211 protein-coding genes, 1 other RNA gene and 2 pseudogenes (1 of these 214 running past the window's edge) are annotated in these 224,822 nt (G+C 65.1%); 137 read left to right on the top strand and 77 right to left on the bottom strand.

Features of this window, described 5'->3' with window-relative positions:
• Together infA and AC24YW_RS07120 are read right to left on the bottom strand one after the other, a co-directional pair.
• Positions 1–155: the 5' portion of a translation initiation factor IF-1 gene (gene infA, locus AC24YW_RS07125; protein ID WP_035998101.1), read on the bottom strand. Its footprint begins 133 nt before the window's first position; only the first 155 of its 288 coding nucleotides appear in the window; its start codon is at positions 153–155; the stop codon falls past the left edge of the window.
• A gap of 23 nt (positions 156–178) precedes the next feature.
• Positions 179–1,762, bottom strand: a complete 1,584-nt coding sequence (locus AC24YW_RS07120) for a DEAD/DEAH box helicase (RefSeq protein WP_487482061.1) — start codon at positions 1,760–1,762, stop codon at positions 179–181.
• 481 nt (positions 1,763–2,243) lie between these two features.
• Here AC24YW_RS07120 and urtA point away from each other — a divergent pair, with 481 nt between their 5' ends.
• From urtA to AC24YW_RS07045, 15 genes are all read left to right on the top strand, one after another.
• On the top strand, positions 2,244–3,566 hold the full coding sequence (gene urtA / locus AC24YW_RS07115; RefSeq protein WP_193760479.1) for an urea ABC transporter substrate-binding protein: 1,323 nt from the start codon (positions 2,244–2,246) through the stop codon (positions 3,564–3,566).
• 84 nt (positions 3,567–3,650) lie between these two features.
• A complete protein-coding gene (gene urtB / locus AC24YW_RS07110; protein WP_487482060.1) occupies positions 3,651–5,258 on the top strand; it encodes an urea ABC transporter permease subunit UrtB in 1,608 nt (535 codons plus the stop codon).
• The gene (gene urtC / locus AC24YW_RS07105; protein ID WP_487482059.1) at positions 5,255–6,424 is read left to right on the top strand and encodes an urea ABC transporter permease subunit UrtC; all 1,170 of its coding nucleotides are present in this window, start codon (positions 5,255–5,257) and stop codon (positions 6,422–6,424) included. Before urtB ends, urtC begins: the two co-directional genes overlap by 4 nt.
• Before the next feature lie 6 nt (positions 6,425–6,430).
• A complete protein-coding gene (gene urtD / locus AC24YW_RS07100; RefSeq protein ID WP_487482058.1) occupies positions 6,431–7,192 on the top strand; it encodes an urea ABC transporter ATP-binding protein UrtD in 762 nt (253 codons plus the stop codon).
• Between the two features lie 88 nt (positions 7,193–7,280).
• Positions 7,281–7,976 carry an urea ABC transporter ATP-binding subunit UrtE gene (gene urtE / locus AC24YW_RS07095; protein WP_487482057.1) on the top strand — a complete coding sequence of 232 codons (696 nt, stop codon included), beginning with the start codon at positions 7,281–7,283 and terminating at the stop codon, positions 7,974–7,976.
• Between the two features lie 44 nt (positions 7,977–8,020).
• Positions 8,021–8,839 (top strand): urease accessory protein UreD, encoded by an 819-nt coding sequence (locus AC24YW_RS07090; protein WP_487482056.1) that lies wholly within the window; start codon positions 8,021–8,023, stop codon positions 8,837–8,839.
• A 38-nt stretch (positions 8,840–8,877) separates the two neighbouring features.
• On the top strand, positions 8,878–9,180 hold the full coding sequence (locus tag AC24YW_RS07085; protein WP_007605424.1) for an urease subunit gamma: 303 nt from the start codon (positions 8,878–8,880) through the stop codon (positions 9,178–9,180).
• A 130-nt stretch (positions 9,181–9,310) separates the two neighbouring features.
• Positions 9,311–9,616 (top strand): urease subunit beta, encoded by a 306-nt coding sequence (locus tag AC24YW_RS07080; RefSeq protein ID WP_026202067.1) that lies wholly within the window; start codon positions 9,311–9,313, stop codon positions 9,614–9,616.
• 57 nt (positions 9,617–9,673) lie between these two features.
• On the top strand, positions 9,674–10,213 hold the full coding sequence (locus tag AC24YW_RS07075) for an HD domain-containing protein (protein WP_487482055.1): 540 nt from the start codon (positions 9,674–9,676) through the stop codon (positions 10,211–10,213).
• Between the two features lie 34 nt (positions 10,214–10,247).
• Complete coding sequence (gene ureC, locus AC24YW_RS07070) at positions 10,248–11,963, top strand: urease subunit alpha (protein ID WP_487482054.1); 1,716 nt, start codon at positions 10,248–10,250, stop codon at positions 11,961–11,963.
• A gap of 130 nt (positions 11,964–12,093) precedes the next feature.
• Positions 12,094–12,393 (top strand): putative quinol monooxygenase, encoded by a 300-nt coding sequence (locus tag AC24YW_RS07065; protein WP_035998129.1) that lies wholly within the window; start codon positions 12,094–12,096, stop codon positions 12,391–12,393.
• A gap of 13 nt (positions 12,394–12,406) precedes the next feature.
• Complete coding sequence (locus tag AC24YW_RS07060; RefSeq protein WP_487482053.1) at positions 12,407–13,018, top strand: urease accessory protein UreE; 612 nt, start codon at positions 12,407–12,409, stop codon at positions 13,016–13,018.
• Positions 12,999–13,727 carry an urease accessory protein UreF gene (locus AC24YW_RS07055; RefSeq protein WP_487482052.1) on the top strand — a complete coding sequence of 243 codons (729 nt, stop codon included), beginning with the start codon at positions 12,999–13,001 and terminating at the stop codon, positions 13,725–13,727. Before AC24YW_RS07060 ends, AC24YW_RS07055 begins: the two co-directional genes overlap by 20 nt.
• A 39-nt stretch (positions 13,728–13,766) precedes the next feature.
• Complete coding sequence (gene ureG / locus AC24YW_RS07050; protein WP_487482051.1) at positions 13,767–14,390, top strand: urease accessory protein UreG; 624 nt, start codon at positions 13,767–13,769, stop codon at positions 14,388–14,390.
• Between the two features lie 298 nt (positions 14,391–14,688).
• Positions 14,689–16,347, top strand: coding sequence for a CHASE domain-containing protein (locus AC24YW_RS07045; protein WP_487482050.1), 1,659 nt, complete (start codon positions 14,689–14,691; stop codon positions 16,345–16,347).
• 195 nt (positions 16,348–16,542) lie between these two features.
• Here AC24YW_RS07045 and AC24YW_RS07040 read toward each other — a convergent pair whose 3' ends face one another.
• From AC24YW_RS07040 to AC24YW_RS07020, 5 genes are all read right to left on the bottom strand, one after another.
• On the bottom strand, positions 16,543–17,151 hold the full coding sequence (locus tag AC24YW_RS07040; protein WP_487482583.1) for a TetR/AcrR family transcriptional regulator: 609 nt from the start codon (positions 17,149–17,151) through the stop codon (positions 16,543–16,545).
• A gap of 91 nt (positions 17,152–17,242) precedes the next feature.
• A complete protein-coding gene (locus AC24YW_RS07035; protein ID WP_487482049.1) occupies positions 17,243–18,391 on the bottom strand; it encodes an OpgC domain-containing protein in 1,149 nt (382 codons plus the stop codon).
• A gap of 171 nt (positions 18,392–18,562) precedes the next feature.
• Positions 18,563–19,018: a hypothetical protein gene (locus AC24YW_RS07030; protein WP_487482048.1), complete on the bottom strand. Its 456-nt coding sequence runs from the start codon at positions 19,016–19,018 to the stop codon at positions 18,563–18,565.
• An 88-nt stretch (positions 19,019–19,106) separates the two neighbouring features.
• Complete coding sequence (locus tag AC24YW_RS07025; protein WP_035998171.1) at positions 19,107–19,478, bottom strand: ElaB/YgaM/YqjD family protein; 372 nt, start codon at positions 19,476–19,478, stop codon at positions 19,107–19,109.
• Positions 19,479–19,556: 78 nt separating this feature from the next.
• A complete protein-coding gene (locus tag AC24YW_RS07020) occupies positions 19,557–20,669 on the bottom strand; it encodes an AI-2E family transporter (RefSeq protein WP_487482047.1) in 1,113 nt (370 codons plus the stop codon).
• Between the two features lie 208 nt (positions 20,670–20,877).
• On the opposite strand from AC24YW_RS07020, the gene AC24YW_RS07015 reads away from it, so the two are divergent.
• A complete protein-coding gene (locus AC24YW_RS07015) occupies positions 20,878–21,675 on the top strand; it encodes a L,D-transpeptidase (RefSeq protein WP_487482046.1) in 798 nt (265 codons plus the stop codon).
• Positions 21,676–21,691: 16 nt separating this feature from the next.
• Entirely contained in the window at positions 21,692–22,342 is a 651-nt protein-coding gene (locus AC24YW_RS07010) for a DUF2865 domain-containing protein (RefSeq protein WP_487482045.1), read from the top strand.
• Positions 22,343–22,388: 46 nt separating this feature from the next.
• Here AC24YW_RS07010 and AC24YW_RS07005 read toward each other — a convergent pair whose 3' ends face one another.
• Complete coding sequence (locus tag AC24YW_RS07005; RefSeq protein ID WP_487482044.1) at positions 22,389–24,482, bottom strand: methyl-accepting chemotaxis protein; 2,094 nt, start codon at positions 24,480–24,482, stop codon at positions 22,389–22,391.
• Between the two features lie 270 nt (positions 24,483–24,752).
• Between AC24YW_RS07005 and AC24YW_RS07000 the strand changes: the two genes are divergently transcribed.
• Positions 24,753–24,908 carry a Thivi_2564 family membrane protein gene (locus AC24YW_RS07000; RefSeq protein ID WP_130363252.1) on the top strand — a complete coding sequence of 52 codons (156 nt, stop codon included), beginning with the start codon at positions 24,753–24,755 and terminating at the stop codon, positions 24,906–24,908.
• A gap of 48 nt (positions 24,909–24,956) precedes the next feature.
• On the opposite strand, the gene AC24YW_RS06995 is transcribed toward AC24YW_RS07000, so the two are convergent.
• The 4 genes from AC24YW_RS06995 to cysD form a co-directional block, all read right to left on the bottom strand.
• Entirely contained in the window at positions 24,957–25,157 is a 201-nt protein-coding gene (locus AC24YW_RS06995; RefSeq protein WP_008546815.1) for a CsbD family protein, read from the bottom strand.
• 181 nt (positions 25,158–25,338) lie between these two features.
• Positions 25,339–27,504 (bottom strand): malate synthase G, encoded by a 2,166-nt coding sequence (locus AC24YW_RS06990; protein WP_487482043.1) that lies wholly within the window; start codon positions 27,502–27,504, stop codon positions 25,339–25,341.
• A 366-nt stretch (positions 27,505–27,870) separates the two neighbouring features.
• On the bottom strand, positions 27,871–29,787 hold the full coding sequence (cysC, locus tag AC24YW_RS06985; RefSeq protein WP_487482042.1) for an adenylyl-sulfate kinase: 1,917 nt from the start codon (positions 29,785–29,787) through the stop codon (positions 27,871–27,873).
• Between the two features lie 14 nt (positions 29,788–29,801).
• Complete coding sequence (cysD, locus tag AC24YW_RS06980; protein WP_035998209.1) at positions 29,802–30,596, bottom strand: sulfate adenylyltransferase subunit CysD; 795 nt, start codon at positions 30,594–30,596, stop codon at positions 29,802–29,804.
• 244 nt (positions 30,597–30,840) lie between these two features.
• Between cysD and cysG the strand changes: the two genes are divergently transcribed.
• The 12 genes from cysG to AC24YW_RS06920 all read left to right on the top strand — a co-directional run bounded on the left by cysG (position 30,841) and on the right by AC24YW_RS06920 (position 42,125).
• Positions 30,841–32,265 (top strand): siroheme synthase CysG, encoded by a 1,425-nt coding sequence (gene cysG, locus AC24YW_RS06975; RefSeq protein ID WP_487482041.1) that lies wholly within the window; start codon positions 30,841–30,843, stop codon positions 32,263–32,265.
• On the top strand, positions 32,262–32,579 hold the full coding sequence (locus AC24YW_RS06970; RefSeq protein WP_487482040.1) for a DUF2849 domain-containing protein: 318 nt from the start codon (positions 32,262–32,264) through the stop codon (positions 32,577–32,579). Before cysG ends, AC24YW_RS06970 begins: the two co-directional genes overlap by 4 nt.
• A gap of 11 nt (positions 32,580–32,590) precedes the next feature.
• The gene (locus tag AC24YW_RS06965) at positions 32,591–34,246 is read left to right on the top strand and encodes a nitrite/sulfite reductase (RefSeq protein ID WP_487482039.1); all 1,656 of its coding nucleotides are present in this window, start codon (positions 32,591–32,593) and stop codon (positions 34,244–34,246) included.
• Positions 34,233–34,748: a DUF934 domain-containing protein gene (locus AC24YW_RS06960; RefSeq protein ID WP_487482038.1), complete on the top strand. Its 516-nt coding sequence runs from the start codon at positions 34,233–34,235 to the stop codon at positions 34,746–34,748. Before AC24YW_RS06965 ends, AC24YW_RS06960 begins: the two co-directional genes overlap by 14 nt.
• The gene (locus AC24YW_RS06955; protein ID WP_487482037.1) at positions 34,745–35,470 is read left to right on the top strand and encodes a phosphoadenylyl-sulfate reductase; all 726 of its coding nucleotides are present in this window, start codon (positions 34,745–34,747) and stop codon (positions 35,468–35,470) included. The genes AC24YW_RS06960 and AC24YW_RS06955 overlap by 4 nt, the downstream gene beginning before the upstream one ends.
• 108 nt (positions 35,471–35,578) lie before the next feature.
• Entirely contained in the window at positions 35,579–36,592 is a 1,014-nt protein-coding gene (locus tag AC24YW_RS06950; RefSeq protein WP_487482036.1) for a sulfate ABC transporter substrate-binding protein, read from the top strand.
• Between the two features lie 36 nt (positions 36,593–36,628).
• Positions 36,629–37,465, top strand: a complete 837-nt coding sequence (gene cysT, locus AC24YW_RS06945; protein ID WP_197948075.1) for a sulfate ABC transporter permease subunit CysT — start codon at positions 36,629–36,631, stop codon at positions 37,463–37,465.
• 9 nt (positions 37,466–37,474) lie between these two features.
• On the top strand, positions 37,475–38,386 hold the full coding sequence (gene cysW / locus AC24YW_RS06940; RefSeq protein ID WP_487482035.1) for a sulfate ABC transporter permease subunit CysW: 912 nt from the start codon (positions 37,475–37,477) through the stop codon (positions 38,384–38,386).
• Positions 38,376–39,410, top strand: a complete 1,035-nt coding sequence (locus AC24YW_RS06935; RefSeq protein WP_487482034.1) for a sulfate/molybdate ABC transporter ATP-binding protein — start codon at positions 38,376–38,378, stop codon at positions 39,408–39,410. Before cysW ends, AC24YW_RS06935 begins: the two co-directional genes overlap by 11 nt.
• 166 nt (positions 39,411–39,576) lie before the next feature.
• A complete protein-coding gene (locus tag AC24YW_RS06930; protein ID WP_035998228.1) occupies positions 39,577–40,080 on the top strand; it encodes a CAP domain-containing protein in 504 nt (167 codons plus the stop codon).
• A 79-nt stretch (positions 40,081–40,159) separates the two neighbouring features.
• Positions 40,160–41,335 (top strand): DUF3734 domain-containing protein, encoded by a 1,176-nt coding sequence (locus tag AC24YW_RS06925; protein WP_487482033.1) that lies wholly within the window; start codon positions 40,160–40,162, stop codon positions 41,333–41,335.
• A 1-nt stretch (position 41,336) separates the two neighbouring features.
• On the top strand, positions 41,337–42,125 hold the full coding sequence (locus tag AC24YW_RS06920; protein WP_487482032.1) for a 3-hydroxybutyrate dehydrogenase: 789 nt from the start codon (positions 41,337–41,339) through the stop codon (positions 42,123–42,125).
• 436 nt (positions 42,126–42,561) lie between these two features.
• Here AC24YW_RS06920 and AC24YW_RS06915 read toward each other — a convergent pair whose 3' ends face one another.
• Together AC24YW_RS06915 and AC24YW_RS06910 are read right to left on the bottom strand one after the other, a co-directional pair.
• The gene (locus AC24YW_RS06915; RefSeq protein ID WP_487482582.1) at positions 42,562–43,929 is read right to left on the bottom strand and encodes a flippase; all 1,368 of its coding nucleotides are present in this window, start codon (positions 43,927–43,929) and stop codon (positions 42,562–42,564) included.
• Positions 43,930–44,058: 129 nt separating this feature from the next.
• Positions 44,059–44,898, bottom strand: coding sequence for a protein-disulfide reductase DsbD domain-containing protein (locus AC24YW_RS06910; RefSeq protein ID WP_487482031.1), 840 nt, complete (start codon positions 44,896–44,898; stop codon positions 44,059–44,061).
• Between the two features lie 142 nt (positions 44,899–45,040).
• Here AC24YW_RS06910 and AC24YW_RS06905 point away from each other — a divergent pair, with 142 nt between their 5' ends.
• Positions 45,041–45,685 carry a YqgE/AlgH family protein gene (locus AC24YW_RS06905; RefSeq protein ID WP_487482030.1) on the top strand — a complete coding sequence of 215 codons (645 nt, stop codon included), beginning with the start codon at positions 45,041–45,043 and terminating at the stop codon, positions 45,683–45,685.
• Between the two features lie 108 nt (positions 45,686–45,793).
• Here the strand turns inward: AC24YW_RS06905 and AC24YW_RS06900 are convergent, their stop codons facing one another.
• Positions 45,794–46,681, bottom strand: coding sequence for a TauD/TfdA dioxygenase family protein (locus AC24YW_RS06900; RefSeq protein ID WP_487482029.1), 888 nt, complete (start codon positions 46,679–46,681; stop codon positions 45,794–45,796).
• A gap of 97 nt (positions 46,682–46,778) precedes the next feature.
• Positions 46,779–47,558 (bottom strand): SDR family NAD(P)-dependent oxidoreductase, encoded by a 780-nt coding sequence (locus AC24YW_RS06895; protein WP_487482028.1) that lies wholly within the window; start codon positions 47,556–47,558, stop codon positions 46,779–46,781.
• Positions 47,559–47,656: 98 nt separating this feature from the next.
• Between AC24YW_RS06895 and AC24YW_RS06890 the strand changes: the two genes are divergently transcribed.
• Positions 47,657–48,394 (top strand): SDR family NAD(P)-dependent oxidoreductase, encoded by a 738-nt coding sequence (locus AC24YW_RS06890; protein WP_487482027.1) that lies wholly within the window; start codon positions 47,657–47,659, stop codon positions 48,392–48,394.
• Positions 48,395–48,458: 64 nt separating this feature from the next.
• Positions 48,459–48,833: a CsbD family protein gene (locus AC24YW_RS06885; RefSeq protein ID WP_035998251.1), complete on the top strand. Its 375-nt coding sequence runs from the start codon at positions 48,459–48,461 to the stop codon at positions 48,831–48,833.
• Positions 48,834–48,961: 128 nt separating this feature from the next.
• Here the strand turns inward: AC24YW_RS06885 and AC24YW_RS06880 are convergent, their stop codons facing one another.
• Together AC24YW_RS06880 and AC24YW_RS06875 are read right to left on the bottom strand one after the other, a co-directional pair.
• On the bottom strand, positions 48,962–50,668 hold the full coding sequence (locus AC24YW_RS06880) for an SGNH/GDSL hydrolase family protein (protein WP_487482026.1): 1,707 nt from the start codon (positions 50,666–50,668) through the stop codon (positions 48,962–48,964).
• Between the two features lie 170 nt (positions 50,669–50,838).
• Positions 50,839–52,224, bottom strand: a complete 1,386-nt coding sequence (locus AC24YW_RS06875) for a lytic murein transglycosylase (RefSeq protein ID WP_487482025.1) — start codon at positions 52,222–52,224, stop codon at positions 50,839–50,841.
• A 206-nt stretch (positions 52,225–52,430) separates the two neighbouring features.
• On the opposite strand from AC24YW_RS06875, the gene galU reads away from it, so the two are divergent.
• Complete coding sequence (gene galU, locus AC24YW_RS06870) at positions 52,431–53,306, top strand: UTP--glucose-1-phosphate uridylyltransferase GalU (RefSeq protein WP_275516125.1); 876 nt, start codon at positions 52,431–52,433, stop codon at positions 53,304–53,306.
• 105 nt (positions 53,307–53,411) lie between these two features.
• Here galU and AC24YW_RS06865 read toward each other — a convergent pair whose 3' ends face one another.
• A complete protein-coding gene (locus AC24YW_RS06865; RefSeq protein WP_487482024.1) occupies positions 53,412–54,908 on the bottom strand; it encodes a sensor domain-containing diguanylate cyclase in 1,497 nt (498 codons plus the stop codon).
• A 143-nt stretch (positions 54,909–55,051) separates the two neighbouring features.
• On the opposite strand from AC24YW_RS06865, the gene AC24YW_RS06860 reads away from it, so the two are divergent.
• Positions 55,052–55,315 carry a DUF7662 domain-containing protein gene (locus AC24YW_RS06860; protein ID WP_487482023.1) on the top strand — a complete coding sequence of 88 codons (264 nt, stop codon included), beginning with the start codon at positions 55,052–55,054 and terminating at the stop codon, positions 55,313–55,315.
• A 184-nt stretch (positions 55,316–55,499) separates the two neighbouring features.
• On the opposite strand, the gene AC24YW_RS06855 is transcribed toward AC24YW_RS06860, so the two are convergent.
• On the bottom strand, positions 55,500–58,376 hold the full coding sequence (locus AC24YW_RS06855) for an EAL domain-containing protein (RefSeq protein WP_487482022.1): 2,877 nt from the start codon (positions 58,374–58,376) through the stop codon (positions 55,500–55,502).
• A gap of 153 nt (positions 58,377–58,529) precedes the next feature.
• The gene (locus AC24YW_RS06850) at positions 58,530–59,528 is read right to left on the bottom strand and encodes an NAD(P)H-quinone oxidoreductase (protein ID WP_487482021.1); all 999 of its coding nucleotides are present in this window, start codon (positions 59,526–59,528) and stop codon (positions 58,530–58,532) included.
• Between the two features lie 119 nt (positions 59,529–59,647).
• Here AC24YW_RS06850 and AC24YW_RS06845 point away from each other — a divergent pair, with 119 nt between their 5' ends.
• Positions 59,648–59,839 carry a DUF1192 domain-containing protein gene (locus AC24YW_RS06845; RefSeq protein WP_172784857.1) on the top strand — a complete coding sequence of 64 codons (192 nt, stop codon included), beginning with the start codon at positions 59,648–59,650 and terminating at the stop codon, positions 59,837–59,839.
• Between the two features lie 593 nt (positions 59,840–60,432).
• On the top strand, positions 60,433–60,942 hold the full coding sequence (gene rcdA, locus AC24YW_RS06840) for a protease adaptor protein RcdA (RefSeq protein ID WP_487482020.1): 510 nt from the start codon (positions 60,433–60,435) through the stop codon (positions 60,940–60,942).
• A 163-nt stretch (positions 60,943–61,105) separates the two neighbouring features.
• Here rcdA and rpmE read toward each other — a convergent pair whose 3' ends face one another.
• On the bottom strand, positions 61,106–61,333 hold the full coding sequence (rpmE, locus tag AC24YW_RS06835; protein WP_025034016.1) for a 50S ribosomal protein L31: 228 nt from the start codon (positions 61,331–61,333) through the stop codon (positions 61,106–61,108).
• Positions 61,334–61,530: 197 nt separating this feature from the next.
• On the opposite strand from rpmE, the gene AC24YW_RS06830 reads away from it, so the two are divergent.
• Positions 61,531–63,381: an ABC transporter ATP-binding protein/permease gene (locus tag AC24YW_RS06830; RefSeq protein ID WP_487482019.1), complete on the top strand. Its 1,851-nt coding sequence runs from the start codon at positions 61,531–61,533 to the stop codon at positions 63,379–63,381.
• 103 nt (positions 63,382–63,484) lie between these two features.
• On the opposite strand, the gene AC24YW_RS06825 is transcribed toward AC24YW_RS06830, so the two are convergent.
• The 3 genes from AC24YW_RS06825 to AC24YW_RS06815 form a co-directional block, all read right to left on the bottom strand.
• Entirely contained in the window at positions 63,485–63,925 is a 441-nt protein-coding gene (locus AC24YW_RS06825; RefSeq protein ID WP_487482018.1) for a GNAT family N-acetyltransferase, read from the bottom strand.
• A gap of 124 nt (positions 63,926–64,049) precedes the next feature.
• The gene (locus tag AC24YW_RS06820) at positions 64,050–65,078 is read right to left on the bottom strand and encodes a peptidoglycan -binding protein (RefSeq protein ID WP_487482017.1); all 1,029 of its coding nucleotides are present in this window, start codon (positions 65,076–65,078) and stop codon (positions 64,050–64,052) included.
• 190 nt (positions 65,079–65,268) lie between these two features.
• Positions 65,269–66,285 (bottom strand): flagellar motor protein MotA, encoded by a 1,017-nt coding sequence (locus AC24YW_RS06815; protein WP_487482016.1) that lies wholly within the window; start codon positions 66,283–66,285, stop codon positions 65,269–65,271.
• Between the two features lie 169 nt (positions 66,286–66,454).
• Between AC24YW_RS06815 and AC24YW_RS06810 the strand changes: the two genes are divergently transcribed.
• The 4 genes from AC24YW_RS06810 (at position 66,455) to AC24YW_RS06795 (ending at position 73,618) form a co-directional block, all read left to right on the top strand.
• Entirely contained in the window at positions 66,455–67,474 is a 1,020-nt protein-coding gene (locus AC24YW_RS06810; protein WP_487482015.1) for an SAM-dependent methyltransferase, read from the top strand.
• A 230-nt stretch (positions 67,475–67,704) separates the two neighbouring features.
• Complete coding sequence (locus AC24YW_RS06805; protein WP_487482014.1) at positions 67,705–68,898, top strand: efflux RND transporter periplasmic adaptor subunit; 1,194 nt, start codon at positions 67,705–67,707, stop codon at positions 68,896–68,898.
• Between the two features lie 184 nt (positions 68,899–69,082).
• Positions 69,083–72,244, top strand: a complete 3,162-nt coding sequence (locus AC24YW_RS06800; RefSeq protein WP_487482013.1) for a multidrug efflux RND transporter permease subunit — start codon at positions 69,083–69,085, stop codon at positions 72,242–72,244.
• Between the two features lie 249 nt (positions 72,245–72,493).
• Positions 72,494–73,618 carry an AAA family ATPase gene (locus AC24YW_RS06795; RefSeq protein ID WP_487482012.1) on the top strand — a complete coding sequence of 375 codons (1,125 nt, stop codon included), beginning with the start codon at positions 72,494–72,496 and terminating at the stop codon, positions 73,616–73,618.
• 202 nt (positions 73,619–73,820) lie between these two features.
• Here AC24YW_RS06795 and AC24YW_RS06790 read toward each other — a convergent pair whose 3' ends face one another.
• From AC24YW_RS06790 to tkt, 8 genes are all read right to left on the bottom strand, one after another.
• Positions 73,821–74,612 (bottom strand): inositol monophosphatase family protein, encoded by a 792-nt coding sequence (locus AC24YW_RS06790; protein ID WP_487482011.1) that lies wholly within the window; start codon positions 74,610–74,612, stop codon positions 73,821–73,823.
• 86 nt (positions 74,613–74,698) lie between these two features.
• Positions 74,699–75,760, bottom strand: coding sequence for a tetratricopeptide repeat protein (locus tag AC24YW_RS06785; protein ID WP_487482010.1), 1,062 nt, complete (start codon positions 75,758–75,760; stop codon positions 74,699–74,701).
• On the bottom strand, positions 75,757–76,458 hold the full coding sequence (locus tag AC24YW_RS06780) for a thiamine phosphate synthase (protein ID WP_487482009.1): 702 nt from the start codon (positions 76,456–76,458) through the stop codon (positions 75,757–75,759). The genes AC24YW_RS06785 and AC24YW_RS06780 overlap by 4 nt, the downstream gene beginning before the upstream one ends.
• 3 nt (positions 76,459–76,461) lie before the next feature.
• Positions 76,462–77,487 carry a class I fructose-bisphosphate aldolase gene (locus AC24YW_RS06775; RefSeq protein ID WP_487482008.1) on the bottom strand — a complete coding sequence of 342 codons (1,026 nt, stop codon included), beginning with the start codon at positions 77,485–77,487 and terminating at the stop codon, positions 76,462–76,464.
• A gap of 282 nt (positions 77,488–77,769) precedes the next feature.
• Positions 77,770–78,837, bottom strand: coding sequence for a class II fructose-bisphosphate aldolase (gene fba, locus AC24YW_RS06770; RefSeq protein WP_025034030.1), 1,068 nt, complete (start codon positions 78,835–78,837; stop codon positions 77,770–77,772).
• 40 nt (positions 78,838–78,877) lie between these two features.
• Positions 78,878–80,074: a phosphoglycerate kinase gene (locus tag AC24YW_RS06765; RefSeq protein WP_487482007.1), complete on the bottom strand. Its 1,197-nt coding sequence runs from the start codon at positions 80,072–80,074 to the stop codon at positions 78,878–78,880.
• 151 nt (positions 80,075–80,225) lie between these two features.
• Positions 80,226–81,233 (bottom strand): type I glyceraldehyde-3-phosphate dehydrogenase, encoded by a 1,008-nt coding sequence (gene gap, locus AC24YW_RS06760; RefSeq protein WP_487482006.1) that lies wholly within the window; start codon positions 81,231–81,233, stop codon positions 80,226–80,228.
• A 148-nt stretch (positions 81,234–81,381) separates the two neighbouring features.
• Positions 81,382–83,367, bottom strand: coding sequence for a transketolase (tkt, locus tag AC24YW_RS06755; RefSeq protein ID WP_487482005.1), 1,986 nt, complete (start codon positions 83,365–83,367; stop codon positions 81,382–81,384).
• A gap of 368 nt (positions 83,368–83,735) precedes the next feature.
• Here tkt and AC24YW_RS06750 point away from each other — a divergent pair, with 368 nt between their 5' ends.
• The 5 genes from AC24YW_RS06750 (at position 83,736) to AC24YW_RS06730 (ending at position 86,489) form a co-directional block, all read left to right on the top strand.
• Entirely contained in the window at positions 83,736–84,056 is a 321-nt protein-coding gene (locus AC24YW_RS06750; RefSeq protein WP_020608063.1) for a DUF4164 domain-containing protein, read from the top strand.
• On the top strand, positions 84,053–84,436 hold the full coding sequence (locus AC24YW_RS06745) for a cell division protein ZapA (protein WP_035998340.1): 384 nt from the start codon (positions 84,053–84,055) through the stop codon (positions 84,434–84,436). Before AC24YW_RS06750 ends, AC24YW_RS06745 begins: the two co-directional genes overlap by 4 nt.
• Positions 84,437–84,720: 284 nt before the next feature.
• Positions 84,721–84,881: non-coding RNA, 6S RNA (gene ssrS, locus AC24YW_RS06740), on the top strand.
• A gap of 209 nt (positions 84,882–85,090) precedes the next feature.
• Positions 85,091–85,687 (top strand): 5-formyltetrahydrofolate cyclo-ligase, encoded by a 597-nt coding sequence (locus tag AC24YW_RS06735; RefSeq protein ID WP_487482004.1) that lies wholly within the window; start codon positions 85,091–85,093, stop codon positions 85,685–85,687.
• Positions 85,665–86,489, top strand: coding sequence for a TIGR00282 family metallophosphoesterase (locus AC24YW_RS06730; protein WP_487482003.1), 825 nt, complete (start codon positions 85,665–85,667; stop codon positions 86,487–86,489). Before AC24YW_RS06735 ends, AC24YW_RS06730 begins: the two co-directional genes overlap by 23 nt.
• A gap of 44 nt (positions 86,490–86,533) precedes the next feature.
• Here AC24YW_RS06730 and AC24YW_RS06725 read toward each other — a convergent pair whose 3' ends face one another.
• Together AC24YW_RS06725 and AC24YW_RS06720 are read right to left on the bottom strand one after the other, a co-directional pair.
• Positions 86,534–86,824, bottom strand: coding sequence for a DUF1330 domain-containing protein (locus tag AC24YW_RS06725; RefSeq protein WP_487482002.1), 291 nt, complete (start codon positions 86,822–86,824; stop codon positions 86,534–86,536).
• 139 nt (positions 86,825–86,963) lie between these two features.
• Positions 86,964–87,638 (bottom strand): glutathione S-transferase family protein, encoded by a 675-nt coding sequence (locus AC24YW_RS06720; RefSeq protein ID WP_487482001.1) that lies wholly within the window; start codon positions 87,636–87,638, stop codon positions 86,964–86,966.
• A 130-nt stretch (positions 87,639–87,768) separates the two neighbouring features.
• Between AC24YW_RS06720 and AC24YW_RS06715 the strand changes: the two genes are divergently transcribed.
• Complete coding sequence (locus AC24YW_RS06715) at positions 87,769–88,683, top strand: AraC family transcriptional regulator (protein ID WP_487482000.1); 915 nt, start codon at positions 87,769–87,771, stop codon at positions 88,681–88,683.
• Between the two features lie 294 nt (positions 88,684–88,977).
• On the opposite strand, the gene AC24YW_RS06710 is transcribed toward AC24YW_RS06715, so the two are convergent.
• The 3 genes from AC24YW_RS06710 to AC24YW_RS06700 all read right to left on the bottom strand — a co-directional run bounded on the left by AC24YW_RS06710 (position 88,978) and on the right by AC24YW_RS06700 (position 93,645).
• On the bottom strand, positions 88,978–90,114 hold the full coding sequence (locus tag AC24YW_RS06710; protein WP_487481999.1) for a DSD1 family PLP-dependent enzyme: 1,137 nt from the start codon (positions 90,112–90,114) through the stop codon (positions 88,978–88,980).
• Positions 90,115–90,360: 246 nt separating this feature from the next.
• Positions 90,361–91,785 carry a methyl-accepting chemotaxis protein gene (locus tag AC24YW_RS06705; RefSeq protein ID WP_487481998.1) on the bottom strand — a complete coding sequence of 475 codons (1,425 nt, stop codon included), beginning with the start codon at positions 91,783–91,785 and terminating at the stop codon, positions 90,361–90,363.
• A gap of 111 nt (positions 91,786–91,896) precedes the next feature.
• On the bottom strand, positions 91,897–93,645 hold the full coding sequence (locus tag AC24YW_RS06700; protein ID WP_487481997.1) for a methyl-accepting chemotaxis protein: 1,749 nt from the start codon (positions 93,643–93,645) through the stop codon (positions 91,897–91,899).
• A 203-nt stretch (positions 93,646–93,848) separates the two neighbouring features.
• On the opposite strand from AC24YW_RS06700, the gene AC24YW_RS06695 reads away from it, so the two are divergent.
• The 8 genes from AC24YW_RS06695 (at position 93,849) to AC24YW_RS06660 (ending at position 99,570) form a co-directional block, all read left to right on the top strand.
• Positions 93,849–94,595: a YebC/PmpR family DNA-binding transcriptional regulator gene (locus AC24YW_RS06695; RefSeq protein WP_487481996.1), complete on the top strand. Its 747-nt coding sequence runs from the start codon at positions 93,849–93,851 to the stop codon at positions 94,593–94,595.
• 212 nt (positions 94,596–94,807) lie between these two features.
• Positions 94,808–95,335, top strand: a complete 528-nt coding sequence (ruvC, locus tag AC24YW_RS06690; protein ID WP_487481995.1) for a crossover junction endodeoxyribonuclease RuvC — start codon at positions 94,808–94,810, stop codon at positions 95,333–95,335.
• Positions 95,332–95,949 carry a Holliday junction branch migration protein RuvA gene (ruvA, locus tag AC24YW_RS06685; RefSeq protein ID WP_487481994.1) on the top strand — a complete coding sequence of 206 codons (618 nt, stop codon included), beginning with the start codon at positions 95,332–95,334 and terminating at the stop codon, positions 95,947–95,949. The genes ruvC and ruvA overlap by 4 nt, the downstream gene beginning before the upstream one ends.
• Positions 95,946–96,407, top strand: a complete 462-nt coding sequence (locus AC24YW_RS06680; protein WP_487481993.1) for a hypothetical protein — start codon at positions 95,946–95,948, stop codon at positions 96,405–96,407. Before ruvA ends, AC24YW_RS06680 begins: the two co-directional genes overlap by 4 nt.
• Complete coding sequence (gene ruvB / locus AC24YW_RS06675) at positions 96,404–97,456, top strand: Holliday junction branch migration DNA helicase RuvB (protein WP_487481992.1); 1,053 nt, start codon at positions 96,404–96,406, stop codon at positions 97,454–97,456. The genes AC24YW_RS06680 and ruvB overlap by 4 nt, the downstream gene beginning before the upstream one ends.
• A 129-nt stretch (positions 97,457–97,585) precedes the next feature.
• A complete protein-coding gene (locus AC24YW_RS06670) occupies positions 97,586–98,503 on the top strand; it encodes a metallophosphoesterase (protein ID WP_487481991.1) in 918 nt (305 codons plus the stop codon).
• A 70-nt stretch (positions 98,504–98,573) separates the two neighbouring features.
• Positions 98,574–99,023, top strand: a complete 450-nt coding sequence (gene ybgC / locus AC24YW_RS06665) for a tol-pal system-associated acyl-CoA thioesterase (RefSeq protein WP_275516168.1) — start codon at positions 98,574–98,576, stop codon at positions 99,021–99,023.
• Positions 99,024–99,102: 79 nt separating this feature from the next.
• On the top strand, positions 99,103–99,570 hold the full coding sequence (locus AC24YW_RS06660; RefSeq protein ID WP_487481990.1) for a nuclear transport factor 2 family protein: 468 nt from the start codon (positions 99,103–99,105) through the stop codon (positions 99,568–99,570).
• A 159-nt stretch (positions 99,571–99,729) separates the two neighbouring features.
• Here the strand turns inward: AC24YW_RS06660 and AC24YW_RS06655 are convergent, their stop codons facing one another.
• Positions 99,730–100,434: a type 1 glutamine amidotransferase gene (locus AC24YW_RS06655; RefSeq protein ID WP_487481989.1), complete on the bottom strand. Its 705-nt coding sequence runs from the start codon at positions 100,432–100,434 to the stop codon at positions 99,730–99,732.
• Positions 100,435–100,461: 27 nt separating this feature from the next.
• Complete coding sequence (locus AC24YW_RS06650) at positions 100,462–101,388, bottom strand: LysR family transcriptional regulator (protein ID WP_487481988.1); 927 nt, start codon at positions 101,386–101,388, stop codon at positions 100,462–100,464.
• Between the two features lie 151 nt (positions 101,389–101,539).
• Between AC24YW_RS06650 and AC24YW_RS06645 the strand changes: the two genes are divergently transcribed.
• From AC24YW_RS06645 to AC24YW_RS06610, 8 genes are read left to right on the top strand one after another with little or no spacing between them, the layout of a single operon-like run.
• Positions 101,540–102,496 carry an N-carbamoyl-D-amino-acid hydrolase gene (locus AC24YW_RS06645; RefSeq protein ID WP_487481987.1) on the top strand — a complete coding sequence of 319 codons (957 nt, stop codon included), beginning with the start codon at positions 101,540–101,542 and terminating at the stop codon, positions 102,494–102,496.
• A gap of 37 nt (positions 102,497–102,533) precedes the next feature.
• The gene (locus AC24YW_RS06640) at positions 102,534–103,361 is read left to right on the top strand and encodes an ABC transporter substrate-binding protein (protein ID WP_487481986.1); all 828 of its coding nucleotides are present in this window, start codon (positions 102,534–102,536) and stop codon (positions 103,359–103,361) included.
• The gene (locus tag AC24YW_RS06635) at positions 103,358–104,215 is read left to right on the top strand and encodes an amino acid ABC transporter permease (RefSeq protein ID WP_487481985.1); all 858 of its coding nucleotides are present in this window, start codon (positions 103,358–103,360) and stop codon (positions 104,213–104,215) included. The genes AC24YW_RS06640 and AC24YW_RS06635 overlap by 4 nt, the downstream gene beginning before the upstream one ends.
• Positions 104,212–104,976 carry an amino acid ABC transporter ATP-binding protein gene (locus AC24YW_RS06630; protein ID WP_487481984.1) on the top strand — a complete coding sequence of 255 codons (765 nt, stop codon included), beginning with the start codon at positions 104,212–104,214 and terminating at the stop codon, positions 104,974–104,976. Before AC24YW_RS06635 ends, AC24YW_RS06630 begins: the two co-directional genes overlap by 4 nt.
• Positions 104,977–104,991: 15 nt before the next feature.
• Positions 104,992–105,807: an ABC transporter substrate-binding protein gene (locus AC24YW_RS06625; RefSeq protein WP_487481983.1), complete on the top strand. Its 816-nt coding sequence runs from the start codon at positions 104,992–104,994 to the stop codon at positions 105,805–105,807.
• Positions 105,794–106,678: a polysaccharide deacetylase family protein gene (locus AC24YW_RS06620; protein ID WP_487481982.1), complete on the top strand. Its 885-nt coding sequence runs from the start codon at positions 105,794–105,796 to the stop codon at positions 106,676–106,678. Before AC24YW_RS06625 ends, AC24YW_RS06620 begins: the two co-directional genes overlap by 14 nt.
• The gene (locus AC24YW_RS06615) at positions 106,678–108,261 is read left to right on the top strand and encodes an ABC transporter substrate-binding protein (protein ID WP_487481981.1); all 1,584 of its coding nucleotides are present in this window, start codon (positions 106,678–106,680) and stop codon (positions 108,259–108,261) included. Before AC24YW_RS06620 ends, AC24YW_RS06615 begins: the two co-directional genes overlap by 1 nt.
• Positions 108,258–109,631, top strand: a complete 1,374-nt coding sequence (locus AC24YW_RS06610; RefSeq protein WP_487481980.1) for an amidohydrolase family protein — start codon at positions 108,258–108,260, stop codon at positions 109,629–109,631. The genes AC24YW_RS06615 and AC24YW_RS06610 overlap by 4 nt, the downstream gene beginning before the upstream one ends.
• Here AC24YW_RS06610 and AC24YW_RS06605 read toward each other — a convergent pair.
• Entirely contained in the window at positions 109,621–110,541 is a 921-nt protein-coding gene (locus tag AC24YW_RS06605; RefSeq protein WP_487481979.1) for a LysR substrate-binding domain-containing protein, read from the bottom strand. The two genes, AC24YW_RS06610 and AC24YW_RS06605, sit on opposite strands and share 11 nt — an antisense overlap.
• Positions 110,542–110,818: 277 nt before the next feature.
• Between AC24YW_RS06605 and AC24YW_RS06600 the strand changes: the two genes are divergently transcribed.
• Genes AC24YW_RS06600 through AC24YW_RS06560 form a run of 9 tightly spaced genes read left to right on the top strand, consistent with a single transcriptional unit; the run spans position 110,819 to position 118,959 of the window.
• Positions 110,819–111,853, top strand: coding sequence for an ABC transporter substrate-binding protein (locus AC24YW_RS06600; protein ID WP_487481978.1), 1,035 nt, complete (start codon positions 110,819–110,821; stop codon positions 111,851–111,853).
• Positions 111,854–111,876: 23 nt separating this feature from the next.
• Positions 111,877–112,917, top strand: a complete 1,041-nt coding sequence (locus tag AC24YW_RS06595; protein ID WP_487481977.1) for an ABC transporter ATP-binding protein — start codon at positions 111,877–111,879, stop codon at positions 112,915–112,917.
• Positions 112,914–113,789 carry an ABC transporter permease gene (locus AC24YW_RS06590; protein WP_487481976.1) on the top strand — a complete coding sequence of 292 codons (876 nt, stop codon included), beginning with the start codon at positions 112,914–112,916 and terminating at the stop codon, positions 113,787–113,789. Before AC24YW_RS06595 ends, AC24YW_RS06590 begins: the two co-directional genes overlap by 4 nt.
• A complete protein-coding gene (locus AC24YW_RS06585) occupies positions 113,786–114,592 on the top strand; it encodes an ABC transporter permease (protein WP_487481975.1) in 807 nt (268 codons plus the stop codon). The genes AC24YW_RS06590 and AC24YW_RS06585 overlap by 4 nt, the downstream gene beginning before the upstream one ends.
• Positions 114,593–114,600: 8 nt before the next feature.
• The gene (locus AC24YW_RS06580) at positions 114,601–115,737 is read left to right on the top strand and encodes an NAD(P)/FAD-dependent oxidoreductase (RefSeq protein WP_487481974.1); all 1,137 of its coding nucleotides are present in this window, start codon (positions 114,601–114,603) and stop codon (positions 115,735–115,737) included.
• Positions 115,738–115,766: 29 nt separating this feature from the next.
• Positions 115,767–116,063, top strand: a complete 297-nt coding sequence (locus tag AC24YW_RS06575) for a (2Fe-2S)-binding protein (RefSeq protein WP_487481973.1) — start codon at positions 115,767–115,769, stop codon at positions 116,061–116,063.
• On the top strand, positions 116,060–117,478 hold the full coding sequence (locus AC24YW_RS06570; protein ID WP_487481972.1) for an FAD/NAD(P)-dependent oxidoreductase: 1,419 nt from the start codon (positions 116,060–116,062) through the stop codon (positions 117,476–117,478). Before AC24YW_RS06575 ends, AC24YW_RS06570 begins: the two co-directional genes overlap by 4 nt.
• Positions 117,475–118,596, top strand: coding sequence for an NAD(P)/FAD-dependent oxidoreductase (locus AC24YW_RS06565; RefSeq protein ID WP_487481971.1), 1,122 nt, complete (start codon positions 117,475–117,477; stop codon positions 118,594–118,596). The genes AC24YW_RS06570 and AC24YW_RS06565 overlap by 4 nt, the downstream gene beginning before the upstream one ends.
• Positions 118,597–118,611: 15 nt before the next feature.
• Positions 118,612–118,959, top strand: a complete 348-nt coding sequence (locus tag AC24YW_RS06560; RefSeq protein WP_487481970.1) for a RidA family protein — start codon at positions 118,612–118,614, stop codon at positions 118,957–118,959.
• Between the two features lie 253 nt (positions 118,960–119,212).
• Here the strand turns inward: AC24YW_RS06560 and AC24YW_RS06555 are convergent, their stop codons facing one another.
• The gene (locus AC24YW_RS06555; protein ID WP_487481969.1) at positions 119,213–120,547 is read right to left on the bottom strand and encodes a dicarboxylate/amino acid:cation symporter; all 1,335 of its coding nucleotides are present in this window, start codon (positions 120,545–120,547) and stop codon (positions 119,213–119,215) included.
• A 230-nt stretch (positions 120,548–120,777) separates the two neighbouring features.
• Between AC24YW_RS06555 and AC24YW_RS06550 the strand changes: the two genes are divergently transcribed.
• From AC24YW_RS06550 to AC24YW_RS06500, 11 genes are all read left to right on the top strand, one after another.
• Positions 120,778–121,614 carry an SDR family oxidoreductase gene (locus AC24YW_RS06550; RefSeq protein ID WP_487481968.1) on the top strand — a complete coding sequence of 279 codons (837 nt, stop codon included), beginning with the start codon at positions 120,778–120,780 and terminating at the stop codon, positions 121,612–121,614.
• A gap of 123 nt (positions 121,615–121,737) precedes the next feature.
• On the top strand, positions 121,738–123,534 hold the full coding sequence (locus tag AC24YW_RS06545; protein WP_487481967.1) for a cation:proton antiporter domain-containing protein: 1,797 nt from the start codon (positions 121,738–121,740) through the stop codon (positions 123,532–123,534).
• A 79-nt stretch (positions 123,535–123,613) separates the two neighbouring features.
• Entirely contained in the window at positions 123,614–124,435 is an 822-nt protein-coding gene (locus tag AC24YW_RS06540; protein WP_487481966.1) for an NAD-dependent protein deacetylase, read from the top strand.
• Positions 124,436–124,576: 141 nt separating this feature from the next.
• On the top strand, positions 124,577–126,661 hold the full coding sequence (locus tag AC24YW_RS06535) for a hydantoinase/oxoprolinase family protein (RefSeq protein ID WP_487481965.1): 2,085 nt from the start codon (positions 124,577–124,579) through the stop codon (positions 126,659–126,661).
• A 2-nt stretch (positions 126,662–126,663) separates the two neighbouring features.
• Entirely contained in the window at positions 126,664–128,322 is a 1,659-nt protein-coding gene (locus AC24YW_RS06530) for a hydantoinase B/oxoprolinase family protein (protein WP_487481964.1), read from the top strand.
• A gap of 33 nt (positions 128,323–128,355) precedes the next feature.
• Positions 128,356–129,357 carry a TRAP transporter substrate-binding protein gene (locus AC24YW_RS06525; protein ID WP_487481963.1) on the top strand — a complete coding sequence of 334 codons (1,002 nt, stop codon included), beginning with the start codon at positions 128,356–128,358 and terminating at the stop codon, positions 129,355–129,357.
• 9 nt (positions 129,358–129,366) lie between these two features.
• Positions 129,367–129,960: a TRAP transporter small permease subunit gene (locus tag AC24YW_RS06520; protein WP_487481962.1), complete on the top strand. Its 594-nt coding sequence runs from the start codon at positions 129,367–129,369 to the stop codon at positions 129,958–129,960.
• Between the two features lie 31 nt (positions 129,961–129,991).
• The gene (locus AC24YW_RS06515; protein ID WP_487481961.1) at positions 129,992–131,296 is read left to right on the top strand and encodes a TRAP transporter large permease; all 1,305 of its coding nucleotides are present in this window, start codon (positions 129,992–129,994) and stop codon (positions 131,294–131,296) included.
• 322 nt (positions 131,297–131,618) lie between these two features.
• Positions 131,619–133,331 carry an outer membrane protein assembly factor BamB family protein gene (locus AC24YW_RS06510; RefSeq protein WP_487481960.1) on the top strand — a complete coding sequence of 571 codons (1,713 nt, stop codon included), beginning with the start codon at positions 131,619–131,621 and terminating at the stop codon, positions 133,329–133,331.
• 92 nt (positions 133,332–133,423) lie between these two features.
• Positions 133,424–133,762, top strand: coding sequence for a c-type cytochrome (locus AC24YW_RS06505; RefSeq protein ID WP_487481959.1), 339 nt, complete (start codon positions 133,424–133,426; stop codon positions 133,760–133,762).
• 16 nt (positions 133,763–133,778) lie between these two features.
• On the top strand, positions 133,779–134,546 hold the full coding sequence (locus tag AC24YW_RS06500) for a substrate-binding periplasmic protein (protein WP_487481958.1): 768 nt from the start codon (positions 133,779–133,781) through the stop codon (positions 134,544–134,546).
• Between the two features lie 216 nt (positions 134,547–134,762).
• On the opposite strand, the gene AC24YW_RS06495 is transcribed toward AC24YW_RS06500, so the two are convergent.
• Positions 134,763–135,407, bottom strand: a complete 645-nt coding sequence (locus AC24YW_RS06495; protein WP_487481957.1) for a glutathione binding-like protein — start codon at positions 135,405–135,407, stop codon at positions 134,763–134,765.
• A gap of 106 nt (positions 135,408–135,513) precedes the next feature.
• Between AC24YW_RS06495 and AC24YW_RS06490 the strand changes: the two genes are divergently transcribed.
• Complete coding sequence (locus AC24YW_RS06490; protein ID WP_487481956.1) at positions 135,514–136,164, top strand: TetR/AcrR family transcriptional regulator; 651 nt, start codon at positions 135,514–135,516, stop codon at positions 136,162–136,164.
• Positions 136,165–136,172: 8 nt separating this feature from the next.
• Here AC24YW_RS06490 and AC24YW_RS06485 read toward each other — a convergent pair whose 3' ends face one another.
• Positions 136,173–137,138 (bottom strand): 2-hydroxyacid dehydrogenase, encoded by a 966-nt coding sequence (locus AC24YW_RS06485; protein WP_487481955.1) that lies wholly within the window; start codon positions 137,136–137,138, stop codon positions 136,173–136,175.
• 142 nt (positions 137,139–137,280) lie between these two features.
• Here AC24YW_RS06485 and AC24YW_RS06480 point away from each other — a divergent pair, with 142 nt between their 5' ends.
• From AC24YW_RS06480 to AC24YW_RS06465, 4 genes are all read left to right on the top strand, one after another.
• Positions 137,281–137,649, top strand: a complete 369-nt coding sequence (locus tag AC24YW_RS06480; protein WP_487481954.1) for a YciI family protein — start codon at positions 137,281–137,283, stop codon at positions 137,647–137,649.
• On the top strand, positions 137,646–138,947 hold the full coding sequence (locus tag AC24YW_RS06475; RefSeq protein WP_487481953.1) for an RNA polymerase sigma factor: 1,302 nt from the start codon (positions 137,646–137,648) through the stop codon (positions 138,945–138,947). Before AC24YW_RS06480 ends, AC24YW_RS06475 begins: the two co-directional genes overlap by 4 nt.
• A 198-nt stretch (positions 138,948–139,145) precedes the next feature.
• The gene (locus AC24YW_RS06470; RefSeq protein WP_487481952.1) at positions 139,146–139,685 is read left to right on the top strand and encodes an SRPBCC family protein; all 540 of its coding nucleotides are present in this window, start codon (positions 139,146–139,148) and stop codon (positions 139,683–139,685) included.
• Between the two features lie 30 nt (positions 139,686–139,715).
• The gene (locus AC24YW_RS06465; RefSeq protein WP_487482581.1) at positions 139,716–140,129 is read left to right on the top strand and encodes a VOC family protein; all 414 of its coding nucleotides are present in this window, start codon (positions 139,716–139,718) and stop codon (positions 140,127–140,129) included.
• Between the two features lie 105 nt (positions 140,130–140,234).
• Here AC24YW_RS06465 and AC24YW_RS06460 read toward each other — a convergent pair whose 3' ends face one another.
• The 4 genes from AC24YW_RS06460 to AC24YW_RS06445 form a co-directional block, all read right to left on the bottom strand.
• Entirely contained in the window at positions 140,235–140,585 is a 351-nt protein-coding gene (locus AC24YW_RS06460) for a hypothetical protein (protein ID WP_487481951.1), read from the bottom strand.
• 403 nt (positions 140,586–140,988) lie between these two features.
• Positions 140,989–141,426 carry a hypothetical protein gene (locus AC24YW_RS06455; protein ID WP_487481950.1) on the bottom strand — a complete coding sequence of 146 codons (438 nt, stop codon included), beginning with the start codon at positions 141,424–141,426 and terminating at the stop codon, positions 140,989–140,991.
• 126 nt (positions 141,427–141,552) lie between these two features.
• On the bottom strand, positions 141,553–142,341 hold the full coding sequence (locus AC24YW_RS06450) for an SDR family NAD(P)-dependent oxidoreductase (RefSeq protein WP_487481949.1): 789 nt from the start codon (positions 142,339–142,341) through the stop codon (positions 141,553–141,555).
• A 107-nt stretch (positions 142,342–142,448) separates the two neighbouring features.
• On the bottom strand, positions 142,449–144,113 hold the full coding sequence (locus tag AC24YW_RS06445; RefSeq protein WP_487481948.1) for a methyl-accepting chemotaxis protein: 1,665 nt from the start codon (positions 144,111–144,113) through the stop codon (positions 142,449–142,451).
• Between the two features lie 403 nt (positions 144,114–144,516).
• On the opposite strand from AC24YW_RS06445, the gene AC24YW_RS06440 reads away from it, so the two are divergent.
• The 4 genes from AC24YW_RS06440 (at position 144,517) to AC24YW_RS06425 (ending at position 146,812) form a co-directional block, all read left to right on the top strand.
• Entirely contained in the window at positions 144,517–144,921 is a 405-nt protein-coding gene (locus AC24YW_RS06440; protein WP_487481947.1) for a YciI family protein, read from the top strand.
• Positions 144,922–144,969: 48 nt separating this feature from the next.
• Positions 144,970–145,335, top strand: a complete 366-nt coding sequence (locus tag AC24YW_RS06435; RefSeq protein ID WP_487481946.1) for a hypothetical protein — start codon at positions 144,970–144,972, stop codon at positions 145,333–145,335.
• 129 nt (positions 145,336–145,464) lie between these two features.
• Positions 145,465–146,205, top strand: coding sequence for a TetR/AcrR family transcriptional regulator (locus tag AC24YW_RS06430; RefSeq protein WP_487481945.1), 741 nt, complete (start codon positions 145,465–145,467; stop codon positions 146,203–146,205).
• A gap of 121 nt (positions 146,206–146,326) precedes the next feature.
• Positions 146,327–146,812, top strand: coding sequence for a DUF2852 domain-containing protein (locus tag AC24YW_RS06425; protein WP_487481944.1), 486 nt, complete (start codon positions 146,327–146,329; stop codon positions 146,810–146,812).
• Between the two features lie 118 nt (positions 146,813–146,930).
• On the opposite strand, the gene AC24YW_RS06420 is transcribed toward AC24YW_RS06425, so the two are convergent.
• A complete protein-coding gene (locus AC24YW_RS06420; protein ID WP_487481943.1) occupies positions 146,931–148,094 on the bottom strand; it encodes an acyl-CoA desaturase in 1,164 nt (387 codons plus the stop codon).
• A gap of 261 nt (positions 148,095–148,355) precedes the next feature.
• Between AC24YW_RS06420 and AC24YW_RS06415 the strand changes: the two genes are divergently transcribed.
• The 14 genes from AC24YW_RS06415 to AC24YW_RS06350 all read left to right on the top strand — a co-directional run bounded on the left by AC24YW_RS06415 (position 148,356) and on the right by AC24YW_RS06350 (position 165,984).
• A complete protein-coding gene (locus AC24YW_RS06415) occupies positions 148,356–149,123 on the top strand; it encodes a serine acetyltransferase domain-containing protein (RefSeq protein WP_487481942.1) in 768 nt (255 codons plus the stop codon).
• A gap of 620 nt (positions 149,124–149,743) precedes the next feature.
• Positions 149,744–150,460 carry a protein TolQ gene (gene tolQ, locus AC24YW_RS06410; protein WP_008546343.1) on the top strand — a complete coding sequence of 239 codons (717 nt, stop codon included), beginning with the start codon at positions 149,744–149,746 and terminating at the stop codon, positions 150,458–150,460.
• 43 nt (positions 150,461–150,503) lie between these two features.
• Positions 150,504–150,956 carry a protein TolR gene (tolR, locus tag AC24YW_RS06405; RefSeq protein ID WP_172784781.1) on the top strand — a complete coding sequence of 151 codons (453 nt, stop codon included), beginning with the start codon at positions 150,504–150,506 and terminating at the stop codon, positions 150,954–150,956.
• A 4-nt stretch (positions 150,957–150,960) separates the two neighbouring features.
• Positions 150,961–151,920 (top strand): protein TolA, encoded by a 960-nt coding sequence (locus AC24YW_RS06400; RefSeq protein ID WP_487481941.1) that lies wholly within the window; start codon positions 150,961–150,963, stop codon positions 151,918–151,920.
• Between the two features lie 41 nt (positions 151,921–151,961).
• Positions 151,962–153,308 carry a Tol-Pal system beta propeller repeat protein TolB gene (gene tolB, locus AC24YW_RS06395; protein WP_487482580.1) on the top strand — a complete coding sequence of 449 codons (1,347 nt, stop codon included), beginning with the start codon at positions 151,962–151,964 and terminating at the stop codon, positions 153,306–153,308.
• Positions 153,309–153,566: 258 nt separating this feature from the next.
• Positions 153,567–155,903 carry a putative bifunctional diguanylate cyclase/phosphodiesterase gene (locus AC24YW_RS06390; RefSeq protein WP_487481940.1) on the top strand — a complete coding sequence of 779 codons (2,337 nt, stop codon included), beginning with the start codon at positions 153,567–153,569 and terminating at the stop codon, positions 155,901–155,903.
• 146 nt (positions 155,904–156,049) lie between these two features.
• The gene (locus AC24YW_RS06385; RefSeq protein WP_487481939.1) at positions 156,050–156,793 is read left to right on the top strand and encodes an N-acyl amino acid synthase FeeM domain-containing protein; all 744 of its coding nucleotides are present in this window, start codon (positions 156,050–156,052) and stop codon (positions 156,791–156,793) included.
• A gap of 260 nt (positions 156,794–157,053) precedes the next feature.
• Entirely contained in the window at positions 157,054–157,542 is a 489-nt protein-coding gene (gene pal, locus AC24YW_RS06380) for a peptidoglycan-associated lipoprotein Pal (protein WP_291621339.1), read from the top strand.
• Between the two features lie 206 nt (positions 157,543–157,748).
• Positions 157,749–158,828, top strand: a complete 1,080-nt coding sequence (gene ybgF, locus AC24YW_RS06375) for a tol-pal system protein YbgF (protein WP_487481938.1) — start codon at positions 157,749–157,751, stop codon at positions 158,826–158,828.
• Positions 158,829–158,894: 66 nt separating this feature from the next.
• Entirely contained in the window at positions 158,895–159,950 is a 1,056-nt protein-coding gene (tilS, locus tag AC24YW_RS06370; protein WP_487481937.1) for a tRNA lysidine(34) synthetase TilS, read from the top strand.
• Between the two features lie 277 nt (positions 159,951–160,227).
• Positions 160,228–162,150 (top strand): ATP-dependent zinc metalloprotease FtsH, encoded by a 1,923-nt coding sequence (ftsH, locus tag AC24YW_RS06365; protein WP_035998585.1) that lies wholly within the window; start codon positions 160,228–160,230, stop codon positions 162,148–162,150.
• Positions 162,151–162,354: 204 nt separating this feature from the next.
• Positions 162,355–163,194, top strand: a complete 840-nt coding sequence (locus AC24YW_RS06360) for a universal stress protein (RefSeq protein WP_487481936.1) — start codon at positions 162,355–162,357, stop codon at positions 163,192–163,194.
• Between the two features lie 9 nt (positions 163,195–163,203).
• Positions 163,204–164,472 carry an APC family permease gene (locus tag AC24YW_RS06355; protein ID WP_487481935.1) on the top strand — a complete coding sequence of 423 codons (1,269 nt, stop codon included), beginning with the start codon at positions 163,204–163,206 and terminating at the stop codon, positions 164,470–164,472.
• A gap of 66 nt (positions 164,473–164,538) precedes the next feature.
• Positions 164,539–165,984 carry a hypothetical protein gene (locus AC24YW_RS06350; protein ID WP_487481934.1) on the top strand — a complete coding sequence of 482 codons (1,446 nt, stop codon included), beginning with the start codon at positions 164,539–164,541 and terminating at the stop codon, positions 165,982–165,984.
• Between the two features lie 2 nt (positions 165,985–165,986).
• Here AC24YW_RS06350 and AC24YW_RS06345 read toward each other — a convergent pair whose 3' ends face one another.
• The 4 genes from AC24YW_RS06345 to AC24YW_RS06330 form a co-directional block, all read right to left on the bottom strand.
• Entirely contained in the window at positions 165,987–166,670 is a 684-nt protein-coding gene (locus AC24YW_RS06345) for a class I SAM-dependent methyltransferase (protein WP_487481933.1), read from the bottom strand.
• Between the two features lie 9 nt (positions 166,671–166,679).
• Entirely contained in the window at positions 166,680–167,675 is a 996-nt protein-coding gene (locus tag AC24YW_RS06340) for a glycosyltransferase family 2 protein (protein WP_487481932.1), read from the bottom strand.
• A gap of 164 nt (positions 167,676–167,839) precedes the next feature.
• Entirely contained in the window at positions 167,840–169,402 is a 1,563-nt protein-coding gene (locus AC24YW_RS06335) for a hypothetical protein (protein WP_487481931.1), read from the bottom strand.
• A 44-nt stretch (positions 169,403–169,446) separates the two neighbouring features.
• Positions 169,447–170,934, bottom strand: coding sequence for a hypothetical protein (locus AC24YW_RS06330; RefSeq protein ID WP_487481930.1), 1,488 nt, complete (start codon positions 170,932–170,934; stop codon positions 169,447–169,449).
• 365 nt (positions 170,935–171,299) lie between these two features.
• Between AC24YW_RS06330 and AC24YW_RS06325 the strand changes: the two genes are divergently transcribed.
• Together AC24YW_RS06325 and AC24YW_RS06320 are read left to right on the top strand one after the other, a co-directional pair.
• On the top strand, positions 171,300–171,464 hold the full coding sequence (locus AC24YW_RS06325; protein ID WP_128264172.1) for a Flp family type IVb pilin: 165 nt from the start codon (positions 171,300–171,302) through the stop codon (positions 171,462–171,464).
• A gap of 164 nt (positions 171,465–171,628) precedes the next feature.
• A complete protein-coding gene (locus AC24YW_RS06320; RefSeq protein ID WP_487481929.1) occupies positions 171,629–172,870 on the top strand; it encodes a glycosyltransferase family 87 protein in 1,242 nt (413 codons plus the stop codon).
• 39 nt (positions 172,871–172,909) lie between these two features.
• Here the strand turns inward: AC24YW_RS06320 and AC24YW_RS06315 are convergent.
• Positions 172,910–173,251, bottom strand: a pseudogene (locus AC24YW_RS06315) (hypothetical protein); the annotation flags it as partial.
• A gap of 1,001 nt (positions 173,252–174,252) precedes the next feature.
• Here AC24YW_RS06315 and AC24YW_RS06310 point away from each other — a divergent pair.
• Together AC24YW_RS06310 and AC24YW_RS06305 are read left to right on the top strand one after the other, a co-directional pair.
• Entirely contained in the window at positions 174,253–175,239 is a 987-nt protein-coding gene (locus AC24YW_RS06310) for a M23 family metallopeptidase (protein WP_487481928.1), read from the top strand.
• A gap of 220 nt (positions 175,240–175,459) precedes the next feature.
• On the top strand, positions 175,460–176,140 hold the full coding sequence (locus tag AC24YW_RS06305) for a TetR/AcrR family transcriptional regulator (protein ID WP_024337641.1): 681 nt from the start codon (positions 175,460–175,462) through the stop codon (positions 176,138–176,140).
• A gap of 35 nt (positions 176,141–176,175) precedes the next feature.
• On the opposite strand, the gene AC24YW_RS06300 is transcribed toward AC24YW_RS06305, so the two are convergent.
• The 4 genes from AC24YW_RS06300 to AC24YW_RS06285 form a co-directional block, all read right to left on the bottom strand.
• Complete coding sequence (locus AC24YW_RS06300; RefSeq protein ID WP_487481927.1) at positions 176,176–177,084, bottom strand: DMT family transporter; 909 nt, start codon at positions 177,082–177,084, stop codon at positions 176,176–176,178.
• 11 nt (positions 177,085–177,095) lie between these two features.
• A complete protein-coding gene (locus tag AC24YW_RS06295; protein WP_487482579.1) occupies positions 177,096–178,004 on the bottom strand; it encodes an SDR family oxidoreductase in 909 nt (302 codons plus the stop codon).
• A gap of 142 nt (positions 178,005–178,146) precedes the next feature.
• Positions 178,147–179,583, bottom strand: a complete 1,437-nt coding sequence (gene pyk, locus AC24YW_RS06290) for a pyruvate kinase (protein ID WP_487481926.1) — start codon at positions 179,581–179,583, stop codon at positions 178,147–178,149.
• Complete coding sequence (locus AC24YW_RS06285; protein ID WP_487481925.1) at positions 179,580–180,161, bottom strand: DUF1036 domain-containing protein; 582 nt, start codon at positions 180,159–180,161, stop codon at positions 179,580–179,582. The genes pyk and AC24YW_RS06285 overlap by 4 nt, the downstream gene beginning before the upstream one ends.
• Positions 180,162–180,310: 149 nt before the next feature.
• On the opposite strand from AC24YW_RS06285, the gene AC24YW_RS06280 reads away from it, so the two are divergent.
• From AC24YW_RS06280 to AC24YW_RS06270, 3 genes are all read left to right on the top strand, one after another.
• Positions 180,311–180,616 carry a DUF1244 domain-containing protein gene (locus AC24YW_RS06280; protein ID WP_035998652.1) on the top strand — a complete coding sequence of 102 codons (306 nt, stop codon included), beginning with the start codon at positions 180,311–180,313 and terminating at the stop codon, positions 180,614–180,616.
• A 192-nt stretch (positions 180,617–180,808) separates the two neighbouring features.
• Complete coding sequence (locus AC24YW_RS06275) at positions 180,809–181,081, top strand: DUF2312 domain-containing protein (protein WP_008546273.1); 273 nt, start codon at positions 180,809–180,811, stop codon at positions 181,079–181,081.
• An 86-nt stretch (positions 181,082–181,167) separates the two neighbouring features.
• On the top strand, positions 181,168–182,934 hold the full coding sequence (locus AC24YW_RS06270; RefSeq protein ID WP_487481924.1) for an adenylate/guanylate cyclase domain-containing protein: 1,767 nt from the start codon (positions 181,168–181,170) through the stop codon (positions 182,932–182,934).
• Between the two features lie 49 nt (positions 182,935–182,983).
• Here AC24YW_RS06270 and mepK read toward each other — a convergent pair whose 3' ends face one another.
• The 3 genes from mepK to AC24YW_RS06255 form a co-directional block, all read right to left on the bottom strand.
• Positions 182,984–184,603, bottom strand: a complete 1,620-nt coding sequence (mepK, locus tag AC24YW_RS06265; RefSeq protein WP_487481923.1) for a peptidoglycan L,D-endopeptidase MepK — start codon at positions 184,601–184,603, stop codon at positions 182,984–182,986.
• A 272-nt stretch (positions 184,604–184,875) separates the two neighbouring features.
• Positions 184,876–187,059 (bottom strand): L,D-transpeptidase family protein, encoded by a 2,184-nt coding sequence (locus AC24YW_RS06260; RefSeq protein ID WP_487481922.1) that lies wholly within the window; start codon positions 187,057–187,059, stop codon positions 184,876–184,878.
• Between the two features lie 337 nt (positions 187,060–187,396).
• Positions 187,397–188,893, bottom strand: coding sequence for a sigma-54-dependent transcriptional regulator (locus tag AC24YW_RS06255; RefSeq protein ID WP_487481921.1), 1,497 nt, complete (start codon positions 188,891–188,893; stop codon positions 187,397–187,399).
• A 127-nt stretch (positions 188,894–189,020) separates the two neighbouring features.
• On the opposite strand from AC24YW_RS06255, the gene AC24YW_RS06250 reads away from it, so the two are divergent.
• From AC24YW_RS06250 to AC24YW_RS06190, 13 genes are all read left to right on the top strand, one after another.
• Positions 189,021–190,958: a M3 family oligoendopeptidase gene (locus AC24YW_RS06250; RefSeq protein ID WP_487481920.1), complete on the top strand. Its 1,938-nt coding sequence runs from the start codon at positions 189,021–189,023 to the stop codon at positions 190,956–190,958.
• Positions 190,959–191,056: 98 nt separating this feature from the next.
• Complete coding sequence (locus AC24YW_RS06245; protein WP_018641564.1) at positions 191,057–191,281, top strand: AbrB/MazE/SpoVT family DNA-binding domain-containing protein; 225 nt, start codon at positions 191,057–191,059, stop codon at positions 191,279–191,281.
• 11 nt (positions 191,282–191,292) lie between these two features.
• Positions 191,293–191,688, top strand: coding sequence for a type II toxin-antitoxin system death-on-curing family toxin (locus AC24YW_RS06240; RefSeq protein WP_487481919.1), 396 nt, complete (start codon positions 191,293–191,295; stop codon positions 191,686–191,688).
• 97 nt (positions 191,689–191,785) lie between these two features.
• Positions 191,786–191,938, top strand: a complete 153-nt coding sequence (locus tag AC24YW_RS06235; RefSeq protein WP_035998674.1) for an aa3-type cytochrome c oxidase subunit IV — start codon at positions 191,786–191,788, stop codon at positions 191,936–191,938.
• A 139-nt stretch (positions 191,939–192,077) separates the two neighbouring features.
• Positions 192,078–193,205, top strand: a complete 1,128-nt coding sequence (locus tag AC24YW_RS06230; protein WP_487481918.1) for a Re/Si-specific NAD(P)(+) transhydrogenase subunit alpha — start codon at positions 192,078–192,080, stop codon at positions 193,203–193,205.
• Positions 193,206–193,217: 12 nt separating this feature from the next.
• Positions 193,218–193,535 (top strand): proton-translocating transhydrogenase family protein, encoded by a 318-nt coding sequence (locus tag AC24YW_RS06225; protein ID WP_035998681.1) that lies wholly within the window; start codon positions 193,218–193,220, stop codon positions 193,533–193,535.
• A 39-nt stretch (positions 193,536–193,574) separates the two neighbouring features.
• Positions 193,575–194,972: an NAD(P)(+) transhydrogenase (Re/Si-specific) subunit beta gene (locus AC24YW_RS06220; protein ID WP_487481917.1), complete on the top strand. Its 1,398-nt coding sequence runs from the start codon at positions 193,575–193,577 to the stop codon at positions 194,970–194,972.
• A 17-nt stretch (positions 194,973–194,989) separates the two neighbouring features.
• The gene (locus AC24YW_RS06215; RefSeq protein WP_271503798.1) at positions 194,990–195,160 is read left to right on the top strand and encodes a hypothetical protein; all 171 of its coding nucleotides are present in this window, start codon (positions 194,990–194,992) and stop codon (positions 195,158–195,160) included.
• Positions 195,161–195,189: 29 nt separating this feature from the next.
• Positions 195,190–195,987, top strand: a complete 798-nt coding sequence (locus AC24YW_RS06210; protein WP_487482578.1) for an alpha/beta hydrolase — start codon at positions 195,190–195,192, stop codon at positions 195,985–195,987.
• A 97-nt stretch (positions 195,988–196,084) separates the two neighbouring features.
• Entirely contained in the window at positions 196,085–197,419 is a 1,335-nt protein-coding gene (locus AC24YW_RS06205) for a sodium:proton antiporter (protein ID WP_487482577.1), read from the top strand.
• A 49-nt stretch (positions 197,420–197,468) separates the two neighbouring features.
• The gene (locus AC24YW_RS06200; RefSeq protein WP_487481916.1) at positions 197,469–198,566 is read left to right on the top strand and encodes a calcium:cation antiporter; all 1,098 of its coding nucleotides are present in this window, start codon (positions 197,469–197,471) and stop codon (positions 198,564–198,566) included.
• Positions 198,567–198,578: 12 nt separating this feature from the next.
• Positions 198,579–198,863, top strand: a complete 285-nt coding sequence (locus AC24YW_RS06195) for a cupin domain-containing protein (protein ID WP_487481915.1) — start codon at positions 198,579–198,581, stop codon at positions 198,861–198,863.
• A 92-nt stretch (positions 198,864–198,955) separates the two neighbouring features.
• The gene (locus tag AC24YW_RS06190) at positions 198,956–199,879 is read left to right on the top strand and encodes a hypothetical protein (protein WP_487481914.1); all 924 of its coding nucleotides are present in this window, start codon (positions 198,956–198,958) and stop codon (positions 199,877–199,879) included.
• A 17-nt stretch (positions 199,880–199,896) separates the two neighbouring features.
• Here AC24YW_RS06190 and AC24YW_RS06185 read toward each other — a convergent pair whose 3' ends face one another.
• Positions 199,897–200,547 carry a tetratricopeptide repeat protein gene (locus AC24YW_RS06185; protein WP_487481913.1) on the bottom strand — a complete coding sequence of 217 codons (651 nt, stop codon included), beginning with the start codon at positions 200,545–200,547 and terminating at the stop codon, positions 199,897–199,899.
• Between the two features lie 101 nt (positions 200,548–200,648).
• Complete coding sequence (gene rpsU / locus AC24YW_RS06180) at positions 200,649–200,945, bottom strand: 30S ribosomal protein S21 (RefSeq protein WP_008546194.1); 297 nt, start codon at positions 200,943–200,945, stop codon at positions 200,649–200,651.
• A 260-nt stretch (positions 200,946–201,205) separates the two neighbouring features.
• On the opposite strand from rpsU, the gene aqpZ reads away from it, so the two are divergent.
• Positions 201,206–201,928 carry an aquaporin Z gene (aqpZ, locus tag AC24YW_RS06175; RefSeq protein ID WP_487481912.1) on the top strand — a complete coding sequence of 241 codons (723 nt, stop codon included), beginning with the start codon at positions 201,206–201,208 and terminating at the stop codon, positions 201,926–201,928.
• A 42-nt stretch (positions 201,929–201,970) separates the two neighbouring features.
• Here aqpZ and AC24YW_RS06170 read toward each other — a convergent pair whose 3' ends face one another.
• Positions 201,971–203,077: a 5-(carboxyamino)imidazole ribonucleotide synthase gene (locus AC24YW_RS06170; RefSeq protein WP_487481911.1), complete on the bottom strand. Its 1,107-nt coding sequence runs from the start codon at positions 203,075–203,077 to the stop codon at positions 201,971–201,973.
• On the bottom strand, positions 203,074–203,562 hold the full coding sequence (purE, locus tag AC24YW_RS06165) for a 5-(carboxyamino)imidazole ribonucleotide mutase (RefSeq protein ID WP_487481910.1): 489 nt from the start codon (positions 203,560–203,562) through the stop codon (positions 203,074–203,076). Before purE ends, AC24YW_RS06170 begins: the two co-directional genes overlap by 4 nt.
• 142 nt (positions 203,563–203,704) lie before the next feature.
• Here purE and AC24YW_RS06160 point away from each other — a divergent pair, with 142 nt between their 5' ends.
• Complete coding sequence (locus AC24YW_RS06160) at positions 203,705–204,409, top strand: GGDEF domain-containing protein (protein WP_487481909.1); 705 nt, start codon at positions 203,705–203,707, stop codon at positions 204,407–204,409.
• A gap of 14 nt (positions 204,410–204,423) precedes the next feature.
• On the opposite strand, the gene AC24YW_RS06155 is transcribed toward AC24YW_RS06160, so the two are convergent.
• The 3 genes from AC24YW_RS06155 to AC24YW_RS06145 form a co-directional block, all read right to left on the bottom strand.
• A complete protein-coding gene (locus AC24YW_RS06155) occupies positions 204,424–204,675 on the bottom strand; it encodes a hypothetical protein (protein WP_487481908.1) in 252 nt (83 codons plus the stop codon).
• Between the two features lie 21 nt (positions 204,676–204,696).
• A complete protein-coding gene (locus AC24YW_RS06150; RefSeq protein ID WP_487481907.1) occupies positions 204,697–204,915 on the bottom strand; it encodes a hypothetical protein in 219 nt (72 codons plus the stop codon).
• A gap of 120 nt (positions 204,916–205,035) precedes the next feature.
• Positions 205,036–205,242 carry a YdcH family protein gene (locus tag AC24YW_RS06145; RefSeq protein WP_008546179.1) on the bottom strand — a complete coding sequence of 69 codons (207 nt, stop codon included), beginning with the start codon at positions 205,240–205,242 and terminating at the stop codon, positions 205,036–205,038.
• Between the two features lie 331 nt (positions 205,243–205,573).
• On the opposite strand from AC24YW_RS06145, the gene AC24YW_RS06140 reads away from it, so the two are divergent.
• Positions 205,574–205,756 carry a YdcH family protein gene (locus tag AC24YW_RS06140; RefSeq protein ID WP_166813410.1) on the top strand — a complete coding sequence of 61 codons (183 nt, stop codon included), beginning with the start codon at positions 205,574–205,576 and terminating at the stop codon, positions 205,754–205,756.
• 146 nt (positions 205,757–205,902) lie between these two features.
• On the opposite strand, the gene AC24YW_RS06135 is transcribed toward AC24YW_RS06140, so the two are convergent.
• Positions 205,903–207,027 (bottom strand): NAD(P)/FAD-dependent oxidoreductase, encoded by a 1,125-nt coding sequence (locus tag AC24YW_RS06135; RefSeq protein ID WP_487481906.1) that lies wholly within the window; start codon positions 207,025–207,027, stop codon positions 205,903–205,905.
• Positions 207,028–207,229: 202 nt separating this feature from the next.
• On the opposite strand from AC24YW_RS06135, the gene AC24YW_RS06130 reads away from it, so the two are divergent.
• Positions 207,230–209,914 carry a sensor domain-containing protein gene (locus AC24YW_RS06130; RefSeq protein WP_487481905.1) on the top strand — a complete coding sequence of 895 codons (2,685 nt, stop codon included), beginning with the start codon at positions 207,230–207,232 and terminating at the stop codon, positions 209,912–209,914.
• 34 nt (positions 209,915–209,948) lie between these two features.
• Positions 209,949–211,409, top strand: a complete 1,461-nt coding sequence (locus AC24YW_RS06125; RefSeq protein ID WP_487481904.1) for a glycerol-3-phosphate dehydrogenase — start codon at positions 209,949–209,951, stop codon at positions 211,407–211,409.
• Here the strand turns inward: AC24YW_RS06125 and AC24YW_RS06120 are convergent.
• Together AC24YW_RS06120 and AC24YW_RS06115 are read right to left on the bottom strand one after the other, a co-directional pair.
• A pseudogene (locus AC24YW_RS06120) lies at positions 211,390–211,702 on the bottom strand (type II toxin-antitoxin system RelE/ParE family toxin). The gene AC24YW_RS06125 and the pseudogene AC24YW_RS06120 overlap by 20 nt on opposite strands.
• Positions 211,699–211,929: a hypothetical protein gene (locus AC24YW_RS06115; RefSeq protein ID WP_487481903.1), complete on the bottom strand. Its 231-nt coding sequence runs from the start codon at positions 211,927–211,929 to the stop codon at positions 211,699–211,701. Before AC24YW_RS06115 ends, AC24YW_RS06120 begins: the two are co-directional and overlap by 4 nt.
• A 122-nt stretch (positions 211,930–212,051) precedes the next feature.
• On the opposite strand from AC24YW_RS06115, the gene AC24YW_RS06110 reads away from it, so the two are divergent.
• The 3 genes from AC24YW_RS06110 to AC24YW_RS06100 are packed head-to-tail and all read left to right on the top strand — an operon-like array spanning position 212,052 to position 214,952.
• Positions 212,052–213,224 carry an ABC transporter ATP-binding protein gene (locus AC24YW_RS06110; protein ID WP_487481902.1) on the top strand — a complete coding sequence of 391 codons (1,173 nt, stop codon included), beginning with the start codon at positions 212,052–212,054 and terminating at the stop codon, positions 213,222–213,224.
• Positions 213,221–214,135, top strand: a complete 915-nt coding sequence (locus AC24YW_RS06105) for an ABC transporter permease (RefSeq protein WP_487481901.1) — start codon at positions 213,221–213,223, stop codon at positions 214,133–214,135. Before AC24YW_RS06110 ends, AC24YW_RS06105 begins: the two co-directional genes overlap by 4 nt.
• Before the next feature lie 4 nt (positions 214,136–214,139).
• Complete coding sequence (locus AC24YW_RS06100) at positions 214,140–214,952, top strand: ABC transporter permease (protein ID WP_487481900.1); 813 nt, start codon at positions 214,140–214,142, stop codon at positions 214,950–214,952.
• Here AC24YW_RS06100 and AC24YW_RS06095 read toward each other — a convergent pair.
• The 5 genes from AC24YW_RS06095 to AC24YW_RS06075 all read right to left on the bottom strand — a co-directional run bounded on the left by AC24YW_RS06095 (position 214,891) and on the right by AC24YW_RS06075 (position 221,359).
• Positions 214,891–215,877, bottom strand: coding sequence for a hypothetical protein (locus tag AC24YW_RS06095; protein WP_487481899.1), 987 nt, complete (start codon positions 215,875–215,877; stop codon positions 214,891–214,893). The genes AC24YW_RS06100 and AC24YW_RS06095 overlap by 62 nt on opposite strands.
• A 113-nt stretch (positions 215,878–215,990) precedes the next feature.
• Positions 215,991–216,842 (bottom strand): carbohydrate ABC transporter permease, encoded by an 852-nt coding sequence (locus tag AC24YW_RS06090; protein WP_036041159.1) that lies wholly within the window; start codon positions 216,840–216,842, stop codon positions 215,991–215,993.
• Complete coding sequence (locus tag AC24YW_RS06085; RefSeq protein WP_487481898.1) at positions 216,839–217,711, bottom strand: carbohydrate ABC transporter permease; 873 nt, start codon at positions 217,709–217,711, stop codon at positions 216,839–216,841. Before AC24YW_RS06085 ends, AC24YW_RS06090 begins: the two co-directional genes overlap by 4 nt.
• Before the next feature lie 171 nt (positions 217,712–217,882).
• Positions 217,883–219,268: an ABC transporter substrate-binding protein gene (locus AC24YW_RS06080; protein WP_035998767.1), complete on the bottom strand. Its 1,386-nt coding sequence runs from the start codon at positions 219,266–219,268 to the stop codon at positions 217,883–217,885.
• Between the two features lie 204 nt (positions 219,269–219,472).
• Positions 219,473–221,359, bottom strand: coding sequence for an AsmA family protein (locus AC24YW_RS06075; RefSeq protein WP_487481897.1), 1,887 nt, complete (start codon positions 221,357–221,359; stop codon positions 219,473–219,475).
• Between the two features lie 279 nt (positions 221,360–221,638).
• Here AC24YW_RS06075 and AC24YW_RS06070 point away from each other — a divergent pair, with 279 nt between their 5' ends.
• Complete coding sequence (locus AC24YW_RS06070) at positions 221,639–222,346, top strand: CoA transferase subunit A (protein ID WP_025034166.1); 708 nt, start codon at positions 221,639–221,641, stop codon at positions 222,344–222,346.
• Positions 222,347–222,364: 18 nt separating this feature from the next.
• Positions 222,365–223,015, top strand: coding sequence for a CoA transferase subunit B (locus AC24YW_RS06065; RefSeq protein ID WP_487481896.1), 651 nt, complete (start codon positions 222,365–222,367; stop codon positions 223,013–223,015).
• 90 nt (positions 223,016–223,105) lie between these two features.
• Here the strand turns inward: AC24YW_RS06065 and AC24YW_RS06060 are convergent, their stop codons facing one another.
• Complete coding sequence (locus AC24YW_RS06060) at positions 223,106–224,677, bottom strand: ABC transporter permease (protein WP_487481895.1); 1,572 nt, start codon at positions 224,675–224,677, stop codon at positions 223,106–223,108.
• Positions 224,678–224,822: the final 145 nt, after the last annotated feature.

The raw sequence follows: 224,822 nt of genomic DNA, 5'->3' as shown, positions 1-224,822 counted from the left end.
CGGTCGCCCGCGAGCGTCTTGATGCGGTTCTTCTTCATCTTGCCGGCGGTATAGGCAACGATCTCGTGTCCGGCGTCGAGCTGCACGCGGTAGCGGGCATCGGGGAGGATTTCGGTGACCAGTCCTTCGAACTGGATCAGCTCTTCCTTAGCCATGAATGTCTCCAGGTCGTGGACGGCTAGTGCGAATAGGGTTTGCGGTTCGGTTGGCTGTTTGGCCGACTCTGGCGGCGCAAAAAGGCAACGCCTTGTATCCCATCAGGGGTCCCGGCGCTATGCGCGGAACGCTGTTCCGGACGGTCGACAGGCGACGAATGCATCTTACCACCGGAGCGGCGGCGGCGAGAACCCTTGGAGGCATTTGGGCCACTGCCGGGCCGTCCGTCGGCATGCCTCGGCTCGGCGTGCCGGCCTTCACCATGCCTGCCGTCGCCTTGCTTGCCGGCACTATGGTGGCGCCCGTCGGCATGCCGTTCGTCGGCGCGCCGTCCGTCACCGTGCCGTGCGCCTTGCGGGCGCTGGCCCGGACGACCGCCCGGCCGGCCATGTCGCTGCTGCGAGGGAGCGGCACCGGGATCACGGCGGCCGGCGTCGGTGCGGTGGTCCTCCCGCTGCAGGGCGACGCGAATCAGCCGCTCGATGTCGCGCAGATAGCCGAGCTCCTCGCCGCCCGCCACCAGCGAGATCGCGGTGCCGTCGGCGCCGGCACGCGCGGTGCGACCGATACGGTGGACGTAGGTCTCCGGCACGTTCGGCAGGTCGAAGTTGATGACGTGGCTGATGCCGTCGACGTCGATGCCGCGGGCTGCGATGTCGGTGGCGACCAGGGTGCGGATCTCGCCCGAGCGGAACTGGGCGAGCGTGCGCTCGCGATGGTTCTGCGACTTGTTGCCGTGGATGGCGTTGGCGGCGATCCCGGCCTTGGCCAGCGTCTTCACCACCTTGTCGGCGCCGTGCTTGGTGCGGGTGAAGACCAGCGCGCGGTTGATCGCTTCGTCCTGCAGCAGCTTGGTCAGGAAGGCCGGCTTGGCCGCGAAGTCGACCTGCAGGATGCGCTGGTTGATCCGCTCGGCGGTCGAGGACACCGGGGTCACCGCGACACGGGCGGGGTCGCGCAGCATGGAATCGGCGAGCTCGGCGATGTCCTTCGGCATGGTGGCCGAGAAGAACAGCGTCTGCCGCTTGATCGGCAGCTTGGCGACGATTTTGCGGATGTCGTTGATGAAGCCCATGTCGAGCATGCGGTCGGCTTCGTCGAGCACGAGGAACTCGACGCTTGAAAGCTTCAAACCGTTGCTCTGCACGAGGTCGAGCAGGCGGCCTGGGGTGGCGACCAGCACGTCGACGCCCTGCATCAGCGCGCGGACCTGACGGCCCATCGGCACGCCGCCAATCGCGAGCGTCGAGGACAGGCGGATGTGGCGGCCATAGGCGTTGAAGCTGTCGAGGATCTGCCCGGACAGCTCCCGGGTCGGCGACAGCACCAGCACGCGGGCGGTCTTGGGCTGCGGCTTGATGCGGTTCTCGAGCAGACGATGCAGGATCGGCAGCGCGAAGGACGCGGTCTTGCCGGTACCGGTCTGGGCGATGCCGACGACGTCGCGACCGGTCAATGCCAGCGGGATGGTCTGGGCCTGGATCGGAGTGGGGGTGACGTAATTTTCTTCACGAAGAGCGCGTGCGATCGGTTCGGCGAGGCCGAAGTCCTGAAACGAAGTCAAAAGAGGGGTTCTTTCCATGTCAAAAGCGAACGCCCGGCGCATCAGCGCGGCGCGCGCAAAAGGGGTGTCGAGAAGACACCTGCGTGTTTGGGGTGTCGGTTGGCTTGGGAGAGATGGGGCAAGCCAGAGGCCCGTAGAGGGCTTAAGAACACGCGGCTCGCTACGACCCCTTGATTCGCAAGAGGTCTCGACCATTCATATGGAACATCGAGCGGGCGGTTTCAAGGCAGATGCGTCAGAAACAGCGGGTGCGCCGCAGAAATACGACTGCCGGAAATTTAGACAAAACGGGCAATGTGCTCAAATAGAAGTCTGCTTGCCGCTTTCGCATACATTTGTATTGCTCATAATTTAGGCGACTGAACCGCGGCGAAACTTCGATTCCGGGTGATTAGACAAATAAATTCAATGGGTTGATGGGTGCTCAGCCCATGGCATGGTTCTTGCGATTCCGTTAATCGCAGGCGGCCGTGGGGCCGTTTCGCAGCGTTTTTCACGTCTGCGTCAGGGAGATGAGGCACTCATGTTTAACAAATCCACTCACGATATAGCGGCGTCATTTAGCCGCCGCGGCGTGCTCGCCGCGACCGCCGGACTGATGCTCGGTCTGGCTTCATTGACTGGCGCAAAGGCTGCCGACGACACCATCAAGGTGGGTGTCCTCCACTCCCTGTCCGGCACCATGGCAATCAGCGAAACCACGCTGAAGGACACCATCCTCTTCCTGATCGACGAGCAGAACAAGAAGGGCGGCGTGCTCGGCAAGAAGCTGGAAGCCGTCGTCGTCGATCCCGCATCGAACTGGCCGCTGTTCGCCGAAAAGGCGCGCGAGCTGATCACCAAGAACAAGGTCTCGGTCGTGTTCGGCTGCTGGACCTCGGTGTCGCGCAAGTCGGTGCTCCCAGTGTTCAAGGAGCTCAACAGCATCCTGTTCTACCCCGTGCAATACGAGGGTGAGGAGAGCGAGCGCAACGTGTTCTACACGGGTGCCGCGCCGAACCAGCAGGCGATCCCCGCCGTCGACTACCTCATGAAGGACGAGAAGGTGAAGCGCTGGGTGCTCGCGGGCACCGACTACGTCTATCCGCGCACCACCAACAAGATCCTGGAAGCCTATCTGAAGTCGAAGGGTGTCGCCCAGGAAGACATCATGATCAACTACACGCCGTTCGGTCACTCCGACTGGCAGACGATCGTGGCCGACATCAAGAAGTTCGGCTCGGCCGGCAAGAAGACCGCGGTGGTCTCGACCATCAACGGCGACGCCAACGTTCCCTTCTACAAGGAGCTCGGCAACCAGGGCATCAAGGCCAAGGACATCCCTGTGGTGGCGTTCTCGGTGGGTGAGGAAGAACTCGCCGGCATCGACACCAAGCCGCTGGTCGGCCACCTCGCCGCCTGGAACTACTTCCAGTCGATCAAGTCACCGGAGAACGAGAAGTTCATCAAGGCGTGGCAGGCCTACACCAAGAATCCGAAGCGCGTGACCAACGATCCGATGGAAGCGCACGTGATCGGCTTCGACATGTGGGTCAAGGCGGTCGAGAAGGTGAAGTCGACCGATCCCGACAAGGTGATCGACGCTCTCCCGGGCATCGAAGCCAAGAACCTGACCGGCGGCACCTCCAAGATGCTCCCGAACCACCATATCACCAAGCCGGTGTTCATCGGCGAGATCAAGGGCAACGGCCAGTTCGACGTGGTTTGGAAGACCCCGAGCCTCGTCCCCGGCGATGCCTGGTCGAAGGAGCTCGACGGCTCCAAGGACCTGATCGGCGACTGGGTCGGCAAGAAGTGCGGCAACTTCAACACCAAGACCAACAAGTGCCTCGGCTCGGGCTCCTGATCCCGATCTGATACTCCATTGCAAGATCGGAGAGGGCGGCGATCCCGCCGCCTTCTCCACTCATTTCTGCCGGGGTCATTCACAGTGCCAGCCCATTTGTCCGCCCGTCTCTGTTCGCTTGCACTCTCGTTGTTCCTGATTGCGTTTGCGCTGCCGGCCTTCGCCGGTCCGTTCGAGGATGCGGTCGCCAAATTCGCCAACGATGATTTTTCCGACACGGAAGAGGCGATCGGTGTGATCGCGGGCAGCGGCAGCAAGCTGGCTTTTCCGATCATCAATGCGCTGCAGGACGGCCGCCTCATGGCCGATCCTGACAGCAAGAAGGTCTACGTCACCGGTGCAGACGGCAAGTCGATCGACGCTGCGACCGGCGAGGCCGTCGCCAGCGTTCCCGACAGCGCGAGCGCGGTTCGCCTCAACAACCGCCTGCGCCGCAGCGTCGATGCCGCTCTCGGCAGCCTGACGCTGCAGTCTCCGGACGTCGGCACGCGCCTGCAGGCCGCGCAATCCGTCTTCAAGTCGCACGAGGAGACCGCGCTCGAGGCGGTCGATGCCGCGCTTGCCAAGGAGGCCAACAAATCCGTCAAGGTGGTGCTCGCTGAGGCCCGCGCGGCGATCCTGCTGTTCAAGCCCGACGCCACCGAGGTCGAGAAGCTCGAAGCGGTCGCAACCCTCAAGGCTCGGGGCGACCAGGATGCGCTGGCGCTGCTCACGGGCATGGGCGATCAGCCGGCCTCTGTCACCAAGGCTGCCGCGAGCGCGATCGGCTCGATCCAGAATTCGCTCGCGGTCTGGTCGATGGTGCAGAATGCCTGGTACGGCCTCTCGCTCGGCTCGGTGCTGCTGCTCGCCGCGATCGGGCTCGCCATCACCTTCGGCGTGATGGGCGTCATCAACATGGCGCATGGCGAGATGGTGATGATCGGGGCCTACACCACCTTCGTGGTGCAGGAGGTGATCCGCACCCGCTATCCCGGCCTGTTCGACTATTCGCTCTTGATCGCCGTGCCGCTCGCCTTCCTCGTCGCCGGCGCGATCGGCGTCTTGATCGAGCGCAGCATCATCCGCTTCCTCTACGGCCGGCCGCTCGAGACGCTGCTCGCGACCTGGGGCCTGTCGCTGGTGCTGCAGCAGGCGGTGCGCACCATGTTCGGTCCCACCAACCGCGAGGTCGGCAACCCCTCCTGGATGAGCGGCGCGTTCGAGCTCGGCCAGATCACCATCACCTACAACCGGCTCTGGATCCTCGTCTTCACGCTCGCCGTGTTCGCGATTTTGCTCGCGATGCTGCGCTACACCGCGCTCGGCCTCGAAATGCGCGCGGTGACGCAGAACCGCCGCATGGCGGCCTCGATGGGCATCGCCACCTCGCGCGTCGACGCGCTGACCTTCGGCCTCGGCTCGGGCATTGCCGGGATTGCCGGCGTGGCGCTGTCGCAGATCGACAATGTCAGCCCCAATCTCGGCCAGAGCTACATCATCGACAGCTTCATGGTCGTGGTGTTCGGCGGGGTCGGCAATCTCTGGGGCACGCTGGTCGGCGCCTTCACGCTCGGTATCGCCAACAAGTTCCTGGAGCCGGTCGCCGGCGCCGTGCTCGGCAAGATCGCGATCCTGGTTCTCATCATCCTGTTCATTCAAAAGCGGCCGCGCGGCCTGTTCGCGCTCAAGGGCCGTGCGGTGGAAGCATGACCCCTCACATGCTGACGCGATCGCTGGACCGCAGCGCGACGATCTTCCTTGCCGTCGTCGCGGCCTGCGGCATCCTCATTCCGCTCTCCAACCTGCTGCTGCCCGCGGGCTCGTTCCTGCAGGTGCCGACCTATCTTGTCGCGCTCTGGGGCAAGTATGTCTGCTACGCCATCCTGGCGCTGTCGATCGACCTGATCTGGGGCTATTGCGGCATCCTCTCGCTCGGCCACGGCGCTTTCTTCGCGCTCGGCGGCTACGCCATGGGCATGTACCTGATGCGGCAGATCGGCACCCGCGGCGTCTACGGCAATCCGGTTCTGCCCGACTTCATGGTGTTCCTGAACTGGGAGAAGCTGCCCTGGTACTGGTACGGCTTCGACATGTTCTGGTTCGCAGCGCTGATGGTGCTGGTCGTGCCCGGTCTGCTCGCCTTCTGCTTCGGCTGGCTCGCCTTCCGATCACGTGTCACCGGCGTCTATCTGTCGATCATCACGCAGGCGATGACCTATGCGCTGCTGCTCGCCTTCTTCCGCAACGACTTTGGTTTTGGCGGCAATAACGGCCTGACCGACTTCAAGGATATCCTCGGTTTCAATGTCCAGGCGGAGGGGACGCGCGCGGCGCTGTTCGCGCTGAGCTGCCTGGCGCTGATCGTCGGCTTCCTGATCTGCCGCGCCATCGTCTCCTCGAAGCTCGGCAAGGTCTTGATAGCCGTGCGCGATGCGGAATCGCGCACGCGCTTCCTCGGCTACCGCGTCGAATCCTACAAGCTGTTCGTGTTCACGGTGTCGGCCTGCATGGCCGGCGTTGCCGGCGCGCTCTACGTGCCGCAGGTCGGCATCATCAACCCGAGCGAATTCGCGCCGGGCAATTCGATCGAGGCGGTGATCTGGGTCGCGGTCGGCGGCCGCGGCACGCTGGTCGGCGCCGCGCTCGGCGCCGTCGTCGTCAACTACGCCAAGACGTTCTTCACCTCGGGCGTGCTGGCGCCGTACTGGCTGTTCATGCTGGGCGCCCTGTTCATCCTCGTGACGCTGCTGCTGCCCAAGGGCATCGTCGGCACCTTCAACGCCTGGTGGGATCAGTCCAAGGAAAAGCGCACCGCCGCGACCACAGCGAGCGCCGCGGCCGAAGACGGCGTCACCGAACCCAAGATGGCGGAGTAAGCGGTCATGAACGTCATGGACACCCGCGCGACTTCCGCGATGCTCTACCTGGATGGCGTGCACGTCTCCTTCGACGGCTTCCACGCCATCAACAATCTGTCGCTGACGCTCGCGCCCGGCGAGATGCGCGCCATCATCGGCCCGAACGGCGCCGGCAAGACCACGATGATGGACATCATCACCGGCAAGACCAAGCCGGACGAGGGCACCGTGCTGTTCGATGGCGTCACCGACCTGACGCGCCTCGACGAGACCCGCATCGCCGAACTCGGCATCGGCCGCAAATTCCAGAAGCCGACGGTGTTCGAGAGCCAGACCGTGCAGGACAACCTGCTGCTGGCGCTCAATGTCGATCACAGCGTCAAGGCCACGCTGTTCTGGCGCGGCAGCAAGGCGGAGTCCGAGCGCATCGACAAGGTGCTGGAGACGATCCGCCTCACCGAGGCCCGCAATCGCCTCGCCGGCAGCCTCAGCCATGGCCAGAAGCAATGGCTGGAGATCGGCATGCTGCTGGCGCAGGATCCGAAGCTGCTGCTGGTCGACGAGCCCGTCGCGGGAATGACCGACGTCGAGACGCATCTCACCGCCGAGCTGCTGAAGGAAATCAACAAGACCCACACCGTCATGGTGGTCGAGCACGACATGACCTTCGTGCGCGAGCTCGGCGTCAAGGTCACCTGCCTGCATGAAGGCACGGTGCTCGCGGAGGGGACCATCGACCAGGTCTCGTCCAACGAGCGGGTGATTGAAGTGTATCTCGGAAGGTAGCGAACGGCGAACAGGGAATGGCGAATGGATCGGTCGCTTCTTCTATTCGCTACTCGCCATTCGCTATTCGCCCGCAAAGGTGTTTCCGATGCTTGAAGTGAAAGATATCAATCTCTACTACGGTGCTGCCCAGGCGCTGCGCGGCGTCTCGATCTCGGCCGAGCCCGGCAAGGTGACCTGCGTGCTCGGGCGCAACGGCGTCGGCAAGACATCGCTGCTGCGCGCGATGGTCGGGCAATATCCGATCTCCTCGGGCGCGATCGTGTTCGACGGCAACGATATCACCGGCCTCAGGCCGTATGAGCGGGCGCGCAAGGGCATCGGCTTCGTGCCGCAGGGCCGCGAGATCTTCCCGCTGCTGACGGTCGAGGAGAACCTCAAGACCGGCTTCGGTCCACTCAAGCGCGAGGACAAGCACATCCCCGACGACGTGTTCTCGCTGTTTCCGGTGCTGCAATCCATGCTCGGCCGGCGCGGTGGCGACCTCTCCGGCGGCCAGCAGCAGCAGCTCGCGATCGGCCGGGCGCTGGTGATGCGGCCGAAACTGCTGCTGCTCGACGAGCCGACCGAGGGCATCCAGCCCTCGATCATCAAGGACATCGGCCGCGCCATTTCCTACCTGCGCAACCTCGGCAACATCGCCATCGTGCTGGTCGAACAATATCTCGACTTTGCCTGCGAACTCGGCGACAGTTTCGCGGTGATGGATCGCGGCGCGGTGAAGTTCACCTGCGACCGCTCCAATCTCGATCCTGGCGAGATCAGCCGCCAGATGGCGCTGTAAGCCATTCTGCCGCGACCGGCTGGGGGAGACGGATGCGCAGCGAAGTGTCAGCCACATCCACGCTGTTCGAGGCCAACCGTGCGCGCGGCGCGGTGCGCTTCGACGTGCATGCGCGCGATGGCGTGACGCGACGCGGCGCCTTGCATGAATCCGGTTCGCTCCGCGTCCGCTTTCCCTCGCCGGAAGATCAGGGCCTGTGCGGCGTGTTCGTGAACACGGCCGGCGGAGTTGCCGGTGGCGATCGCTTTGATATCGAGATATCCGCGGCGGAAGCAGCGCGGCTGACGCTGACCACAGCGGCCGCCGAAAAGGTCTATCGCACGCCCGGAGCGGCAGCGCAGCTCAACATCGCCCTGAAGGTCGGGGCGGGCGCACATCTTGCCTGGCTGCCCCAGGAGACGATTCTGTTCGACCGTGCCCGCGTGCAGCGCCGCTTCGACATCGACCTCGACGAGGCGGCCTCATTCCTGCTGTGCGAGATCGTGGTGTTCGGCCGCACCGCCATGGGCGAGCGGATGGAGCAGGGCGAGTTCGTCGACCGCTGGCGGCTGCGCCGCGGCGGCCGGCTGGTGTTCGCAGAAACCGTCCGGCTCGACGGCGATATTGGCGGCAAGCTTGCGCGGTCCGCGGTCGCCAAAGGTGGCGCGGCGATCGGCACGGCCCTGATCGTGCCCGGCGACGAAGCCCTGGTCGAGCGCATCCGGGAGGCGTCGGAATCGTTCTCCGGCGAGGTCGGAATCTCGGCCTGGAATGGCTTTGCAATGGCGCGGTTCTGTGCCCAAGATGCGGCGCGCTTGCGCGCCGACATGATGACGGTGCTGGCGCGCACCGGTGCGGCCCTGCCGCGGCTTTGGCTGAACTAGACTGGTTGAATTGACGTGTTGAACGGAAGAGATGTCGCATGAATCTGTCTCCGCGCGAAAAGGACAAGCTTTTGATCTCGATGGCGGCGATCGTGGCCCGCCGCCGGCTGGACCGCGGCGTCAAGCTCAACCATCCCGAGGCGATCGCGATCATCTCCGACTTCATTCTGGAAGGCGCGCGTGACGGCCGCACCGTCGCCGAGCTGATGCAATCCGGTGCGCAAGTCTTGACCCGCGACCAGGTGATGCCGGGCATCCCCGAGATGATCCACGACATCCAGGTCGAGGCGACCTTTCCTGACGGCACCAAGCTCGTCACCGTGCACGAGCCGATCCGTTGAAGCACGAAACTGTATCAACATCGTCATGCCCGGGCTTGTCCCGGGCATCCACGACCGTCAACCAAGCGGCCCCACGTGAATGGCCGGGACAAGCCCGGCCATGACGCAGCGGAGCAAGACGAGGTAGCACATGATCCCCGGCGAACTCTTCATCCAGGACGGCGAGATCGAGCTCAATGCCGGCCGCAAGACCGTGACGTTGACCGTGGCCAACACCGGCGACCGTCCGATCCAGGTCGGCTCGCACTACCATTTCTTCGAGACCAACCCGGCGCTCAAGTTCGACCGCAAGAAGGCCCGCGGCATGCGCCTCGACATCGCCGCCGGCACCGCCGTCCGCTTCGAGCCCGGCCAGACCCGCGACGTGCAGCTCGTCGCCATGGCCGGCAAGAAGACGATCTACGGCTTCCGCGGCGATGTGATGGGGAAGCTGTGACCTCCGCAGGAACGAGCATGGCGCGGCACGGTTGAGGCGGAAACGGAGGTATTTTCCATGCTCTCACCAATCCGCCTCGTCTCGGAAGCTGCCGAGCTCGCCGCGCAGCGCCATAACGGCATGGCGCGCAAGGGCCGCGGCAATGAGCCCTATCTCAATCATCTCGCCGAGGTCGCAAACCTGCTCGCCACCGCAACCGATGGTGCCGATGCCGAACTGGTCGCGGCCGGCTGGCTGCACGACACGATCGAGGACACCGACACCACACGTGAGGAGCTCGAGGAGAGATTTTCCAAGCGCATCGCCTCGCTCGTCGCCGAGTGCACCGACGACATGAGCCTGTCGAAGGTGAAGCGGCGGCAGAAGCAGGTCGAGGACGCTCCGCACAAATCCCCCGGTGCCAAGCTGATCAAGATCGCCGACAAGATCAGCAATACGGGCGCGCGCATCCATGCCGATCCCACCGCCGAGGAGCGTGAGGATCTCGCCGATTACGTCGCGTGGGCCACGCAGGTCGTGGCGGGTTGCCGCGGCGGCAATGCGTGGCTCGACGAGAAATTCGATGATGCCGTGAAAGCAGCAAGGGCCTTGCTGTGACCAACCAGATATTCAATCGCAAACGGGGCTTGTGATGTCCGTCAAGATGAAGCGTTCCGTCTATGCCGACATGTTCGGCCCGACCACCGGCGACAAGGTGCGGCTGGCCGACACCGACCTCATCATCGAGGTCGAGAAGGATTTCACCACCTATGGCGAGGAGGTGAAGTTCGGCGGCGGCAAGGTGATCCGCGACGGCATGGGGCAGTCACAGGTCACCAACAAGCAGGGCGCGGCCGACACCGTCATCACCAATGCGCTGATCGTCGACCATTGGGGCATCGTGAAGGCCGACGTCGCCATCAAGGACGGCATGATCGCTGGCATCGGCAAGGCCGGCAATCCCGATATCCAGCCCGGCGTCACCATCATCATCGGCCCCGGCACCGACGTGATCGCGGGCGAAGGCAAGATCCTCACCGCCGGCGGCTTCGACAGCCACATCCATTTCATCTGTCCGCAGCAGATCGAGCACGCGTTGATGAGTGGCGTCACCTCGATGCTGGGTGGCGGCACCGGCCCCTCGCATGGCACCTTCGCCACCACCTGCACGCCGGGCCCGTGGCACATCGCGCGCATGATTCAGTCGTTCGACGCCTTCCCGGTCAATCTCGGCATCTCCGGCAAGGGTAACGCCTCGCGCCCCGCCGCGCTGGTCGAGATGATCAGGGCCGGCGCCTGCGCGCTGAAGCTGCACGAGGATTGGGGCACCACGCCGGCCGCGATCGACAATTGCCTCTCGGTCGCCGACGATCACGACATCCAGGTGATGATCCACACCGACACGCTGAACGAATCCGGATTCGTCGAGGACACGATCAAGGCCTTCAAGGGCCGCACCATCCACGCCTTCCACACCGAAGGCGCCGGCGGCGGCCACGCTCCTGACATCATCAAGGTCGCCGGCCTGAAGAACGTGCTGCCGTCCTCGACCAACCCGACCCGGCCGTTCACCCGCAACACCATCGACGAGCATCTGGACATGCTGATGGTGTGCCACCATCTCGATCCCTCGATTGCCGAAGATCTGGCGTTCGCCGAAAGCCGCATCCGCAAGGAGACGATCGCGGCCGAGGACATCCTTCACGACCTCGGCGCGCTCTCGATGATGTCGTCGGACTCGCAGGCCATGGGCCGCCTCGGCGAGGTCATCATCCGAACCTGGCAGACCGCCGACAAGATGAAGAAGCAGCGTGGGTCTCTGCCGCAGGACAAGGGCAAGGACAACGACAATTTTCGCGTCAAGCGCTACATCGCGAAGTATACGATCAATCCCGCGATCGCGCATGGCGTGTCGAAGCTGATCGGCTCGGTGGAGAAGGGCAAGCTCGCCGATCTCGTGCTGTGGTCGCCCGCCTTCTTCGGCGTCAAGCCGGACTGCATCGTCAAGGGCGGCACCATCGTTGCGGCGCCCATGGGCGATCCCAACGCCTCGATCCCGACGCCGCAGCCGGTGCATTACCAGCCGATGTTCGGCGCGTTCGGCAAGGCGCGCACGGCATCCTCGGTGGTGTTCACTTCCAAGGCCGCGGTCACCGGTGGCCTCGCGCGCAAGCTCGGCATCGAGAAGAAGCTCTATGCAGTTCAGAACACCCGCGGCAAGATTTCCAAGAAGAGCATGATCCACAACGACGCGACGCCCAACATCGAGGTCGATCCGGAGACCTATGAAGTGCGCGCCGATGGCGAGCTCCTGACCTGCGCTCCGGCGGAGGTGCTGCCGATGGCGCAGCGATATTTCATGTACTGAAATAGCGCCTCAACGCATGTCCCCGGCGGTGTCCGGGGACGGCTTTTTTGCGGTTTTGCGTTCGGTCCCGCCTGGTCTAATGTCCCGCCCGGTATCGTAACCCTCAGAAGAAAAGCCGGGAGGATTTCTCGTGATCTACGTCGTTGCCACCCTGACCATCAAGCCCGAGACGCGCGCCGAATTCATTGCAGCCGCCACCGCCTGCATCAAGGAGACGCGCAAAGAGCCCGGCAATATCGCCTATGATTTGCATGAGAGCGTCACGGACCCTGCCAAGATGGTGTTCGTCGAGCAGTGGGAGAATATGGAGGCGCTGGGGCCGCATCGCGCTGCCGAGCACATGAAGACGTTCGGCCGCGTTGCGGTGAAATGCTTCACGGCGCCGCCGAAGATCGAATACATCACGCCCGAGAAGGTCGAGACACGGTAAAGAGGTACGACGCATGATTCGGGCGACGCAGGTCAGTGGACAGCACCGTTTCACGGAAGCGCCAGTGGACACGGTCGTGCTCGATTTCGACGACCGGCACCGCCGCCGCATGGCGATGACCGGCACCCGGGGCCTCGAATTCCTGCTCGACCTGGAGCATGCCGTCGCGCTGCGCGGCGGCGATGCGCTGGTGCTGGAGGACGGACGGCTGATCGAGGTGGTCGCGGCGCCCGAGCCGCTGCTCGAAATCCGCGGCCGTGATCCGCACCACCTCGTCCGCGTCGGCTGGCATCTCGGCAACCGTCATCTGCCGACGCAGATCATGGCCAAGGCCCTGCGGATCCGCCGCGATCACGTCATCGAGGCGATGGTGAAGGGCCTCGGCGCGCGTGTGATCGAGATCGAGGCGCCGTTCGATCCCGAAGGCGGCGCCTACGCCGATGCCGGCCACGCGCATGGACACGACCATACGCATCACGATCACGGCCATCATCACCATGACCATGGCCACCACCATGATCATGGCTCGCACGACCATAGCCACGAGCACCACCATCACCACGACGAGCATTGCGATCATCCCGACCATCACCACGGCGACAAGCATGCTCATGACCACAAATGAGCCGGTCGGCGCCGGTGATCTTACCGAGGGCGAGGCGGCGGCGCTGTACCGGCTGATGACCTGGTTGTCGCCGGCGTTCCCGGTCGGCGGCTTCTCCTATTCCAGTGGCATCGAATGGGCGGTCGAGGCGGGCGACATCACCGACACGACGACGCTGGCGGATTGGCTCGACGCGATGCTCGGCGACGGCTCCGGCTTCTGTGACGCGACGTTTCTGGTCCACGCCTATCGCGCCACGGAATCGGGCGAGACGACAATTTTGAACGAGATCGCCGAGCTCGCGAGCGCCTTCGTGCCGTCGCGCGAGCGGCAGCTGGAGACGACCTCGCAGGGCCGCGCCTTCATCGATATCTCGCGCGCCGCATGGGATGCCGACGGATTGGATGCCACGCTCGCGGCATGCAGCGCGCCATTGGTTTATCCCGTCGCGGTCGGCGTGGTCGCCGCGATGCACGCCGTGCCGTTGGCGCCGACGCTGCACGCCTTCCTGCATGCGCTGGTCTCGAACTGGATTTCCGCGGCCAGCCGGCTCATTCCGCTCGGCCAGACCGATAGTCAGCGTGTGCTGGTGAGGCTGGAGGCCGCCGTCGCTGTCACCGCCAATCGCGCGCTGAATGCAACCTTCGACGATCTCGGCAGCGCGACGTTCCGCGCCGATCTCGCCAGTTTGCGGCACGAAACGCAGTATACCCGCTTGTTTCGGTCGTGAGCGGCGCGGCCGTCAACTCATCAGGAGAGAGCAAGTCACATGGCGAAATCTCACGGCCCCTTGCGTGTCGGCGTCGGCGGTCCGGTCGGATCGGGCAAGACCGCGCTGATGGACCTGCTTTGCAAGACCATGCGCGAGCGCTATGACATTGCGGCGATCACCAACGACATCTACACCAAATGGGATGCGGAGTTCCTGGTGCGTTCAGGATCGCTGACGCCGGATCGCATTGCCGGTGTCGAGACCGGCGGTTGCCCGCATACGGCGATCCGCGAGGATGCCTCGATGAATCTCGCTGCGGTTGCGGACATGCGCGCCAAGTTTCCCGGCCTTGATCTCGTGCTGATCGAATCCGGCGGCGACAATCTTGCTGCCACTTTTTCCCCGGAGCTGGCCGACCTCACCATCTATGTCATCGACGTCGCCGCCGGCGACAAGATCCCGTCAAAGGGCGGCCCCGGCATCACCCGGTCCGACCTCCTGGTCATCAACAAGACCGACCTTGCGCCCCATGTCGGCGCATCCCTGGAGAAGATGGAGACGGATGCCAGGCGCATGCGCGGCCAGCGTCCCTTCGTCATGACCAACCTCAAGAAGAGCGAGGGGCTCGACCGAATCGTCGGGTTCATCGAGGCTAAAGGTGGCCTGAAACGGGCGGGCTGACCGGACGCGACCAGTTGGCGCAGGCATTTTTCGCCGCTAACGCCTGGGCCGCGCCGCAACCGCGGAACAAATTTCGGACACGGCGATTAACTACCTCCGGCGCCCGGGGCGAATCCATCCCGGCTAGATCATCGGCCGGGCGGATAAAGCTTTTCAGGCGACCCAAGTTGCGTATTGATGTCTCCTCCTTCATTATCACCGCCGCTGGGGTTTACCCTGCTTCGGCCCATGGCCGTTCGAGCGGCGTTCATATGCTCCGTGTTCATTGCCGACCTCCTGCTTTCGCCTGAGTAATCGCGTGGTCAGGCTGGGTTTCATCATCGGCTTCATCGCTCTGCTCGGGGCCTTGCTCTCCGGGCTCGCGGCTTATCGCGTCCACGACCAGGAGCTGGCGCTCGACCGGATCGCGCTCGCGCGTGCGATCGACGTGCATGCGAGCCTGGTTCAGGACCGCCTGACCGAGCGGGAGCTGCTCGCGCGTGTCGCTTCAGGCCTGTTCCGCGCGCCGTCGGTGATCAAGCCGAACATGCTGGAGCCGCTGCGCTCGGCGATCTACGCCTTCAAGACCGACTTCGTGGTGGCCGGCTGGATCGCCCGGCTGAATCCGAACGAGCTTGCGGCAGCGCAGGCCGCCATCGCCGCCGCCGGCTTCCCGAATCCGCAGATCCGCTCGTATGACGACAAGCCGATCAATCCTGCCGATGTGACCCAGCCGATCGACGTGCTGCTCGATCTCGAGCCGCGCAGCAACGAGACCAAGACGTTGCCCGGCCGCAGCTACGATCAGGATCCGGTTCGCAGCGTGATGCTGACGCGGGCGCGCGCCGAAAAGAGGTCGGTTGCCTCGGACCCGGTGCCGTTGATCCGCGGAAACGGTTCGATCGGCATCATCGTGGCCGCGCCCGTCGTTCCCGAGGGCGCGACGGAGCCGGCCGGCTTCGTCACATTTTCCTACGAGCTCGCCTCGCTGATGCTGGCCAATGACGACATGTCGCTGTTCGCGGTGGCGCTCAGGGATCCGCGCAAGGAGGGCGGCGAACTGATCGCCAACGATCAGGGCGTGGTCTCGACGCGGATGGCGGCGGACGGGCCGGCGCCGTCGGCGACGCGCACGGTGAGCTTCGGCGGCCGCGATTGGCAGCTCGGCTATTACGCGAACACCAATTCGGTGCGCCGTGCCGAGCAGACCGCCATCATCGTGGCGGCGATCGGCTTTGCCATCACCGCAATGGTTTGCGGCCTGTTCGGTTACGTCGCCTACAACAATCTGCGGCTCAGCCGGGAGATTCAGGTCAGGATCGGATTCGAGCGGCGGTTGACCGCGGTGATCGACGAGCTCAACCACCGCGTCAAGAACATCCTGGCGGTGATCCAGTCGATCGTGACGCGCACCTTGCGCCACGGCTCGGACATCGATATTGCGCGCGAGCTCTTGATCGGACGCATCCACGCCATGTCCAACGTGGTGTCGCTGCTCAGCGAGAGCCAGTGGCAGGGTGTCAAGTTGAAGGGCCTGTTCGAGGCGCGCGCGATTCCGCATGCCGATCGCATCGCCGTTACCGGCCCCGACATCGCGGTCAGCGCGCGTGCCGCACAGAGCCTGTCGCTGCTGTTCTTCGAGCTCGCCTCGCATTCCGACGAGGGCCTGTCGCTGGTCGGCAAGCACCCGCACATCACCGCCAACTGGACAGTGACCGGCGAGGAGGGCGACGAGGTCTTCCATTTCCGCTGGGAGGAGTTCAACACCAGCGAGGCGACGCGCCGGCCCGATTCCGATTTCGGCCTGATCCTGCTCGACCGCGTCGCGCCCGAGGCGCTGGGGGGAACCGCCAAGCGCTTCTTCACCGACGTCTCCTACGTCTATGAGTTGACCGCGCCGATGGAGACGGTGGTCGACATGACCGAGCGCGACCGCACGGATAAAATCTCGGCGCCGGTCAGGCCGGTGCGAAGCTGAAGCGGAATGGCTTTAGGTCGAATCGATTGCTGTGGCTCGTTCACCTCTCCCGCTAGCGGGAGAGGTCGCGCCGTAGGCGCGGGTGAGGGCTTTCTCCTCTAGGGGACTATCCCATTGCGGAAACACCCTCTCCCGCAAGCGGGCGAGGGAGCCCACCTCCGTCGTTGCAACAATCAAGCATCATTGCATCGCGCTTTAGCCCTTCGGCCGCAACACCAGATCGACGAGGCTGCGCGCGTAGCCGGGTGTGATCGGCGCGATGCCGAAGATATAGCGGTAGAACAGGCTGCCATAGATCGCGTCGTAGAGATTTTCGGGGGGACCCTCGGCCTGAATGCTGCCGTCCTTCTGGCCGGCGGCGATCATGTCCACCAGCGCGTCGCGGCGGAATTGCAAGTACCGGGCGTAGAACAGCTCGGCCGACCCGGTCTTGGAAATGCATTCGGAGACGACGGCGAGCTGCACCTTGCCGAACTCGCCCTGCAGCGCCTCGGCATAGGCGGCGGCGTGGCGCCGCGCGCGCGCCGCGGGCGTGCCTCCGCTCGCGGGCGGCAGCGGCAGCATCTGCGCGGCATGGTGGAGGAAGGCGTCGATCAGCAGCGCTTCCCGCGACGGCCACCATTTGTAGATCGTCATCTTGGAGACGCTGGAGTGGCGTGCGATCGCATCGATGGTGGTGGCGGCAAGGCCGGTGGCCGCCATCAGCGCATAGGCGCTTTCGAGGATGGCGTTGGTGGTTTCGATTGACCTTGGCCGGCCGCGCCGGGGCGCGCTCTCCGCCGCTACACGCCCGTCTTTCGCCATCGCCACGCCCGGTCTCCTCACGCAGGATCCCGGCATAGCGCAGGCGCCGCTTTCGGCCTAGCAGAATCGCACGATCTTGTCGCCGAAGCGATCAGCTCTGGGCCTGCTGCCGCAGCGCTGCCGGCAGATCCTGCCGTTTCGACCAGGCGATGTAGTAGGCGAGCCCGGTCATCGCCGCGAAGCCGGTGATGCTCACCGCCACCTGCATCACCATCAGGTTCGGCCCGGTGATCAGGATGAGGTGGCCGGCGAAGGACAGGAACACGGCGACACAGAACACCGCGAGCCATTCCTCACCGCATGCGATCACCGCTTGCAGCGGCCTCCAAGTCAGGCCGGGGTGATTTGCCGGAACGAGATGGGTCGCAATGAATGCGAGGGCTAGGAAGTGGACCACGCGATAGGGCGCGAGGTTTTCCTTGTCGGTCGGCGCGATGGTTTTGAGGAGCAGATCGGGCAGGTAAGCGGACAGCGCCGGCGAATGGCGCATCAAGGTGACGGCCATCGCGAAGACCAGGTAGGCGCCGGCGAGGATCCGCAGCCAGGACATGCCGCGCAGGGCACGCCCCGGCGCCCCCGTCACGGCGAACCAGCCGCCCAGCACCATCAGCAGCTGCCAGCACAGCGGATTGAAGGTCCATTCCCCGTCCGGATAGATTCGGAAATTCCAGTCGAACCAGCGCGCGGCGAGATACAGCGCGACCGACGCCGCCAGCGTCAGGTTCGGCCCGCGTAACAGGCCCCACAGCGCGAATGGAAAGAACGCCATCAGCGGGATCATCAGCTGCAGCAGGTCGAGGTTCAGCGGCTCTTGCTGGAGCACGAGACCGCGGACCAGGATGCGCAGCGGGTGCTCGAGAATTCCGGAGATGTTGTATTGGTGGATGATCTCCGGCGCCATGGATTGCGAGGCGACATAGGCGATGGCGTCGATATAGATCACGAACAGCACGACATAGGCGGCATAGAGCCGCCAGACCCTGCGAAAGATGCGCGTCGCCGCGACCAGATAGCCGCGTTCCAGCGTCATCCTGCCATGGATGATGGCGACCCCGTAGCCCACCACGAACACGAACAGGTCGGCAGCGCCGCTGAAGCCGAAATTGCGCAGGGTCAGCAGGTTGACGACGTTGTTGGGAATGTGGTCGACGAATATGGACCAATTGGCGATGCCGAGGGTCAGATAGAGCCTGGCGTCATGCTGGAATGCGGCGAGGTTCGCCTTGACGGACGGTTTCATTGAGCAAAATAGCTTTGGGAATCAGGATGATGCTTTTAACGGCAACCGCCTGACCATCCGAGTAGCTTTTGCGTGAGCAGAAAGAACCGCGCCGAACGGCGTCAAATGTGCCTTGCTCTATGAAATGCAGATAGCTGCGCGCGCAGTCATTATAATGCCTATCCCAGACCTCTACTCGGCAGGTTCGGCCGACACCTCGTCGGACACGCCGGCGCGGCTCGCCAGGATGCCGAGGGCGACGCCCCCGATAGCCAGGATCGGCAACAGCCGCTTGACGCCGATGGCGCGAACGATCTGGAGCCCGGTGGCAAGCAGCATCGGATCCGCAAGCATGCTCTGCGCGGCCGATTTCGCGGCGCGTTCGGCCGCGATCTGGGCGCGCTTCTGCACCTCGCGCTTGTAGCCCCAATAGGAGCCTGCTGCGGCCAGCGTCAGCAGGAAGAAGATGCCGGCGCCGGCAAGACAAGCCTGCACCGGGCCATATTTCTGCAGCACCCAGATGAAGACGGCGGCACAGAGGAAGCCTGTGGTCACGAGCAGCGCGAAGGCAGCGCCTGCGGCAAGGGAGGTCAGCCGAACCGTCGTGCCGGTGGATGCACTGATGCCCTCGATGATGCGCTGAAACATGGCCTTGCTCCTCAATCCCCACCAGCCGAATCGTCACGAGCCGACAGCGGCGGCGTGCCGCCGCGCCATCAAATGAGCGTCGGCAGCCTCAGCGGCGCCAGGCGACGCCGATCAGGAAGCCGATGCCGAGCGCCAGCCCGACGGTCGCCAGCGGCCGCTGCGTGATCGCCTCTTCCAGCGTCTCCTCGATCGAGCCGTAGGCGTCATGTGCAGCTTCCATCATCGCGCTGCCGCGCTCGGACATGTCGTCCATGGCGGAGTCCATGTTCTCGCGCGCCTGGCGATAGCCGCGGCGAGCCTGCTTGCTGGTGGAGTTGGCGAAAGTATTGAGCGCGTCGGTGATCTGGTCGGTGAGGGCGGCGATATCGCTTTTCACGGCTGCTACATCCTTTTCGAGGCGGTCTCGGGTGGCTTTGTCGGTCCAGTCTCTCATCCCGGCTTCGGCATTGGGCGTGGACATCGGGAGCTCCGAACTGTTGACGGCTGACTTGGGCTGAGAACGTTTCGTTGCCCGCTAAGTTCCGTTTGCGGAAACCGGTCAGCCCTGCGGCAGGTGGGGCGCATCCGTCGGCATCAGATGCTCCTTCAGGATGAGGGCAACGATCAGAAGCGGCGACGAGAGGAATGCGCCCATCGGACCCCACAACCAGGTCCAGAACGCCAGTGCGAGCAGCACTGCGAGCGCATTCAGCGCGAGCCGGCGCCCAATGATCATAGGCGTGAGGAAGTGCCCTTCCAGAAAAGTGAGGCCGCCGAAGGCGAGCGCAGCCATCAGGCCGCCGCCGACGGTCGGGAAGGCGACAAGTCCGACCACCACCAGCACCGCGAACATCGCGACCGGGCCGATGATCGGAATGAAGTTGAGCGTGGCGGCCAGCGCGCCGAGCCCGGCCGGATTGGGCATTCCGGTCAGCGCACAGATGATGCCGGTGCCCACGCCGACGCCGACATTGATGAGGGTGACGGTCAGCAGATAATTGCCGAGATGGATCTCGATCTCGTTGATAATTCGAAGCGTGCGCAGGCGGGCGTCATGATCGCTGAAGGTCATGATCATGGCCCGCCGCAGGTCGCGCCAGCTTGCGATGAACAGGATCAGGGTGACGAAGAACAGCAGGAATTCTGTAAAGGTCGGTGACAGGAATTCGATCGTGGGCTGTACCCAGTCGATCTTGGGCATGTGGAAGCTCGGCAATCCTTCCGAGCCGCCGAGCATGGCCTGCATCTCCCGCCACAGCGCGAGCGGCCGGTCGAACACGTGCAATTTGTCCCTCAGCTGGGCACCGAGCTCCGGCAGGCGCGTGCTCCACTCCATGACGGGCGAGGCGATCAGCGCCACCATGAACGCGACCACCGCGGTTACGGCGATCACGATCAGGACGGCACCGACGCTGCGGGGGACCTTGTACCGCTCGAGAAAGCCCGCCGCCGGCGATAGCATCGTGCCCGTAACGAACGCCATCACGACCGGCAGGAAGAACGCCCTGCCGACATAAAGCACGGCGACGATGGCGATCAGCAACAGGCCGGCCAGCGCGAACGCGACGAATTCAGTGCGGCGGATCACCGGCGGCAGCTCGACACGGCTCTCGGGAAGCGGATCGCCTTCGCTGTTGCCGGAAATCAGACGTTCACTGGGTAGGACGCGCACAATATCTCTCCCGCACGGAATCCGTGATCCGCGCGCCCATTGATGACCTGACTAATGCTTGGGCAGCGCGCTGGTTCCATCGCGGCTTCGTGAACAGCCGCTCGCTTGACTGTGACGTCGCTGCCGCATGCTGCGCCGGAACTTCGGTCCGTCCAGCGGAGTTTGTTGGAGCAGCGCATCACCTGATGCACATCCAACGGGGCAGCTCATGACAAAGTTGTTTGCAGTCCGTCGCAGCTTCTCGCCGCGCGCGGTCGGCGCGTTCGCCTTGGCAACCGCTCTCCTCGCAGTGCCGGCGGGCACCGCGAGCGCGCAGACCTTCGGCTATGCGCCGATGCAGCGGGTGTACCCGCAGGACCTGTACTCGCAGGGCCAGTATTATTCGCAGGATGACATCAACGAGGCGCCGCAGGCCGCCGACGAGGATGCTCAGTTGCCCGATCGGCTGCGCAGACAGATCGTCGGCTTCGACCGGAGCGAGCCGGCCGGTACAATCGTCATCGATACCAACAGCACCTATCTCTATTACGTGCTCGGAGGTGGCCGCGCGATCCGCTACGGCGTCGGCGTCGGCCGCGAGGGCTTCACCTGGTCGGGCGTGCAGAGCGTCAGCCGCAAGGCCGAGTGGCCGGATTGGCATCCTCCGGCCGAGATGATCGCGCGCCAGCCCTATCTGCCGCGCTTCGTCGCCGGCGGCCCCGGCAACCCGCTCGGTGCGCGCGCGATGTATCTCGGCACGAGCCAATACCGCATCCACGGCACCAACGATCCCTCCACCATCGGCAAATTCGTCTCGTCCGGGTGCATCCGCATGACCAACGAGGACGTCGTCGACCTGTTCAATCGCGTCAATGTCGGCGCCAAGGTCGTGGTGCTGCCGAAGAATGCGCCCTTGATGGCCAGAGGAGGCGACAAGGCAGGCGAGCCCGTACGCAGGCGGCCGGCCGTGACGGCGCTGCCCTCGGGCCGGCAGGCGTTGAGCATCACGTCGTCGGCCGTGAACTAAGCGTGAGCGAGGTCATATGAGCAGACGCCTGATTGGCAAATGGGCCGGCGGAACGGCGATACTGATCGCGATCTCCGCTGGTCTGGCATCGGCGCCGTCGGCCCATGCGGAGGATTTCTTCTCGGCATTGTTCGGCGGCTTCCGGATGCGGCCGCCGCCGGAGATCCGCATGCCGTTCCCGAATGACGACGTGCCGCGCTACGATGCGCCACGTCAGCGGGCCTCCTATGGCGGCGGCACCGCCTACTGCGTGCGCGGCTGTGACGGCCGCTATTTCCCGGCGCAAGGCAGCGATGCCGAGAGCAAGGCGCAATCCTGCAAGAGCTTCTGCCCGGCCTCGGAAACCTCGCTGGTCTACGGCAGCAATATCGACGACGCCTCTACGGAGAACGGAAAGTCCTATTCCGAACTGCCGAACGCGTTTCGCTTTCGCAACGAGATCGTCGCGGGCTGTACCTGCAACGGCAAGGACCCAGTGGGGCTCGCATCGGTCAAGGTCGAGGACGACCCGACCCTGCGCAAGGGCGACATCGTCGCCGGTGCAAATGGCCTCGTGGTCGCCAGCCGCAACGCCAATGACCGCCGCGGCGTCGCGATGAATTTCTCGCCGCTGCCGGAATCGGTGCGCGCCAGATTCCGCCAGGTCCCCGTGGTGGCGAAGGAATAGCCTCGGCGCCCCCGCCCGATGCGCGCAGTGTCGTTCCGGCGTAGTCCTACGCCGCGCGGATCTTGCCGAGGAAGTCGCTGACCTGCTGACCGAGCAAGCGGCTCTGCGTCTCCAGCATCTCGGAGGCCTGCTTGACGTTCTCCGCGGCGCCGGCTGCGGTGTCGGCATCGGCCTTCACGCCCGTGATGTTGTCCGAGACATTCTGGGTGCCCTGCGCTGCATATTGCGTGCTGCGGGTGATCTCCTGGGTGGCCGCGCCTTGCTCCTGCACCGCCGCGGCGATGGCGGTGGCAACTTCGTTGACCTCGCCGATGATGCCGCCGATCGCCTGGATCGCGTTGATGGCATCGCCCGCAACCTTCTGGATGTCGGCGATCTGCTCGGAGATCTCTTCGGTCGCCTTCGCGGTTTGGCTCGCGAGTGACTTCACCTCGGAGGCGACCACGGCAAAGCCGCGGCCGGCGTCTCCGGCCCGCGCCGCCTCGATCGTGGCGTTGAGCGCGAGCAGGTTGGTCTGCGCCGCGATGGTGTTGATGAGGCCGACGACCTCGCCGATCCGCCCCGCCGACTGCGCCAGCCCCTGCACGGTGCCGTCGGTATCGCGCGCCTGGTTGACGGCGCGGCTGGCGATGCCTGCTGCATGTGCGGCCTGCTGGCTGATGTCGTTGATGGAGGCCGAGAGTTCCTCGGCCGCTGCCGCGACGCTCCCGACACTCGTGGAGGCTTCGTTCGAGGCCTTGCCGGCGACCTCGACGCGTTCATTGGTCTGGCGCGAGACGGCCGACAGGTCGCCCGAGGTCTTGCGCATCTCGCCGGAGGCCTCGCTCAGCTCGCCCAGCGACTTACGGACGGCGCTCTCGAACTCGCCGACATAGGCCTCGACCGCACGCTGGCGGGCGACGGCACCCGCATTGCGCTCGCGCTCCTGCGCCTCGATCTTGAGCTTGTCGGTCGCCTGCTGCTTGAAGGCTTCCAGCGCGCCGGCAAGCGCGCCGATCTCATCCTTGCGGTCGAGATAGCCGCTGTCGACCGCAAGATCGCCGCTGGCCACCTTGAGCATGGCGTCGCGGATCGAGTTGAGCGGACGGATGACGCGGCGGCTGACCAGCATGATCGCGCCGATGGCAAGTCCGATGGCAAGCGCGAGCAGCACGAGCTGCACGACCAGCGCGCGCAGCGCGGCACCGCGCTGTTCCAGCGTATGGCTCTTGGCAGCGTCGAGGGCGGCTTCCGCCACCGCGACGGCGCTGGACAGGCGACCGACCGTGACAGGGCTCCATTGATTGGCGGTCATCTCGGCCTTGTCGCCCTTCACCAGCGTGTCCGCGAGGCGGTCGCGCAGGGCGAGATATTGCGGATCAAAATAGGCGGTCTTTGCGGCGGCCATGGCGGAGACGAGCGCAGGCGGCAATTGCATGCCAGAGGTCGACAATTCCAGCGCCTTCCACATTGCGGCAGTGCCGCCGACATATTGGGTGTAGGACTGGTGTGCCTCGGGCGTGATCTTGCCGGCGTTAAGGCCAATCGAGACGACTAGCGAGGCTTCGCCGGCGGTGTTGCGCAGGAGCCATGCGTTCTGCTTGATCGACAGCAGCTGATCGATCGCCGCGTCCTGGTGATTGACGGTCGCGGCCAGGACGCTCGAGAGCTTGTCGAGCGTGTCGAGCAGGCCCTGCGTCGTCTCCATGTATTCCTTCGCCAGGCCGGGGCGACGCTGATCCTTGGGCTTGGCGACGTCCTCCCAGAATTGTTTCTGCTGCTCGCTCGCCGATTTGTAGAGACGAGCGAGCTCCGGCACCAGCGTCTCGGACTGCGGAAACTCCATCGTCGGCAGCAGCTCCAGCGCATGCGCCATCGCCGGCATCTCGGCGTCCCGGAGCCCGCGCAGATATTTCTCGATGTCGGCGTCCATCGGCGTGGTCGCGTTCAGCAGCCTGTTGGTGGTGGAGCGATCGGTGCGCAGATTGTGCATCGCCTTGAACACGTCGGCGGACACATCCGCGATCTGCGAGATCCGGCTGGCCGTCCTCAGCCGATCCCAGGAGGCATAGGCCGTGAGCGAGAGCGCAACGACCACGCAGACCGACGTGATCGCGATCACTGCCTTGAGCAGCGCGGATACGGTCAGACGATTGAGCATCGAGGTCCCCCAATTCCATATCGAGTTCGTGAGGGCGCCCGGCAACAATCGAAAAGGAGGGGCCCTGTGGCAGCGGCAATCGCCTGCCGTTGGCGCCTCATGGCCAGACGGTTTCTGCATCTGAGGGGAAAAGGGTAAAGTTTTAGGCAGTCCGAGCGCCGGTAAAAATACGGATTTACTAGAAGTTGCAATGGGTTGCGCTGATGGAACCAGCGCGCGAGGCGGGCGTTAGGACATCGTTAGCAATTTGCCAGAAGGGGGGTCCCTGCAATGCTGATCGGCGTCCTCGTTACCTTTCTCGTCGTCATTCTCGTGCTTTATCTCATCAACATGCTGCCAATGGACGGCCGCGCCAAGCAGATCGCGCGGGTGATTGTGATCATCATCGGCGTCGTGTCGTTGCTGAAATATCTGACCGTATTCTAGCTCAAGATCAAAAGCCCCGGCAGGACCGGGGCTTTTGTTTGTGCCGCTTCAGTGCAGCGACTTCAGCCAGTCGTCGACGTCCTGACGAACCTGGTCCTTGGCCTTGCCGTAACGCTCCTGCAACCGACCCTCGAGCTGCTCGCGGCGGCCCTCGATCAGCTGGAGGTCGTCGTCAGTGAGCTTGCCCCATTTCTCCTTGGCCGATCCCTTGAACTGCTTCCAGTTTCCTTCGATCCGATTCCAGTCCATGACCATCTCCCGTTGGTTGATGGCCCGACAACGCGAGGCCCACGCAGCCTGTTCCGTGACACAGCGCGACGTTTCGTCCAACAAAAAGCCCCGGGTTCGTCGGGGCTTTCGATGTTCCCGTCATTTCGCTCAGCGGAGCGCCTTATCCAAGCGCCTTATCCAAGCGCCTTATCCAAGCGCCTTATCCAAGCGCCTTGGCCTCGCGGCGGCGCGCGGTGAGGATGTATTCGGTGTAGCCGTTCGGCTGCTCGCGCCCCCTGAAGATGAGGTCGCACGCGGCCTTGAAGGCGACCCCGTCGAAGGCGGGTGCCATCGGCTTGTAGATCGGATCGGACGCGTTCTGCTTGTCGACGACCACGGCCATGCGCTTGAGCGATTCCATCACCTGCGCCTCGGTGATGACGCCCTGATGCAGCCAGTTGGCGAGATGCTGACTGGAGATGCGTAAGGTGGCGCGGTCTTCCATCAGGCCGACGTCGTGGATGTCGGGCACCTTGGAGCAGCCGACGCCCTGGTCGATCCAGCGCACGACATAGCCCAGGATGCCCTGGCAATTGTTGTCGATCTCCTGCCTGACGTCATCGGGCGCCCAGTTCGACTTCGACACCGGAATGGTGAGGATGTCGGACAGTTTTGCGCGCGGTCCGCCCTTGGCGAGCTCCTCCTGGCGCGCGATCACGTTGACCTGGTGGTAGTGCAGCGCGTGCAGCGTCGCCGCCGTCGGCGAGGGCACCCAGGCGGTGGTGGCGCCGGCCTGCGGATGGCCGAGCTTCTGCGTCAGCATGTCCGCCATCTTGTCGGGGGCGGCCCACATGCCCTTGCCGATCTGGGCGTGGCCGGGCAGGCCACAGGTCAGGCCCATGTCGACGTTCCAGTCCTCATAGGCCTTGATCCAGGCCTGCGCCTTCATCTCGTTCTTGCGGATCATCGGGCCCGCTTCCATCGAGGTGTGGATCTCGTCGCCGGTGCGGTCGAGGAAGCCGGTGTTGATGAACATGATGCGCTTGGAGGCGCGCTGGATGCAGGCCTTGAGGTTGACGGTGGTGCGCCGCTCCTCGTCCATGATGCCGACCTTGAGCGTGTTCTCGGGCAGGCCAAGCATCTTCTCGACGCGGTCGAAGATCTCGCAGGTCAGCGAGACCTCGTCCGGGCCGTGCATCTTCGGCTTGACGATATAGGCAGAACCGGTGCGGCTGTTCTTGACCTTGGAATTGCCCTTGAGGTCGTGGATCGCGAGCAGGCCCGAGACGGCGGCGTCGAGCAGGCCCTCCGGAATTTCCTCGCCCTTCTCGTCGAGCACCGCGTCGGTGAACATGTGGTGACCGCAATTGCGCATCAACAGCAGGCTGCGGCCGTGCAGCTTGAGTTCGCCCTTGCCGTCGGGCGTCTTGTAGAGGCGGTCGGAATTGAGCGAGCGCGTCAGCGTCTTGCCGCCCTTCTCGAAATTGGCCGACAACGTGCCGTTCATCAAGCCGAGCGTGTTGCGGTAGACCAGCACCTTGTCCTCGGCATCGACCGCAGCGACCGAGTCTTCCATGTCCAGAATGGTCGAGACTGCGGCTTCCATGATCATGTCGGCGACGCCGGCCGGATCGTCCTTGCCGATCGCGCTGCTGCGGTCGATCTTCACCTCGATATGCAGGCCGTTGTTGACGAGCAGCACGGCGCTCGGCGCGGCGGCATCGCCCTGGAAGCCAGCGAACTGCGCGGCGTTCTTCAGTGCGGTGGCATTGCCGCTCTTCAGCTTCACCGCAAGCTGGCCCGCGACGACGCTATAGCCGGTCACGTCGGTGTGGCTGCCGGTCGCCAGCGGCGCGGCGTTATCGAGGAATGCCTTGGCCTTGGCGATCACCTTGTCGCCGCGCGCCTTGTTGTAGCCCTTGCCGCTCTCGGACGGGTCCTGCGGGATCGCATCGGTGCCGTAGAAGGCATCATAGAGCGAGCCCCAGCGCGCATTCGCCGCGTTCAGCGCGTAGCGCGCATTGGTGAGCGGCACCACGAGCTGCGGGCCGCAGATCTTGCCGATCTCCTCGTCGACATTGGCGGTCTCGACCTTCTGCGTCGCCGGCTCCGGGACGAGATAGCCGATCTCCTTCAGGAACGCGGTATAGGCATCGAGGTCGAACGCCTTGCCCTTGTTGGCGCGGTGCCAGTCGTCGATCTTGACCTGCAGATTGTCGCGGAACGCCAGCAGCTCGCGGTTCTTCGCTCCCAGCTCCTTGATGATACCGGCAAGTCCGGCCCAGAACGCATCCGGCGCGATCCCGGTTTTCGGGGCTGCTTCCTTGGCGATGAAGTCAAACAGGACGGGTGCGATCTTCAATCCGTGGGCATCGACGCGTTTCATGATGGGCTTTCTTGTTGGAAATGGCTGTTTTTGGCTGCTCTTGACCCGACAGCAGCAAAATGCGCCCGCGCGGGGCAGCTTTCGGGGACCTATTAGCCCCAAAATCAGGGCGGTGAGAAGACCCCAGCGGGCTTGTCAAAATGTCAAGAAAAGGCAGGGGACAGCCCCATACACTGGTGTCATTCCCCGCGACCCGGCTACGCCAAGGCTTCGCCGAGGTTAAGGCCCAGGGGCGCCGAAGCTTTAGCGAAGGCGGCAGGCGGGGAATCCAGTACGCCGCGGCTTCTCGGCTCAATCACTGCTGTTGGTGGAATACTGGGTCGCCCGGTCAAGCCGGGCGACGACAGCGGAGAAACAAGGACAGCCTCAGATATTCGCGGCGAGGTCCACGACTTCGTCGAACAGCACGCCTGATGCCTTCAGCATCTGCTCGATCTCGTCGGCCGCTTCCGCGACCGTCCGCTTCGACGTATCGATCACGAGCTCGGCCGCCTCAGGCGTCTCGTAGTCGTTGCCGATGCCGGTGAACGAGGCGAGGGCGCCGGCGCGGGCCTTCTTGTAATGGCCCTTGGGATCGCGCTCCTCGCAGACCCCGGCCGGAGTAGCGACATGGATCTCGCGGAACGCGGTGTCGGCGATGCGACGCGCGGCGGCGCGATCTTCGCGCGCGGGCGAGACCGCCGCGACGATGGCGATGTGGCCGTTGCGGGCGAGATGCGTCGCGACCTCGGCGAGACGGCGGATGTTCTCGCTCCGATCCGTGGCGGAGAAGCCGAGATCGCTGTTGAGCCCGGCGCGCAGCGTGTCGCCGTCGAGCAGGATCGGCGAGCCGCCATTGGTGAAGAGGCGCCGCTCCAGCGCCCGCGCCAGCGTCGACTTGCCCGAGGCGGGTAGGCCGGTGAGCCAGACCACGGCACCGTTGTGGCGGTAGCGGGCCGAGCGCTCGTCGGGCCGCAGCGCCGATTCCACCGGCACGATGTCGACGGGCACGGCACGCTGACCGGCATCGACCGACAGCACCAGGCCGCCGCCGGCGATGCGCCCGGATACCTCGATCACGAGGCGGCCGGTGCGCGGATTTTCGGTGTAGGGATCGGCCGCGATCGGATTGGACAGGGAGATGTCGATCTCGCCGACATGGTTGCGGCCGATCGCCTTGTTCTCGCTGCTCGAGAGCTCGCCGGGATCGACCGCCTTCTCGATGGCGACGACGGTTGCGCGGCTTTCCTTTGGTCCGCAGCGCACCAAAAGCTGGTCGCCCTTGGCCAGCGGCTTGTCGTGCAGCCAGAAGATCCGCGCGCGCAGCCGCCGCGTCTCGCGCGGGGCAGTGCCCGCATGCGCGATGATGTCGCCGCGCTCGATGAACAATTCACGGTCGAGCGTGATGCCGACCGAGCGGCCCGCGCCCTGCCGTCCCGCGACCGGCGTCATCGGCCAGCTCTCGACCGTCTTGATCTTGGCGATCTTGCCCGCGGGCATGATCACGATCTCGTCGCCCGCAATCAGGCTGCCGGATTCGATGCGGCCGGCGACGATGCGGCGGTCGTCGAACTTGTAGATCGCCTGCACCGGCAACCGCAGCGCCAGCGCTTCCAGAGGACGCGCCGGCTCGAGGCGATCAAGCGCCTCGACCACGGTCGGCCCCTTGTACCAAGAGATGCGGTCGGTACGCTCAGCGACGCCGTCGCCGTCGCGCGCCGAGATCGGGATCACCGCCGTGGGCGTCACGCCGAGGCCGTTCAGGTGCGCGGAAATCTCGTCGCTGATCTCCTTGAAGCGTGCGGCGGAGAATTCCACGCGGTCCATCTTGTTGACGACGATTGCGACCTGCTTCACGCCGAGCAGGTGCAGGAGATAGCCGTGCCGCCTGGTCTGGTCGCGCACTCCTTCCAGCGCGTCGATGATCAGCACCGCACCGTCGGCCTGCGAGGCGCCGGTGATCATGTTGCGCAGGAATTCGGCGTGGCCGGGCGCATCGATCAGCACGATGTCCCGCGAATTGGTGCGGAAGCGGATCTGCGTGGTGTCGATGGTGATGCCCTGGTCGCGCTCGGTCTGCAGCGCGTCGAGCAGGAACGACCATTCGAACGGCATGCCGCGCCGCGCGCTGACGGCCTTGAGCATGTCGAGCTTGCCCTCCGGCAGGCTGCCGGTCTCGTGCAGGAGGCGGCCGACCAGCGTCGACTTGCCGTGGTCGACATGGCCGACGATGACGATGCGGACCTGCGGTCGCGTCGTGCCGTTCGGCGTGCTGGGCGGGGCTGATGTGACGATCATATTCATGGTCGCGTCCCTGATCAGAGGTAACCGGCGACGCGAAGACGCTCGAAAGCGTCCTCGGTCTCGTGGTCGAGCGCGCGTCCCGAGCGCTCCGGCACCTTGGTCTGCTCGAGCTCGATCAGGATCTCGTCGATGTTGGAGGCGTTCGAGGCGACCGGGTTGGTGATGTCCTGGTCACCGAGCGAGCGATAGCGCTTGCCGTTCTTGGCGAGGTACAGCGGAATGATCGGGATGTTCTCGCGCTTGGTGTAGGCCCAGATGTCGGCCTCGGTCCAATGCAGGATCGGATGGATGCGCAAGTGAGCGCCTTGCGGCGGCGAGGCGTTGAAATGATCCCAGAACTCCGGCGGCTGGTCGCGCACATCCCAATTGCCCTCGAGCCCGCGCGGCGAGAACACGCGCTCCTTGGCGCGCGTTGCTTCCTCGTCGCGGCGGATGCCGGCGATCAGGCCGTCGAAGCCATACTTTGCCAGCGCCATCTTGAGGCCCTCGGTCTTGCGCGCGGCGGAACGGGCGGCCGGCGGCAGCGTTGGGTCGACGGCATCGATCGGCGGGCAGGGCTCGACGCGCAGATCGAGATCCCATTCCTTGCCGTAATGATCGCGGAAGCGATACATCTCCGGAAACTTCTTGCCGGTATCGACGTGAAGGGCCGGGAACGGCATCTTGCCGAAGAAGGCTTTCCGCGCCAGCCAGATCATGACGTTGGAGTCCTTGCCGAGGGACCACAACAGGGCGATCTTCTTCAGCCGGGCAAAGGCCTCACGGAAGATGTAGATGCTCTGCGCTTCGAGCTGGTCGAGATGGTCCATGCTCGGGGCAAGTTCGGCAGAAAATTCTTGCGCGCGCACGCGCTCGGCCAGCACCGGATCGCTCAGTCGATCAGCAGCGGAATCGTCCTTGAGAAGATGCATCTCTGCCACTTTGCGTTTGGAGGCGAAAATTCTATAGTTGCAGTGCGGAAGAGAAGAAAAAATTTTCTCTTTGCGCGCTCGAAACGAGACATATATAGAAAATAATTCCAGTCAACCCCGTTTGTGGGGAAGCGAGTATCGCATGCGGTTCTTGCCGGTGTTTCTCGATCTCAAGGCCGGCCCCGTGGTCCTCATCGGAGCGGGCGAGCTTTTGCGCGCCAAGCTGCGCGTGCTCGCCGCTGCCGGCGCGCGCCTGCGCGTGCATGCGATCGACGGCAATCATGACTTCGGCCTCGCTTTCGAAGACGCGGCGCGCATCGAGATCGCGGCAGCCGATCCGCTCACGGCGGATCTTTCGGGCGTCATCGCCGTGGTCTGCGCGGGCGCAGGCGATGTCGGTGTGGCCATGTCGGCGCGCGCCAAGGCCGCTGGCCTGCCCGTCAACGTCATGGACGACCTCGAGCATTCCAGCTTCATCTTCCCCGCGATCGTCGATCGCGGCGACGTCGTGGTGGCGGTCGGCACCGGCGGCACATCCCCGGTGGTGGCGCGGCGCGTGCGCGAGAAGATCGAGGCACTGCTGCCGGCGCGCATCGGCGAGCTCGCCGAGTTCATCGGCACCTTCCGCAAGTCGATCAACGAGCGCATCGCCGAATTTCCGCTGCGCCGCCGCTTCTGGGAGCGCGTCATCGACGGTCCGATCGGTGCCGCCGTGCTCGCCGGCCGGAAGGCCGAGGCGGACGCTACGCTCAAGGCCATTTCAGATCCCTCCGACTTCGCCCGCGCGGACAAGCCGGAAGGCTCGGTCGCGCTGGTCGGCGCCGGTCCCGGCGATCCCGATCTGCTCACCATCAAGGCGCTGCGCGCGCTGCAGGACGCCGACATCGTCTTCCATGACGAGCTCGTCTCGCCCGAGATTCTCGACCGCATCCGCCGCGACACCACGCGCGTTGCGGTCGGCCGCCGCGTCGGCAAGCCCGGCATCGGCCAGGATGCCATCAACAAGCGCATGATCGAGGCCGCGCAATCGGGCCAGCGCGTCGTGCGGCTGAAAGGCGGCGATCCCTTCGTGTTCGGCCGCGGCGGCGAAGAGGTGGAAGCGTTGCGCGCCGCCGGCGTCGCCTATTCGATCATTCCCGGCATCACCGCAGGGCTCGGCGGCGCTGCCGATTTCGAGGTGCCGCTTACTTATCGTCGCGAAGCGACCCGCATCACCTTCCTCACCGCGCACAAGGCGCGCGATGCCGAGAACGTGGACTGGTCGACGCTGACCGATACGAAGATGACCGTCGTCGTCTACATGGGCATGACCGCAGCGCCTGCTGTGCGCGCCGGCCTGTTCGCGGCCGGCCGCTCGCCGGAGACGCCAGTCGGCGTGTTCGCCCGCGTCACGCGGCCCGATGCGCAAGGCGCGATCGGCACGCTGCGCGACCTGCCGGAACTGGTGCGGCGGATCCATGGCGGCCCCGCCATCCTCATCATCGGCGACGTGGTCCGGCATGCCGGCTCGCTTCGCCGCCAGACACCCAAACACATCATCTCTGACCTATTGGATGCAGCCGAATGACCTCTCCGCTCGAACAAAAGAAGATCCGTATCGCCGGTCCCTCGGTCGTGACTGCCAACCGTACCTGGGACGGCATCGTGGTCTACCGCACCGCCGCCAAGAGCTGGTCCGCCGAGCTGTCGGAAGCCGCGATCGTGCGCAACTCCGACGAGGCCAAGGCGTTGCTTGCCGAAGCCGTGGCCGATGACGTCGGCGCCATCGGCCCCTATATCGCGCCAGTGCAGATCGGCGACGATGGCAAGGTCCTGCCCGGCAATCTGCGCGAACAGATTCGCCGCACCGGCGTCACAATCGGGCAGCCGGCCCAGGCTTAAGGCACGCACTCATGTATGCTTACGACGAAATCGACCGCACGCTCGTCAACGAGCGCGTCTCGGAGTTCCGCGACCAGGTGAAGCGGCGCCTGTCCGGCGAGCTCACCGAGGACGAGTTCAAGATCCTGCGGCTTCAGAACGGCGTCTATCTGCAGCTGCACGCCTACATGTTCCGCGTCGCGATCCCCTACGGCACGCTGGCGACGAACCAGATGCGGGCGCTTGCGCATGTCGCGCGCAAATACGACCGCGGCTACGGCCACTTCACCACGCGGCAGAACATCCAGTTCAACTGGATCAAGCTCGCCGAGCTGCCGGATGCGCTCGAAGACCTCGCAAAGGTCGGCATCCATGCGATGCAGACCTCCGGCAACAACATGCGCAACGTCACCTCCGATCAGTGGGCCGGCGTCGCGCCGGGCGAGATCGAGGACCCGCGCATCTGGTCGGAGCTGATCCGCCAGCACACCACGCTGCATCCGGAATTCTCGTTCCTGCCGCGCAAGTTCAAGATCGCGATCACCGCCTCGGATCACGACCGCGCCGCGATCAAGATCCACGACATCGGCCTGCGGCTGATCAAGAACGAGAAGGGTGAGACCGGCTTCGAGGTGCTGGTCGGCGGCGGTCTCGGCCGCACGCCGTTCATCGCCAAGACCATCAAGCACTTCGTGCACGGCCGCGACATCCTCAGCTACATCGAGGCGATCCTACGGGTTTACAACCAGTATGGCCGCCGCGACAACATCTACAAGGCGCGCATCAAGATCCTGGTGCACGAGCTCGGCATCGAAAAGTTCTCGCGCGAGGTCGAGGACGAGTGGCAGCACATTCGCAACTCCTCGCTCCAGATCGACGACGAGGTGATTGAGGACATCCGCTCGCGCTTCACCTATCCTGCTTACGAGAAGCTGCCGCACATGCCGGACGAACTGCGCCAGTCCGCGGCCGACCCTGATTTCGAGGCATGGCGCAAGAACTCGGTGGCCCCGCACAAGGTGCAGGGCTACTCCATCGTCACGATCTCGCTGAAGCCGACCGGCGGGCCTCCGGGCGATGCCACGGCCGAGCAGATGGACGCGCTGGCAGATCTTGCCGACAAATATTCCTTCGGCGAGATCCGCGTCGGCCACGAGCAGAATTTGGCGCTGCCGCACGTCTCCAAGCGCGACCTGCCGGCGCTGTGGAAGGCGCTCGACAAGCTCGGGCTGGCGACCCCCAACGTCAACTTGATCACCGACATCATCGCCTGCCCCGGGCTCGATTATTGCTCGCTGGCGAATGCCCGCTCGATCCCGATCGCGCAGGAGCTGACGCGGCGCTTCGCCAATCACGAGCTCGCCAATTTGATCGGCCGTCTGCACATCAACATCTCCGGCTGCATCAATGCCTGCGGCCATCACCATGTCGGCCATATCGGCATTCTCGGCGTCGAGAAGAACGGCGAGGAGGTCTACCAGATCACCATCGGCGGCCGTGCCGACGAGAACGCCGCGCTCGGCACCCTGATCGGTCCCGGCGTCAAGTTCGACGAGGTCGCCGACGTGGTCGAGGACATCGTGGAAGCCTATCTGGCGCTGCGCGAGCGGCCCGAAGAGCTGTTCATGGACACGGTGAAGCGCCTCGGCGTCGAACCCTTCAAGGAGCGCGTCTATGCCACTCGTTAACGGCGGAAAGATCACGGACGACCGCTTCGTCAAGCTCGCCGTCGATACTCCGGTCCCTGCGGGCGGCGACATCCTGGTGCCCGCCGAGCGCTTCCTCGGCGAAGCCGACGTGCTGCTCAAGCGGCCGGGCAAGGTCGGCGTGATCTGGCCCAACAATCGCGACATCAGCGAGCTCGTGCCGCATCTCGGCAAGATTGCCGCGGTCGCGCTGGTGTTCCCGACCTTCCGCGACGGGCGTGCCTACAGCCAGGCCCGCCTGCTGCGCGAGCGCTACAATTATCGCGGCGAGTTGCGCGCGACCGGTCAGGTGCTGCGCGATCAGTTCGTGTTCATGCTGCGTGCCGGCTTCGATGCCTTCGAGGTCAAGAAGCAGGCCGACGCGGAGGCCTTCATGCAGACCGCGAAGCGCTATTCGGTGTTCTACCAGCCGACCGGCGATGGCCGCATCACCGCGCTGCACCGGCGCATGCAGCTGCGCCACTCCGAAGGGGTCGGCACGTGAATGCGATCGCGCCTCAGGTTTCCCCCGTGTCTGCGCTACCTTCGGCGGACGAGCTCGATCGCGCCTTGCGCGATGCCTCGCCCGCAGAGGTCATTGCCGCGGCGCTCAGGACGGTGGGGCGCGACAAGCTTGCGCTGGTGTCGTCCTTCGGCACCGAATCGGCGACGCTGTTGAAGGTCATGGCGGACGTCGATCCGGCGATCCCCGTGATCTTTCTCGACACCGGCTGGTTGTTCGAGGAGACGCTGGCCTATCGCGATACGCTCATTGCGACGCTGGGCCTGAAGGACGTCCGCTCGATCAAGCCGGCCGAGGAGACGCTGTCGCGCGACGATCCCGATCGCGAGCTCTGGTTCTCCGATCCTGACGCCTGCTGCCGCATCCGCAAGGTCGAGCCGCTGGCGCGTGCGCTGAAGCCGTTCGATGCCTGGCTCAACGGCCGCAAGCGCTTCCAGGGCAATGCGCGCGCTGACATTCCGGTCGTCGAGGACGATGGCGCGCGCCTCAAGTTCAATCCCTTCGCCAACGTCTCGCGCGAGGAGATCGAGGCGATCTTCACCCGCGCCAAATTGCCGCGGCACCCTCTGGTTGTGTCAGGATTCCTGTCAGTTGGGTGTATGCCTTGCACCAGCCGAACGAGCGAAGGCGAGGATGCACGCGCCGGCCGGTGGCGCGGCCGGGCCAAGACAGAATGCGGCATCCACACGATGAAGACTTCGTAGCACAGTCACGCTGCGAGCCAGCGAACAAGAAAATCGGGTTCCGTTGACACAAGAGCGTTTCGCCACGAGTTATGCCTGCCGTCGATGACGCCGATGTCGTCGAGGTGAATGGAGATGGACATGATGCGCCGTATCGTTCCGCTCGCCGCAGGATTGCTTGCGACGGGGCTCTGGGCAGGCTCGGCCCTGGCCGCCGACATCAATTTGCTGAACGTATCGTATGATCCGACGCGCGAGCTCTATGCCGAGTTCAACAAGGCGTTCGCATCCGCCTATCAGAAGGAAACCGGCAAGAGCGTCGAGATCAAGCAGTCGCACGGCGGCAGCGGCTCGCAGGCACGCGCGGTGATCGACGGCTTGCAGGCCGATGTGGTGACGCTTGCGCTCGCCTACGACATCGATGCGATTGCGAACAAGGGTCTCATCGCGGCGGATTGGCAGAAGCGGCTGCCGCAGAATTCATCACCCTATACCTCGACCATCGTCTTCCTGGTGCGTAAGGGCAATCCCAAGGGCATCAAGGACTGGGACGATCTGATCAAGCCGGGCGTTGCCATCATCACGCCGAACCCGAAGACCTCGGGCGGTGCCCGGTGGAATTATCTGGCGGCCTGGGGCTTTGCGCAGAAGAAATACGGTTCGGCCGACAAGGCCAAGGAGTTCGTCGGCAAGCTCTTCCAGCAGGTGCCGGTGCTCGATACCGGCGCGCGGGGCTCCACCGTGACCTTCGTCGAGCGCGGCGTCGGTGACGTGCTGCTGGCCTGGGAGAACGAGGCGTTCCTGGCCCTCAAAGAGTTCGGTGCGAACAAGTTCGAGATCGTGTCGCCGCCGCAATCGATCCTCGCCGAACCGCCGGTTACCATCGTCGACAAGGTTGCCGACAAAAAAGGCACCCGGAATGCGGCTGACGCTTACCTGCATTATTGGTATACCAAGGAAGCGCAAGAAATCGCCGCCCGCAATTTCTACCGTCCTCGCGACGTCGAAACCGCGAAGAAATACGAGAACGCCTTCGCCAAGGTCGAGCTGTTCACGATCGACGATGTCTTCGGCGGCTGGACCAAGGCACAGAAGGAACATTTTGGAGACGGCGGCGTTTTCGATCAGATTTACAAGAACTGATCGGGCGCTGTGGTAGGGGGCTTAGCAGGGGGCCTGGTGAGCGCACTCGCAGCACGACGCCGGACATTGCCGGGCTTCGGTCTCACCATGGGACTGACGCTTTCCTGGCTGTCCGTGATCATCCTGATTCCGCTCGCCGGCCTGTTCCTGAGATCGCTCGAGCTCAGTCCCGAGCAGTTCTGGAACATCCTCTCCAGCCGCCGCACCCTGAACGCGCTCCGCGTCTCGTTCGGCCTCGCCTTTGCGGCGGCCTGCGTCAATCTGGTGATGGGCAGCATCATCGTCTGGGCGCTGGTGCGCTACCGCTTCCCCGGCCGCCGCATCTTCGATGCCATCGTCGACGTGCCGTTTGCGCTGCCGACGGCGGTGGCCGGCGTCGCGCTGACGGCACTGTTCGCCGAGAAGGGCTGGTTGGGGGCGCCGCTCGCCGCGCTCGGCCTCAAGGTGGCGTTCACGCCGGTCGGCATCTTCGTCGCCATGATCTTCATCGGCATTCCGTTCGTTGTTCGCACCGTGCAGCCGGTGCTGCAGGATCTCGACCCCGAAATCGAGGAGGCCGCGGGCAGCCTGGGGGCCAGCCGCTGGCAGACCATCGTCCGCGTGATCCTGCCATCGCTCGCGCCGGCGCTGCTCACGGGGCTCGCGCTGGCCTTCGCCCGCGCGGTCGGTGAATACGGCTCGGTGATCTTCATCGCCGGCAATCTGCCCAACGTCTCCGAGATCGCGCCGCTCTTGATCGTGATCCGCCTGTCCGAATTCCGTTACGCCGATGCGACCGCGATTGCGGTGGTCATGCTGGTCGTCTCCTTCGTCATCATCTTCGCGGTCAATCGGCTCCAGCGCTGGGCGCAGAGCCGGATCCCGGCGCGCTGAGGGCGGACCATGACGATGCAGATCGCAGATTCCGTGTCGCTCTCGGCCTCCGGCTCGAAGGCACGCGCGCACGCGGCGGCAGCGCGGAACAATTTGCGCACCGAGCCGCGCGCCGTCCGCATCGCCATCATCACGCTGGCGTTGCTGTTTCTCACCGTCTTCGTCGTGCTGCCGCTCGTCGTCGTGTTCGCGCAGGCATTTTCGCGCGGCGTCCTCGCCTATTTCGCCGCGCTCGCCGAGCCGGAGGCGATGGCCGCGATCAAGCTGACGTTGATCGTCGCGGCGATCTCCGTCGGGCTCAATCTGGTGTTCGGCCTCGTCGCCGCCTGGGCGATTGCAAAATTCGAATTCCCGGGCAAGACCTTCCTGATCACGCTGATCGACCTTCCGTTCTCGGTCAGCCCGGTGATCTCCGGCCTCGTCTTCGTGCTGCTGTTCGGCGCGCAAGGCTATTTCGGCAGCTGGCTGCGCGAGCACGACATCCAGATCCTGTTCGCGGTCCCCGGCATCGCCCTCGCCACCACCTTCGTGACCTTCCCCTTCGTGGCGCGCGCGCTGATCCCCCTGATGCAGGAGCAGGGCACGCAGGAGGAGGAGGCCGCGATCTCGCTCGGCGCCTCCGGCCTGCAGACCTTCTTCCGCGTCACCCTGCCCAACATCAAATGGGGCGTGCTCTACGGCGTCCTGCTCTGCAACGCGCGCGCGATGGGCGAGTTCGGTGCGGTCTCCGTCGTCTCCGGCCACATCCGCGGCGAGACCAACACCATGCCGCTCCTGGTCGAGATCCTCTATAACGAATACCAGTTCGTCGCCGCGTTCGCGATCGCCTCGCTGCTCGCGATGCTGGCGCTCGTCACGCTGATCGCAAAAACCGTTCTCGAACGTCATCTGGACGAAGGACACGAGCCCCGTGACCATTGAAGTCAAGAATCTCGTCAAGAAATTCGGCAGTTTTGCAGCCCTCGACGGCGTTGATCTCAAGGTCAATGACGGTGAGCTGCTGGCGCTGCTCGGCCCGTCCGGCTCCGGCAAGACCACCTTGCTGCGGATCATCGCCGGCCTCGACTGGCCGGACTCGGGCGAAGTCTTCTTCAACGGTGAGGACGCGCTGGCGCAAGGAGCCCGCGAGCGCCACGTCGGATTCGTGTTCCAGCATTATGCGCTGTTCCGCCACATGACGGTGTTCGAGAACGTCGCCTTTGGCCTCCGCGTGCAGCCGCGCGCGGTCCGAAAGGACGAGGCTGCGATCCGGGCTCGCGTCAAGGAGCTGCTCGATCTGGTGCAGCTCGACTGGCTCGCCGACCGCTATCCGAGCCAGCTCTCCGGCGGTCAGCGTCAGCGCATCGCGCTCGCCCGCGCGCTCGCGATCGAGCCGCGCATCCTCCTGCTCGATGAACCCTTCGGCGCGCTCGACGCCAAGGTGCGCAAGGAGCTGCGCAAATGGCTGCGCTCGCTGCATCACGAGATCCATGTCACCTCGATCTTCGTCACGCACGACCAGGAGGAGGCGCTGGAAGTCGCCAACCGCGTCGTGGTGATGGACAAGGGACGGATCGAGCAGATCGGCTCGCCTGACGACGTCTACGACAATCCGGCGACGGCCTTCGTGCATGGCTTCATCGGCGAATCCATCGTGCTGCCGGTTCAGATCGGAGATGGCGCGGTCCGGCTCGGCGACCGGCAGCTCGATCTGGCGGCCGAAGGGCTTGCGCCTGGCGCGTCAAAGCTGTTCGTGCGGCGACATGACATGCTGGTCGGCCCGCCCGGCAGCGGTGCCTTCGAGGGCGCGGTCCAGCACGTCCGCAATTTTGGCCCGGTGCAGCGGGCGGAAGTGGCCCTGTCCGGCGGCGAGACCATCGAGATCGATGCCCCCCGCGACAAGGAACTGCGCGCCGGCGATACGATCGGCCTCAATCCGCGCCGCTACCGGATATTTGCGGGCTAAGCCCGCCGTCATTCCGGGATGGTCCGAAGGACCAGACCCGGAATCTCGAGATTCCGGGTTCGATGCTATGCATCGCCCCGGAACGACTTCGTCAATTCTCTTCAAAATTCACCTTTCAGCCATTGTTGGTATGCAACAACTGCCCCTCATTTGGGGGCTCTGATTCATGCGCGCTGCGGCCGCAATTCTCATCATGTTGCTGCTCGCCGGCTGTGCCGGCAACGAAGCACCGGTCCAGCAGCCGTCGATGTATGCCGACATGGCGGTCCCGGGCTCCAAGCTCGACGTCCAGGCGGCTGCGATCATGATTTCGCAATACCGCCAGAACAATGGGCTCGGCACGGTCGTGGTCGACCCGGATTTGACTCGGCTCGCCGAATCCCAGTCGGGCGCGATGGCGGCAGCCAACAAGATGGACCACGACGTCCGCGCGCCGCTGGCCAAGCGTCTGGCCTCCGGCGGTTATCCCGCCACCGTCGCCGTCGAGAACATCTCGGCCGGCTATCATACGCTGGCGGAAGCGTTTTCCGGCTGGCGCGACTCGCCTCCGCACCGCGCGAACATGCTCAAGAGCGGTGTCACAAAATTAGGCATCGCAGCGAGCTATGCTCCGGGCACCAAATACAAGGTGTTCTGGACCATGATCCTGGCCTCGACGGAGCCTCGATAAGCCAGACTTGATCCCGGGGGTGCATTGACGTCGCGGCGGAGTGTCGCCACGGTGGCTCGCCCTTTGCTATTGTTCCCGCATGACCGATCATAGTCCGCAAATCGCAACACTCCCGGTGAATGCGCAACGCGTTCTGGTCCTCCAGGGCGGCGGCGCGCTCGGCTCGTACCAGGCTGGCGCCTTCCAGGCGCTGTGCGGCTACGGCTTCGATCCGGAATGGGTCGCCGGCATCTCGATCGGCGCGGTCAATGCCGCCATCATCGCCGGCAACGAGGGGCACACCCGCGTCGAGCGGCTCAAGGAATTCTGGGAAATGGTGTCGGCTCCGGTGCCGTGGAAGCCGGTCGGCAAGAGCGACCGCAGCCGCGAGCTGTTCAATTCCACCAGTGCCGCGCTGATTGCGACCTTCGGCGTGCCCGGCTTCTTCACGCCGCGCATTCCACCGGCGCCGCTGTGGCCGCCGGGACATCCCGAGGCCGAGAGCTATTACGATACCTCGCCGCTGAAGAAGACGCTGGAGCGTCTCGTCGATTTCGACCGCATCAACGATCTGAAGACACGCCTGTCGGTCGGCGCGGTCGGCGTCACCTCGGGCAACTTCAAATATTTCGACAATTACGCGTTCAAGAAGCTCGGCAAGAAGATCGGCCCCGAGCACATCATGGCCTCCGGCGCGCTGCCGCCGGGCTTTCCCTCCGTGGTCATCGACGGCGAGCATTATTGGGACGGCGGTATCGCCTCCAACACCCCGCTCGACTACGTGCTCGATGCCGAGCTCGAACGCGACATGCTGATCTTCCAGGTCGATTTGTTTTCCGCGCGCGGCGACCTGCCGAGCTCGCTGCTGGAGGCGGCCGAGCGCGAGAAGGACATCCGCTATTCCAGCCGCACGCGGATGAACACCGACAAGAACAAGCAGCTGCACAACGCCCGCCGGGCCGTGCGCGATCTGATCGGCAAATTGCCGGACTATCTCAAGAACGATCCGTCCGTCGAATTCCTGGCGAAAGTGTCGCGCGAAAGCACCGTCACCGTGGTGCATCTGATCTACCGCAGCAAGAACTACGAATCCTCGTCCAAGGATTATGATTTCTCGCGCATTGCCATGGTCGAGCATTGGGAAGCCGGCGTGCGCGACGTGCACCTGTCGATGCGCCACAAGGACTGGCTGGAGCGGCCGCAGTCCGGCGAGACAATGGTGACCTACGATCTCACGGGGGACGTCACCGCGCCCCCGGCAAAAAGGAGCGAATAGAATGGGTACTCTGTCAGGCAAGAACGCCGTCGTGACCGGATCGACCAGCGGTATCGGGCTCGCCTACGCGCGCGCCTTCGCCGCCGCCGGTGCCAACGTCGTCATCAATGGCTTCGGCTCGGCCGAGGACATCGAGAAGGAGCGCGTCAAGATCGAATCCGATTTCGGCGTCAAGGCGGTCTACTCGCCGGCCGACATGACCAAGCCCGCCGAGATCGCCGGCATGATCGCGCTCGGCGAGAAGTCGTTCGGCTCGGTCGATATCCTCGTCAACAATGCCGGCATCCAGTTCGTCTCGCCGATCGAGGAATTTCCGCTCGAGAAGTGGGACCAGATCATCGCGATCAATCTGTCCTCGGCCTTCCACGCCATCCGCGCCGCGGTGCCCGGCATGAAGAAGAAGGGCTGGGGCCGCATCATCAACACGGCGTCGGCGCACTCGCTGGTGGCCTCGCCGTTCAAGTCGGCCTACGTCTCGGCCAAGCACGGCATTGCCGGCCTCACCAAGACCGTGGCGCTGGAGGTTGCGACCCACAAGATCACCTGCAACTGCATCAGCCCCGGCTACGTCTGGACCCCGCTGGTCGAGAAGCAGATCCCCGACACCATGAAGGCGCGCAATCTGACGCGCGAGCAGGTCATCAACGACGTGCTGCTCGATGCGCAGCCGACCAAGGAGTTCGTCACCTCCGAGCAGGTCGCAGCTCTCGCCCTGTTCCTGTGCAGCGACGACGCCGCCCAGATCACCGGCACCAACCTCTCGATCGACGGCGGCTGGACCGCGGAGTAGGCGCACGGTGCCGTAGGGTGGGCAAAGGCGCGTGAGCGCCGTGCCCACCATTCTCCGCTGCTCGCGACTAGCGTCAGCGGCACTGGGTGTCTCACCTCTTCCCGCGCCCACTGCGAAATAGCCGTTTCTCAGATCGGGTCAGACGACCTTCATCCGCGCCTGAATTTCGCGAAGACTTCTGCGACCTCGGCCATCCGTGGCCAACTCGCCGCGATCTATCGAGGCTAACGCAGGGTCGATACTTCGCAGTTCTTCCTGCGTCGCTACATACTCGCCGCCGAGCAGTTCGCTCTCGCCTTCGCTGGCAATCGCAACCAGTCGTTCTGGGCCTCTTCGGGCCAAGTCTGGGCACGTTCCAGAAGATCTCGCAGGTCGCTTGCGGCCATGCCCGACTATCTCAGGTGCCGAAGACCTTTCCGATCATCTCGACCTGGGGCTAGCGTCCGAACGCCAGCACGTGCAGGCCGAGCCGCTGCCGCACGATCCAGAACAGCAGCACCGTCTCGAAGGTGAGCGAGATCGAGGTCGCGGCCGCCGCGCCATGGCCGCCGTAGCGCGGCACCAGCGCGATGCAGAGCACGAGGTTCATCACGAAGGCGAGCGCGTACGCGAGCGCGCAGATCTTCTGCTGGCCGAGCATGTTGAGCAGGCGCTCTACCGGACCGATCGCGGCGCGCACCACGAGGCCGATCGCGGCCACGAACATGATGTCGTAGCCGATCACGAATTGCGGCCCGAACAGCCACAGCAGCGGCTTGCCGAGCGCGAGCAGCACGATGGTCGCGGCCAGCGACGGCCAGAACGTCCAGGTGATGGCATGCGCGACATAGGCCGACAGCCGCGCCTTGTCGCCGCTGGCGTTGTATTCGGCAAAGCGGTGCGCCGTCGTCGCGGACATCGCGTAGTGGATGAACGAGACCAGCGCCAGCGTCTTCACCACGGCGAAATAGACGCCGACCTCGTCCGAGGGACGGAATTGCTGCAGCACCAGCACGTCGGTATAGGACAGGAGCAGGTAGAAGCTCTCGACCAGCAGGATCGGCAGCGAGACGGCGAGCCATCCCCTGACGTCATAGGCCTTCGGTCCCGGCGCGATGTGATCGGCGAGCTTGCGGTTCAGCACCACCAACTGCCCGGCCATAGCGATCCATACCGCGCCCAGGCTCGCCACCATCGCGGCGACGGCGCCGAGATGATAGCCGAGCAGGAAGGCGAGTGCCGTGATGCCGATGATCAGCGCCTGACGGATGATGAACTGCGGCATCAGGCCGAGCCGCATCCAGTCGTGCGAGCGCGCGATGCCGTCCTGGGTGTTGGCGAGGACGAAAGCCGGCAGCGTCATGCAACCGATATAGAGCGGCAGCACCTCGGCCGGATCGATCCAGGGCGACAGCAATTTGACGATGCCCGCAAGGCCGAGCGAGACCAGCGTCGACACGGCAAAGGTCAGCCAGCGGCTGCCGGAGAGGAAACCGCGCAGCAGCGCGTGCGCGCCGATGGCGCGGTATTCCGGAATGATCTTTTGCGCGGAGGCCGAGATGCCGAAATCCATCATGCTGCCGAGCAGCAGCACCCAGGTCCAGACATAGACGTAGATGCCGTAATCGGACGTCCCCATCCAGCGCGCCAGCAGCACTTGCGACACGTAAGCGAGGCCGGCGCTGATGACGCGGATGACGAAGATGGTGCCGGCGAGCCGCCGCGTCAGCGACGCCTCGCTCGATCCGCCTGCGAGCTTGGCGCGCAGCCGCGCAACCAGCCCGGCCGGTCCGGTCGTTGCGGGTGGTGCATCCATCACGGCCAATTCGAACGATCCCCAGCGGCCTGCAGCGGCAGCTGAGGGATTAGCAACCATTCGTTAAGATTCGGTTGGGCGGCACGCCGTGGCCCACGCCTGGCTGGAGCCCGGCAACTCACTCGCGTTGACCGGGCCTCACTGCAAATTCGTGTTGAACTCGTACGCCTTCTCAGGCCCGACCAGCGTGAACTTCAGCGCGGCGCCGTCGGGCTTGGCGCCCGGCGGCAGGCCGTCGAGCTCGAACGAGAAGCGCTTCACGCCGGTCGGGCTGCTCTTGACCGGCTCCGGAATCGGCAGCGCCCAATCGGGCGTCGGCCCTTCCACGTAGAGGTCGATCTTGCCGCCGTCCGGCGCCACCACGTCGACCACCACGTTCTTGGGCCCGTCAAGCTTGACGTCGCGAATGGTGAGCGGATTGGGGTCGCCGATATTGGCGGGCTTCGGCACGGTGTCGAGCGCCGCTCGCAGGTTCGCATCCTCGGTCGAGGCGACGCTGTTGAAGCCGAGCTCGGCACTGGCCTCCACGGGAATGCAGAGCTTCTCGCAGACCGCGTAGTTGATCTCGGCGCGTAAGGTCACCGGCTTGTCCGCAGCCTTGGCGACGATGCGCAGGGGAAGCACCACCTGGTCGCGATAGCCGATCGAATGGCCGCCCGCGCCGTCGTCGAACTTCAGCGGTGCCGGCCACATCACCGTCACCGCTTCGACATTGTCGGACTTGGAGAAGTCGAACCGGGGTGGAACGCCGGAATCGCCCGGCGACCGCCAATAGGTCTTCCAGCCGGGCTGGAGCTGGAAGGCGATACCGCCGAGCAGCACCGCGCCGCTGCGCGATCCCGCGAGTAACCGCACCGCGGAATGTCCATCGCGCTGCCACGGCGATGCGTCGTCGGCACGGGCGGCGAGGGCCAACGACGACGCGAGCAGGGTTGTCGCGACGCCAATCGCCGCACGCAGGGGAACAATGCTGGACATGGCACGTCTTTACAGGGTCGCCCAGGGCCAAACCATTGAATTGCTTGTGATGGATGCACTCGAATCAAGCTGCTGCAAGCCTTGATTTGACAGCCGCCCGGCCCGACATCAGGATAGGAATGGAAACCGGAGTGCTCGAGCGATGGCTCCCACAGGAAAGAGGACGGGCGAAAGCACCCGCAGCTCGGGAGCCGCGCTGCCCAGTTCCGGCGGGTATCTCGACGGCCGGCTCCTGATCGCAATGCCCGTAATGGGCGATTCCCGCTTCGAGCGCTCGGTGATCTATCTCTGCGCCCATTCGGCGGAGGGGGCGATGGGCATCATCGTGAACCACCCCGCCGGCAGCATCGACTTCCCGGAGCTGTTGCAGCAGCTCGGCATCGTCAAGAAGGGCGAGCACATCAAGCTGCCGGAGAACGCCGAAAGCATGAAGGTGCTCCGTGGCGGCCCGGTCGATACCGGGCGCGGCTTCGTGCTGCATTCCAGCGACTTCTACATCGAGAACGCCACGCTGCGGATCGATGACGGCGTCTGCCTGACCGCGACGGTCGACATCCTGCGCGCCATCGCCAACGGCTCCGGCCCCAAGCACGCCATCCTCGCGCTCGGCTATGCCGGCTGGGCGCCGGGCCAGCTCGAGACGGAGATCCAGAGCAACGGCTGGCTGCATTGCGACGCGGATGCGGATCTGATCTTCGGCGACGACGTCGACGACAAGTACAACCGCGCCTTGCAGAAGATCGGCATCGATCCCGGCATGCTCTCCAACGAGGCCGGGCACGCGTAGTTGTCGCTGCCGTCATTGCGAGGAGCGAAGCGATGAAGCAATCCAGAAAACCCTCCGCGGATGCATTCTGGATTGCTTCGCTTTGCTCGCAATGACGATGCGTGTTGCCTACTCCGCCGCCTGCTGCTGCACCGTCGGCTCCGTGCCCGCCACCGTCGCGCGGCGCATGTCGCGGGGCTGCGACTGGTCGTAACGGCGGACGCGGTGCATGGTCTGGCGGTTGTCCCACATCACGAGGTCATGCAGCTTCCATTTGTGCACGTAGACGAACTCAGGCTGCGTGGCGTGCTCGTTCAGATCGCGCAGCAATAGCCGGCCCTCGGGCACGCTCATGCCGACGACCTTGCCGGCATGCGATGACAGGTAAAGCGACTTGCGGCGATGCACGGGGTGCGTGCGCACCAGCCGTTGCAGCACCGGCTTGAACATCTCCTTCTCTTCGTCGGTGTATTCGGTGAAGCCGAGCGATCCCCGCGAATACATCAACGAGTGCTCGCAGACGAGATCCTCGATCTCCGCCTTGGTCTCGTCGTCGAGCGCGTCATAGGCCGCGCGCATGTCGGCGAACTCGGTGTTGCCGCCCTTCGGGTTCACCACGCGCGCCGACAGCAGCGAGAACTTTGCGGGGATGGGCCGGAACGAGCTGTCCGAGTGCCACAGGCAATTGCCGAGGTTGAACAGATTGGCGCGACTGTCCTTGGGCAGCGGCTTGCCGTCCTTGCCGAGGTTGGAGACGTCGTTCAGGCCCGAGGTGAGGCGGTGTTCGTCCGCCTTGGTGATGTTGCCGCCGCGCGCCTCCTCGCGCTGGCCGAAATTCAGCGCGAACGCCATCTGCTGCTCGTCGGTGATGTCCTGGTCGTGGAAGACGAGCACCGCGTATTTGTCCATGGCGGCCTCGATCTCGCGCGCCTCATCCGGCGTGAGCGGCTTGCGCAAGTCGAGGCCGGACACCTCGCCGACGAAATGTTTCTGAAGCTGCCGGATGGCGATGGTCATGGCGTTCCTCCCGCATTGACGAGCGGTTTCCCCGCTCTGTTTGTGGACAAAAATGACTCCCGCATCCGGCGATGTCAACGCGCCGCGCGCATGGCTCTCACGCGTTCCGCGCCATCAGCCCGCCGTCGACCGGGATCACCGCGCCGGTGAGGAAGGACGCCGCCGGCAGGCACAGGCTCAGCGTCATATGCGCGACCTCTTCAGGGTCGCCGTAACGGCCGAGTGCGGTGCGGCGCTTGGCGTAGATGGTCTTGTGCTCCTCGGGAATGCGATCGGTGATTTTTGTGCGGATCGGTCCGGGGCAGATGCAGTTGACGGTGATGCCCTCGCGGCCGAGCTCCACCGCCAGCGAGCGGGTGAGGCTGACGACGCCACCCTTCGCGGCCGAATACGGGCTGTGCAATGCGGTGGCGCCCAGCGCCTCGGTCGAGGCGACGTTGACGATGCGCGGGCTCTTCGACTTGCGCAGGTAGGGCAGCGCGGCGCGGATGATGCGAGGGTGCGCCGTCAGCATCACGGCGATGCCCTTCGCCCAGGCGTCCTCGTAGCCCTCATCGTCGATCGCGACACGCAACGAGATGCCGGCGTTGTTGACGACGATGTCGAGGGCGCCGAAATGCGCGGCGACCTCGCCGACCACACGCTTGATCTCGCCGCCGTCGGCGACTTCGAGCTTCCACGCCCTTGCCGCGCCACCGCTCGCCGCAATCTCCCTGGCGACGTCATGCGCGCCTTGCTCGTCGAAATCCGTGACGGCGACGTTCGCGCCTTCGTTTCCGAACACGCGCGCTGTGGCGCGCCCCATGCCGCTGGCCGCTCCGGTGACGAGCACGGTGAGGCCCTTCACGGACCGGCTGAGCTCCCTGAAGTCCGACATGCTGTTTCCTCGCGCCGAGCTGGTTCTTGTTATGATTGACAAGGCTGGCATCGATCCGCAGACAGGTCAAACAAGCAAAAACAAAATGGAGGCCGACAATGGCGAACGAGCTCGATTTCTCAGGCAAGCATGTGCTGGTGGTCGGCGGTTCCAGCGGCATCGGCAACGGTATCGCGCAGGCCTTTCGCGCCAAGGGCGCAGCAGTTGCGGTTTGCGGCACGCGTGCTCGCGCAACGGAATATTCAGCCGACGAAGGCTCCGATCTCGAAGGTCTTGCTTACGCGCAGCTCGATGTCGGCAATTCCGGTGCGATCGAAGCATTCAAGCCGTCGTTCGACCGTCTCGACGTCCTGGTGCTTGCGCAGGGCGCTGTGATCTACCGCCGCGGCGAATTCGAGATGGCGGGTTTCCGCAAGGTCGTCGAGATCAATCTGATGAGCCTGATGGCCTGCGCGACACGCTTTCATTCCATGTTGCGGGACGCGAGGGGCGCGCTGATCATCGTGTCCTCGACCGCGGCCTATCATTCCACCATGGGCAATCCCGCCTACAATGCCTCGAAGACCGGTGCCGTCGGATTGACGCGCACGCTGGGCGAGGCCTGGGCCGAGGACGGCATCCGCGTCAACGGCATCGCGCCAGGGCTCGTCGACACCAAGATGACGAAGGTGACGACCGACAATCCGAAGCGGCTCGAAGGCGCGCTAGCCCGCATCCCGCTGCGGCGATTGGGCACGCCGGCCGACATGGCGGGCGCGGCGCTGTTCCTGGCCTCGCCGCTGTCGTCCTACATCATCGGCCAGACGCTGGTCGTCGATGGCGGCTTGATTCTATAGGCACGCCTAAGGAACCGCGCTGCGTCTGATCGGTTACTTCGGCTGACCCCCGAGGAGGATCATCATGGACACGGATCGGATTGTTGGATCAGCGAAGGAATATGCCGGACGCGCGGAAGGCGCGATCGGAGACATGGCAGGCGATGCCAAGACGCAGGCATCGGGCAAGGCGCGGGAGGCCGCGGGCACGGTGCAGAATCTCTACGGCCAGGCCAAGGATGCCGTGCGCGACGCCACGGACACGGCCGCGGGCTATGCCAAGGATGCCTACGAGAACAGTGGCGAGACGTTCCGCGACGGTTCGAAGGCCATCGCGCAGAAGGTGCAGGACAATCCGCTCGGCGCGCTGCTGGTTGCCGGCGGCATCGGCTTCGCGCTGGCGCTTCTGATGTCGCGTCCCGCCCGCCGCCCGCCGTCACGCTGGCGCTATTACGGCTAGGCCCCCTTCTAGGTCATTCCGGGGCGCGCCTCTTGGCGCGAGCCCGGAATCCATTCATCGGCGTTGTTGGTGCACGATGGATTCCGGGTTCGCGCTACGCGCGCCCCGGAACGACACCAACGAGAGAATTACCGGAACACCTCGGCGGAGCGGCCGACATTACCCGGCGGCCGCGGGATTGCCGGATTGGAATTCGGATTGCGCGGTCCGGGCGCCGGCGCCAGCTGGCGCGGAGGCGGCGGGGGCTGCGGCGAGCCGAAGCCGAAGAAATCCCGGAAGGTGGGCGTTGCCTGGGCCGGCTGTTGCGGCGGGAGCTGCGGTCTCTTTGGCGCCAGCTTTGGCGGCGCGATCGCGGCGGCCGCGCCCTGAGCCGCCCCGCCGTCCGGCGTCGTTGCCGCCATCGGCGTATCGCCCTTGGCCTGCTCGCGGCCGACTTCCCGGCGCGGCCAGGCATAATCGTCGGCGCGGCCCGCCGGCGCCGCCAGCGGCTCACCCTTCACCATGGTCTTGGCGGCGAGTGCATCGACGGCGGCGGGACGCGTGCCCGGTCCGCCCAGCAATTGATCGGCCGAGATCGAGGCTGCAACCAGCGGCACGATCGGCCCGGCCAACGGTCGCGGCGCGGGCTTGCCCGGCTCGGCGCTGGTGTCGGGTGTCGCAGGCTCGCTCGGCAGCGGGATCGGGCCGGAGCGTCCTGCAAGCAGGCGCGTGATCTCACGCTCGACATAATGCGCGAGTTTGCGGGCGCCGGGCTTGGTGAAATAGATGCCGTCGGAGCTGCGGAGCTGACGGATCTGGCCTTCGAAATCAGGACCCTTCTGCAGGAAGCGGCCGGCTTCGTCGACGAAGCCGTCCCACACGTCGACATAGGTGATGCCGGCCTTGGCCGCGCCCTCACGGTACAGCGAGTCCAGGAACAGCGTGTCCGCGGTGCCCTTCGGTCCGCGGACTGCGGGCAGGCCGACCCAGAGCACCGGCACGCCCTTGGACTTCAGGACGCCCGCGAGTTCCTCGATCTTCTTGCCGTAAAGCTCGACCCAGCGCTCGTCACGGAATTCGTAGAGGCCGTTCGGATTGCGCGCGGTCTTTTCCGGCGCGGCCGCCGGCGTGTCGGAATTGTCGGCGTCGTCCTGCGGCAGATCGGCGTCGGCAGGCTTGTCGTCCGGCTTGGCGGTGCTGTTGTCGCCGGGCTTGGCATCGCCCGGCTTTGCTTGCGGCTTGGCGCGTGCACCCTTGTCGTTCTTCTTGTCCTTGTCTTTTTCCGCGGCAGCCTTGTCGGGTTTGTCGGCGGCCGGCTCGCGGATCGCGACGCGGTCGTTGAGGCCGAGCATGACGACGATCACGTCCGGCTTCTCGGTCTCGAGAATGCCCTTGGCCGCCGCGGCCCAGTCCGCGGGCTCGCCCTTGGGCTGGTACCTGATCAGGCCGGACGTAGTCTTGTGCTTGCGGATCACGCCCATGTCGGGCTGCTCGGCGTAGGCGTCTTCGAGGCCATAGGCGAGCCAGTCGGCCATGGCATCGCCGATCACCAGCACGTTCCTCTCGGGAACGGTGTCGCGCTTGGCCGGTGCCGGCGCACGCGAAAAATCCTGGCGCGGCGCCTGCGGCGGTGGCTGGAAGGGTGCGAAGAAGTCGCCGCCGAACCAGCCGCCACCTCCGCCGCCCCGTGGTGGCGGTGGTGGGGCCGAACGCTGCGGCGGACCGCCGAAGCCGGGGAAGTTGAAGAATTGCGCCGAGGCGGGTGCCGCCACCGACACCAGGATCGCAAGCGCCGTCCCCAGCGCGATCAACGGGCCGGTCTCGGTCAGTGCCTTGAACAGGGACTTCTTCGACATGCGATCTCGGGCACGCGCAATGGAGGATCGGAGCTAGCTCGATATAATAACGGAATCAGGCGCCAAACGGGCAAATTCCATCGCAGATTCTTGTCCATAGACCGGGGAACACCAGTCCCGGTCAAGGCTATCAGCCAAAATCCCCCTTCAAGGTTACTTCAGGCGCGATTTTACCGCCCGCGCAGCCGGTCCAGCACGTCGGAGGAGGCAAAACCGTCGGCGGGGACCCCGATCGAGGCCTGGAAGTTGCGCAGGGCCTCTCTGGTCTGGCCGCCGAACTGGCCGTCCGGGGTGCCCTTGTAATAGCCGCGCTGAGCCAGCAGCTGCTGCAGCTCCAGCCGTTCGGTGCGGGACAGCTCGCGTTCCTGCCGCGGCCAGGGCTGCACGAAAGGCTGTCCCCCGCGCAGGCGGTCGGCGAAATGGCCGATCGCCAGCGCATAGGCCTCGGCCGGGTTGTATTTCATGATGACGCGATAATTCTGCAGCATCAGGAAGCCGGGCCCTTGCGCGCCGGCGGGTGCCAGCAGGTAAGCTTTCTCCGCCGGGTGCGGGAAGGGCTGGTTGTTCGGACGCTTGAGCCCGAGCTTCTCCCATTGCGCGATCGGCATCGCCTTGGCGCGGTCGGCCAGCATGTAGTTGAAGCCCTGCGGCACCACGACCTCATAGCCCCAGGTCTGGCCGGGCTGCCAGCCGTCCTTCTTCAGATTGTTGGCGGTCGACGCGATCAGGTCGGTCGGATTGTCGACGACGTCGCGCCGGCCGTCGCCGTCGCCGTCCACCGCGAAGCGCTTGAACGCGGTCGGCATGAACTGGGTCGGGCCGAAGGCGCCGGCCCAGGAGCCGCGCAGCTGCTCCGGGCGCAAATCGCCGCGGTTGAGGATCTCCAGCGCGGAGAGGAATTCGTCCTTGAAATAGGCTTGGCGGCGGCCGATGCAGGCGAGCGTCGCGGTCGATTGCAGCACGCTGCGATCGCCGATCTGCGTCGAGTAATTGGACTCGATGCCCCAGATCGAGGCAATGATGTAGCGGTCGACGCCGGTGGCCTTTTCGGTGGCGTCGAACTGCGCCTTGTATTTGGCGAGGATCTCGCGGCCCTTGGCGAGGCGGTTGTCGTTCACCAGAATGTCGAGATAGGCCCAGATCGACTTGGTGAATTCCGGCTGCGAATCCATGAGGTCCATGATGCGCAGGTCGGGCGAGAGTCCGGCGGTGAAGCGCTGAAAGTTCTCCTGCGTGACGCCGCGCCGTGCGGCATCGGGCCACATCGCGGCGACGCAATTGTTGAAATTGCCGGCAGCCTCGCGGATCGCGGCGGCCGTCATCAAGGGATGGCCGGAGGCGCCGTCCTCGCCGCTCCACGGCAACGCTCCCGTCGGCGCGCCGGTCGGGCCAGGCGAGGGCTGCGCGGGTGCCGGGTTCGCTCCGGAGAAGATGCCGCCGAACAGGTTGGAAAGGCCGTTCTGCGCCTGGGCGTGCGCGCCGGCCGGCAGCAGCAAAGCGGCTGCAATGACTGCGCCGCCGGCCCGTCTCGCCAGTCCTGCCACTGATTGCATCATATTCCACCCGTCGGCCTGAAAAACCCGCCACAGGAGGCCTGGTTAGCGTTGCCAATAGCTTAACAAAGGTGAAATTTTGGTGGCGGCCTTTTTCTTAAGTCTGTCGGGGCGAGGCCCCACATCCGCCTTTGTTGGCGGCTGCAAACAGGCTAGCAAGGATGCCATTGCTCCCCGTCCCATGTGCCCCCAGGTATTCGATCGATCCCATGAAGATTCGCAAAGCCGTATTCCCCGTCGCCGGCCTCGGCACCCGCGTTCTGCCCGCCACCAAGGCGATGCCGAAGGAGATGCTGACCATCGTCGACAAGCCCCTGATCCAATACGTCTATGACGAGGCGAAGGAAGCCGGCATCGAGCACTTCGTCTTCGTCACCGGCCGCAACAAGAATGTCATCGAGGATCATTTCGACCGGATGTTCGAGCTCGATACGACCTTGGCCGCGCGCGGCAAGAAAGCCGAGCAGGACATCCTGGCGCAGAACCAGCCCGAAGCCGGCGCGGTCAGCTTCACCCGCCAGCAGGCGCCGCTCGGCCTCGGCCACGCGGTCTGGTGCGCGCGCGACATCGTCGGCAACGAGCCGTTCGCCGTGGTGCTGCCGGACGAGCTCGTGCTCAACACGCCCGGCTGCCTGAAGCAGATGATCGAGATGGCCTCCTCGCTCGGCGAGAAATCCAATCTGATCGCGGTCGAGGCGGTGCCCGATCACCTGACCCATCAGTACGGCATCTGCGGCGTCGGCAAGCGCAACGGCAAGATGTTCGAGGTCGACGGCATGGTCGAGAAGCCGGCCAAGGGCACCGCGCCCTCCAACCTCTCGATCACCGGCCGTTACATCCTGCAACCCGAGATCTTCAAGATCCTGGAGACCCAGGAGCGCGGCGCCGGCGGCGAGATCCAGCTCACCGACGCCATGATCGGGCTTGCCAAGACGCAGAAATTCTATGGCGTCGAATTCGAGGGCGAGCGCCATGATTGCGGCTCCAAGCCCGGCTTCCTGCGCGCCAACATCGCCTACGGCCTCAAGCGCCCGGAATTGCGCGACGGCCTGATCGCGGAGATGAAGAAGTATCTGGGGCAGTAGCGCACCGCTCGTCATTGCGAGGAGCGAAGCGACGAAGCAATCCGGATTATCTCCGCGGAGACGGTCTGGATTGCGCTTCGCTCGCAATGACGAGGCGAGGAGCCCTCACGCCACCAGCGACAGCTGCGGCAGGCTCGCAACCACCGACTGGTTGCGCCCGCCGGCCTTGGCGGCGTAGAGCGCCTTGTCGGCGGCGGCAATCAGCATCGGCCAGTCCATGCCGGCGGCCGGGACCAGGCTCGCGATGCCGCAGGACACCGTCGACATCGCCTGATCGTCGGACCAGCCCTGCACCTTGAGGCGGATCGTCTCCGCCACCTTGAAGGCATCGGCGGCCGAGGTGTTCGGCAGCAGCACGGCGAATTCCTCGCCGCCGTAGCGCGCCGCGCAATCGCCGGCGCGGCTCACCGAATCGGAAATGCAGATGGCGATGCCGACCAGCACCTGGTCGCCGGCCTGATGACCGAACGTGTCGTTGTAGGCCTTGAAGTGATCGGCATCGATCATGAGCAGCGCGATCGGCGCCTTCTGGCGCATGGCGCGCCGCCATTCGACGTCAATGACGGAATCGAACTTGCGGCGGTTCTTCAGGCCGGTGAGCGCGTCCGTCGTCGCCATCTCCTCGAGCTTGCGCTCGGCCTCGGCGCGGCGGCCGATCTCGCGCGCGAGCACGAGGGTCGATCCCAGCACGAACAGGATGAGCGCCAGCACCACGGCGCCGATGCGCAGCGCCTCCCTCTGCCAGAGCGCGAACACCGCGGCCAAAGGTTTGCCGGCGACCACGAACAGCGGGCCATTGTTCTTGCTGCGGACATAGAGCCGCGGCGTCTGATCGACCGGGCCCTGTCCCGAATAGGCGGCGCCGACCCTGAGATTGTCGGCCTTCCAGTTCTGGCGGTCGTTCAGGTTCGTGCCGATGATGTCGAGATCGAACGGCCGCCGCATGATGATGGTGCGGTCGCGCTTGAGCACGGTGATGGTGTCGGCGGGGTCGAGGTTGAGCCGATCGAACAGCTCGTGGAAATAGCTGAAGCGGATCGAGCCGGCGACGACGCCCATGAAGCCGCCGTCCGCGTCACTGATGCGCCGGCTCAGCACGATCGAGTAGGCGCCGCGAAACAGCATCGGACGGCTGATGAACAACCCAGCGCCGGGACTGTCCCGGTGAACTCTGAAATAATCCTCCTCGCTGCGGTCCTCGGGCAGGGGATCGAGCGTGGAGGCATCGATGGCGAGCCGGCCCTCGGCGTCGAACACCTGGATGGCGCCGAAATGCTTGGCAGTGATCGCGTGGTCGAACAGGATCAGGTGACGGATCGTCTTGGAGACCGTCGCCAGCTCGGGCAGCAGCATGTTGCTCGCGACCGCCTTCAACGCCAAATCGTAGATCTCGACGTTGCGGCTGACGTCGGACTCGATCGTGGTCGCGAGGTTCTCCAGCGTCTGGCGGGCGAGCGCCTCCTCGCCGCGGCGCATGTCGAGCATGACGTTGACGCAGATGGCGGAAAAGCCGATCACCGTCACCACGGACGAGATGATCAGCAGCTTCGCCGAAATCCGCCACGGCCGGCGGGCCGCAACGTCGCGCCATCCAGAGAACATTGTTCGCTCCTGTCCATAGTGGATGCGCCCGAAAGCTTGCGTAGTGTTTAAGCCGCGACGGCGCTGCCGCAATGAGTTAAGAATCGGTTTATGCGGCTGACGGTTTTGGGCAGCCCGACTTCGCCCCTGACGAGAGGACGAGTGTGAACGACTACGACGCGTTGCGCGATTATCTGCTGCGGCAGAAGCAGGAGGAGCTCGTGCTGAGCTTCGAGCAGATCGAGGAGATCATTGGCGCGGCGCTGCCGCGCGCGGCCCAGCGTGCCTCATGGTGGGACAGCTTGCGCAGCCCCGACATCCATATGCCGCAACGCGAAGCCTGCCTCGCCGCCGGATTTGTCGCGACACGGATGCCGGATGGTCAGAGCGTCAGGTTTACCAAGCGGAAGCCGCAGAGGCGGTGGTAGCGCCGCGGTGCGTTGCCACCCTCCCCTGGAGGGGGAGGGTCGGCTCGCGATCGAGCGAAGCGAGATTGCGAGACGGGGTGGGGTGATGGTCTTTCAACGGAGGCAGTGCCCGAGTGGAGAGATCACCCCACCCCGCTCGCGCTACGCGCGATCGACCCTCCCCCTCCAGGGGAGGGTAAGAGAATCAGCTCGCAGCTTCGAGCCGCACTTCCGTGAGCAGCCGCATCGCCGCGTCGGCGTCCATCGGCTCGCCAAAGGCAAAACCTTGCGCGTATTCACAGCCCATCTGGTAGAGCTCGACGGCGTCGGAATCGGTCTCGGCGCCTTCGGCGACGACGTCCATGCCGAGATCGTGGGCGAGCGCGATGATCGACTTCAGGATCACGGGGCGGGTGCCGCGGCTGGTGGTGCGCACGAACGACTGGTCGATCTTGATGGTGTCGAACGGGAAGCGCTGCAGATAGGCCAGCGAGGAGTGGCCGGTGCCGAAATCGTCGAGCGACAGCCCGGTGCCGAGCTCGCGGATACGGGTCAGCATCTGGGCCGCGTGCTCCGGATTCTCCATCACCAGCGATTCCGTCAGCTCGAGCTTGAGCGTGCCGCGCGCCACCGAGGATCGCGACAGCACGGTGCGGATGTCGTGGATCAGATCGTGGCGCAGCAGCTGGCGTGACGAGACGTTGACGGAAGCGAAGATCGGCTCGCGCGAGCGCATCGCGCGCTGCCACACCGAAAGCTGCTTGGCGGTCTGGTCGAGCACGAACATGCCGAGGTCGACGATCAACCCGGTCTCTTCGGCGATGGTGATGAACTCCGAGGGCGCCATGCGTCCGAGCTTCGGGTGGTCCCAGCGCGCCAGGGCCTCGAAGCCGGCGATGGAGCGATCCTCCAGCCGCACGATCGGCTGGTACAGGATCGTGATCTCCTGCCGCTCGATGGCGCGGCGCAATTCGCTCTCCAAGGTCAGGCGATCGGTCTTGCGTGCCCGCATCGCCGGCTTGTAGACGTCGATGCGGTCGCCGCCGATGCGCTTGGAGTGATACATCGCCAGCTCGGCGTCCTTGATGATCTCGTCCGTGAGCTGAGTTTGCGGATCGGACAGCGCGAGACCGATCGACGCCGTGAGGAAGATCTCGCGGTCGTTGAAGGCGATCGGCGCGCGGATGGTCTTGCGGATGGTCTCGGCGAAAGCGGTGATGCGGGCCGGGTCCTGCTCCGACAGCAGGATCAGGCCGAACTGGTCGCCGGCCATCCGGGCCAGCGTGTCCTGCGGCTTCAGGATGCGGGTGAGGCGGCGCGCCAGGGTGAGCAGGATGGAATCTCCGACCGCAATCCCGACGGAATCGTTGACCTGCTTGAAGCGGTCGAGGTCGATCACCATCAGCGTCGGCCGCAGCGTCGGCATGGTCTTGGCGAAATGCGCGACCGCGCCCAGCCGGTCCATGAACAGTTTTCGGTTGGGCAGGCCGGTGAGATTGTCATGCACGGAATCGTGGAGCAGGCGCTCTTCCGCGTTACGCAGCTCGGTGACGTCGGTCAGCGTGCCGACCACGCGCGAGACCTCGCCGTCCGAGCCGACCACCGGGCGCGCCTTGAGCGCGAACCACATGAAATGACCGTCCGGCGTGCGCAGACGGAAATCCTGAACCAGGCGGCCGCGGCGCTGGTCGAGCACGCTGTCGAGCGCGGCGCGGAAACGGTCCTGGTCGAGCGGATGCAGCACCTCTAACCAGGAGGCGGCCGGGCCTTCCAGCGTGCCGCGCTTCAGCCCGAGCAGGGCTTCGGTCTCGGGACTGGTGAACACCTTGTCGGCGGAGACGTCCCAGTCCCAGATCAGGTCGCCGGAGCCGGCCAGCGCCAAAGCGCGCCGTTCGATGTCGGAGACGACGCCCGTGCTGGCGCCGCCGCCGGCAAAGGCGTGCTGCATCACCGTGAAGCCGATCAGCATCACGATCAGCACCAGGCCGCCGAGCAGGGCAGGGCCGACGATGTCGTTGGTGACTGAGCCCGCCACCGTCATGCCGGCCGCGACCACCCAGACCACGAGCAGGAACCAGGTCGGGATCAATAGCACGGCGCGGTCGAAGCCGTGGGTGGAGAGATAGACGATCAGCGCGAAGCCGGCGAAGGCGATCAGCACCAGCGACATGCGTGCGATGCCGGAGGCCACCGCCGGGTCGAACAGCGCAAGCGCCACCAGTGAGCCGAGGAAGGCGAGCCAGCCGACCGTGATGTGCGAATAGCGCACGTGCCAGCGGCTGAGATTGAGATAGGCGAACAGGAACACCAGGAGCGTCGCCGCCAGGATGGCTTCGCCCGCCGCGCGCCAGATGCGCTCGGCGTTGTTCGACATGTCGAGCACCTTGCCCCAGAAACCGAAATCGACGCCGATATAGACCAGCACCGCCCAGGCCAGCGCCGCCGCGGCCGGGAACATGATGCTGCCCTTGACCACGAACAGGATTGTGAGGACGAGCGCCAAGAGCCCGGAGATGCCGATCACGATGCCCTGGTAGAGCGTGAAGGAGTTGACCTTGTCCTTGTAGGCTTCGGGCTCCCACAGATAGAGCTGCGGCAGCTTGTCGGTGCGCAGCTCCGCGACGAAGGTGACGACGGCGCCGGGGTCGAGCGTGATGCGGAACACGTCTGCGGTGGCGCTTTCCTGCCGTTCCGGCCGGTCGCCGATCGAGGGCGTGATGGTCGCGATGCGCGACAGGCCGAGGTCGGGCCACAGCAGTCCCGAGGAGACGATGCGGTAATGCGGAGCGACGATCAGGCGGTCGAGCTGGTCGTCGGTGTTGTTGGCGAGCGCGAACACCACCCAGTTCTGTCCGCCCTCGCGGGCGCGCACCTCGATGCGGCGGACGATGCCGTCGGTGCCGGGTGCGGTGGAGACCTGGATACGATCGGCATCGCTGCGCTGATGTTCGAGCACGCCGGTGAGGTCGATCGCGGGCGCGTCGCTACGGACGCTGACGGCGTCGAGCGCGCGCGCTGGATACGCGGCGACAAGAATCATGAGGCCCAGCGCGATGGGCGCGAGGCACCTGATCAGACGCAAGGTCGGTTCTCCGCGTTCGACGCAAACTCGTCAGTGCAAGGCAAATCTAGAAGACGATTTCAGACCGGACCGATCCGGTTCGGTGCGTCGCGATAGATGCCACGAAAGCGAGGAAAATCAAAGGGTTTCCGGCTTGCCCTGTAGGCCGGCGGCCTAGGCCTCCAACACAATTTTGCCAATATGTGCGCTGGTTTCCATGCGCCGGTGCGCGTCTGCCGCCTTTTCCAGCGGGAAAGTGCTGTCCATCACCGGCTTGATGCGGCCTTCGCGCAAAAGCGGCATCACTTTCTGCTCGATCGCGGCCACCATCGCCGCCTTGTCCGCATTACTACGGGGGCGCAAGGTCGAGCCGGTATGGGTCAGGCGCTTGACCATCACCTTGGCGATGTTGACGCTGACCTTGGGGCCGTTGAGGGTCGCGATCTGGACGATGCGGCCGTCGACCGCAGCGGCATCATAGTTGCGATCGACATAATCGCCGGCCACCATGTCGAGGATCAGGTTGACGCCTTCCTTGTTGGTCTCTTCCTTGACCACGGCGACGAAGTCTTCGGTCTTGTAGTTGATGGCGCGGTCGGCCCCCAGCTTGAGGCAGGCGTCGATCTTGTCCTGCGATCCCACGGTGACGAACACTTTCGCGCCGAAGGCTTTGGCGAGCTGTATCGCCATGGTGCCGATGCCGGAGGAGCCGCCATGGATCAGCAGCGTCTCGCCGGCCTTGAGGCCGCCGCGCTCGAACACATTGTGCCAGACCGTCATCAGGGTTTCCGGCAGCGCGCCGGCTTCCTTCATCGACAGCGCCGGCGGCACGCTCATCGCCTGGGCATCCTGGGCGATGCAGTACTGCGCATAGCCGCCGCCGGCGACCAGCGACATCACCTTGTCGCCGACCTTGTGCCGCTTGGCGTTGCTGCCGACCGCGACGACTTCGCCTGATATTTCGAGGCCGGGCAGGTCGCTGGCGCCGGGCGGCGGCGGATAGGCGCCGGAGCGCTGTGCGACGTCGGGCCGGTTGACGCCGGCAGCCATCACCTTGACCAGGATTTCGTCGGGACCGGGCTGCGGAACACTGCGTTGCTCGGGCACCAGCACCTCCGGCCCGCCGGGCTTGGAGATGGCGACCACGGTCATTTGCGCGGGCAGCTTGTCCATGATGTGTCCTTGAGCAAAGGTGCGGGAGGAAACGAGGCCCTTGCTTAGCCAGCGCGGTGCAGGCTGGCAACCGCCTTAGGCCATGTGGTCCGACCTGCGGACGGAGAGGAGGAACGACGATGCCGATGGAAGACGACGACCGCCCGCGCAAGAAGATCAGCCATGAAATCGGGCAGGACCTCTCACTTTTGTCGGTGGAGGAACTGACCGAGCGCGTCGCGCTGCTCAAGACCGAGATTGCAAGACTGGAAGAAGCCGCCACCAAGAAACGCGCCTCGCGCGATGCGGCGAACAGCATCTTCAAGTCGTAGTGGTCGCACGATTGCTGTCGTCCCGGCTTGATACGCGACCTGTCGCTGCCGTCTTCCGGGGCGGCGCGTCAGCGCCGAGCCCGGAATCCATAAGCACAGGCTCTTGGAAGAGGGCAGGCCGATAGAGCCGGGTTGCCTGATCGGGTCGCGGTTATGGATTCTCAGATGCGCAATTGCGCTCGCAGCTCGCGACTTCCTCGCACCCCGGAATGACGAATAGTTTTGTTCCGCATTCCATTCGGCCATTGGCCGACATGGCTAACGAAATCACAAAAAATTAGCTCGTTTACTTCGAATTAAGCTTTCGGGTTTATGACTGGAACTGTCCTCGTTTGGACACCGAGTGGCTCCTGTCCACTCTGTTTGACGCCTCCCTGTTATCAACTTTCAAAGCCGCCGGTCTCCGGCGGCTCTTTTTTTGCGTTCCCTGCCCGGTTTGCGCCTCTCATCCCGGTTGCATTCGAAAGGATTGACCCGCGGAAACCATATCCGCGCTTGTCACTGGACTCCGCCTCTCGCCCGCGCAATGATTTGTTCATCATAAGCCGGCGCCAAAGCCGGGCAGTCAAACAGTTGCGTAAGAGGCGTTAACCATGGAACGTTTGCAGGCCGACGGCGCTCTCGTTCAGCTCAGTGAGCGATTCACCAATTCAGCGGCGTTCGGCAATTTGTTCCGTGAGGGCATGGACCTCGTCGAGGAAACCGCCGCCTATCTCGACGGCGCCGGCCGCGTCGAGGCCAAGACGCTCGACCGTGCCGTCAGCCTCACCTATGCGACCGAGAGCATGCGCCTCACCACGCGCCTGATGCAGCTCGCCTCCTGGCTGCTGCTGCACCGCGCGGTGAAGGAAGGCGAGATGACGCTGAGCCAGGCCAACCGCGAGAAGACCAAGGTCAAGCTCACCGCCGCCGATCCCGGTCCGGCCGACACCATCGAGAAGCTGCCCACGCAGCTTCAGGACCTGATCCACCGCTCGATGAGCCTGCAGACCCGCGTCCGCCGCCTCGACAGCACGATCCATACCCCGCCGGCGGAGCAGGCCGCGATCGGCAACCCGCTGGTGCCGCACCTCAACGCGCTGAAGGCCGCGTTCGAGCGGTAGGGTCTATCTGCCGTCATTGCGAGCGAAGCGAAGCAACCCAGAATCCCCGCAGAGGCAGTCTGGATTGCTGCGTCGCAAGCGCTCCTCGCAATGACGGTGGCCTCAAAACAAAAACGCCCCCGGTTCTGCCGGGGGCGTTTTCATGTCCAGCCTTGCGGCCGGCTCAATCCTTCTTGAGGAAGCCCGAAAACTTCTTCTGGAAGCGCGAGACGCGGCCGCCGCGGTCCATGATCTGGGCGTTGCCGCCGGTCCAGGCCGGGTGCGACTTCGGGTCGATGTCGAGGTTCAGCGTGTCGCCTTCCTTGCCCCAGGTCGAGCGGGTCAGGTACTCGGTTCCGTCGGTCATGACGACCTTAATCGTATGATAATTCGGATGAATTTCGGCTTTCATGGCAATTCCTCGGCGCTCCGGCGCCTTCTTGGGTGGCTCGCGAATGACGGATTTGGGCGGCTCTATACCTCACGAAACCCCGCAAAACAAGCCATGCTGCCGCCGTGAACCGGGTTTGCCCCTAAGGGACATCCCGGATTTGCCACTACTCTTGCACCGGCCTATTGGGAGCAATCGAATGCAATGGGTCGGATCTCATGAGCGCAGTGGAACGGCTTGATGACCAATATGTCGATCAGCCCGGAATGAACGCCGCGGACACCCCCTCGATCGAGGCCGAGCTGATCGAAGCGCCGGCCAAGGGCCGCGCCAAGCTGCGGCCGCTGCTGGCGCTCGCGCCCTATGTGATCCGCTATCGCGGCCGCGCGGCGCTGGCCTTCATCGCGCTCACCATCGCCGCGCTGACCACGCTGCTGGTGCCGGTCGCGGTGCGCCGGATGATCGATTTCGGCCTGACGCCCGAGGGTATCGAGCTGATCAACAGTTACTTCTCGGTCATGCTCGCGGTCGTTGCCGTGCTCGCGATCGCCAGCGCCGCGCGCTACTACCTCGTGATGAGCATCGGCGAACGCATCGTCGCCGATCTCCGGCGCGACGTCTTCGCCCATCTGCTGTCACTCTCGCCCGCCTTCTTCGATTCCGCGCGCAGCGGCGAATTGATCTCGCGCCTCACCGCGGACACCACCCAGCTGAAATCGGCCGTCGGCGCCTCCGTCTCGATCGCGCTGCGCAACCTGATGATGTTCCTGGGCGCGACCGCGATGATGGTGATCACGAGCCCGAAGCTGTCGGGCTTCGTGCTGCTGGCCATTCCCCTGATCGTGCTGCCGCTGGTGGCGTTCGGGCGCTGGGTGCGGCGCCTGTCGCGCAATGCGCAGGACACGCTCGCCGACGCCTCCGCCTATGCCGGCGAATTGGTCGGCGCGATCCGCACCGTGCAGGCCTATACCAGCGAGCAATTTGCCGAGAAGCGTTTCGGCGGCGAGGTCGAGCAGGCCTATGAAGCGGCGCGCACCTCGACCCAGGCTAGGGCCGTGCTCACGGCGATCATCATCTTCATCGTGTTCGCAAGCGTGGTCGCCATCCTCTGGATCGGCTCGCATGACGTGCTCACCGGCGCGATCACGCCGGGCCGGCTCGGCCAGTTCGTGCTGTATGCGGTGTTCGCCGCGGCGGGCCTCGGCCAGCTCAGCGAGGTCTGGGGCGAGGTCTCGGCGGCGTCGGGCGCGGCCGAGCGCCTGTTCGAGATCCTCCACGTCAAGCCCGAGATCACCGCGCCTGCGGCGCCGCTTGCGCTGCCGGTGCCGGCGCGCGGCGAGGTCGGCTTCGATCGGGTCAGCTTCGCCTATCCGGCGCGGTCCGACGTCAAGGTTCTCGATGCGGTGTCGTTCACCGTGCGCCCCGGCGAGAAGGTCGCGATCGTCGGTCCCTCCGGCGCCGGCAAGAGCACCATCTTTCATCTGCTGCTGCGCTTCTACGATCCGCGCAGCGGGACGATCTCGCTCGACGGCGTGCCGGTCAAGTCCGCCGCCCCCGGCGATTTCCGCGCGCGCATCGCACTGGTGCCGCAGGAATCCGTGGTGTTCGCCGCGAGCGCCCGCGAGAACATCCGCTTCGGCCGGCCCGATGCGAGCGATGCCGAGGTGGAGCGCGCCGCCGAGCTCGCCCATGCCGCCGAATTCATCCGCCGCCTGCCCGAAGGTTTCGAGACCGCGCTCGGCGAGCGCGGCGTGACGCTGTCCGGCGGCCAGCGCCAGCGCATCGCGATCGCACGCGCCATCCTGCGCGACGCGCCGCTGTTGCTGCTGGACGAAGCCACCTCGGCACTCGACGCCGAGAGCGAGACGCTGGTGCAGACCGCGCTGGAAGAGCTGATGCGCCACCGCACCACGCTCGTCATCGCCCACCGCCTCGCCACCGTGCTCTCCTGCGACCGCATCCTGGTGATGGACCAGGGCCGGATCGTCGAGCAGGGCACGCATGCCGAACTGGTCGCGGCGAACGGCCTTTACGCTAGATTGGCCAGGCTGCAATTTGAAGGCGCCTGAGTGCTCCCGTGTCCCGGACGCGGCGCGCAGTGCCGCTCCGCAGAGCCGGGGCACGTGAGTTCATTTTCGCTGCGCTTGCAATGACGGTTGGAGGTGCCGTGACCTACGCCCGCCACACCATCTTCAGCACCGGCCGCCCCGAGGTCGGGTTCACATCGTCGCCCGCATGGGCGAAGCCGTTGCGCTCGTAGAAGCGGATCGCGCGGGCATTGTCCTTGTTGACGAGCAGCGTGACGCCCGAGGGCGACAGGCGCTTGGCCTCGTCCACCAGCAGCCGTGCCGCGTCGGAGCCCCAACGCGCGGGATCGACGACGAGCTGGTCGAGATAGCCTTCGCCGTCGATAGTGACGAAACCGACCAGCGCGCCGTCCTGCTCCGCCACCACGATCCGGGCCTTCGGCACCAGGTCCTTGCGCCAGCGCTCGCGCCACCATTCCAGCCGTGCGGCGAAGTCGATCTGCGGATAGGCCTGCTGCCAGGTGCGATGCCAGAGATCGATCGCGGCGGCCTCGTCTTCGCCGCGGTAGGGGCGGAGGTGGATCATGAAGTCGTCATGCCCGGGCTTGTCCCGGGCATCCACGAGAAGCCACGAACACGGAAGCAAAGACGTGGATGGCCGGGCCAAGCCCGGCCATGGCGGTGGGGTAAGTACCGCGCGTCCCTCACCACTACCGCTCCGTCAGCTTCAGCTCGATGCGGCGGTTGCGCTTGTAGGCCTCCTCGGTGTTGCCGGTATCGAGCGGCTGGAATTCGCCGAAGCCGGCCGCGACGAGGCGCTGGGCGGGCACGCCGAGCGAGACCAGATATTGCACCACCGAGATCGCGCGCGCCGCGGACAGGTCCCAGTTCGACTTGAAGTTCGCGCCGCTCACCGGCCGTACGTCGGTATGGCCGTCGACGCGCAGCACCCAGGGAATGTCGCTCGGGATCTTCTTGTCGAGCTCGATCAGCGCGGTCGCCAGGGTGTCGAGCTCGGCGCGGCCCTCGGGCAGCAGAACCGCCTGGCCAGTGTCGAAGAACACCTCGGACTGAAACACGAAGCGGTCGCCGACGATGCGGATGTCGGGGCGGTTGCCGAGGATGGCGCGCAGGCGGCCGAAGAACTCCGAGCGGTAGCGCGACAATTCCTGCACGCGCTGCGCCAGCGCGACGTTGAGGCGAGAGCCCAGGTCGGCGATGCGGTTCTGCGATTCCTTGTCGCGCTTCTCGGAGGCATCGAGCGCTTCCTCCAGTGCCGCCAATTGCCGGCGCAACGCGCTGATCTGCTGGTTCAGCACCTCGATCTGCGCCAGCGCCCGGGCCGAGACCGCCTTCTCCGAGTCCAATGCCTTGCCGAGCTCGGCGGTCTTGCCTTGCGCGTCGTTGCCGGCGGCAGCCAGGCCGTCATAGAGGCCCTTGATGCGGTCGCGCTCGCTCTCGGCCGAGGCGAGCCCGGCTTTCAGCGACGAGACCTGGTCGTCGAGCGTGAGCTTGCCGAGCTTCTCCAGCGACAACAGCTCGTTGAGCTGGGCGATCTTGGCGTTGAGCTGCTCAAGCGCCTTGTCCTTGCCGGTGACCTCCTGCGACAGGAAGAACTGCACCACCAGGAACACCGACAGCAGGAACACGATCGACAGCACCAGCGTCGACAGCGCGTCGACGAAGCCGGGCCAGTAGTTGAGACCGCCTTCACTGCGGCGGGCGCGGGCAAGGGCCATTGTCGTCGATCTCCACTCTCGTGTCCCGGACGCGCTGCAGCGTGAAACCGCGCAGAGCCGGGACCCATTTGTCACTCAGAAGGTACTGGGCCCCGGCTCGGCAGCGCAGCACCATAGCGTGTCGAAGACGCGCGTAAACGCGCTTGTGGTGCTGCGCTGCATCCGGGGCACGAGCCCCTCCACTTCATTCTCAACTCTTCTCGGGCTGGCGCGCGATCCGTTCCAGCAGGCGCCGGATCTCGCGGTTCTGCTCGCCCTGGCCGTCGGCCCATTCGCGGATCATCTGCTGCTCGGTGCGCATGTGCGAGACCAGCGCCTGGATCGCTTCGGCCAGGCTCGCCATCGCCGCCGTGGTGCTGCGGCCGGCGCTGCCTTCCTCGAGCACCGAACGCAAGCGCTCGACCGCCGCCTGGAGCTCGCCGCTGGCGATTCCGCCGCCGCCTGAAGCGACAGGCGCCTCGCCATTGCCATATTCGCGCACGGTGGTGGCGAGCCAGTCTTCGAGGTCGGTGTAGAAGCGGTTCTGCGCCTGGCTCGATTGCAGATCGAGGAAGCCGAGGATCAGCGAGCCGGCGAGGCCGAACAGCGATGAGGAGAACGAGATGCCCATGCCGCCGAGCGGGGCGGCGAGACCCTCCTTCAGCGTATCGAACAGCGCGCCGGAATCGCCGCCGACCTTGAGCCCCTCGATCACCTTGCCGACCGAGCTCACCGTCTCGATCAGGCCCCAGAAGGTGCCGAGCAGGCCGAGGAAGACCAACAGGCCGATCATGTAGCGCGAGATGTCGCGGGCCTCGTCCAGGCGGGTCGCGATCGAATCGAGCAGGTGCCGCATCGTGGTCTGGGTGATGGTCATCCGTCCCGAGCGCTCCCCGCCCAGGATCGCCGCCATCGGCGCCAGCAGCTTGGGGTGGCGGGCCGGGGCCAGGCCGGGATCGGCGACGCGGAAATTGTTGACCCAGGAGACCTCGGGATAGAGTCGGATCACCTGGCGGAAGGCCAGGATGATGCCGATGAACAGCACCCCCCCGATCAGGGCGTTGAGCCCGGGATTGGCGAAGAAGGCCTGGATGATCTGCTTGTAGAGCACCACGCTGACCAGCGCGCACAGCACCAGGAAGACCAGCATCCGCACCAGGAAGACGCTGGGCGAGGACAGCTTGGTGTACTCGATGTCCATGGTGGATCGGGAAGTGCCAGACCGCATGCCGGTATCATCCGTTACGTAAAGCTTGCTTGCGGCGCGCACTATGGCACAGCGCCGGCCCAAAAAAAGCGCCGGATGCGCCGATTTCGGGGACAGCGCGGGGAACCCGGACCGGAAGCGGCGCTTTGATAAACAGGTCTCTGCAGAAGTTCGCCATTCGGGGGGGCGCATGAGCGTCGTTTCCGCGATTATCGGGACTGCCGAGCGTGTGCCGCTGCCGGACGTGGTGATCCGCGCCGCGATCCAGCGCCTGTGCTCCCGCATGGCGACGCGCCTGTCCGTGCTGGGCCCCGGCGACGATGCCGCCTTCGCCGGGCGGATGATGCTGCGGCCGATCGCAGAGGGCCCGGCAGCGGGGCATGACGAGGTGCCCGCGGCTTTCTTCGCCGACTTGCTCGGCCCCAACCGTAAATTCTCCTCCTGCTTCTACAAGACCGACGCGACCACCTTGCGGGAGGCGGAGGAGGAGGCGCTGCGCCAGACCGTCGAGCATGCCGGTCTCGCCGACGGCCAGGCCATCCTGGAGCTCGGCTGCGGCTGGGGCTCGCTGTCGCTGTGGGTGGCGCGGCAGTTTCCGCACGCGAGGGTGACGGCGGTCGCCGCCTCGCAGGCGCAGCGCGCCTACGTCGAGGAGGAGGCGCGGCTGCGCGGGCTGCTGAATCTGCGCGTGGTCGCGGCCGACATGAACGTGTTCGCGCCCGAGGGCCAGTTCGACCGGATCGTCTCGGTCGAGATGTTCGAGCAGATGAGCAATTGGCGCAAGCTGATGACGCGCTCCCGGTCATGGCTCGCGCCGGAGGGGCGGTTCTTCATGCATGTCGTCACCCACCGGTCGGGCTCGCATCTGCCCGACCCGGCCGATCGCGACGACTGGATCGCGCAATACGTCTACACGGGCGGGCTGATGCCGAGCCATCACCTCGTCAGGCAGTTCGACGATGTCTTTGCCATCGAGAAGGAATGGTGCTGGAGCGGCACGCACTACCAGCGCACCGCCAACGACTGGCTCGCCAATTTCGATGCGCATCGCGAGGCCATCGAAGCCTCCTTGCGCAGGGTCCATGGTGAGAAGACCGCCCTCTGGATGCGTCGCTGGCGCTGGTTCCTGCTCGCGATCTCGGGCCTGTTCGGTTACGCCGACGGAACAGAGTGGGGCGTCAGCCATTACCGGATGAAGGCCGCCGAGTGATTGCGATGTCCGGCCGCAGCACGCGCCGGTGGAACCTCGACTCACAATCAAGTGACACGGCAAAAGCCTTCTAATCTCAATAGGATAGGCTGTGTGACAATGAGCCGCCCGCGCGATGCGTTGCATCGCAGCAGATGCGTTCTATTTTGGCGGCATCAGCCGCGTGCAAAAGGCCCAGAACGGGCTTCGCGCGAGCATGATCAGTGTCAACAATCGGGGCATCCCATTTCATGTTTGGACTTCGTGCGCGATCGGCATGCGTTGCAATGATGCTCGCGGCCCTTGCGCCGCTGCTGGGTGCTTGCGAGGAATCCAGCTCCGCGGTGTCCGCCGCCCAGCCGCCTGCTCCTGACGTCAGCATCGTGATCGTCAAGCCGCAGCCGCGCGCCGTGGTACGCGAGCTGCCGGGCCGCATCGCCCCGACCCGGGTCTCCGACGTGCGGCCGCGCGTGTCCGGCATCGTGGTCGAGCGCCTGTTCCGCCAGGGCAGCGAGGTGAGAGCCGGCGATCCGCTCTACCGCATCGATCCGCGGCCGTTCGAGGTCGAGGTCATGGCCAACGAGGCCGCGCTGGCCAAGGCCGAAGCGGCATTGGCGCAGGCCAGGCAGCAGGCGCATCGTATCGCCACCCTGACCAGGGATCGCGCCGCCCCCGAAGCCGAGAACGAGAAGGCGATTGCGGCCGAACGCCAGGCCCATGCCGAGGTCGAGGGCCGCAAGGCCGACCTCGCGCGGGCGAGGCTCAATCTCGATTATGCCACGGTGCGCGCGCCGATCGATGGCGTGGTCGGTGCCGCCCTCGTCAGCGAGGGCGCGCTCGCCGTGCAGAACGAGACCAATCTCGCGACCATCCAGCAGCTCGATCCCATCTATGCGGACTTCACCCAGTCCGTGAACGAGATGAACCAGCTCCGCCGCGCGTTCGAAACCGGCGACCTCGAGCGCATCGCCTCCGATGCTGCCAAGGTGCGCCTCGTGCTCGACGACAACACCATCTATGCGCAGGACGGCAAGCTGCTGTTCTCCGACGCCAAGGTCGATGCCCACACCGGGCAGGTGACGTTGCGCGGCGAGTTCCCAAATCCCAAGCGCGAGCTGCTTCCGGGCATGTATGTCCGGGTCCGCATCGACCAGGGTCTGGATTCCGACGCGATCGCGGTGCCGCAGCAGGCGATCCAGCGCAATGGTGGCGGCGGCAGCGAGGTGTTCGTCGTCAAGGACGACAATCACATCGCAGTGCAGCCGGTGCGCACCGGCTCGGTGCAGGACGGCCTCTGGTTCGTCACCGAAGGCCTGAAGCCCGGCGACAAGGTCGTGGTCGAAGGGTTCCAGAAATTCGCGGCCGGCGACAAGGTCAAGCCGCAATCCTGGTCGGAGGCGGACGCGACCGCGGACAACCGGCACGCTCAGCAGCTCACGCGGTAACGCTCCGCGCAGCAAGCGTCGTCCTCATCCTGAGCAGCCCGCTGCAAGCGGGCGTCTCGAAGGATGGCCGCGGGAGAGAGCCGGGCCTTCATGGTTCTGGTGGCGATGCGCAGCATCGTCCGGAGCGCGCGTTCCGCGCTCCTCACCATGAGGGTCTAACCAAACAACGAGGATAAAACGGCCAATGCCGAGTTTCTTCATCGACAGGCCGATCTTCGCCTGGGTGGTCGCGCTGTTCATCTGCTTGATCGGTGCGATCGCCGTGCCGCTGCTGCCGATCGCGCAATATCCGATCATCGCGCCGCCCTCGATCTCGGTTTCGACCAGCTATCCCGGCGCCTCGCCGGAAAACCTCTACAACAGCGTCACGCGGCTGATCGAGGAGGAGCTCAACGGCGCCGCCAACATCCTCAATTTCGAATCCACCAGCGACTCGCTCGGCCAGGTCGAGATCATCGCCAACTTCCAGCCGGGTACCGACACCAGCGCCGCCTCGGTCGAGGTCCAGAACCGCATCAAGCGCGTCGAGGCGCGCCTGCCGCGCGCGGTGATGCAGCAGGGCATCCTGATCGAGGAAGCCTCCAGCGCGGTGCTTCAGATCATCACGCTGAACTCGACCGACGGCAGCCTGGACGAAGTCGGGCTCGGCGACTTCATGATCCGCAACGTGCTCGGCGAGATCCGCCGCATTCCCGGCGTCGGCCGCGCCACGCTGTACTCGACCGAGCGCTCGCTTCGTGTCTGGGTCGATCCGGCCAAGCTGGTCGGCTATGGCCTGACCGCCGACGACGTCAACAAGGCGATCGCCGCACAGAACGCGCAGGTCGCTTCCGGCAGCATCGGTGCCGAGCCCTCGACATCGAACCAGCGCACCTCGGCGCTGGTGCTGGTCAAGGGCCAACTCTCGTCCCCCGACGAGTTCGGCGCCATCATCCTGCGCGCCAATGCCGACGGCTCGACCGTGCGCCTGCGCGACGTGGCGCGCGTCGAGGTCGGCGGCCTCAGCTACCAGTTCAACACGCGCCTCGACGGCAAGCCGACCGCGGGCCTGTCGGTGCTGATGTCGCCGACCGGCAATGCGCTGGCGACCGCGAGCGCGGTCGAAGCCAAGATGAAGGAGCTATCACGCTTCTTCCCGGCCAACATCACCTACGAGATCCCCTACAACATCACGCCCGTGGTCGAGGCCTCGATCCAGAAGGTGCTGACGACGCTGGTCGAAGCCGTGGTGCTGGTGTTCGTCGTGATGTTCCTGTTCCTGCAGAACATCCGCTACACCATCATTCCGACCATCGTGGTGCCGGTGGCGCTGCTGGGCGCCTGCACCACGCTGCTGCTCGCCGGCTATTCCATCAACATGCTCTCGATGTTCGGCATGGTGCTCGCGGTCGGCATCCTCGTCGATGATGCCATCGTCGTGGTCGAGAACGTCGAGCGCATCATGGCCGAGGAAGGCCTGCCGCCGAAGGAAGCGACGCGGAAGGCCATGTCGCAGATCACGGGCGCCATCATCGGCATCACCCTGGTGCTGATGGCGGTGTTCGTGCCGATGGCGTTCTTCCCGGGCTCAGTCGGCATCATCTACCGTCAGTTCTCCGTCACCATGGTCGCGGCGATCGGCTTCTCCGCCTTCCTCGCGCTGTCACTAACGCCCGCGCTGTGTGCGACCCTGCTCAAGCCGGTCGCCAAGGGGCACGGCCATTCGACCAATTTCGTGTTCGGCTGGTTCAACCGCATGCTGGAGGCCATACGATTTCGCTACGCGGGTACGGTCGGCTTCTCGCTGAAGCGCACCGGCCGCCTGATGCTGGTCTATGCCGCGCTGCTGGTTGGTCTGTCCTGGGCCTTCGTCAACCTGCCCGGCGGCTTCCTGCCCGTCGACGACCAGGGCTTCATCACTACCGACGTGCAGACGCCGTCGGATTCGTCCTATGCCCGCACCGAGGCCGTGATCGAGAAGGTCGAGAAATATCTCGCCGCGCGGCCGGGCGTCGACAACGTCACCTTCCTCACCGGCTTCAGCTTCTCCGGCCAGGGCATGAACACCGCGCAAGCCTTCATCACGCTGAAGGACTGGTCGGAGCGCGGACCGAAGGACTCCGCTGCCGCGATCGTCAACGACATCAATCGCGACCTGGGCGCGTCGATCCGCGATGCAAAAATCTCGGCGCTGCAGCCGCCGCCGATCGACAATCTCGGCAACTCTTCCGGCTTCTCGTTCCGCCTCCAGGATCGCGGCCAGAAGGGCTATCAGCAATTGATGCGCGCCGCCGACCAGCTGATCGCGGAGGCCAATGCCAGCCCGGTGCTACAGAAGGTCTATATCGAAGGCCTGCCCGAGGCGGGCGTGGTCAATCTCATGATCGACCGCGAGAAGGCCGGCGCGTTCGGCGTCACCTTCGAGGACATCAACAACACCATCTCGACCAATCTCGGCTCGAACTACATCAACGACTTCCCGAACCGCGGCCGCATGCAGCGCGTCGTGGTGCAGGCGGACGCGCGCGACCGCATGCGGACCGAGGACATCCTCAACTACAACGTCAAAAACAGCCGGGGCCAGCTGGTGCCGTTCTCGTCCTTCGCCACGGTCGAATGGGCGCGCGGCCCGACGCAGATCGCCGGCTTCAATTATTATCCGGCGGTGCGCATCTCCGGCGAGGCCAGGCCGGGCTTCACCTCGGGCGATGCGATCGCCGAGATGGAGCGGCTGGCCGACCGGTTGCCGCGCGGTTTCGGCTATGAATGGACCGGCCAGTCGCTGCAGGAAAAGCTGTCGGGCTCGCAGGCGCCGTTCCTGCTCGCGCTGTCGGTGTTCGTAGTGTTCCTGTGCCTCGCCGCGCTCTACGAGAGCTGGACCATTCCGCTCGCGGTGCTGCTCACCGTGCCGCTCGGCATCGTCGGCGCCGTCGCTGCCGCGATGCTGCGCGGCCTGCCCAACGACGTCTATTTCACCGTCGGCCTGATCACCATCATCGGCCTCGCCGCCAAGGACGCGATTCTGATCATCGAATTCGCGAAAGACTTGCGGAAGGAAGGCAAGCCGCTGGTCGAAGCCACCATCGAAGCCTGCCGCCTGCGCTTCCGCCCGATTTTGATGACGGGCCTTGCCTTCATCTGCGGCGTGCTGCCGATGGCGATCGCCCACGGCGCCGGCGGCGCCAGCCAGCAGGCGCTCGGCTCAGTGGTGATGGGCGGCATGATCGCGGTCGTGATCCTGGCGCTCTTGATGGTGCCGGTGTTCTTCGTCTCGGTGCAGCGCGTGCTGGCGGGGGACCGCGAGCCGAAGGCGGCGAAGGAAGCTGAAGCACACGGCCGGCCGGCGCGGGCGCACACCGGCCATTGAGGCTTCTCTTCGTCATTCCGGGGCGTGCGAAGCACGAGCTATGATGCGCAATTGCGCATCTGAGAATCCATCGTGCCACCATTGACGAGGATCAATGGATTCCGGGTTCGCGCCAGGAGGGCGCCCCGGAATGACGAGCGTAGAGCTTGCTTTCCCGGAGGTGCCGATCCAGACTACATCCCTGGATTGAAGGAATGTCCATTCGCACTGCGCCGAATGCACAGCCGGCCTGCCGATTGAGAGCACCTGATGCGTCCGACCGACATTACGATCTCGAACTATCGCTCGATCAGGCGGCTCTCCATCCCCATCCATCCCCTGTCCGTGTTTGTCGGCGAGAATGGTGTCGGCAAGTCCAATCTCTACAAGTCCCTGTCGCTGTTGCGCGACGCGGCGACCGGGCGGATCACGCGCACGATCGCCGAGGAGGGCGGATTGAATTCGGTCTGCTGGTCCGGCCTCCGCAAGCGCGGCGAGGACGGACGACTGCGATTGTCGGTCAGATTCGAGCGCCTGAAATATTCCATCGAGATCGGATTTCCCAGTCCGGTTGCGGCGGCATTTGCGGGCGAGCCGATGATCAAGGAGGAAAGCATCGAAGCGACGCAGGGCAAGCGAACGGTTCTGCTGATGGAGCGGAAGAATTCGCTCGTCAACGTCCGCGACGACAGCGGCACATGGAGCAGCCACAAGGATGCGGTGCTGCCGTCCGAGACGGCGCTCGCGGGATTTTACGACGGCAAGCAATGTCCCGAGATCGATCTGACCAGAACCGCAATGCTCGGATGGCGTTTCTATCACGACTTCCGCACTGATCCGGCGTCGCCGATTCGACAACCGTGTCTGGCGATCACCACGCCCTCGCTCAGTGCCGATGGGAGCGATCTGGCTGCGGCTCTGGCGACGCTCTATACGATCAGGCAAGACGCCACGGAATTGCAGGACGCGATCCAGGATGCCTTCCCGGGCGCCGAGCTCCGTGCATGGGAAGCAGGCGGCCTGTGCGAATTCGATCTGCAACTGGAGGATATGCCGCGGCCGTTCAGGGCTCACGAATTGTCCGACGGCACTCTGAAATACATTTGCCTGCTCGCGGTGTTCATGGGCTATCGGCTGCCGCCCTTCATCGCGCTGAACGAACCCGAGACCAGCCTGCATCCGTCGCTGCTGGCGCCCTTGGCGCGGCTGATCGCCAAGGCATCACGCCGCGCCGATATCTGGATCGTTACCCATTCCGAACAGCTGATGGAGGCCTTGCGAAGCGAGAGCTCCGTCCCGCTACGCCGCGTCATCAAGGCGAAAGGCGCCACGACGATCGAGGGCCTGACCCTCGGCGGCGAATATCGCGAGGAGGAAGGCGACGATGACTCTTAGCTATGAAGGGGAGCTGCGGCCCGCCGGCCCCCAGTGACCACAAGTCACTGATACTCGTCATGCCCGGGCGCACGTAGCGCGAACTATGATGCGCAATTGCGCATCTGAGAATCCATCGGGCCTCAGAGTCGGCGGATCGATGGATTCCGGGCTCGCGCCAAGAGGCGCGCCCCGGAATGACGACGCGGAGGATGCTTTCGCCTTACGCAGGCTTCCGTAAAATCTTCACCAGCTCCCCGTGCACGTACTCATTCCCGCACACGACGTGCCCGGTCACCAGCGGATCGCCCGGCGTCGCGATGTCGCTCACCGTGCCACCGGCTTCGCGCACCATGATCTGCCCGGCCGCGATGTCCCAGGACTGCAAATTCCGCTCCCAATACCCGTCCAGGCGCCCCGCCGCAACGAAGGCGAGGTCGAGCGAGGCGGCGCCGAAGCGGCGGAGGCCGGCGACGCGGTCCTGGATCGCGGTCATCTCGCGGCGGAATTCCTCGTGGTCGCCGCGGCCGATATGAGGCAGGCCGCAGGCCACCACGCATTCGTTCAGCTGGCGGCGGCCGGCGACGCGCAGTCGCTGGTCGTTGAGGAAGGCGCCCTTGCCGCGCTCAGCGATGTAGAGCTCGTCATTGGCGGGGTTGTAGATCACGCCGGCGATCACCGTGCCTTCGCGGGCGAGGCCGATCGAGATCGCAAATTGCGGGATGCCGTGCAGGAAGTTGGTGGTGCCGTCGAGGGGATCGACGATCCAGGTGTGGCTCTTGTCGGTGCCTTCGCGCGTGCCGCCTTCCTCGCCGATGAAGCCGTAGCCAGGGCGGGCCTTGGCGAGGTCCTGGTAGAGGATCTCCTCGGCGCGCTTGTCGGCGAGCGAGACGAAATTCGCCGGGCCCTTCAGCGAGACCTGGAGATGCTCGATCTCGCCGAGATCGCGCTTGAGGCTGCGGCCGGCGCGGCGCGCCGCCTTGACCATGACGTTGATAGTGGCGGAATACAGCATGTGCTTTTTGGTCTTGATCGGGGAGAGGGGCGCGGAAACGGGCCTGTTTGAGGGACTGGGTGCCCCGTGAGGGGCCCCGCGTCAAGTCATTTGGACCCCAGCCACTTCCTGGCGGCGGCCTCGGCCTTGGCGCGGTCATCGGCCGGCAGATCGGAGAGCTGCTTGTCGAGCTCGGGGTCGCCCTTGCCTGCTGTCTTGGCCACCAGGTGCCATTTGAAGCCCTCGATCTTGTCCACGGACGTGCCGACGCCGTTGATCAGCACCCAGGCCAGCCGGTTCTGCGCGATCGCGCTGCCCTGGCGGGAGGCCTTGCGCAGCAGGGCGACGGCCGCCGGCTGGTTCTTCGGCGTGCCGGTGCCGTTGAACATCGCGATGGCATATTCGACCTCGGCATCGACGTTGTCGGCGAGCGATGCGGCCTGCAGCAGGCGCACCGCGCGTTCGGGGTCCTTCGGCACGCCGGTGCCTTCCTTGTAGAAGGTTGCGAGCGCGTATTGCGCTTCGGGCAGGCCTGCATCGGCGGCCTGGCGCAGCAGTTCCGCCGAACGCCGGACGTCCTGCGGCAGCGTCTGGCCGTCCAGGTAGAGCAGGGCGAGATTGTAGGCCGCCTTGGGCTCGCCGAGCTTGGCGGCGGAGGCCATCAGCCTGACCGCCTCGCTCTTGTCGACCGGGCCGCCGCGGCCGGAGATGCGCAGCATGGCGAGCGCGAACATCGCCTCGCGATCGCCGGCGTCCGCAGCGCGCTTGTACCATTCGGCCGCCTTGGCGTAGTCGCGCCTGATGCCCATGGCGTTGGAATAGAGCTCGCCGAGCATGGTCATCGCCTTGGCATCGCCGGCTTGCGCGCGCACCGTGGCGAGCTCGAACGCGGTCTTGTACTGGCCGCGCTGATAGGCGCCGAACACCAGGTCGACGTTGGGATCGTCGGACGGCGGCGCCGGGATCACGGTTGCCGGCTTGGGCGAGGGGGATGGCGAGGGCTTCGGCGCTGGCGCCGCCTCCTTCTTCTTGGCAGGCACGGGCGGTTTCGGCTTCTGCTTCTCTGCCGGTGCGCTCGGCGTCGTCGCCGGCGGGGTGATCTGCAGCTGCGCGGCCGCAGGGACGGTCAGCAGCAGCGTGGCCAGCAGGGTGATGCACGGGGGCTTCATGTCGGGCGCTGGCCGTGCTCCCGGCTCGCAGGATCCTGGTCGGCCAGCGCCGTCGCATGGGCCTTCTTGATCGCGGCATCGACCTCGATCAGCGCGGCCTCGGGCCCGCGCGGATCGGTCCAGATGAAGTCGCCGACCAGCACGAAATCGGCGCCGCTGGCGGCGAAATCGTGGGCCTCCTCCAGCGTGGTCGCAAAGCCGACGCAGGGCGGCTCGAACAGCTCGGCCCACCAGTCCAGCCGCTCGGCGATCGCTTGCGACGAGGGCCGCTGGCCTTTCGCATCGGGCTCGCCGAACAGCAAATAATCCGCGCCCATCTCGCCCGCATCCATGGAATGGTGCCGCGTCGTCAGCCCGCCGACACCGGCGATGCGATCTGGCTTGAGCGACGGCAGCGCCTCCTTCAGCGCGGCGATGCCGGGCAGGTGCGCGCCGTCGGCGCCGCCGCGCGCGACGAGTTCAGGATGGCCATCGACGAGGAGCGCCGCGCCCGCCTTCTGCACCGGCGGCGCCAATGCCTTGACCCGCGAGATCATGCCGCGCTGATCGGTCTCCTTCAGCCGCAGCAGCACGGCGGCGACGTCGGCGGACGCGATCAGCCCCGGCAGCTGGGCGACCAGCATCGCGGGATCATCGACGACGGGCGTCGCGAGATAGAGACGCGGCGCCGGGCGCGGCGGAGGCGGTTTGTTCGACAAGATCTAGGCTGCCTTCTGTTCCAGGCTGCTTTGCCATTCGCCCTTGGAGGCGAGGCCGTTCATGCGCGCGCGATGGCTGAAGGCGCGCTGGCCGGCCGCGACGTTCTCGGGCCTCCCGGACCAGGCCTTCTGCGGTGCGGCCTGCAGCGCGCGGCCGTAAGAGAAGGTCAGGCCCCAGGGCAGCGGACCGAGCTTGTGCATGGCGTTGAGATGCGCGGTCGCCTCTTCGTCCGACTGGCCGCCGGACAGGAAGGCGATGCCGGGCACGGCCGCCGGCACGCAGGCCTTGAGCAGCCGTATCGTCTTCTCCGCGACCTCCTCGACCGAGGCCTGCTTTGCGCATTTCTTGCCGGCGATTGCCATGTTCGGCTTCAGCACCATGCCTTCCAGCGCCACGCGCTGAACGCGCAATTCCTGGAAGGTCTTGTTGAGCACGCGCCCCGTCACCTCATAGCAGCGCTCGATGTCGTGGTCGCCGTCCATCAGCACCTCCGGCTCGACGATCGGCACGATCTGCGCGGCCTGGCACAGCGCGGCATAGCGCGCGAGCGCGTGGGCATTGACGCTGATCGCGGTCATCGAGGGAATGCCGCTGCCGATGTCGATCACCGCGCGCCATTTGGCAAAGCGCGCGCCGCGCTCGTAATATTTCCTCAAGCGCTCGGCGAGCTTGTCGAGCCCGACGGTGACCAGCTCGCCGGGGCACATCGGCAAGCCTTGCGTGCCTTCATCGACCTTGATGCCGGGAATGGCGCCGGCCTGCTCGATCAGCTTCACCAGCGGCGTGCCGTCCTTGGCGTTCTGCCAGATCGTCTCGTCATAGAGGATCACGCCGGAGATGTACTGGCTCATCGCATCCCTGGCGCGGAACAGCATCTCGCGATAGTCGCGGCGGTTCTCTTCGGTCGATTCCACGCCGATGGCGTCAAAACGCTTCTTGATGGTGCCGGAGGATTCGTCGGCGGCAAGGATGCCCTTGCCTGGCGCGACCATGGCGGTCGCGACTTTGTTGAGCTCAGTCAGATTCATCGAGAGGTCCTCCCAGAACGATTCTGCCCTTGCCCGGGAAAATAGACCGTTCTCGGGCAATTGCCGAGTTATCGTTCGTCGCAGGGTAAAGGGGGAGGTCAGGGTAAGCGTCGGCCTGGCGGGGCTGTCCTTAACCTCGCCCCGCTTGCGGGGAGAGGTCGGATCACATCGCAGATGTGATCCGGGTGAGGGGGTACAGGTCTATCGATAGGGCCCAACTCGCGGAGAGAGCCCCTCACCCCAACCCTCTCCCCGCGAAGGGCGGGGAGAGGGAGGGAGAGATCACGCCACCTTCGGATCGAGCTCGCCCTTGGCGTAACGCTTGGCCATCTCGGCGGTGGTCAGCACCTTCTTGATCTTGGAGGCCTGGCCTGCGGTGTTGAACTCCTGCAGGCGCTGCTTGCACAGCTTGGTCATGGCTTCCATCGCCGGCTTCAGGTACTTGCGCGGATCGAACTCTTCCGGGTTGTCCTTCAGCACTTTCCGGATCTGGCCGGTCATCGCCATGCGGTTGTCGGTGTCGATGTTGATCTTGCGCACGCCGTTCTTGATGCCGCGCTGGATCTCGGCGACCGGCACGCCCCAGGTCGGCTTCATCTTGCCGCCATAGGCGTTGATGATGTCCTGGAGGTCCTGCGGCACCGAGGAGGAGCCGTGCATGACCAGATGCGTGTTCGGCAGCTTGCGGTGGATCTCCTCGATCACGTTCATGGCGAGGATGTCGCCGTCGGGCTTGCGGGTGAACTTGTAAGCGCCGTGCGACGTCCCCATCGCGATCGCCAGCGCGTCGACCTTGGTCTCCTGCACGAACTTCACGGCCTCGTCCGGATTGGTCAGGAGCTGGTCGTGGCTGAGCTTGCCTTCGGCGCCGTGGCCGTCTTCCTTGTCGCCCATGCCGGTCTCGAGCGAGCCGAGCACGCCTAGCTCGCCCTCGACGGAGATGCCGCCGAGATGGGCCATGTCGGTGACGGTCTTGGTGACGCCGACATTGTAGCCCCAGTCGCCGGGGGTCTTGCCGTCGGCCTTGAGCGAGCCGTCCATCATCACCGAGGTGAAGCCGGCCTGGATCGCGGTCATGCAGGTCGCCGGCTCGTTGCCGTGGTCGAGATGCACGCAGACGGGAATGTGCGGATAGATCTCGGTCACCGCATCCATCATGTGCTTGAGCATGACGTCGTTGGCGTAGGAGCGCGCGCCGCGCGAGGCCTGGATGATGACGGGCGCGTCGACCTGGTTGGCCGCGTCCATGATCGCCAGCGCCTGCTCCATGTTGTTGATGTTGAAGGCCGGTACGCCGTAATCGTTCTCCGCCGCGTGGTCGAGCAGTTGACGTAACGTGATCCGAGCCATCTGTCTTTGTCTCCCGTTGGGGCCTGCAAGGGCCGCTTGATTACTTGCTACGCAGAACTTCAACGCCGGGCAGGGGCTTGCCTTCCATCCATTCAAGGAATGCGCCACCGGCCGTCGACACATAGGTGAAGTCACCGGCCACATGGGCCTGGTTGAGCGCTGCGACGGTGTCGCCGCCGCCCGCGATCGAGATCAGCTTCTTGGCCTTGGTGCGCTCGGCGGCGTGCTTGGCGGCCGCGACCGTGCCGCGGTCGAACGGCTGCATCTCGAATGCGCCCAGGGGGCCGTTCCAGACCAGCGTCGCCGCATCGTCGATCGCGGCGTGGACGCGCGCGATCGATTGCGGGCCGACGTCGAGGATCATGCCGTCGGCCGGGATCGCATCGAGCCCGTAGGCATGCGAGGGCGCGTTGGCGGCGAAGTGATAGGCGACGGTGGCGTCGACCGGGAGGATGATGGCGCAATTGGCGGCTTCCGCCTTCTCCATGATGCGCAGCGCGGTGGGGCTGAGATCCTTCTCGGCCAGCGACTTGCCGACGCCGACGCCTTGCGCGTGCAGGAAGGTGTTGGCCATGCCGCCGCCGATCACCAGCGCGTCGACCTTGGTGACGAGGTTTTCCAACAGATCGATCTTGGTCGAGACCTTGGCGCCGCCGATGATCGCGATGACAGGCTTGGTCGGCGAGCCCAGCGCCTTCTCCAGCGCATCGAGCTCGGCCTGCATGGTGCGGCCGGCATAGGCCGGCAGCTTGTGGCCGAGGCCTTCGGTCGAGGCGTGGGCGCGGTGCGCGGCCGAGAACGCGTCATTGACCCAGATGTCGCCGAGCTTTGCCAATTCCGCGACGAAGGCCGGATCGTTCTTTTCCTCTTCCTTGTGGAAGCGGGTGTTTTCCAGGCATAGGATGTCGCCGTCCTTCAGGCCGGCAACGGCCTTGGCCGCGGGCTCGCCGATGCAATCGTCGGCAAATGCCACGGGCTTCTTCACCACCTTCGCCAGCGCTTCCGCGACGGGCTTGAGCGAATCCTTGGCGTCGCGCCCCTTCGGCCGGCCGAAATGCGCGAGCAGGATGACCTTGCCGCCCTTGTCCGCGATCTCGGTGATGGTCGGCGCCACGCGCTCGAGCCGGGTGGCGTCGGTGACGCGCCCGTTCTCCATGGGCACGTTGAGGTCGACGCGCAGCAGCACGCGCTTGCCTTTCACGTCGACGTCGTCGAGGGTGCGGAATTTGTTGGTCATCGAACGCTTCCTTGTCCCGGGCGCACTGCGGCGCGCAGTGCCGCTGTGCAGAACCGGGACCCACATCACTGCGAGTCCCGCGGCTGGATGGGTCCCGGCTCTGCGGAGCAGCACTTGCGCGCTGCACCGCGTCCGGGACACGAGACCTTGTTCAGATCACCTTCGCCATCGCGACGGCGGTGTCCGCCATGCGGTTCGAGAAGCCCCACTCGTTGTCGTACCAGGACATCACGCGCACCAGCGTGCCGTTCTGCACCTTGGTCTGGTCCTCGTGGAAGGTCGAGGAGTGCGGGTCGTGGTTGAAGTCGATCGAGACGTTGGGTGCGCTGGTGTAGCCGAGGATGCCCTTGAGCTGCTGCTCGCTGGCGCGCTTCATCGCCGCGTTGACTTCCTTGGCGTCGGTTGAGCGCTTGGCGACGATCTTGAGGTCGACCACCGAGACGTTCGGGGTCGGCACGCGGATCGCGACACCGTCGAGCTTGCCCTTCAGCTCGGGCAGCACGAGGCCGATCGCCTTCGCGGCGCCGGTCGACGTCGGGATCATCGACATCGCCGCCGCACGGCCGCGGTAGAGATCCTTGTGCAGCGTGTCCAGCGTCGGCTGGTCGCCGGTATAGGCGTGGATCGTGGTCATGAAGCCGGTCTCGATGCCGACGAGATCGTTCAGCACCTTGGCGACCGGGGCGAGGCAGTTGGTGGTGCAGCTGCCGTTGGAGACGACGAGGTGATCCTTGGTCAACGTGTCGTGGTTGACGCCGTAGACGATGGTGGCATCGGCGCCGTCGGCGGGCGCGGAGACCAGCACGCGCTTGGCGCCGGCGGTCAGGTGCGCGGAAGCCTTGTCCTTCGAGGTGAAGATGCCGGTGCATTCCATCGCGATGTCGACGCCGAGATCCTTCCAGGGCAGCTTCGAGGGATCGCGCTCGGCGGTCACCTTGATCTTGTTGCCGCCCAGGCTGATGGAGTCGCCGTCGACGGTGACGTTGCCGGGGAAGCGGCCATGGACGCTGTCGAAGCGGAGGAGATGGGCGTTGGTCTCGACCGGGCCGAGGTCGTTGATGCCGACGACCTCGATGTCCTTGCGGCCGGACTCGGCGATGGCCCGCAGGATGTTGCGGCCGATGCGGCCAAAACCGTTAATTCCGACGCGGACTGCCATGTTTCGTCTCCTTCAATGACCGTTGTCATCCCGCACAACGCGCTTTGCACGCCTGCGAGGGTTTTTTAGGGGCGGGCGCCCGGTTCGGCCGGGCGGTGCTTGATCATATGGGAGATTAGGTAGTCCTTTTTTGCGGCAAGCTCAACTCTCAGGAAACGCGCTTCAGCACAGCGTTAACCGCGGCCTCGGCGGTAATGCCGAAATGCTTGTACAGCTCCTTGGCAGGGCCGCTTTCGCCGAAGGAATGCATGCCGATGAATTCGCCATCCTGGCCGATCACGGCATCCCAGCCCCAGCGCACCGCAGCCTCGATCGCAATCTTCACCGGCGCGTTGCCGATGATGGCGGCGCGCTTGGCCTCTGGTTGCGCTAACAACAGCTCCAGCGACGGAACGGAGACAACGCGCGAGGCGACGCCGCGTTCCGCCAGCTGCTTCTGGGCCGCGACCGCGATCTCGACCTCCGAGCCGGAGGCGAACAGCGTCGCCCTGGCCTCGCCCTGGGCGGCGACCAGCTCATAGGCACCGGCCGCGCAGGGATTGTCGTTCGGTGCGGTGGTCCGCAGCTGCGGCAGGTTCTGCCGCGTCAGCGCCAGCACGGTCGGGCCGTCGATGCGGTTGAGCGCGAGCTCCCAGCACTCGGCGACTTCCATCGCATCGCAGGGACGGAACACGCGCATGTTGGGAATGGCTCTGAGCGCTGCGAGATGCTCGACCGGCTGATGGGTCGGGCCGTCCTCGCCGAGGCCGATGGAATCGTGGGTCATCACATAGACGACGCCGGCGCCCATCAGCGCGGCCAGGCGCATCGCCGGACGCGCATAATCGGTGAACACGAGGAAGGTCGCACCGTTCGGCGCGAAGCCGCCGTGCAGGAAAATGCCGTTCATCGCGGCGGCCATGCCGTGCTCGCGGATGCCGTAATGGATGAAGCGGCCCTTCGGTGTCTTGGCCGAGAAGGCGGTCGCCGACTTCGCCTTGTTGTTGTTGGAGCCGGTGAGGTCGGCCGAGCCGGCCAGGAATTCCATCGGCATCGCGCCGGCGATCACCTCGATCACCGCTTCCGAGGACTTGCGCGTGGCGGCCGTCATCGGCTTTTCCAACAGCTCCTTCTTGTAGGCGCGCACGGCCTTGGCGAGCGAAGCCGGGCGCTCATGACGCAGGCGGCGCTCGAACTCGGCGCGCTTGCGGCTGCCGAGCTCACCGAGCCGCGCTTCCCATTCCTGACGTGCCGCGGCGCCTCGGCTGCCGGCCGCTCGCCAGGCCTTCAGCACGTCGTCGGCGACCGCGAACGGCTCGAGCGAAATGCCGAGATTTTCCTTGGCAGCCTTGAGCTCGTCGGCGCCGAGTGCTTCGCCGTGCACCTTCGAGGTGCCTTGCTTGTGCGGCGCGCCGAAGCCGATCGTGGTGCGGCAGGCGATCAGCGTCGGCTTCCCCGATTTCTTCGCGCGGGTGATGGCGTCGGCGATCGCGGCCTGGTCGTGGCCGTCGATCTTCTCGGCGGCCCAGCCCGCCGACTTGAAGCGCTTCACCTGGTCGACGGAATCGGAGATCGAGGTCGGGCCGTCGATCGAGATGCCGTTGTCGTCGTAGAGCACGATCAGCTTGTTGAGCTTCCAGTGCCCGGCCATCGCGATCGCTTCCTGCGACACGCCTTCCATCAGGTCGCCGTCGGACGCCAGCACATAGGTGTGGTGGTCGACGATCTTCTTGCCGAATTCGGCCGCCAGCATCTTCTCGGCCAGCGCCATGCCGACCGCAGTCGAGATGCCCTGGCCGAGCGGGCCGGTCGTGGTCTCGATGCCCTTGGTGCGGAAGTTCTCGGGGTGGCCGGGGGTGAGCGAGTCGACCTGGCGGAACTGCTTGATCTGGTCCAGCGTCATCTCGGCATTGCCGGTCAGATACAGCAGCGAATAGAGCAGCATCGAGCCGTGGCCGGCCGAGAGCACGAAGCGGTCGCGGTCCGGCCAGGCCGGGCTTCCGGCATCGAATTTCAGGAACTGCGTGAACAGCACGGTGGCGATGTCGGCGGCGCCCATCGGCAGGCCGGGATGGCCCGATTTCGCCTTCTCGACGGCGTCCATCGAAAGGCCCCGGATCGCGTTGGCCATACGGGTGTGATCGACCTGCGTCATGTCTGAAATCCGTCTGAAATGAGGCGCTTGGCGATGGTTGCCCGCGCGGGGAGAAGCCTGGCGGCCACTGAAGATTGGCGCTGGGATAGCACCTCGGTTCCGGGAGTCCAAGGCAATCGAACGCGGGTTCGGCCGCAAAAGTTGCCTGTGTGGACATCGGTTTTCGACCGGCATCGGGCCGGGCGGAATCGACGCAGCGACACGTCGTCCCGATTGATCGGTGCATAGTTTTGCGGCGGCGTTGCGCTTGGCTAGCTTGCTTTGTAAATTTCTGCTTCTAACCGCTTGCCGAACCGAGTCTTTTGCCGGACGGCAAGCTCCAGGGAAAGGCCACTGGGCAAAGGCCGCCAGGTTCCGCCGCTGACTGCATGAACGATCGCGTATCCAACAGTTCCGCCATGACGGAGTCGTCCGCCGTCGAGATCGAGATCGCGACCCGCAGACTCATGGCGGCGCTCGACGCGCTCGAAAGTGCGGTGGAGCGGCGGCGCGACGCCGATCGCGACGAGAACGAGCTTGCGGCGCGAATCCAGGCGCTCGGCGCGGATCGCTCGCGTCTTGCCGACGAGCTCGACGGCGCGCTGGTGAAGGCGCGCAAGCTCGAGCGTACCAATCGCGAGATTTCCGACCGGCTGGATTCCGCGATCGTGACGATACGCTCGGTGCTCGATACCGGAGAGGACGGATGAGCCACATCAACGTCACCATCAATGGTCGGCAATACCGCATGGCCTGCGAGGAGGGCCAGGAGGTGCGGCTGCTCAAGCTCGCCGAAACGCTGGAGACCCGCATCCAGTCGCTGCGCGGAAAATTCGGCGAGATCGGCGATGCGCGCCTCACCGTGATGGCCGCCCTGACCGTGTGCGACGAATTGATCGACACCACCAACCGCGTCCGCACCCTGGAGCAGGAATTGACGGAGCTCCGCGATTTCCGCAACGCCGCCGTCGAGCGCGCCCGCATGACGCAGACCGCCGTCGTCAACGCCCTGAACGCCGCCGCCGAACGCATCGAGAAGTCGACCCAGGTCCTGAACCGCACCGTCGGCAATGGGATTGCGATCGGGTGAAGCTATTGTTGGGCTCGATAGTGCCACGGGCCTTACCCTCCCCTGGAGGGGGAGGGTCGATCGCGCGTAGCGCGAGCGGGGTGGGGTGATCTCTCCACGCCGACACTGTCGGATGTGGAGAGACCGTCACCCCACCCCGTCTCACATTTCGCTACGCTCAATGTGAGCCGACCTACGGGCGAGCTATGCTCGTCCCGGACCCCTCCAGGGGAGGGTAAGGCCGGCGAGAGTGAGGCCCACTCACCGCACTGGCGATTCGTCAGTATCGTTGTTACATTGGCCCTGCGAGGCTGCGACGTGCGTCAGGAGCCATATATCCCCGGGGCCTTATCGATCCTTTAGGGAACTGTCCCTGGCCGGGCCCGTGGGCCCGGACATATGGTGCCCACCTACTTTCGTAGGGAACTCCGGGATCGAGTGCTTCAACGGCGTCCGCGGCTTCGCACTGTTTCTTCCTTCTGGTTCGTGCCTGTCGAATTGCGTCCCGACAAACCGGCAGTGTCATGCCCCGCCTGGTGCGCAATTGCGCACGGGGGCGGGGCATCCAGTACGCCGCGGCGTCGATGTTTGATCACTGGCGTCTCTGGAATACTGGATCGTCCGCATGCGCGGACGATGACAGCGGAGCAAGGCTCCGCTTCGGGGAAACCGCACATGCCCAACTCCAAAGCCGAGCTCCGTGCCAAAGCCCTCGCCAAGCGCGAGGCGCTGAGCGAGAAGAAGCGCACGGCAGCGGCCGCAAAGCTCGCCAAGCGCGGGCTGCCGTTCAAGCTGCTGCCCGGCAGCATCGTCTCCGGCTACTCGCCGATCCGCAGCGAGATCGATCCGATGCCGCTGCTTGCAAGACTCGCGGAGGAGGGCGCCAGGCTCGCGCTGCCTTGCGTCACCGCGCGCGGCCAGTCCCTGATCTTCCGCATCTTCCATCCGAACGACCGCCTGATGCTCGGCCCGCTCGGCATTCCCGAGCCGTCGCCTGCTGCGGCCGAAGTCATTCCCGACATCATGCTGACGCCGCTCGCCGCCTTCGACCGCCTCGGCCATCGCATCGGCTACGGCGCCGGCCATTACGATTTCACCTTCGCGCATTTGCGCAAAACCAAGCACATCGTCGGCATCGGCCTTGCGTTTGCCGTGCAGGAGATCGAGGCGGTTCCGGCACTATCCCACGACGTGGCGCTGGATTATGTGCTAACGGAATCGGACGTGTTCGATTTCCGGAGTTCTGAAGTTGCGCATTCTCTTCGTGGGTGACGTCGTCGGCCGTAGTGGGCGCGAGGCCGTCTCCGAATATCTGCCCGGCATGGTCAAGGACTGGTCGCTCGATCTCGTCATCGTCAACGGCGAGAATTCGGCCGGCGGCTTCGGCATCACGGAAGCGATCTACCAGGAATTTCTCGAGGCCGGCGCCGATGCGGTGACGCTCGGCAACCATTCCTGGGACCAGCGCGAGGCGCTGGTGTTCATCGAGCGCGCCGACCGTCTGGTACGCCCGGCGAACTATCCGCGCGGCACGCCCGGCCGCGGCGCGGCCCTGGTCGAGACCAAGAACGGCAAGCATGCCCTCGTCGTCAACGCGCTCGGCCGCGTCTTCATGACCCCGTTCGACGATCCCTTCGCCGCGCTGGAGCGCGAGTTAGGGGCCTGCCCGCTCGGCGTTGCCGCCGACGCCATCGTCGTCGATTTCCATTGCGAGGCGTCGAGCGAGAAACAGGGCATCGGCTTCTTCTGCGACGGCCGCGCCAGCCTCGTCGTCGGCACGCACACCCATGTGCCGACCGCCGACCACCAGATCCTCGCAGGCGGCACCGCCTACATGACCGACGCCGGCATGACCGGCGATTACGATTCCATCATCGGCATGCAGAAGGAAGAGCCGCTGCGCCGGTTCACATCGGGGATTCCGTCCGGCCGTTTTGAGCCGGCGGCGGGCGCGGCAACGCTCAGCGGCGTCGCCGTGGAGACGGACGACGCGACGGGCCTCGCGCTGCGTATCGCGCCGGTGCGCATGGGTGGAAGGCTGGAGCCGGCGACGCCGAAGTTCTGGCTGAGCTGAGGCGCGAAGCCAAATCACCCGGTGGGGCGAATCGAGAGCGTGGACTACGCGAGTCCTTCAACACTGACCAAACGAGCTGAGCTGCAGCGATCTCTTACGCTCTTGAGCCCTTGGTAGGTCGACCCGTTGTAGAACGCCTCGAAAGCGGCGACCGAGGGGAACTCCAGAAGGACAATCCTGCGGGGCTCCCAATCCCCTTCGTGGACCTTATGCGCACCGCCGCGCGCCAGATACCTCGCGCCGGCCGCCTCCAGCGCTGGCTTAACGCTAGACATGAACTCCTGGTACTGAGGTACATCCCAAATTTCGACATCGAAGATAACGTAAGCGGGCATCTACGGCCTTCCTTCGACTGTTTCGTGTTGGCCACGTTGTAGCTACTGGCTCAGCGCAAGGCATGCGCCCAGACCCATGACGTAGTTCGGTATGGAATAACCGTGACAGCATGGTGGCGTTCTCATCGTCGCCTTTGCGTCATGCGACCGAAACATTCTTCGGAATTCGACCGAGCAGCAGGGAGTATTCCTGCAGATAGAAGTCTGATGACCTCGCGACCAATCGCACCCCTGATCTGCGTGCGACCGCTTCGCGCCAGGCCAAGATGCGGCTGCACTCGGCCGGAATATGAAACTTGCGGAAGTGTTCCAGCACTGCAACCTGCTCGAACCAGGGAAAGAAGGCGACGTCAGCAAGGCCGAACGCGTCGCCGAGCCAGTAGGGACCAGCATGTGTCTTGAGCGCATGCGCCTCGATAAAGCGGAGTTCGTCGGCCAACTGTGCGGTGATTTCTGCTTGCATGCTTGGATCGGAGCAGAGCAGCAGGCGGTGCGTCGGCTCGTAGAGCTTCATGTCGGCAAAGTTGATCCAGATACGCGCAAGAGCACGTTGTGCCGGCGCGGTCGGAAGTAGCGGATACTCAGGAAAAGCGTCGTCGAGATATTCATTGATCACGGCGGATTCCCAAACGCGCACGCCATTGTGAACGAGGAGGGGGACCTTGCCGAAGGGCGACAGGGCAAGAAACTCGGTGGGCTTGTTGTGCGGATCAATCCCGATCTCGGTGGCCTCAAGCCCTTTTTCCGCAAGGGCCAGCCTCACGCGTTGGGCAAAGGGACAAAGGGCGCTGCCATACAGTTCGATCCTGGACATGGAGATGCTCCGTGGTTCAAGAGTGCCGCCGCGCGGCCCAGGCCGGTGAGTTGGGGGACAGGTCTGGGATTTTCTATGCGCGATCGTCTAAACTGCTTCATCGAGCGTCTTGAACTGCGAGGTGAGACCCGTGGATCTGTTGGCGACCCTGATGCGCGAGCTGCATTTCGCTGCGGCCGGATATCGCCGCCTCGAGCTTTCTTCGCCCTGGGCAATCGCATTCGACCAGAACGGCCTGCGTGGCATCCACATCGTCACCGAAGGCCGGTGTGAGATTGCCTTCGGCACAGGTACGCCGCAGCTCTTGCAGACTGGCGATCTCGTCGTTGCGCCGCGCGCCGATCCACATGTCTTGCGGTCATTGGACGCAAGACAGATGACGCCAACGTCGGGTGCGAAAGTTGCCGCGGAAAGCAGGGGTGGCCGCATCCTGTTCGGAGGCGGCGGCGAACGAACGGTGATTATTTGTGGGGCGTTCGTCTTCAGCGAAAGCGACCATCCGGCATTGGCCGGTCTTCCGCGAGTGGTACATGTCCCAGGAACGGACCAGCGGGCCGCTCGTTGGCTCAAGGGCTATGTCGAGACGCTGACAACCGAGACCCTAGAGCCCGGTCCAGGCAGCGATGTTGTGCTCGCGCGGCTGTCGGCGGCGCTTATCACACGGGTCTTGCGACATGGCGTCGAGAACATGCAGGAGACGGGCTGGCTGAAGGGACTGGGCGACCCGGGCGTGGCGCGGGCGCTCGCCGCTATTCACGACGCATTCAAGGAAAACTGGACGGTCGAGTCGCTCGCCCGAGAGGCCGGGCAATCGCGCGCAGGGTTCGCAGAGCGTTTCCATACTTTGGTCGGAGAACCGCCGATGCAGTACCTATTCCGCCGCCGTATGCGTGAGGCATCGAAACTTCTGAGGAACGGCCAAGCCAGCCTTGCACAGATCGCCCAAGCCGTCGGATACGGGTCGGAAGCCGCGTTTTCGAATGCATTCAAGCGTTACTCAGGAAGTTCACCCGGAGAGTACCGGCTCGGCATCGAGGGGCGATAGGAGCACCCTCGTTGGCGATCGCCGACGCCTCCTTTGGGCCATTTGCAGTCGTTCCCAGCCGGGCAAGCCACGTCTGCTCGTCCTTTGGAAACAGGCATCCCGAATTATGAGTGTACGCCTTGGCCAGAATTGCGAACGCGGGGCCAGAACTCATAACCCCACGCGCGTGTAGTTGCTTCGCAAAGCTTGTCACTCCGCGTCTTCGCCAAACCGTTGCTGCGGCGTATGGGTCTCGGATCTGCGCTTCGCCTGTCCGTGGCCATGGCGGAGATCGGCGCGCGCAATCACGCAATCTCAGGTGACCGCGCCCCGCGCCGCGACGGGCCACAGTGCCTCCACGCGGGCATCCGGCGTGTTGAAGCCGCGCACGCCGACATACCAGTCGTAGAGATTGACGGTCGGGTCGCAATGGCCGGGGATCAGCGTCACCTTGTCGCCGATCGCCGGTCGCGACGAAGCGCTGTCGAAATCGAGCAGGCCATGCTCGTCAGAGGGCCGATGATAGCGCAAATCGGGCCGGCCGAGCACGACCGGAAATCCGCTGTCGTTCGACAGGGCCTTGTGGCCGGCATCGATGACGGCGCGTTCGCCGGCGCCGGTGCTCATCACGGTCGCGATCACGAACAGCGCATGCTCGAACGGATTGGCGTTGCGCGCCCCGTCGCCGAGGTTCTTGGCGTAGTCGGCGTCCATGAAGACATAGGAGCCCGCCTGCAATTCGTTCCAGATGCCGCTCGCGCCTTCGAGCTCGAACGTCCCGGTCCCAGCACCGCCGATCGTCCGGCACTGAAAGCCCGCGTCCTCGAGGACGCGCAGTGTCTCCGCGGTCGCGTTCGCGGCCCCGGCGATGGCAGCGCGCCGCTCCTCCGGCGTGCGCAAATGCTGGGCAGAGCCGTGATAGGCCTGCAAGCCGCCGAACGACAGGAAGCGCGACCCCGCCACCTGCCGCGCCAGAATGGCCGCCGCCGGCCCCGGCCTGACGCCGCAGCGACCGGCGCCGACGTCGATTTCGACCAGGACTTCGATTTGCGATCCGGCCCGTTCCGCGGCGAGCGATAGTTGCTCGACCATGATCGTATCGTCCACGCAAACGCTGATGCGCGCGTGGCGCGCGAGACCGGCGAGCCGTTCCATCTTGCGCAGGCCCACCACCTCATTGCTGACGAGCACGTCGCTCACCCCGCCCGCAACCAGGATCTCGGCCTCGGCGACCTTCTGGCAGCACATGCCGATTGCGCCGCGCGCGATCTGCTTGGCCGCAATGATCGGTGATTTGTGGGTCTTCGCATGCGGACGCAAGCGAACGCCGAGCTTGCTCACAGCAGCCGCCATCGTATCGAGATTGCGCTCGAAGGCATCGAGGTCGATGATCAGCGCCGGTGTATCGATCTCGGAAAACGGCGCGCCGATTTGGGCAGGTGGACAGGACATCAAAAAACCAGCTTGCTGTGTTCGGGTTCGAATGCGCGGTGGCACTTCTACGGCAACGTCGGCGGCCGCGGCAGGGCGAACCGCATGCCTCACATTTTCGGAATATTAGCATTCTACCCCTGTTTTGCCCGACGGGTCAACGCGCGCCACGGCCTGCCGGCGCAAGCCATTGATTCCGCACACCCCGGCTACTGTGCATGGGGTTGTTTTCGAGTTTTTGTTTTGGGGGGTGCCGGAGCGCCGCCGTCAGCCTTGCCGGAATCCCATCCGGAAGGCGCCCCAGTGCCTGCCGCGGATCATGATCGGCGAGGACAGGTCCTTCATCAGCACGAACTGCCCGCCGCCCATGTCGCGGCGGTAGGTCTGCAGCAGGAAGGGTTTTGTGTTGACCGCGACCTTCTTCACCGCGCGGTCGGTGAACAGGCGGCGGTTGCGGCAATGGGCGTTGTTCCAGACCGGGTCCTTGCCCTGCGGCAGGCGGTAGTTCGGATTGTGGGTCGGCAGGTAGCCGCCCCTCGCCCAGGCGACGCAGAACACGATGCGCGGATCGGACGTCTGGATCGGGTCCTGGATCGCGGGCAGCACGCGGTCGGTGAACTCGACGTAGTTGGTCAGGTACTGCTTCGGATCGGTGCCTGATATCTCGCGGTAGGTCTCGTCCATGAGCTGGTCGAGCGTGATCTCGCCGCGGTCGATCGCGGCCTCGAACTCGGTCGAGATCCGCTTCGCGGTGTCGACGACGATACGGATCAGCGGCGCGTCCGATGTCTCGACGCCGCTGTCGGCGATCAGCGCGATCAGGCCTTCGGAGGTGTCGAGCAGCTTCGCCACCCGCTCGTCGGCGCTTTTGAGGTTGCGCGAGGAGAGGTCGACGCCCCTGGCGAGCTCGCTCAGCTCGCTGATCACGGTGTCGCAATGCCCGAGGTTGGAGGTCGCCGCGCGCGCGACGCCGTCGATCTCCGCTTCGACGGAGGCGAAGCCCTGCTGGACCCGCGAGATGATGCCGGAGATCGCTTGCGCGCCTTCGCCGGCGGTCTTGGCGCGCTGCGAGGCGTCGCTGCTCTCGCCGATCAGGCCCTCGATCTGGCCGTCGAGATCGCGCACGGTGTCGGAGATCTCATGCGTGGCCTGGCGCGTGGCCTCCGCGAGGTTCTTGACCTCGCTTGCGACCACCGCGAAGCCGCGGCCGGCATTGCCGGCGCGCGCCGCCTCGATGGTGGCGTTGAGCGCGAGCAGATTGGTCTGCTTGGCGATCGCCTCGATCGAGCCGGAGACCTTCGCCACCTGCGCCAGCGCCGCGCCGACGGCGCTAAGGCGCGCCTCGATCCGCTCCACTGCGGCGACCAGCGCGGAGATGTGGCTGACCGCGGTGTCGACGGCGCCGCGCGACTGCGCGATCTCGCCGACCGCCGCCGACGTCGTGGTTTGCACCGCCTGCGAGGCGTTGGCGATGTCGTGGTTGGCCGAGACCATGGTCTCGGCCGTCTTCTGCAGACGGTGAAACCGTTCCGACTGGCTCGCGACGCGGTTGGCGACGTCCTGGACGTTGCCGGCGATATCGGCGAGCTCGACGCCGAGACCGCCGATGCGGTCGGCGAGCTGGTCGATCAGGCGTTCGGCCAGCGTCCGGTTGGAGGCGGTGTCCAACACGGCAAGTTGTGCAAAGGACATGTACGGGGCTCTCTCCAGTCGGAGCCGTTGATCGGCTCCTTGGCGGCATTCCGATTCCAGGTCCGACCTTAGAGGATGATTCGCGCCCGGCGTCTTGCCCAGGAGTGCACGCTACAGCTTGTAGGCCGTGCGGAAGCCGCCCCAGTGCCGGCCCTGCACGCGGATCGGCACGTCGATCTCGCGCATCATCACCGTGTTCCCGTTGCCCATGTCGCGCGCATAGCTCTGGACCAGGTACGATCGCAGGTTGCGTGCGGCAGCGAGCCCCGCCGGATCGTTGAAGATGCGCCGGTTGCGGCTGTTGGCCGTGTTCCAGGCGACGTCGCCCGGCCGCTGCGGATGCGAATAGATCTTGTTGTGCACCGGCAAGAAGCCGTTGCGGTCGACCATGGCGCAGAACGCCATCCGCGATTCCCGCGCCAGAAAGGCTTCCTGGAACGGCGGCAGGGCGCGATCGGCCCAGTCGAGATATTTGGTGCGGTATTGCTGCGGATTGGTGCCGGCGATTTCCACGTAGTCGGTGTCGAAGAGGTCGTCGAGCTTGACCTCGCCGCGCGCAACCGCCTGCTCGAATATCTGCGTCAGCGCATTGCCCGCCTCCATGGCGCGGGTGACGAACTCGGTGTTCTCCTCATGGATCGACCAGAGCTTGTCCTCGATCTTCTCGCTGAGTGCGGCGGTGGCGCCGACGAATTGCGCGCGGGCGCCGGCCTTGGATTGCTCGACCACGCGCAGGCGGCAGGCGCCGATGTCCTCCAAGCTGCCTTCGATCGTCGCTTGCGGTGCGAGCCGGCTGGCATCCGCGCCGCCGATCAGCACGCCCTCCATCGCGATTTCATAGATCGGCATCACGCCGCGCGCGGTCTCGAATTTGAGGTGGCAGGGCAGCCGCTCGGTCTTGCGGCGGTCGTCGTGCTCGCTCTGGCGCAGCAGCACCGCGCAGCGCGATTTCAGCTTCTGGGCGAAAGTGGTGACGGCCTTGCCGGCGCTGGCGACGCTCTCGCCATGGGACTCGGCCGCTTTGGTCGCCGCGTCGATCTCGGCCGCGCTCTCGCCGACCGAGATGATGAACTCCGAGGCGCTGGCGGCATTGCCGGAGACCTCGCTGGTCGTGGCATTCTGCTCGGCGACCGCGCCGTTGACGGTGTCGAACACCGGGCGGATCGCTTCGATCGCCTGCGAGATGCGGTGCACGGCGTCCGCCGAGCCGGCGGCGTCGCGCTGCAGCGCGTCGATCTTCTTCGTGATTTCCTCGGTCGCACTCTGGGTCTGCACCGCGAGCGCCTTGACCTCGGTGGCGACGACGGCAAAGCCTTTTCCCGCGGCGCCCGCGCGCGCGGCCTCGATGGTCGAGTTGAGCGCGAGCAGCGTGGTCTGCCGCGCGATCTGCGCGATCAGATTGACGACGTTGCCGATGGCGGCGGAGGATTCGCGCAGGCGATCGACATTGGCGCGGGCTTCCTGCGCGGCGGCGCTGGCGTCGTCGGCGAGCTTGCCGGCCTCGCGGACCTGTGCGCCGATCCCTTGCGCCGACTGGGTGAACTTGTCAGCGGCATGGGCGAAGGTGGAGGCGGTGGATTGCGCCGCATTGGTCCGGCCGGTCAGGGCGTCGGTGCGGTCGCGAATGGCGGCGAGGGTCGCCGCGGTCGCCTCGGCGCCGCCGGCCACCGAATTGGCGGCGCGCTCGAGCTGGCGGATCATGGCGCCGAGCTCGAGTTCCAGCAATTCCAGGATTTCCCGGGCCGAATCACTTTCGGCGGTCGGGGCGGGTGCGGCAGGGGCCGCCAGCTGCGCAGCCTCCGGGGCTGCCGCAGGCGCGGCCGTGTCCGGCAGACGCTTCCGAAATAGTCCGAAGGCCATCGGGTCTCTCTTGTCGGGGGACGGTCGGGCGCTATTTTCGCAGTCCGGAATGAAATCAGGGTTAACAGTGCCCGACATTGAGGCATGGGCAACTACGCTGCTACCTCCGGACCGGGGGAGCCCCTTTCATTCCGGTGGGTTGGCGGCCTATAAGGCCGCGCATCCCTCGCTCACCCTTGGCTGACGACCACAAGAGACCCCGCATGGCCGGACATTCCCAATTCAAGAACATCATGCACCGCAAGGGGCGGCAGGATGCCCAGAAGTCGAAGCTGTTCGGCAAGCTGGCGCGTGAAATCACCGTCGCCGCCAAGCTGGGCACCCCTGACCCCGCCATGAACCCGCGCCTGCGTGCCGCCGTGATCGCGGCGCGACAGGAGAACATGCCGAAGGACAATATCGAGCGCGCCATCAAGAAGGCGCTCGGCAGCGACGGCGAGAACTATGACGAGATCCGCTACGAGGGGTACGGCCCGGGCGGCGTCGCCGTCATCGTCGAGGCGTTGACCGACAACCGCAACCGCGCCGCCTCCGACATCCGCTCCTTCTTCACCAAGTCCGGCGGCAATCTCGGCGAAACCGGCTCGGTCTCCTTCATGTTCGACCGCACCGGCATCATCGAATATGACCGCAGCGTCGCCTCCGACGACGCCGTGCTGGACGCCGCCATCGAGGCCGGCGCCGACGATGTGGTCTCGGGCGAGAACGGTCACGAGATCTACGCCTCGACCGAAAGCTATCGCGATGTCGCCAAGGCGCTGGAAGCCAAGTTCGGCGAGCCGCGCAAGGCCGCGCTGATCTGGAAGCCGCAGAACACGGTTGCGGTCGACGACGAGACCGGCGAGAAGCTGCTCAAGCTGATGGACCTGCTCAACGAGCACGACGACGTGCAGCAGGTCTATGCCAATTTCGAGGTGTCGGACGCGCTAATGGCGAAGATGGGCGGGTAGGGCTCGCGTGTCCCGGACGCGGCGCAGCGCGAAGCGGTGCGACGCAGAGCCGGGACCCACAGCGCCGTGCGCGCTGGAGGCAACATGGGCCCCCGTTCAGCAGGCGCATCACTTCGTGCTGCGCCGCGCCCGGGGCACGTGACCCCCACTTCCCCTGTTACTTCCGTTCTGTTTCTGTTTCCCCCGTCGCGGCCAGCCGCTATCACTGGCGCATGACTGCGCTCCCGATTCGTGGCCCCGTTCGCATCATCGGCATCGACCCCGGCCTGCGCCGCACCGGCTGGGGCGTGATCGAGGCCGAGGGCAATCGCCTGGGCTACGTCGCCTGCGGCTCGGTGGAACCGCCCGACGATCTGCCGCTGGCGAGCCGGCTGCTCGCGATCCATGAAGGGCTCGCGGCCGTTTTGTCCGATCACCGGCCGGTGGAAGCGGCGGTCGAGCAGACCTTCGTCAACAAGGACGGCGTTGCGACGCTGAAGCTTGGCCAGGCCCGCGGCGTCGCCATGCTGGCGCCCGCAATGTTCGGCATCTTTGTCGCAGAATACGCGCCGAACCAGGTCAAGAAGACGGTGGTCGGCGCCGGTCACGCCGACAAGCAACAGATCGCGATGATGCTGAAGATCCTGCTGCCGAAAGCCGAGCCGCCGTCCGCGGACGCCGCCGACGCGCTCGCCATCGCCATCACCCACGCCCATCACCGCCAGAGTACCGCTCTCAGGCTGAAGGTGGTGGGGATATGATCGGCAAGCTCAAGGGCTTGATCGATTCCTACGGCGAGGACTTCGTCATCCTCGACGTCGGCGGCGTCGGCTACCAGGTGCACTGCTCCTCGCGCACCTTGCAGCATCTGCCCTCGCCCGGCGAAGCCGCCGTGCTGTCGATCGAGACCTATGTCCGCGAGGACCAGATCAAGCTGTTCGGCTTCCGCACCGACCAGGAGCGCGAATGGTTTCGCCTGCTCCAGACCGTGCAGGGCGTCGGCGCCAAGGTGGCGCTCGCCGTGCTCGGCACGCTCTCGCCGGCCGATCTCGCCAATGCGATTGCGCTGCGCGACAAGGCCGCGGTGGCGCGCACGCCCGGCGTCGGCCCGAAGGTTGCCGAGCGCATCGTCACCGAATTGAAGGACAAGGCGCCGGCCTTTGCCAATGTCGATCCTGCGGTCGTGCATCTCGCCGGCGCCGTCGACGACGAGCGCGCGCCGCGCCCGGTCGCGGATGCGATCTCGGCGCTGGTCAATCTCGGCTACGGCCAGCCGCAGGCCGCCGCGGCGATTGCGTCGGCGTCGCGTAGCGCCGGTGAGGGCGCCGAGACGGCACAGCTGATTCGGCTGGGCCTCAAGGAGCTCGCGAAGTGAATTCCGATCAAGCCCTCGATCGCCCGGAGGGTCCAAAGCTCCCGAACCTTCAGCATGCGGTCTATTTCTTTGGTGTCGTGTTCGCCGGGACAGTGCTAATCGGCGTTCTTGCCACGGCTGCATTCTCGGCGTCGGGGTGTCTGCTGAGCCACGTCATCCGGTGTTTCTCGATCTCGCGCGATACGGCGGGTGTTGCGCTCCTTGGTTTCAAAATGTGGTCCTTGCCGGGCCTGATCGCCGGTGTTCTTGTCGCTGCGATCATACGATTTCGCGGCCACATAACATGGTGGAACGTCTTGCTGGTCGCTCCAGCCTCGTACCTCGTTCTCGCTTTGGTATTTATCGGACAGGTCGATCAATACATATGGCCTGAACTCCTGCTACAAAGCGTCGTGTTGTTTGTTCTTGTGCAGCTGTCCCTGTTCGTGGGCAGAATGGCCTACAGAGCCCGAGCATGACCACTCCTCCCCGCATGGTCTCGCCCGAGCGCCGCAGCGATGATGTCGGCGACACCGCGCTGCGGCCGCAATCGCTGTCCGACTTCGTCGGCCAGCAGCAGGCGCGCAAGAATCTCTCGATCTTCATCGAGGCGGCGCGCAAGCGCGGCGAGGCGCTGGATCACGTGCTGTTCGTCGGTCCCCCCGGCCTCGGCAAGACCACGCTGGCGCAGATCGTGGCGAAAGAGCTCGGCGTCGGCTTCCGCGCCACCTCGGGTCCCGTCATCGCCAAGGCCGGCGATCTCGCGGCGCTGCTGACCAATCTCGAAGAGCGCGACGTGCTCTTCATTGATGAGATCCATCGCCTCAGCCCGGCGGTGGAGGAGGTGCTCTATCCGGCGATGGAGGACTTTCAGCTTGACCTCATCATCGGCGAGGGACCGGCAGCGCGCTCGGTGAAGATCGAGCTGTCGAAATTCACCCTGGTCGGCGCCACCACGCGCGCCGGCCTTCTCACCAATCCCTTGCGCGACCGCTTCGGCATTCCGGTGCGGCTGAACTTCTATACGATCGAGGAATTGGAGAGCATCGTCAGCCGCGGCGCGCGCGTGCTCAACGTCGGCATGAGCGCGGACGGCGCCAACGAGATCGCGCGCCGCGCCCGCGGCACGCCGCGCATCGCCGGCCGCCTGCTCCGCCGCGTGCGCGATTTCGCCTCCGCGGCCGACGCCGACAGGATCGACCGCAAGATCGCCGACCACGCGCTGAGCGCGCTCGAGGTCGATGCGGCCGGCCTGGACGCCATGGACCGCCGCTACCTCACGACGATCGCGCTCAACTATGGCGGCGGCCCGGTCGGCGTCGAGACCATGGCTGCGGCCTTGTCGGAGCCGCGCGATGCCATCGAGGACATCATCGAGCCCTATCTGATCCAGTGCGGCTATCTGCAGCGCACGCCGCGCGGCCGCCTGCTGACCTCGCATGCGTTCCGCCATCTCGGCCTCGCCGAACCCTCGCGCGATGCGGCGGCCCAGTTCGGCCTGTTCGGCACGGATGACAGCGACGAGTGATCTGCTGAACCGCGCCGTTTCGGCTTTTGATGAATTTCCGTTAACCTCGTGCAGACGATCTGCACGAACGCACCCCATTTCTGCTCCAATCGGATATCATCAAAGACGCGGCATCATCATTGGGCTTCCATGATCACGCGCCGTCATCTCATCCGTTCCATCGGCGGTCTGTCCGCCCTCGGCGTCTCGACCGCAGCCTACGGCGTCGGCGTGGAGCCGATGCTGCGCCTTCGCGTCACGCGCTATCATCCGATGCCGCGGCAGTGGCCGGCGGATTTTCCGCTGAAGATTGCCGCCATCGCTGACATCCATGCCTGTGATCCCTGGATGCCGCTGGAGCGCATCGAGGACATCGTCGACCGGACCAACGCGCTCAACGCCGATCTCATCGTGCTGCTCGGCGACTATGTCGCCGGCCTTCACCATGTCACGCGCTTCATTCCGTCGAGCGAATGGGCAAGGGTGCTGGGGCGCCTGAAGGCGCCGCTCGGCGTCCATGCCGTCATGGGCAATCACGATTATTGGGACGACAGGACCGTGCAGCGGGCCGGGCACGGGCCGACCATCGCACATCGGGCGCTGGAGGCGGCCGGCATTCCCGTCTACGAGAACGATGCTGTGCGCCTCACCAAGGACGGCCGCCCGTTCTGGCTTGCCGGCCTCGGCGATCAGCTTGCCTTTCTGCCGGCGCGGCGGTTCCGGAACGTGGTGCGCTTCGGTGCCGATGATCTCAACGCCACGCTGGCGAAGATCACTGACGATGCGCCGGTCATCCTGCTCGCGCACGAGCCCAACATTGCGCCGCTCGTGCCCGCGCGCGTTGCGCTGCAATTGTCCGGCCATACCCATGGCGGCCAGGTCCGCCTGCTCGGCTGGTCGCCGGCCGTCGCGCCCAGGAACGGCCTGCGGCTCGCCTATGGCCACTTCCGCCTGAAATGCGATCTCATCGTCTCTGGTGGGCTCGGCTGCAGCATCATGCCGCTCCGCTTCGGGGTGCCGCCGGAGATCGTCGAGGTGACGCTGGGGCGAGAGCCTTTGGTGGCGTAACCTATGCTTGCGCGGCCGGCCATTTTTGCGCAGAACGGGCCAGCTACCGACCAGCGAAGAGGCTCGCGACGTGACAGCTCATCTCGACGGCGAGATCCGCGACGGCCGCCACCACATGCAGGTCCGGGTCTACTACGAGGACACGGACTTTTCCGGCATCGTCTATCACGCCAATTACCTGCGCTACATGGAGCGCGGGCGCACCAATCATCTCAGGCTGATGGGTGCCGAGCAGCAGGTGCTGTTCGAGCAGACCGAGACGGAAGGCGCCGGCTTTGCCTTCGTGGTGCGTTCGATGCATCTGGACTTCCTGAAGCCCGCGCGGATGGATGACGTGCTCGACGTCGTAACCTGGCCGGTCGCGGTGAAAGGGGCGTCCATCATGCTGGCGCAGGAGGTGCGGCGCGGTGACGACGTGCTGGTGAAAGCCGAGGTCCGCGTCGCCTTCATCAGCGGCGGCCGCGCCCAGCCTATCCCGAAATCGATCCGCCAATTGATGAAGGCCGATCTGGTTTCGTGATCGTTCGATAGCGGATGGCCTATCGACTCCGCCAGTTGCGACGATACATTCGCAGCCCCGACCAACCGATGAGGCCATCATGTCGCGCCCGCCGCTTCCGCCCTTCACCCGAGAAACAGCTGCGCAAAAGGCGCGCATGGCCGAGGACGCCTGGAATTCACGCGATCCGGTGCGGGTCTCGCTCGCCTATACCGAGGACAGCCGCTGGCGCAACCGTTCGGAAGTGTTTCAGGGCCGCGAGGCCATCGTCGCCTTCCTCACCCGCAAATGGGAGAAGGAGCAGGATTACCGCCTGATCAAGGATCTCTGGGCCTTCGACGGCAACCGCATCGCGGTGCGCTTCCAGTACGAATGGCACGATGGTAGCGGCCAGTGGTATCGTTCCTACGGCAACGAGCAATGGGAATTCGACGAGCACGGCCTGATGAAACGCCGCGAGGCCTCGATCAACGACATCGCCATCGCGGAGAAGGACCGCCGGTTTCACTGGGCGGCGCCCGGGCCAAGGCCTGCCGATGTGCCGGGGCTGGGAAGCGAGCCGTTCTGAACCACTTCCTCTCCCTCTCCCCGTTCTTCCGGGGAGAGAGTTGGGGTGAGGGGCTGTCTCAGCAGTTTCAGTGATAGCTGGGCTCGCGGAGAGTCCCCCTCACCCGGATTGCATCTTCGATGCAATCCGACCTCTCCCCGCAAGCGGGGCGAGGTGAGCTCACCGCTTCGTCAGAAACCGCGCAATCGCCCCGCCCAGCTTCGCGTTGTCCATCGGCTCCGCCAGTGACGCCCTCGCCGTGGCCACAACATCCTCCGGCACTTTCCCTTCGCGCAGCTCGCAGCACACTTGCGCAAACCCGACATCGAATTCCGGATGCGGCTGCACGGTCAGCGTCGCGCCGTTGGCGTAGAGCAGGCCGGCATGCGGGGTGAAGTCGGAGGAGAGGATCGTCAGCGCGTCGTTCGGTGGCTCGATCACCTGGTCCTGATGCGAGGCGGCGATCGCGACCGCTTCGCCGTCGACGACGCCGTTCTCCGGCAGCACCTGATAGACATGCCGGCCGATGCCCCAGCCCTGCTCCGATTTGCGCACGGTGCCGCCGAGCGCCTGCGCGATCAGCTGGTGGCCGAAGCAGACACCGACCATCGGCGTCTTGTTGGCGTAAGCGGTCCGCACGAAATCTTCCAGCGGTGCGATCCAGTCGAGCCCGTCATAGACGCCGGCCGCCGCGCCGGTGATCAGGACGGCCTCGAGCTTGCTCGGATCGGGAAGCGCATTGCCATTGGGGATGCTGACCACCTCGATCGTCGCGGCCGGCTCCTCGGCGCGGATCATGCGCGCGAACATGTCCGGAAATGAACCGTGGCGCTCGCGGTATTTTTGCGGCACCTCTCCGGTCTCGATGATGGTGATGCGTGCCATGGGCTCCCGGTGAAAAGGTTGCGAAGCTCAGCCGCTTTCTGCCCCATGTTGCTGGTGCGGCGCTGTGCGCTCGAGCAGAGCGCTCTCCTTGCGGATCTCATTCAGAAAGGCCTTGGCCAGACGCGACAGCGGCTCGGCTTCCGACCATAGCATATAGGCGATCGCCTGCGTCGTCGGCGTGAACGGTCGGACGACGAGGCCGCTGCCGCCGTTCTGCCGCGGCGAGAAGGGATCGACCACCGCGGCGCCGACGCCGGCCGCGGCCAGCACGCAGGCCGTGTTGCAGTAGCGCACCTCGACCGTCGGCCGAAACGGTGCGCCGGCGCGGGCAAAGCTGTCGCGCACGGCTTCGCCGAGGCGCGTGCCGCGTTCGAGCCCGATGAAGGGCAGGCCGGAGAGATCGGCGGCCGAGATCACCGGTCGTTCCGCGAGCGGATGCTGCGGCGGCAGCACGCACACCATCTCGCCGGTGTGCACCACCTCGTGCGCGATCCCTGGATGATGCGTCAGTCCGAGCGCGAAGCCGAGCTCGGCGACGCGGCTCAGCACACCCTCGATGATGCCCTCATAGCGCCGTACGTCGAAGAACACGCGCGTCTCCGGTCGCCGGCGCAGGAAGCCCGACAGCGCGGACGGAATGATGCTGTAGGCGAGCGGCGGCGTCGCCACGAGGGCGAGATGCCCGGAGCGGTTCTCGCGCAGATCGCGCACGCGGTTCTCGAGCTTGGCGTGCAGCGCAAAGATCGCCTCGCTCTCCTTGTACAGCGCCATCGCTTCGGCGGTTGGAAACAGCCGGTTGTTGACGCGCTCGAACAGCGCAAAGCCCGCCTGCGCCTCCATCGTCTTCAGCGCGTTGCTGACCGCCGGCTGCGACAGCGCCAGCTCGTCCGCCGCCGCCACCGTGGTGCGGTGGCGGATCACGGCGCGCAGGATCTCGAGCTGACGCAGGTTCATATCACTGCCGATTATAGTCGGGGCCAAATCATCATAGCAACGCGAATTGATTTTGCAGCAGTGCTTGCCCGTAATGGCAGCGGATTTGCACGTCGCATCAAAGGGTTCGTTCGCCCATTGAGGCAGCACTGCGCACAGATTGGAGGCAATCTTGGTTCGTGTCCTTCGCGCCGCCGCCGCTCAGATGGGCCCGACGCAAAAAGCCGATACGCGCGAGCATACGTTGTCGCGGATGCTCGACATGCTCGATGAGGCGGCCGGTCGGGGTGCGAGCCTTGTGGTGTTTCCGGAGCTCGCCTTCACCACCTTCTTCCCGCGCTGGCTGCTCGAAGGCGAGGCCCTCGACGCGTATTTCGAGCGCAGCATGCCGAACCCCGCGGTGGCGAAGCTGTTCGATCGCGCACGTGCGCTCCGCGTCGGCTTCTATGTCGGCTATGCCGAGCTGACGCCGGAGGGGCGGCGCTACAATTGCTCCATCCTGGTCGATCGCGACGGCGAGGTTCTCGGCCGCTATCGCAAGGTGCACTTGCCGGGCTCGGTCGAGCCGCGTCCGGGCGCGCGCTACCAGCAACTCGAGAAGCGCTACTTCGAATATGGCGACCTCGGCTTTCCCGCCTTCCGCGCCGGGTCTTCCTGGGCCCATGCCATCATGGGCATGATGATCTGCAATGATCGTCGCTGGCCGGAATCCTGGCGCGTGCTCGGCCTGCAAGGCGTCGAGCTCGTCTGCATCGGCTACAATTCGGCGGCCTACGATCCCAACGGCGGCACGACCGAAGACGGAGCCTTGCGCACCTTCCACTCGACGCTGGTGACGCAGGCCAACGCCTACATGAACGCGACCTGGGCGATTTCGGTGGCGAAGGCGGGCGAGGAGGACGGCTCCGGCCTGATCGGCGGCTCCTGCATCGTCGATCCCAACGGCCGCATCGTCGCGCAGGCCCAGACGCTGGCCGACGAGGTGATCGTCGCCGACATCGATCTCGACCTCTGCCGCCAGGGCAAGGACAAGATGTTCAACTTCGCCGCCCACCGACGGCCCGAGCAATACAGGGTGATCACCGAGCGTGCCGGCATCATCGAGCCGGCCGTTCTCGATGCGGATTGACTAACGGCCGGTCGCGGCGTTGGCAAAAGGAGCTGACATGACACGCCTCTCGCATTTGCTTGCCTTCGCTGTGTTGGCTGCCGTGACGTCGGCGCGAGCCGCCGAGCTGCCGGCGGAGATCAAGCAGGCCGGCACGCTGAAGCTCACGGTCAACTCCACCTACGCGCCGATGGAATATCGCGATCCCGCAACCAACGAGCTGGTCGGGCTCGACATCGATCTGGCGAAGGAGCTTGCCAAGCGGCTTGGAGGCCTGAAGATCGTCTGGAGCGAGACGCCGTTCGCCGAGCTGATCCCCTCGCTCACGACCAAGCGGGCCGACTTCATCATTTCCGGCATCTCCGACCGTGCCTCGCGGCGCGAGACCGCCGACTTCGTCGATTACCTCGCGACCGGCCCGCAGTTCTTCGTGATGGCGGAGAGCGTAGCCAAGGACGCCACCGATCTCTGCGGCAGGAAGGTCGGCACCACCCGCAGCACCAGCTTCCCGGTCGAGATCGAGAAGTGGAGCAAGCAGAACTGCGAGCCGGCCGGCAAGCCCGCGATCCAGTATGTTCCGGGCGAGAATTCCATCGACGTCCGCAACCAGCTCAAGCAGGGCCGCATCGACGCCGCCGTGCAGGGCAGCGAGACGTTGCCTTATGCGCAGCAACAGGAGCCCGGCAAGTATCGCATCGTCGGCGAGCCCTTTGCCAGGGGCTATCAGGGCATCATGTTCCGCAAGGACGATGCGGCCTTGCGTGAGGCCGTGACGGAGAAGCTGGCGGCGATGATCGCTGACGGCTCGTACAAGGCCATTCTCGACAAATGGGGCTTGGGGGCCAATGCAGTCGCCCAGCCCATGCTGAACGCGGCGCCGCAATGAAGCAGGCGCCGGCACTCGCGCAAGGATTTCCCGACCTGTCGGGCCTGCGGATCGCGCGCGAGCCGCATTGGTTTCGCTGGGCCAGCGCGGCCCTGATCGTCCTCGTTCTGGCGGCGATCGCGCGCGCCTTTGCGAACGGCCAGATCGAATGGTCCTATGTCAGCCGCTTCCTGACCGCAAAGGTAATCCTCGAAGGCATCGTCAACACCATGGTGATGGCGGTGCTGGCGATGATGCTCGGCATCTTTCTCGGCATCGTCGTCGCGATCATGCGGCTGTCGCCCAATCCGGTGCTGAAGTCGGTCGCGGCCGGCTACACTTGGCTGTTCCGCGGCACGCCGCTGATCCTGCAACTGCTGCTGTGGTTCAACCTCGCGCTGGTGTTTCCGACCATCGGCATTCCCGGCCTGTGGTCCGCGCGCGCCGTCGACGTCATGACGCCGTTCCTTGCCGCGCTGCTCGGGCTCGGCATCAACCAGGGCGCCTACACCTCCGAAGTGATGCGCGCCGGCATGCTGTCGGTCGATATCGGGCAATACGAGGCGGCGCAGGCCATCGGCATGGGGCGGCTGCGGGCGCTGCGCCGGATCGTGCTGCCGCAGGCGATGCGCGTGGTGATCCCGCCGCTCGGCAACGAGTTCATCGGCATGGTGAAGGCGACCTCGCTCGCGAGCGTGATCCAGTATCCGGAGCTGCTGCACAATGCCGAGAACATCTACTACGCCAACTCCCGCGTCATCGAGCTCCTGATCGTCGCCGGGCTCTGGTACCTGCTGGTGGTCTCGATCCTGACACCCCTGCAGATGCTGCTCGAACGCCGCTTTGCGCGCGGCACATTGCGGCTGGCGCGATGACAAAACCGCTCGTCGCGATCCGCTCCGTAGCCAAGAACTTTGGAGAGTTCCAGGCTCTCAAGAACGTCTCGCTCGACGTCTGGCCCGGCGAGGTGATGTGTCTGATCGGCGCCTCCGGCTCCGGCAAGACCACGCTGCTCCGCTGCATCAATCAGCTCGCCACGATCGATGCCGGCGGCATCTGGCTCGACGGCGAGCTGCTCGGAGTGCGCGAGCAAGGCGGAAAACTCCATCGCCTGAGCGAGCGCGAGATCGGGCGGCAGCGGCTCAAGACCGGCATGGTGTTCCAGCGCTTCAACCTGTTTCCGCACAAGACCGCGCTGGAGAACATCACGGAAGGTCCGACCCAGGTGCAGGGGCGCAAGCCGGACGAGGTGCGCGCCGAGGCGCTCGAGCTATTGCGCCGCGTCGGCTTGTCGGCCAAGGCGGATTCCTATCCGGCGCAGCTCTCCGGCGGCCAGCAGCAGCGTGTCGCGATCGCCCGGGCGCTCGCCATGAAGCCGATGCTGATGCTGTTCGACGAGCCCACCAGCGCGCTCGATCCCGAGCTCGTCGGCGAGGTGCTCGCGGTGATGAAGGAATTGGCGCGAAGCGGCATGACCATGATGGTGGTGACGCACGAGCTCGGCTTCGCCCGCGAGGTCGCCGACCGCGTCGTCTACATGGACCAGGGCGCGATCGTCGAGCAGGGCCGCGCTTCGGACGTGCTGGGCGCGCCGCGCGAGGAGCGCACCAAGGCATTTCTTTCGGCAGTGATCTGACATTGGGGGTATGTGATGAAGAGATTTTTGCTTGCGGCGGGATTTCTGGGCTTCATGAACGCGTCGGCAATGGCGGCCGAATTGCCGCCTGAGATAGCCAAGCGCGGCAGCATCAAGGTCGCGGTGGTGCCGAACTATCCGCCGATGGAGTTCCGCGATCCCGCCACCAACGCGCTCTCCGGCTTCGACGTCGATCTCGGCGAAGCGATCGGCCGCAAGCTCGGCCTCAAGATCGAATGGACCGAGACCAGCTTTGCCGAGTTCATGCCCTCGATCTCGACCGGGCGGGTGGATGCCATCCTGTCCGGCTTCACCGATTATGCGAGCCGGCACGAGGTCGCGACCTTCGTCGATTATTTGCGCAGCGGCCCGCAGTTCTTCGTGCAGGCGTCGCGCAAGGCGGAATTCAAGGATGCGACGTCACTGTGCGGCAAGAAGGTCGGCTCGAGCCGCCGCACCATGTTCCCCGCCCAGATCACCGCGTGGAGCGAGAAGAACTGCGGCAGCAATCCGATCCAGGTCGTCGGCACCGACGGCTCGGCGGATGCGCGCACCCAGCTGCGGCAGGGCCGCATCGATGCCGCCGCCCAGGGCAATGAAACGCTGCCCTACATCATGGACCTCGAGCCCAACACCTATGCGACCGTGGGCGAGCCCATCGCACAGCAATTCACCGGCATTGCTCTGCCGGTGAAGGAGAAGGCATTGCAGCAGGCAATGCTGGAGGCGGTCGATGCGCTGATCGCGGACGGCACCTACAAGACGCTGCTGGCGAAGTGGAAATTGAGCGACAACGCAATCGAGAAGGCGACCATCAATGCTGGACAGTAAGGCACTCCAGAGCATTCCGCTTGTTCCGGCCAACACCGCCGATCCCGCGCCCGAATATCCGTGGCCGAAGCCGTACACATCCGCGATGTTCCTGTCGTTCGACGTGGACGCCGAGAGTGCCTGGACCAGCAAGGACGCGTTGCATGCGCAGCGGCTCATCACCATGAGCTATGGCGGCTATGAGGCGCGCGTCGGCACGCCAAAACTGCTGGAGCTGCTCGGCCAGCTCGATCTCAAGGCGACGTTCTTCGTCACGGGGTGGTCGGTCGACGCGCATCCGGCGATGGCGGAGTCCATCCTCAAGGCCGGTCACGAGATCGGCCATCACGGCTATCACCATCTGCTGCCGGATCCCGGCGATCCCTGGATCGAGGAGGAGCTGGAGCGCGGCTTCGAGGCGCTGAAGCGCCGGCTTGGCGTCAAGCCGACCGGCTATCGCGCGCCCTATGGCGAGTTCACGGAGGAACTGCGCGTCGCGCTGGTGCGTCACGGCATCGTCTACACGTCTTCGTTCCGCGACGACGTCAGGCCCTATCGCCATCGCCTCGCCGACGGCAGGCCCGGCACGATCGAGCTGCCGGTGACCGCGAGCTATGACGACTGGATGCACGGCCTGTCGGCGCGCTTCAGTCCGCGCTCGATCTTCCCGAAGGAACACGTACTCTCGATGTGGAAGGACGAGCTGGATGAGGTGCGCGACTGGGGCGCGATGGTGACAACGGTGCTGCATCCGCAATGCAGCGGCCGCCCGATGCGGCTGCGTCTGCTGCGCGAGTTCCTGACCTACGCAAAGTCGTGCCCGGATGTCTGGATCACCACCGGCGAGAACATCGCGAAAAACTTCCTGCGTCACGAAGCCGGTACCCGATAATGTCCATTTCCCGCCGCTCGCTCCTCAAGGCCGGCGCAGCGTTGCCGGCGCTGTCGCTGCCGGGCATCGTCCGCGCTGAATCGCAGTCTACGCTGCGTTTCATCCCGGTCATCGATCTTGCCTTCGTCGATCCCATCTATTCGACTGCGCAGGTGTCGCGAAACCACGGCTTCATGGTTTACGATACGCTGTATGGCATGAGCGCCTCGCTCCAGGTCTCGCCGCAGATGCTGTCGGGCCACGTCATCTCCGCCGACCAGCTGCAATGGGATCTCACGCTTCGCGACGGTCTGTTCTGGCACGACGGCGAGCGGGTGCTGGCGCGCGATTGCGTTGCCAGCATCCGCCGCTGGGCCGCTCGTGACGGCTTTGGCGGCGAGCTGATGGAGGCGACCGCCGAGCTCTCGGCTGCCGACGACCGCACCATCCGCTTCCGTCTGAAGCGTCCTTTTCCGCTGCTGCCGCAGGCGCTCGGCAAGGCCGCGATCAATGCCTGCTTCATGATGCCGGAGCGGCTGGCGAGCCAGGATCCGTTCAAGCCGCTCACCGAGGTCATCGGCAGCGGTCCGTTCCGTTATCTCGCCGACGAACGCGTGCAGGGCGCGCGCAACGCCTATGCCAAATTCGAGCGCTACCAGCCGCGCACCGACGGCAAGCCGGATTGGACCGCGGGGCCGAAGATCGTGCACTACGATCGCGTGGTCTGGACCACGACGCCCGATGCCGGCACCGGCGTTGCCGCGCTCCAGACCGGCGAGCAGGATTGGCAGGAGACCACGCCGCACGATCTCTTGCCGGTCATCAAGGCCGCCGGCGACATCGAGACGCGCGTCCTCGATCCCAGAGGCTACGCCTGCATGCTGCGCCTCAACCACCTGCAGCCGCCGTTCGACAATCCCGCCATTCGCCGCGCGCTCCTGGGTGCGATCGATCAGTCCGCGTTCATGACCGCCGTCGCCGGCACCGATCCGGCGTTCCAGGTCTCACCGATCGGCTATTTCGCACCCGGTACGCCGATGGCGAACGACGTCGGGCTCGACGTGTTCCGCGGCCCGCGCAACTACGACAAGGTCAAGGTTGAGCTCAAGGCCGCCGGCTATAACGGCGAGAAGATCGTGCTGCTCGTCCCCACCAACTCGCTGGCGCAGAAGCCGCTCGGCGAGATCGCGGTGGACTCGTTGCGCAAGGCCGGCATGAACGTCGAATATGCCGGGCTCGATTTCGCCGTCGTGCTGCAGCGCCAGTTGAAGAAGGACCCGATCGGACAGGGCGGCTGGAGCGCGGCCGTCGGCAACTGGCAGGGAATCGACTGGCTCAACCCGGCCGGCAACACCAACATTCGCGGCGAAGGCAAGGTCGCCGGCTGGTATGCGAGCACGAGGATGGGCGAGTTGCGCAGCCAATGGCTGGCGGCCTCCCAACTCGCCGAGCAGCAGCGCATCTGCCGCGAAGTCCAGAGAGTGGCGTTCGAGGAAATCCCCTATATTCCGATCGGCCTCTACAAGCAGCCAACGGCCTATCGCAAGGCGATCACCGGCATTCTCGACGGCACCGCCGTGTTCTGGAACGTACGCCCCGCATGAGCACCACAGCCATCTTCGGCAGCTATGTGCTGTCACGGAAAGACGGCGCGCAGGACGTGCTGCGCGACCATTGGGTTCTGGTCGAAGGCAAGAAGATTGCAGCGATCACGCGCGACAGACCGCGCGCGGATCGGATCTATGACCGTCCCGGCCGCTTCGTATTGCCGGGCCTTCTGAACCTGCACAATCACTGCTTCTCCGAAGCGGTGGCACGCAGTCACACCGAGGACGGCAACGGCCGCAAGAACAACCAGAGCATCGTCTACACGGTGCTGCTGCCGCTGACCAAGCGCGGCGCCGATATCCTGTCGGCGGAAGAACGGCTGGCGGTGGCGCGGCTCGGCATTCTCCAGCTGCTCAAGGGCGGCGCCACCACGGTGATGGAGCCGTTCCGCAACTCGATCCCGGAGATGTTCGACGCGGCGGAGGAGATGGGCATCCGCTTCTATGGCGCGCCCTATCTGTTCTCGACGTCCGATGCCAAGGCCGGGCCCGACGGTGTGGTGCACTATTCCGGCGACGACGGCGCCGCGGACATGGCGACGTGGGACGCGCTCTACCAGCGCTGGAACAATCGCGGCGACGGCCGCATCAGCCTTGCGATGAGCCCGCATGCCACCGACACCTGCGGTCCTGATCTCTTGAAGGCCTGCGCCGCGCGGGCGCGCGAGCTCGGCGTTCCCATCACCACGCACATGGCGCAGAGCCGCGCCGAGGTCGAGACCATCGGCAAGCGCTACGGCGGCCGCACGCCGGCGGAATATCTGGACTGGCTTGGCCTGCTCGCGCCCGACCTGATGGCGGCGCATTGCATGTTCTCGAGCGACGACGATCTCAAGCTGATGGCCGCGCGCCGCATGACCGTCTTGAACTGCCCCCGCGTGTTCGCGCGTGCCGGCATCACAGCAGCGTTCAGCCGCTTCGCCGCGCACGGCGTGCGCACCGTGGTCGGCACCGACGGCTACAACATGGACTTGCTCGGCGAGCTCAATGCGGCGTCGCTGATCTCCAAGGTCACCTCCGCGCGCCCGGACGTCGCGAACTCACCCGAGCTGATCGAGGCGAACACGGCCGTCGCCGCCGACGTCATCAAGCGGCCCGATCTCGGCCGCATCGAGCCGGGCGCGACCGCCGATCTCACGGTGGTCGATCTCACCCATCCGCATCTGCAGCCGCTGTTCGACCCGCGCCGCGCGCTGATCGCACTCGCCAACCGTGCTAATATCGATCAGGTCGTGGTCGATGGCCGCGTGCTGGTCGATGAGGGACGCTATCTCGGCGCGGATGAGGCCGCGATCACTGCCGCCGGCACCGCCGCGATCGGTAAGATCTGGGATTTGCCGGAGGCGCAGGCCGCGTTTAACGGGTGACCCCGGGTTCGTCGTCCTCAAACTCCACCAGCGCCTTGCGCATAGTCTCGACCAGGTCCAGCGCCACCGGCGACGGACTGCGCTGCGCCGGAAACACCGCGGAGAATTCGAAGTCGATGCGCGGCAGGAAGCGGCGCACGACGACACCGCGCGTTGCAAACTCCTGCGCCGTGAAGGGATCGCAGATCGCGACGCCAAGCCCTGACGAGACCATACCGCACATGATCTCCGACAGCGTGGTCTCGACGCGCAGCACGCGGCGGACATCATGGCGGTGGAAGACCTGGTCGACGAGATGCCGGCTCGACGATCCCGCCGACAGCGAGATGAAGGTCTCGCCCTCGAAATCGCGCGGCTCCAGGACTTCCTTTTCCGCGAGGCGATGACCGGTCGGCAACACTGCGACGCGCGCCGGCGCCGGCAGCCGCTGGCTCGGCAGACCGGAATGCGCGATCGGCACCTCGGCAAAGCCGACGTCACATTGATTGTTCAGCACCCAGTCGACCACGATCGGCGAGATGACACCGAAGAAGGCCAGGTTGAGGTTTGGCCGCTCCTTGAGGAAGTGACCGGTGAGCCGCGGCAGATAGCCGTTCGACAGCGCCGGCAGTGCTGCGATGCGCAGCGAGCCCGTGCGCCGGCCGCGGATTTCTTCCGCCGCCGCCGTGATGCGTTCGAGGCCGACGAAGGAACGCTCGACCTCGGTGTAAAGCGCCATCGCCGCGGCGGTTGGCACCAGGCCGGTACCGCGCCGCTCGAACAGCTCCATTTTCAGCAGGGCCTGGAGGTCGCGCAGCAACCGGCTGACGGCCGGCTGCGTCACCTTCATCAGCGCCGCCGCCTCGGTCACGCTGCCCGTCAGCATTGTCGCCCGGAAGGCTTCCACCTGCCGCGAATTGATCCGCGCCATTCCATCGTCCAATCATAACATTTCGGCATGCAGAGGGTGCCATTATTCATTGGACGATGGAAGTACAGGTCTGCGATCTTTTTCATCAGGACTGGAGACAGCCCGCTTTTTCGGCAGATTGGAGGGGTTCAAACCTCCAGATCGCGCCAAAACCCGCCGAATGGGGGCCGGAGCCCTGATCGAAAGCGGATTGGCGCGGAAGGGAATGCGGCAACGCGCTTCAGCCAGCGAGACTCGTCGGCACGTCACCTCATTCCGGTATTGGAGATCGGTCCACATGAAGACTTTTCGCCTTCTGACCGCGGTCAGCATCGCAGCGCTCATTGCCGCCCCCTCTGTCGCCTCGGCCCAGCAGAAAACGCTGTATGTCGCCGGCTATGGCGGCTCGTTCGAGAAGACCATTCGCGACGAGGTGATCCCGGCCTTCGAGAAGGAAAACGGCGTCAAGGTCGAATACGTCGCCGGCAACTCCACCGACACTCTGGCCAAGCTCCAGGCACAGAAGGGCAACCAGCAGATCGACGTCGCCATCGTCGACGACGGCCCGATGTACCAGGCGATCCAGCTCGGCTTCTGCGGCAAGCTCGACGGCCTGCCCGCCGATCTCTACGACACTGCGCGCTTCAAGGACGATCGCGCGGTCGCGATCGGCATCGTCGCCACCGGCCTGATGTACAACACGAAGGTGTTCAAGGAAAAAGGCTGGGCGCCGCCGACCTCGTGGAACGACCTGAAGGACACGAAATACGCAAAACAGCTCGTGATTCCTCCGATCAACAACACCTACGGCCTCGAAGCGCTGGTGATGCTGTCGAAGATGAACGGCGGCGGCGAGACCAACGTCGAGTCCGGCTTCAAGATCTTCAAAGAGCAGATCAATCCAAACGTGCTGGCCTATGAGCCGTCGCCGGGCAAGATGACCGAGCTGTTCCAGTCCGGCCAGGCGGTGATCGCGGTGTGGGGCACCGGCCGTGTGCAGAGCTTCGCCAATACCGGCTTCCCCGTTGACTTCGTCTATCCCAAGGAAGGCGCAGCGACGCTGCTGACCACGGCGTGTCCGATCAACAAGCCCAATGCTTCGCCGCTCGCGGCGAGCTTCGTCAAGATGCTGCTCGATCCAAAAACCCAGCTCGTGCTGCTGAAGGATTACGGCTACGGCCCGGTGCTGAAATCGCTGGTGATCCCGCCGGAGCTCGGCAAGATGGCACCGATCGGCGAGCGCGCGGCCAAGCTCTACAATCCGGACTGGACCGTCATCAACGAGAAGCGCGAGGAGTGGACCAAGCGCTGGAATCGCGAGGTCGAACGCTGATCGGTCGCCGCGGAGACAGCGCCATGGCCTATCTCGAGCTCGATCGGGTCGCAAAGCAGTTCGGCACGCAGACCGTGGTCGATGACTTCAGCCTGTCGGTGGGGAAGGGGGAGTTCATCTCCTTCCTCGGCCCGTCCGGCTGCGGCAAGACCACGACCTTGCAGATGATCGCGGGCTTCCTCGATCCGACGCGCGGCGCGATCCGCCTCGAGGGCAAGGACCTGACCGCGATCCATCCGGCCAAGCGCGGCCTCGGCATCGTGTTCCAGAGCTACGCGCTGTTTCCGCACATGACCGCGGCGGAGAACGTCGCCTTTGGCCTGGAGATGCGTGGCGTGCCGCGCGCTGAAAGGTCCGAGCGCGTCCGCGCCGCACTCGCGATGGTGGGCCTCGCCGGGTACGAGGACCGTCACCCCCGCCGCATGTCCGGCGGCCAGCAGCAGCGCGTGGCGTTGGCGCGTGCGCTGGTGATCAAGCCGAGCGTGCTGCTGCTCGACGAGCCGCTGTCGAACCTCGACGCCAAGCTGCGCGAGGAGATGCAGATCGAGCTGCGCCAGATCCAGCGCACCGTCGGCACCACCACGATCCTGGTCACGCATGACCAGAACGAGGCGATGTCGCTGTCCGACCGCATCGTGGTGATGAGCCAGGGCAAGATCGAGCAGATCGGCACGCCGCAGCAAACCTATGAGAACCCGGCCTCGGCCTTCGTCTCGCAATTCCTCGGCAAGACCAATGATTTTGCCGGAACGATCGACCGGACCGTCGCGCCGACGCAGTTGGTGGCCGGCTCCTGGCGCGCACCGGCGCCGGCCGGGCTCGGCGGTCCCGTCATCGTCAGCGTTCGTCCCGAAAGAATCGGCTTTGGCGATACCGGGCTCAGCGCAAAGATCATCACGCGCATCTTCCAGGGCAATCACTGGCTGTTCCAGTGCGACAGCGAATGCGGCCCGGCGATCGTGATCCGCCAGAACGACGGCAAAGCGCAGCCGGCCGAAGGCGACGCGGTTCGCCTCACCTGGCGGCCCGAGGACATGAGCGTGCGCGCGAGGGCCGGCGCATGAGCATGGCGGCCGAGGAGCGCAGCACGCGCGCGCCGTGGGTGCTGACCGCGCCCGCCTTGATGCTGTTCGTCGGCGTGCTGCTGATTCCACTGGCGATGACGGTGATGCTGTCGTTCCACGATTGGGGCCAGTACAAGGGCATCGAGCCGGTCTTCATCCTCAAGAACTGGCACGAGATCGCGACCGATCCCTATTACGCCGAGATGTTCTGGCGGACCTTCCGCATCGCGATCCTGACCACGCTGCTCACCGCGCTGCTCGGCGCGCCCGAAGCCTATATCCTCAACCGCATGAGCGGCCGCTGGAAGAGTTTTTTCCTGCTGGTCATTCTGGGGCCGCTCTTGATCTCCGTGGTGGCGCGAACGCTGGGCTGGGCCCTGCTGTTTGGTGGCAACAATGGCCTCGTCAACAAGCTGCTGATGTCGCTCGGGCTGATCGGCTCCCCCATTCCCTTCATGTTCACCGAAACAGGCGTGGTGATCGCGCTCGCGCATGTGATGATGCCGTTCATGGTGCTTTCGGTGTGGGCGGCGCTGCAGCGGCTCGATCCGCAGATCGAGAATGCCGCGATGTCGCTCGGCGCGGGCCCTGCGACCATCATCCGCCGCATCATCATGCCCCAGATCATGCCGGGCGTGCTGTCGGGGGCGATCATCGTGTTCTCGCTCTCGGCCAGCGCCTTCGCGACGCCCGCGATCATCGGCGGCCGCCGGCTCAAGGTCGCCGCGACGCTTGCCTATGACGAGTTCCTCAACACCCTGAATTGGCCGCTGGGCGCTGCGGTCGCAACGCTGCTGCTGGTCGCGCTGGTCCTGATCGTCGTCGGCAGCAACGCGCTGATCGAACGCCGCTATGCCGAGGTGTTCCGATGAGCCGGAACGGTCCGCTCGCGCTGATCTTCCACACCGTCTTCGTCATCGTCATGGTGGCGCCGATCCTGGTGGTCTGCCTCGTCGCCTTCACGCCCGAAGGATATCTGTCGCTGCCGACCAACGGCTTCTCGCTGCGCTGGTTCAGGACCATTGCGAACTACCCCGGATTCATCCACGCCTTCTGGGTCAGCCTCGGCCTTGGCGCGTTGTCCTCCCTCGTGGCGCTGCTGTTCGCGGTGCCGGCGGCGCTGGCGATCGCACGCTATCGCTTCCGTGGTCGTGATGTGCTGGCGGCGCTGTTCTTGTCGCCGCTGATGATCCCGCACGTCGTGCTCGGCATCGCCTTCCTTCGCTTCTTCACTTCGGCCGGTCTCGGCGGCAGCTTCGCGGCGCTGATCGTCGCGCATGTCATCATCGTGTTTCCGTTCGCGCTGCGGCTGACGCTGGCGGCGGCGACCGGCATGGACCGCACGGTCGAGATGGCGGCGGTCTCGCTCGGCGCCGGCGGCTGGACGCTGTTCCGCCGCGTGACGCTCCCGCTGATCCTGCCCGGCGTGATCAGCGGCTGGGCGCTCGCCTTCATCCAGTCCTTCGACGATCTCACCATGACCGTCTTCCTTGCGGCGCCGGGGACCGAGACGTTGCCGGTCCGCATGTTTCTCTACATCCAAGACAACATCGATCCGCTTGTGACGTCGGTCTCGGCCTGCGTGATCGCAATCACCATGGCCGCCCTCATTCTGCTCGACCGCTTCTACGGGCTCGACCGTGTGCTCGCCGGCAAGGGCGATACGGGACGATAGGAGAACTCATGCCAGGAGAATACGACGTCGCCGTCGTCGGCGGCGGACTGCTCGGCTCCGCTATTGCCTGGGGCCTCGGCCGGCTCGGCAAGAAAGTCGCCGTGCTCGACGAAGGCGACATCACCAAGCGCGCCTCGCGCGCGAACTTTGCGCTGGTGTGGGTGCAGAGCAAGGGGCTCGGCATGCCCGCCTATACGGTGTGGACCGTGCAGGCTTCGCAGGCCTGGGGCCGGCTGGCCTCCGAGCTGAAGCAGCAGACCGGCCTCGACGTCTCCTTGCAGCAGAATGGCGGCTTCCATCTCACGCTCGGCGAGGACGAATTCGGCCAGCGCACCGAGCTCGTCAAGCGCATGCACAACCAGGTCGGCGCGGCCGACTACAAGATGGAAATGCTGCGGCCGACCGAGGTGAAGAAGGCGCTGCCGCTGATCGGCCCCGAGGTCTCCGGCGGCAGCTATTGTCCGCTCGACGGCCATGTCAATTCGCTGCGCACGTTCCGCGCGTTTCACACCGGCTTCATTGCGTTCGGCATCGACTATTTTCCGGAGCGCCCGGTCTCGGCGATCAGCAAGAGCGGCGGCGAATTTCGCCTGACGACGCCGAAAGGCGAGCTGCGTGCAGCCAAGATCGTGCTCGCCGCCGGCAACGCCAACCAGACGCTGGCGCCGATGGTCGGCCTCTTTGCGCCGATGGGCCCGACCCGCGGCCAGGTCGTCGTGACCGAGCGCACTATGCCGTTCCTGCCGCATCCGCTGACGACGATCCGCCAGACCGACGAGGGCACGGTGATGATCGGCGACAGCAAGGAGGACGAGCTCGACGACCGCACGCTGAAGCCGTCGATCAGCGGCGTCATGGCCGATCGCGCGCAGCGGATGTTTCCGCATCTGGCGCGGCTCAACGTGGTCAGGAGCTGGTCCGGCATTCGCGTGATGCCGCAGGACGGCTTTCCGATCTACGACCAGTCGGAGACGCATCCCGGCGCTTTCGTCGCCTGCTGCCATTCCGGCGTGACGCTCGCCTCCAACCACGCCTTCGAGATCGCGCGCATGGTGGCGCAGGGCGCGCTCGAGCCGGAACTGGTCGGCGCGTTCTCGGCCAGCCGTTTTGGCGGCGCGGGTGCTGCGAACAGTAGCGGCTACTAGAGATTCTGAAGGAGCCAAGAGGCACCCCCATGTTCAAGCGATCCGAACAGGACAAGCGGCCACAGGTGCAGATCTTCGTCGACGGCGTCGCCGTCGCGGCGCGCCAGGGCGACACCGTCTCTGCCGCGCTGCTAGCCTCCGGCTGCGACGCACGGCGTTCCACCGCAGTCAGCGGCGCGCCGCGTCTGCCTTATTGCATGATGGGCGTGTGCTTCGACTGCCTCGTTACCGTCGACGGCGTCGGCAACCGGCAAGGGTGCCTCGTGCCCGTTGCCGAGGGCATGCAGATCGAGATCCAGAAGGGCAAGCGGGAGATCGGAAAATGAGTGTGGCTCCCAAGCGCGAAAATTACGACGTCGTGGTGATCGGCGCCGGGCCCGCCGGCCTTGCAGCCGCTGCGACCTCCGCCGAAGCCGGCCTGTCCACGCTGCTGCTCGACGAGAACATCGGCCCTGGCGGGCAGGTGTTTCGCGCCATCGCCTCGACGCCGGTCACCGAGCGCAATCAGCTCGGCGCCGATTATTGGGCCGGGGCCGATCTTGTGCAGTCGCTGCACGCAAGCAGCGCGGAAGTCATCCAGCGTGCCACGGTCTGGAGCCTCGACCGCAATCTCGACATCGCCGTATCGATCGGCGGCGCGTCCGCCTTCGTCAAGGCCAAGCGCGTGATCCTCGCGACCGGCGCGCTGGAGCGGCCATTCCCGATTCCCGGCTGGACGCTGCCGGGCGTGATGACCGCGGGCGCGGCGCAGACCATGCTGAAGTCCTCGGCCCTGGTGCCCGACGGACGCACGGTGATCGCAGGGCAGGGGCCGCTGCTCTGGCTGCTCGCCGCGCAGATCCTGCGGCTTGGCGGCCGCATCGATCGCATCCTCGACACCACCGAGCGCGGCAATTATCTCGCCGCGCTTCCGCACGCTTTCGCCTTCCTGACCTCGCCCTATTTCGCCAAGGGCCTGTCGATGGTGCGCGAGGTGAAGGCGAAGGTGCAGGTCGTCTCTGGCGTCGCCGAGCTATCGGCGTCCGGTGACGGCCAGCTTGCCAGCGTGAGCTATGTGGCCCGCGGCAAGCGCGAGACCATTCCCGCCGATCTGTTGCTGCTGCATCAGGGCGTCGTGCCCAACGTTAACCTGGCGATGTCCGCCGGCATCGAGCATCGCTGGGACGATCTGCAATTGTGCTGGTCGCCGGTGCTGGACGCCAGCGGCAATTCGTCGGTCGCCGGCATCGCGATCGCCGGCGACGGTGCCGGCATCGGCGGGGCCAATGCAGCGGTGGTGCGTGGCCGCATTGCCGCGCGCGCCGCCGTCGAAGCGTTGGCGCCCGCGGCAGCCGCAAAGTTCCCCGCGATGGCGACGCTCCGTTCCAACCTCGCCAAGGCCGAGCGCGGTCGCGTCTTCCTCGACACACTGTTCCGCCCCGCGCCGCAGTTCCGGATTCCTTCGGGCGACACCATCGTCTGCCGTTGCGAGGAGGTGACCGCGAAGGACGTGCTCGATTCCGTCGCGATCGGGGCGACCGGGCCGAACCAACTCAAGGCCTATCGCCGCACCGGCATGGGCCCGTGCCAGGGCCGGCTCTGCGGCCTCACCGTCACCGAGCTGATGGCGCAGGCGCGCGGGAAGACGCCGCAGGAGATCGGTTATTACCGACTGCGCGCGCCGGTGAAGCCGATCACGCTGGCCGAGCTCGCCGCCGTTCCGAAGAGCGAAGCAGACGTCAAGGCCGTGGTGCGCGGATGAGCACAAACGTGGATGCAATCGTCATTGGCGGCGGCATCCACGGATGCTCGACCGCGCTGCATCTGTGTCTCGCCGGCCTGAAGCCGGTGTTGATCGAAAAGGACTATGCCGGCCGTCACGCCTCTGGCGTCAACGCCGGAGGCGTGCGCCAGCTCGCGAGGCACATCCCCGAAATTCCACTCTCGATCCGCTCGATGGGGATCTGGGAGAAGATTTCGGATCTCCTCGATGACGATTGCAGTTTTGAGAGCTACGGCCAGGTGCTGGTTGCGGAGAACGAGGAGGAGCTCGCGCTCTGCCGCGCCCGCGTCGCCGAGCTCAACGCCCTCGGCTTCACCCATGAAGAGCTGATCGACGCGACTGAGCTGCGTCGTCTCGTGCCGGCGGTCGCCGAGACCTGTCCCGGGGGCGTGGTCTCGCGCCGCGACGGTGCGGCCAATCCGGCCCAGGCGACGACGGCATTCCGCCGCAAGGCCGAGCAGCTTGGCGCGACCGTGCGTGAGGGCGTGGCGGCCGGCAATATCCGGTACCGTGACGGCCTCTGGCATGTCGATGTCGGCCCGGACACCTACGCCGCGCCGGTGCTGGTCAACGCCGCCGGCGCCTGGGCCGGCAGGATCGCGGCCGCGCTCGGCGAACCCGTGCCGGTCGAGACCGTCGCGCCGATGCTGATGATCACCTCGCGCGTGCCGCACTTCATCGATCCCGTCGTCATCCTTCGCGGTCGAAAGCTCTCCTTCAAGCAGTTCAAGAACGGCACCGTGCTGATCGGCGGCGGCCATCTGGCGACACCCTATCAGGATCGCAACGAGACGGTGCTGGATTGGAAGAGCCTTGCGACCAGCGCGCAGACCGTGTTCGAGCTGTTTCCGGTGATGCGCAGCGCCACCATCGTCCGCGCCTGGGCCGGCATCGAGGCCAAGATGAAGGACGACATTCCCGTGTTCGGGCCGAGCTCGCGTCACAAGGGCCTCTATCACCAGTTCGGCTTCTCGCTGCACGGCTTTCAGCTCGGGCCCGGCGCCGGCGCCGTGATGGCGGAGCTGATCGTCAACGGCGGCACCCAGACCCGCATCAGCGATCTCGGCATCGACCGTTTCCATCCCACGACGCTCTAACAACAAGAGGACATCATGAGCATCACCCGCAGCATCCGCACGCCCATCATGCACCGCGCCGTCGAAGCCAATGGCTTCGTCTTTCTCGGTGGCACCATTGCCGACGACACCTCGGTTTCCATGGCTGACCAGACCCGCAACATCCTCGGCAAGATCGCCGGCTATCTGAAGGAAGCGGGAACCGACACGTCGCGCGTGGTCAGCGCCTCGATCTTCGTCACCGATCTCTCCAAGAAGAAGGAGATGGACGCGGCCTGGACCGAATTCTTTGGCGACAATCTGCCGACCCGCGCCACCGTCGGCGTCGCCGATCTCGGCGGCGGCGCGCTGATCGAGGTGGTCGTGACGGCGCTGAAGGGCTGATCGCGATCGGCGGACCGAGATCGGGCGATCGCCCGACCTTGCCAGCGCATTGAGAGGGAATATGAGCCGCCGCGACATCGTGTGCGGCAACGATTATCAAAAGCCCGACGCCCTGCCCCCAGCGCGTCGGGCGGAAAAAATGAGTATCAATCCGTGATCCCAACGCCATTGTTGTGGCGCGGACCGCATCGATTTTCTACTCCGGGAAACTACCGCATCGGAACCAGGCGTCGTCTGCTCACCGATTGCGCGCCTACGAGGCCGCGCCTCCACCCGGCTCCAGCGCCTCACCCATCTCCAGCGGATGCGCCATGGTCTCGTGCAGCGCGTCGCGGTCGAGCTCGCCTTCGGAGATGCTGATGACGACGCAGGCAACGCCATTGCCGATCAGGTTGGTGAGCGCGCGGCATTCGCTCATGAACTTGTCGATGCCGACCAGGATCGCGATCGACTGGATGGGGATATCAGGTACGATCGACAGCGTCGCAGCGAGCGTGATGAAGCCGGCGCCGGTCACGCCCGAGGCACCCTTGGAGGTGATCATGGCAATGCCGAGAATGCCGAGCTCCTGCCAGATGGTCAGATGGGTGTTGGTCGCCTGCGCCAGGAACAGCGTCGCCAGCGTCATGTAGATGTTGGTGCCGTCGAGGTTGAAGCTGTAGCCGGTCGGGATGACGAGGCCGACCACCGAGCGTGAAGCGCCGAGATGCTCCATCTTCTGGATCATCTGCGGCAGCACGGTCTCGGAGGAGGAGGTGCCGAGCACGATCAAGAGCTCATCCTTGATATAGGCGATGAAGCGCAGGATCGAGAAGCCGGCGAGCCGCGCGATCGAGCCCAGCACGATCAGCACGAACATGATGCTGGTCAGATAGAACGTGCCGATCAGGGCGGCGAGATTGAGCAGCGAGCCGAGGCCGTAGGCGCCGACGGTGAACGCCATGGCGCCGAAGGCGCCGATCGGCGCGATGCGCACGATGATGCGGATGATGCCGAAGAACATCTTCGCCGCCTTGTCGATCGCGTCCGCAATGGGCTCGCCGGCCTTGCCGAGAAAGGCGATGGCGAAGCCGGACAGGATCGAGATCAGCAGCACCTGCAAGAGGTCGCCGCGCGCAATGGCGCCGAGATAGCTGTCGGGAATGATCGCCATCAGGTGGGCGACGATGCCCTCTTCGTGGGCCTTGGTGACGTAGGTCGCCACCGATTTCGGGTCGATCGTCGCCGGATCGATGTTGAAGCCGCGCCCGGGCTGGAGAATCTCGCCGACCAGAAGGCCGACCGCGAGGGCCACGGTCGAGACCGTCTCGAAATAGATCAGCGACTTCAGCCCGACCCGGCCGACCCGCTTCAGATCGCCCATCGAGGAAATGCCGTGCACCACGGTGCAGAAGATCACAGGCGCGATCATCATCTTGATCAGCGCGATGAAGCCGTCGCCGAGCGGCTTCAAGGCCTTGCCGAGATCGGGATAGACATAGCCGATGAGCACGCCGAGTGCGATCGCGATCAGCACCTGGACGTAGAGGATCTTGTACCAGGGCTGGTGCCGGCGCTGAATGGCTGACGGGATCGCAATTTGTGTCATAATGCAGGCTCTGGAACGGATTGATCGTGCATGATTTGCATCATGTGATGGGCGCCGCAGAAGCGACAATCACATTTTTGTCTGTTGGCACGCCCTTGATCGGTGCACCGGACTTCAGCCCGATTGTTCTCTCTTGGATACGGACCTCGCCGTCGCGACTCGGCTCAACCCCGGCTGGGATGGAACAAAACGCCGGTTCCGTCCATGATGATGCATCCCGGAGAGAACACATGCCGCAAACCCAACGCTCCACCCCGTTTCCCTCGCGCCTCGTCGGCCAATACGCGCTGGTGACCGGCGCCTCCCAAGGCATCGGCCGCGCCGTCGCCATCCGGCTGGCGCAGGAAGGCGCGACCGTTGCCATCAACTATCTCAACCACGCCGGCAATGCCGAGGAGACCCTTGCCCTTGCACGAACCGCGTCGAGCGATCGCGGCCACGGCAGGCTCGACCATATCGTCGTCAAGGCCGACATCGGCAATGAGCAGGACATCGCCGCGATGTTCGAGACCGTCCTGGCGCGCTTCAAGCGCCTCGATTGTCTCGTCAACAATGCCGGCTTCCAGCGGGAATCGCCGAGCGAGGCGCTCGACGTCGAAACCTATCGCCGCATCATCGACGTCAATCTCAACGGCGCGGTGCTCTGCGCGCAGAAGGCGCTGGCGCATTTCGTCACGCGCGGGGCAGGCGGCAGCATCATCAACTGCTCCAGCGTCCATCAGATCATCCCAAAGCCCGGCTATCTCGCTTATTCCATCAGCAAGAGCGGTATGGCCGGTCTCACCCGCACGCTGGCGCTCGAATTCGCGCGGCACGGTATCCGCGTCAATGCGGTCGGTCCCGGTGCGATCGATACGCCGATCAACGCGGCCTGGACCGGCGATCCGGAAAAGCGCGGTGTCGTCACCTCCCACATTCCCATGGGGCGAGTCGGCACGCCGGAAGAAATCGCCGCCGTGTTCGCCTTCCTCGCCTCGGACGACGCCAGCTACATCACCGGGCAGACCATCTACGCCTGCGGAGGTATGACGCTGTTTCCGGAGTTTCGCGAGAACTGGGCGAGCTGAACGTCAGTTTCGGACCGGTGTCGGCGCGCGGGAGGGTGGACCAGGGGGTTGGCTGCGGCGCCGTGTGCTATCGACCCTGGGTTACGCTGCGGCTATTGGCAGACGCCGACACATGACGGGCTCGTGACCACAACCATCAACATCAATGCCTATAGCGACGCGCTGGTGGTCCTTGGGACTGCCGGCGTGGTGGTGCCGATGGTCCGGCATTGGGGCATCAATCCCGTGCTGGGTTATCTCGGTGCCGGCGCGATCCTCGGTCCGCTCGGGCTCGGCTCGCTCGTCAAGGACGTCCCGGTCCTGTACTGGTTCACCGTGACGGACGCGCAGAACGTCGAGGGTATCGCCAATCTCGGCATCGTGTTCCTGCTGTTCCTGATCGGGCTCGAGCTGTCGTTGCGTCGGCTCGTCACGATGCGGCGCCTGGTGTTCGGGCTCGGCGGCCTGCAGGTCCTCGCGACGTCGGCCATGATCTTCGGCGCGGCGCTTCTCTTCGGACAAAGCTCCGATACGGCCGTGATCCTCGGGGCGAGCCTTGCGCTGTCCTCGACGGCGATCGTGCTCGAGCTTCTATCCGCCGAGCGACGGCTTGCGACCACAGCCGGGCGCGCCAGCTTCGCGGTGCTGCTGGCCCAGGATCTCGCCGTAGTGCCAATTCTGGTCTTCGTGGCGGTGCTCGGTGCGGGTAGTGGCGGCTCGGTCGTGGCGCACATCTCCAGCGCGATCCTGAAGGCGGCGCTGGTCGTCGTCTTCCTGATTCTGATTGGACGGCTGCTGATGCGTCCGCTCTTCCAGATGGTGGCAGGCACCCATTCGACGGAGTTGTTCGTTGCCGCGACCCTGTTCGTCATCGTCGGCGCAGGGCTTGCCGCCCACCAGGCCGGCCTGTCGATGGCGCTCGGAGCATTCGTTGCAGGACTGATGCTGGCCGAGACCGAGTACGGCAAAGCCATCGAGGCCACCGTCGAGCCGTTCAAGGGCCTGCTGCTCGGCATCTTCTTCTTCACCGTCGGCATGGCCATCGACTTCCGCGTGTTCGCGCGGGAGCCCGGCTGGCTGCTGGCGGCCGTCGTCGGCATTGTCGTCGGCAAGGCGATCGTGCTCGTCATCTTGGGCCGCCTTTTCAGGCTGTCATGGCGGGCGGCGATCGAGATCGGCTTCCTGCTGGGCCCCGTCGGCGAATTCGCCTTCGTCAGCATCGGAATGGCGGCGGCCGGCGACCTGATCGAGCCCCGCGTATCGAGCTTTGCCGTGGCCGTCACCGCGGTGACGATGGCGTTGACACCGCTTCTGAGCATTCTCGGACGAAAATTGGCCGCGAAGCTGGGCAGCGAACGCGCGCCCGATCCCGAGCTTGCGGTTCGGCCGCCCGGCGATCAGGCGCAAGCCATCGTGGTCGGCTACGGCCGTGTTGGAAAAGTCGTCTGCTCGCTGCTGACAAGCCACGGCCTGAACTACATCGCCGTCGATCACGAGGCGGTCGGCGTGGCGCGCGACCGCCGCGACGGCCACAAGGTCTATTTCGGCGATGCGACGGAGCCGGGTTTCCTCGAAGCCTGCGGCCTGATGCAGACGACCGGCGTGATCATCACCATCCAATCACGGCCGGCGATCGACGCCGTCGTCGAGCGAATCCGCGCGGTGCGGCCGGACGTGCTGATCGTCTCGCGCGCGCGGGACGCCGATCATGCCCGCCACCTCTATGCGATCGGCGCAACCGATGCGGTGCCGGAAACGATCGAGGCGAGCCTGCAACTCTCCGAAGCCGCGCTGGTCGGCCTCGGCGTTGCAGTCGGTCATGCGATCGCCTCGGTGCACGAGAAGCGGGACGAATTCCGGCGCACGCTGCAGCAGGCCGCCCGCATCGCAGGACAAGGGCAGGCTCCTCCGCCCGACCTCACAGGGCGCCGGCCCTCGTGATAGCCACCCGTCCGGGCGGCTGCGCGCCGCCGACGCGCGTGATCTGGTAAAGAGCACCTGCGCAAACTACATTTGCGCCATGACAAAGGCTGCGCCGGGAAACAGATCGCTCCAGGATTTCGTCGAGCGGCACGAAAATCTCTTCGTGCTGACCGGCGCCGGCTGCAGCACCAATTCGGGCATTCCCGACTACCGCGACAGCCAGGGCAATTGGAAGCGCACCCAGCCGGTCAACTTCCAGGCCTTCATGTCGGACGAGCTTACGCGCCGGCGCTATTGGGCGCGCAGCCTGATCGGCTGGCGGCGGTTCGGCCAGGCGAAGCCGAACGATGCGCATCGCGCTTTGGCCCGGCTCGAGGCGAATGGGCGGTGCGGGATGCTGCTGACGCAGAATGTCGACCGGCTGCATCAGTCGGCCGGCCACCGCCAGGTGATCGACCTGCACGGCCGGCTCGATCTGGTCCGCTGCATGGGTTGCGGGGCGAAGACGCCGCGCGAGGAGTTTCAGCACGATCTTGGCCGCGCCAATGCGGCATGGCTGATGCTCGATGCCGCGGATGCGCCCGACGGCGACGCCGATCTGGAGCATGAGGATTTTTCCTGCTTCGAGGTGCCTCCTTGCGAAGCCTGCGGCGGCATCCTCAAGCCCGACGTGGTGTTCTTCGGCGAGAACGTGCCGCGCGAGGTGGTGGCCACGGCGCAGGATCATCTGGCGCAGGCCGATGCCATGCTGATCGTCGGCTCGTCATTGATGGTCTATTCCGGCTTCCGCTTCGTGCAGGCCGCCGCGAAACGGCAGATTCCGATCGCCGCGGTCAATCTCGGCCGCACCCGCGCCGACGATCTCTTGACGCTGAAGGTCGAGGAGCGCTGCGAAGCCGCGCTTGCATTCCTGCTCTGATCGCCGAGGGGCGAACACGCCTTGCCTATTGCATAGGTGCCGCGCAAAATAGCCGGGCACAGCGTTGCCGGCATGCCTCATGGCACGGGAATTGCTGCGCTTTTTGAACCCAGTCTTGACGACCAGCACGGAGAATTTGGAATGCTCGAGGGAGCCGAGGTGCGGCTTGCCGTTGATATCGGTGGCACGTTCACCGACATCGTGCTGGACGTGGGACAAGACCGCAAGACCCGCAAGGTGCTGACGACGCCGCAGCGGCCTGAGCAGGCGGTGCTGGACGGGATGCGGCTCATTCTTGCCGATGCACGCGCGCATATCAGCGATATCGACGTCTTCATCCACGGCACGACGCTCGCGACCAACGCGATCATCGAGCGGCGCGGCGCCAAGACGGCGCTGATCGCAACCGAAGGCTTTCGCGACGTGCTCGATATCGGCACCGAGAGCCGCTACGACCAGTACGACCTCGGCATCGACAAGCCGAAGCCGCTGGCGCCACGCAGCCTCCGCTTCACCGTGCCCGAGCGCATCGACGCCCACGGGGCCGTCCGCCTCCCGCTGGACGAAGCTTCGGTGCGCGCGCTCGCGCCGAAATTGCACGAGCTCGGCGTCGAGAGCGTCGCGATCGCCTTCCTGCACTCCTACGCCAATCCCGAACATGAGCGGCGCACAGCGGCGATCCTGGCCGAGGAGATGCCCGGCATCTCCGTGACGATGTCTTCCGCCGTCTGTCCCGAAATTCGCGAGTATGAGCGCACATCGACTGCGGTCGCGAACGCCTATGTGCAACCCCTGATCGACGGCTATCTCGCCCGCATGGCCGATGCCCTGCAGGTCGAGCAGTTCCGCGGCGCGATCTACCTCGTCACGTCAGGCGGCGGCGTCACATCGATCGAGACAGCGCGGCGCTTTCCGGTGCGCCTCGTCGAATCCGGTCCGGCCGGCGGCGCCATCTTCGCGGCGCAGATCGCGGCGCGTCTTGGCGAGGGCAAGGTGCTCTCTTTTGACATGGGCGGCACCACGGCAAAGATCTGCCTGATCGAGAAATACCAGCCCGAGACCTCACGCGTGTTCGAGGTCGATCGCGCCGCGCGCTTCCTCAAGGGCTCCGGCCTGCCGGTGCGCATCCCCGTGATCGAGATGGTCGAGATCGGCGCCGGCGGCGGTTCGATCGCGCATGTCGACGCCATGAAGCGCGTCACCGTCGGCCCGGAGAGCGCCTCGTCCGAGCCGGGGCCGGCCTGCTATGGCCGCGGCGGCCAGCGTCCGGCAGTGACGGATGCCGACGTTGCGCTCGGCATGATCGATCCCGACGCCTTTGCAGCCGGTACGATCAAGCTCGATCCGGAGCTGTCGAAACAGGCGCTGCTGCGCGATGTCGGTGCGCCGCTCGGCCTGTCGGCGGAGACGGCAGCCTATGCCGTGCACGAGGTCGTCTGCGAGAACATGGCGAGCGCGGCGCGCGTGCACGCCGTCGAGCGCGGCGCGGTGGTCGGCCAGCACACGCTGATTGCCTTCGGCGGCGCCGCACCGCTGCATGCGGCGCGCGTCGCCGAGAAGATCGGCGTCTCCCGCGTGATCGTGCCGTCGAATGCCGGCGTCGGCTCGGCGGTTGGGTTCCTGGCGGCTCCCATCGCGTATGAATTGGTGCGCAGCCGACATGTCCGGCTCGACGATTTCGATACCGAGGCGGTCTCTGACTTGCTTCAGGAGATGGCGACCGAAGCGCGCGCGCTGGTCGAGCCTGGCGCTGCCGGCGCGCCGGTGCGCGAGCGCCGCGCGGCTTTCATGCGCTATGTCGGCCAGGGCCACGAGATCACCGTCGAGCTGCCGAACCGGCGGCTCACCTCGGCCGATCTCGCCTCCCTGCGCCAGCAGTTCGAGACCGACTATTCCGCGATGTTCGAGCGTCCGATCCCGGGCGCGGCGATCGAAGTGTTGAGCTGGTCGGTGCTCGCCACCACGGAGGCGCGCAACCCGCCCGCCGTTGCGGCGGTCGCGCGCCAGCCCGCGGCCAAGGCGTCCGGCAGCCGAAAATTCTTCGACGGCCGGGCAGGTGAGGTGATCGAGATCCCGCTCTATCGGCGCGAGGACATGGCGCCGGGAGCGACCATCGCGGGTCCCGCCGTGATCGCGGAAGACGAGACCTCGACCTTCGTCTCCACCAGTTTCGACGCCCATATCGACGGTGCCGGCAGCATCGTCATGGAACGAAAGGCGGCCTGATCATGAGCAAGGCAAAGGGCGCGAGCCTGATCGACCTCCAGATCATGTGGCACCGGCTGATCGCCGTGGTCGAGGAGCAGGCGCAGGTGCTGCTTCGCACCGCCTTCAGCCCGATCGTGCGCGAATGCGGCGACCTCTCGGCCGGCGTGTTCGACCTCAAGGGCCGGATGCTGGCGCAGGCGGTGACCGGCACGCCCGGCCACGTCAACTCGATGGCGGAATCGGTCAAGCACTTCATCGCTCACTTCCCGATCGAGACGATGAAGGAGGGCGATGCCTACATCACCAACGATCCCTGGATGGGGACCGGTCATCTCAACGATTTCGTCGTCACCACACCCTGCTTCAAGGACGGCAAGGTCGTCGCACTGTTCTCCTGCACCAGCCATCTCATGGACATCGGCGGCATCGGCTTCGGGCCCGACGCCACCGACGTGTTCATGGAGGGGCTCTACATCCCCATGCTCAAGCTGATCGACCAGGGCGTCGTGAATGAGACGCTGATGGCGATGATCCGCACCAATACGCGGCTTCCGATCGACACCGAGGGCGACACCTATTCGCTCGCCGGCTGCAACGACGTCGGCTGCGAGCGCCTGGTCGAGATGATGACCGAGTTCGGCATCGACACGCTCGACGAGCTCGGCGATTACATCTGCGACCGCTCGCGCGAGGCGGTGCTGGCCGAAATCGCCAAGCTGCCGAAGGGCAGCTGGCGCAACACCATGGTGGTCGACGGCTATGATGCGCCGGTGACTCTGGCCGCGACGTTGACGATCTCGGATACGGGCATCCATGTCGATTTCGACGGCACATCCGCGGCCTCGAAGTTCGGCATCAACGTGCCGCTGTCCTACACCACGGCCTACACGGTGTTCGGCCTCGGCTGCGTCGTCGCCTCGCAGATCCCCAACAATGCCGGCTCGCTCTCGCCGCTGACGGTGTCTGCGCCGGCGGGTACGATCCTCAATGCGCCAAAGCCGGCGCCCGTGGCGTCGCGCCACGTCATCGGCCAGATGCTGCCTGACGTCGTGTTCGGCTGCCTGCGCCAGATCATTCCCGAGCGCGTGCCCGCCGAAGGCACTTCCTGCCTGTGGAATCTCAACGTGCGGGGCCAGACCCGCTCCGGCGTCGGCGGCAATTACGGGTTCTCGATGGCGGTCACCTCCAATGGCGGTACCGGTGCACGCTTCGGCAAGGACGGGCTGTCGGCCACCGCTTACCCGAGCGGCGTGCGCGGCACGCCGGTCGAGATTGCGGAGACGCAGACGCCGCTGATCTTCTGGCGCAAGGAGCTGCGTCCGGATTCCGGTGGAGCAGGCCGCACCCGCGGCGGCCTCGGCCAGATCATCGAGGTCGGCAGCGGCGTCGATGCGCCGTTCGATATCCTCGCCGCGTTCGACCGCATCGACCATCCGCCGCGCGGTCGCGATGGCGGCCGGGACGGTGAGGCCGGCTATGTCGGCCTCAAGTCCGGCAAGAAGCTGCGCGGCAAGGGTTTTCAGCAGGTGCCGCCCGACGATCGGCTGGTGGTGCTGACGCCGGGCGGCGCCGGCATCGGCGATCCGGCGACGCGCGATCGTGCGGCCGTGAGTGACGACGTCGCCAGCGGTCTCGTGTCTTCGGAGAACGCAGTCAAGGTTTATGGGTACGCGCGTTGATGCCTCAGCGCGCTCGGTAAACGGAGGGGAGCAATGATTACGCGACGGAACTTCACCGCGGGCGCAGCGACGCTGCTCGCCGCCGGCCACATCTCGACCCGCGCCCGGGCGGCGACGACAAGCTGGGACATGTCGACGGTCTGGCCCGAGGGCAATTTCCACACCCAGAACGCGATGGCCTTCGCGGAAGAAGTGAAGAAGCAGAGCAATGGTGCGGTCGCCATCACCGTGAAGGCCGGCGGCCAGCTCGGCTTCAAGGGACCCGAGCACCTGCGGGCCGTGCGCGACGGCCTCGTGCCGCTCGCCGACGTCCTCAACATCCAGCAGGTCGGCGACGAGCCCTTCATGGGCGTCGAGAGCATCCCCTTCCTCTGCGGCCCCGTGGACGAGCTCAAGGTGCTGCACAAATATGTGCGGCCGGAATACGAGAAGATCGCCGCGCGCAACAACCAGAAGATCCTCTACATCGTGCCGTGGCCGACGCAATATCTGCATCTCAAGACGAAGGTCGCCGACGTCGAGGGTCTCAAGAACATCAAGATCCGCGTGCCCGACAAGAATGCGGTCGAGATGCTCAACGCCGTCGGTATGGCGGCGGTGATGATCCCCTGGGGCGAGACCATTCCCGCACTCGCCTCCGGCGCGGTGGCCGGCGTCTCCACCTCGTCGGTGTCCGGCGTCGACGGCAAGTTCTGGGAGTTCCTGAAATACGTCTACCCGACCAACCATGTCTGGTCGTCGCAGATGCTCACCGTCAATCTCGATGCCTGGAAGGCGCTCGGCGCCGATCAACAGAAGCTGGTCGCTGACATCGCGGCGAAGATGGAGCCCGGCTTCTGGGCCAATTCGCTCAAGGCCGACGTCGACAGCCTCAACCGCCTCAAGGAAGGCGGCATGGAGGTGGTGCCGGTCTCGGACGCCATGATGACGGACATCCGGGCCAAGACCGCGCCGCAGCTGGATGCCTTCCTCAAGCGCGTGCCGGCGGCGGACAAGCCGGTGAGGGCCTATCTCGCCGAAATGAAGCGCGGCTGAGGGCGAGGCATGGTGAGCGTTACGCCTGAAGCACCGTCAAGCCTCAACGCAGCGGCACCCGCGCCGCTGCGGATCGTCCTCGACGGCATCGACCGTCTCGGCCGGCTCGACGGCTGGATCGGTGGCGGCTGCCTGCTCATGCTGACGCTGCTGATGCTGTGCGAGGTCGCAACCCGCTTCTTGTCGAACTTCCTGCCGTTCTTTCCGCCGAGCATCTCGATCGCCTGGGAATACTCGTCCTATCTGATGGCGGCGTCCTTCACCTTCGGCGCCGCCATGACCTTGCGCGTCGGCGGCCACATCCGCGTCGTGCTGCTGCTGAAGAACGCCCCCGTGCCGGTGCAGCGGGCGCTGGAGATCCTTTCGGCGGCGGCCGGCTTCGCCTTCATGGCGTTCCTGACCTCGGCCATGGCGAAGTTCGCCTGGAGCGCCTTCCTGCGCGGCCAGGTCTCGACCTCGAGCGATACGCCGCTGTGGTTTCCGCAAGCGATCGTCACCTTCGGCATGCTGCTGCTGACGCTGCAGTTCCTTGCGCGCGCCATCCAGGCCGCGCTCGGCCTGCCGCTGGAGGATCACCGCATGAAGGCCTCGCCCGTCGAATGACCGCCTCGCCCGCATCCGGATCCAAGATCGCATGACCATCGAAGTCGTCGCCCTGTTCGCGATCCTGTTTGTGCTGCTGGCCTGCGGCGTCTGGATCGGCCTCACGCTTGCGCTCACCGCGACGCTGCTGCTCGCGATGTTCCGCTCGATCCCGCTTGAAAAACTGCTGCCGCAATACGCCTGGAACATCCTGACCACGCAGGAGCTGCTGGCGCTGCCGCTGTTCATTCTGATGGGCGAACTCCTGTTCCGCACCCGCCTGTCGCGCTCGCTGTTTCAGGGATTGGCACCGTGGGCCGGCCTGCTGCCTGGCCGCCTCCTGCACGTCAACGTGATCGGCTGCACCATCTTCGCGGCGATCTCGGGCTCGTCGGCCGCGACCACGCAGGTGATCGGCCGCATGTCGCTCAACGAGCTCCTGCGCCGCGGCTATTCCCGCGACATCGCGATCGGCTCGCTCGCCGGCGCCGGCACGCTCGGCTTTCTGATCCCGCCGTCCAACATCATGATCATCTACGGCGTGCTCGGCGACGTCTCGATCCTGAAGCTGTTCACCGCCGGCGTGCTGCCGGGCTTCCTGCTGGCCGCGACCTTCATGGCCTGGGTGATGCTGCACACCACGCTCAAGCCCGCGATGGTGCCCGAGACCGAAGCCAAGCTCTCGCAGGTGCCGTGGAGCGAGCGCTTCGCAGCGCTGAAGGACCTCGCGCCGGCGCTGTTCCTGATCGCCTGCGTGCTCGGCTCGATGTATGGCGGGCTCGCAACGCCCTCGGAGGCCGCCGCCGTCGGCGTGCTCGGCGCCGCCCTGGTCGCGTGGGCGCAAGGCGCGATGTCGCAGCAGGTGATGCGCGACGTCTTGATCGGCTCGGTCGTCACCTGCTCGATGATCGCGCTGATCGTGCTGGGGGCTTCGATCCTCGGCAATGCCGCGGCGTTCCTCGGCATTCCTCAAGCGGTCGCCGCGTTCGTCAAGGGCCTCGGCCTGTCGCCCTTCATGCTGATCGTGGTCCTGATCGTGTTCTATCTCGTGCTCGGCTGCTTCCTCGACGGCTTCTCGATGATCGTGATGACGCTGCCGATCGTGCTGCCGATCGTGAAGGGCGCCGGTTTCGACGAGGTCTGGTTCGGCATCTTCCTCGTGCTCGCCGTGGAAATGGCGCAGATCACGCCGCCCGTCGGATTCAACCTGTTCGTGATCCAGGGGCTGACCGACGACGGCCTCGGCTACATCGCGCGCGTCACGATGCCGTACCTCATGATCATGATCGGCTTCGTGCTGCTGCTGACGCTGTGGCCGGGCATCGTCACGATTCTGCCGAAGGTGCTGTACGGATAGGCGAATGGTTCCGGGGACTGGCAGATCGAAAGCAAACGGTCAGCGTCGCTGCCGTTTCAGGTCACTCTGCATCGAGTAGACTTCAGCGCGCTTTCCGTATTTTCACGTCTTGTGATCCGTCGTACAGTGTAACGGCAAGCAGAAGTACAACAGCAATCACCCCGGTGAACGTGGCTCCTCGGCGCGATGCGCCGAGAGAGGGGATGTCTGTTGACGATTCGGTCCGGTGGAGGACGATCGACGCACACTGAACTGCAAGGACCCCTCGCAAGCCTCGTTCACGAGACGCAATCAACAAACACAAGAGCGGGAGGAAGTGCAAATGAGGAAGCAGTGGCTCAGCTCGGCCTTGGCTGTCGTTGCGACGTTTGCAGCGACGGCGGCATTGGCTCAGTCCGTGGATACGTCCCGTATCGAGGCCGCCGGCCAGAACGATTGGCTCACCTATCACGGTTCCTACAAATCCCATCATTACAGCCCGCTTGCGCAGATCAATGCGAGCAATGTCGGCAATCTGGGCGTGGCGTGGATGCACATTCCCGGGCGATCGACGCGCGGCCTGCAGTCGATGCCGCTCGTCGCCGACGGCGTGCTGTACTATTCGGGCTCATACAGCCGCGTCTTCGCGCTGAACGGCGCCAGCGGCGAGGTCATCTGGTCGTTCTTTCCGGAGCTGGATGAGGCGCTGATCAGCCGGCAGACTCACTCGCCTTATAATCGCGGCGTCGCTCTCGGCGAAGGCAAGGTCTTCGTCGGCACGATGGATGGCCGTGTCTTCGGGCTGGACGCCAAGACCGGAAAGGTTCTCTGGGAAACCAGGCTGATCGACTCGCAGAAGCTGACGGTCGGCTTCACCGGCGCGCCGCTTTACGCGAAGGGCAGCGTGATCATCGGCGCGCAAGGCGGCGAATGGCCGGGCCGCGGCCCGATCTTCGCGCTCGATGCCGCGACCGGAAAGAAGAAGTGGGAGTTCCTCACCGTCGCAGGCACCGAGGAGGCCATGAAGACCTGGGGCAACGATTCCTGGCGCACCGGCGGTGGTGGCGGCTGGATGCCGGGCACCTACGATTCCGAGACCAACACCATCCTGTGGGGCACGGCGAACCCGGCGCCGCTCTACGACTGGTCGGGTCCGGACTACAAGACCCAGGGCGCGCGTCCCGGCGACAACCTCTATACCAGCTCGGTGATCGGGCTCGACATCGATACCGGTCAGCTGAAATTCTACCATCAGGAACTGCCGCACGATGCCTGGGACTTCGACAGCTCCGTCGGCGAATTCGTGATGCTCGAGCGAGACGGCCAGAAATACGTGGTCCATCCGAACAAGGGCGGCTTCGTCTTCGTCTACGACCGCAATCTCAAAGTGAAGAACGTCTGGCGGCTGGTCGAGAACATCAACTTCGTCAAGGATATCGATCCCAAGACCGGCGCGCTGATCGGCCGTCGCGATTTCCCGGTCGGCAAGGTCACCGAACCGCCGCTGTGTCCGTTCATCGGCGGCGGCATCAGTTGGAACGCGGGCTCCTACAGCCCCAAAACCGGTCTCTATTACAAGATCGGACAGGAATGGTGCATGACGCTGGATATCCAGAAGACGACGCCGGTCACCGCGCCGCAGGCCCAGCTCAACATCGGTGCCGATTTCAAGATGGTGCCTCCTCCGGGCGGCGAGATCTACGGACATCTCGACGCGCGCGATCCCATCACGGGCGCGAAGAAATGGGAGGTTCGCTATCCCGAGCCTCCGCTCGGAAGCGTGCTGTCGACCGCGGGCAACCTCGTCTTCGTGCCTGATTCCCGCGGTGTGCTGCACGCCTACGATGCCGAGACCGGCGCTGAGCTGTGGAAGCACAACAACGGCACCGGCCACCAGGGCGGCATCGTCAGCTACTCCGTCGGCGGCAAGCAGTATATCGCCGTGACGGCAGGCTTCGGCGGGATGCTGGCGGACGAATATGCGCCGAACTTCGGCGGCGTCTACAAGAGCATGCCGCGCGACGACGGCGCCTTGGTCGTCTTCAGCCTGAAATAGTCTGCCGCAGATGTTCCGATTCAGGAGCGGGCGCAAGCCCGCTCCTCGATCGATGTCGCGGCGGTGCGTGGCTCAGGAATGGAGCGTAGCTGTTGAGGCTGTCTTGCAAGACGATTCTGGCGGGGCTCGGCGCCTCGTTGCTGTGGGCTGCGATGGTCCGGGCGCAATCCGCCACACCCGCGCCGGAGAACGCGGCGTTCGAGGTCGAGCAGGTGTTCGCGGGGACTTGCGGCTTCTGTCACTCCGACGGTGGCCGGGCCGCGGGCAAGGGGCCGCAATTGATGAATTCGCCGCGCGACGACGACTATATCCGCAATCGCATCAAGCTCGGCAAGCAGGGGGCGATGCCGGCCTTCGACGGCGCCTTCACCGACGCCCAGATCGACCAGATGGTCAAGTACATCCGCGCCCTGAAACCGCGCGAGGGTTGAACTGCAGAGAGCCCGAATGAAGGCATTTGTCCCGGTCATCGTCGCTGCCGCCATCGTCCTGCCGGGGCAGGCAGCGGCCCGCGCCCTGGAGGCGATCCGCTCCAGCGGCGTGATCGGGCTCTGCGCACATCCCAATTCGCTTCCCTTCGCGCACAAGACCGGCGATCCGCCCGGCTTCCAGGTCGAGCTCGGTCGGGTGCTGGCACGCGAGCTCGGTGTCGCGCTGAGGCTCGATTGGATCATCACGCAGTACCAGATGCGCAGCGCCGGCTGCGACATTCTTCTGGACGTCATCGCCGACCGCGAAGCGCAGGGCGAAACCCGCCTGAGAATCTCCAAACCGTATTATCGCACGGGCGTTGCGCTCGCCGTGCCGTCATCCAGCACGCTGACGTCCTTCGCCAGCCTCAACGAATCGACCAAGGTGGGCGTGCAGGTTGGATCGATCGCAGCCATGATCATCGGTCAGCGGCGCGTGCCGATATCGACCTTCGGCTTCGAGAGCGACAGCCTGGAGGCGGTGTCGAACCGCGAGATCGATGCCGCCGCAGTCACGCCCACCGCCGCCAGCTATTTCAATCTGACCCATCCGGACAATCCGCTCCGGATCCTCGATCGTGACGAGAGCACGGCCGATCTGAACTGGAATGTCGGCGTCGGCATGGTCCGCCCGGACGACGCGTTACGCGAAGCCATCGACGCAGCCGTGGAACGGCTGCGCAGCGACGGCACGATCGACCGGATCTACCGCCGCTACGGCATCACGCTGCAGGCGCCGAGATAGCGCGCTGCGTGACGGAGGGCTTTGGATGAATCGATAGCCGCCAGCCCATTCACCTCTCCCGCTTGCGGGAGAGGTCGGCGCGAAGCGCCGGGTGAGGGCTTCCTCGCCTTGGGGATTGCCCCATTGCGGAAGCACCCTCTCCCCAACCCTCTCCCGCAAGCGGGAGAGGGAGCACACTTCAGTCGTTGCAGCGATCGAGCCTCATTTCATCGCGCTTCAGGCCGCTGCCTTCTTCCGCGCGAGCTCGGCCTTGTACAGCTCGAACTCCTCGGCGATCGCCCTCGCGATGGACGGCCGCTGACGCAGCCGCTCGTGATACGCCTTCAGGTTCGGCCATTTCGCAAGCTCGATCGGCGGTGTCGCCATGGTCCAGTTGATGACGGTGGCGAGATAGGCATCGGCCACGCTGAAATGGTCGAGCAGGAACTCGCGGCCCTTCAGGTAATTGTCGAGATAGTCGAGCCGCGACAGGTTCTTCTCCAGCGCATAGGTCTTTGTCTCCTGCGGCGCCTTGCGGTCGAGCAAGGGGAGGAAGAGACCCTTGTGCAGCTCGGTGCCGATGAAGCACAGCCATTGATGCAAGCGCGTGCGGTCGATGCCCTGCGCGCCGCCGAGGCCGGATTGCGGAAACCGGTCTGCGACATATTGCAGGATCGCGGCGTTCTCGGTCAGCACCACGCCTTCGTCGGTGCGCAGCGTCGGCACCAGGCCGATCGGATTCACGGTGAGGAAGTCGGAGCCGTCGTTCAGCACCTTCTTGGTCGGCGGATCGACTTCGAGGTAGTTCGCCTCGGCGCCGGCTTCATACAGCGCGACGCGTGTCGCCATCGAGCAGGCAAGCGGCGAGAAATAGAGATCCATCTATAGCCTCCTTGGGCAATTTCTCTTTGGATGTCGCTCAACCTGGCCAGATTGATTTATGTACCATCTTGCATAATATATCCGTGGTCAAGGATTAATTTGCGAGATGGTACAAAAACCGAAGCCGCCAGCTGCCGCCAACGAGCCCAAGCGCCGCGGCCGCCCGCGCGCCTACGAGCCCGACATCGCGCTCGGCAAGGCGCTCGACCTGTTCCGCAAGCAGGGCTTCGCAGCCACCTCGCTCGACGATCTCAGCCAAGCGACCGGCATGAACCGGCCGAGCCTCTACGGCGCTTTCGGCGACAAGCGCGAGCTCTACATCAAGAGCTACCAGCGCTATCGCGACGAGGCTGCCGCGGCCATGGGAACCATCTTCCGCGAGGAGATGCCGCTGCGCCAGCGGCTGGAGCGCATCTATGCGGCCGCGCTGGACATCTACCTGTCCGGCGACGCCGGCCCGCGCGGCTGCTTTACGGTCGTGACCGCGGCGTCCGAGGCGGTCGGCGATCCCGAGATTCGCGCCATGGTGCTGGACGGCCTCGCCGGGATCGACAAGGGGTTTGCCAGTTGCTTCCGCCGCGCCAAGGAGAAAGGCGAGCTGCCGGTGAGCGCCGATACGTTCGCGCTGACGCAGATCGCATCGGCCATCATCCACACCATCGCCATCCGCTCCCGCGCCCGCATGCCGCGCAAGGAGCTGGAGGCGATCGTGAAGGGCGCGATCGACGTGATGATCGGGCCAAAGGACAGGCCGTAAGCGAAGCCTCAATATCCCCTTGTCCGGTCCACCACGTTTTCCAGCGCGCCGCCCGCCTCGAACCGCGCAATCTGCTCGGCGACATAGGCCGAGATCGCATCCGCATCGGTGTCGGCAGCATTGTGCGGCGTCAACACCACCTTGGGATGGGTCCAGAAACGGCTGTCCTTGGGCTGCGGCTCCTGCACGAAGACGTCGAGCGAGGTGGCGCCCAGCGTGCCGTCGTCGAGGCAGGCCAGAATATCGGCCTCGTTCTGCAGACCGCCGCGGCCGGCATTGATCAGCACCGGCGCCCCGAGCGGGCCGGAGCGATTGAGCTTCTTGAAGACCTCGCGGTTGAGGATGCCGTGCGTGTCCGGTGTCAGCGGCAGCAGGCAGACCAGGATGTCGGTGTTGCGCAGGAATGCGTCCATGCCGTCGGCGCCATGGAAGCATTCGACGCCCTCGATCGTGCGCGGGCTGCGGCTCCAGCCGGCGACGCGGAAGCCGAGCCGCTTCAGCACATCGGCCGCGTCGGCGCCGAGAGTCCCGAGGCCCATGACGCCCACGGTGACCGCGCTGGCCGGCCATTGATAGAGCGGCTCCCAGCGTTTCTCGCGCTGGGATTGCCGCAGGTACAGCTCCTGGCGGTGATGCATCAGCACGTGCAGAACGACATATTCGGTCATGCGATTGGTGAGATCGGGCACGGCGACACGCACCAGCGGCACCTCGGGCAGGCTCTTGTCGGCCATCAGCGCGTCGACGCCGGCGCCGAGGTTGAAGATCGCCCGCAGATTGGGGAACGCCCCGAGATCGCCCGGCACCGGCTTCCACACCGCCGCATAATGCACCTCCGTAGGATCCAGCCCGGCGTCCGGCAGCAGCACCACGCGGCGGTCGCCGCAGACGGCGTCGAACCGGGCCTTCCACCGCTCGGGCAGCCAGTTCTGCTGCGTGCTGTTGATCAGGACGGCCAGTGTGCCCGTGGTCATTCGAAGTGCCTCTTTTGGGGTTCCGCTCGAGAAAGCCCTCCTTGGCACGATCTGTCGGATTTTTCTTGCAAATTTTTTCCGCAGCCCTGTCGGCGCGGGGCATATTGGCGCGTCTTCAGAACAGACGAGGGAAGTGCCGCCCATGCTCTACGCCATACTTTGCTATCACGATGAGGATTTCGTCGGCTCCTGGAGCAAGGAGCAGGACGAGGCCGTGATGAAGAAGCTTGCCGTGGTACAGGACAAGCTCACCAGCCAGGGACGGCTCGGGCCGGTGGCGCGGCTGTTGCCGACGACCGCGGCGGCGACGCTGCGCAAGGAGGATCCGCCGCTGGTGCTCGACGGCCCCTATGCCGAGACCAAGGAGCAGCTGCTCGGCTTCTACATCGTCGACTGCAAGAACCTCGACGACGCGCTCGACGTCGCGCGCGAGCTGGGCGCCGCCAACCCCGGCGGCGCCTATGAGGTGCGTCCCGTCGGCGTATTCCGGCCCGGAGGAAACCTGACGTGAGCGAGGCCGATACCGCCTGGATCGAAACGGCGCTGACCTCGGCGCGACCCCAGGCGGTCGGCGCGCTGCTGCGCTATTTCCGCGACCTCGACACCGCCGAGGAGGCGTTTCAGAACGCGTCCTTGCGCGCGCTCAAGACCTGGCCGCAGAACGGGCCGCCGCGCGATCCCGCCGCCTGGCTGATCATGGTCGGCCGCAACGTCGCGATCGACGAGGTGCGCCGCGCGCGCAGGCAGCAGCCGCTGCCGGAGGACGACCAGGCGATCTCCGATCTCGACGACGCCGAAGGCGCGCTCGCCGAGCGGCTCGACGGCTCGCACTATCGCGACGACATCTTGCGGCTGATGTTCATCTGCTGCCATCCGCAATTGCCGGCGACGCAGCAGATCGCATTGGCACTGCGCATCGTCTCGGGCCTCACGGTGAAGCAGATCGCCCGCGCGTTCCTGGTTTCGGAAGTGGCGATGGAGCAGCGCATCACGCGCGCCAAGGCAAAGGTGGCCGAGGCCGGGACGCCGTTCGAGGCGCCGGGCGCGGTCGAACGCTCCGAACGGCTCGCCGGCGTCGCGGCGATGATCTATTTGATCTTCAACGAGGGCTATTCGGCGAGCGGCGACACCGCGGAGATCAGGAAGCCGCTGTGCGAGGAGGCGATCCGGCTGGCGCGGCTGCTGCTGCGGCTGTTTCCGAGCGAGCCGGAGATCATGGGCCTGACCGCGCTGATCCTGTTGCAGCACGCGCGCAGCGCGGCACGCTTTGCCGCGGACGGGTCGCTGATCCTGCTGGACGATCAGGATCGTTCCTTGTGGAACGGCACCATGATCGCGGAGGGTCTCGCGCTGATCGACAAGGCGATGCGCCACCGCCGCAGCGGGCCCTATCAGATCCAGGCCGCGATCGCCGCACTGCATGCGCGCGCGGCGACGCCGGAGGAGACCGATTGGGCGCAGATCGACCTGCTCTACGGCGCGCTCGAAGTGATGCAGCCCTCGCCGGTGGTGACGCTCAACCGGGCGGTCGCGGTCTCCAAGGTGCGCGGGCCGCAGGCCGCGCTCGAGCTGATCGAGCCGCTGGCGCCGAAGCTCGCCAATTATTTCCATTTCTACGGCGTGCGCGGCGCCTTCCTGATGCAGCTCGGCCGCAACGACGAAGCCCGAATCGCCTTCGACCGCGCCATCGCGCTCGCCAACACCTCGGCCGAAGCCGCCCACATCCGCATGCATCTCGATCGCCTGATCCGGGACAGCCAGCCGAAGCAACCTAATGGCGGTGCCAGGCAGGGTGTGAAGGCGACATAGACCCATCTGCCTCCACATCGTCATGCCCGGGCTTGTCCCGGGCATCCACGTTCTCTCACTTTGCTTGGCCAGGACGTGGATGGCCGGGACAGGCCCGGCCATGACGTGATGTGAGGGCGGTGCCAAAAAAGATTGTTCCATCGTCTGTCGGCCCGACCATTCCTCCTTCGTCCTTTGCCCGTATCCACGGAGCCATCCATGCTGAAAGCCTTTGCCGTCATCGCCATCGTTCTCGCCGCCGGCCTAGCCGGTGTCCTCGTCTTTGCCCTGACGAAACCCGACACGCTCCGTGTGGAACGGTCGCTCGCCGTCAAGGCGCCGGCCGAGGCGATCTATCCGCTGGTCGCCGATTTCCATCGCTGGACCGCCTGGTCGCCCTATGAGACCCGCGATCCCGCCATGAAGCGGACGTTCGGCGGAAGCGCGGCAGGGAAGGGTGCGACCTATGCCTGGGACGGCAACAACAATGTCGGCGCCGGCCATATGGAGATCCTGGAGGCGAACGGGCCCTCCAAGCTCCGCATCAAGCTCGATTTCGAGCGGCCGTTCGAAGGCCACAACACCGCCGAGTTCACCTTTGTGCCGCAAGGCGATGCCACACTCGTCACATGGACGATGTACGGTCCGGCCCCGTTCGTGTCCAAGCTGATGCAGGTGTTCTTCAACATGGACAGCATGATCGGCAAGGATTTCGAGACCGGCCTCGCCGGCCTGAAGAAGCTCACCGAGAAGCAATGAGCCTCACTGCAGACGAAGAGGAGAGAAATGATGCTCAATCCGTATCTGTTCTACCAGGACAATTGCGAAGCGGCGTTCAATTATTACGCCAAGGTTCTCGGCGGCAAGATCGACGCCATGATGCGCGCATCGGATGCCCCGCCGGAGATGCCGGCCGCGCCCGGCCGCGAGAAGGCGATCATGCACGCCCGCATGACGCTCTCCGACGGTAGCGTGCTGATGGCCTCCGACGCGCCCACCGAGCACTTTCAAAAGCCGCAGGGCTTCTCGGTCTCGCTCACGGTCAAGGACCCCGCAGACGGCGAGCGCAAGTTCAACGCGCTGGCCGACGGCGGCAGCGTCACCATGCCCTTCAGCAAGACGTTCTGGGCCAAGGGCTTCGGCATGTGTGTCGACAGGTTCGGCATTCCCTGGATGGTGAATTGCCCGGCCGAGGGCATGTGACGGGCGCGGCCCTCGAGCCGTCGCGTTTGCGATCCCCTCTCTCCAATGCTGCGGGAGAGGGGACGTACGCTTCGTTACGTCAGGCGCCGATCAGCCGTTGTCCTTTCACCGGATTGATCCGGTGACGTCCTCGGGCGGCGGCGACGATTCCACGCAGCGAGGACAGATCACGAGCTTGGCGCCGAGCTTCCTGTCGTTCTCCGCCTGTATCTCGTCCTGGACCGCCCACCACGCCTCCGAATATGGACGCAACGTGCCGAGCACCTTTTCCCGCTCCTGATTGGGTTCGCTCGGCGCCGCCGCGCCGGTCGTGACGCGCCGCTTGGTGACATGCGGACGGTTCGGATCCCTGCCGAGACCATCCCATGCGACGGCGCGGCGTTCCTGCGCCGGCGCCTCTGCGCATCCGATCAGCGCTGCGCAAAAAGTGAGCACGATCAAGCCGTGTCGAATCATGCCGGGCTTTTGCCTCCAAAAGCGGCGCGCAGAATCTGCGTGAGACACGCGCATCGTCGTTCAATGGAACTCAAGGCAAAACAAGCTTTGCCGGCATGGCCGAATATGAATCGTGCTTTCGCATCACTTTGCGGACGCAGTGAGGCCACTTTGTGAAGCGACTGCATCGCACAACAATTGGCGAAATATTGGGCTGTGCTCTGCACGCCGGAATCGTTATTGGTGAGTCATAAAAGCTACAAACTGGGATGGACGTCACGTGGAAGGGGAGCGACCGATGGCGGCGGCGCTACAGATCAACTTTGCTCTCTGGGGAATGCTCATTTGCGCCAGTGCAAAGCTGGCACCGGTGATCCAGACGCTCTTTTGAAAGCGGTCGGCACGCTGGCGGCTGCCAGCTGCATCAGCGGCAGCGCGGATAGATCGCGGCGAGATCACGTCCCTTCAGCAGCAGCAACCGCGAGGTCAGACCGCCACGGCGGCTGATCCAGTCGCGCACCGGGCCTGGATAGGCGGCAAGCACCGCGACCGATGCTTCCGGCTCGGCGTAGAAGCGGCCGCGCCGGTCCACCGAGCGCGCGGCGTGGAAGCCGAGCACGGCGCGCTTGGTGACGCAGATGCGCTCGCCCGGCACGATGCTCAGCACCAGCGTGCAGGCGGACAGGCAGGGGCCGTCGATCACCACGCGCTCGCCACTGTCGCGGACCTTTTCGAACAGATCGAGGAACGGCCCGACCTGTCCGCCCGGGGACTGGATGATGCGGATCTCGGCCGCCGCGGGCGCGGCGGCTAGCAGCGCGGATGCAAGCATCAGGGCTCTGAGGAAGGTGATGCGTTGCATGAACTCTCCACCAACTCGCTTTCGTAGGGTGGGCAAAGCGTAGCGTGCCCACCATCCGCACCGCAAATTTGGGATCGATGGTGGGCACGGCGCGTTGCGCCCTTACCCACCCTACGAATCCTGCGCCTACCCGTTGCGCCTTTGCCCGCGCAGCGTCGGCAAGCCGATGCCCGCCGCATCGAAGCCGCCGTCCACGGCCAAAATTTGGCCGGTGATGTAGCTCGCGCGGCTCGAGCAAAGGAAATAGATCACTTCCGCGAGTTCCTCTTCCAGGCCGTAGCGGTTGAGCGGAATGGCGTCGTGATAGTCGGCGCGGATCTCCTTGGTGTGAACCTGCTTCGCCATCGCGGTGTCGACCGGCCCCGGTGCGACCGCGTTGACGCGGATGTTGAGGGAGGCGAGCTCGACCGCGAGCTGCTTGGTGAAGTGCGCAAGGCCTGCTTTGCTGGTGCCGTAGGCCGAGCGCAGCGTCGAAGCGCGCACGGCCGAGATCGAGGTGATGTTGACGATGGCGCCGCCACTACCGTCGCGCATCAGGGGCACCGCCGCCTTGGTGCAGAGGAACGGTCCGGTGAGGTTGACCTCGAGCACGCGGCGCCAGTCAGACTCCGACGTCTCCATCAGTGGCGCGAACACCGCGATGCCGGCATTGTTGACCAGCGCGTCCAGCCGGCCGAACCGCCGCTCGATCGTCGTCATTGCGGTGCTGACTGCGGCCGCGTCGGCAACATCGCAGGTCAGCGCCAGCGTCGCCTCGCTCTGTCCGATGTCCGCGACCGCGCGGCCGAGCAGCTCGCCCTCGATGTCGAGCAGCGCCACGCGCCAGCCTTCTGCGAGGAACTTCTTCGCGGTCGTAAGCCCGATGCCGCGCGCGGCTCCGGTGATGAGGGCGACTTTTGGCGGAGAAGTAGGCATGGGCTGTTCTAGTCCTTCTGTCGGAAACGGAAGCCGCACGGTGGCCAGCGCCTTTTACTGCGCTTTCGTTCCGGCAAGAAGGACGGAGATCGATAAGGGCTGTTTCCCTACGAAAGCTCCGCCGAGGCCCGCTGCATATTGGCGGACATGTCCGATGTCACGATGCTCTGTTCCTCGACGGCGGCGGCGGTGGAGGCGATGAACTCGTTGACGCCGGCGATCGCTGCTTTGATGGCGGTAAGCGAGCTGGCGACGTCGCCCGAGATGACGTTCAGGGCTTCGATTTCGGAGGTGATCGTGTCGGTCGCCTGCTTGGCCTGGTTCGCGAGGTTCTTCACCTCGGAGGCGACCACCGCAAAGCCTCGACCGGCCTCGCCCGCCCGCGCCGATTCGATCGTGGCGTTGAGTGCGAGCAGGTTGATCTGACTGGTGATGCCCGAAATCATCTCCACGATGCCGCTCATGGCCTGCGCAGCTGTGGCCAGCTTCTGGGCCTGATTGTCCGCGGATTCGACCCTCGTCGTCGCGACCTTGGAAGTCTCGCGCGACTTCGCCATGGTCTCCGAGATCTCGCGGATCGATGCGCTCATCTGTTCGCTGCCGGCCGCGACAGCCTCGATCAGTCCGCGCGCATTGTCGGCCTTCTTGCGGCCGATCGCCTGCGCGGTGATGTCGGTGGCGTACTTCACCACCTTGTAAGGCTTGCCGTTGAGGTCGAAGATCGGGTTATAGGAGGCCTGGATCCAGATCTCTCGTCCGCCCTTGGCGATTCGCTTGTATTCGGCGGCCTGGTATTCGCCGCGATTGAGCGTCTCCCAGAACCGGCGATAGGCCGCCGAAGTCTTCTCGTTCGGCTCGACGAACATGGAATGGTGCTGGCCCTTGATCTCCGCCAGCGAATATCCCATCGTCTTCAGGAAATTGTCGTTGGCGACGCGGATCGTGCCGTCCATGTTGAACTCGATCACGGCCTGCGACTTCTGGATCGCGGCGAGCTGACCATTATTGTCGGCGGCCTGCATCTTCTGCGCGGTAACATCGGTTGCGAACTTCACCACTTTGAACGGCTTGCCGTTCTCGTCGAGGATCGGGTTGTAGGTGGCGATGATCCAGATCTCCTTGCCGCCCTTGCCCAGCCGCTTGTATTCGGCCGCCTCGAACTCGCCGCGGTTCAGCTTGGCCCAGAACGCCGCATAGGCGGGGCTTGCGCGGTCCTCGGGTGTCACGAACATGCTGTGATGCTTGCCCTTGATCTCGTCGAGCGAATAATCCATCGCCTTCAGGAAGTTCTCGTTCGCAGTGACGATGGTGCCGTCCATGTTGAACTCGATCACGGCCTGCGCGCGGTTGATCGCGGCGATCTTGCCGGAATCCTCCATGGTCTTGATCTTGTAGGCGGTGATGTCGGTGGCGAATTTGATGAAGCTGACCACCTTGCCGTTCTCGTCGCGCAACGGCGCGTAGGAGGCATGGACCCAGACTTCCTTGCCGCCCTTGCCATAACGTTTGTATTGCGTGGTCTGAAATTCGCCGCGGTTGAGGCTTGCCCAGAAGTCGCGATAGCGCGCGCTCTCGCGTTCGGCCGGGCTGACGAAGATGCTGTGGTGCTTGCCCTTGATCTCCGCGAGCGTGTAGCCGCTCATCTTCAGCAGGTTCTCGTTGGCATCGAGGATGGTGCCGTCGAGGCCGAATTCGATCACGGCCTGCGAGCGGTCGAGGGCCTCGACCTCCGCGATCGCGTGCCTGACCTTCTTGCTCTGGAAATTGAACACGTGAGCTCCGCAATATTATAGGTGGCAATTGCCGTACTGTTCTCCGATGAAAAAAGTTGCATGCTCGTCTTGACCATTTGTAAACCCTGCAACCCACGGCAAATGTCGGGTGACCTCACGTGTATTGGCCTATGTCCTTAATTTAAAACAGTTTCTAGCTCGGTACGCCCGTTAGGCTGCATATGTGTCCCGTATTCGTACGGGGATGAAGCGCATGACTTTCGCGCCGTGTCATGTTGCCGGGGCTGCGCAAATGCAGTGCGCGCCATCCTGACGCGCCGCAGCGAGATCGGTCAGGAATTTTCTCACGCCGCATGTAGGTTCCCTCAGAGTCCGTTCGTCTTGAAGGTGAGGGCGGACGGCTCTGCCGTGCTCTCCTCGACAATGAAGGCAAGGAAATCCCATGCGATTCATGATGCTGATGATCCCGCTCGGCTACGAGAACGCGCCGCCGGAGGTGCAGCTCGATCCCGAGCGCGTCGCCGCGATGATGCGCTACAACGAGGCGCTGAAGGACGCGGGCGTGCTGATCACGCTCGATGGGCTGCATCCGCCCTCGATGGGCGCGCGCGTCTCGTTTGCGACCGGCCAGCCCATCGTCACGGACGGGCCCTTCGCGGAAGCCAAGGAAGTCCTGGGCGGCTATTGGATGATCGAGGTCGCCTCGCGCGCCGAGGCGATCGCCTGGGCCAAGAAATGTCCCGCTTCAGCCAACGAGATCATTGAGGTCCGCCAGGTGCAGGAGATTGCCGACTACTCGCCCGAAGTGCAGGAGATCGTCGCCGGGTTTGGCGACCTGAAGACGTAGACGAGACAGCGGCTGCGCGCTTTCCCAATCAACCTGAGGAGAAAACCCATGAGCACCGAACACAAATTTCTCGCCATCTATCTCGGCAGCACGAGCGGATCGAAAATGGCGGCGTGGCGCGCGCTGCCCGAGGCCGAGCGGAAAGCGAAGGAGCAGGCGGGCATGGCCGCCTGGCACGGCTGGGTCGAGAAGCACAAGTCCGTGATCGTCGAGATGGGCGGCCCGCTCGGCAAGACCCGCAGGATCGACGGGAGCGGCATCACCGAGGTCAGCAACGCGCTGACCGGTTTCACGGTGGTGCGCGCCGCCTCGCAGGAGGACGCTGCAAAGCTGTTCGAGAACCATCCGCATTTTGCGATCTTCCCGGGCGAGGCGATCGAAGTCATGCCCGTGCTGCCGATTCCGCAGATGTAGCTTCCAGTGGATCGTCATACCGGGGCGATGCTGGCGTATCGCCCCGGAATGACTGCGGAGAATACGGGGTTAATCACGAGCGATTCCCGCTAGTGACCTTCACGTCCGGCTCATGTAAAGGTCGTTCACATGAGCTGGCGCAAGGAGCAGCGCCGCGCCGAGCGCGGCTATCACCACGGCAATCTGAAGGAAGCCCTGTTGCAGGCGGCCCTCGGGCTGATCGCCGAGAAGGGAGCGGCTGGCTTCACCTTCGCTGATGCCGCGCGCATGGCCGGCGTCAGTGCGGCGGCGCCCTACCGGCATTTCCGCGACCGTGACGAGCTGCTGTCCTCGATCGCCCAGCGCGGTTTCGAGCAGTTCGAGGCGCGTCTGGCCGCGGTCTGGGACGACGGGCGCCCCGATACGGTCACCGCGTTCGAGCGCGTCGGCAAGGCCTATCTGGCCTTCGCCCGCGAGGAGCCCGCCTTCTACAGCGCGATGTTCGAATCGGGCGTGCCGGTCGATGCCAATCCTGCGCTTCAGGCCGCCAGTGAACGCGCATTCAACATCATTCGCGCCGCAGCCGAGCGGCTCGCGGCCCTGACGCCGCCGGGCACGCCGCGGCCGCCGGCGATGATGATGGCGCTGCACATCTGGTCGATGGCACATGGCGTGGCCTCGCTGTTTTCCCGCGGCGATGCCGCGCGACGCAAGCTGCCGATGTCGCCGGACGAGCTGCTGGAGGCCGAGGTGCTGATCTATCTGCGCGGCCTCGGCTTCCCGACCGACCGCCGTCCCGCAGGCAAGAGCGCTGAGCCGCCGCCGGTGCCGCCGGAGGCTTCCTCCGGTTCGGGCCTGCCGCCCGGCAGTCCCTGGGGCAAGCCGAAATAAAGTTACGCAAATAATCACGCGGGCGTGTCTTGCTGCCAGCTTGACAAAATCGCGGGATGGTCTAGCCATGTAAATGTTATTTACATTCACAACGGCGCTGGTGCCGTGATGGAGAAGGGAAATGGCCTACACCGCTGATGTCAATCGCTGGCGCGGCCCGTCGGACCAACAGCAATATTACGAGCGCCCCCGCATGCTGGACACGCCCTGGCATCCCGGCTGGATCGCCGTGACCATTCTCGGCTTCATCATCTGGTGGCCGATCGGACTTGCCCTCCTCTTTTTCACACTCGGGAGCAGAAGAATGTCGTGCTGGAGCAATCAGGATCGCTGGCAGAACAAGATGGAAAAGATGCAGTACAAGATGGATCGCATGCGCGACCGCATGGAGCGCCGCGGCTTCGGCTTTGGCCCGCCGTCCTCCGGCAACCGCGCCTTCGACGAGTATCGCAGTGAGACGCTGCGCCGGCTCGAGGAAGAGCAGGTCGAGTTCAAGAACTTCCTCGACCGCCTGCGTCACGCCAAGGACAAGGAAGAGTTCGATCAGTTCATGGCGCAGCACAAGACGCGGCCGACCCCGCCGCCGACCGACCAGCAGCAGGGCTGATCCGAAGAATTACATCTCTCAAAGCCTTCAGGCGCATGCCCCCAAGTCCTGATGGCCCCGAGCCGCCCGTCTGCGCAACCCGCAGGCGGGCGGTTTGGTTTTGGGGGACGGGTGAGGTTCAGCGTACTGCGGCGAGTTGCGCGCGAACCGAGGCCAGGAAGTATTCATAGGCGTGGTCGACGATCTCGTTGAGCGATCGCGTTCGCGCGAACATCGCCTTGGCCTCCGCGAGAAACTCCTCGCGTGTCGGGATCTTCGGCAGATGCAGATGCGTCAGTGCATCGACACCTTCATGCGCGCGATCGAGGATGTCGTGCAGCGTCGGCAGCTGCAACTGGGCGAGATCGGCCCGGCGCCGCGCCGACGAGATCGCATGCGCCAGGGTCTGCGCATCGAACCGTCCGGCGAGCTCGCGGGCTGCCCGCTTGATCACCCGCGCCCCAAGCGGCTGCTCGTTGCGCAGCACCTGCTCGGGCGGTGCTTTCATGTTCCAGACGACGCCGACCCACGACAGGACGGTCAGCACGTAATAGGTCACGTCGACTTCCCACCAGCGAAAGCCCTGTCGCACGCTGCTTTGATAGGCGTGGTGATTGTTGTGCCAGCCCTCGCCCAGCGTGAACAACGCCAGCAGCCAGTTGTTGCGGGAATCGTCACCCGTCACGTAGCGCTTGCGTCCGTGAACATGGGCGAGGGAGTTGATGCAGAAGGTCGCGTGATAGACCAGCACCGTGCTCCACAGGAAGCCGACGATCAGACCGGGCCACCCGGCCACGAGGAAGCAGAGCGACGCAAGCACGAAGGCCGGCAGCAGCTCCAGCCGATGCAGCCACATCAGCTCCGGATAGACCGTGAGATCGCCGACCTTCACGAGATCGGTGGCGTCGTGCTCGCGGTAAAAGATCCAGCCGAGATGGCTGTACACGAAGCCGCGCTGACGCGGCGAATGCACATCCAGTTCGGTGTCGGAATGCAGATGATGATGCCGGTGCTTGGCCGCCCACCACAACACGCTCTTCTGCGCGGTGCTTTGCGCAAGGCAGGCCAGGACGAACTGAAACACGCGGCCGGTGGCGAACGCCCGATGCGAGAAATAGCGGTGGTAGCCGGCACCGATGCCGAACATTCGCACGACGTACAGCGAGATGCAGATCGCGACGGCTTGCCAGGTGACACCTGACCAGATCGCCGCAAAGCAGCCGAGATGGACCAGCACGAACGGTATGGCGGAGGGGTACATGACGTCGTCGTGGTGATCGTCGGCGGGCGCGTTGGGCGACATGTCTTGGCGTGACCTTGGATGTGGATGCTAAAACTCGGTTCGGCAGCGGGCGGGTGCAGGGTACGAAAAACCCGCGGTGGCGGACCACCGCGGGCTTCGGCCGAAACCGACCGACTATATGGTCGCGGTTGCCTGGCATGCAAGCTCGTAGCCCCACGGGGGCGCGGCTGGGCGTGCCGTTGCCGCCAATTGGCGTGCAGGCTGCGCGCAGCCTATATTCATGAACGAGAAGGAAGCGTCAAAACACCGCAGGCGGCGAAGATGGCGAAGGCTGCGATCATGGCGAGCGAGTCCCTCTGGGAGCAGATCCGCGGCGAGGCGCAGCGCGCCGCAGCGGCGGACCCGATCTTCGGCAAGGCACTGGCCGGCGCCATTCTCGTCCATGACGATTTTACCGCTGCCCTGGCCGACCAGATCGGACGCCGGCTGGGCGGCACGGCGGCCGAACGCGAGCGCTTCACGACGTTGTCCTGCGATGCCTTTCGCGGCCAGCCGGATCTGATCGAAGCCGCCAGCCGAGACCTCGTCTCCATCGCGCGCAGCGACCCCGCCGTCGCCGGTCTGCTGCCGCCGCTGCTGCATTACAAAGGATACCTCGCGCTGCAAGCCTGGCGCGTCTCGAACTGGCTCTGGCGCCAGGATCATCGGGACGCCGCGCTGTTGTTCCAGAACGAGGCCTCGAACGTGCTCCAGGTCAGCATTCATCCGGCGGCCAGCATCGGCTCCGCCGTCTATCTCGACCACGCCACCGGCATCGTGATCGGCGCCAATGTCGTCATCGGCGACGACGTCACCATTCTCCAGAACGTCAGCATCGGCCGCAGCGGCGAGCTACCGGCGCGCTCGCCGCGCATTGGCCGCGGCGTCTTCATCGGCGCGGGTGCGAGCATCCTCGGCGACATCAGCATCGGCGATCTCGCCAAGATCGGTGCCGGCTCCGTCGTGACGCGCGACATCCCCGCTGGCTGCACGGCGGTCGGCAATCCTGCGCGGCTGACCAACTGCCCCGAGGCAGCATCGGCCGCCTGAGGCGCCAGGCTTACGCGGCGCGGCGGTGGCTCTCGCCGCCATGCTGGGGCGTGACCGGCTCGGAGCTGGTCTGGCCCGGCGCATCCAGCACCGCGACGTGGTGGCGATAGACCATCTCGCAGCCCTTCCATCCCGTGGAGCGGTTGATCGCCGATCGCGGCGGTCGTCTTGGGGTTGATGGACATGGCATGACCTCGCTGAGAGTGATTTTCCGGATAATTTTTGGCGCGAGAGCAGGTTCCTCCGGCGCACAGTGTGCGGAACTAGTGGCCGGACGCAGCGCAGCGGCCCCATCCCCCGGCACGGACTGCGTTTCCTGCAACCAAATGCGCCGCCGGTAACCCCGCATTAACCATCGGCGGGCTCTGGTAAGGCTGGACAGGCGTGCCCGGAGCCCGACGTCAAGGCCTGGGGTCAAGGCCCCTTAGTTTTGACATCTTGGCGGGGAATGCAGGCGGCCGGCTTTTGACGAGCCTTTGGACGAGCCCTGCACCCCAGAAAGACAAGGCTTTGAGCGGGCTTGCCCGCCGCGCAGGTCCAGCGCGGCTGTTGGGGAACACCGGCCGCGATTTGCTGGCCGAAGGACATTAGGTAACGATCGCCTTGAGAGGATACTGCTTATGAATCCGGCCGAATTGGCTCAGTCAGCCCTTCCGGTTGCTGCCTCCGCCGACGTGTCGCTGATTGCGCTGTTCTGGCAGGCTCACTGGATCGTGAAAGCGGTGATGCTGGGGCTTCTGGCCTGCTCGGTCTGGGTCTGGGCGATCGCCATCGACAAGATCTTTCTCTACGCGCGTACGCGCCGCTCGATGGATCGTTTCGAGCAGGCATTCTGGTCCGGCGAGTCGATCGAGGAGCTCTATCGCACGCTGTCGGCCAAGCCGACGCATTCCATGGCGGCCTGCTTTGTGGCGGCGATGCGCGAGTGGAAGCGCTCGTTCGAGAGCCATGCCCGCTCGGTCGCAGGGCTTCAGATGCGCATCGACAAGGTGATGAACGTCTCGATTGCGCGTGAGGTCGAACGGCTGGAACGGCGCCTTCTGGTGCTGGCGACCGTCGGCTCCGCCGGCCCCTTCGTCGGCCTGTTCGGCACGGTCTGGGGCATCATGTCGAGCTTCCAGTCGATCGCGGCCTCCAAAAATACCTCTCTGGCGGTGGTCGCCCCCGGTATCGCCGAGGCGCTGTTTGCGACCGCGGTCGGCCTTATCGCCGCCATTCCTGCCACTATTTTCTACAATAAGTTCACCTCCGAGGTGAACCGGCAGGCCCAGCGGCTCGAGGGCTTTGCCGATGAATTTTCAGCCATTCTGTCCCGTCAGATCGACGAGCGCGGCTGACGGACGGCATGTATAATGTGAAGGGCAATTTGGACACGCGAACATGGCCATGAACGTTGCGAGTTCGTCCGGCGGCGGCGGGCGCCGCGGCCGGCGCAAGCCGGTCGTGGCCGAGATCAACGTCACGCCGATGGTCGACGTCATGCTGGTGCTGCTCATCATCTTCATGGTGTCGGCGCCGATGTTGACGGTCGGCGTTCCGCTCGACCTGCCGCAGACCAACGCCAAGAGTCTCGAAAACAACGACCAGAAGCCGATCCAGATGTCGGTCGACATCAAGGGCAAGGTGTTCATCAACGATACCGAGATTGCGCTGAACGAGCTGATCCCGAAGCTGAAGGCGATCACGGATGCGCGCGGTGGGCTCGAGGAGCGCATCTATCTGCGCGCCGACAAGAAGGCGGATTACGGCACCGTTGCCAAGGTAATGGGTCAGCTCTCGGGCGCCGGATTCAAGAAGCTGGCGCTCGTCACGGAAGCGGATCAGGGGTCTTGAGGCCGTGAAGGTGAACGTCGACAAGACACTCGTTGCGTCGATTGCCCTGCATGTCCTCGTGCTGGGATGGGGGCTCGTCACCTTCAGCAGCAAGGCCTACATCGCGCCGGAGGAGTCGCTTCCGGTTGACATCATCTCCACCGACCAGCTCGCCAAGATGATGGCGGGGCAGAAGACCGGCAAGAAGGAAGAGCCGAAGCCGAAGGTCGAGAAGATCGCCGAACCCAAGCCCGAAGAAGACGCCGTCGGCAAGGTCACCGAGAAGAAAGAGCTGATCAAGACCAACTCCCAACCGGAGCCGCCGCCGAAGCCCGTCGAGAAGCCGGTCGAGAAGAAGCCGGAGCCGCCCAAGCCCGTGGCCGAGGCCAAGCCGAAGGAAGAGCCGAAGCCGCAGGAAAAGAAGCCTGATCCGGCCAAGGAAGATCCCATCGCCGAGCTGCAGAAGAAGATGGAGACCAAGAAGCCGCCGCCCAAGCCCGTGGAGCAGAAGGTCGCGGCGGTGCAGCCGCAGCAGCAGCCCAAGCCCAAGGAGCGCACCTTCGATCCCGCGCAGATCCAGCGCGACCTCGACAAGCGCGCCGCGACCCGGCACGAGCAGACCGGCTCGGCGCTGAATGCGTCGGCCTCACTGGGGGCGGCGACCGGGACGGCGGCCAACAACGTCGCAACCTGGCAAGGCGCCTTCCAGGGCGCCGTCAAGCGCTGCTTCACGCCGACCTATAATGGGCAGGACGCCAATCTCTACGAAGCCGACATCGACATTCCCATGAAGGTCGATGGCTCGCTCGCCTCCGAGCCCATCATCGTCGCTGTGCGAGGGCCCTCGCGGTCGATCGCCCAGGCGGTCGCCGAGAGCGCCAAGCGCGCTATCGTGCAGTGCCAGGTCTATTCGTTCCTGCCGAAGCAGCAGTACGACAGCTGGAAGCTCATCCCGATGACTTTCGGCCTGAAAGATATGTTGTGACATCCGAACAAAAGAATTTTGCAATGAATGACGTCCGATCGATGAACCGCCGCCGCTTCATGACCCTGACGGGATCGACGCTCGCGATGCTCGGGGGCGGGCGTGCTCTTGGCCAGGCCCAGCAGGGGCGCCTTCGCATCGACCCCACCGAATTCCAGCCGATCCCGATCGCGATCAGCAACTTCCTGCCGGGCTCGGCCTCCGACGGCGACGTCGGCAACGGCGTCACGCAGGTCATCACCAACAATCTCAAGCGCTCGGGCCTGTTCGCGCCGATCGACCAGGCGGCCTTCATCGAGCGCATCAACAACATGGATGTCGCGCCGCAATTCCAGAACTGGAAGACCATCAACGCGCAGGCGCTCGTCACCGGTCGCATGACGCGGCAGCCGGACGGCCGGCTCAAGGCCGAATTCCGCCTGTGGGACGTCATCTCCGGCCAGCAGCTCGCCGGCCAGCAATATTTCACCTCGCCGGAATATTGGCGCCGCATCGCCCACATCATCTCCGACCAGATCTACGAGCGCATGACCGGCGAGAAGGGCTATTTCGACAGCCGCGTCGTGTTCGTGGACGAGACCGGGCCGAAGGAGCGCCGCGTCAAGCGGCTCGCGATCATGGACCAGGACGGCGCCAATGTGCGCTATCTGACCCGCGGCTCCGATCTCGTGCTGACGCCGCGCTTCTCGCCGAACTCGCAAGAGATCACCTATATGGAGTTCGGCCAGGGTGATCCGAAGGTCTATCTCTACAACATCGAGACCGGCCAGCGCGAGATCGTCGGCAATTTCCCTGGCATGACCTTTGCGCCGCGCTTCTCGCCGGACGGCCAGCGCGTCATCATGAGCCTGCAGCAGGGCGGCAATTCCAACCTGTTCGTGATGGATCTGCGCTCGCGCTCGACCACGCGTCTCACCGACACGCCGGCGATCGACACCTCGCCATCCTATTCGCCGGACGGCAGCCGCATCTGCTTCGAGTCCGATCGCGGCGGCAGGTCGCAGATCTACGTGATGAGCGCGGGCGGCGGACAGGCGCAGCGCATCTCCTTCTCCAAGGACGACACCAACGCCAGCTATTCGACGCCGGTGTGGTCGCCGAAGGGCGACTATATCGCCTTCACCCGGCAGGGTGGGGGGCAGTTCGCGATCGGCGTCATGAAGCCGGACGGCTCCGGCGAACGGCTGCTTACCTCCGGCTTCCACAACGAAGGCCCGACCTTCTCGCCGAACGGCCGCGTGCTGATGTTCTTCCGGGATCCCGGCGGCAATGGCGGGCCGTCGCTGTACTCGGTCGACATCTCTGGCCGCAACGAATTGAAGGTGCCGACGCCGGGCTTTGCCTCGGACCCGGCATGGTCGCCGCTGTTGTCCTCGACGTCGGGCTGACCACGGCGCAGTTGAGACATCGCGCGTTCAGACGGGCGATGTTTTCGAAAAACCGCGGCGATTTTTCCGAGGTTGTGTGCGCAGCGCAATACTTCTTTCACCTTGTGCTCGGCAAGGCTTGCCTACCTCTTTGATATCTAAGCGGAAATCATTTCGCTATTGCCGAAAAACAACCTGACTTTAACGATGTTCCCTCAGAAAAGCTTCATCTCGGCTGGGTAAGACTACGCGCCGAACAGGACGCGCGTACAAATCCAGATGAAGCTTGCAAGCCAGAGCGGAGAACCCGATCGAGGACAGGGCGCGCCGAAAGTTTCGGCCGCGCTGATCGATTCGCTGTTCGAAGCGCCCGGTCCGCTGCTTGCGGGCATCGTCTTCGTGGCCATCGGGGCGGCCATCACGGCGCTGAGGACCGGACAGGTTCTGACCTGGGCAACGGTCGGGTTCATCATTCTGGCCGGGGCGATCCGCCTGTTCGATTTGAAGCGGTTCCTGCCGCGCAAGGCCAGCCTGACCCCCGAAGAAGCCGCACTTTGGCAGAAGCGCTACCTGGTCGGCGCATTGATCCAGGCAGCTGCGATCGGTACGTGGTGCTCGCTGGCTCTGGTCAGCACTGACGACGCCGTCGTTCACATGATCGCCCTCTCCATCACCACTGGAATCGTGGGCGGAGGTGCCGGACGAGCTTACGGACGGCCGTCGATATACCATCTGCAAGCCGCCCTGATGTTCGGTCCGGCAGTCGTTGCACTGGCATGGCATGGCACGCCCTACTACATCGCCATGTCGGTTGTGAGCGCCGCGTTCCTGCTCGCAATCATGCAGCTCTCGGCCAATCTGCACAGAATATTCATGCGGGCGGTCGTGGCTCGTGAGCGCGAGGCGGCGCTCGCTGGCCAGTTCGATACCGCTCTGAACAACATGCCGCACGGCCTGTGCATGTTCCGCCTCGACAGGCAGCTCGCGGTGATGAACCATCGGTTCAGCCAGATGCTGAACCTGCCGGAGGATCTCGTCCGCAGTGGTGCGAGCGCCGCCGATATCATGGCCGCGTGCGTCAATTGCGGCTCCATTTCCGCTGCGAGCGGCGAGTTGATTCTGGCCGAGATCGAGAGTTCGCACGCGGGGGAGATCGTCACGGACGATCCCGACGTGGAGAGAAACCGGTCATTGTCCTGGACGGTGCAGCCGATGGCTGACGGCGGCGCAGTCGTGCTGCTCGAAGACATTACCGAGCGGCGAAATGCCGAGGCCAAGATCACCCATCTCGCCCGCTACGACGAGCTGACGGCGCTCCCGAACCGCGTGCATTTCCGCGACGAGATCGAACGGCTGCTGGCGGCCTCGCGCGATGCCGATCGCCTGTCGGCCCTCCTGTTCATCGATCTCGACGAGTTCAAGCAGGTCAACGACACGCTCGGTCATCCCTGCGGCGACCAGCTCCTGTGCGCGGTCGCCAATCGCCTGCGCGAGATGCTGCGTCCCGAGGATTTCGTGGCGCGTTTCGGCGGAGACGAATTCGTTGTCTTCCAGCAAAATCTCGCCTCGCCCGAGGACGCAGCGAGCCTTGCCCGCCGCGTCGTCGAGCGACTGAGCGAGCGCTACCGCATCGACAACCATCTGGTCGAGATCGGCGCAAGCGTCGGCATCGCGCTGACCTCGCCGGAGGGGGCCAGCGCCGATACGCTGCTCAAGAACGCCGACATGGCGCTGTACCGCGCCAAGGCCGACGGGCGCGGAACCTATTGCTTCTTCCGCGACGAGATGGCGGCGATCGTCGAGGCGCGCCGCACGCTGGAGCTCGACCTGCGCAAGGCGCTCGCCAACGAGGAGTTCGAACTGTTCTACCAGCCGCTGGTCAACCTGAAATCCGGCAAGATCACTGCCTGTGAGGCGCTGCTGCGCTGGAATCATCCGGTGCGCGGCACGGTGTCGCCGGTCGACATCATCCCCGTCGCCGAGGAGATGGGCCTGATCGTCGATCTCGGCCGTTGGATCCTGCGCCGTGCCTGCATGGAATGCATGAAGTGGCCGGAGGGTGTCAGCGTCGCGGTCAATTTCTCGCCGCAACAATTCCACCAGCGCGACGTCTTGAGCGAAATCCGCTACGCGCTCGAAGTGTCGGGCCTGCCGGCGCATCGTCTGGAGATCGAGATCACCGAGTCGTCTTTGCTGCGCAATACCCAGCTCACTCACGACATCCTGTCGCAATTGCACGCGCTCGGCGTGCGCATCTCGCTCGATGATTTCGGCACCGGCTATTCCAGCCTCAGCTACCTGCACAATTTCCCGATGCAGAAGGTGAAGATCGATCGGTCGTTCCTCGAAGGCATCGATGCCGATCGGCCGCTGACGCTGCTGCGTGGCGTGGCGCGACTGTCGGCGGACCTCGGCATGTCCGTCGTGGTCGAAGGGATCGAGACCAACGAGCAGCTCGAGCTGATCAGCGCCGACGGCACGGTCACTGAAGGGCAGGGCTATCTGTTCAGCCGGCCCGTCCCCGCAGTACGAGTCCGCCAATTGCTCAATGCCTCGCACGGCCGTCGCATGCCCGACGACCAGATCGTCGCGATTTCCTCGCGGTCATTCGGCTAGCTTCATCCCTTCGATGCCGTCGCGCACCCCGGATTCTTGCGGGCCCAATCCTTAACCCTAACGATTCTAAGCCTTTGCAATTTTATTAAGGAGTCATTAATCTTCGGGGGCGCTCGCAGAAGTTGCTGGAGTGTCGGGAGTATCAGATGAAGTCACGAGCCGAGCCGCGAGCGCCGCTCGAAATGCGGGGAGCAGGGCTGTTTGAGCGCGTCGACTATCGCCTCGTCGAGACTGCCGAGGAGCGAGATGCGATTTACGCGATGCGCTACCGGGCCTATCTGCACGGCGGATTGATCTCGCCGTCGGCGTCCCAGCGGATCGTCGACACTTACGATGACGCGCCCAACGCCTGGATATTCGGCATATATCTCGACGGAGAACTCAGCAGTTCTCTCCGCCTTCACGTTCTGACGTCGGAGCAGCGGATGTCCTATACGACGGAACTGTTCGGTGACGTCGTTCATCCTCGGCTCGACCGGGGCCAGGTCTTGGTCGATCCGGCGCGCTTTGCCGCCGACCCCGACAAGAGCCAGCGGTTTCATGAATTGCCCTATCTTACGTTGCGGCTGGCCTATCTGGCCTGCGACCATTTCAATGCCGATCTCGGACTTGCGATGGTGCGTACCGATCACCAGGCGTTCTATCGCCGCGTCTTTCTTCATGAGACCCTTACCGAGCCGCGTCCGTTTCCCGGCTGGCATTCGCGGAAGGTGGTCTTGATGGCTTCCGATTTCGCGACGCTCCGGGATCGGGTCTTGACGCGCTTTCCCATCATGCGCTCGAGCGCCTTTGAGCGCAGGATGCTGTTCAATCGTGCCGGTGAGCCCGTGTCCCGACGGGTATTCGCTTCGGCACCCTTGAGTCCTGATCCGGCGGTCACTGTGGCCTGACGGGCGAGCGGTTCGTCGGGAGGCGGCCGCGGTAGGCAGGGCCCAAGATTTCAGCAGACTCGGCGTTTTTGCCCGTCGACGCGGCTTGCCTTCACCCTCGCGCCACATTTACAACCCATTAACCATGACGTTTGCTTTTCGCTGGTTGGGGGCATTTGACCGGCTGAGGCAAGGTTCCGTCAAGGTTGACGGAACGTTCGCTTAACCAACCCCCTGTAGACCGGACAGCAGTGGACTAACGTGAGCGTGGAGGCTCCGGAATGAGACATCCTATGCGTATCCTCCAGGGATTGAAGCTGGCCGCGGTGCTCGCCGTCGCGCTGTCGATGGGCGCCTGCGCCAACAAGAATGCCGCGACGGATGCGATGGCCAATGCGGCGACGCCTGGCAGCCAGCAGGACTTCGTCGTCAACGTCGGCGACCGCGTGTTCTTCGAAAGCGACCAGACCGATCTGACGCCGCAGGCGATCGTGACCCTGGAGAAGCAGGCGCAATGGCTGCAGAGCTATCCGCGCTACTCCTTCACCATCGAAGGTCATGCCGACGAGCGCGGCACCCGCGAATACAACATCGCGCTCGGCGCCCGCCGTGCCCAGTCGGTGCGTTCGTTCCTCGCCTCGCGCGGCATCGACCCGAACCGCATGCGCACGATTTCCTACGGCAAGGAACGGCCGGTCGCCGTCTGTAACGACATCTCCTGCTGGTCGCAGAACCGCCGCGCGGTCACTGTCCTGAACGCGAGCTCCTGACGATCGGTCAGGTCGCGGGCGGTCAGTCAGGTGCCGTTCAGCTTTGGAATTGGATGATGCCGGCGCCCTCACGGGCGCCGGTTTCGTTTCGGCATTCTGTGACTGAAAACCCCTTGGTATCAGTCACATTTTTGGCGTACTCCACTTCAATGTGTGGCGCGTCGAGGGTTCCGTCGCAGGCCATTCGCTTTCGTCGTCAGGGCAAGATGTCGTCCAGATTTAAGGCTTTTACCGGCACCGTGGCGACCGCCGCGCTGCTCTCCTTGTGCTCGCCCGCGCTTGCGCAATCGGTCTACGGGCAGTCGGATGATGCCGATCCGGAGATGCGGATCGAGCGGCTGGAGAACCGGCTGCGCCAGCTCACCGGCCAGAACGAGGAGCTGCAATATCGTAACCGCCAGCTCGAAGAGCGCCTGCGGGCGCTCGAGGGCGGCGCGCAAGGGGGGCCCGGGCAGGCACCCAACGTCGCGGCGATGCCGCCCGCGCAGATCGCACCGAGCCAGGTTGCCCCAGGTCAGGTCTCACCCGGCTATCGCCAGCCGCCGCAACAGCAGGCCGCGCAGCCGAGCTACCAGCCGCCGCAGATCGCCGCGCCCGCGCCGATCGTCCAGGAGCAGCCGGCGCCCGGCGCCCCCGGCACGCGCCGCCGCGGCGATGCCTTCGACCCGAACCAGAACCCGAATGCGCCCGGTGCGCCCCGTGCGCTCGGCGGCGGGCAGCAGCCGATGCCGGCGGTCACGCCTGGCGGCGGCCGCAATGCGGGCGAGCCGCTCGATCTCGCCAACACCAGCCCCCGCTACCAGCAAGGCGTGCCGCCGGCCGCGCAGCCCGGCTATCCGCCGGCACAATCGGGCTATCCCGCACCGGATGGTGGCGCTGCTCTGGCCACCCTGCCGCCCTCGGCGACGCCGCGCGACGAGTTCGACCTCGGCATAGGCTACATGCAGCGCAAGGACTACGCGCTCGCCGAGCAGACCATGAAGAACTTCACGCAGAAATTTCCGAGCGATCCGCTGGTCGGCGACGCCCAATATTGGCTCGGCGAAAGCTATTTCCAGCGTCAGCAATATCGCGATTCCGCCGAAGCCTTCCTCGCCGTCACCACCAAATACGAGAAATCGGCCAAGGCTCCGGACGCGCTGCTGCGGCTCGGCCAGTCGCTTGCCGCGCTGAAGGAGAAGGAGGCGGCCTGCGCCGCCTTCGGCGAGATCGGCCGCAAATATCCGCGCGCCTCCGCCGGCGTCAAAGCCACGGTCGATCGCGAGCAGAAGCGGGTGAAGTGCTGATCCGCTGACAAAGCGGATGGCGTTGCGCTAAACATTCGGTCCATTCCCGCGGACGATTGCAGCGTCATGTCAGGCGACGACAATTCACCGATCTCGGCGCGCGAGGCGAGGCGGCTCTTCGCGGGCCTGAGAGATGCCCCGGCGCTGGTGCTCGCGGTCTCCGGCGGGCCCGACTCGGTTGCCCTGATGTGGCTTGCTGCGCGCTGGCAGCGCAGCCTCGCGCGAGGCCCGCAAATCACGGTGGTCACCATCGATCACGGCCTGCGTCCGGAAGCCGCCCGCGAGGCGCGCGAGGTCAAGCGGCTCGCCGCCGCGCTCGGATTGCCGCACCGGACCCTGCGCTGGCGCGGCGAAAAGCCGAGGACGGGCTTGCCTGCCGCCGCGCGCGAGGCCCGCTATCGCCTGCTCGCAAAGGCCGCCCGGGCCGCCGGCGCGAGCCATATCCTGACGGCCCACACCCGCGACGACCAGGCCGAGACCCTGTTGATGCGGCTGTTGCGCGGCAGCGGACTCGCCGGGCTCTCGGCCATGGCTCCTTTCTCCGAGCGCGACGGAATCGTGCTGGCGCGTCCGTTGCTCGACGTTGCGAAATCGCAGCTGATCGCGACCCTGCGGCGGGCGAGGATCGGCTTTGCCGAGGACCCGACCAACCGGGACACCGCCTTCACACGGCCGCGGCTGCGCGCGCTGCTGCCGCTCCTCGCGGCCGAGGGCGGTGATGCCAGAAATCTGGCCCGGCTCGCGGCAAGGCTGGCGCGGGCCAATGCGGCGGTCGAGCTGCTCGCGGACGGCGCCGAGCGTTTCCTCCGATTGCGGGATCGCGGCGATGCGCCGCAGGCGGGCGCCAGGAGCTTCGAGGCCTCGGCCTTTGCCGCCCTGCCGGAGGAGGTGCGGCTGCGGCTCTTGCTGCGGGCCATCAACGCGCTCGGCCATGAAGGGCCGGCGGAACTTGGCAAGGTCGAAACCCTGATGTCCGTGCTTGATCGGGCGATCGCCGGCCCCGGCGCAGCCGCAAATGGCCGGCCGATCCTGAAGCAGACCCTCGCGGGAGCCTTGATCAGCCTCGCCGGTGGGCGTATCCAGATCGGGCCGGCGCCGGCCCGGCGGCGCAAGGGCAGATGAGTGCGAAGAGAGCGGATCATGACACCGGTCAATTCGCGGCCGTGCCGTCAGGCCACCTTAACCAGGCAGGAAAAACCCGGGTTCGGATGCCATGATTTCAGCGGGAATCGCGCTAAGATGGGATAAATAGTCCCATCTCGTTCCCTTGGCAGCGACCGGGGCGGCACCTAAATTGTATGCGTCTAACGATGAGGATTCCTTGGGGTTTCCTCGCATTGACGGAATGTAACGACCCAAGGATCAGGGCCGCGATCCGCGCGACCACGAAGGAAGATCGATGAACGCCAATCTGCGCAATTTCGCCCTCTGGGTCATCATTGTCTTGCTGCTGTTGGCGTTGTTCACGCTCTTCCAGAATCCGGGTCAGCGGGCCTCCTCGCAGGACATCGCCTTCTCCCAGCTGCTGAGCGAAGTTGACCGCGGCAATGTGCGCGACGTCGTGATCCAGGGGCCGGACATCCACGGCACCTTCACCAACGGCTCCAGCTTCCAGACCTACGCGCCGAACGATCCGACGCTGGTGAAGCGCCTCTATGACAGCAAGGTGCAGATCACCGCGAAGCCGCCGGGCGACAACGTGCCGTGGTTCGTCTCGCTCTTGGTCTCCTGGCTGCCCTTCATCGCGCTGATCGGCGTCTGGATCTTCCTGTCGCGGCAGATGCAGGGCGGCGCCGGCAAGGCGATGGGCTTCGGCAAGTCCCGCGCGAAGATGCTCACGGAGGCCCATGGCCGCGTCACCTTCGAGGACGTCGCCGGCGTCGACGAAGCCAAGCAGGACCTGCAGGAGATCGTCGAGTTCCTGCGCGACCCCGGCAAATTCCAGCGCCTCGGCGGCCGCATTCCGCGCGGCGTGCTGCTGGTTGGCCCTCCCGGCACCGGTAAGACCCTGATCGCGCGTGCGGTCGCGGGCGAAGCCAACGTGCCGTTCTTCACCATCTCCGGCTCGGACTTCGTCGAGATGTTCGTCGGCGTCGGCGCGAGCCGCGTCCGCGACATGTTCGAGCAGGCCAAGAAGAACGCGCCCTGCATCATCTTCATCGACGAAATCGATGCCGTCGGTCGTCACCGTGGCGCCGGCCTCGGCGGCGGCAATGACGAGCGCGAGCAGACGCTGAACCAACTGCTGGTCGAGATGGACGGCTTCGAGGCCAACGAGGGCGTGATCCTGATCGCGGCCACCAACCGTCCCGACGTGCTCGATCCCGCGCTGCTGCGTCCGGGCCGCTTCGACCGCCAGGTCGTGGTGCCGAACCCCGACGTCGTCGGCCGCGAGCAGATCCTGAAGGTGCATGTTCGTAAAGTTCCGCTGGCGCCCGATATCAACCTCAAGACCATCGCGCGCGGCACCCCGGGCTTCTCCGGCGCCGACCTGATGAACCTCGTCAACGAGGCCGCTTTGACCGCCGCCCGCCGCAACAAGCGGATGGTGACGCAGGCCGAATTCGAGGAAGCCAAGGACAAGGTGATGATGGGCGCCGAGCGCAAGTCGCTCGTCATGACCGAGGAAGAGAAGCTGCTGACGGCCTATCACGAGGGCGGCCACGCCATCGTCGGCCTCAACGTGCCCGCGACCGATCCGATCCACAAGGCGACCATCATCCCGCGCGGCCGTGCGCTCGGCATGGTCATGCAGCTGCCCGAGCGCGACAAGCTGTCGATGTCGCTGGAGCAGATGACCTCGCGCCTCGCCATCATGATGGGCGGCCGCGTTGCCGAAGAGTTGATCTTCGGCCGCGAGAAGGTGACCTCGGGCGCGGCCTCCGACATCGAGCAGGCCACGCGCCTGGCCCGCATGATGGTGACGCGCTGGGGCCTGTCGGAAGAGCTCGGCACCGTCTCCTATGGCGAGAACCAGGACGAGGTCTTCCTCGGCATGTCGGTGTCGCGCACGCAGAACGCCTCCGAAGCCACCGTCCAGAAGATCGATTCCGAGATCAAGCGCCTGGTCGAGGAAGGCTACAAGGAAGCGACCCGCATCCTCACCGAGAAGCGCGCCGATCTCGAGACGCTGGCCAAGGGCCTGCTCGAGTTCGAGACGCTGACCGGCGATGAGATCGTCGACCTGCTCAAGGGCAAGAAGCCGAACCGCGAGTCCGTGCTCGAGCCGACCACCCCGCGCGCCTCCGCCGTGCCTCCGGCCGGCAAGCCGCGCCCGCGGCCCGATCCGGATCCCGGCCTCGAGCCGCAGCCGCAGGCGTAATTCCAAGCGGCAACCGACTATCGAAAAACGCGGCGGATACGCCGCGTTTTTTGTTTTTTCAAGCGCGCCTTCGCGAGCTGGCATTCTGCTGGCTGACTTCCCGCCTGGGCCGTTTTGCCACAGCCATCCCGCTGAAGCGGTTGCGGTCGGTCAAGAGAGGGGACCTCGACCGCACTAGACTCCCGCTCGTCAAAGGAGGGATACATGGCTTTCAAGGATGTTCTGCTGACCCTGACGAGCTATCCGGAACCGACGCCGGTTTCGGTGATCGACGGCGCGGTTGCAATTGCCGCCGTTGTGGATGCGCACCTCGCAGCCATTTCCTGCGAGGTTCATGCGGAAGTGCGCGGGAGCCTGATCGGGGATGCCATCCTGGACATACCCGCGCTTGTTGCGCGAGAGGCCGCCAAGAGCCGCCAGAATGCGACAACGCTGCTGGCGGCATTCGAAACGTCGGCCGTGAAATCCGGCATTCGGCATGAGACCATCTTCGAGCAATGTGCAACCGCAAGCGAGGCGGCACTGCTGGTCGACTATGCAAGGCTTCGCGATCTCACGATCATGGCGGTGCCGGACTCCCATGATCGGGGATACGCCGAGGAGGTGATCTTCGAATCCGGCAGGCCGACGCTGATCCTCCCCGCTGCTCCGCGGTCGCGTCCATTCCGGCTCGATGCCGTTTGCGTGGCTTGGGACTTCAGCCGCACCGCCGCACGAGCGGTTTCCGACGCGCTTCCTTTGCTCGAAGCGGCGAAGAAGGTGCGCGTCGTGACTGTCACCAATGAAAAGGCCCTGGGTTCGAAACATTCTGCCGAAGAACTGGCGAAGAACTTGGCTCGTCACGGCATCGAGGTCGTGCTGGACGAGATCGATGCCGGCGGCAAGCCGATCGGCGAGGTCCTCGGAACCTACGTGTTATCTCGCGACATCGACGTCCTCGTGATGGGTGCGTACGGAACGCCGAGGTGGCGGGAATTCGTGCTCGGCGGCGCGACCAGGGGGCTGCTGTCCAAGCCGCCGATCCCGATTCTGTTCTCGCACTGAGATCTCGCCATGAAGGAGGTCGGAACAGATGCCGGTCAGCTGGCCGGCATCAGGAAAGCTTCGCTCGGTTCTACGAAGCTGATCAGATCGCTCACGCTGACGCACGCCGTGCTCTACGGGCTCGGCGTGACGATCGGCGCCGGCATCTACGTCCTGGTCGGAGCGGCCGCCGCGCGGAGCGGAATGCACGCGCCTCTGGCGTTCCTCGCTGCGGCGGTCGTGATGGGCGTGACGGCCGGCACCTTTGCCGAGCTGGGCACGCGGCTTCCGGTTGCGGCGAGCGAGGCCGCCTATGTCCAGGCCGCATTCCATCGAAACTGGCTCTCCGGCGCCACAGGGCTGCTCGTCGTTGCCGCGGCGACAATCTCCGGCGCGACCATCACGGTCGGGAGTGCCGGCTATATCGGCGTTTTCCTGCCGCTGCCTGCCGGCTGGATCATCGCGGGCGTCGTGCTCGCGATGGGTGCGATCGCCTGCCTGTCCGCGGTTCAGTCCATCAGCTTCGCCGGGTTGATGACGGTCGTGGAGATCGGAGGATTGGTCCTCATTGTCGGCGCCGGGTTGGTTCAGGGCGACGCCCTGGTCTCCCGGCTGCCCGAATTGTGGGCCCCCATCAGCGATAACGCGGCTTGGCGCGGGATCGCACAGACGTCACTGCTTGCCGTGTTTGCGTTCATCGGGTTCGAGCATCTGGTGAACATCTCCGAGGAAATGAAGAATCCTTCCCGGACCTTGCCTTGGGCGCTGCTCATCACCCTCGGCGTGACGGCGCTCCTCTACATGGTTGTGGTCTGGGTTGCGGTGGTTGCGGTGCCCCCGGCCGAGCTCGCGCAAGCCTCGGCCCCGCTTGCCCTGGTGTTTCAGCGCTTGACCGGTCTTCCCCTCTGGGTCCTGAGCGTCGTCGCGATCGTTGCGACCGTCAACGGAATCATCGTTCACATGCTGATGATCGGACGTGTGCTGTACGGGCTTGCGGACCAGGGCAGCCTTCCGGCCCTCCTCGCCCGGGTGAACGCCAGAAGTGGCGCGCCGGTGGTCGCTACGCTCTTCGGCATCGGCGCCATCCTGATCCTCGGCCTCGGCGTTCCCTTGACCGGACTGGCCGAATGGACCTCCCGCCTGACGCTTGGGATCTTCGTTCTGGTCAACCTGGCCCTTCTCCGGATCAAGACGAAGGAAGCGGCACCTCCTGCCGGCGTGTTCGTCGTGCCCATCTGGATGCCGGTTGCAGGGCTGTTCACAAGCGCCGCATTGCTCCTGATCGATCTGTTCGGATAGCGCGCTGTCGCGAATGCGCGAAACACTAAAGAAGAACTTAACGCTTGCGGCCTATTTTCGGCCGCCATGACTGATCAGGTCGTCCACAGCGCGGTTCAACCGTTCTCTGCACGTGCAGTGCTCCCTTGGGCGGTGGGGCTTTTCCTCTATGCCGTGTTGCTGGCGATCGGCCCGCGATTGCTCGGCGATCCCGACAGCTATTCCCACATCGAGGTCGGACGCTGGATCATCGCGCATGGCACGCTGCCGACGAGCGACCTGTTTTCCTTTTCCAAGCACGGCGCGCCCTGGATCACCTTCGAATGGCTGTCCGAGGTCATCTATGCCGCCGTCTACGCGCTGGCCGGCTGGCCGGGCGTCGTCGCCATCGCCGCCGCGGCGATCGCGCTCGCCTTCGGCCTGCTCACGTACTTCCTGCTGCGGGAGCTTTCGCCGGCCCTGACGTTGCTGATGGTGATCGCGGCCCTCATCCTGCTGGCGCCGCACATGCTGGCGCGGCCACATGTCCTCGTGCTGCCGCTGATGGTGACCTGGGCGGCTGCGCTGGTTCGCTGCATGGATCGCAACACGCCTCCGCCCTATTGGGCCCTGCCGCTCCTGGTGCTGTGGAGCAACCTGCACGGCAGCGTGGTGCTGGCGCTCGGGCTGATCGGCCCTGTGGTGCTCGAGGCGCTGCTGCGCGAGCCGCCAAGCCAATGGCCCCGCGTGCTGCTGCGATGGCTGCCGTTCTCGGCGCTTGCCCTGGCGGCGTCCTGCCTGACGCCGCACGGCCCGGAACCGCTGCTGATGCCGCTGACGACGCTCGGCCTCGGCTCCGCGCTCGCCTGGATCATGGAATGGCGGCCGCAGGATTTCAGCCGCATCGGCGGTTTCGAGCTGCTGCTGCTGGGGAGCATCTTCGCCCTCTCGCGGGGCGTGACGCTGCCGGTCGTGCGGACCCTCGTGGTGATCGGCCTGCTCCATTTCGCGCTGGCGCAAATGCGCAATGCGGATCTGCTTGCCATGCTGGCGCCGCTCTATCTCGCGGCCCCGCTGGGCCGGACGTTCGGCGGGCCGAGCGAACGCGAGAGCGAAGGCTCCTCGCGCGGCTTGAACCTGGCTGCATTTGGTGTCTTGGCCGCGATCAGCGCCCTCGCGCTGGCACGCGACATCCGGCCGGCGCCGATCATCACGCCCGAGGCCGCCATCGCCCGAGCCGGCCTCGCCAAGACGGAGCGCGTGCTCAACGATTATTCCTTCGGCGGCTATCTGATCTTTGCCGGCATTCCCACCTTCATCGATGGCCGCGGCGAGCTCTACGGCGGGCCGTTCATCGACCGCTACAACCGTGCATTGGCGCTGATCGATCTCGGAGATCTTCTCAAGCTGCTCGACGAGTACAGGATCGGCGCGACGCTGCTTGCCCCTGGCACGCCGGCCGTTGCGCTGCTCGACCGGCTGCCGGAATGGCAGCGTGTCTACGGCGACGATGTTGCGGTCGTGCACAAGCGGCGTGAGACGCCGCAAAGATAAGTTCAAACGGTCCCGAACGCGGCGTATTGGCCGCCGAGCCAAACCCCGCTCAGCGCCCGTTCGAGGCGCCGGGCCGGTTTGGTGGCCCAGGGCAGCAGCAGGAAGTGCCGGGCGCCGATCTCGCGCAGGCCACTCGCCGCCATCAGCTTACGGGTCGTGCCGGCCCCGAGCAACACGGCGTCCCGATCGAACTCACAGCGCGCAACGGCCAGGCGCGTCAGCGGATTGTACGGATTGTGCTCGATCACGCAGACGAGCCCGCCGGGGCGCGTCACGCGCCGCATCTCGGCGATGAATGGCGCCCATTCGGCCGGCGCGATATGGTGCATCACGCAGATGGCGGTGACCAGGTCGAAGCTGGAATCGGCGAACGGAAACGTGCGGCCGTCATACTCCCGGTAGTCGACCGCAGCGTTATGTGCGCGCGCCTGCGTCAGGCTGGCGGACGAGACGTCGATGCCGCTGAGGCGGCCGACCATGCCGTGCAGCAGCGGGTGAAGGCTGCCGACCCCGCAGCCGACGTCGAGCATGTCCGGCCTCTCCGTGCCCAGCCGTTGCGCGATCAGGTCGCGCAGCAGGTCGGCCTTCGCGCGCATGAAGAAATCATGCGGCAGGCCCGAGAAGTCGATCGAGGATTGCACCACCTCGCGGTAATTGTCGTGGTAGCCGTCGAACAGCTCGGCCATGCGCTTAAGTCACTCGTTGACGGCGTGGATCGCGGGGGTCGCCGCGGTCTCGCCGCGATCGAAGCCGATGCGCGCCTGCACGACGTAGAGCGGGCGGCGTTTCACCTCGGCATGGATGCGGCCGACATAGAGCCCGACAATGCCGGTCATCAGCATGTTGATGCCGCACAGCAGCGACACGACGACGATCGTCGAGGACCAGCCGGTCACGAGATGGCTGTCCTTGCTGAGCCACAACAGGATCACCCAGCCGCCATAGAGCAGCGCAAGTCCCGAGACCGTCAATCCGCACCAGATCGCAAGCCGCAAGGGCAGATCGGAAAAGCCGAGCGCGGCGTTCACCGCGAGGCGTACCATCTTGAACAGCGGGTATTTGGTTTCGCCCGCGGCTCGCTCGAGGCGGTGGAAGGCCACCTCGGCCTGGCGGAAGCCGAGCCAGGCGATCATGCCGCGCACGAAGCGATCCTGCTCCGGCATCTGCCTCAGCGCGTCCAGCACCTTGCGATCGATCAGGCGGAAGTCGCCGACATCGGCGGGGATGCCGACGGAGGACATCCTGCCGAGCAGCCGGTAGAACAGATGCGCGGTCGCGCGCTTGAAGCGGCTCTCGCCCTCGCGCGACAGGCGGCGGGCGTGGACGATGTCGTTGCCTTCCTTCCACTTCGCGATCAATTGCTCGATCACTTCGGGCGGATCCTGCAAATCGGCATCCATGACGATGACCGCGTCACCCTGCGCGGCGTCCATGCCGGCGGTGATGGCGATCTGGTGGCCGAAATTGCGCGAGAGGCCGATGTAGCGAAAGCGCGTGTCGCGCACGGCGAGCGCCCGCAGCACGATCGAGCTGGAATCGCTGCTGCCGTCGTCGACGAAGATCGCTTCTGCCGGCCCGTCGAGCCTGGACATGACCTGGTCGAGCCGGCGGAGCAGCACCGGCAAGACGGCCTCCTCGTTGAACACGGGGATGACGAGGCTGTAGCGGATCGATTTGGAACTGGCCGCCATGCGAAAGGAGTCCGGCTGGGTTTGAGGGGCGGAAGTCTATGAGCAGGTGGTTAAGGTCGCCTTGCCGCAACCGTTAAGGCTCTATCGCCCGGAGCATTGGTGAGGGCGGCGGATCGGAATGGTGAAGTGCGGTTAACCACGCTTTTGGCCGCCGCGGCTGTGCTCTAGGGCTTACGGCGAATCCGGTAGAGGACAAACCGCTTCGAGGTCTCCAGCACCTCCAGCCGCTCCGGCAGCGGATTTGCGGCCGGCGATCCCAGCACATAGAGGTAGTCGAAATCCCGGTCCCAGGTGCGGATGAATTGCGGGGCGTCCGCCGGCGGCCGGCCCGTCGCGATCGCGGCAAGCAGGGCTGACGGCACCGGTCCGCCATAGGGAACGGCAATGTTGCGCACCGCCTCGCGCGGCCGCACGGGCTGCTTGCCCGTTTCGGTGAACAGGTTGGGCACGAACGCGCCGGCATAATGCACTGCCAGCGTCGGCGCATAATACATCGGATAGGAGGTGAGGTCGGCGAAAGGCGGATCCCCCTTGTCGTCCGTGCTGCCGACGAGAACGCGCGAGCCGCGATCGATCCTCTCGAACGAGGCGATCATCGCCGCATAGTCGGCGCGGTAAGGCAGCCAGACCGCTAGCACGACGGCGACGTTGAGCAATATGATGCCGCTGATCGCAGCGAGAACAGCCATTCTCCACGCCCGGCTCGGCAACGACAGCGAGCAGAACGCCGGCAGGATCAGCGCCGCTGCGGGAATCATGCGAAGGTCGACGAACGAGGTTCCGAACAGCTTCGAGGGAATGACGAGGTAAAGCAGCGCAAAACCGATTGCGAGCCAGATCCCAGCCGCCTCCAGCCTGAGAACGTCGCGCCGTGCGGCGAACAGCAGCGCGGTCATCAGCACGAGGCCGGTCACCGCCGCGGCCGTGAGGTTGTAGCCGTTCATGATGCGGAGCGGCCAGACCGGCTTGAATGCAGCGAACCAATCGTTGCCTTCGCTTCCGATCGCGCCTGCCGTGACATGCATGATCGCGAGCAGCGCAAGCGCCGGCAGGGCCAGCGCGCCAAGCCGCGCGGCCGCGACCGGATACGCGACCCGCCCTTGGCGGATGCGCGACAGCTCGAACAGGCCGAGCGTCGCGCCGTAGATGCCGAGCGAAAAGAAATGCGCCACATAGAGCGCGGCGACGATGATCAGATTGGCGGCGAAGCGCAGCGGCCAGGGGCCTTCGGCCAGCATCAGATAGACGGCGATGCCCCAGAGCGCGAGACCGAGCCCGAACTCGAAATTCACGAAACCCCAGCTGAACGGCAGGCAATAGAGGAAAGCGAGCGCGGCGAAGCCGGCGAGATGGACGCGTCCCTTCCTGACCCATTCGAGCAGCAGCGCACCGCTGACGATCAGGACCTGGCTCAGCAACAGAAACAGCCGCGTCGCGCTCTCGACGCTCATCAGCCGCGCCAGCTGCGGGACCAGCAGGTCCATGCCGAGGTTGGGGTAGAAGGCCCACCTCACCTCGTAATGCGGATTGGCACCCGCGGTGCCGTTCTGGCTCAGAATGTACATGCGGGCAAGGTGATTGGGATAATCGACCATCGCCGGAATGGGCGTCAGCAGCACCGGAACGAGCGAGACCACAGCCAGCAACGCAAGAACGAGCATCGCCACGGCTCGGTCCGGGTCGGGACGCGCCGGATCTGTCAGGGTCGGCTTGCCGGAAGGAACCATCTGATGAAGTCGCCGAGGCCGAAGACGCGCGCTGGAGCAGATCCTCACTTCGAAGGCGCCGCCGCGCCATCAGCGCTGTCGCGCACGTGGATCACGGCGATGTCGTCGGCATAGATCCGCTTCCAGCCCTTGAGCTGGTCGAGAATCTGCGGGCCCGGCGCATCGGCGACCAGCAGCGTCGCGTCGATCCTGTGCTCGTCGAGCAGGCGCGGCAGCAGCTCGGGCTTCTTGCCTTCCGTCGCCTTGAAGAAGTCCATGACGAACTTCTCGCCGTAGAGCTCGGCGCGGCCGTCGACGAAAACGGGGATGTCGCGCGAGATCAGATAGCCGCCGAACTGGTAGGCGTTGAAGACGCGCTGCACCTTGCGTTGCTCGAGCAGGTCGACCGCCGCAACCGGCGTCTGCGTCATCGTGAAGCTGAAGCGGTGGTGCCCCAGATAGAGCGAGGTCGAGGTCCAGCTTGCCGCCACGATCATCAGCGCGCCGAGCGCCGTGACATGGCGGCCCGACCAGCTTTCGGCACCGGCGGTCTCAGGCGCTGGTTGCGGGAACATCTCGCCCAGCGGCTTTGCCAGCACCAGCGGCACCAGGAATGCGAATGCGTCGATGCTCCTGACGTGGCTCAGCGCGCTCCAGGTCAGGAACAGGATCAGGAAGATCCGGGGTGCCGACAGCACCAGGCCGCGATGATAACCGAATGCGATCAGGGCCAGCAAAGCGCCTTCGAACGGGGTGAAGGTGGCGAAGTTCGCCGGCATCCATTCGAGGATCAGCGTCAGCAGCTCGCCGAGACTGAGGATGTTGGTCGCGCCCTGCAGCGTTCGCCAGCCGTAAGGCGTGCAGCAGCTCGCAATCAGCGCCGCGATCCCGAACAGCACCCAGCGCATGAACAGGGTGAGCCGCCGTCCCTTTTCGGCATGCTCGACCGCCTCGAGCGAGATCGGGCCGATCAGCGCGAGCCCGAGCACGAAGCCGCCGTGCAGGTTCGCCCACAGCGCCATCAGCGGCAGCCAGGTCCAGGACGGCGCGCTCCTGCGGCTCGCGGCCGCCATCAGCAAGCCGACCCACGCCACCATCACCGGCAGCGCCAGAATATGCGGCCGCGCCAGCACGTGATGGATCGACAGCAGCAGCGCCAGCATCGCGAACAGCACCGCGCGGGGGGCTCCGATATGGGCCTCGAGCAGATGGACGAAGATCGCGACGGTGAGCGCGACGGCGGCCGCCGTGAGGATGACAGGGCCTGCCCAGCCCCATTGCGCATGTGAGAACGCGAACGCGACCTGCGACAGCCAGGACGTCGAGATCCACGGCGCGCCGGTCCGCGTGAAGGAATAGAAGTCGATCATGGGCATGGCGCGGTGATCGAGGATCCATTGCCCGATCTTGATCTGCCAGAACGAGTCGGAATCCTGAAGCAGCGTGTCGCCGAGGAACAGGAAGAACAGATAGGCGCCGGCGCCGACGCACAACGGCACCAGGGCGCGCGCGCGGCCCTGCACCGCGATGCTGTTGGCGAAGGAAAGGGACATGCCGTCTCGTCGTCCTGGTTGTTCGTGCTGGTTGTTCTTGCCGGTCCGGCCATGATCCGGACCCGGCGGGTTGCGCGCCCGATCTCGCCCGCGCTTCCGTCCGGGCGGGCGGCATTGGACCACGCCGGTCATAACTTCGGGTAAACCGGCCGCGCCAGGCCGGCGTCAGATGCTTACAATTTAACGGATTGTTTCGAACTTGGATTTACCATGGGCCAATACACGCAATCCGCCCAGTGTTTACGCAGCCGAATTAACTGCGGCGAAATTCTTTGCCTCTACGTTCCGTTCCCATGGTCGGGCGGCGCTGGGAAGCCGAAGAGACCAGATCAGTTGTAGCCTCGTGTACTCATTTGGAGCACTCTATGAAGAACCTCGTTGCGCGTTTCATGAAGGATGAATCCGGCGCCACCGCCATTGAATACGGCCTGATCGCTGCCGGCATCGCGCTGGCGATCATCACCGTCGTCAACAACCTCGGCACCACGCTGAACGCCAAGTTCAGCTCGATCTCGACCAGCCTCAAGTAAGGCCGGACGACACTGGAATAGCGAAGAGCCCCGTCATCGACGGGGCTCTTTTGCGTTGCCCTTGCATCGGCGGCTGCAGCGACGAGCAGGCTTAAGCCTCCTTCAAGCCACTCGGGTGTATGGCTTGGGCGCATCCGCCTCACATGATCGCGCAAGGAAGCCGCATGGCCGAAGCCTCCTCCGTCCCGCCTGCAATCGGCCGTCACGGTGCGGTCCCTGCGATCCTCGTCAACATCTCCTTCGTGCTGGCGATCGTCACGCTGGCGTATTTTCCGACGGCCTATCTCACCCATCTCTGGATCTTTGATGCCGACGGACGCGGCATCCCCACGGACTTCGTCAATGTCTGGGCGGCCGGAAGACTGGCACTCGAGGGACATCCCGCGCTGGCCTGGGATTGGGACATTCAGAAGCAGGTCGAGCTTGCGCTGCTCAAGCAGGATTTCGTCGGCCATTTCGCCTGGCACTATCCGCCGCCGTTCCTGTTCGTCGCGTCCTTCCTCGCGCAATTTCCCTATGCAATCGCCTTCATCGGCTGGGCCGCGTTCAGCATGGTGCCCTATCTCGCGGTGATGCGCGCGATCGTCGGGCGCAATGCGGGCCTGGTGATTGCGATCGGATTTCCGGCCGCCTTCCTCAACATCCTGGTCGGGCAGAACGGTTTCCTCACCGCATCGCTGATCGGCGGCATGCTCTATCTGCTGCCGACGCGGCCGGTGCTGGCAGGCATCTGTCTCGGCCTTCTCAGCTACAAGCCGCAATACGGTCTGTTGTTTCCCCTTGTCCTGCTCGCCGCCGCCGAATGGACCGTGCTGTTCAGCGCCGCGATCGTCACCGTTGCGATCGCTGCACTATCCTGGTTCGCCTTCGGCACCGAGAGCTGGCAGGCCTTCTTCCACTGGATCCCGATGTTCTCCCAGGCCTTCCTGACCGAAGGCCGGGCGCCCTGGTTCAAGATGCAGAGCATCTTCGCGCTGGTGCGTTATGTGGGCGGCACCGAACAGCTCGCATGGGTCTTCCAATGGGTGCTGACAGCGGCTGTTGCCGTGGTGCTGGTCGTGGTGTGGCGGAGCCGGCGGCCCTACGCCCTCAAGGCGGCGATGCTCGCGACGGCGGCGCTGCTGACGACGCCTTATCTCTTCATGTACGATCTGGTCGTGCTGGGCATCGCGGTGGCCTTCCTCATCCGCGCCGGCCTTGACGAGGGTTTCGCGCGCCACGAGGTGATGGCGCTGGCGCTCGTCTTCGCGCTGCTTGCGAGCTTCCTGTTTCTCGGGCAGCCGGTCGGCTTCCCGGCAATCCTGATCGTGTTCGGGTTGATCCTCGGACGCTGCGCAGCCTGGCGGACCGCCGAGGCCGCATCGGCGCAGCTCGCGGCAGAAGCCGGCGGCATCCCGTCGGGGTGAGGCCGCCAGCTCCGCCGAACGCATTCCCCTCTCGATCGGTCAACTCAAAATGAAGTCGTCCGCGAACGTGATCTGCCCCGGCATGACGCCCGCGAGCCAGATCTCCGAGGATCCGAACTGGACGAGCACGCCGCCCTCCGCATATTCGGTCAGAGTGACGTTCTGCGCGGCGTTCTGGGCCGTGACGCCGGTGCCGCGCATGTCGATCTTGTCGCTCCCGTCGGTGAAGTCGTCGACCTGGAAGGCGCCGCTATTGGCGTTGAACACCAGGTTATCGGCGCCGTCGCCGGTCGTGATCCACTTGACGCCGCCCAGTCCCTGGAACGTGTCGTTGCCCGCGCCCCCCTGCATGACGTCATCACCGGCACCGCCGCGAAGGGTGTCGTTGCCATCCTCGCAATCCTCGCTCGATTGATCTTATTTCTTGTGCCCCGAGCGCCAGTATTCCGAGCGCTTGGCCATCCAATCCCGGTGTTGTGCGCTGCTGATCGGAAACCCGACGAGCCGGTGTTTTCCGTCACTTGGATCGAAGTACATGACGGCGATGTAGTCGCGTGCGAGTTTGATCCGGCGTGAGTGGATAGATCATCTCGCGGTCCGATTCGCCAAAGTAGACGTCGTACGCTTTGCCGACGGATGCGTTGCCGCTTCGGACCTCCAGTACCTGTAACCGGACAAAGCTCTTGTCGCGAGAGTGCTGCTTCGGTGGAATCCCTGACTGATCCCGTCCTCCCAACCAGACCGGACTGGCGAGCGGACGCACTCTGACGATGGCAGTTTCTTGTACGCCATTTGGTATAAGTGCCGGGTCGAAATCGGTCGGCAACGCGTCGAGGAAATATGCGAGAGGAGCCTGGGAGTTCGCCACCATCTGAAGCAAGCCTTCCTGATGCGGAATGTCGGAGCTTGACGGACCTCGATCACAGGACGGCCCCAAGCACGCTATCGCCGCCGCACGACACGCCTGTCCGCAAGATTTCGCTTCGGCGACAGATGTGAGGAGAAACAGAGCGAAAAACGCGCAGGCCCGATTCTGCCACTTGCTGTGTGCAGCCGATCTCAGGCCTAGTCGGCAACCATTCGCCATAAAGAACTCGCTCGTGAAGCGTGCGTCGAACGCTACTCGGGATGTCGTCGCGAAACAGGAAATCAATAGGCAAGATCGATCGCGCACGGTCAAGCAAAGATTGTATGGCGGTAATTTTAACGTTGTGCGGGAACAGTGCGATCGTCGCCTTCGTGGTGATCCTCCGGTACTGGTGGCTTCACAGTGTACCAATGTTGGTCAAGGTTCTTGGGACATCAGGAATGAAACCCTCGCTTCCAGACTACACTTTGTGCGCGCCCCTTCGTCAGAGCGGACGGATCGGATGAGAGCGCTTGTGTCCGTATCGATGGTCTGCGCGGCCATCACTTGTGCGTCGGCGGCTCGCAGCGCCGAGCTGCAATTGTTTGCTTGGCCGGTCGCTTGCGAGTTGGGAGCGACCTGCTTCATCCAGAACTACGTCGACCATGATCCCTCCGACAAGACCTTTGACTTCCGATGCGGTCACCGAACCTATGATGGTCACGACGGCACCGACATCCGGCTGCCCGATCTGGACGTTCAGCGAAAAGGCGTCGCGGTCGTTGCTGCCGCCGCGGGGCGCGTTGCACACACGCGCGACGGCATGGATGACGTCTCGGTCAAGCTCGTCGGCAAAGCCGCAGTCGCGGGCAGGGAATGCGGCAACGGCGCAGTCGTCGAACACGGAGACGGCTGGAGCACGCAATACTGTCACATGGCCAAGGGCAGTCTCAAAGTGAAGCCCGGCGATAGCGTGAGCGCCGGGCAGGCGCTCGGGCTGGTGGGGCTCTCCGGCAATACCGAGTTCCCGCATCTCCATTTCACGGTGAGGCACGACGGGAAAATTGTGGATCCATTCGCCGAGGGCGCCGCGAAGGGCGAATGCAAGTCCGGCCGCTCGCTGTGGCAGCCGACGCAAGGCGCCGTTTCGAACACTCCGTCCGCCGAGATCATCAATGCCGGTTTTGCCGATCGAGCGGTGACCATGGACGAGATCGAGACAGGTGAGGTCAAGCGATCCATGCCTCGGTCGCAATCGGCCGCCATCGTTGCGTATGTTCGCGCCATCGGACTTCAGGCAGACGACGACCTCGCGCTTGAGCTGAGGTCACCCGAGGGGCAAGTCATCGCAGAGTATCGCGCGCCGAAGCTGCCACGGGACCAGGCCCAGTATTTCATCTCGGCCGGGCGAAAGCGCGCAGGCTCCACTTGGCCGGTTGGGAGCTATCGGGCAACTTTCGTTCTGCGCCGACAAGGTGCCGAGATCGCGCGGCGGTCCTTCCAGGTGGACATCGCGCAATAGCCATCTCGTCTTGCGCTCGTTCCGCTCGGGCGGTTTCCGGGACGAGGCCCTTCACAGCCAACCTTGGCGCCTCCGTCCGCCCCCATGACGCTTCACGCATTTGCATCTTGTCATTCGCCCTGAATAGTTGTTCAGTCCTTGCGGGGCGATTTGCATCTATTGCGTGAGAAGCGTCGGGCCGCTGGGCGTGCGGCCGGCGTGGTGGGACAGGAAGCGCGCCATGGTTTATCGGCGGACGCATCAAGTGGTGAAGCGCCTTGCGGCGCGGCGCAGCGCCATACTGGCGGCGGCGCGGGAGGCAGCGGCGGAAGGCGGGATGGCGGCGGTGCAGATCGCACCGGTCGCGGTCCGGGCCAATGTCGCGGCCGGCACCGTCTACCGCTATTTCCCCTCCAAGGCCGACCTGATCTCCGAGCTCATTGCCGAGGTCTCCCGCGACGAGCTCGCGGCGATCCGGCGGGCGGCCGATGCCGCGCCGGGGCCGTCCTCGGCGCTGGCGGCCGCGGTCACCACCGTGGCGGTGCATACGCTGTCTCAGCGTCGGCTGGCCTGGGGCATCCTGGCCGAGCCTGTCGATGTCGATGTCAGCGCCTCCCGCCTCGCCAGCCGGCGCGAGATCGCAGGCGAAATCGCTGGCCGGATCGACGCTGCGGTGCGCGCCGGCCATCTGCCGGCGCAGGACACCGCACTCGCCGCCACCGCGCTGCTCGGCGCGCTGCACGAGGCTCTGGTCGGGCCGCTCGCACCCGACAATCTCGACGATCCCGTCAAGATGCGCGATGCGGTGCAGACCGTGACGCTGCTGGCGCTGCGCGCCGTCGGCGTCATGGACGCCCGCGCCCGCGGCCTCGTGGTGCAGCAGACGCTGCTGCCGACGACCAAGGCGCTGGTCGGCGCGTGAGCCGACCGCCACCGGAGTCTCGCCCGGGCCACCTGTTATCCTGCTCCGTCAGCATTTCCCGGTCGGGACTGATCAACCCCGGTGGGACGCTTCAGAAGAATGAGCCCGGCGGTCACAATGAGAATCGCTCCGGCGATCGTGGAGCCTTGCGGGATATCCTTGAAAACAAGATAGCCGATGGCTGTGGACCCCAGCAGTTCGAGATAGACCAGCGGCGAAAGGGTGGACGCGTCGGCGAAGCGGAATGCCGCGATGGACAGGACATGACTGAAAGCGGAGAGCGCACCCATGACCAGAAAGAGCATGACCGCGTCCCAGGCCGGTATGGCCCAGGTCAGGATGGCCTGTGGCGCCAGCAGCACCATGCCGACGACAGACTGGAAGACGAGCGTCTTGAGGGGATCGCTGACCAGAGAAGCCTGCCGCGTTGCGATCAGATAGAGCGCGAACAATAGCCCGGCACCGAGCGCCAGCAGAATGCCGGGTTCGATGTCCCCGTCCGGGCGCAGAATGACGATGGCGCCGGTGAAACCCAGCGCCAAGCTCGCGATCTTTCCGCGCGTCAAACGCTCCTTCAGTACCATTGCGGCGAGCGCAACCGCGATGACCGGCCCTACGAAATAGGCGCTGACGGCCGTGGCCAGCGGAACGGTCGCGATGGACAGGAAGTAAAGCGTCATCCCACTGACGAGGAACACCGTCCGCAGCATATGCGAGGCGCGCCGTTCGGCGGGAAAGATCTCTCCCTTGTACCTGATCGCGGCCACCGGAAGGACGACGGCGCTTGCCACGGCGTAGCGCGCCCAGGCGACGTAAAACGGCGAATAGTCGGCGCTCAGATATTTGGCGATGCCGTCGACCAGCGGGATCGAGAGCATCGCGGCCGCCATGAGCATGATGCCTAGCGTCGGGCGCGCGCGGGCTTCGGATTCGACGCTGCCCATACGATTGCTTCCTAGCGGTAGCCGGTCGTGTCGGCAGGCTTGCCCAGGTCCTGCACCTCGACCAGATAGCGCCAGGCGTCGGGTTGGGAGCCGTCGATATCCGTGAAGCCGTAGATTTGCGCCAGACCGCCGCTCGACAGAGACCGGCCGTTCCAGCGCGCTCGATCCGGATCTGACGCCAGCGCAGCGACCGCGCGGCCGACGAAACGCGGGGTCTCGGAAATCGCGAAATGCGGTACCCTTGCCGTGGCATCGCGCCAATTGTCTTCAGTGACGCCAAATCCGTCCAGCATCATTTCCGAACGCAGCCAGCCCGGCGTCAGTGAAACGGATGTCGCGTTGTGCTTTGCAAGGTCCCTCGCATGAAGCCAGCCCATGCGGTTCACCGAGGTCTTGGCGAGGTCATAGAACGGATTGTTACGATAATTCACGGCGTTGTACTCGGCCGTTCCATCGGTCACCTCGACCAGCAAGCCGCCCGGCTGCTCGATCATCAGCGGCAGCGCGTGATGTGCTGTGATCAGGTGGGTGCGCACGCCGAGATCGAGCAAGCGCAGTCCATTTGCCAGATCGTGCTCCCAGACCGGCTTATTCCATTCGAACAACTTCTCGCCGCCCCAGATATCGTTGACGAGAATGTCGAGGCGGCGATGGTCTTGGCGAATCCGGGCAACGAGTTCTGCAACATCTGCAGAGACGAGATGGTCAACCTGAACGGCGACCCCCACGCCACCTGCGGCGCTGACCAGCTCCGCCGTTTCCTCAATGGTCTCCGGTCGGGCATATTCGGACGCTTGCGAACGCGTGGTGCGCCCGGTCACGTAGACGGTCGCGCCTGCCGCACCAAGCTCGACCGCGATGCCCCGCCCGGCACCCCGTGATGCGCCGGCAACGAGAGCGACCTTCCCTTTGAGTGACATGGATCCTCCGCGGGCGACCTGATCGCGCTCAGGCCTTTGCCTGAGCGTGCCTTTTCGCAAAACTCCGGCAAAATCCGGCCAAGCGGCCGGCTACTGTGCATGGGGTTGTTTTTCGACTTTTTGTTTGGCGGCCCCGGCGGGGCTACATGTTCGCGTCGCCCTCGGGTCCGACCGAGGCGATACGCACCATGTTGGTGGTGCCGGGAATGCCGAGCGGCACGCCGGCGACGATGATCACGCGCTGGCCGGCGCGGACGAAGCCGTCGCGGAAGGCGATCTGGCCGGCGCGGCCGACCATGTCGTCCTGGTCGCGCGCGTCCTCCGCCACCACGCAGTGCACGCCCCAGACCACGGCGAGCCTGCGGCCGGCGGTGATGTTCGGCGTGATCGCCACGATCGGCGGCTTCGGCCGCTCGCGCGCCACGCGCACGGCGGTCGAGCCCGATGAGGTCCAGCAGATCAGGGCGGGCAAATCGAGCGTCTCGGCGATCTGCCGGGCGGCGTCGGCGATGGCATCGCCCGCGGTGGATTCCGGCGCCGGGCGCTGGGCCGTGATCACCGAACGGTAGGTCGGATCGCGCTCGACCTCCTCGCCGATGCGGTTCATGGTCGAGACCGCCTCGACCGGGAATTTGCCGGCCGCCGATTCCGCCGACAGCATGATGGCGTCGGCACCCTCATAGACCGCGGTGGCGACGTCGGAGACCTCGGCGCGGGTCGGCACCGGCGACTGGATCATCGATTCCAGCATCTGGGTCGCGATCACCACGGGCTTGCCGGCGCGGCGCGCCATCCGCGTCATCTGCTTCTGCAGGCTCGGCACCCGCTCCAGCGGCAGCTCGACGCCGAGGTCGCCGCGCGCCACCATCAGCGCATCGGAGGCCTCGATGATGTCGGCGAGGCGGTCGATCGCCTGCGGCTTCTCGATCTTGGCCATCACCGCGGCGCGGCCGCGGATCATCTTCTTGGCCTCGATCACGTCGTCGGCGCGCTGCACGAAGGACAGCGCAATCCAGTCGACGCCGGTGACCAGCGCGGCCTCGAGGTCGGCGCGGTCCTTGGGCGTCATCGCCGAGACCGGCAAATCGGTGTCGGGCAGGCTGACGCCCTTGCGGTCGCTCATCTTGCCGCCGACGACGACGCGGGTCACCGCGTGCTCCTTCGACGTCTCCTCGGCGATCAGCCGCACCTTGCCGTCGTCGAGCAGCAGCGCATGGCCGGGCCTGAGCGCCGCCAGGATCTCCGGATGCGGGAGATGGACGCGCGTGGCATCGCCCGGCGCCTTGTCGGAATCCAGCGTGAAGGTCTGGCCGTTCTGGAGCTGGATCGCCCCTTCAGCAAAGGAGCCCAGTCTCAGCTTCGGGCCCTGCAGGTCGACCAGGATGCCGATCGGCCGGCCGTAGCTGCTCTCGACGTTGCGGATCGTCGCCACCAGCTCCCGCATCTTGTCATGCGGGGTGTGGCTCATGTTGATGCGGAACAGGTCGGCGCCGGCCTCGAACAGGCGGCGGATCATCGCGAGATCTGAAGAGGCCGGTCCCAGGGTCGCGAGAATCTTGATACGGCGAAGACGCCTCATGGCTTATTTCCAGACGGGGGTGGCAGGCCGGGCGAGCCCGGGGGCGTAGCACCGGGCGGGCCGTTGGGCAAACCCGGAACCCCGCCCGGGCCCACCGGGCCGGGCAGGCCCGGCACGCGCTGCTGCGCCGGCTGCTCATTGGCGTCGGTCAGCTGCACCGTCCAGGCCCGCTGCTCGCCGGTGTCGACCTCGAAATAGCCGGTGCGGTCATAGCCGCGCGCCAGGCAATCCTCGGTGCCGCGGATGGTGAACTCCTTGTCGCGCGAGCACATGAAGGCCTGGCCCGACCATTCGCCGCCGCGGTCGTAGTCGATGGCGTAGATGTAGTAATAGCGGGCGACCAGCGTGCCGCGCAGCAGCGTCTCGCAGGAGCGGGACGAGATGTTCCACCAGCCCTCGGTGGTCCAGCCCTCGGCGTCCTTGTAGCCGAGCGCAATCCCGACCCGGCTCGACGTGTTGTTGCAGAGGCGGAAATCGGCGGAGGCGGGGCCGGCGTAGATGCACGCCAGGGCGACCACCAGCACCGGGACCAACCGGGCGAGCAGGTAAAGCTGGGAGCGGGGAGATTCGGTCGTCATTGTCGCGGAAGCTATACCAGATCATTGACGATTTGGCGTTGGACCGGGGCCGGGCAGTCGCCCCTTTGCGCCGCGATATGGCAAAATCTGTGACAAGACCCACCTGATCCCGTAACCCTGCCCGGAACGGACCTTGAGGGAAGACAGCCATGGCAATCGACGACAAAACCAGAACGGAGCTCGAGGCGGCCGCTTTTCGGCGCCTGGTCGAGCATTTGCGGAGCCGCACCGACGTCCAGAACATCGATCTGATGAATCTGGCCGGCTTCTGCCGCAATTGCCTGTCCAACTGGCTCAAGGACGCCGCGGACGCCCAGGGCGTCGCCTTGAGCAAGGACGAGAGCCGGGAGGCCGTCTACGGCATGCCTTACGAGACCTGGAAGGCGAAGCACCAGGGCACGGCCACGCCCGAGCAACTCGAGGCGATGAAGAAGGTCCATCCCCACGGGCATTGAACGGCCCATCGCCGAGCCCTGAGTCGCACCACACAACAGCTTTCTTTGCGTCGGCGCAGGAAGGTGTGGGCGCGCTGTGGACGAGCGCGATGCTTGCTTGAACGCGGGGGGTACGAACCCTAAGGGTCTACCCAGCACGCGCGGTGGATGCCGGCGTCACCTCGTTTTGCCAGTTCCATTGGGAGTACCAAGATGGCCACCTCCGCCGCCGTCCGCGACGACGAGCCCGCGACGAAATTCGCCAAGGACCAGCTCAAATCCATCATCGAGCGCATCGAGCGGCTGGAGGAAGAGAAGAAGGCGATCTCCGACGACATCCGCGACGTCTATGCCGAGAGCAAGGGCAACGGCTACGACGTCAAGGCGCTGCGCACCATCGTGCGCCTGCGCAAGCAGGACCCCAACGAGCGCGCCGAGGCCGAGACCATCCTCGAGACCTACATGCAGGCGCTGGGGATGATCTGAGGCGCCCCGCCCGGCCGGCGTTGCAGCGCACCAAGCTTGGGCAAAATCTCGGCATCTGCTAGGTTGCTCGGTGAAGGGACCGAGCGATGGATGTGCCGGGACCAGAGCGCAGGCTTGCCGCGGTTCTCGCCGCAGACATGGTCGGCTTCAGCCGACTGATGGAGGTCGACGAGGCCGGCACCCTTGCGCGTCTCAAGACCCATCGTGTCGAACTCATCGATCCCGCCATTGCCAAGAATCGCGGCCGTATCATCAAGACGACCGGCGACGGCATGCTCGCGGAATTCCACAGCGTCGTCGATGCCGTGCTATGTGCGGCCGAGGTTCAGCGCCGCATGGCGCGGCGCAATGCCGACGTCCCGCCGCCGCGGTGGATCCAATTCCGCATCGGCATCAATCTCGGCGACGTGATCGTCGATCAGAACGACATTTTCGGCGATGGCGTCAACGTCGCGGCGCGGCTGGAGACGCTGGCCGAGCCTGGAGGAATCTGCGTCTCCGGCGCGGTGCGCGATCAGGTCGGCGACCGGCTGGATGGCCTTCAGTTCGACGATCTCGGTGAACAGAGCGTCAAGAACATTGCCCGTCCGATCCGCATCTTCCGCATTCGGCTGGCGGAGGGGCCTGCAAGCCTGCCTGACGGGTCCAATCGTGCCCTGACGCCGCCGGGTGCTTCGAAGAAGCCGTCGATCGCCGTGCTGCCGTTCGCCAATATGAGCGGTGATCCGGAGCAGGAGTTCTTCGCCGACGGTCTCACCGAGGACATCATCACCGAGCTTTCGCGCTTTCACGACCTTCTCGTCATCTCCCGCAACTCGACGTTCGTCTACAAGGGCAAGGCCGTAAAGGTCCAGGACATCGGTCGTGAGTTCGGTGTCGACTATGTCATCGAGGGCAGCGTTCGCAAGGCCGGGGAGCGCGTCCGCGTCACCGTGCAGCTGATCGATGCAGAGACCGACCGCCATATCTGGGCCGAACGCTACGACCGCGAGCTCCGGGATATCTTCGCCATCCAGGACGAGATGACCCGCGCGATCGTGGCGACGTTGCCGGGTCGGGTAGAAGCCGCAACGCACGACCGCACCAAGCGCAAGCCGACCGACAACATGCCCGCTTACGAATGCGTGCTGGGTGCGAAGCTCCTGCATCATCGATCAACCCGCGACGACAATGCTCAGGCGCAGACGCTGCTCAACCGCGCGCTGGCGATGGATCCGAACTATGCCCACGCTCATGCCTGGAAGGCATGCGTGCTCGGCCAGTGCTGGATTTATGGCTGGTGCGCCGACCGCGAGGCGACCTTCAAGCAGGTTGCTTCGGAGCTGGAAATTGCGTTGGCGCTCGACGACAACGACGCGGACGTGCACCGAATTCTCGCCGCGCTCAATCTGACGCGACACGACTACGAGAAAGCCACCTATCACCAGGAGCGTGCACTCGCCCTCAATCCGAACTACGACCTCGTCGTCGTGCAACAGGGAGAGCTTCTGACCTGGCTGGGCCTGCCGGAGGAAGGCATCGACTGGATCAGGAAAGCGATGCGTCTCAATCCCTATCATCCCGAGCGCTTCTGGAGCCATCTGGGCCGTGCCTATTATTGCGCGGAGAAGTACGCCGAGGCCGCCGAGGCGTTTTCAAGGATCACGCGCCCCGACTATACCCATCACGCGTTCCTGGCGGCGACATTCGCGCAGATGAAGAACGCGATCGCGGCCGGCGCTCATGCCGCCGAGGTCTTGAAGCGCGAACCGGGATTCTCGGTGGCAGCTTATCTTGCGACGCTGCACTACAAGCGCGAGCCCGACCGGCAGCGCCACGAGGCTGGCCTCATCGCGGCTGGCTTGCCGGCTTGATCGACCCGGGCAAGGACGAACAGAGAGAGCTTTGCGGGTACAGAAGACGTCAGCGCAGCGCGGCGGTGCGCACGACGAACGACGTCGTCTCGAGCTTTGCGGTCGCGCTGCCCGAGAAATTGTCGCAGGACAGGCCCTGCATCGGGTCGTCGGAGAAGCCCATCGCGAGCACGGCGTTCGGCTTGACGAAATAGCCGCGCAGCGCCGCAGTATCGAGCTCGCCCATCAGCGTCACCGACATCGCGCGGCTGGCGCTCGGCGACAGCATCACGATCTTGAGCCAGATGCTCTCGCCTTTGGCCGCGGAGAGGCGGGTCGCGGTTGCGATCCTGCCGTCGATGCTCTTGCCGACCACCGTGTTGATCTCCGTCGCCTGAGCCAGGCTGCGGGGGCGGGGGGTGCGCGGGATCGGCGCGGAGGCGGCGACGACGTTGGCGCGGTCGACCGGGGACGCCGCCGGCGCGTAAGCCAGGGCTTGGAGGGCCGCGTTGGACACGCTCGCGGTCGGCTGCGGATCGGTGGCCGCGGCCAACGCCTGGCGCGCCTTCAATGCGGCGACCTGCGCCGGCGTCGCTTGCTGCGGCGTGGCCGGAACGTCATCCCAGAAGCCGCGCGCATTGATGATGTCGGCCGGGGTCTCCGGCTTTCCGTCAACAGACTTGCCGGCAGCGGGCTTGTCAGCCACGGGCGCGGGCTTCGGCTTGGGCGGCGCGACGATCTGCGCATCGGCTGAGGCGAGCTGGATGGTTGCGGCGATCTGCGGCTTGGCGCGCGGCGTCGGCACCGGCTCGGCGGGCTTGGCGGCGGCTGCGACGACGGTCGGTGCCGCCGGCTTTGCGGCCGGGGCGGGCGCGCCCTCGTCATCCTCGTCGCTGGCGGCCGGAGCTGCCGGCTTGCTCCTGAACAAGGCGGCGAAGAAATTCGGCTTGCTGCCGGCATCGTCGCTGCTGCCGCGTCGCTCGATCTCGGCCTTGGCGAGCTCATAGTTCTTCAGCGGCGTGCCGTCGGTCGGCAGATGCACCGTCTTTCCATCCGGGAAGACACGGGCGAGTTGGTCATGCGTCATCCGCGGCCAGTGCCGGACGCTGCCGGTATCGAGGTGCACGAAAGGCGAGCCGGAGGTGGGGTAGAAGCCGACGCCGCCGCGCTGCAGGCGCAGGCCGGCGAAGCGAATCTGCTCCAGCGGCACGCCGGGAATGTAGAAGTCCATCGCATGGCCCAGCGTGTGCTGGCTGAAGCGTGCCACGCCGGAGGAGCGGCGGCGGAGCATGGCGTTGGTGGCGGGAGAGCGGTAGGCGGAGATGATCTGGATCGGCTGCTTGCCGTCGACGTCCTTGTAGACTTCCCAGAGGATGTCGAACAGGCGACGGTCCATCACCGTCTGCTCCTGGCTGCGCCAGTCGCGCAGGAAGTGGTTGAGCTGCTTCAGCGCCGCTTCGTCATAGCGCCCGTCGCGCTTGAAGGTGACGGTGAGGTCTTCGCCGGAATGGGTGTGGTGGAACGAGAGCGTCTTGGTCTCGTTCAGGGCGGCGGCGTCATGAACCGAACCGGCGGCCGCAAGCAGCAATGCAGCCGCAAGGCCGATCCGGGATCCGGCCTTCACGCCCGCATGGGACAACGACAGCACAGCAAATTGGCGTGCGAGACCAGTCAGCACGTATGAGCCCACCCAGTCGACGAGCGTTCAAATGGACTCTCCCGCCAACCCCGTTAGCAGCGCGAAAGAGGATGAACGCTTTCTTAAAGCGAGAAGGTTAATTTGAGGTTGACCTTCTCGCCCCCAAACCAAGTCAGAAAACGATCCTAAGCGGTTGACTGTGGCAAAAAAACGCCCGCCACCCCATCGCAGGTCGCAGCATGGTTAACGTCAAGCGACCCCATCCTGGGACGGGGTCGCTGATTTCATTGCTGAATTTCAGGAAATGGGGTGTCGGATGGGCCTCAGCGGGTAAACACCCGCTGCTGCTGCGGCCGGCGGCCGACCGGCGCCGGCGGCGCGGCCTGGGTAGGCGCCCCGAACAGCCGCTCGAAGAAGTTGGGCCCGGACGAGCCGAAGCCGCTGCCGTTATTGGCCACGGCCACTCCGGAGGGGAGCGTCGTCGCGGGACGCGAATAGCTCGGCTGGGAATGCGCCACGACGGCCTCGAGGTCCTTGCCGCGGTTGTTCTTCAGGATGTTGATCATGACCGCGTCGCGGCCATAGACGTCCTTGCGGAATTGCAGCTTGCCGGCCTCGTCCACGAACGCGGTCTGATAGGTGATGTTGACCGGGACTGGGGTCGGGAATTTCAGGTCGATCTCGCTCTTGCCGTACATGCTGCGGATGCGCTCCGGCGTGTACTTCTCGTTCGGCATGACGATGTTGAGCAGAACGGAGGCGTACTGATCCGGATTCTGCACGCGCATGCAGCCATGGCTGAAGGCGCGCTCGTCCCTGGCGAACAAATGCTTGTCCGGCGTGTCGTGCTGATAGACCAGGAACTTGTTCGGGAAGTTGAAGCGGACACGGCCGAGCGCATTTGCTTCGCCGGGCGGCTGGGAGATGTGCACAGAGCCGTCGCGGTTCTGCTCGAGCCTCAGGCCCATGCGCTGAAGCACGGTCGGGTCCTGCTGCAGGGCCGGCAGGTATTCGTTGTAGACGATCGACGGAGGCACGTTCCAGGTCGGATTGACCGTGATGTACTTCATCGTCTCGGTGAGCAGCGGGGTGGCATGCTTGCCCGGCTTGCCGGTCACGACGCGTGTGGTCCAGACCTGCTGGCCGCGCTGCATTACCTTCAGCGTGAAATCGGGAATGTTGAGGATGACATAGGCATCGCCCAGCGCGGGTGCGCCGAGGTCGCGCGGCAGCCAGCGCCAGCGCTCCATGTTCACCAGCACCACGTCGATCTGCTTGTCGCGCTTGGGGGTGTTGAGCGCGTTGACGGTCTTTTCGTCGAGGATGCCGGTCGCCTTCATCTCGGCGCCGCTCTGGAATTTGCGCACGGCTTCGGCGACCGCAGCGTCGTAGCGGGTGTCGCTGGCATTCTCGGCGAGGCCGAGCTTGGCCCGCAGTTGCGGCACGCGCGGATCTTCCACGACGACCTCGGCCTGCTTCTTGCCGGCCGGGGTGTATTTCAGCGCCGGACCGTCGGCGATCTCGATCACCGGACCGCTGCCCTGGCCGCGCAGCTCGGCGAGCTTGGCCTTCAGCTCCTTGTAGAGCTTGTGCGGCGGGTTGTAGCTGTCGAGCGCCGCGGAGGCGTCGGGCGCGGTCGTGACCTTGGCGAGCACCTCGCCGGGGTCGACCGGATGTTCGGGATAGAGGATGTCGCCGGCGACCTGCGACCAATGCATGCGGCCGCTCTGGGCGTGGCGGGCATAGTCGAACATGCTGGCGGTGAGCTTGAGCTCGGCATCGGCCAGCGCATCGGGCGCCTTGGCGGCGAAATCCGGCACCGGATAGTCGGCGGGATTGAGACCGTCGGACGCCGCGTCCTTGAGCCGTGCGATCACGCCCTTGGCCGCAGCAGTCAGGTTGCCGCCTTGCGTCCAGACCGGCGCGAAGTCGCGCGCGCCGTAGAACTTCTCAACCGCTGCACGTTCGTTCTTGCGGTCGAAATGGCGCGAGGTCTTGGCGCCGATGATGTCCTTGAGCTTGTCGGCGACCGGCTGGTCGGCGGCGGGCACGTTGCTTGCGGCCTTCACGGGGTCGGCGGCCGGTGCTGCGGGGGCCGCCGGCGTGGCCGTTGCGGTGTCTGCCTTGGCCGGCTCGGTCTTTGCGGGCTCGGTTTTCGCAGTCTCGCTCTTCGGCGCTTCCGGCGCGGGCGTGGTGGCGACGTCGGACGGCTTGGTCTCGACCTTGTCCGGCGCTGGCGCGGCGTCCGCCTTGGCGGAGTCCCTCGCAGCGTCCTTGGTGTAATCCTGCACCGTCGCGGTGGTGTCGAGCTTGACGTCGGCTGCAGTCGGGGGAGGGACGTTTGCCGGCTCGGGCCGGGGGATCGCGGCTTCGATCGCGAGTTCCGCGGCGCTGCTGCGCGCCTGATCCTGCGCCAGGGCCGAGCTGGCCGACACCGTGAGGAAAGTCGCCGCGACCGTCATCAAGACACGGTCAAAGCCCACACGATGGTTCAAACAGTCACGCATTGTGTCGCACCCCTCGGGTGAACTGCTCCTTCGTGGAACAGCTTTGTTTTCGCTATTGACGAGTTTCGGCTAAACCGCGCCGGCCTCTCGAAAGTTGCACGCCTGCACGCAACGATTCTGACGCAGACGATATACAGGCCCCGATTTTGCAGCCAGCGCTACCCGGGACAACTCACGACAAACTGACTTCAAGGGAGCCTCTTGGCAACGGATTGTACGCTTCTGCCACGCGCTTTTCCTTCGTCTGTCACTTCCAGGTCACGGTTCGAATTCCGTCGTCACGCGAACGGCTTAGAGCGTTCCCGCACCGCCGTACGAAGCTCCGTTCGCACTGGGCTCAGTGCGTCTCCTCGCCGCTTTTGCCGCCATGCCCGGGAACCCCGGCCTCGTCGAGTTTGCGGTAGAGTGTCGAGCGGCCGATCTTGAGGCGGCGAGCCACCTCGGACATCTGTCCGCGATAATGCGAGATTGCGAAACGGATGATCTCGTTCTCCATGTCCTCCAGCGGGCGGACATCCCCGGTCGCAGTGAGCATGGAGAGCGTTCCCATGGCGGGGAGCGGGGCGATTGGTATGTCGTTACCTGACACCACGGACGGCGTGGCCGCCGGCTCGAGCAACAGCGGGGCGGTCGGAATATCCGTGACGGGAAGCGCCTGCGAGGCGAGCAGCGGGAAGTCGCCGAGACCGAGCTGGTCTGCCTCGCTCATCACCACTGCGCGATAGACTGCGTTCTCGAGCTGGCGGATGTTGCCGGGCCAGTCGAGCTGGGCAAGGTGGGCCACCGCCTCGCCGCTGATCCCGGTGATCGGGCGGTTCTCCTCGGCGGCAAAGCGCGCGATGAAATGCCTGAGCAGATGCGGGATATCCTCGCGCCGGGCCCGCAGCGAGGGGATCGTCAGCGGCAGCACGTGCAGCCGGTAGAACAGGTCTTCGCGGAAATGTCCCTGCTTGACCCGTTCCAGCAGCTTGCGATTGGTGGCCGAGATGATGCGGACGTCAATCTTGACCGGCTTGCGGCCGCCGACCGATTCCACCGCGCCTTCCTGGAGCGCGCGCAGCAGCTTCACTTGCGCGGTCAGCGGCAGCTCGCTGACCTCGTCCAGAAACAGCGTGCCGCCATGAGCCTCGACGAACTTGCCCGTGTGCCGCTCGGTGGCCCCGGTGAAGGCGCCCTTCTCATGGCCGAACAGGATGGACTCGACGAGGTTGTCGGGAATCGCGCCGCAATTGACCGCGACGAACGGCTTCGCCTTGCGCTCGCCGCTGCCATGGATGGCCCGGGCGAACATCTCCTTGCCGACGCCGGACTCGCCCTCGATCAACACGGGGATCGCGGAGTTTGCCGCCTTCTGGGCGGCGCGCATCACGCCCGTCATCGCTTCGGAGCGGGTGATGATGTCGGTGAAGGTGAGCCGTCCTTCGCGGCTGTGACGGATGCGCTGCAATTCGCCCTTGAGCGCGGACGTGTTGAGCGCGTTGCGAAGCGAGACCTGGAGGCGCTCGACGCCGACCGGCTTGACGACGAAATCGGCCGCGCCCGCGCGCATCGCGGAGATCACGTTGTCGATGCCGCCATGGGCGGTCTGCACGATGACGGGGACGCTCAGGCCGGCTTCGCGGATCTTCGCCAAGACGCCCATGCCGTCGAGCCCGGGCATCACGAGATCGAGGATGACGGCGTCGATGGCCGGTCCGTCGGGGGCGGTGAGGGCGGCAATTGCGGCATCACCGGAGTCCACGACGACCGTCTCATAGCCGCATTTCTGCACCATGTTCTCGACCAGCCGGCGGGCTACAGCGTCGTCGTCGGCGATCAAAATACTGGCAGCCATGGTGTTCCCCGCACGCTACTACTATCTGTCTCGAATCGGGGCACTCTGGCCGAAGCCGATTAACGCACGCTTAAACCTTGATGCCCCCGCCCGCCGCCGCGATTGTTGAACACAGGTTTCCCACACAATGAATTCGCGCTCCAAATCTGCCTTGAACAAGCCTGCCTTGAACAAGACCGCTCTCAAGAAATCCGCTCCCGGCAAGCCCGCTCTCCGCAAGCCAAGCACCAAAAAATCCGCCGCCAAGGCAAGACCCTCCAAAGCTGCACCCTCCAAAGCTGCGAGCAAGACCGGCAAGCTTCCGGAGTGGAACCTGGCCGACCTCTATTCCGGGATCGACGCGCCGGACGTGGCGCGCGATCTCGAGAGAATGGATGCCGACTGCGTCGCCTTCGAGACGGACTACAAGGGCAAGCTGGCGACAGGGACAGCAAACGAAGATGGCGGAAAGTGGCTCGCCGAAGCGGTGCGACGCTATGAGGCGATCGACGATCTCGCCGGCCGTCTCGGCTCCTATGCCGGCCTCGTCCATGCCGGCGACAGCGTGGACCCTGCGATTTCAAAGTTTTACGGCGACGTGTCCGAGCGACTGACGGCGGCGTCCACGCATCTGTTGTTCTTCGCGCTCGAGCTCAACCGGATCGATGACGATATTTTGAATCGCGCGATGCAGGCCGTCGAGCTCGCGCACTACCGTCCCTGGATCGAGGATCTGCGCAAGGAGAAGCCGTACCAGCTCGACGACAAGCTCGAGCAACTCTTTCTGGAGAAGGCGCAGACCAGCTATTCCGCCTTCAACCGGCTGTTCGACCAGACCATCTCCGGCCTGCGCTTCAAGGTCGGCACCAAGGAGCTCGCGATCGAGCCGACGCTGAACCTGTTGCAGGACCGCGACGGGGCCAAGCGCAGGAGCGCGGCGGAGGCGCTGGCGAAGACCTTCAAGGCCAATGAGCGCACCTTTGCGCTGATCACCAACACGCTCGCCAAGGACAAGGACATCTCCGACCGCTGGCGCGGCTTCAAGGACGTTGCCGATTCCCGCCATCTGAACAACCGCGTCGAGCGCGAGGTCGTCGACGCGCTGGTCGCCTCGGTGCGCGCGGCCTATCCGAAGCTGTCGCATCGCTATTATGCACTGAAGGCGAAATGGTTCGGCAAGAAGCGGCTGGCCTATTGGGACCGCAACGCGCCGCTGCCGTTTGCGGCGACCGACGTCATCGCCTGGCCGGAGGCGCGCAGCATGGTGCTGACGGCCTATCGCGGCTTCTCGCCCAAAATGGCCGATATCGCCGAGCGCTTCTTCACCGACCGCTGGATCGACGCGCCGGTGCGGCCGGGCAAGGTGCCGGGGGCGTTCTCGCATCCGACCACACCGTCAGCGCATCCTTACGTGCTCATGAACTACCAGGGCAAGCCGCGGGACGTGATGACGCTCGCGCATGAGCTCGGCCATGGCGTCCATCAGGTGCTCGCGGCAAAGAACGGCGCGCTGATGGCGCCGACGCCGCTGACCTTGGCGGAGACCGCGAGCGTGTTCGGCGAGATGCTCACCTTCAAGCGGCTGCTGGCCCAGACCAAGAACGCCAAGCAGCGCCAGGCGCTGCTCGCCGGCAAGGTCGAGGACATGATCAACACCGTGGTGCGGCAGATCGCGTTCTATTCCTTCGAGCGCGCGGTCCATACCGAGCGCAAGAACGGCGAGCTCACCGCGACGCGGCTCGGCGAGATCTGGCTGTCGGTGCAGGGCGAGAGCCTCGGGCCGGCGATCGAGATCAAGGCGGGCTACGAGAACTACTGGATGTACATCCCGCACTTCATCCACTCGCCGTTCTACGTCTACGCCTACGCCTTCGGCGACTGTCTCGTAAACTCGCTCTATGCGGTCTACGAGAACGCGGCCGAGGGTTTTGCCGAGCGCTATCTCGACATGCTCGCGGCCGGCGGCACCAAACATTATTCCGAGCTGCTGCGGCCGTTCGGGCTCGATGCCAAGGACCCGAAGTTCTGGGACGGCGGCTTGAGCGTCATCGCGGGCATGATCGACGAGCTGGAGGCGATGGGCTGAGGCGTCCGGGCGCTTTTGGAGATGGAGCTCACGTAAAACATGTGTTGAACCAACGCTTCGGCGATGTTATACATATGTATAACGCTGGAGCCCGTGCCATGAAGATCGAGATCAAGAAGATTGGCAATTCCGACGGACTACTGCTGCCCCGTGAATTGATGCAGCGGCTCGATCTCAAGCGCGGACAGCAATTGCACATCGTGGAATTACCCGGCGGTGGTTTTCAGTTGCTGCCTTACGATCCCGACTTCGAGCGGACGATGGAAATCGCCGACGAGGTGATGGACAAGTATCGCGACACGCTCGCGGCGCTTGCGAAATAGTCGGCTGTGCAATGAGCGATCCTCAGGAGCCGCTCTGGGTCACCTACGAGCAGGCTGTTGCAATTCATGGCCGACAACTCCGGCGCTTCGGCGGTGCGCCGGGACTGCGCGACGAAGGCATGCTGCGCTCGGCACCGGAGCGCCCGATCAACAAATGGCGCTACGAGCAGGCGCCGTTGAACGAGCTTGCCGCAGCCTATGCATTCGGGCTCGCGAAAAACCATGCATTCGTCGATGGAAACAAGCGTATTGCCTTCATGGCGATGATGGTCTTTCTGCACAAGAATGGCGTGGCGTTCAGTCCTGATCCGGCGCAAGCGACGATCATCATCCTCTCTCTCGCTGCCGGTGAAGTCAGCGAGGAGAGCCTCGCGCGCTGGATCGGCGACAATCTGAATTCCAAATGACCCGATTTGCGGGAAAACCCCGCCTCGGTGCCGTTGCCCTGTCCAAATCTTTCAGGTATCCCAGCCCGAGAATTCGACGTTCGACTGGGGACATTCCATGGCTGACCATAGCGAAGTGGCGTACACCACCGCCGACGGCAACGACTACGTTGCCCACGAGCAGACCTATGAGGGCTTCATCAAGCTGGTGAAGTACGGCACGGTCTCGGTCGCGCTCATTGTGATCCTGATGGCGGTCTTTCTGACCTGATCCATCGTCGGCTGCATCCGCCAACGCCGGCGGCTGCTCATTAAATTTGCATACAAGCCGGTTTCAAAACCGGTATCCAAACGTTGCGGGAGTAACGCTAAGTTCGCGTGCGCGTTTTGTCCGCGTCGCCGGAGGGCCTATGAAGATCGCCGTTGCCAAAGAGATAGATCCGTCGGAGCCGCGGGTCGCCGCTTCGCCTGATACGGTGAAGAAGTTCAAGGCGTTGGGCGCCGAGATCGCCGTCGAGCCGGGTGCCGGCATCAAATCGGGGCTTCCGGATTCCGAATTCACCGCGGCCGGCGCCACCGTCAGCGCTGACGCGCTCAAGGACGCCGACATCATCATCAAGGTGAAGCGCCCCGAGGCATCCGAGCTGGCGCAGTACAAGCGCGGCGCCCTTGTCATCGCCATCATGGACCCCTACGGCAACGATGCCGCGCTGAAGACGATGGCCGATGCCGGCATCGCCGCCTTCGCGATGGAATTGATGCCGCGCATCACCCGAGCGCAGGTGATGGACGTGCTGTCCTCGCAGGCCAACCTCGCCGGCTACCGCGCCGTGATCGAGGGCGCCGAAGCCTTCGGCCGCGCCTTTCCGATGATGATGACCGCAGCCGGCACCGTGCCAGCCGCAAAGGTGTTCGTGATGGGCGTCGGCGTCGCCGGACTCCAGGCGATCGCGACCGCGCGCCGTCTCGGCGCCGTCGTGACCGCGACCGACGTGCGGCCCGCCACCAAGGAGCAGGTGGAATCCCTCGGCGCGAAATTCCTCGCCGTCGAGGACGAGGAGTTCAAGAACGCGCAGACCGCCGGCGGCTACGCCAAGGAAATGTCGAAAGAATACCAGGCCAAGCAGGCCGCGCTCACCGCCGAGCACATCAAGAAGCAGGACATCGTCATCACCACTGCGCTGATTCCGGGCCGCCCGGCGCCGAAGCTCGTCAGTGCCGACATGGTCAAGTCGATGAAGCCCGGCTCGGTGCTGGTCGACCTCGCCGTCGAACGCGGCGGCAATGTCGAGGGCGCCAAGGCCGGCGAAGTCGTCGACCTCGATGGCATCAAGATCGTCGGCTACACCAACGTCGCCGGCCGCGTCGCGGCCTCGGCCTCCAGCCTCTATGCCCGCAATCTGTTCTCCTTCATCGAGACCATGGTCGACAAGAAGGAGAAGAAGCTCGCCGTGAACTGGGACGACGAGCTCGTCAAGGCCACCGCGCTGACGAAAGACGGTGCCGTGATCCACCCGAACTTCCAGCCGAAAGCGTAAGGAGAGATTGCCATGGAGCACGCCGCACAGGTCGTCGACCCCTTCATCTTCCGGCTGTCGATCTTCGTCCTCGCCGTCTTCGTCGGCTATTTCGTGGTCTGGTCGGTGACGCCGGCGCTGCACACGCCGCTGATGAGCGTGACCAACGCGATCTCCTCGGTGATCGTGGTCGGCGCGCTGCTCGCCGTCGGCGTCGGCATGGTTTCGAGCGGCTCGGGCTGGGCGCGCGGCTTCGGCTTCGTTGCGCTCGTCTTCGCCTGCGTCAACATCTTCGGCGGCTTCCTTGTCACCCAGCGCATGCTGGCGATGTACAAGAAGAAGTCGAAGTAAGCGGCCACCTCGGGCTGAAGAGATCAATGGGGACCTGAGATGAGCGCCAATCTCTCTGCATTCTTGTATCTCGTGGCGGGGGTGCTGTTCATCCTGTCGCTGCGCGGGCTGTCGAGCCCGGCAACCTCGCGCCAGGGCAACCTGTTCGGCATGATCGGCATGGCGATCGCGGTCGCCACCACGCTCGCGAGCCATCCGCCGGCGGATGGGGTTGCCTGGGTCCTCGTGATCCTCGCGGTCGCGATCGGCGGCGGCATCGGCGCGGTGATCGCCCGCCGCGTGCCGATGACCTCGATGCCGGAACTGGTCGCCGCCTTCCATTCGCTGGTCGGCATGGCCGCGGTGCTGGTCGCCGCCGGCGCGTTCTACGCACCCGAGGCCTTCGACATCGGCACGCCCGGCAACATCCATGCCTCCAGCCTGGTCGAGATGTCGCTCGGCGTCGCCATCGGCGCGCTGACCTTCACCGGCTCGGTGATCGCGTTCCTCAAGCTGTCCGCCCGCATGAGCGGCGCGCCGATCATCCTGCCGTTCCGCCACGCCATCAACATCGCGCTGGCGCTGGCCCTGGTGTTCTTCATCGTCGGCCTGGTCCGCTCCGGCAGCGCGGTCGATTTCTGGCTGATCACCATCATCGCGCTGGTGCTCGGCGTGCTCATGATCATCCCGATCGGCGGCGCCGACATGCCGGTCGTGATCTCGATGCTGAACTCCTATTCGGGTTGGGCGGCCGCCGGCATCGGCTTCACGCTCGGCAATTCCGCGCTGATCATCACCGGCGCGCTGGTCGGATCGAGCGGCGCGATCCTGTCCTACATCATGTGCCACGCGATGAACCGGTCCTTCATCTCGGTGATTCTCGGCGGCTTCGGCGGCGAGACGGCTGCTGCCGGTGGGGCCACGGGCGAGCAGAAGCCGGCCAAGCTCGGCTCGGCGGACGATGCCGCCTTCATCATGAAGAACGCCTCCAAGGTCATCATCGTGCCCGGCTACGGCATGGCGGTGGCGCAGGCCCAGCACGCGCTGCGCGAGATGGCGGACATGCTGAAGAAGGAAGGCGTCGAGGTGAAATACGCCATTCACCCGGTCGCCGGCCGCATGCCCGGCCACATGAACGTGCTGCTGGCCGAAGCCAACGTGCCCTATGACGAGGTGTTCGAGCTCGAGGACATCAACTCCGAGTTCGCGCAGGCCGACATCGCCTTCGTGATCGGCGCCAACGACGTCACCAACCCGGCGGCCGAAGAGGACAAGACCTCGCCGATCTACGGCATGCCGGTGCTCCAGGTCTGGAAGGCCGGCACGGTGATGTTCATCAAGCGCTCGCTGGCGTCGGGCTATGCCGGCATCGACAATCCGCTGTTCTACCGCGACAACACCATGATGCTGCTCGGCGACGCCAAGAAGGTCACCGAGAACATCGTCAAGGCGATGTAGCGCCAGGCACGCGGACCGTGGCCATCAACAAGGAATGGCACCGGTCCCATCGCATGCCGCCCAAAGCGACGCGCGAGCAGCGCATCGCCTGGCACGCTGCCCACAAGGCGGCGTGCGGCTGCCGCGACGTTCCGGCGAGCCTGCGGCCCGACGTCATGAAATTGCTGCGGAGCCGTCGCAAGCCGTAGGTCTCAATCGAGGGACCGGCCGCGCAATGATGAGCATCGTCAAGTGGATCGCCATCGTGCTCGTGACCGTCTATTGCGCCGGTCTCCTCGTGCTGTACGTCCGACAGCGCGAGATGCTGTTTCCGATCCCGCCCGTCGGCCGCACCGCACCCGGTGCCGCGGGTCTTCCCGAGGCCGAAGAGCATGTCCTGACCACGTCCGATGGCGAGCGGGTCATCGTCTGGCACGTGCCGGCCAAGCCCGGTCGTTCGGTGATCCTCTACTTTCACGGCAATGGCGATTTTCTCGCCGGCCGCGTCGGCCGTTTCAAGGCGATGACCGCCGACGGCACCGGCCTCGTTGCGCTGTCCTATCGCGGCTATGGCGGCTCGAGCGGGATGCCGAGCGAGCAGGGCCTGCTGCGCGACGCTGCAGCCGCCTACGCCTTCACCACCGCGCGCTATGCAGCGGAACGAATCGTCGCCTGGGGCTTTTCGCTCGGGACGGGCGTCGCGGTCGCGCTCGCCTCGGAGCATCGCATTGGCAAACTCATCCTGGAGGCGCCCTATACGTCGACCGCCGACATTGCGGGGTCATCGTTCTGGTTCGTACCGGTCCGCCTTCTGATGCGCGATCCGTTCCATTCGGACCAGCGCATGCCGCGCGTCACGGTGCCGCTGCTCATCATGCATGGCACCAACGACCTTGCCATATCGATCGTGTTCGGAGAGCGTCTGTTCGCGCTCGCCCGCGAGCCCAAGCGGTTCGTTCGCATGGAGGGCGGCGGGCACGACAATCTCGATCAATATGGCGCGATCGAAACGGCGAGAGGCTTCATTGGCAATTGACCGTCCGTATGCACGCTGCATTTCGCCGCTGATCGTCTGCTGCCTGGTTCTTCTGCCGCAGAATGCGTTTGCAGCGACCGGGCTCGACGGCGCGGCGATGCGCTGGCCATACGCGCTGCCCTTTGGCGGCTTGTTGCTCTCGATCGCGCTGGGGCCGCTGCTGTTCGCAAGGATCTGGCACCATCATTACGGCAAGATCGCTGCTGCCTGGTCGCTGCTGGCGCTCGCCGCTCTGGTGGTCTTTGCCGGCGTTGCGGCGACGCTGGCCGCGCTCGTTCACGCCATGCTCACCGAATATCTCGGCTTCATCTTGCTGCTGTTCTCGCTCTACGTCGTGTCCGGCGGCATTCTGATCACCGGCGACATCAAGGCCTCACCGGCGACCAATGTGGGAATTCTCGCGCTCGGCACGTTGGGGGCCAGCGTGGTCGGCACCACCGGTGCCGCGATGATCCTGATCCGGCCCCTGATCCGCGCCAACCGCGCGCGGCGCCACAACATGCACGTCTTCATCTTCTTCATCATCCTGGTCGCCAATGTCGGCGGCGCGCTGACCCCGCTCGGCGATCCCCCGCTGTTCGTCGGCTTCCTGCATGGTGTCGACTTCTTCTGGACGACGCGGACCATCTGGTTGCAAACGGCGATCGTGGCCGGGCTGCTGCTCGCCCTATTCGTGGCGATCGACGCCTGGCATTTCCGCGCCGAGCCGCCGCCCAGCGAGGCCGGTTCTGCCAAGCCTGTCCGCATCCGAGGCCTCGTCAATCTGGTGCTGATTGCGGCCATCGTCGCCAGCCTGCTGTTGTCGGCGATGTGGAAGTCCGGCATCGCGCTCGACATTCTCGGCACCAAGCTGGAGCTGGAAGACATCGCGCGCAATCTGGCGCTGCTGGCCATTGCGGCGCTGTCGCTATGGCTGACGCCCGACGAGCACAGGCAAGCCAATGGCTTCACCTGGGAGCCGATCCGCGAGGTGGCGAAACTGTTCGCGGGCATCTTCGTCGCCATCATCCCGGTCATCGCCATGCTCAATGCCGGCCATCGCGGGGCGTTCGCCTGGCTGCTGTCGGCGGTGACCGCGCCGGACGGCGCGCCGCGCGAGGTCGTCTATTTCTGGTTCACCGGCCTGATGTCGGCATTCCTCGACAATGCGCCGACCTATCTGTTGTTCTTCGAGCTCGCCGGCGGCGACCCGCACGTGCTGATGCATCAGCTCACTGGCACGCTCGCCTCGATCTCGATGGGAGCCGTCTACATGGGGGCGCTCACCTATATCGGCAACGCCCCGAACTTCATGGTGAGCAGCATCGCGCGCGAGAACGGCGTCGAGATGCCGAGCTTCTTCGGTTATTTCCTGCGCGCGGGCGCCGTGCTGATCCCCCTGTTCCTGTTGCTGACGTTCCTGCCGGTCGCGCCGTTCCTGCACTGGGATTGAATCTGCCGGCCGATTTGCTACTGCTCGTTGTCGCAATTGGAGCCGGTGGATGAGCGCGCATGATCCGATCCCGAGGTCGGCTTGGGTCTTTCCGGCACTGGCCGTGCTGCTGTTTGCGGCCGTCAGCGCGACGGAATACGAGTTTACGCTGTCGTTCGGCGGACTGCTCTTCGCAATCGTCCTCCTGGTCATCCTGTTCGGCACGGTGTTCGCCGCGGTTCATCATGCCGAGGTGATCGCGGAGAGGGTCGGCGAACCCTACGGCACGCTGGTGCTGACGCTCTCGGTGACCATCATCGAGGTCGCGCTGATCACCACGATCATGCTGGGCGACAAGCCTGCTCCGGCGCTGGCCCGCGACACCGTGTTCGCCGTGGTCATGATCGTCTGCAACGGCCTCGTCGGGCTCTGCATCTTCATCGGCGGCCTGCGCTATCGCGAGCAGGGCTTCCAGCTCTCCGGTGCCAACGTCTATCTCAGCGTGCTGTTCGCGCTCGCGACCATCACGCTGATCCTGCCGAACTACACCACCACCACCCCGGGGCCGGTCTATTCGGCGGTCCAGCTCGGTTTCGTCGACGTGGTCACGCTGGCGCTCTATGCGGTGTTTCTCTACACCCAGACCGTCCTGCACAAGGATTACTTCGTGCATGACCGTGCGGACGGCGAGGGCGGGGCGGCGCACGGGTCGGCCGGGGCACTCGCGCTCACCGTGGTACTGCTCCTGGTCTCGCTGCTGGCGGTCGTGCTGCTCTCCAAGAAGTTCTCGCTGGTGGTGGACGCCGTTGCGGTCAAGATCGGTGCGCCGCCGGCCTTTACCGGACTTCTGGTCGCGCTCCTGATCCTGATGCCGGAAGGCGTCGCGGCTGTGTCCGCGGCCCGCAAGAACGACCTCCAGAAGAGCATCAACCTCGCGCTGGGATCGTCGCTGGCGACCATCGGGCTGACGATCCCGGCCGTCGGCGTCGCCACCTATGCGCTCGACAAGCAGCTCGAGCTCGGCCTCAACGCCCAGGGCAGCGTACTTTTGCTTCTGACCTTCTTCCTGAGCATGCTGACCTTCGGTACGGGCAGGACCAATGTCCTGTTCGGGCTGGTTCACATGGTGGTATTTGCGGTCTACGTATTCATGGTTTTCGTGCCGTAAGGGATAGTGCTCATGCTTGCCGCCAGGTCCGAGGTTCAGGTCGACAACGAAGAGGTCCGGGTGACGGAATGGCGGCTTGCCCCCGGCAGCGCCACCGGCCATCACACCCACGGCATGGACTATGTGATCGTTCCGGTCGCTGCCGGCGAGATGACCATCGTCGCGCCCAATGGCGAAAGGTCAAAGGCGCAGCTTGCCGCCGGGAAATCCTATTTCCGCAAGGCCGGCGTCCAGCATGACGTACTTAACGAAACCTCAACTGAGATCGTGTTCCTTGAAATTGAGCTGAAACGCTAGGGTCACGCCCCGTTTGCCATCGATCCGTCGCAGTTGATCCCTCACAATGCCCTAAAGTTCCCGCATCAGGTCGCGCGGGGAGTGTGGTCGGAATGCTGAAATACCTCGCAAAAATTTCGATGGATATTTTCCCCTCGGTGCTCGCGACGATCATCGGGGCCTACATCGTCAATCATTACATCAACGCCAAGCCGGCCGCCGACACCCCAGCCGCCGTGACCGCGCCTGCCCAGACCGGCAGCGACGGCAAGCCCACCGATACCGCCAACCTTCCCGCCCCCGGCGTCAAGGCCAAAGGCATCCCCGAGAAGAGCGTGACGGACAAGGCGGCAGTCGAGAAGCCGGCCGATCATCCGCCGGCCGCCGAGACCAAGGCCGCAGACGTGGCTCCCGCTGACACCGGCCCGCGCGGCCGTCCCTCTGCCCGCGACAAGGCGGCGGCGAAACCCGGACCGGCTGCTTCCGCTCCCGTGGTTGAGGCCAATTCGGCCCCGACGGCGGCATCCCCGGCCGCAAACCCCGACGCCAACGATCTGGCGCGTGCTGCGATCGAGCGTCTGCGCAAGTCGCCCGAGGGCAAGGCTGCCGAGGCCAGAGCGTCCGAGACCAAGCCGGCCGAGGCTCGCGCCGTGGATCCCAAGTCGGCCGAGCGGCCGGCAGAGCCTGCGGTGCGGGACGCCGCCCGCACGCCGGAAGCGCCCCGGGGTGTCAATGTGGAGCCGTCCGCAGTCCGGCCGCTGCCGCCGCCGATCAATGTCTCCACGCCGTCACCCGAGACCTATGGCAATGGGGGGTCCACTCCGCCCTACACGGCCTCGATCGGCGACGACGATCCGAATCGGGTGACGCCGCCGGCCGACATTCCCGTGCCGATCATCGCACCGCCGCTCGACCTGCGTGCCGATGCGGGCGCCGCCCTGCCGCGACCGAAGAAGACCAATGTCGCCGACGAGATGCTGTCGGGCATGAAGTCGATGTTCAACGCCGTTCTGCCCAAGAACGCCACGCCCGATTAGAATTCAGCTCGGGACCGTCAGCCGCCGACGCGGGCGAGACCGCTGCGGGCGGGTTCGTCGCGTGGACGAAGCGCAACCGCCTTGGTGTAGGACGCCGCCGCCTTGGCCTTGTCGCCCAGCCGCTCATAGGCCTGACCGCGTGCGGTCCAGACCTGGGCATTGTTAGGATCGGCCTCGGAGGCTTCATCGAGATCGGCTGCGGCCTCCTTGACCTTGCCGAGCGCGAGATAGCTGTTGGCGCGACCGAGCAGCGGCTCGGCCTTTTGCGGGTTGAGTCCGCTGGCGGCGCTGAAATCGGCGATGGCGAAGTCGTGCTGGTTGTTGCCCTGGTAGATCAGGGCGCGACCATAGAGCGCCTGCGCATTGTAGGGATCGAGGCCGATCGCGCGATTGAACTCGTCGAGCGCCGCCGCGGTTTCGCCTGACTTCGCCAGGGACTGGGCCTTCGCGGTATGGGCCTGGGCTTCGGTGACGTTGCCGGCGCTCACCGCGCTCTCGGCCGGTGCGGCGGCCTTGGGCGGCTCCTGCGGCTTGTCCTTCTCTGGCATCAGCGATCCCAGATCGAACGAGCAGCCGCACAGCACGATCCCCGTCAGGGCCGCCGCGAGCGGCGGCTGCCAGATCCGGCGCCGTCGCGGAAGGCCGCGCTGGGGGAAAGGGGAGGCCATCAACGGTTGGCTCGCGCTAGAGCTTGATCCGACAAGTCCTCAAAACAATAACGCGGGCCCGGGGCCCGCGTCATCGAAAACTAAAGTCTTGCTGAATCGGCTCAGCGCGGTCCGCGCGGACCTGCGCCGGGACCGCCACGACCGCCGCGATCACCGCCCGGGCCGGCGCCGAACACCGGCTTCGGCTTCATCGGCAGCAGGCCTTCGCGCTGCAGCTTCTTGCGGGCCAGCTTGCGCGCACGGCGCACGGCTTCGGCCTTTTCGCGGGCCTTCTTCTCGGAGGGCTTCTCGTAGTGACCGCGGAGCTTCATCTCGCGGAAAATTCCCTCGCGCTGCATCTTCTTCTTCAGCGCCTTGAGGGCTTGATCAACATTGTTATCGCGAACGAGAACCTGCACGCGGCATCCTCTTCAGGTGGATCGGATTTGAATTCTGGTAAGTCAAAGGGGATGGCGAAACGCGCAAGCCCTTAACCTTGAGCGCGCGGATGTATCAGACAAAACCGCAGATGTCCACCGGCCAAGCGGGTTTTCGGGCCAAGTTCGGCCATTAAATGCGGCGAAAATACCTCCATGCGGCCCCGATTTGGGCGGTTTGGCGCCGCGGACGGGGCCGCGCCGGAGCTTTGTTCCGGAATCTTTGCAATGAGGGGACCACAATGGACGTCAAAAAATACGCGGCGGAAGCCATCGGCACCTTCTGGCTCACATTCGCGGGCTGCGGAAGCGCGGTGATCGCCGCCGGCTTCCCGCAGGTCGGGATCGGGCTGGTCGGCGTGTCCCTGGCCTTTGGATTGAGCGTCGTCACCATGGCCTACGCGATCGGCCACATCTCCGGCTGCCATCTCAACCCGGCCGTCACGGTCGGTCTTGCCGCCGGTGGCCGTTTTCCGGCGGGGCAGATTCTGCCTTACGTCGTCGCCCAGGTGGCGGGCGCGATCATTGCCGCCTGGCTGCTCTATGTCATTGCGAGCGGGGCACCCGGCTTCGACGTCAGCAAGGGCTTTGCCTCCAACGGCTATGATGCGCATTCGCCCGGCCAGTACAGCATGATCGTGTGCTTCCTCACCGAGGTGGTGATGACCATGATGTTCCTGTTCATCATCATGGGGGCGACCCATGGCCGCGCGCCGGCGGGTTTCGCACCGCTGGCGATCGGGCTCGCGCTGGTGATGATCCATCTCGTCAGCATTCCCGTCACCAACACCTCGGTGAACCCGGCCCGCAGCACCGGCCCGGCGCTGTTCGTCGGCGGCTGGGCGCTGTCGCAGCTCTGGCTGTTCTGGGTCGCGCCGCTGATCGGCGGTGCGCTCGGCGGGGTGATCTATCGCTGGCTCAGCGAGGAGCCGACCGGCGTCGTCGCCGGCGCAAAGACGGCGTAGTCACAATCACCCGGCGGGATTGCAGCCTTTGCTGCGATCCCGTCACTTGTCCCGGGGCGGCCTGACTTCCGTCACGTGGCCCATCTTGCGGCCGGGGCGCGGCGCGCCCTTGCCGTAGATGTGCACGGTCGCGCCCGGCACGCTCATCCACTTTTCATAATCGTTGATCTCGTCGCCGATCAGGTTGGTCAAGGTGACGATTTCGCCGTGGCGCACCGGCTTGCCGAGCGGCCAGCCGGCGATGGCGCGGATGTGCTGCTCGAACTGCGAGACGGAGGCGCCGTCGAGCGTCCAGTGCCCGGAATTGTGCACGCGCGGCGCGATCTCGTTGACCAGCACCTTCGGTCCGGTGCCGTTGCTCAGCACGAACATTTCGACCGCGAGCACGCCGACATAGTCGAGCGCGCTTGCGATTTTGCTCGCGATGCTGCGCGCCTCCTCGGCGAGCGAGTCAGGGATCGGCGCGGGCGCACGCGATATCTTCAGGATGTGGTCGCGGTGCTCGTTCTCGGTGACGTCGAAGCACTCGACCTCGCCCGTGGCCGCGCGTGCGGCGATCACGGAGATCTCGCGCTCATAGGGCACGAAAGCCTCCAGGATCGCCGATTTGGTGGCGAGGCTGGTCCACACCTTCGCGACGTCGTCGCCCTCGCGGATGATGGCCTGGCCCTTGCCGTCATAGCCGAAGCGGCGGGTTTTCAGCACCGCCGGAAGGCCGATCCTGGTGATCGCCTCGCGCAGCGAGGAGACGGAGGTGACGTCGGCATAGGCGGCAACGCCGATCCCGAGCTTCGTCACGAAATCCTTCTCGGCGAGCCGGTCCTGGGTGGTCTCGAGGATCTTGCGGTTGGGCAGCACCGGGCGGCGCGCGTCCAACACCAGCGCCGCTGCCGCCGGGACGTTCTCGAATTCGTAGGTGATGACGTCGACATCGTGGGCGAACAATTCGAGCGCCTCGACGTCGGCATATTCGGCGCAGGTCGCGTTCAGCACGACGTCGAAAGCGGGCGAATCCGGATCTGGCGAGAACACCTGGCAGCGCAGGCCGAGCCGCGCCGCGGCCATGGCCAGCATCCGGCCCAATTGTCCCCCGCCGAGGATTCCGATGGTGTCACCGGGCTTCAGCTTCACACGCCTTGTGTCCGTCACGCCTTGTCCTCCGGCCGCTCGGCGACCGCTTCGGTCTGGGCCTTGCGCCAGGCGGCGAGGCGATCCGACAGGGCCGGGTCGGACAATGCCAGCACGGCGGCTGCCAGCAGCGCGGCATTGATCGCGCCGGCCTTGCCGATGGCGAGGGTGCCGACCGGGATGCCCGCGGGCATCTGGACGATCGAATAGAGCGAATCGACGCCCTTGAGCGTCTTGGATTCGACGGGAACGCCGAAGACGGGGAGTTCCGTCAGGGCCGCCGCCATGCCGGGCAGATGGGCCGCGCCGCCGGCGCCGGCGATGATGACCTTGTGGCCTGCGGCCTTGGCGGCCTTGGCGAATGCGAATAGCCGGTCGGGCGTGCGGTGGGCCGAGACGATGCGGCTGTCTGAGGCAATGCCGAGCGCGTCAAGCGTGTCGGCGGCGTGCCGCATCGTGTCCCAGTCCGACTGGCTTCCCATGATGATGGCGATCGGCGCGGTCATGACGTCAATTGTGCCCAGAAAAACAGAGAGATAGGCCAGATTAACGATTCCGGCCGGCGGCTCGCAAGGCGGTGGCAAGGAGAAGGGAATCCACTATCCTGTCTTGGTGAATCCCCGCAAGCCTTCATTGAGCAGGATGCCCATGAAGAAACCAAAAAGGGCGGGCCCTGCGAAGGCCGGAAAGGGCCGGAACATGAGAGCCGGCCGATCCAATGCCGTTTCGAGCGCGGCCAAACCGGCCTTGCGCAGCGCGCCGGCTGCCGATGACAGCAAGGCGATCATCCGCGGCCTCAGGAGCAAGCTCAAGGCAGCCCTGCTGCGGATCGCGGAGCTCGAGGCGGCCGCCGACACCGATTTTCTGCTCGAGATCCCCAACCGGCGCGGTTTCGAGCGCGAGCTCGCGCGCGCCATCGCCTATATGAAGCGCTACCGCGCCAGCGGGGCGCTGATCGTGCTCGACGTCGATCGGTTGAAGCCGATCAACGATTCCTTCGGTCATGCCGCCGGCGATGAGGTGCTCAAGGCCATCGTCGCCACGTTGATGCGACAGGTCCGCGCCTCCGACGTGATCGGCCGCCTCGGCGGCGACGAGTTCGCGCTGCTGCTCTGGAATCTCAGTGAGACCGATGCCAAGGCGAAAGCCGCGGCCTTGGAGCAGGCGATCGACGAATTGTCATTCGTTTTTCGCGGCCAGCACGTGACCGCGGGCGCCTCGGCCGGCGTCGCGCTGCTCGGTCCGCAATCCGCTGCAGGCCGCGCCTTGGAGGAGGCGGATTCCGCCATGTATGTGCGCAAGGCGAGCCGCCGGCACGAGCCGCGGATCAGGCTGGTCGGCGGCGAGCGCTAGTCTGGCGAGCGCTACTAGAGGGTGGCGAGATCTTCCGGCACGTTGCCGAACTTGCGCAGCAGCGTCGCGTCGCCGAATTCGCCGGTCATGGGGTCGCCGGTGCGGCTGAACGCGACCGCGCCGATATGTCCGGCGCCGCGCGCCAGCATCTCTGCGCGTCGCAGCGCCGCCGTCGAGGACTGACATTCCTCTGCCGCGCCTGCCACGGGTGATCCGTCGTCATCGATCAAGAAGGGCATTGCAACGTAATAGGTCACATCCGACATGGCGTTGCTCCAATGCTGATATCAGGCGGCGCTGCTCTTGCTCCGCATCTGGCTGCGCGAGGTCTCCGGAATGCAGCCGGCGGAAATCGCCGCCTGCAATTCCTCCAGCTCGGCTTCCAGATATTCGTTGGCCATGATCAGCGCCTTGATGGTGCTGCGCAGATTGCCGTCGCACATCGCGATCGCCTGATCGCAGGCCTGTTCATAATGGCTGTTGTCGAGAAGGGCGGTTGCCGACATCTGCGTTGTCTCCTCGTGGCTCGTGCTCGGGCGTTCTCAGAGGTGTGGGGGCGTGCGGGAATGTTCCTCTTTTGTTCTAGTCGAGTCAAGCGGATTCATCCGGCGGGCGCCGGCACATATTCAGGCGATGATGTCGGGGGTAATCTGGTCTTCGATGAACGCGATGCGGTCGCGCAACAACAGCTTGCGCTTCTTTAGCCGCTGTAACCGCAACAGGTCGGGGGCGGGCGATTGATGCAAGGCATCGATCGCCGCATCGAGATCTCGGTGTTCCTGCTGCAACCGGGTGAGCTCGGCTTCGAGCTCACGCTCATCTTCATTGGTCATGTCTGCGGTGGCCGAAAACCGATAGGCGTGAGATCTGGGCTGTGGATGCCCTGTGGAAATTATCGTCCTTGCGCCGCGTGATCGCAAGCGATCTGCGCTCCCTCGTCGCCGATCTCCCGCAACATATTTTCTGCAAGGAGCTGCGGCGGTGCGCCGGCGCATTGATATCATGGATTTTTCCGGCGTGGTTCCTTAGTCACGCTTCGTTACATATGAATTTTCAAAAATGACGCTGCGACGACGGATACCCCATCGACAGGACGAATCGGTGATGTAGACTTGGTCGTCCGGATCGAATCCTAAAGGTTCAACCCTACCGAGGAGGTTTCGAATGACAATTCAGGCACATCTCGTTGAATTGGAACGGAAGCACAAACTTCTCGAAAACGAATTGCACGAAGCTCTCGTGCACCTTTCAACAGACGACCTGCAAATTGTTGAGTTGAAGCGCCGGAAGTTGATGGTCAAGGACCAGATCGAGCGTCTGAAGCACTCTGGCGACACGCTCCACTAGTAACCCCCGTGACAGTGTAGAGTTGATCACATCCTTCACGCGGGGATGAGAGCATTCGCGCTCATCCCTGCTGCAAGGTGTGCACCGTGCAACACGTTTGCGCGGCGCTTACTCTTGCTTGGACCGGTGGTTCTCGACGCGCACACTTATCCGCTTCTCGAAACGCTCTCGATGTCTGCGAGCTCGGCGACGTGATCGGCGATCGCGAGCGAGGACGTCAGTCCCGGCGATTCGATGCCGAACAGATTGATCAGGCCTGGAACGCCGTGATCGCCCGGGCCCTGCATCAAGAAATCCTGCGTGGCCACGGCCGGCGGCACGATCTTCGGGCGGATGCCGGAATAGCTCGGCATCAGCGCGCCGTCGGGCAGCGTCGGCCAGTATTTGCGGATCGCGGGATAGAAGCGCTCGGCGCGTGAAGGATCGACCTCGTAGTCGATCGTCTCGATCCATTCGACGTCAGGCCCGAAGCGCGCCTGTCCTGCCATGTCCAGCGTCAAGTGCACCCCGAGGCCGCCGGGCTCTGGCACCGGATAGATCAGGCGCGAGAACGGCGCCTTGGCGTTGCAGCTGAAGTAGTTTCCCTTGGCGAGATAGGCCGGCGGAATCCGGTCCAGCGGCATGCCGTCGATGCTGCGCGCCACATGAGTTGCCGACAGCCCAGCGGCGTTGACGAGGAGGCTGCATTGCAGCGTCATCGGTGCCTCGCCGCCGGCATCGATCTCGATGAAGCCCGCCACCGCCTTGGCGCGGATCAGCGGGGTGTGAAACGCGAAAGCCGCGCCGGCGTCCTCGGCTTCGCCGCGCAGCGAGAGCATGTAGGCGTGGCTGTCGATGATGCCCGTCGACGGGGACAGCAGCGCGGCGTCGCAGGCGAGCGCCGGCTCCAGCGCGCGTGCGGCCTCGCCCGAGAGCAGCTGCATGTCGAGCACGCCGTTGGCCTCGGCATGCGCCTTGATCGATTGCAGCTTCTCGGTCTCCTTCGGGCTGGTCGCGACGATCAGCTTGCCGCAATTCTTGTGCGGAATGCCGCGCTCGGCGCAGTAGCGGTAGAGCGCGTGCTTGCCGGCCACGCACATGCGCGCCATCCAGCTCCCGGCCCGGTAGTAGATGCCGGCATGGATCACCTCGCTGTTGCGCGAGGAGGTGACGGTGCCGATCGCCTCGGCTTCCTCGAGCACGATCACCTCGCGCCCCGCCTGGGCGAGCTTCCGGGCCACCGCGAGCCCGACCACGCCGGCTCCGATGACGACGCAATCGACCCTATCCATGGTTGAGCGGGATGCCGGTTGGGAGCACCGGTGGCGCATGGCCCGGGAGCGGCGGCGCAGGTGGGGCTTCCGTTAAGAAGGCGTTTATCATGTCAGGGCAATTGCCGTATTTCACTTCACATTATTCTGTTGTGCGCACAGGCGTTTACCCGATCCAAACCCGCGAGGCCAGACAATCCGACGTTGAAATCTCGGGTGGCTGATGGCTGAGAAGAACTGGCACGTGGGCGGCACGCTTTCGATTGCTGTGCAGGCCCTGCTATGCCTGGCCGGCACGGGCGCGCCCGCGCGCGCCTTTGCGGCATCGGACAGCCTTGCCGTTCCGGGCGATCTCACCAGGCTTGATCCCGGCGTGATCTGGGAAACCCTGATCGCTGGCATCGTGGTCTGCTCGTTCCTCGCCGCGATCGGGCTGTGGATCCATTCCTCACTGCGCCGGTCCAGGCGTTTGCAGCTGCGGCGCAACGCCTTCATCTCTTCCGCCATGAACAATCTCAACCAGGGCGTGGTGATGACGGATGCACAGCGCCGCGTCATCTTCTGCAACGACCGCTATCTCGAGATCTATGGCCTGACGCGATCCGACCTCCGACCCAACATGACCGGCTACGACATCCTGAGGCTGCGCCGCGAACGCGGAGTGCTCGGCGTCACCGATGACGAATTCTACCAGAAGGCGGCAAGCGCCAATGGCCTGATCACGGAGCTGCCCGACGGCCGGGCCATCCTGGTGAAATATTTCGTGCTGCCGAACGGCGGCTCGGTGGCGACTCATCTCGACGTCACCGAGCAGCGCAGGCTGTCGCAACAGCTCGCCTCCACCAAGCAATTCCTGGAGACGGTGCTGGACAACGTACCGGCGTGTGTCGCCGCCAAGAACATCGAAGACGGCCGCTATATCTTCGCGAATACGGCCTATGAGCGCTTCTGGGGCTTCTCGCGGGATCACGTCGTCGGCAAGAATGCACGCGAGCTGTTCGTGCCCGTCTCGGCCGCCAGCATCGAGGCGACCGATCGTGCCGCGCTCGATTCGCCGGACGGTCAATTCCGCAATGAATTCGAGGTCGAGCGTGGTGGAGAGCGGCGCATGGTCGCCTCGATCCGCATCGCAGTTCGTAACGAAGCCAACAAGCCCGGATTTCTGCTGCTGGTGTTCGAGGACATCACCGACCGCCGCTCGCTGTCGCAGGAGCTGGAGAGCACCAAGAAGTTCCTCGAGCTCGTGGTCGACAACATCCCGGTTGCGTTGATCGTGGAGCAGGTCAAGGACGGCCGCTATCTGCTCGCCAACCGCAGCGCGGAGACGATCCTCAACCGCAGGCGCGAGGAAGCCACCGGCCTGACCGCGTCCGACATCTTCAACGCCAAGGAAGCCAAGCTGATCGTCGCGCGCGACGAGGCCGCGATCAGGAAGCGCGGGATGATCACGGAGGAGCATCCGATCTCCACCAAGGACGGCCTGCGGCTGTTCCTCACCCGCCGCGCCACCGTGGTCAATGGTGCCGGCGAGCCGCAATATCTGATCAAGACCCACGAGGACGTCACCGACCGCCGGCAGACCGAGTCGCGCATGGCGCACATGGCCTATCACGACGGCCTCACCGATCTGCCGAATCGCGCCGCCTTCCTGCAGGCGCTGACCCAGATGATCGAGGCTTGCGAGGGCACCGGCGAGGAGTTCGCCGTGCTCTGCGTCGACCTCGACGGCCTCAAAGAGGTCAACGACGTCTTCGGCCATGCGCTCGGCGACAAGCTCCTGATCGAGGTCGCCCATCGGCTCCAGGATTCCGCACGCGGCGGCGTGGTGGCGCGCCTGTCCGGGGACGAGTTCGGCCTGATCATCGACGGCAAGCAGCCCGAGGCCGGCCTCGCGCTGGCGCGGCAGATCGGCGAAGCGGTCGCGAAGGACTTTCAGATCGACGGCCGGCCGGTCCGCGCCGGCATCACCACGGGCATGTCGGTCTTCCCCCACAACGGCACCGACGGCGCTTCGCTGCTGGCCAATGCCGGCGCGGCGCTGTTCCGCGCCAAGCAGAAGTCGCGCGGCACGATCAGCCTCTACCAGCCCGAGATGGACCAGCAGATCCGCGACCGCCGCGTGCTGCACCAGGACCTCTCCATGGCGGTCAAGAACGGCGAGCTCTCGCTCGCCTTCCAGCCGCAGGGGGCCGCGGGCCACAGCGTCGCCGAGAGCGAGATCATCGGCTTCGAGGCGCTGGCGCGCTGGCAGCATCCGGTGCGCGGCCAGGTTTCGCCGGCCGAATTCATTCCCATCGCCGAGGAGAGCGGCCTCATCGTCGAGATGGGCGAATGGATCCTGCGCGAGGCCTGCCGCGAGGCGGCGTCATGGCCGAAGCCGCTGCAGGTCGCCGTCAATCTGTCGCCGGCGCAGTTCATGCACGGCGACTTGGTCGGCCTCGTCCATTCGATCCTGATCGAGACGGGCCTTGCACCCGGCCGGCTCGAGCTCGAGATCACGGAAGGCGTGTTGATCGAGGATTTCGACCGCGGCCTTGCGCTGCTGCGCCGCCTGAAGGCGCTCGGCGTGCGCATTTCCATGGACGATTTCGGCAGCGGCTATTCGTCGTTGAGCTACCTCCAGGCGTTCCCGTTCGACAAGATCAAGATCGATCGTGCCTTCATCATCAATCTCGGCCGCAATCCGCAATCGGCGGCGATCGTCCGCGCCGTCATCGACCTCGGCCACGGCCTCGAAATGTCGATCGTCGCCGAGGGCGTCGAGACGGTCGACCAGCTCGCCTTCCTCGCCAAGGAGGGCTGCGACGGCGTGCAGGGCTATCTGCTCGGCAAGCCTTTGCCGATCGGCAAATATGCCGGGCTCGTCGGCCGCGCCGAAGTCATGGAGCTTGCGCTGAAGACCGGCTAGTGATGAGAGCGCTTCGCTCCCATTCGACGGCTTCATGGCGGACTACGACCTCGCGATCATCGGCGGCGGTCTGAACGGCGTCAGCATCGCGCGCGATGCGGCGGGCCGCGGCCTGCGGGTGATCCTGTTCGAGCAGGGCGATCTCGGCGGCGCGGCGTCGTCGGCCACACCGCGGCTGATCCACGGCGATCTCTCGGTTCTGGAGCGCCGCGGCTTCTGGCGGGTGCGCCGGGCTCTGGCCGAGCGCCGGACCTGGCTCGCCATCGCGCCGCATCTGGTCCGGCCGATGCGTTTCGTGATTCCCGCGCATGTGGACGAGCGTCCACCCTGGTTGCTGCGGGCCGGCCTGTTGCTCTATGACGGCCTCGCCGGCCGGAGCGGCCTGCCCGGGTCGGCGACCCTCGACATCACCCATCACCCGGTCGGCAACGCGCTGAAGCGTCCGTTCGGCACGGCATTCGAATATTCGGACTGCATCGTCGACGATTCCCGCCTTGTCGTGCTCACGGCGCTGGACGCCGCCGAGCGTGGTGCTGTGATCCGGACCGGAGCACGCTGCGTGCGCGCCGACCGAACCGACGTCTGGCGGCTCGCCGTGGTCGATCGCGGCCACCGCCGCTCCATCACGGCCAGGGCGCTGGCCAATACCAGTGGTGGCTGGACCTCGATCGTCGCGGAGACGGTCCTGCGCCAGCCGCAGCCCGCCGTGACGGCCATGCAGATGAGCCAGATCATCGTGCCCAGGCTGTTCGATTCCGACAACGTCTACGTCTTCCAGAACAGTGACGGACGACTGATCTTCGTATCCCCCTTCGAGCGGCAGTTCACGCTGATCGGCACGGTGACGCATGATTTCACCGGCGATCCCGCCATCGTGGCGATGCGAGGCGCCGACGTCGGTTATCTCTGCGAAGCGGCCAGCCGCTATTTCCGCGAGCGGGTCGACCCGACCGACGTAGTCCGGACGGTCTGCGGCGTCAATCTGAGGCCGGCATTCGCGTGGCGACGCGAGGGCACGACCCTGTTCCACGCGCGTCGGCGCAAGGCGCCGCTGATCACGATGTTCGGCGGCGACGTCACCACCTCGCGCTTGCGCGCGGAGCGGGCGGTGTCGAAGCTGACGCCGTTCTACCCGATGTCGCCGCGCTGGACCGCCGGTGCAGCGCTGCCCGGTGGCGATTTCGCCTGGGATCGTTTCGACACCGAGGTCGACCTCGCACGCGAGCGCTGGCGCTTTCTGTCCGAGCCGCAAGCCCAGCGCCTGGTCGCGGCCTACGGCTCGCGATTGGCGGCCGTGCTCGGTGAAGCAACGACACGCGAAGAGCTCGGCCCTGCCTTCGGCCCCGAGTTGACCGGCGCCGAGGTGCGCTATCTCATGGCGCACGAATGGGCGCGGTTTCCGGATGACGTTCTGTGGCGTCGCTCCAAGCTGGGCCTGACAATGCCTGCGGCGGACCGTGAGGCGCTGGCGGCATTCATGGCGGATCTGGGTTAGGATCGCGCGCACCCGGCATCCCTCCGGGATCACGAGCTCCATGGCGGATGGCATGGATGATGATCTCTTGGTCTTGGTCTCCAATCTCGTAGAAGATGAGAAAGGGGTGGGGGGTTGTGGTCAGCCTCCGGATGTCCCGATCGTCCGTTCCTAGACCGATCCGTGAGCAGCAGACCGATAACGTCCTTAATTCGCTTTTGGACGCGTGCCGCTCCTTGAGGAGATGCTTCTGCAATGTAGGTCAGAATCGAATCGAGGTCGGCGAGCGCTGGAAGTGTGTAGCGAATATTCACAGGCCGTGTTTGGCCCAAGTCACTCGGACTTGAGCCTCGGTTGCGAATTCCCCCCGTTTGGCCGCGGCCTTGGATGCGGCAATTGCCGTTCTTTCGTCATCCGACAGGATGACGGGAGGCGCTGAATCGGCACCGGCAAGCTGGAGTACGACGCGGGCAATGTCGTCCTGCGCGTCGGCGGGCAGGCTGCGCGCGATCTCCAGGGCCTGATCCAACAACTTGGTCATGTCGTGATCATACGCCCTTTGAAGCATCGCATGAAGGCCAATTTCCGTTCATCCGCCCCGAACCGGTTGAGCTAAACACGATCGGCCGCTAGCGTGCGGCGGAATCGGGGTTGGCAGGGACCATGGCGAAGGAATTGCCGGGAACGAAGATTGCGGCTGAACCGGCTGGCGGAGATGAATGGCAGGCCGCCGGCCGGCCGTTGCTGCGCATCGAGGGCGTCGCCAAGACCTTTGGCTCCTTCCGCGCCGTCGACGGCGTGTCGCTCGATATCAACGCCGGCGAGTTCTTTGCGCTGCTCGGCCCGAGCGGCTGCGGCAAGACCACGTTATTGCGCATGCTCGCCGGCTTCGAGGCGCCGGACGAGGGGCGCATCCTGCTCGGCGGCAAGGACATCGCCCAGGCGCTGCCGCATGAGCGTCCGATCAACATGATGTTCCAGAATTACGCGCTGTTCCCGCATCTGTCGGTGCGCGACAACATCGCGTTCGGCCTGAAGCGCGCCGGCATGCCACGCGCCGACATCACCACGCGCGTGGCCGAGATGGTGGCGCTGGTCAAGCTCGAAGGATTGGAGAAGCGCAAGCCGGACCAGCTGTCCGGCGGCCAGCGCCAGCGCGTGGCGCTGGCCCGCGCTCTGGCGCGGCGGCCGCAGCTGCTGCTGCTCGACGAGCCGCTCGCAGCCCTCGACAAGAAGCTGCGCGAAAGCACGCAAGCCGAGCTGATGGAGCTGCAGCGGCGGCTCGGCATGACCTTCATCATCGTCACCCACGACCAGGAGGAGGCGATGACCATGGCGAGCCGCATCGGGGTGATGAAATCGGGCAAGCTTGCCCAGGTCGCGAGCCCCCGCGAGCTCTACGAGGCGCCGCGCTCGCGCTGGATCGCCGAGTTCGTCGGCGACATCAATCTGTTCGACGGCGAGTCCAAATTGCGCGACGGTCATCGTCTGGTCGTTGGCACGCCTGATGCGGGGGCGCTGGTGGTGGCCGAGCCGCGCGAGGCTGTCGGCCCCGGAAAACTGGCGGTCGCGATCCGCCCCGAGAAGGTCAAGCTGTCGCGGCGCGGCCCGGTGACCGAGGCCGGTCGTGAGGCGGCGATCAATCGGCTCGACGGCGTGATCGCGGACATCTGCTATCTCGGCGGCACCACCACCTACAAGGTGAAGCTCGACGCCGGCGGGATGCTGCAGGCGTCGGTCGCCAACAGTACGCGGCTCGACGTCGACGCCTACAGCCTGAACCAGCATGTCGTCGCCTGGTTCACGCCCGACGATTGCGTGGTGCTGAAATCATGAGCTCGCGCCGCATCTTCGCAAGGCCGGCGCGCTTCGCCGCGATCGCGCCCTATGTCTGGATGGTGCTGTTCTTCCTGGTGCCGTTCGCCTTCGTGCTCAAGATCAGCCTGTCGCAGACCGCGATTGCGCAGCCGCCTTACGAGCCCGTGTTCGACCTGACGGCGGGATGGGACGCGCTCAAGGTCGCCTTTGCCGCGCTGTCGGTCGACAATTTCAGGCTGCTCGGCTCCGACGACATCTACGTCTTCGCCTATGTCCGCAGCCTCACCGTCGCCATCACGGCCACAGCGCTGCTGCTCCTGATCGGCTATCCTATCGCCTACGGCATGGCGCGGCTGCCCAAGCGCTGGCAGGCGGTGGCGATGGTGCTGGTGATCGTGCCGTTCTGGACCTCGTTCCTGATCCGCATCTACGCCTGGATCAACATCCTCCAGCACGACGGCCTGCTGAACCAGGTCCTGCTCGCGCTGCATCTGGTCAGCCAGCCCGTGGTGTGGCTCTCCACCGACACCGCGATGTATATCGGCATCGTCTATTCCTATTTGCCGTTCATGATCCTGCCGCTCTATGCCACGCTCGCCAAGATGGAGCCGGTGCTGGAGGAAGCGGCCTCCGATCTCGGCGCGCCGCCCTGGCAGGTGTTCTGGCTCGTCACCTTCCCGCTGTCGCTTCCGGGCGTCGGCGCGGGCGTGCTCTTGTGCTTCATTCCGATCGTCGGCGAGTTCGTCATTCCCGACCTTCTGGCCGGATCCAATGCGCTGATGATCGGCCAGACCCTGTGGCTCGAATTCTTCACCAACAAGGATTGGCCGGTCGCCTCGGCTGCCGCGATCGTGCTGCTGGTCGTGCTGCTGGTGCCGCTCTTGCTGTACGAGCGGCTGCAGAAGCGGCAGCTGGAACGGGGAAGGTAGCGCGATGCGCAAGGTTTCCCGTCTGTCCCGCTTCAACATCGCCTCGCTCGCGCTGGGGCTGGCGTTCCTCTATTTGCCGATCCTCATCCTCGTTCTCTACTCCTTCAACGCCTCGCGCCTGGTGACGGTGTGGGGCGGCTGGTCGCTGCGCTGGTATCATGAGTTCTTCAACGATCGCGCCATGATCGAGGCGGCCTGGATGAGCCTGCGGGTCGCGGTCTCCTCCGCGACCATCGCGACGCTGCTCGGCACGCTGGCGGCGGTGGCGCTGTCGCGCGGAGAGAGGTTTCGCGGCCGCACGCTGTTCTCGGGCATGCTCTACGCACCGCTGGTGATGCCGGAGGTGATCACCGGGTTGTCGCTGCTCTTGCTGTTCGTCGCGCTGAACGCCGAGCGCGGTTTCTGGACGGTGACGATCGCCCACACCACGCTGACCATGTGCTTCGTCGCGGTGGTCGTGCAGTCGCGGCTCGGCTCGCTCGACCGCTCGCTGGAGGAGGCGGCGATGGATCTCGGCTGCAATCCCGTCGGTGCGTTCGTCGCCGTGACGCTGCCGCTGATCGCGCCCGCGATCGTCGCCGGCTGGATGCTGGCCTTCACGCTGTCGCTCGATGATCTCGTGATCGCGAGCTTCACCACCGGCCCAGGTTCGGCGACGCTGCCGATCCGCATCTATTCGGAGGTGCGGCTCGGCGTGAAGCCCGAGATCAACGCGATCTGCACGCTGGTGATCGCGCTGATCGCTGTCGTCATCGTCATCGCCTCGCTCGCTTCGAAGCTGTCGAGCTCGCAGGGCGAGAGCGCGGCGCCGCTGTAGCCGGTCGCGCGGCGAACCGCGCGCGGGCCGCGTCCTGCACCACCGCGCCGAGCTGGCGCAGCGCCAGCGCATTGAGCGGAAACTCCAGCAGGATGTGAACCAGGCTGAGCGCCAGCAGGAAGGTGAAGCCGAACGCATAGTCGTAGAAATAGAGCGCGGTCGCCGCCGCGCTGGCCGCAGCCATTGCCGCCAGCCGCGCCTTCGGCACCTCGGTCCAGCGGATCACGTCGGCTTTGATGAACCAGTTGAGGTAATGATAGGTGTAGACGAAGGCGAGCAGGCTGGTCAGCCTGGTGTCGAGCATGAGCCCTGGTACGCCGAACAGCCGGCCGAGCGCCGGGCCGACATTGCCGAAATAGTCCTGCCCGACCCGGGCAAAGCTTGCGATCCGGATTTCGGCGGTGGGCGGCAGCAGCAGGATCGCGGCGATTGCAGCGAGGTAGACCACCACCACCGCCCCTTGCACGCGGCTGCCGGACCGGTAGGCGCCGAGCACCATGAAGATCAGCGTGAACAGCGAGACGTGGATCAGCGTCGGAATCAGGATGCCGATCACGGCGAGCGAGGAGCCGCTCGAATACATGATGGCGGACAGGACAAGCGCCACCATGAACAACAGCATGCTCTCGATCGCGGTGGCGGTCGCCGCCAGCATGGCGCAGACGACCAGCGCGGCCCACATCGCAAAACCGAACCACGAGGCATTGTCGATCAGCGCCGCGACCACGGCCACGATGGCGAGGACCGCCGCAATGCCGCGATGCGGGAGGTAATAGCTTCGGTCATGCAGCCACGAGATCTCGGTGAAATAATGCGCCGGGCCGAGCACGACATAGGCCAGCAGCAACAGCTCGAACGGCACCAGATAGGCGGCAGCGAGCGCCAGCAGCATCAGGCCGAGATGGACCGCGTCGTTGCTGCGCATGGTGCCATGCCCCACATCGGGGCACGGAGATTAGACCAGGCGTGGACAACCCGCAATTGTCCACCTCGTCGCTCGAGTGCAGTGCTTGCGGCGACCTGATCCGTCCTGTCGCGTCAGGACTTCACCGCACCCGCCGTGAGCCCGCCCACCATGTAGCGGCGGAAGGCGTAATAGACCGCGGCAGGCGGCAGCGCGTAGATGAAGCCGGTGGTCATCAGCAGCTCCCACGGCGAGTCGTCGGCGGCGAGGAAGTTGCCGAGCGCGACGGGGAGGGTGATGTCGCGGTCGTTCGACAGCAGCAGGAACGCGTAGAGATACTCGTTCCAGGCCAGCAGCACCGCATAGGTGCCGATCGCGACCAGCGAGGGCATCATCAGCGGCAGGTAGACCAGGCGGAAGATCTGCAGCGTGGTGGCGCCGTCCATCACCGCGGCTTCATCCAGCTCCACCGGCAGCTTGTCGGAGGCCTGCTTCAGCACCCAGATCGCGTAGGGGCTCGCGATCGTCACCATGGCCAGGATCAGCGACCAGTGATTGTTGAGCAGGCCGTAATTGCCCATGGTGCGATACATCGGCACCGCGAGGAATGCCGCAGGAATGAAATAGGTGAACAGCGCCAGGTTCAGCACCGCGCGTCCGCCCGGCACCTTCAGCCGCGAGATCGAGAACGCGGCGGCGGTGGCGATGAACAGCGTCAGCACGCCCACGGAGACCGCGATCAGCGTCGAATTCCAGAACTGGGCGTAGAAGTCGCGCAGGAAATAGTGCTGCTGCTTGAACACGATCTCGAAGTTGTGCAGCGTCGGATGGTCCGGCCACAGCTTGCCCGAGAACGCGTCCTCCTTCGGAGAGATCGCGAACAGGAACATGTGGTAGATCGGGATCATCGTCCACAGGAAGACCGGAATGCCGATCAGCAGCAGCCGCGCTTCCGTCGCGACGTCACGGAGAGAAGGGAGCTTCATCGCGACAACCGTTTCATCATGAAGTAAACCAGCGGCAGGACGAACGGCATCGCACAGACGATGGATGCCATCGCGAGCGAAAGCTGGTCGAGCCTGAGATAGCGAATACCGAGCGTCGCCAGCACGTGCGTGAGGTCGGCAGGTCCGCCGCCGGTAAGCAGGTAGACGCTGTTGAAATCGCCCAGCGTCCAGATCATCGAGAGCAGCGTGCAGGTGATGTAGAGCGTCTGCATCGACGGCCAGGTGATGTAGCGGAATTTCTGCCACCAGCTCGCGCCATCGACCTCTGCCGCCTCGAACAGATCGTGCGAGATCGCAAGGCGTCCGGTGATCAGGATCAGCGTCCAGAACGGCAGCGACTTCCAGATATGCACCGCGATCGCCATGCAGAGCGCGACCGTCGGGTCGTTGAGCCAGTTCGGGCCGTCATCGCCGGTCAATGAGAAGATGAAATGGTTGACCATGCCCCATTCGGGATTGAGCATGAAGCGCACCGACAGGATGGTCGGGATCGACGGCACCGCCCAGGGCAGGATGAATATCACCGATAGCCATCTGATCCAGGTGCGCTGCTGCGCGAAAAAGCCGGACAGAAACAGCGCAATCATCATCTTGATGTTGATGCCGACGACCAGGAAGATCAGCGTGTTGATTGCAGCGCGCGCGAAGATCGGGTCGTGATACAGCGCCACATAGTTCGCCGGATCGCGTGCCAGCCAGAGCCCGTAGCAGACGGGATAGACGACGAAGGCAAGGAAGACGAGCAGATAGGGTGTCAGCAGGAGGAGGCCCCAGACCTGCGCCGGGGTCAGCCGCGACGACAGGGGCGGGCCGGGTATTGCCTGATCGCCAGAGAGCGTGATCGCCATTCTTTCGAACTCTTCTCTCGAATCCAAAACCTCTCCCCGCTTGCGGGGAGAGGTCGGAGTACGAAGTACTCCGGGTGAGGGGTACAGGACCCACAGCGCGCACAACTCGCGGAGAGAGCCCCGCGCCCCAACCCTCTCCTCGGAAGAACGAGAAGAGGGAGGGGATAGACCTTAGCCCGCGACCTGCTTGATGCGGGCGATCAGCTCGTCGACGGCCTTGTCGACCGGAACCTTCTCGCTGACGACGCGATTCATCGCCTTCGCCCACACGTTCTCGTTGTTCAGAATGGTGAACTTCCAGTTCCTGGTAAAGTCGAACTGAGAGGTGCCGCCCTTGAACTGGGTGTAGACGGCCTTGCGGTGCTTGTCGGCCTGCCAGAACGGGCTTTCCTGGCTTTCCTTCGTCACCGGGAACCAGCGGCCGAGCGCGCCCTCGATGTAGGGACGGATGTTCTCTTCCTGCAGCAGGAAGTTGAGGAACTGCTTGCCCTCGGCCTTGTTCTTGGCCGCGGTGAAGATCAGACCCGTCTTGACGTCGGAGCGATACTTGATGGTCGAGCCATCGGGAGCCTTGGGGAAGGACGCCGTGACGATGTCCTGCTCATAGGCCTTCTTGCCGGCCTCGCGCTGTTCCGGCGTGAGGTTCTGATTCTGTGACTCCTCATACCATTTCGCCGCGATCGAGATCGTGAAGTTGTGGGTCATCACGATCGTCTTGTTGTGGAAGGCGACGTTGTTGTCAGGGTCCTTCCAGGTGGTCGCGGAGGGCGGGGCGCAGCCTTTGCTGTAGGTGTCGGTGTAGTCCTTCAGCGCCTTGATCAGGCCGTCGCGGACCTTGGGGTCGTCGACCAGCAGCTTGCCGTCGTCGTCGACGAGCTTGACGTGGTAGGCGTCCATGAAGGTGTAGAACGATTGGAAGGAGTCGGTGGATTCCACGCCCATCGGCTGGCCGACGGCATAGATGCGCTGGCCTGTGGCCTTACGGATCGCAGGCTGCACCTTGTCGCACCAGAAGCTCCAGTAGCCGGTCCAGTCGTTCGGGATGTCACTCTGCTTGAAGCCGGCTTTCTCCAGCATGTCGTTCCAGATCTGGACGTGCATGCTCTGCTGCTTCAGCGGGAAGCCGTAATAGGCCTTCTTCTTGGCGACGTCGTTGTAGAGGATCGAGGCGTCCAGCGTGTTCTGCACGAACCGGCCCTTGATCGGCTCCATGACATCGGTGAGGTCCTCGAGCTTGCCCTCATAGGCCCACTTGCCCTGAACCTGCACGTCGTAGCTGTCGGAATAGGCGACGTCGGGCACGGTGCCGGCATCGAGCGCTGCGACGGTCTTCGGAATCATGTCCTGGATCGCGTACTGCGACAATTCGACCTTGATGCCGGTCTTGGCTTCAAACTTCTTGATCGTCTCGGCGAGCGCTTCGTCCTCGGACTTGTAAAAGCCTTTGACCCACCAGACCGTGATCGTCTTCTGTTGCGCAAATGCGGGCGCAGTGGCGGCAAACAGCCCGACCGCAGCGACCGCCAATGAAACTGCGCCAATAACCTTGGATTTCACGTTTTTCTCCCTCAAACGGCCGGTGTTTTAACCGGTCGTATAAAACACTAGCGCATGGTGGTAGCGCAATCAACGCATCTTGTCGGACCAAAAGCGTAGCGTGTCGGGCTGCGGAGATGCATCATGCGCGCATCGATCCAATCGCCGCATCAATTCACCACGATCAATTCGCGATCATCGGGCAGCGGCAGATGAATCCGATCCTCAGTTGGACTTCGCGTTTTCCTTGGCATTCTCCGCCGTCGGCGATCCCTCCGGACGTTTTCCGCCCCCCGTGATGCGCTGCTTGAGGAGATCGAGGAAGGGAGACGCGGCCGGCGACTGCCGGATCAGGCTTTCGGGATCGGGAAAGATCAGCGGATCGTCCCAGGGACCCTGGACCATGAAGGGCAATTGAAAGCCGGACGCCGTGTTGAGGCTCGCCACGCCCTTCATGTCGTATTCGCGGCTCGGCACCGAGGCGGTGCCGGTCAGCGTGATCTTGGCCGCCGGGCCCTCGATGCGGATGTCTTCGGCGGTTGCGATGCCGTCGGAGAATTTCACCGCGATCGTGAGCTTGTCGTATGGCGTCGAGCCGTTGCGGAAATTGCCGCCGCCCGACAGCGGCCGCCGTTCCAGCCGCTTCAGCAGCTGCTCGGCATTGAAGCCCGCGATCGCGCCGTTATGCCCGGTCACGGTGGCGCTGCCGTCGAGCGACTGCACGAGGCCGAACGGGCTCGAGCCCGAGGCGAACAGCGAGACGTTGATGTTGCCGCGGCCGGACAGCTTGTTGAGGCCGAACAGCTCGGTGGCGCAGGCCTGCAGATCGACGTCGGTGAATTGGAATTGCGCCTTGATGTCGGCGACCGTGTCGGACCGCGCGATGCCGAACGAGCCCTTGGCGATCCCGCCATAGACCTGAGCCTCGCCGACCGAGAGCGCCAGCGTGCCGTTGCGCAAATTGGCGCCGATCGCGGTGCGGCCGAGCTTGGTCGGCCCGACCGTCAGCTTGGCCGCCGACAGGCGCATGTCGAGGTCGGTGGTCGACAAGCCGTTGAGATCGAACAGCTGCCTGTTCCAGTCGCGCGCGCCGCTCGCGAGCAGGCGGAACGTCGAGATATAAGGTGTGAAGTCGAGCGCGTCGGCGGCGAGCGTCGCCTGTAGCGTCTGCCGGCCGTTATTGGCGTAGGTCATGACGCCCTCGGCGGCATTGCCGTCGAGCTCGACGTTGACATTGGTGAGCGCGATCGAGGCGCCGACGACGTTGGCGCGCGCCTTCAGCACGAAGCGGCCGAAGCCGCCGCTGCCGGGCTGCGGCTGTCCGGTCCAGCGCAGCGCGTTGCGCAAGGACGGGCTGTCCACCGTGAGCATGCCCTCCATCATCGGGCTGGTGCGGTTGGCGACGCTGCCGTCGAAGGCGAGCTTGAGCGGCGCGCTGGCGATGCGCGCCTTCAGGCCGGAGCGGTCGCCGGAGAGGGCGGCGACGAAATCGGAAAAGCTGATCGAGCCGTCGACGCGCTCGCCGCGCCAGTCGAACTGTCCGGTCGCGGCAAAGGAGCGCGAGATCGAAGGCCAGGCCAGCGACAGGTCGATGTCCTCGAGCTTCTCGGTGGCACGCGTGGCAACGTCCTCGTAATCGAGCACGCCGTCCTGGATGCGGATTTCGGAGAAGGAGAGCTGGTTCTCGGCCCCGGGCTTCATGGTGCGTGCGATGGTCTGGATGAAGGGCGTCCAGTTGCTCTCGCCGTCCGGCTTCAGGCTGACGTGGATGCGCGGCCGCAGCAGCGTCAGGTCGGCGATCTCGAATCGTTGCAGCAGGAGCGGCAGCAGCCGCAAATTCGCGGTGAGCACGTCGACCTGGAGCGCGGGAGCGCTGGTGCCGCCGCCCTTGAGGCCGACGTCGCGGAAGGAGATGTAGCTCGCCGGAAGCACCGAGATGTCGATGCTGCCCGCGACATTGAGCTCGAGCCCGGTGACGTCGCGGATCTGCGCTTCGACCGCCTGGCGCAGCGCGTCGCGGTTGATGAGCCAGGAGGTCGCGATCAGGGCGATCAGCGCGAGGCCGAGCAGCGCCGCGATCGGCGTCCCGAGGCGCTTCATTCCTTGGGCCATGGTCAATGGCATGTCCTGATCGGGTTGGTCGTTGGAGCCAGAAGGGCGGACCGCGAAACCTGTGTGCCGGCGCCCAGATCCTAAGTGCCGCAACTTGATGGGTTTTCTTGACGCTTTCAAGGCCGCTGCACGGTTATGCCCACGGCATGGGCAGCTTCTATCACCCGGCGGCGGAGCGGAGAACCCCGTATCATTGACGGCTTCGGACCATTTCGCCTAATAATCGCCGCCAATGAGGCGCGACGCCCGCCAGCCCAAGGTTCAGTCGAGGTTTTTTGCATGAACAAGGTCTATCCCGACGCCAAGTCGGCGCTGTCAGGCATTCTCAAAGACAACATGATGATCATGTCGGGCGGCTTCGGCCTCTGCGGCATTGCCGAGGAGCTGTCGGACGCGATCCGGGACTCCGGCGTCAAGGGCCTGACCGTGGTCTCCAACAATGCCGGCGTCGACGGCATCGGCCTCAGCCGCCTGCTCGAAACCCGCCAGATCAAGAAGATGATCTCGTCCTATGTCGGCGAGAACAAGCTGTTCGCCCAGCAATACCTCGCCGGCGAGCTGGAACTCGAATTCAATCCGCAGGGCACGCTGGCCGAGCGCATCCGCGCCGGCGGCGCCGGCATCCCGGCCTTCTACACCAAGACCGGCGTCGGCACGCTGATCGCCGAAGGCAAGGAAGTGAAGGAATTCGACGGCGAGAAGTACCTGATGGAGCGCGGCCTGTTCGCCGACCTCGCCATCGTGCACGCCTGGAAGGGCGACACCGCCGGCAACCTGATCTACCGCAAGACCGCGCGCAACTTTAACCCGATGATGGCGACCGCCGCGAAGATCACGGTGGCCGAGGTCGAGCATCTGGTTCCCGCCGGTGAACTCAATCCCGACCACATCCACACGCCCGGCATCTTCGTGAAGCGCATCGTCGAGGTCGGCACGGCCAAGAAGCGCATCGAATTCCGCAACACCCGCCCGCGCCCCGCCGCTTAAGCGCAACAGGAGACTGATATGGCCTGGACCCGTGAACAGATGGCCGCGCGCGCCGCGAAGGAATTGCGCGACGGCTACTACGTCAATCTCGGCATCGGCATCCCGACGCTGGTCTCGAACTACATCCCTGATGGCATGGACGTCTCCTTGCAGAGCGAGAACGGCATGCTCGGCATGGGGCCGTTCCCCTATGAGGGCGAGGAAGACGCCGATCTCATCAACGCCGGCAAGCAGACCGTGAGCGAGCTGCCCTCGACCTCGTATTTCTCGAGCGCGGATTCCTTCGGCATGATCCGCGGCGGCCACATGGACCTGTCGATCCTCGGCGCCATGCAGGTGGCCCAGAACGGCGATCTCGCCAACTGGATGATCCCCGGCAAGATGGTCAAGGGCATGGGCGGCGCGATGGATCTCGTCGCCGGCGTCAAGCGCGTCGTCGTCGTGATGGAGCATTCGGCCAAGGACGGCCCGAAGCTCCTGAAGAGGTGCAACCTGCCGCTGACCGGCGAGCGCGTCGTCGACATGGTCGTCACTGATCTTGCCGTCTTCACCATCGACAAGCACGGCACCGGCGGCATGGCGCTGATCGAGCTCGCCGACGGCGTCTCGCTCGACGAGGTCAAGGAAAAGACCGAAGCCGAATTCCGCGTGGCGCTGACGAACACGTAAGCGAGAAACGGGCGCGCATCACTGCGGTCCGTGCGTTTCCATCTCCCGTGAATGCGGCCGATGACATGAATGCGCGGACGATGTGCCCCGTCAAGCGGGGCCGCTCGGCACCTCGGAGAACCGGGTCAGCCAGGCAACAGGGCCGATGCTGGCCGCGATGATCAGGAGCGCCGCGAGCGCGCCGTCCTCGAAATTGCCGCGGCTTGCGTACTGGTAGATCGACGTGGACAGTGTTTCGACGTTGAGGGGCCGCAGCAGCAGCGTTGCCGGCAGCTCCTTCAGGCAGTCGACGAACATGATGATGACGGCGCCAAGCATCGCGGGCCGGAGCAACGGCAGATAGATCTGCCTCAACATGACTGCCTGGCCGGCGCCGACCGAGCGCGCGCTCTCGTCATAGTCGCTCGGAATGCTGTCGAACCCGGCCTTGATCATGCCGACCGGCACAGCCAGAAAACGAATCGTGTAGGCGATCACGACGGCCATCCCGGAGCCGACCAGGACCAGCCCGGGAAGGGAACGTCCGGTCCAGGCCGCGACCGCGCTCAGCGCATTGTCGACCGCCAGGATCGGGGTGAGCAGGCCGAGAGCGATGACGAGACCCGGCAGCGCGTATCCGGCCTGCGCGATGCTCAGCGCGACATATCGCAGAGGATCCGGCCGCAAGCGATGCGCGATCGTCGTGGCGAGCGCTAGCATCAAGGCCATGAGCGTTGCGAGCCCTGCAAAGGCGAACGAATGGAAGGTGTGGCGCCACAGCAGCGGGTCGAAATTTGCAAGCAGGCCGCGACCGAGAGCCTGGTGCGCCAGATAGAGCAGCGGTACCACGAAGCCGATCAGCACCGGCAGCACGCAGACCGCGAACGCGATCGACGCTCTTGCGCCCGACAGCGGGGTTCGTTGCTTGACATGTGGGCTTTCGGCCGAGAATTCGATGTTGGCGTTGCGGCGGCCGTAGCGCTCCATCGCGATCAGGCCGGCGACGATCGCAAGCATCAGGCATGCGAGCTGCGCTGCACCGGCGAGGCTGCCGCGGTTGAGCCAGGTGGTGAAGATCGAAACCGTCAGCGTGCGGATGCCGAGATATTCGCTGGCCCCGATGTCGTTGAGCGTTTCCAGCGAGACCAGCGCCACGCCGACCGCGAGCGCCGGCCGCGCCATCGGCAGGGAAACGCGCCAGAAAACGGTCCACCGGCCGGCGCCGAGCGTCGTGGCCGCTTCCGCGAATTCGGCCGACTGAACCTGGAAGGTCGCACGCGCCGAGAGATAGACGTAAGGGTAGAGCACGAGCCCGATCACGAAGATGGCGCCCGGCAGCGAGCGGAGGTTGGGCAGAAGGCCGAGGGCATCGCCCAGCGGCAGCCAGATCGCCAGGGTACGATGCGCCAGGCCGAGCGGTTCGAACAGATCGGCATAGACGTACGCCGCAAGATAGGTCGGAATCGCCAGCGGCAGCGGCATCAGCCACAGCAGCATGCCCCGGCCGGCAAAATCGTGGCGCGATATCACCCATGCAGTGCCGGCGCCGATCAGGAGCGTGACCGCGCCGACCCCGACGAGCAGAAGGGCCGTGTCGAGCAGGGCGGCCGGCAGCACGTAGTTGATCAGGTCGTGCCACACATCGGACGCCGGCTGCAAAGCCAGCGCAACGATCGAGATCACGGGCGCCGCGACCAGGATCGCGGTTGCGATCGCGATGGCGGTCGCGGCGCGACCGGCGTGGACACGGCCCCCCCAACGAGGACATGTGTTGGTGGCTTCCCGACACTCCACATAACTGGGACGCCAAAGATCAGATATCAAAGCA

Source organism: Bradyrhizobium sp. USDA3516, assembly GCF_057651995.1.
Note: the sequence above shows the minus strand (reverse complement) of the source record. Positions and strands in the feature narration are given on the sequence as shown.

Bases quoted from the DNA above. Each gene is read 5' to 3' on its own strand.
- AC24YW_RS07000 (WP_130363252.1), top strand. From the start codon at position 24,753: ATGCTGATCGGCGTCCTCGTTACCTTTCTCGTCGTCATTCTCGTGCTT.
- AC24YW_RS06435 (WP_487481946.1), top strand. From the start codon at position 144,970: ATGAGCACCGAACACAAATTTCTCGCCATCTATCTCGGCAGCACGAGC.
- AC24YW_RS06245 (WP_018641564.1), top strand. From the start codon at position 191,057: ATGAAGATCGAGATCAAGAAGATTGGCAATTCCGACGGACTACTGCTG.
- AC24YW_RS06390 (WP_487481940.1), top strand. From the start codon at position 153,567: ATGAAGCTTGCAAGCCAGAGCGGAGAACCCGATCGAGGACAGGGCGCG.
- rcdA (WP_487482020.1), top strand. From the start codon at position 60,433: ATGGAACGTTTGCAGGCCGACGGCGCTCTCGTTCAGCTCAGTGAGCGA.
- galU (WP_275516125.1), top strand. From the start codon at position 52,431: ATGAAGATTCGCAAAGCCGTATTCCCCGTCGCCGGCCTCGGCACCCGC.
- AC24YW_RS06260 (WP_487481922.1), bottom strand. From the start codon at position 187,059: ATGCGTGACTGTTTGAACCATCGTGTGGGCTTTGACCGTGTCTTGATG.
- AC24YW_RS07005 (WP_487482044.1), bottom strand. From the start codon at position 24,482: ATGCTCAATCGTCTGACCGTATCCGCGCTGCTCAAGGCAGTGATCGCG.
- AC24YW_RS06415 (WP_487481942.1), top strand. From the start codon at position 148,356: ATGGCGAAGGCTGCGATCATGGCGAGCGAGTCCCTCTGGGAGCAGATC.
- AC24YW_RS06795 (WP_487482012.1), top strand. From the start codon at position 72,494: ATGCGTCCGACCGACATTACGATCTCGAACTATCGCTCGATCAGGCGG.
- AC24YW_RS06565 (WP_487481971.1), top strand. From the start codon at position 117,475: ATGAGCACAAACGTGGATGCAATCGTCATTGGCGGCGGCATCCACGGA.
- AC24YW_RS06465 (WP_487482581.1), top strand. From the start codon at position 139,716: ATGCTCAATCCGTATCTGTTCTACCAGGACAATTGCGAAGCGGCGTTC.
- aqpZ (WP_487481912.1), top strand. From the start codon at position 201,206: ATGGACGTCAAAAAATACGCGGCGGAAGCCATCGGCACCTTCTGGCTC.
- AC24YW_RS06905 (WP_487482030.1), top strand. From the start codon at position 45,041: ATGGCTCCCACAGGAAAGAGGACGGGCGAAAGCACCCGCAGCTCGGGA.
- AC24YW_RS06990 (WP_487482043.1), bottom strand. From the start codon at position 27,504: ATGAAACGCGTCGATGCCCACGGATTGAAGATCGCACCCGTCCTGTTT.
- AC24YW_RS06570 (WP_487481972.1), top strand. From the start codon at position 116,060: ATGAGTGTGGCTCCCAAGCGCGAAAATTACGACGTCGTGGTGATCGGC.
- AC24YW_RS06910 (WP_487482031.1), bottom strand. From the start codon at position 44,898: ATGTCCAGCATTGTTCCCCTGCGTGCGGCGATTGGCGTCGCGACAACC.
- AC24YW_RS06075 (WP_487481897.1), bottom strand. From the start codon at position 221,359: ATGGCCCAAGGAATGAAGCGCCTCGGGACGCCGATCGCGGCGCTGCTC.
- AC24YW_RS06515 (WP_487481961.1), top strand. From the start codon at position 129,992: ATGACCATCGAAGTCGTCGCCCTGTTCGCGATCCTGTTTGTGCTGCTG.
- AC24YW_RS06885 (WP_035998251.1), top strand. From the start codon at position 48,459: ATGGACACGGATCGGATTGTTGGATCAGCGAAGGAATATGCCGGACGC.
- ruvC (WP_487481995.1), top strand. From the start codon at position 94,808: ATGACTGCGCTCCCGATTCGTGGCCCCGTTCGCATCATCGGCATCGAC.
- AC24YW_RS06580 (WP_487481974.1), top strand. From the start codon at position 114,601: ATGCCAGGAGAATACGACGTCGCCGTCGTCGGCGGCGGACTGCTCGGC.
- AC24YW_RS06450 (WP_487481949.1), bottom strand. From the start codon at position 142,341: ATGCCTACTTCTCCGCCAAAAGTCGCCCTCATCACCGGAGCCGCGCGC.
- AC24YW_RS07060 (WP_487482053.1), top strand. From the start codon at position 12,407: ATGATTCGGGCGACGCAGGTCAGTGGACAGCACCGTTTCACGGAAGCG.
- AC24YW_RS06655 (WP_487481989.1), bottom strand. From the start codon at position 100,434: ATGGCACGCATCACCATCATCGAGACCGGAGAGGTGCCGCAAAAATAC.
- AC24YW_RS06605 (WP_487481979.1), bottom strand. From the start codon at position 110,541: ATGGCGCGGATCAATTCGCGGCAGGTGGAAGCCTTCCGGGCGACAATG.
- AC24YW_RS06725 (WP_487482002.1), bottom strand. From the start codon at position 86,824: ATGCCCGCTTACGTTATCTTCGATGTCGAAATTTGGGATGTACCTCAG.
- AC24YW_RS06820 (WP_487482017.1), bottom strand. From the start codon at position 65,078: ATGGCCCTTGCCCGCGCCCGCCGCAGTGAAGGCGGTCTCAACTACTGG.
- AC24YW_RS06205 (WP_487482577.1), top strand. From the start codon at position 196,085: ATGCGCTGGCCATACGCGCTGCCCTTTGGCGGCTTGTTGCTCTCGATC.
- AC24YW_RS06750 (WP_020608063.1), top strand. From the start codon at position 83,736: ATGAACGATCGCGTATCCAACAGTTCCGCCATGACGGAGTCGTCCGCC.
- tolB (WP_487482580.1), top strand. From the start codon at position 151,962: ATGAACCGCCGCCGCTTCATGACCCTGACGGGATCGACGCTCGCGATG.
- AC24YW_RS06145 (WP_008546179.1), bottom strand. From the start codon at position 205,242: ATGACCAATGAAGATGAGCGTGAGCTCGAAGCCGAGCTCACCCGGTTG.
- cysG (WP_487482041.1), top strand. From the start codon at position 30,841: ATGCGGTTCTTGCCGGTGTTTCTCGATCTCAAGGCCGGCCCCGTGGTC.
- AC24YW_RS06285 (WP_487481925.1), bottom strand. From the start codon at position 180,161: ATGACGACCGAATCTCCCCGCTCCCAGCTTTACCTGCTCGCCCGGTTG.
- AC24YW_RS06530 (WP_487481964.1), top strand. From the start codon at position 126,664: ATGAGCAAGGCAAAGGGCGCGAGCCTGATCGACCTCCAGATCATGTGG.
- AC24YW_RS06995 (WP_008546815.1), bottom strand. From the start codon at position 25,157: ATGGACTGGAATCGGATCGAAGGAAACTGGAAGCAGTTCAAGGGATCG.
- ruvB (WP_487481992.1), top strand. From the start codon at position 96,404: ATGACCACTCCTCCCCGCATGGTCTCGCCCGAGCGCCGCAGCGATGAT.
- AC24YW_RS06455 (WP_487481950.1), bottom strand. From the start codon at position 141,426: ATGCAACGCATCACCTTCCTCAGAGCCCTGATGCTTGCATCCGCGCTG.
- AC24YW_RS06480 (WP_487481954.1), top strand. From the start codon at position 137,281: ATGCTCTACGCCATACTTTGCTATCACGATGAGGATTTCGTCGGCTCC.
- AC24YW_RS06520 (WP_487481962.1), top strand. From the start codon at position 129,367: ATGGTGAGCGTTACGCCTGAAGCACCGTCAAGCCTCAACGCAGCGGCA.
- AC24YW_RS06440 (WP_487481947.1), top strand. From the start codon at position 144,517: ATGCGATTCATGATGCTGATGATCCCGCTCGGCTACGAGAACGCGCCG.
- AC24YW_RS06895 (WP_487482028.1), bottom strand. From the start codon at position 47,558: ATGTCGGACTTCAGGGAGCTCAGCCGGTCCGTGAAGGGCCTCACCGTG.
- pyk (WP_487481926.1), bottom strand. From the start codon at position 179,583: ATGAGGCGTCTTCGCCGTATCAAGATTCTCGCGACCCTGGGACCGGCC.
- AC24YW_RS06585 (WP_487481975.1), top strand. From the start codon at position 113,786: ATGAGCCGGAACGGTCCGCTCGCGCTGATCTTCCACACCGTCTTCGTC.
- AC24YW_RS06775 (WP_487482008.1), bottom strand. From the start codon at position 77,487: ATGAATCTGACTGAGCTCAACAAAGTCGCGACCGCCATGGTCGCGCCA.
- AC24YW_RS06320 (WP_487481929.1), top strand. From the start codon at position 171,629: ATGGCCGAAGCCTCCTCCGTCCCGCCTGCAATCGGCCGTCACGGTGCG.
- AC24YW_RS06660 (WP_487481990.1), top strand. From the start codon at position 99,103: ATGTCGCGCCCGCCGCTTCCGCCCTTCACCCGAGAAACAGCTGCGCAA.
- AC24YW_RS06155 (WP_487481908.1), bottom strand. From the start codon at position 204,675: ATGTCGGATGTGACCTATTACGTTGCAATGCCCTTCTTGATCGATGAC.
- tolQ (WP_008546343.1), top strand. From the start codon at position 149,744: ATGAATCCGGCCGAATTGGCTCAGTCAGCCCTTCCGGTTGCTGCCTCC.
- AC24YW_RS06330 (WP_487481930.1), bottom strand. From the start codon at position 170,934: ATGTCCCTTTCCTTCGCCAACAGCATCGCGGTGCAGGGCCGCGCGCGC.
- AC24YW_RS06160 (WP_487481909.1), top strand. From the start codon at position 203,705: ATGAAGAAACCAAAAAGGGCGGGCCCTGCGAAGGCCGGAAAGGGCCGG.
- AC24YW_RS06085 (WP_487481898.1), bottom strand. From the start codon at position 217,711: ATGGCGATCACGCTCTCTGGCGATCAGGCAATACCCGGCCCGCCCCTG.
- AC24YW_RS06485 (WP_487481955.1), bottom strand. From the start codon at position 137,138: ATGACCACGGGCACACTGGCCGTCCTGATCAACAGCACGCAGCAGAAC.
- AC24YW_RS06950 (WP_487482036.1), top strand. From the start codon at position 35,579: ATGGAGATGGACATGATGCGCCGTATCGTTCCGCTCGCCGCAGGATTG.
- AC24YW_RS06135 (WP_487481906.1), bottom strand. From the start codon at position 207,027: ATGGATAGGGTCGATTGCGTCGTCATCGGAGCCGGCGTGGTCGGGCTC.
- AC24YW_RS06495 (WP_487481957.1), bottom strand. From the start codon at position 135,407: ATGGATCTCTATTTCTCGCCGCTTGCCTGCTCGATGGCGACACGCGTC.
- AC24YW_RS06220 (WP_487481917.1), top strand. From the start codon at position 193,575: ATGAGCGCCAATCTCTCTGCATTCTTGTATCTCGTGGCGGGGGTGCTG.
- AC24YW_RS06210 (WP_487482578.1), top strand. From the start codon at position 195,190: ATGAGCATCGTCAAGTGGATCGCCATCGTGCTCGTGACCGTCTATTGC.
- AC24YW_RS06305 (WP_024337641.1), top strand. From the start codon at position 175,460: ATGGTTTATCGGCGGACGCATCAAGTGGTGAAGCGCCTTGCGGCGCGG.
- cysD (WP_035998209.1), bottom strand. From the start codon at position 30,596: ATGGACCATCTCGACCAGCTCGAAGCGCAGAGCATCTACATCTTCCGT.
- AC24YW_RS06125 (WP_487481904.1), top strand. From the start codon at position 209,949: ATGGCGGACTACGACCTCGCGATCATCGGCGGCGGTCTGAACGGCGTC.
- AC24YW_RS07035 (WP_487482049.1), bottom strand. From the start codon at position 18,391: ATGAAACCGTCCGTCAAGGCGAACCTCGCCGCATTCCAGCATGACGCC.
- cysC (WP_487482042.1), bottom strand. From the start codon at position 29,787: ATGAATATGATCGTCACATCAGCCCCGCCCAGCACGCCGAACGGCACG.
- AC24YW_RS06790 (WP_487482011.1), bottom strand. From the start codon at position 74,612: ATGCTGTATTCCGCCACTATCAACGTCATGGTCAAGGCGGCGCGCCGC.
- AC24YW_RS06275 (WP_008546273.1), top strand. From the start codon at position 180,809: ATGGCCACCTCCGCCGCCGTCCGCGACGACGAGCCCGCGACGAAATTC.
- AC24YW_RS06385 (WP_487481939.1), top strand. From the start codon at position 156,050: ATGAAGTCACGAGCCGAGCCGCGAGCGCCGCTCGAAATGCGGGGAGCA.
- AC24YW_RS06360 (WP_487481936.1), top strand. From the start codon at position 162,355: ATGGCTTTCAAGGATGTTCTGCTGACCCTGACGAGCTATCCGGAACCG.
- AC24YW_RS06190 (WP_487481914.1), top strand. From the start codon at position 198,956: ATGCTGAAATACCTCGCAAAAATTTCGATGGATATTTTCCCCTCGGTG.
- AC24YW_RS06430 (WP_487481945.1), top strand. From the start codon at position 145,465: ATGAGCTGGCGCAAGGAGCAGCGCCGCGCCGAGCGCGGCTATCACCAC.
- AC24YW_RS06620 (WP_487481982.1), top strand. From the start codon at position 105,794: ATGCTGGACAGTAAGGCACTCCAGAGCATTCCGCTTGTTCCGGCCAAC.
- urtC (WP_487482059.1), top strand. From the start codon at position 5,255: ATGACCCCTCACATGCTGACGCGATCGCTGGACCGCAGCGCGACGATC.
- ureG (WP_487482051.1), top strand. From the start codon at position 13,767: ATGGCGAAATCTCACGGCCCCTTGCGTGTCGGCGTCGGCGGTCCGGTC.
- AC24YW_RS06890 (WP_487482027.1), top strand. From the start codon at position 47,657: ATGGCGAACGAGCTCGATTTCTCAGGCAAGCATGTGCTGGTGGTCGGC.
- AC24YW_RS06425 (WP_487481944.1), top strand. From the start codon at position 146,327: ATGGCCTACACCGCTGATGTCAATCGCTGGCGCGGCCCGTCGGACCAA.
- AC24YW_RS06325 (WP_128264172.1), top strand. From the start codon at position 171,300: ATGAAGAACCTCGTTGCGCGTTTCATGAAGGATGAATCCGGCGCCACC.
- AC24YW_RS06295 (WP_487482579.1), bottom strand. From the start codon at position 178,004: ATGTCACTCAAAGGGAAGGTCGCTCTCGTTGCCGGCGCATCACGGGGT.
- AC24YW_RS07120 (WP_487482061.1), bottom strand. From the start codon at position 1,762: ATGCGCCGGGCGTTCGCTTTTGACATGGAAAGAACCCCTCTTTTGACT.
- AC24YW_RS06800 (WP_487482013.1), top strand. From the start codon at position 69,083: ATGCCGAGTTTCTTCATCGACAGGCCGATCTTCGCCTGGGTGGTCGCG.
- AC24YW_RS06595 (WP_487481977.1), top strand. From the start codon at position 111,877: ATGGCCTATCTCGAGCTCGATCGGGTCGCAAAGCAGTTCGGCACGCAG.
- AC24YW_RS06250 (WP_487481920.1), top strand. From the start codon at position 189,021: ATGAATTCGCGCTCCAAATCTGCCTTGAACAAGCCTGCCTTGAACAAG.
- AC24YW_RS06960 (WP_487482038.1), top strand. From the start codon at position 34,233: ATGCCACTCGTTAACGGCGGAAAGATCACGGACGACCGCTTCGTCAAG.
- AC24YW_RS06635 (WP_487481985.1), top strand. From the start codon at position 103,358: ATGAAGCAGGCGCCGGCACTCGCGCAAGGATTTCCCGACCTGTCGGGC.
- AC24YW_RS06900 (WP_487482029.1), bottom strand. From the start codon at position 46,681: ATGACCATCGCCATCCGGCAGCTTCAGAAACATTTCGTCGGCGAGGTG.
- AC24YW_RS06225 (WP_035998681.1), top strand. From the start codon at position 193,218: ATGGAGCACGCCGCACAGGTCGTCGACCCCTTCATCTTCCGGCTGTCG.
- AC24YW_RS06255 (WP_487481921.1), bottom strand. From the start codon at position 188,893: ATGGCTGCCAGTATTTTGATCGCCGACGACGACGCTGTAGCCCGCCGG.
- AC24YW_RS06105 (WP_487481901.1), top strand. From the start codon at position 213,221: ATGAGCTCGCGCCGCATCTTCGCAAGGCCGGCGCGCTTCGCCGCGATC.
- AC24YW_RS07015 (WP_487482046.1), top strand. From the start codon at position 20,878: ATGACAAAGTTGTTTGCAGTCCGTCGCAGCTTCTCGCCGCGCGCGGTC.
- AC24YW_RS06575 (WP_487481973.1), top strand. From the start codon at position 115,767: ATGTTCAAGCGATCCGAACAGGACAAGCGGCCACAGGTGCAGATCTTC.
- AC24YW_RS06195 (WP_487481915.1), top strand. From the start codon at position 198,579: ATGCTTGCCGCCAGGTCCGAGGTTCAGGTCGACAACGAAGAGGTCCGG.
- AC24YW_RS06490 (WP_487481956.1), top strand. From the start codon at position 135,514: ATGGTACAAAAACCGAAGCCGCCAGCTGCCGCCAACGAGCCCAAGCGC.
- AC24YW_RS07085 (WP_007605424.1), top strand. From the start codon at position 8,878: ATGAATCTGTCTCCGCGCGAAAAGGACAAGCTTTTGATCTCGATGGCG.
- AC24YW_RS06340 (WP_487481932.1), bottom strand. From the start codon at position 167,675: ATGGCGGCCAGTTCCAAATCGATCCGCTACAGCCTCGTCATCCCCGTG.
- AC24YW_RS06230 (WP_487481918.1), top strand. From the start codon at position 192,078: ATGAAGATCGCCGTTGCCAAAGAGATAGATCCGTCGGAGCCGCGGGTC.
- AC24YW_RS06335 (WP_487481931.1), bottom strand. From the start codon at position 169,402: ATGGTTCCTTCCGGCAAGCCGACCCTGACAGATCCGGCGCGTCCCGAC.
- AC24YW_RS06825 (WP_487482018.1), bottom strand. From the start codon at position 63,925: ATGATCCACCTCCGCCCCTACCGCGGCGAAGACGAGGCCGCCGCGATC.
- AC24YW_RS06865 (WP_487482024.1), bottom strand. From the start codon at position 54,908: ATGTTCTCTGGATGGCGCGACGTTGCGGCCCGCCGGCCGTGGCGGATT.
- AC24YW_RS06625 (WP_487481983.1), top strand. From the start codon at position 104,992: ATGAAGAGATTTTTGCTTGCGGCGGGATTTCTGGGCTTCATGAACGCG.
- AC24YW_RS06130 (WP_487481905.1), top strand. From the start codon at position 207,230: ATGGCTGAGAAGAACTGGCACGTGGGCGGCACGCTTTCGATTGCTGTG.
- AC24YW_RS06610 (WP_487481980.1), top strand. From the start codon at position 108,258: ATGAGCACCACAGCCATCTTCGGCAGCTATGTGCTGTCACGGAAAGAC.
- pal (WP_291621339.1), top strand. From the start codon at position 157,054: ATGAGACATCCTATGCGTATCCTCCAGGGATTGAAGCTGGCCGCGGTG.
- AC24YW_RS06880 (WP_487482026.1), bottom strand. From the start codon at position 50,668: ATGTCGAAGAAGTCCCTGTTCAAGGCACTGACCGAGACCGGCCCGTTG.
- AC24YW_RS06420 (WP_487481943.1), bottom strand. From the start codon at position 148,094: ATGTCGCCCAACGCGCCCGCCGACGATCACCACGACGACGTCATGTAC.
- AC24YW_RS06705 (WP_487481998.1), bottom strand. From the start codon at position 91,785: ATGTCCTTTGCACAACTTGCCGTGTTGGACACCGCCTCCAACCGGACG.
- AC24YW_RS06525 (WP_487481963.1), top strand. From the start codon at position 128,356: ATGATTACGCGACGGAACTTCACCGCGGGCGCAGCGACGCTGCTCGCC.
- AC24YW_RS07010 (WP_487482045.1), top strand. From the start codon at position 21,692: ATGAGCAGACGCCTGATTGGCAAATGGGCCGGCGGAACGGCGATACTG.
- AC24YW_RS06630 (WP_487481984.1), top strand. From the start codon at position 104,212: ATGACAAAACCGCTCGTCGCGATCCGCTCCGTAGCCAAGAACTTTGGA.
- AC24YW_RS07040 (WP_487482583.1), bottom strand. From the start codon at position 17,151: ATGGCGAAAGACGGGCGTGTAGCGGCGGAGAGCGCGCCCCGGCGCGGC.
- AC24YW_RS06470 (WP_487481952.1), top strand. From the start codon at position 139,146: ATGCTGAAAGCCTTTGCCGTCATCGCCATCGTTCTCGCCGCCGGCCTA.
- ruvA (WP_487481994.1), top strand. From the start codon at position 95,332: ATGATCGGCAAGCTCAAGGGCTTGATCGATTCCTACGGCGAGGACTTC.
- AC24YW_RS06650 (WP_487481988.1), bottom strand. From the start codon at position 101,388: ATGAACCTGCGTCAGCTCGAGATCCTGCGCGCCGTGATCCGCCACCGC.
- AC24YW_RS07030 (WP_487482048.1), bottom strand. From the start codon at position 19,018: ATGTTTCAGCGCATCATCGAGGGCATCAGTGCATCCACCGGCACGACG.
- AC24YW_RS06555 (WP_487481969.1), bottom strand. From the start codon at position 120,547: ATGACACAAATTGCGATCCCGTCAGCCATTCAGCGCCGGCACCAGCCC.
- ureC (WP_487482054.1), top strand. From the start codon at position 10,248: ATGTCCGTCAAGATGAAGCGTTCCGTCTATGCCGACATGTTCGGCCCG.
- AC24YW_RS06235 (WP_035998674.1), top strand. From the start codon at position 191,786: ATGGCTGACCATAGCGAAGTGGCGTACACCACCGCCGACGGCAACGAC.
- AC24YW_RS06875 (WP_487482025.1), bottom strand. From the start codon at position 52,224: ATGATGCAATCAGTGGCAGGACTGGCGAGACGGGCCGGCGGCGCAGTC.
- AC24YW_RS06830 (WP_487482019.1), top strand. From the start codon at position 61,531: ATGAGCGCAGTGGAACGGCTTGATGACCAATATGTCGATCAGCCCGGA.
- AC24YW_RS06460 (WP_487481951.1), bottom strand. From the start codon at position 140,585: ATGATTCGACACGGCTTGATCGTGCTCACTTTTTGCGCAGCGCTGATC.
- AC24YW_RS06140 (WP_166813410.1), top strand. From the start codon at position 205,574: ATGACAATTCAGGCACATCTCGTTGAATTGGAACGGAAGCACAAACTT.
- AC24YW_RS06540 (WP_487481966.1), top strand. From the start codon at position 123,614: ATGACAAAGGCTGCGCCGGGAAACAGATCGCTCCAGGATTTCGTCGAG.
- AC24YW_RS06850 (WP_487482021.1), bottom strand. From the start codon at position 59,528: ATGGACAAGCTGCCCGCGCAAATGACCGTGGTCGCCATCTCCAAGCCC.
- AC24YW_RS06535 (WP_487481965.1), top strand. From the start codon at position 124,577: ATGCTCGAGGGAGCCGAGGTGCGGCTTGCCGTTGATATCGGTGGCACG.
- AC24YW_RS06150 (WP_487481907.1), bottom strand. From the start codon at position 204,915: ATGTCGGCAACCGCCCTTCTCGACAACAGCCATTATGAACAGGCCTGC.
- AC24YW_RS06765 (WP_487482007.1), bottom strand. From the start codon at position 80,074: ATGACCAACAAATTCCGCACCCTCGACGACGTCGACGTGAAAGGCAAG.
- AC24YW_RS06810 (WP_487482015.1), top strand. From the start codon at position 66,455: ATGAGCGTCGTTTCCGCGATTATCGGGACTGCCGAGCGTGTGCCGCTG.
- AC24YW_RS06300 (WP_487481927.1), bottom strand. From the start codon at position 177,084: ATGGGCAGCGTCGAATCCGAAGCCCGCGCGCGCCCGACGCTAGGCATC.
- AC24YW_RS06615 (WP_487481981.1), top strand. From the start codon at position 106,678: ATGTCCATTTCCCGCCGCTCGCTCCTCAAGGCCGGCGCAGCGTTGCCG.
- AC24YW_RS06090 (WP_036041159.1), bottom strand. From the start codon at position 216,842: ATGAAGCTCCCTTCTCTCCGTGACGTCGCGACGGAAGCGCGGCTGCTG.
- AC24YW_RS06355 (WP_487481935.1), top strand. From the start codon at position 163,204: ATGAAGGAGGTCGGAACAGATGCCGGTCAGCTGGCCGGCATCAGGAAA.
- AC24YW_RS06970 (WP_487482040.1), top strand. From the start codon at position 32,262: ATGACCTCTCCGCTCGAACAAAAGAAGATCCGTATCGCCGGTCCCTCG.
- AC24YW_RS06200 (WP_487481916.1), top strand. From the start codon at position 197,469: ATGAGCGCGCATGATCCGATCCCGAGGTCGGCTTGGGTCTTTCCGGCA.
- AC24YW_RS07080 (WP_026202067.1), top strand. From the start codon at position 9,311: ATGATCCCCGGCGAACTCTTCATCCAGGACGGCGAGATCGAGCTCAAT.
- AC24YW_RS06185 (WP_487481913.1), bottom strand. From the start codon at position 200,547: ATGGCCTCCCCTTTCCCCCAGCGCGGCCTTCCGCGACGGCGCCGGATC.
- purE (WP_487481910.1), bottom strand. From the start codon at position 203,562: ATGACCGCGCCGATCGCCATCATCATGGGAAGCCAGTCGGACTGGGAC.
- AC24YW_RS07025 (WP_035998171.1), bottom strand. From the start codon at position 19,478: ATGTCCACGCCCAATGCCGAAGCCGGGATGAGAGACTGGACCGACAAA.
- AC24YW_RS06115 (WP_487481903.1), bottom strand. From the start codon at position 211,929: ATGACCAAGTTGTTGGATCAGGCCCTGGAGATCGCGCGCAGCCTGCCC.
- AC24YW_RS06550 (WP_487481968.1), top strand. From the start codon at position 120,778: ATGCCGCAAACCCAACGCTCCACCCCGTTTCCCTCGCGCCTCGTCGGC.
- AC24YW_RS06815 (WP_487482016.1), bottom strand. From the start codon at position 66,285: ATGCGGTCTGGCACTTCCCGATCCACCATGGACATCGAGTACACCAAG.
- AC24YW_RS06700 (WP_487481997.1), bottom strand. From the start codon at position 93,645: ATGGCCTTCGGACTATTTCGGAAGCGTCTGCCGGACACGGCCGCGCCT.
- AC24YW_RS06845 (WP_172784857.1), top strand. From the start codon at position 59,648: ATGCCGATGGAAGACGACGACCGCCCGCGCAAGAAGATCAGCCATGAA.
- AC24YW_RS06930 (WP_035998228.1), top strand. From the start codon at position 39,577: ATGCGCGCTGCGGCCGCAATTCTCATCATGTTGCTGCTCGCCGGCTGT.
- AC24YW_RS06560 (WP_487481970.1), top strand. From the start codon at position 118,612: ATGAGCATCACCCGCAGCATCCGCACGCCCATCATGCACCGCGCCGTC.
- tkt (WP_487482005.1), bottom strand. From the start codon at position 83,367: ATGACGCAGGTCGATCACACCCGTATGGCCAACGCGATCCGGGGCCTT.
- ybgF (WP_487481938.1), top strand. From the start codon at position 157,749: ATGTCGTCCAGATTTAAGGCTTTTACCGGCACCGTGGCGACCGCCGCG.
- fba (WP_025034030.1), bottom strand. From the start codon at position 78,837: ATGGCTCGGATCACGTTACGTCAACTGCTCGACCACGCGGCGGAGAAC.
- AC24YW_RS07055 (WP_487482052.1), top strand. From the start codon at position 12,999: ATGCTCATGACCACAAATGAGCCGGTCGGCGCCGGTGATCTTACCGAG.
- AC24YW_RS06500 (WP_487481958.1), top strand. From the start codon at position 133,779: ATGAAGGCATTTGTCCCGGTCATCGTCGCTGCCGCCATCGTCCTGCCG.
- AC24YW_RS06805 (WP_487482014.1), top strand. From the start codon at position 67,705: ATGTTTGGACTTCGTGCGCGATCGGCATGCGTTGCAATGATGCTCGCG.
- AC24YW_RS06280 (WP_035998652.1), top strand. From the start codon at position 180,311: ATGGCAATCGACGACAAAACCAGAACGGAGCTCGAGGCGGCCGCTTTT.
- AC24YW_RS06710 (WP_487481999.1), bottom strand. From the start codon at position 90,114: ATGTCCTGTCCACCTGCCCAAATCGGCGCGCCGTTTTCCGAGATCGAT.
- AC24YW_RS06590 (WP_487481976.1), top strand. From the start codon at position 112,914: ATGAGCATGGCGGCCGAGGAGCGCAGCACGCGCGCGCCGTGGGTGCTG.
- AC24YW_RS06965 (WP_487482039.1), top strand. From the start codon at position 32,591: ATGTATGCTTACGACGAAATCGACCGCACGCTCGTCAACGAGCGCGTC.
- AC24YW_RS06100 (WP_487481900.1), top strand. From the start codon at position 214,140: ATGCGCAAGGTTTCCCGTCTGTCCCGCTTCAACATCGCCTCGCTCGCG.
- AC24YW_RS06745 (WP_035998340.1), top strand. From the start codon at position 84,053: ATGAGCCACATCAACGTCACCATCAATGGTCGGCAATACCGCATGGCC.
- AC24YW_RS06510 (WP_487481960.1), top strand. From the start codon at position 131,619: ATGAGGAAGCAGTGGCTCAGCTCGGCCTTGGCTGTCGTTGCGACGTTT.
- AC24YW_RS06925 (WP_487482033.1), top strand. From the start codon at position 40,160: ATGACCGATCATAGTCCGCAAATCGCAACACTCCCGGTGAATGCGCAA.
- AC24YW_RS06785 (WP_487482010.1), bottom strand. From the start codon at position 75,760: ATGAAGCCCCCGTGCATCACCCTGCTGGCCACGCTGCTGCTGACCGTC.
- AC24YW_RS06920 (WP_487482032.1), top strand. From the start codon at position 41,337: ATGGGTACTCTGTCAGGCAAGAACGCCGTCGTGACCGGATCGACCAGC.
- ftsH (WP_035998585.1), top strand. From the start codon at position 160,228: ATGAACGCCAATCTGCGCAATTTCGCCCTCTGGGTCATCATTGTCTTG.
- urtA (WP_193760479.1), top strand. From the start codon at position 2,244: ATGTTTAACAAATCCACTCACGATATAGCGGCGTCATTTAGCCGCCGC.
- tilS (WP_487481937.1), top strand. From the start codon at position 158,895: ATGTCAGGCGACGACAATTCACCGATCTCGGCGCGCGAGGCGAGGCGG.
- AC24YW_RS06735 (WP_487482004.1), top strand. From the start codon at position 85,091: ATGCCCAACTCCAAAGCCGAGCTCCGTGCCAAAGCCCTCGCCAAGCGC.
- AC24YW_RS06240 (WP_487481919.1), top strand. From the start codon at position 191,293: ATGAGCGATCCTCAGGAGCCGCTCTGGGTCACCTACGAGCAGGCTGTT.
- AC24YW_RS06095 (WP_487481899.1), bottom strand. From the start codon at position 215,877: ATGCGCAGCAACGACGCGGTCCATCTCGGCCTGATGCTGCTGGCGCTC.
- tolR (WP_172784781.1), top strand. From the start codon at position 150,504: ATGGCCATGAACGTTGCGAGTTCGTCCGGCGGCGGCGGGCGCCGCGGC.
- AC24YW_RS06345 (WP_487481933.1), bottom strand. From the start codon at position 166,670: ATGGCCGAGCTGTTCGACGGCTACCACGACAATTACCGCGAGGTGGTG.
- AC24YW_RS06720 (WP_487482001.1), bottom strand. From the start codon at position 87,638: ATGTCCAGGATCGAACTGTATGGCAGCGCCCTTTGTCCCTTTGCCCAA.
- AC24YW_RS06640 (WP_487481986.1), top strand. From the start codon at position 102,534: ATGACACGCCTCTCGCATTTGCTTGCCTTCGCTGTGTTGGCTGCCGTG.
- rpmE (WP_025034016.1), bottom strand. From the start codon at position 61,333: ATGAAAGCCGAAATTCATCCGAATTATCATACGATTAAGGTCGTCATG.
- AC24YW_RS06270 (WP_487481924.1), top strand. From the start codon at position 181,168: ATGGATGTGCCGGGACCAGAGCGCAGGCTTGCCGCGGTTCTCGCCGCA.
- cysW (WP_487482035.1), top strand. From the start codon at position 37,475: ATGACGATGCAGATCGCAGATTCCGTGTCGCTCTCGGCCTCCGGCTCG.
- gap (WP_487482006.1), bottom strand. From the start codon at position 81,233: ATGGCAGTCCGCGTCGGAATTAACGGTTTTGGCCGCATCGGCCGCAAC.
- AC24YW_RS06110 (WP_487481902.1), top strand. From the start codon at position 212,052: ATGGCGAAGGAATTGCCGGGAACGAAGATTGCGGCTGAACCGGCTGGC.
- AC24YW_RS06070 (WP_025034166.1), top strand. From the start codon at position 221,639: ATGAACAAGGTCTATCCCGACGCCAAGTCGGCGCTGTCAGGCATTCTC.
- AC24YW_RS06065 (WP_487481896.1), top strand. From the start codon at position 222,365: ATGGCCTGGACCCGTGAACAGATGGCCGCGCGCGCCGCGAAGGAATTG.
- AC24YW_RS06350 (WP_487481934.1), top strand. From the start codon at position 164,539: ATGACTGATCAGGTCGTCCACAGCGCGGTTCAACCGTTCTCTGCACGT.
- urtE (WP_487482057.1), top strand. From the start codon at position 7,281: ATGCTTGAAGTGAAAGATATCAATCTCTACTACGGTGCTGCCCAGGCG.
- AC24YW_RS06600 (WP_487481978.1), top strand. From the start codon at position 110,819: ATGAAGACTTTTCGCCTTCTGACCGCGGTCAGCATCGCAGCGCTCATT.
- AC24YW_RS06670 (WP_487481991.1), top strand. From the start codon at position 97,586: ATGATCACGCGCCGTCATCTCATCCGTTCCATCGGCGGTCTGTCCGCC.
- AC24YW_RS06695 (WP_487481996.1), top strand. From the start codon at position 93,849: ATGGCCGGACATTCCCAATTCAAGAACATCATGCACCGCAAGGGGCGG.
- urtD (WP_487482058.1), top strand. From the start codon at position 6,431: ATGAACGTCATGGACACCCGCGCGACTTCCGCGATGCTCTACCTGGAT.
- AC24YW_RS07075 (WP_487482055.1), top strand. From the start codon at position 9,674: ATGCTCTCACCAATCCGCCTCGTCTCGGAAGCTGCCGAGCTCGCCGCG.